The following is a 217947-nucleotide window of genomic DNA, read 5'->3' as shown; positions in this document are numbered from 1 at the left end:
GATAAGGTAGTCGCTTAGCAAGAGATTGAGCCTAGTAGATACTAGGCTCATTTGGGAGTTTAGCTCAGCTGGGAGAGCATCTGCCTTACAAGCAGAGGGTCAGCGGTTCGATCCCGTTAACTCCCATTTAAGCGGGTGTAGTTTAGTGGTAAAACTACAGCCTTCCAAGCTGTTGTCGCGAGTTCGATTCTCGTCACCCGCTTTGAACTTTTGTTCATTTTTACCAAGTTTTTAACTTGGGCGCGTAGCTCAGGTGGTTAGAGCGCACGCCTGATAAGCGTGAGGTCGGTGGTTCGAGTCCACTCGTGCCCATTAATAGTATGGTCCGTTGGTCAAGGGGTTAAGACACCGCCTTTTCACGGCGGTAACACGGGTTCGAATCCCGTACGGACTATATATTTGGAGGATTACCCAAGTCCGGCTGAAGGGAACGGTCTTGAAAACCGTCAGGCGTGTAAAAGCGTGCGTGGGTTCGAATCCCACATCCTCCTTAATATTAACGCGGGATGGAGCAGCTCGGTAGCTCGTCGGGCTCATAACCCGAAGGTCGTAGGTTCAAATCCTGCTCCCGCAATTTGGCTCGGTAGCTCAGTTGGTAGAGCAATGGATTGAAGCTCCATGTGTCGGCGGTTCGATTCCGTCTCGCGCCATCAATTCAATAATCAGGAAGGGTAGCGAAGAGGCTAAACGCGGCGGACTGTAAATCCGCTCCTTCGGGTTCGGGGGTTCGAATCCCTCCCCTTCCATCCTTTACGGGCATAGTTTAAAGGTAGAACTAAGGTCTCCAAAACCTTCAGTGTGGGTTCAATTCCTACTGCCCGTGTTAATAATTATGGCGGGTGTGGTGAAGTGGTTAACACACCAGATTGTGGCTCTGGCATGCGTGGGTTCGATCCCCATCACTCGCCTATTTATTAATATTATTATTGGGGTATAGCCAAGCGGTAAGGCAAGGGACTTTGACTCCCTCATGCGTTGGTTCGAATCCAGCTACCCCAGTTAAATTTATGCCGGCGTGGCGGAATTGGCAGACGCGCTGGACTCAAAATCCAGTGTCCGCAAGGACGTGCCGGTTCGACCCCGGCCGCCGGTATAGATTATAAAAGGAGTTTTTACTCCTTTTTTTGTTTATTTTTTTTCTTTTTTGTGATATAATTAACCGGTAAAGTTTCTGCTAATGAATTAGAAGGAGTATATTTTGTCTGAAGTTGCAAATAAAATTGATCGATTTTTAAATTCTATTTTATTATTATCTGAGAATCAACATGAAATTTTAGTTGGTTCTTGTACAAGTGGTGTTTCATTAACCAACACTCAGGAACATATTTTGATGCTGGTTGCTGATGAAGCTCTAACCAATTCTGTCTTAGCAAAGAAATTGAATGTTAGTCAGGCAGCGATCACGAAGGCTGTGAAGCCCTTATTAAGTCAGGGGATGCTGGAGACTTATCGCGATGAAAATGATGCACGGGTTCTCTATTACCGCTTAACTGAGACTGGTAAGCCGATTGCCTTAGAGCATCAGCACCACCATCAGCATACCCTTCACACTTATGAGGATGTCTTGTCGAAGTTTACTAAGAATGAGCAAGGGGTCATTTCTCGGTTTTTAGATTTATTGGAAGAGGAGTTATAGTTTGAGGTATATTACGGTTTCAAATTTATCGTTCTATTATGATCGAGAACCGGTTCTGGAAGGGATCAATTACTACTTAGATAGTGGAGAGTTTGTTACGCTGACTGGCGAGAATGGCGCTGCTAAGTCAACCTTGATTAAGGCTAGCCTTGGCATCTTACAGCCCAAGGTTGGGACTGTTGATATTTCAAAGACGAATGTTAAGGGAAAGAAGTTAAGGATTGCTTATTTGCCGCAACAAATTGCTAGTTTTAATGCAGGGTTTCCAAGTACGGTCTATGAATTTGTGAAGTCAGGTCGGTATCCTCGTAAAGGATGGTTTCGAAAGTTGAATGAGCACGATGAAAAACATATTCTGAAGAGTTTAGAATCTGTTGGGATGCTGGAGTTCAAGGATCGGGCGATTGGTTCTTTGTCTGGTGGTCAGAAACAGCGGGCTGTCATTGCTCGGATGTTTGCTTCAGATCCGGATATCTTTGTTTTAGATGAACCTACGACAGGAATGGATGCGACGACAAAGAGTGATTTTTATGAGTTGATGCATCACAGTGCGCATCACCATCAAAAATCTGTTTTGATGATTACGCATGATCCTGAAGAGGTTAACCAATTTGCGGATCGGAATATTCATTTGGTTCGTGACCAAAGCTCTCCTTGGAGATGTTTTAATGTCCATGATACTGAAGGGGAGGGTGACCATGCTTGATTTATTCCAGTATGATTTTATGCAACGGGCCTTGTTGGCTATGGTTGCCATGAGTCTTTTTTCTCCTGTATTAGGGATTTTCTTGATTTTAAGACGGCAGAGCCTTATGAGTGATACGCTAAGTCACGTCTCTCTTGCTGGTGTCGCTTTTGGGCTTTTCCTTGGGATCTCTCCAACGCTCTCGACTATGATCATTGTCATTATTGCTGCGGTTTTTCTTGAGTATTTGCGGACCTTATTTAAGGACTTTATGGAGATCGGGACGGCAATTTTAATGTCCACAGGTCTTGCCCTAGCTTTGGTACTGATGCGTGGTGGTGGGAAGAGCTCGATGAGTTTGGATCAATACTTGTTCGGTTCTACCCTAACCATTACGGATGAACAGGTGATTGCCTTGTTTGTGATTGCTTTCGTTGTATTAGTGCTGACGGCCTTATTTTTGCGTCCTATGTATATTTTGACCTTTGATGAAGATACGGCATTTGTGGATGGGCTTCCGGTCCGAACTATGTCCATTTTATTTAATGTGGTAACGGGGGTTGCTATCGCCTTAATGATTCCTGCAGCAGGATCGTTATTGGTTTCAACCATCATGGTCTTACCGGCTAGTATTGCCCTGAAATTAGGGAAGAACTTCCGTGGGGTCATGTTGCTTGCGGTCATCATTGGTTTTATCGGGATGTTTAGTGGGTTGATTTTGTCTTATATTGCAGATACACCAGCGAGTGCCAGTATTACGCTTTTATTTGTGGCACTGTTCTTGCTTGTGAATCTTGGATCACGTTTGAGGAAGTAGATATGAACTTTAAAAAATTTGGTTGGTTATTGTTAGTGGCTTTAACACTTGTTTTGACAGCTTGTGGCAAAAGTCAGAGTCAAAATGGGAAATTAAAAGTGATGACCACTTTCTATCCTGTTTATGATTTTACAAAAAATATTGTCGGAGATGAAGGAACGGTAGACCTGCTCATTGGAGCAGGATCAGAGCCTCATGAATATGAATTGTCTGCTAAGGGGCGGGCTATGATTCAAGATTCGGATGTTTTCGTTTATGAGAATGAAAACATGGAAACGTGGGTTCCAAATCTTTTGAAATCAATGAAGGATAAGAAAACTAAAGTGATCGATGCCACCAAGGGCATGGTCTTGCTTCCTGGATTGGAAGAGGAACATGAACACGAAGGGGGCGAAGAACACCATCATGAATATGATCCTCACCTTTGGCTCTCTCCACATCGTGCCATGAAGATGGTAGAGTCGATTCGTGATCAGTTGGTGGCAGCTTATCCAGATAAGAAAAAGACGTTTGAGAAAAATGCCCAAGCCTATCTGAAGAAATTACAGGCTTTGGATCAAGCTTATCAGGATGGATTGAAAGATGCGAAGCAAAAGAATTTCGTAACCCAACACGCGGCTTTCCGTTACTTGGCCTTAGATTATGGATTAAACCAGGTGGCCATTTCAGGGATTTCACCTGATAGTGAGCCTTCTGCTGCACGATTGCGTGAATTGACAGAGTATATCAAGAAAAATGAGATCAAGGTCATTTACTTTGAGGAAAATGCTTCTAAGTCCTTGGCGAAAACCTTGTCTTCTGAAGCTGGTGTTGAGTTAGCTGTCTTAAATCCTTTGGAAAGCTTGACGGATCAAGAAATGAAAGATGGCGAAGACTACGTGTCTGTTATGAAGGAGAATCTGAAGGCGCTAGAGAAAACAACGTCACAAGCTGGTAAGGATATTCAACCGGAACATGAGGAAGATGCTAAGACAGTTCAAAAGGGATATTTCGAGGATAGTCAAGTGAAGGATCGTAGCTTAGCAAATTATGCAGGTGATTGGAAATCGGTTTATCCATACTTGCAAGATGGAACTTTGGATCAGGTCTTTGATTATAAGGCAAAATTAAATCCAACTATGACGGCTGCTGAGTATAAGGAATATTATACCAAGGGTTACCAAACAGATATTGATCGGATTAAGATTGATAAGGATTCAATGGAGTTTTATCAAAAAGGATCTTCTAAGAAATATACCTATAAATACGTAGGTAAGCACATTTTGACTTATAAGAAGGGAAATCGTGGTGTTCGTTATCTATTTGAAGCCAAGGAGAGCGATGCGGGAGACTTCAAATATGTTCAATTTAGTGACCATGAAATTACTCCGGTAAAGGCAGCTCACTTCCACATTTTCCATGGAGGAAAGAGTCAAGAAGCGCTTTATGATGAGTTGGAAAATTGGCCAACTTATTATCCTTCGAACTTATCTGGTTTAGAAGTGGCACAGGAAATGCTGGCTCATTAAAAGTTGTATCAAAAGAGAGACTAGGACTGATTATCCCGGTCTCTTTTTGATTAAAAATGGGGAGTGAAGCTTGTCAAATGCTTGAAAATACGTTACAATGAAAGGGCTTTAAATTAAAAAATGTATGGGGAATTTTAAATGAAAAAAGTTGGTGCAATTCTTGTGAGTCTTCTCAGTGTGGTCCTGTTGGTAGCTTGTTCGCAGCAGAGGGTGAGTAAAAAATCACCGGCTTCTTCTAGTCAAACGACGACCTCTTCTGAGGTCAAAAAGACGGCTGCTTCTAGTTCGGAAGTGAAGGAGAAAGAAAAAAAAGAAGAGAAAAAAGAAGTGAAGAAAATGGATCTTGAAGCGATTGCCAATGGAGACTACAGCAGTATTGCTGGTATCTGGCAAGATGATAAGGGAAACAAGCTGGTCTTTAACGACAAAGGGTTGGTCTCACAAGAGTTAGAGGGCTATGGAGCTTCTTTGACGGATTATGGAACAGCATCAGAAGGCATTTATGGTGGTCGTGATGGAGGCTTCTTGTTGGAGTATATTCCTGCAGGAGTGACCATTGGTGATCAGGTCGATGATCAAGGACAAGTCGTCTTTAAAGATACATCAGATGCCTCTAAAAACCGCTTATGGTCTGGTGTTGGTATCGCTAGTTTTGGGGAACAAGGCTCGATCTACTATCATGTAGGAGATGAATAACAGAAAAAAGAGGCTGGGACAAAAGTCCTAGCCTCTCAATTATTTTTAGATTGTCGAGCAAGACGCAGTGGTTGAGTGGGCTCTACTACGCTGATTTCATCAGCTTTTACAGCCCTACTCAACTGTGCGGAGGTGGGACGACGAAATCGAATTCTAACGAATGACCGATTTCTGTCCCACTTTCTTTTTCTTATGCATGTGGGGGGAGCCATGAAAGGTCAAACTGGAGCAATTGGGCTTCAAGGAGATCCTGATGGGAAATCTCTTGCTGGTCTTTGCCATCTAATCGGGCTTTTTGGATGAAATAGGCACCTGTAGTATGGGAGTTAGCACAAATTTTGAGCTCATGGTTTGGAAGATGGAGAAGAACTTCTTTAAAGAGAGGGAGGCCCAGATCATAGATTGGTTTTCCTGGGCAGGTTGGGTAGAGTCCAAGGACCGACCAGATGTACCAAGCAGATAGGCTACCATTGTCTTCATCACCTGGGTAGGCTTGGAAATCTTGATGGAAAGCTTGGAAACGGATCTGGTGGATAAGGAGATTGGTATATTCGGGGTGAAGGCTGTGGCGGAAGAGGTAGGGAATGTGAAAGCTCGGTTGATTGGAGATGGCGATCTGCCCAAATGGAGCTTGGGCCATTTCACTCATTTCGTGGATTTCATAGCCATATCCTCTTACGTCAAATTGAGGTTTTTGATTGGCCAGATCCAGCAGTCGTTGGGTGAAGGCTTTTTTACCGCCCATTAGCTCTATCATGCCGGAGAGGTCGTGTAAGGCTCCAAAAGTAGCCTGGGTTGCAGAACATTCTGCATAATCTCCTCCCCAACTAGTAGGAGAAAAGGGGGCTTTAAACTTCCCATTGGTGGATCGCGCTCTCATGAAGCCCGTTTGGGCATCGTACAATGTTCGGTAGGAGAGGCTGGAAGCAGCATACTGAGTAGCCGTTTCTACCTGACCCAATTGCTTAGCGACGGTGGCAATGCAAAAATCACTGTAAGCATAATCGAGGCTGTGGCTAACACTTTCGTGAAAATCTTCAGGTAAGTAGCCAAGCACTTTGTAGCTTTCATTGCCATGGCGACCAAAATGTTGCATAGGATCTGTTTTTTGGGCTGTCTGGAGCATGGCTGTCAGCATGTTTTCATGTAGGTCTGGTGCGATCCCTTTTGTGACAGCATCTGCGAAGACTCCATCAATGAGAGTGCCTGGCATCATCCCTCGTTCATCTGGGGCCAACCATTTTGGTAGAAAACCAGTATCCTGGTATGTATTTAAAAATCCTTCGAGGAAGTGACGGTAGTAATCGGGGTAGACAAGGCTAAAGAGCGGAAAAGATGTTCGGAAGAGATCCCAAAAACCGACATTCGTATAAGCTTTTCCTGGTTTGATTTCATTATGGGTGACATCCAGGTGCCAGTCATTTCCCTCGGTATCTATTTCATAAAAGGTTTGAGGAAAAAGGAGGAGTCGGTACAGGCAGTGGTCGAAAAAGGCTTGATCACATCCTCCGTTATCTTTCACTTCAATTCGTTTTAGTAGCTGATTCCATTGATCGGCTGCTTTTTTTTTAGCTTCCTCTAAGGGAAGGTTGGGAAGATGGCTGTGAGTCATGTCTTGGGACAGATAAGAGCTTCCTAATTGGACGGTCACCTCATTGCTAGCAAAGGTAAGAAAAAGATCCTGATCGATGTGAGTGACAGTCTCGATCGGCTGGCTAAATTGCCACTGGAGATAGAAAGAGTAGGAAGTATCAGCAGTATGGGCCTGATCCAGAATGTGGAAGTGACAGGTGTGGTCTGTAAGGGTCAAGTCCTCTAGTTCATTTGCTGCATGAAAGCAGAGAGTCAATTTTTCTGGTGCTTGAAAGCGCATGACAGCCCCGTAGCGGCTTGGAACCAGCTCGCTTTGAATCTGATAACGTTCCGAAAAAATACGGAGGTAGTGGGGCTGAAAAAGAGCTTCTTTCAGCGAATAACTGCTCTGGCGACGGAAGAGGTCGGAACTTGTAACTTCTCCTGTGATGGGCGTGATGAGACACCAAGCGTAGTCTCCGATCCAAGGACTAGGCTGGTGGGTGAGGCGAAACCCCTGAAAAATAGGGAGATTGGGGTTGAAAAACCAAGCTCCTTGTTCGTGTGTCGTCTGAGGAAGAAAGTAGTTCATTCCAAAAGGAACTCCGGTATAAGGGAGGGTGTTTCCGTGCGAATAGTGGGGATGATTATCGCTTCCCCAGCGGGTATCGATGGTCTGGCAAGTAGTGTGCATCTGGTCTCCTTTTTCTTCATCAACCTTAAATGGTCTGTGTTTTTCTTGGAACACGCAGTGATATTTTCTTCATTGTATCAAAGTGTTGTCAAATATGATAGCGTTTTTATCAAATGGAAAATTTTGTAGAAAAAGGGCTATAGTTTGCGTATGTATTTCCCATCTGAAATCTTTTATACTGAATAGGAAAGAATCGATACGTGTGAGGAAAATAAATGACCTATTCAAAAGAAATCGTGCGAGAATGGCTGGACCAAGTAGCAGAACGTGCCAAGGAGTACCCTGAATGGGTGGATGTCTTTGAGCGTTGCTACACAGACACTTTAGACAATACAGTTGAAATTTTAGAAGACGGTTCAACCTTTGTGCTAACAGGGGATATCCCAGCTATGTGGTTGCGTGACTCTACTGCTCAATTGAGACCTTATCTTCATGTGGCTAAAAGAGACCCTCTCTTGCGCCAGACCATTGCTGGCTTGGTTAAACGTCAGATGACTTTGATTCTCAAGGATCCCTATGCCAACTCCTTCAACATTGAAGAGAACTGGAAGGGTCACCACGAGACCGACCATACAGATCTCAATGGCTGGATTTGGGAACGCAAGTATGAAGTGGATTCGCTGTGCTATCCCTTGCAATTAGCTTATCTCCTTTGGAAAGAAACTGGTGAGACTAGCCAGTTTGATGAAACTTTTGTTACGGCGACCAAGGAAATCCTTCATCTCTGGACGGTGGAGCAAGACCACAAGAACTCTCCTTATCGCTTTGTTCGGGATACGGATCGTAAGGAAGACACTTTGGTAAATGATGGTTTTGGTCCTGATTTTGCCGTGACAGGGATGACCTGGTCAGCCTTTCGTCCAAGTGATGACTGCTGTCAGTATAGCTATCTGATTCCATCCAATATGTTTGCAGTGGTTGTCTTGGGTTATGTGCAAAAAATCTTTGCAGAGTTGAATCTAGCTGATAGTGAAAGCATCATTGCTGACTCTAAACGTCTGCAAGCTGAGATTCAAGAAGGGATCGAAAATTATGCCTACACCACTAATAGCAAGGGTGAGAAGATTTATGCCTTTGAGGTAGATGGTTTGGGAAATGCTAGCATCATGGATGATCCGAACGTGCCAAGCTTGTTGGCAGCTCCTTATCTGGGATATTGCGCCATTGACGATGAGGTCTACCAAGCTACTCGTCGGACGATTTTGAGCCCTGAAAATCCCTACTTCTATGAAGGGAAGTACGCAAGTGGACTAGGAAGTTCTCATACGTTTTATCGCTATATCTGGCCGATTGCTTTATCCATTCAAGGATTGACAACGACAGATAAAGCTGAGAAAAAACATTTGCTGGACCAGTTGGTTGCCTGCGATGGAGGCACGGGCGTCATGCACGAAAGTTTCCATGTAGATGATCCAACTAAATACTCGCGTGAATGGTTCTCTTGGGCCAACATGATGTTCTGTGAATTAGTCTTGGATTACTTGGATATTCGCTAATGAGCTGTCGCTTAACAGATTCTTGTAAAGAATCACAAATAGATCTTTAAATTTAAGTTAGAATGAGGTTTTACTCATGGAAAATGTTGTTGTACATATCATCTCTCATAGCCACTGGGATCGTGAGTGGTATCTACCTTTTGAAAGCCACCGGATGCAATTGGTGGAACTGTTTGACAATCTGTTTGATCTTTTTGAAAATGATCCTGAGTTCAAAAGTTTCCACTTGGATGGCCAAACCATTGTCCTTGACGACTATTTAGAAATTCGCCCTGAAAACCGTGAAAAGGTGCAGCGTTATATCGACGAGGGCAAGCTCAAGATTGGTCCCTTCTACATCTTGCAGGATGATTACCTGATCTCCAGCGAAGCCAATGTCCGCAATACCTTGATCGGACAGGCTGAATGCGCTAAATGGGGCAAATCTACTCAGATTGGTTATTTCCCGGATACCTTTGGAAATATGGGACAAGCTCCTCAAATCCTTCAAAAATCAGGCATTCACGTAGCAGCTTTTGGGCGTGGTGTGAAGCCAATCGGCTTTGACAACCAAGTCCTCGAAGATGAGCAATTTACCTCTCAATTTTCTGAAATGTACTGGCAAGGGGCGGATGGTAGCCGTGTGCTGGGTATTCTCTTTGCCAACTGGTACAGTAACGGGAACGAAATTCCAGTGGAAAAAGATGAAGCTTTGGCTTTCTGGAAACAAAAATTGGCAGATGTTCGCGACTATGCCTCAACCAACCAATGGTTGATGATGAACGGTTGCGACCACCAACCGGTTCAACGAAACTTGAGTGAAGCTATTCGTGTGGCTAACGAACTGTTCCCTGACGTGACCTTTATTCATAGCTCCTTTGATGAATATGTTCAAGCAGTGGAAAGTGCGCTTCCTGAACAATTATCTACGGTTACGGGAGAATTGACCAGTCAGGAAACCGATGGTTGGTACACGCTGGCAAATACGTCTTCCTCTCGGATTTATCTCAAGCAAGCCTTCCAAGAAAACAGCAACTTGCTGGAGCAAGTGGTGGAACCTTTGACCATCATTACTGGTGGGCACAACCACAAGGATCAATTGACCTATGCCTGGAAGACACTCTTACAAAATGCGCCACACGATAGTATTTGTGGATGTAGCGTGGATGATGTTCACCGTGAGATGGAAGTTCGTTTTGCCAAGGTCAATCAAGTCGGAAACTTTGTCAAGACCAACCTTCTGAACGAATGGAAGGGTAAGCTAGCGACTCAAAAAGCTCAGAGTGAGCATCTCTTTACGGTCATCAACACTGGATTGCACAATAAGGTGGATACCGTCAGCACGATTGTCGATGTAGCGGTTTGTCCATTTAAGGAATTGCATCCGACAGAAGGCTTCAAGAAAATGGCTGCTTTGAGCTTGCCAGACTACCATGTAGAGGATTTAGATGGACATCTTGTAGAAGCAGAGATTGAGGACTTGGGAGCAAGCTTTGGCTATACCCTGCCTAAGGATAAATTCCGCCAACCCTATATTGCACGTCAAGTGCGCGTGACGGTTCCTGTTCATTTGGCAGCCTTGTCTTGGACGACCTTCCAGCTCTTGGAAGGCAAAGCACTTCATCATGATGGTCTGTTCCAAAATGGGGTGATTGATACGCCATTTGTAACCCTTAGTATCGATGATGGCTTGACCCTCTATGATAAAACGACCAATGAGGCTTATGAGGATTTCCTTCGCTTTGAAGATCGTGGGGATATCGGAAATGAATATATCTACTTCCAACCAAAAGGAACAGAGCCGATCTATGCGAACTTAACAGCTTATGAGGTCTTGGAAAACAATGCCCGCTATGCCAAAATCTTGCTCAAGCATGACTTGACGATCCCGGTCAGCGCGGATGAACAATTGGATGCGGAGCAAAGAGGCATTATCGAGTTTATGAACCGCAAGGCAAGTCGCTCAGAAGAGCTGACAACCATCCCTCTTGAAACGGAGATGACCATCTTTGTAGATGATCCGCAAATTCGCTTCAAGACGCGCTTCACCAATACAGCTAAGGATCACCGCATCCGTCTCTTGGTCAAGACTCACAATACACGTCCAAGCAACGATTCTGAAAGTATCTATGAAGTTGTGACACGGCCAAATAAACCGGCTGCTTCTTGGGAAAATCCTGAAAATCCCCAACACCAACAAGCCTTTGTCAGCTTGTATGATGATGTTAAAGGAGTGACTGTATCTAACAAAGGATTGAACGAATACGAAATCCTTGGAGACGACACAATAGCTGTAACACTTCTTCGTGCTTCAGGGGAACTCGGTGACTGGGGCTACTTTCCAACACCAGAAGCACAATGTTTGCGGGACTTTGAGGTGGAATATGCAGTAGAATGCCATCAAGCTCAGGGGCGCTTCTCTGCTTATCGCCGAGCGAAAGCTTTGCAGACACCGATGACCAGCCTTCAAGTTGAAAAACAAGAAGGAAGTGTAGCAGCAACAGGTAGTCTCTTCAACCATCCATCACTGAGCTTGCCACAAGTCTGCCCAACAGCCTTTAAGGTAGCTGAAAATGAAGAAGGTTACGTCCTTCGTTACTACAATATGAGCCAAGAAAATGTTCGTGTGTCTGACAAACAACAAACTATTCTTGACTTATTGGAACGCCCATATCCAGTTCATTCAGGACTATTGGCGCCACAAGAAATTCGTACAGAATTGATCAAAAAAGAAGAAATCTAATTTCAAAAAGATAACATAAAAAGAAAGGAGGAGCGAAAAGAGTAAGAACCGACTGCTGACTCGCTCCTTTTTACAGGTAAAAGCAATGACCATTGCAACGATTGATATCGGAGGGACTGGGATTAAGTTTGCTAGTCTCACTCCGGATGGAAAGATTTTAGATAAGGCCAGCACCCCAACGCCAGAGACTCTGGAAGAGTTGCTAGCTTGGTTGGATCAACGGTTATCAGAACAGGACTACCGTGGAATTGCTATGAGCGTGCCAGGGGCTGTTAACCAAGAAACAGGGGTGATTGAGGGGATCAGTGCCATTCCTTATATCCATGGTTTTTCATGGTATGAGGCACTTTCTCATCATAAGCTACCTGTCCATCTAGAAAATGATGCCAACTGTGTTGGACTGAGTGAACTCCTAGCTCATCCTGAGATTGAAAATGCAGCCTGTGTCGTGATTGGTACAGGAATCGGTGGAGCCATGATTATCAATGGTAAGCTTCACCGTGGACGTCATGGTTTGGGCGGTGAGTTTGGCTATATGACAACCATCGAGCCTGCAGAAAAACTCAACAACTGGTCGCAACTCGCTTCTACAGGAAACATGGTTCGCTATGTGATTGAAAAATCAGGTCAGTCTGACTGGGATGGACGTAAGGTCTACCAAGAGGCTACAGCCGGCAATGCCCTTTGCCAGGAAGCCATTGAGCGCATGAATCGTAATCTTGCTCAAGGACTGCTCAATATCCAGTATCTCATTGACCCAGATGTGATTAGCCTAGGTGGCTCTATCAGTCAAAACCCAGATTTTATCAAAGGGGTGCAAAAAGCAGTAGACATCTTTGTGGAAAGATATGAAGAATATACAATTGCTCCAGTGATTCAAGCTTGCACCTATCAGGCAGATGCCAATCTCTACGGTGCCCTTGTCAACTGGTTACAGGAGGAAAACCAATGGTAAGTTTTACAGGACTTAGTCCCAAACAAGCCCAAGCTGTTGAAGTATTAAACAATCACATTTCTCTACCAGATGTAGAGGTGGCGGTCGCTCAGTCTGACCAAGCTTCTATCTCTATCAAGGGTGAGAATGGGCAGTATCAACTGACCTACCGCAAACCTCATCAACTCTACCGCGCCTTGTCTGTGCTAGCAACAGCTTTAGCAGAAGGAGACAAAGTAGAGATTGAAGAACAGGCGGCTTATGAAGATTTGGCCTATATGGCCGACTGTTCGCGCAACGCCGTGCTCAATGTCGCATCAGCCAAACAGATGATTGAACTCTTGGCTCTGATGGGTTATTCAACCTTTGAGCTCTATATGGAGGACACCTATCAGATTGAGGGGCAACCTTACTTTGGTTATTTCCGTGGAGCCTACTCAGCTGAAGAGTTACAGGAAATCGAAGACTATGCCCAGCAGTTTGACATGACCTTTGTCCCATGCATCCAGACCTTGGCTCATTTATCAGCCTTTGTTAAATGGGGGGTTAAGGAAGTCCAGCAACTCCGCGATGTAGAGGATATTCTCCTCATCGGTGAAGAAAAAGTCTACGACCTGATTGACGGTATGTTTGCGATGTTATCTAAATTACAAACTCGCAAGGTCAACATCGGGATGGACGAAGCTCACTTGGTCGGTTTGGGTCGTTATCTTATCTTGAACGGTATTGTGGATCGGAGTCTCCTTATGTGCCAACATTTGGAGCGCGTGCTGGATATTGCAGACAAGTATGGTTTCCACTGCCAGATGTGGAGTGATATGTTCTTCAAGCTTATGTCAGCAGATGGCCAGTACGACCGTGAGGTAGAAATTCCAGAAGAAACACGAGTTTATTTAGACCGTCTTAAAGACCGTGTGACCTTGGTTTACTGGGATTATTATCAGGATAGCGAGGAAAAATACAACCGAAACTTCCGTAATCACCATAAGATTAGTCAGGATATTGCCTTTGCTGGTGGTGCCTGGAAGTGGATTGGTTTTACGCCCCACAACCATTTCAGTCGCCTCGTCGCTCTTGAAGCCAATAAAGCCTGCCGTGCTAATCAGATCAAGGAAGTCATTGTGACGGGCTGGGGGGACAATGGTGGTGAAACAGCCCAGTTCTCGATTCTCCCAAGTTTACAAATTTGGGCAGAACTCAGCTATTGCAATGATTTAGAGCGTCTGTCAGCTCACTTTAAGACCAATACAGGCCTATCCGTTGAGGACTTTATGCAGCTGGATCTGGCCAATCTCTTGCCAGGACTACCAGACAATCTCAGTGGCATCAACCCTAACCGCTATACCTTTTATCAGGATGTTCTCTGCCCTATTCTTGACAAGCACATGACACCTGAACAGGACAAGCCTCACTTTGCCCAGGCAGCTGAGACTCTTTCTGCTATTAAAGAAAAAGCTGGCGCCTACGCTTATCTTTTCGAAACTCAGGCTCAGTTGAATGCTATTTTAAGTAGTAAAGTCGATGTGGGACGACGCATTCGTCAAGCCTATCAAACAGGTGATAAAGAGAGCTTGCAACAAATTGCTAGAGAAGAACTGCCAAAATTAAGAAGCCAGATTGAAAACTTCCACAAGCTCTTTAGCCAACAATGGTTGAAAGAAAACAAGGTCTTTGGTTTGGATACAGTAGATATCCGCATGGGTGGACTTTTGCAACGGATCAAGCGAGCAGAAAGTCGGATGGAAGACTATCTAGCTGGTTCCATCTCACGTATCGATGAACTAGAAGTAGAGATTTTGCCATTCAATGATTTCTACGCAGACAAGGACTTCGCAGCAACAACAGCCAACCAGTGGCATACCATTGCGACTGCCTCAACTATTTATACAACGTAAAAAATGCTAAGTTGGATGACAGATGTCTTATCCACGGTGGATAGGAGTAGAAGAGGAGCTGTGTTTACAATCGCCCTTTTCTACTCCTTTTTTAAAGCCATGTCATAAATTTGTAGAATTTTTTCTATAATTAGGAGTTTGAAAATAGAAAATGGCTATCTTATAATAAGTATTGTAAACGCTACCAAAGCAAAAGCACGCTCAAGGCTCAAAGGGGGGAGTTAAATGAAAAAGTTTGTAAGGACTCTGAGAGAAAATTTCATTTTTCTTTTAATGGTCTTACCTGGTGCAGCGTGGTTAATCTTATTCTTCTATATTCCGGTTTTTGGGAATATCGTAGCATTTAAGGACTATCATATTACAGGAGAAGGCTTCATCGACAGTGTCATGAAGAGTAAATGGGTTGGTTTTGACAACTTCAAGTTCCTCTTTAGTTCAAAAGATGCCTACATTATTACAAGAAATACGGTCTTGTACAACTTAGGATTTATCTTCTTAGGATTGATTGTTTCCGTTGGGATCGCCATCATCTTTAGTGAGTTGAGATCAAAAAGAGTGGTCAAGGTGCTTCAAACCTCCATGCTCTTCCCATACTTCCTATCATGGGTTATCATCAGCTTCTTCACCGATGCCTTCCTGAACGTGGACAAAGGATTGGTCAACCACATCTTAACTTCACTTGGCATGAAGGCCATCAATTTCTATTCAGAATTGTGGATCTGGCCAGCGCTTCTCCTCTTCTTAGGAATTTGGAAAGGCTTTGGTTATAGTAGTGTCATGTACTATGCAACCATCATGGGAATTGACCCAACTTACTATGAAGCAGCGACCGTGGATGGTGCGTCTAAGTGGCAACGCATTCGCAATATCACCATTCCTCAGTTGTCTTCCTTGATTACGGTCTTGACTATTCTTGCAGTCGGAAATATCTTCCGCGCAGACTTCGGTCTCTTCTACCAAATCCCGCATAATGCTGGAGCGCTCTATAGTGTGACAAACGTTATTGATGTTTATGTCTACAACGGTTTGACCAAGTCAGGGGATATCGGGATGACAGCAGCAGCCGGTCTTTACCAATCGGTAGTCGGTTTGGTTCTTGTTTTAATCTCAAATATCATTGCCCGTCGCATTGATAAGAATGCCGCTCTCTTCTAGAAAGGAGGATCGTATGAAAAAATCAACCATTCAAAAAGAAAAAATTGATAATGTCGGGATCCATTCTTTCAGTAAGAAGAGCAACTTCTTCTTTACCTTGTTGTTGACCTTAGTCGGATTGACCTGTGTACTTCCCTTCATCTTCGTTGTCATGATCTCTTTGACAGACGAACAAAGTTTGGCAGTCCATGGATTCCAATTCTGGCCAGCAAAATTTGGATTTGATGGTTACCTTTTCTTGGTACAGTTCAAAGAAAAAATCTTGCAAGCCCTCTTCATTACCTTGTTTGTGACCATTGTGGGAACAGCATGTAATGTCTTTATCACCACAACCTATGCTTATGCTATCTCACGGAGTACCTTTAAATACCGCAAGTTCTTTACCGTATTTTCACTCCTTAGTATGCTCTTTAGTGCAGGGTTGGTACCAAGCTATATTGTCACCACTCAACTCTTGCAATTGGGTGATACCATCGGGGCTTTGATCATCCCAATGTTGCTTAGCCCCTTCAACATCATCTTGATGCGGACTTTCTTTAAACGGACCATTCCAGAAGCCATTCTTGAATCCGCTCGGATCGATGGAGCAAGTGAAACACGGATTTTCTTCCAAATTTGCTTGCCACTCTCTCTACCAGGGATTGCGACTATTAGTCTCTTCACCGCTTTAGGATTCTGGAACGACTGGTTCAACGCCCTTCTCTATATTAAGAGTGACAACCTTTACCCATTGCAATACCTCTTGATGCAAATCCAAAACAATATGGATTACATCGCTAAAAATGTCGGGGTATCCGGCCAATTGGCAGGAGCTGTACAATCCATCCCACGGGAAACAGGACGTATGGCTATGGTGGTTGTGGCAACAGTGCCAATCGCCATTCTCTATCCATTCTTCCAACGCTACTTTGTAAAAGGCTTGACCATCGGTGGTGTGAAAGAATAGGAAAACAAGTGAAAATCGACAAGATTTTCAACTCATAACTTAGTCTAAAAAGAAAATAACATAAAGGAGATTTTTCTTATGAAAAATTGGAAAAAATACGCGTTAGCATCTGCTAGTGTCATTGCTCTTGGAGCTACTCTTGCTGCTTGTGGAAGCCTTACAGGTAACAACAAGAAATCAGCAACAACTGAAGACGGTAAACCAATCATCAAGATGTACCAAATCGGTGACAAACCAGATAACTTGGATACCTTGTTAGAAAATGCCAACAAGATCATTGAAAAGAAAGTTGGCGCAAAATTGGATATCCAATATCTTGGTTGGGGTGACTACGCACAAAAAATGAACGTTATCATCTCATCTGGTGAAAACTATGATATTGCCTTTGCCAACAACTACGTGATCAATGCTCAAAAAGGTGCCTATGCTGACTTGACAGAATTGTACAAGAAAGAAGGGAAAGAACTTTACAAAGCACTTGACCCAGCATACATCAAAGGGAACACTGTAAATGGCAAGATCTATGCTGTTCCAGTAGCAGCCAACGTTGCATCTTCTCAAAACTTTGCCTTCAACGGACCACTTGTTGAAAAATATGGTATCGACATCTCAAACGTCAAAGACTATGCTTCTCTTGAACCAGTCTTGAAAGCCATTAAAGAAAAAGATCCAAACGTTGTTCCATTTGCCATGAACAAGAGCTACGGTGGACCTTCAGATGACTTCGACTATGTGGCTGTTGATGGACTTCCATTCGTTGTTGACTTGAAAGGTGACACTACGAAGATCGTTGACCGTTACACAATCCCTCGTTATGTAGAAAACTTGAAGACTCTTCACAAATACTACGAAGCAGGATACATTCCAAAAGACGTAGCAACAAGCGATACTGGTTATGACCTTTCTCAAGATACTTGGTTGGTTCGTGAAGAAACAGTAGGACCAGCTGACTACGGTAACAGCTTGCTTACTCGTGTAGCAAACCGTAAGATCGACATCAAACCATTTACTGAACTCTATAAGAAGAACAACACCACTCAAGTAGCTAACTTTGTTATCTCAAACAACTCTAAGAACAAAGAAAAAGCAATGGAAGTATTGAACCTCTTGAATACAAACCCAGAACTCTTGAACGGTCTTGTTTACGGACCAGAAGGCAAGAACTGGGAAAAAGTTGAAGGTAAAGAAAACCGTGTCAAAGTCTTGGATGGCTACAACGGAAACACTCACATGTCTGGATGGAACACTGGTAACAACTGGATTCTTTACATCAACGAAAACGTAACAGATGAACAAATTGCACAATCTAAGAAAGACTTGGAAACTGCAAAAGAATCTCCAGCACTTGGTTTCATCTTTAACACAGATAAAGTGAAATCAGAAATCACTGCTCTTACAAATACTTTGAACCAATTCGCAGGTGCGATCAATACTGGTACTGTGGATCCTGAAGTAGAAGTTCCTAAGATGCTTGAAAAATTGAAATCAGAAGGTGCTTACCAAAAAGTGCTTGACGAAATGCAAAAACAATACGACGAATTCCTTGCTTCTAAAAAATAAGAACAGGTAGTGCGAAAAGGCTTTGGAGGGATCTCCAAGGCCTTTCATATTGAAGAGAAAGTCCTCTTAGAAACTTTCCTTATGTGAGTACGGACGTCAGCGAACTTCTACGAAGTTCCATGACTTAGTTTTGAACCTAAAGTTTCAAAACTCCCGAGTGCTAGAAACATTAGTGTTTCTAGCACTTTTCTCACGGCGGAAAGTTTCGGTAGATGATTGAATAACTTTAACTCATAAAAGGTTTTTATTTTTATATAATTTTATAGATCTGTATAAAAGAACAGTTTTTTATGAAAATAGAACTGTAAATGAAAATCAATATTTCAATTTACCAATGCAAATAGGGGGAAAGCGTTTTATTTTTATGGTATAATAGAATCACTAATTGGAAAAGAGGCTGAATGATGGGAAAAATCATCGAGTTCATTTTTACGAGAGTCTATGTTGCTATGCTGGTAACAGGGATTTTTTGGGTCTTGACGATCTGTGGGGGTGTTCTGCTAGGAGTAGGACCGGCTAGTGCCACTATCATGAGCCTCTATGCGGAAAATGGCATGACCTACAAGGACTATCATTGGTCACGCGCTTGGGAACTCTTCAAAGAAAATCTACGCCCGGCTAATCAAGTCTTTTATACCTTCTTTGCCATTGAAGGGGTTCTCCTATATGGCATGTACCTCATGGTCCAGATTCCTCACTTGAATTTCTTCCAAATTTTGGTTCTCTTGTTTAATCTGGTTTTCCTCTTGGTTGCGCCTCTAGCTTACGCCGTTTATTTGAAATTGCAAGTTCATTTTGATCTCTCTTATGCCAACAGTATCAAGCTCAGTTTGATCGGAATGTTGCTGGACATTCGTCCGGTTCTGAAGCTCATCCTTGGAACCGCGCTACTTGGGGTCATTAGCTACTATATGCCAGCCCTTCTCTTTTTCGTCTTGATCGGTGTATGGCATTTCTTTGTCAATGATATCTTTGACCCTGTCTATCAAAACATCCACGAAAAATTGGTATCCTAACGATGAAAAAAATCTGGTTAAGTACGCTTTTAAAATTCTACGCCTATGTCATGGTAGTCATTTTGACCATTATGGGCCTGGTCGTCGCGGGGATCTCTTGGAAAAACCAGCAAGCTGAAGCCGACCGGATCGCCCAACGGGTCTTGACCGAAGTGGTGACGGATCTTGAAACCTCTTATCAACGGGTCACACAAGAAGGCCGTAGCCTCGTTGAAAACCCTGCAAAATTAGAAGGAGTTTATCGCTATTTTACCTTGTCACCATCGGAGTATGAGACTTGGCGATTGAATGCCCAATTCCCTTCTTATATCCAATTGTCCCTACATAAGAATATTGACAGTCTCTATTTGAGCAATAAAAACATCGAGGGTATCGATGTCACCTTGTCTGATTACAAGACGGTATTTGTCTCTACCCGGCAATCACAGGGAGGCAAGCAAGTCTCAGCGGACCATTACAAGGCTCCTGCGACAGCCATTCCGGTTCCTTTGACAGATCCGACTACGGGTGCTGGAGTTGGGATTGCTTATATGACGCTGAACCAAGAAATTTTGACGGCAGCGATTGATAATGCCAGAGGCGATCTTCCGGTCGCTGTACGGATCTTCACTCCCTTTGGGAAAGAGATGTACCATGAAGGAGATAAAGGACAATCAAAGGATATTAAATGGCAAACTCGTAGCACGATCTATGGCTACAAGGTGGATGTAGCTGTTTCAGAAAGTTATTTGGTCAAGAAAGGTCTAGCCAACCTGACCACTTTTCTCTCCATTGCTTTCTTGATTTTCTTGATCCTTTACTTATTAATGCGACAAATTTTCAAAAATTACCGTCGCCAAGTCCTTGATCTGGTCGATACCATGAATCTAATCAGTCAAGGCGATAGTGAACGACGGATTGATACCTCGACCAAGGACCAAGAACTGCTGGTTATTGGTAATATGATCAATACCATGTTGGACAATATGGATAAGAATATTCGGGATATCTATCAGCTACAGCTCAGCCAAAAGGATGCCAATATGCGGGCACTACAAGCCCAGATCAATCCCCATTTCATGTACAATACACTGGAATTTATCCGGATGTATGCCGTCATGCAAGAGCAGGATGAATTGGGTGATATTATCTATGAGTTTAGTAGTCTCTTGCGCAATAATATCTCAGATGAGCGAGTGACGACGGTTGAAAATGAGCTCGAATTTTGTCGCAAATACAGCTACCTCTGCATGGTACGTTATCCCAAATCGATCGCCTATGGCTTTAAGATCGATCCAGGTTTGGAAAAAATGAAGATTCCAAAATTCACCATCCAGCCTTTGGTCGAGAACTATTTTGCACATGGAGTGGATCACAAACGCAAGGACAATGTGATTAGTGTCAAAGTCTTGCAAGGAGAAGGGCAAGTCATGATTCTAGTTACTGATAATGGGCGCGGGATGGAAGAAGAACAGCTAGAAAGCATTCAAGAGATACTAGCCAATCGCAATCCACGCTCAGAAATCGAAGAAAAGAGTGGGCGGCAGTCCATCGGAATTATCAATGTTCATGAACGCATGCTACTCTATTTTGGAGATCGCTACCATATCCAAGTCTTCTCCCAACCTCACCATGGAGTGACCTATACGATAACCATTCAAGATGAATAAAGGAGACAGAATGTACAAAGTCTTATTAGTAGACGATGAGTATATGATTACAGAAGGGTTAAAAAAATTAATCCCCTTTGACCACTGGAATATGGAAGTGGTCGCAACTGCTGAAGATGCAGACCAGGCCCTTGATTATGTGCGAGAACATCCGGTGGATGTGGTGATCACGGATGTCAATATGCCTGGAAAGACCGGACTTCAGATGATTGCTGAGATGAAGGATTTGATGCCAGATGCTGCTTTTATCATTATGTCAGGCTATCAGGATTTTGAATATGTCAAAACAGCCCTCAATTTGCGCGTGGCAGACTACCTGCTCAAACCGGTCAATAAGGTGGAGATGGGCAATATCCTAGAAAAAATCCAGCACCAAATCCAGCAACCAAGCCAAGAGTTGGCCAACCGCTTGATTCACGATGACATCTCTGAGGAAGAGTTTTGTCGGTATATCGCAGGCCGGAATTCACTGTGGATTGGGATTGCTAAGGAGAAAAAAGGTTTTATCAGCTCGTCTTACCAAGTTCTCGGGCAAAATCTTCAACTCTTTATCTCAGATCAAGAAGAAGAAGCCATGATTGAGAAGGCCTTTGAGCCACCTTATAAGGAGCACTTTCATCAATTTAAGGACCTAGTGGAGCGGAGTCTCTTTTATGGAGCGACCCCTCTCAATCAAGATGAAGAGGTCTTCCATTACTACGAGCCGGCCTACCGGGTGATCATGCAAGGAAATATCCAACAGATCTTAGAAGAACTGGACTGGTTGGAAAAAATGATCCTTGAGAAGACACCCAAGGTTTCGCTGACCAAGCAACTCTTTATCCAATTTTTGATGGATGTCTTTCATTTGTTTGAATACCTACAAGGAGATGATTTGGCCGATGTGGTCAAGAAAGTCCAAGAAGCTGCTACCTTTAGAGAGATGATTAGCTTTATCCAGGAAGAATTGTCCCGTTTCTTATCCCACTATCGGATGAACGAAAATGTAGCGAGTGTCCTCCAAGTGATTAGCCGTGATTACCAAAAAGAGCTGTCGCTCAAGGACATCAGTCAGGCTCTCTTTATCAATCCAGTCTATTTAGGCCAATTGATTAAACGAGAAACCAATGCAACGTTCGCAGAACTCCTCAACAAACAGCGGATTAAGGCTGCCCAGCAGCTCCTCTTATCAACCAATGACAGCATTGAAGATATCTGCTATAAAGTTGGTTACAGTAATGTAGGCTATTTCTACAAGGTTTTCCGTAAACTCTGTGGGAAATCGCCTAAAACCTATCGCTTACAAGTCATGACAGAGCATACAGAAGATGAGTAAAAGGCTGAGACGATTTGTCTCAGCTTTTTAATTGAAGATAAAGTCTTCTTAGAAACTTTCCTTAGGTGAGTAGATAACAGAAGGTCAGAGACTCTGAAGCTAAGTTTTGAGTATTTTTTAATTTGACAAATATAAGTAGACAGTGTATACTTTATAAAAAGTAGACGGCGTATACTTTGATAGGGAAAGGTGGTCAAATGAAACGGAATACGGAAGAACTGAAAGAAAAGTTAATTTCGGTCGGCATTGAAGAAATTAGAACTAACGGGATTGACCGGATGTCTATGCGTACAATAGCTCAAAAATGTGGGGTGACTCATGGAGCTCCCTATAAGCATTTTGGAAGTAAAGATAGATATATTCAAGTGGTTATGGAACACTTATCAATGTTCTTTTTGACAAATATGATACAAGGGATTGATACTTCCATAGATGCAAGAACTCAACTAATTCTGATGGGCTGTAACTTTGTAAGGTTTGCCCAAGAGGAAACCTATCTATTTGAAGCATTATTTATCAAATTTCCATATAACTATTTGGAGCTATCCCAGGAAACTATTTCAGTCAACTCCTCTTTACCAGGATTTGAACATTTTAAGTCGGTAGCGTTAAGACTTAAAGATGAGGAAAATCTTTCTAGTAGTGACGCAGAAATTTTGATCCATTTTTGGAGTTTTATTGCTGGTTTGGCTCTATTGGTAAGGAGTCCCGTTGGAGAAAGCTTTAAAGAAAATGATGTTCAAAAGACCGTCAGAACGATGCTTGATATTTATATAAAAGGAGATAGCTGATGAATGTTTTAATAATCTATTCACATCCGAATGAAACAAGTTATAATGCATCAATCCTTCAAACTGTGCAAAAGCATTTAGCACCAGAGCATAGGGTTAAAATAGTAGACTTATATAAAGAAAACTTTGATCCGGTTTTACGTTTTGATGAAAGGCATAAAAGGAGAGATTTACAGCATAATGAAGACATGAAACCGTATAGAGATTTATTGAGTTGGGCGGATCAGTTGATTTTTATTTTCCCTACTTGGTGGAGTGGAATGCCAGCTATTTTAAAAGGTTTTATTGATCGTGTTTTTGTTGCAGGTTTTGCTTATCAGAATGGACCTCGAGGTCCGGTGGGGCAACTAGATGGAAAAGCATGGATCATTACGACGCATAATACGCCAAAAATTTTTCTTCCTTTTTCTCAAGACTACGCAAAGGTTCTAAAATCCCAAATCTTGAAACCCTGTGGTATTAAACCGGTTAAAGTGACACAAGTTACACGAGTGGAATATATGAGTGATCGTCAACGGAAAGAAGAACTCGAAAAAATCGCACAAATAGCAAAAAGGATTTAAAAAGTGCTTTACAAGTCATGACAGAGCATGCAGAAGATGAGTAAAAAGGCTGAGACAAATCGTCTCAGCCTTTTTACTTTAAGTCCTTTGTATCTTGATTTTCCCAACTAGAAGCTCAGCTTCAATGGTGATTTCTGTGAGTTGGGTCCAGTCGATTTTTTCTTGGTCAACGTGAAATAGAAGAGGGGTCATAGCGAGGAGCGCTTGGCGTTCTTCAGGAGTTAAACTCTTGGTGAGGCTGACTGTTTCGGATGAGAGAATTTGGCAGTGGTCTTCAAAGTGCTCCAAAATTTCCTGGTTGGAGTAGGATTGCTTGGTCAATTGATCTTGGGCCAACTGACGAATTTCTTTCAGATGAGAAGAGGTTGGGACGACTTTAATGATCACCCCTTCAGCCTTTAAGACACGCTCAAATTCAGCGTAATTAGCCGGGGAGAAGATGTCCAAAATGACCTCTATACTCTTGGATTGAATGGGTAAATGAGCCAAGTCTCCTACAAACCAATTGACCTTCCAGCTAGTGTCACTCTTGGCAGCTAGTTGCACAGATTCCTTTGAAAGATCAAAGGCATAGAAAGTAGCTTCGGGATAAGCTTCTTGTAGCTTTCGGGAGTAATAGCCTTCTCCACAACCGGTATCTAGAATCTTGGCATCACTGGTCGGAATTTTTTGTCCGATCGCTGTTAGAATCGGCTCATAAAAACCTGCTTCTAGGATTAGCTGGCGATTCTGGAAATTTTCTTTGTCATAGTCCTTTGATTGTTTGATCTGGGGAGCCAGGTTGACATAGCCAAATTTCGCCAAATCAAAAGAATGGCCCTTGGGACATTTAAAACTGGTCTCCACAAGTTCTAGGTCCAGTTGACAGATGGGACAGGCAAAAGCAGTGGCTGTTTGAAATCGTTGTAATTTTGGTTTAATCGGTGTATTCATATTAGTAGTGTAACAAAAGAGCCTCTAGATAGCAACCGATGCTCTAATAGAGTACCAAACAGAATATGAGCTGATAGAAAAAGGAAATTCACTGATGCCAATTTTAAAGGACTTGAATCAATGGGGAAAAGAATGGCTGCAATAAATTTTTTCCTCATTTTAATCTCTTCTATCTCGCCACTCATCTCTTCATTTTGACCACTTATCCCCAAAAGCCATTTTTTAAGCGGCTTTTTTGTTAGACTGGTTTTATCAAAAGGAGAGAGAACATGATATTACAAGCTAAAAACATCAGTAAACGATATGGAAATCATTTAGCCGTAAACAATATTCATTTACAGTTTGAAAAGGGAACCTTTAATGCGATTCTAGGACCAAATGGGGCGGGGAAATCAACGACGATTTCCATGTTGATTGGTTTGAAACAACCAACGCAAGGTGAAATCATCTATGAACCAGGTACTAAAATTGGTGTGGTCTTCCAAACCAGTGTTTTAGATGAGATGCTAACGGTTAGAGAAAATTTGACCATTCGTGCGAGACAGTACAAAGACCTAAAACCAAATCGTGTGTCTGATCTTATTGATCGGCTAGGTCTATCAGCTTTCCAAAAGCAGAAATACGGGACGCTTTCAGGTGGCCAAAAGCGTCGGGTTGACATTGCGCGTGCCCTGCTCTCACAACCAGATATTCTGTTCTTAGACGAACCAACGACAGGTTTGGATATCCAAACCCGAAAGTCTATTTGGGATTTGCTCTATCAATTGCAGAAAGAAGAGGGGATGACTGTTGTTTTGACCACGCATTATCTTGACGAAGCAGATGAAGCTGATCAGATTTATATTGTAGACCATGGGGAAGTGATTGCTCAAGGATCGGCACTAGATATTAAGAGTCAGTATGCTACTAATATCTTGAAGATTCGTTTCAAGGAGATGCAGCAGATAGAAAGTCTCAAATCTTCGGGAATGTCAGTAGAGCAACAAAGTCAATTGGAGTATATTTTTCAACCCAAGAGTGAAAGGGAAGCCATTGATTACCTGGCGCAAGTTAGAGATAATCTAGCCCATTTTGAGTTTCGTCCAGGGACCATGGATGATGCCTTTATTGCACTTACAGGAAGGGAGGTTCGCTAATGCTAGCCTTACTAAAGCGAAATTTTTTATTGTACTTCAGAAATCGTTCAGGAGTTTTCTTCTCTCTGTTGGGAGCCTTGATTTCCTTTATTCTTTATATTATTTTTCTTCAAAAAAATCTAACAGATGCTTGGGCTCAGCTCCCCAATAGTGGTCCTGTGTTAAATAATTGGTTAATGAGTGGGACGCTGGCTGTGACAGGGATTACGACAAGTCTGGCTGCCCTGACTCAGCTAGTAAAGGATCGTGAACATCAAGTAGATCAGGATCTTTATTTATCGGATCAAGGAAAGTGGCGGTTACCATTTTCGTATCTAACGAGCGCAATCATCATCTCTTTTTTCATGCAGGCCCTTATGTATGTGCTGATGTGTGGCTATTTTAGAGAAGTTCCAGCACTGTCTTTATTACCTGAAGTACTCCTTATTATGCTGCTTAGTAGCCTGCTTTCTAGTTTAGTGAATGCCATTTTTGTTTATTTTTTCCATTCCGTAGACAGTCTTGGGAAGTTTTCGACCATAGTGGGTACAGCTTCTGGTTTTTTGGTAGGGACTTATGTACCTTTAGGTGTTCTACCTGATTTTGCACAACTACTAATGAAATGTACTCCAGCAACTTATATTGCTGCACTTTATCGACAAGTACTCATGAAAGAAGCAGTGAGCGAAACCTTTAAGGGGCGAGATGATCTTCTTCGAGAATTTCAAGAAAAAATGGGTGTTCAGCTCAAATGGCAAGCCTTATTGACAAAGGAACAAACATACCTTATAGTGTTAGGTGGTATTCTTCTAGCTTTGGGGATTTGGGTTCCCTTAGCAAAAAGATCGAATAAAAGAAAGTAAGTGAGAATTGGAGTAGGAATGAAGATTCGTTTTGAGGAAAAACAGGATATCCCAGAAAACGACCCCTGTGTGGTCATTCAAGCCAAGCAATTATCCGATCAAGCACGAGAGGTGATGGACTATCTCGAACAATTTTCGACAGTGAATCAAGTAGTGATCCCTATCAAAACAGATGATCATTTGATCATGGTGAAAATTGATGACATTATTCTAGCCGAGATTGATAAGAATCAGCTGACCATTTATACGACAGACAAAACGTTCATCGTCAGAGATACTTTGACAAATTTTCAACATCGGATTAATCGTCGTAATTTTTTACAGATATCCCGCCACGCGGTGATGAATATCGACCATTTGGAATCGCTATCGGATAGTTTTTCAGGCAATATGATGGCTAAACTGACACGCGGAGTAAAATCAAGTGTCAGTCGGAAATATGTCAAATCCTTGATGGATTATTTAGGGGTATAGGAGAAAGTGATGAAACGAGTTATAGCTTATTTTGTATCTGGTATGAGGACAGGATCCTTCTTTTATTTGTGTTTGGTGTTATTATCCCATGTCTATCCCAACATCGTCTATCCCGCTGTAAATGTCCGTAACATCCTGGCGATCTTTTTGATGAGTGGGACAATGGGGGTCTTGACATTCATTCTTGAGGAAGAAGAGTTTTTGACCTATAGTTTGCGTGTGATCTTGCATTTAGTTGTGACAGCTACCATCTTAGCATTGACCTACTTATTTTTTGGCTGGGGGGCAGCCTTACGGAGTCCGATTCCTTGGTTGATCTTTCTAGCAATTTACGGTCTGATCTGGCTTTACCAGATTTGGCAACTCCATAAAAAAACTCAACGAATCAACCAAGCTTTGTTGCATCGCAGAAAAGGGAAATAGTCCCAGAAAAAAGTGTATAAGAAAACCACGAAGTTCATACCAAACTTCGTGGTTTTACTTTCTTAATAAGTCAAAACAAAGTATTTTTTCTTACCGCGACGGATAACGGTCAATTCATTTTCTAATTTATCGCTATCGCTCAAGACATAGTCAAGGTCTTGGATGCGTTCGCCGTTGACGTAGATAGCTCCATTTTGAACATCTTCACGGGCTTGGCGTTTAGAATTTACCACACCAGCTGTGACCAAGAGTTCAACAATGTTGAGGTTGTCTTCTGCTTGGACCTGGTAGTTTGGCACACCACGAAGGCCTTGTTTGAGTTCTTTAACAGAAAGGTTTTTGATGTTTCCTGCAAAGAGTTGTTCGGTGATGTTTAGGGCTTCCTTGTAGGCTTCTTCGCCGTGGACAAGGGTGACCACTTCACGCGCCAAGATCTTTTGAGCCAAGCGTTCATGAGGAGCGGCCTCAAACTGTTTGCGGATCTCTTCAATCTCATCAAGTGACAAGAAAGTGAAGATCTTCAAGAAGCGCACAGCATCTGCATCCATCACATTCATCCAGAATTGGTACATTTCGTATGGAGATGTTTTGTCTGCATTGAGCCAGACCGCATTGCCTTCTGATTTACCGAATTTCTTACCAGTTGCATCTGTGATCAAAGGCACAGTCATAACATGACCAGTTTTATCTGCTTTACGACGCATCAACTCAGTACCAGCTGTCATGTTTCCCCATTGGTCAGATCCACCGATTTGAAGGGTTACATTGTTTTCTTGGTTGAGGACGTAGAAGTCATAGCCTTGCATGATTTGGTAGGCAAACTCTGTGTAAGAAATCCCTGTTTCAATCCGTTTTTTAACAGATTCTTTACTCATCATAGCATTGACTGTAAAGTATTTTCCGACATCACGAAGGAAGTCAATAAAGCTAATGCTTCCGAACCAATCGTAGTTGTTGACCATTTCGGCTTTATTGTCACCATTTTCAAAATCGAGGAAACGAGACAATTGCCCTTGAATGGAGCGAACCCATTCTTGTACAGTTTCTTTTGTTTGGAGACTACGTTCAGCATCTTTGAAGGACGGATCTCCAATGAGACCAGTCGCACCGCCAACGAGCGCATAAGGTTTGTGGCCTGCTAGTTGAAGACGACGGCTCGTCAAGATGGCAACCAAGTGACCAAGGTGAAGGCTGTCAGCAGTTGGATCATAACCAGTATAATAAGAAACCTGACCTTCTTCCAGTGCTTTGCGTAAGGCTTCTTCATCCGTCGTTTGAAATACCAAACCACGCTCTTTTAGCTCATCAAAAATGTGCATGTGTCTTTTCTCCTTTATAAGTTTATTCATTTCTCTATTCTACCATAAACCACGGAAATGGCAATGGTTTCCATCATTTTCTTGACCTTACTCAAGAAGATTGAGTGACGATTTCTACGCTCTTGTGATTGAAAACAAAGGGCCTAATCTGCTATAATATAGGGAACAAGGAGAAAGAATCAGTGAATCAATTAAAAGAGAAGCTGCAAGAATTTTGGACGAAGATTCAAAAATTCTTTGCAAATATGTATACAGAAACTCCGAATAAGGAAAAAAATGAGGAAAGTAGCTGGTCTGTCGGTGATATTTTTGCGACCTTTTTACGAACCCTCAAACTCTTGTGGGATGTCATGATCGCCCTGTTCGTGTGCCTCTTTTTATTTGGCGCAGGGATCGGGATTGGTTATGCGGCGAGCCTCTTTAGTAACGTCAAGGTTCCAAAGACAGAAGAATTGGTCCAGCAGGTCCGCAATGTCAGCAGTGTTTCAAAACTGACTTATTCAGATAAGAGTTTGATTGCAGAAGTGGACAGTGATTTGATCCGCACGCCAGTAGCAGGAGACGCCATTTCAGACAATGTCAAGAAGGCTGTGATCGCTACTGAGGATGAGAATTTTGAAAGCCACAAGGGGGTTGTACCTAAAGCCGTTCTTCGGGCAACACTTGGATCTGTAGCCGGTGTGGGCTCCTCTAGTGGGGGATCAACCCTGACCCAGCAGTTGATCAAACAGCAAGTCGTGGGAGACGCTCCAACCTTTACTCGTAAGGCGACAGAGATTGTCGATGCCTTGGCTTTAGAGCGGGGAATGGATAAAAATGAAATCCTAACCACCTACTTAAATGTTTCGCCTTTTGGACGAAACAATCGGGGACAAAATATTGCGGGTGTGGAAGCTGCGGCTCAAGGGATCTTTGGAGTCTCTGCGAAAGACTTGTCCGTTCCACAAGCGGCCTTTATCGCTGGCTTACCACAAAGTCCGATTGTCTACTCTCCTTATGCTGCAGACGGTAGCCTAAAGAGCAAAGAAAACCTCGAGTTAGGTTTGGCGCGTGCCAAAGACGTTTTGTTCAATATGTACCGGACGGGAGCCTTATCGAAAAAAGACTACGAGACCTATGCTCAGTACGACTTGACCAAAGACTTCATGGCTCCAGATGGTATCGAGAAAACACCGCATGACTACCTCTACTTCCAAGCCATGGAAGAAGCAAAAGAAGCCATGTATGATTACTTGATCAAGCGAGACAATGTCACCAAACAAGACTTGAAAAATAATGAAACCGTCAAGGCTTACCAAGAATTAGCTGAGAGTGAGTTGCGCGAAGGTGGCTACACCATTCAAACCACGATTAACAAACCGGTTCACAATGCGATGCAGGCGGCAGTAGCGAATTTTGGAAGTGTCTTGGATGATGGGACGGGTCTTGTAGAAGTTGGGAATGTCCTTATGGACAACCGAACGGGTGCCGTTTTAGGATTTATCGGTGGACGGAATTTTGACGGCAACCAAAACAACCATGCCTTTGATACAGAGCGTTCCCCAGGGTCTACTATCAAGCCGCTGTTGGCCTATGGGATTGCCATCGACCAAGGCTTGATGGGAAGCAATAGCATCCTTTCTAACTATCCGACTAATTTCTCAAGTGGTGAGCCGATCATGCACGTGGATAGCCGAGGAACAGCGATGATGGATCTCCGTGAGGCCCTCAATACCTCATGGAATATTCCAGCTTACTGGACTTACCGGACCCTTCGTGAAAAGGGTGTGGATGTCCCATCCTACATGAAGAAAATGGGCTATGATATCCCTGAATATGGCATTGAAAGCCTGCCAATGGGGGGAGGAATTGAGGTCACTGTTGCCCAACATACCAATGGTTTCCAAACCATTGCTAACAATGGGAACTACCTCAAACGCTACATGGTAGAGCAAATCATTGATCGAGATGGAGATGTAGTTTACAAGCACGAGGCAGATCCTGTTCGTGTTTACTCTCCAGCAACGGCAACGATTATGCAGGATCTCTTGCGCGGGGTTATTACGTCTGGTGCTACAACGACCTTTAAGTCACGGATTAGCCAAGTCAACCCAACGCTGGCAGGTGCAGACTGGATTGGAAAAACCGGTACCACTAACTCAAATGGAGATATGTGGCTCATGTTGTCCACCCCTAATGTTTCTTTAGGAGGTTGGATTGGCCATGACAACAATGCTTCCATGCAGACCTTGACTGGGTACAACAACAATGCCCAATACATGGCGCAGTTGGCGAATGCGATCTACCAAGCAGATCCAAGTCTCTTCGGAATTCAGGATAAATTCACTCTCGATAAGAGTGTGATCCGTTCTGAAGTGCTCAAATCGACGGGTGAAAGACCGGGTCGCGTCAATGTCAATGGCCGGGATATCGATGTGAGCGGTCAAACGGTGACGAGTCTTTGGGCCAAAAACGGAGCGCCAACTACTCAATACCGCTTTGCCATCGGGGGATCGGATAGCGATTATCAAAGTGCTTGGGCGGCCATTCTCGGTAATAGCAGTGGAAATCAGTCGAATAATAAGAACAATTCGACAACCAATAGTTCATCAAGCAATAGTTCAAATCGAAACAGCTCAAATCGTGGCAATCGACGCTAGTCTGATCCAGTAGAAAACCTAGAGAAAGCCTTGATTTTTGGAGCAAAAAACGGTATAATAGTGATAACTAATTTGTCGTGTGCTTTATTTGAAATATTGTCCAAATAAGAGCTTACAGCAGTTAAATCTTACTTGAATAAGTCGATTTAGCTGCTCTTTTTGTGCCTATTTTTCAGAAAAATCCTAGTTTGTTACACAAATTTAATTTTTCTAAAAATTACAAAAAGCGACGAATGAGGTGAAGAGACAGCTCTTCACGTGATGCAAATCACACAATTGTAGTTAAAACCGGATAGGTGGTGAAAGTCATTTTACCAAGCTATCCTAGTATGGAAAAAGGAGCTAAAAACTTTGGCAGGACATGACGTTCAATACGGGAAACATCGGACCCGTCGTAGTTTTTCAAGAATCAAAGAGGTTCTTGATTTACCAAACTTGATTGAAATCCAGACAGACTCATTCAAAGATTTCTTGGATCATGGCTTGAAGGAAGTATTTGAAGATGTGCTTCCCATCTCAAACTTCACGGATACAATGGAATTGGAATTTGTGGGTTATGAAATCCGCGAACCTAAGTATTCGCTTGAAGAAGCGCGCATCCACGATGCCAGCTACTCAGCACCAATCTTTGTGACCTTCCGTTTGGTCAACAAAGAAACAGGTGAAATCAAGACCCAAGAAGTTTTCTTTGGTGATTTCCCAATCATGACGGAGATGGGAACTTTCATCATCAATGGTGGAGAACGGATTATCGTATCTCAGTTGGTCCGCTCACCAGGTGTCTACTTCAATGATAAGGTGGACAAGAATGGTAAGGTTGGTTATGGATCAACTGTTATCCCTAACCGTGGGGCTTGGTTAGAGCTTGAAACAGACTCAAAAGACATTGCTTACACACGTATCGACCGCACACGTAAAATTCCATTTACAACTCTTGTGCGTGCTCTTGGATTCTCTGGAGATGATGAAATCATCGATATCTTTGGGGACAGCGAATTGGTTCGCAATACCATTGAAAAAGATATCCACAAAAATCCAATGGATTCACGGACAGATGAAGCCCTCAAAGAAATCTACGAGCGTCTTCGTCCAGGTGAACCAAAAACAGCGGAAAGCTCACGTAGCTTGTTGGTAGCTCGTTTCTTTGATCCACGTCGTTATGACTTGGCACCAGTTGGTCGCTACAAGATCAACAAGAAACTCAATATCAAGAACCGCTTGTTGAACCAAACAATCGCAGAACCATTGGTAGATGCTGAAACAGGTGAAATCCTTGTAGAAGCTGGTACTGTCATGACGCGCGATGTGATCGACAGCATCTCAGAACAATTGGATAATGGTTTGAACAAAATCACTTACATTCCAAATGATGCTGCTGTTTTGACAGAGCCAGTAGAATTGCAAAAATTCAAAGTTGTCGCTCCAACAGATCCAGACCGCGTTGTTACCATCATCGGAAATGCCAATCCATCTGACAAAGTACGCATCGTAACTCCAGCTGATATCTTGGCAGAAATGAGCTATTTCTTGAACCTTGCAGAAGGACTTGGCCGCGTGGATGATATCGACCACCTTGGAAACCGTCGGATTCGTGCCGTTGGTGAATTGCTTGCCAACCAAGTGCGTCTTGGACTTTCACGGATGGAACGAAACGTTCGCGAACGGATGTCTGTACAAGATAACGATGTCTTGACACCACAACAAATCATCAACATCCGCCCAGTAACTGCAGCAATTAAAGAATTCTTTGGTTCTTCCCAATTGTCACAGTTCATGGACCAACACAACCCGCTTTCTGAGTTGTCTCACAAACGTCGTTTGTCTGCCTTAGGGCCTGGCGGTTTGACACGTGACCGTGCCGGATATGAAGTGCGTGACGTGCATTATACCCACTATGGTCGTATGTGTCCAATCGAAACACCTGAAGGACCAAACATCGGTTTGATCAACAACTTGTCATCTTATGGACACTTGAACAAATATGGTTTCATCCAAACGCCATACCGTAAAGTGGACCGTGAAAAAGGTGTAGTGACCAACGAAATCGTTTGGTTGACAGCCGATGAAGAAGATGAGTACATCGTCGCTCAGGCCAACTCTAAGTTGAACGAAAAAGGTGGCTTTGCTGAGCCGATCGTTATGGGACGTCATCGTGGTAACAACCAAGAGTTCCCATCTGATCAAGTCGACTACATGGACGTATCTCCAAAACAAGTAGTTGCCGTTGCGACAGCATGTATTCCTTTCTTGGAAAACGATGACTCCAACCGTGCCCTCATGGGTGCCAACATGCAGCGTCAGGCTGTGCCATTGATTGATCCAAAAGCCCCTTACGTGGGTACTGGTATGGAATACCAAGCAGCCCATGACTCAGGAGCTGCAGTCATTGCTCAACATGATGGTAAAGTTACTTATGCAGATGCAGACAAGGTAGAAGTTCGTCGGGAAGATGGAGCTCTTGATGTTTACCATATCCAAAAATTCCGTCGTTCAAACTCAGGTACGGCTTACAACCAACGTACCCTTGTAAAAGTTGGCGATGTCGTTGAAAAAGGTGACTTTATCGCTGACGGTCCATCGATGGAAAAAGGGGAAATGGCCCTTGGTCAAAACCCAATCGTCGCTTACATGACATGGGAAGGGTATAACTTCGAGGATGCCGTTATCATGAGCGAACGCTTGGTGAAAGAAGATGTCTACACATCTGTTCACTTGGAAGAATTCGAATCAGAAACACGCGATACCAAGTTAGGCCCTGAAGAAATTACCCGTGAAATTCCAAACGTTGGGGAAGATGCTCTTCGTGACTTGGATGAAACAGGTATTATCCGTATTGGTGCGGAAGTAAAAGAAGGCGATATCCTTGTCGGTAAGGTAACACCGAAGGGTGAAAAAGACCTTTCTGCTGAAGAACGTCTCCTTCACGCGATCTTTGGAGATAAATCTCGTGAAGTGCGTGATACTTCTCTTCGTGTGCCTCACGGTGGAGATGGAGTCGTTCGCGATGTTAAGATCTTTACACGTGCAAACGGAGATGAATTGCAATCGGGTGTCAACATGTTGGTTCGTGTTTACATCGCACAAAAACGCAAGATCCGCGTCGGAGATAAGATGGCCGGTCGTCACGGAAACAAAGGGGTTGTGTCTCGTATTGTTCCAGTTGAAGACATGCCTTACCTTCCAGACGGTACACCAGTTGATATCATGTTGAACCCTCTTGGGGTGCCATCACGTATGAATATCGGTCAGGTTATGGAACTTCACCTTGGTATGGCCGCTCGTAACTTGGGTATCCACATCGCAACACCAGTCTTTGACGGAGCAAGCTCAGAAGACCTCTGGGATACTGTAAAAGAAGCTGGTATGGATAGCGATGCTAAGACAATCCTTTACGATGGACGTACAGGTGAGCCATTTGACAACCGTGTCTCTGTCGGTGTCATGTACATGATCAAGCTCCACCACATGGTTGATGATAAACTCCATGCCCGTTCAGTCGGACCTTACTCAATGGTTACCCAACAACCACTCGGAGGGAAAGCTCAATTTGGTGGACAACGTTTCGGGGAAATGGAAGTGTGGGCCCTTGAGGCTTATGGTGCATCAAATGTCCTTCAAGAAATCTTGACCTACAAGTCAGATGATGTCAACGGACGTTTGAAAGCTTATGAAGCAATTACCAAAGGTAAACCAATTCCAAAACCAGGTGTACCAGAATCCTTCCGCGTTCTTGTCAAAGAATTGCAATCTCTTGGTCTTGACATGCGTGTCTTGGACGAAGATGATCAAGAAGTGGAACTTCGTGACCTCGATGAAGGGGAAGACGATGATGTGATTCATGTGGATGACCTTGAAAAAGCACGTGAAAAAGCAGCCAAAGAAGCAAAAGCAGCCTTTGATGCTGAAGAATCAGAAAAATAATCAGTAAAAATGATTGTCTTGTGAGAAACCAATGCTTCTGACAGGATGATTCGATAATAAGATACAGACACAAGGAGGTGGCAAGAAAGTTTTCTTTCTTTCCCCACCTAAGCTGTATCCAAATGAAACAAGTATGAAAACAAGGAAAGGTAAGAAATAGTGGTTGATGTAAATCGTTTTAAAAGTATGCAAATCACCCTAGCTTCTCCAAGCAAGGTCCGTTCATGGTCTTATGGAGAGGTCAAGAAACCTGAAACAATCAACTACCGTACATTGAAACCAGAACGTGAAGGTCTCTTTGATGAAGTCATCTTTGGACCTACAAAAGACTGGGAATGTGCGTGTGGGAAATACAAACGGATCCGTTACAAAGGGATCGTTTGTGACCGCTGTGGGGTTGAAGTAACACGTGCCAAGGTTCGTCGTGAACGTATGGGACACATCGAGTTGAAAGCGCCTGTATCACACATCTGGTACTTCAAAGGCATCCCTTCTCGTATGGGATTGACCTTGGATATGAGCCCTCGTGCCCTTGAAGAAGTCATTTACTTCGCAGCTTACGTGGTGATCGATCCAAAAGATACACCACTTGAGCACAAATCCATCATGACAGAACGTGAATACCGTGAACGCTTGCGTGAATACGGACCAGGTTCCTTTGTAGCTAAGATGGGTGCAGAAGCGATCCAAGACCTCTTGAAACAAGTGGATTTGGAAGCTGAAATTGCTCTCTTGAAAGAAGAATTGAAGACTGCAACTGGTCAAAAACGTGTGAAGGCTGTTCGTCGTTTGGATGTCTTGGATGCCTTCTACAAATCTGGTAACAAGCCAGAATGGATGGTTCTCAATATCCTTCCGGTTATTCCACCAGATCTTCGTCCGATGGTCCAATTGGATGGTGGCCGTTTTGCTGCCTCTGACTTGAACGACCTCTATCGTCGTGTGATTAACCGGAACAACCGTTTGGCACGTTTGCTTGAGTTGAATGCCCCTGGTATCATCGTGCAAAACGAAAAACGGATGCTCCAAGAAGCCGTTGATGCTTTGATCGATAACGGTCGTCGTGGTCGTCCGATCACAGGACCAGGTAGCCGTCCATTAAAATCATTGAGCCACATGCTCAAAGGGAAACAAGGACGCTTCCGTCAAAACTTGCTCGGTAAACGGGTCGACTTCTCAGGACGTTCTGTTATCGCCGTTGGTCCAACTCTTAAGATGTACCAATGTGGTGTACCACGTGAAATGGCGATCGAGCTCTTCAAACCATTTGTGATGCGTGAAATCGTTGCGCGTGATATCGTGCAAAACGTCAAAGCTGCAAAACGCTTGGTCGAACGCGGAGATGAACGCATCTGGGATATCCTAGAAGAAGTAATCAAAGAACACCCAGTTCTCTTAAACCGTGCACCGACCCTTCACCGTTTGGGGATCCAAGCCTTTGAACCTGTCTTGATTGACGGGAAAGCCCTTCGCTTGCACCCGCTTGTCTGTGAAGCCTACAATGCCGACTTTGACGGTGACCAAATGGCCATCCACGTACCGCTTTCAGAAGAAGCTCAAGCAGAAGCTCGTATCTTGATGTTGGCTGCTGAGCACATCTTGAATCCAAAAGACGGTAAACCAGTTGTTACTCCATCTCAGGATATGGTATTGGGGAACTATTACCTCACTATGGAAGAAGCTGGTCGTGAAGGCGAAGGCATGGTCTTCAAAGACCGTGATGAAGCGGTCATGGCCCTTCGCAATGGCTATGTTCACTTGCATACACGTGTCGGAATTGCGACAGATAGCTTGAACAAACCATGGACAGAAGCGCAACAACACAAGATTCTCTTGACAACTGTTGGTAAGATCCTCTTTAACGATATCATGCCTGCAGAGCTTCCATACCTTCAAGAGCCAAATAATGCCAACTTGACAGAAGGCGTTCCGGCTAAGTACTTCTTGGAACCTGGTCAAGATGTCAAAGCAGCGATTGAGAAATTGGAATTAAACGTTCCATTCAAGAAGAAAAATCTTGGAAATATCATCGCAGAAATCTTCAAACGCTTCCGTACAACTGAAACGTCTGCTTTCTTGGACCGCTTGAAAGACTTGGGTTACCATCATTCAACCCTTGCTGGTTTGACAGTGGGGATTGCCGATATTCCGGTCGTTGAAGATAAGGCAGAAATCATTGAAGAATCTCACAAACGTGTGGAACAAATCACTAAACAATTCCGTCGTGGTTTGATCACAGATGACGAACGCTACAATGCCGTTACAGCTGAATGGCGTGCAGCCCGTGAGAAATTGGAAAAACGCTTGGTAGATAACCAAGATCCGAAGAACCCAATCGTTATGATGATGGACTCTGGAGCCCGTGGTAACATCTCAAACTTCTCGCAACTTGCCGGTATGCGTGGTTTGATGGCCGCTCCAAACGGACGGATCATGGAATTGCCAATCCTGTCAAACTTCCGCGAAGGTTTGTCAGTACTCGAAATGTTCTTCTCAACTCACGGTGCCCGTAAAGGGATGACCGATACGGCCTTGAAGACAGCCGACTCAGGTTACTTGACTCGTCGTTTGGTTGACGTGGCCCAAGACGTCATTATCCGTGAAGATGACTGTGGAACAGACCGTGGACTTGTGATTCGTGCCATTACTGATGGTAAGGAAATGATCGAGCCACTCGAAGAACGCTTGACTGGTCGTTATACCAAGAAATCTGTTAAACACCCTGAAACAGGTGAAGTCATCGTTGGTCCAGATACCTTGATTTCAGAAGACCTAGCACGTGAAATTGTCAAAGCTGGTGTGGAAGAAGTCACTATCCGCTCTGTCTTTACATGTAACACCCGCCATGGTGTCTGCCGTCACTGTTATGGTATCAACTTGGCGACTGGTGATGCGGTTGAAGTGGGTGAAGCAGTCGGAACTATCGCTGCCCAATCTATCGGGGAACCTGGTACACAGTTGACCATGCGTACCTTCCACACGGGTGGGGTTGCCTCAAATACCGATATCACTCAGGGTCTTCCTCGTGTCCAAGAAATCTTTGAAGCCCGCAATCCAAAAGGGGAAGCGGTCATCACTGAGGTCAAAGGGGAAGTCACAGCGATCGAAGAAGATGCTTCTACACGCACTAAGAAAGTCTTTGTTAGCGGAGCAACTGGTGAGGGCGAATACGTTGTCCCTTACACTGCCCGCATGAAAGTCGAAGTGGGAGATCAAGTTTCTCGTGGTGATGCTCTGACAGAAGGGTCTATCCAACCAAAACGTCTCCTTGCCGTTCGTGATGTCTTGTCTGTTGAAACTTACCTTCTTGCAGAAGTACAAAAAGTATACCGTAGCCAAGGGGTAGAAATCGGCGACAAACACATCGAGGTAATGGTTCGTCAAATGATCCGTAAAGTACGTGTCATGGATCCAGGAGATACAGACCTTCTCATGGGTACTCTGATGGACATTACAGACTTTACAGATGCCAACAAGGACGTCCTTATTTCTGGTGGAGTTCCTGCGACTGCTCGTCCAGTCCTTATGGGAATTACCAAAGCCTCACTTGAAACCAACAGTTTCTTGTCTGCGGCTTCCTTCCAGGAAACAACTCGTGTTCTTACAGACGCAGCGATCCGCGGTAAGAAAGACCATCTCCTTGGTCTTAAGGAAAATGTTATCATTGGTAAGATTATTCCTGCAGGTACAGGTATGGCTCGTTACCGTAACTTGGAACCACAAGCAGTCAATGAAGTTGAAATTATCGAAGAAGTGCCATTAACAGATGGAACAGTCGATGAAGTTCAAACAGCTGAAGTCATAGAAGAATAAGAAAATAAGTCGGAACTACAAGTTCCGGCTTTTTTTGAAAAAATTATAAAAATTTATTATTTGAAAAATAATTGTATAATTATTGAATTATTTTTTTACCAAAAATATTAGCCCGGTAAAAGTCGTGCTGTAAATACTTACAATTAGTGATTATATGGATATGTATTCTAAACGTCAAAATAATAAAATGACTAACTATTAGTAATTTCTTTATAAAACCCAAAATCGGTTTGACATTTAAAGTCATTGGCGGTAGAATGAAAAAAGATGTACACAAATTAAAAAAATGTCGAATTACATGCATGTCGACGGGGGAAGTTTATGGGAAAATTGAAAATAATGGTTGTGTTTGGGACGCGACCGGAGGCCATTAAAATGGCCCCTTTGGTGTTGGAGTTGCAAAAACAAAAGGAGGTTATTGAGACCATTACGGTGGTCACTGCCCAGCACCGTCAAATGCTGGACCAGGTTTTAGAAACCTTTAACATCGTACCTGATTACGATTTGGATATTATGGGGAAAAGCCAGACCTTATTAGACATTACCTCTAAAATTCTGAATCAATTAGATCCAGTTATCAAAAAAGAAAAGCCGGATATGGTGCTCGTCCATGGAGATACGACCACTACCTTTGCGGCTAGTCTGGTTGCCTTTTACAATCAAGTCCGCATTGGTCACGTCGAAGCTGGTTTGAGAACCTTTGATAAATATTCTCCATATCCAGAAGAGATGAACCGTCAAATGACGGATGATTTAGCGGATCTGTATTTTGCGCCGACGGGCGAAAGTAAGGCCAATCTCTTAAAAGAAAATCATCCGGAATCTTCTATTGTGGTGACAGGAAATACTGCTATTGATGCGCTGAAACTCACGGTTCAAGAGAACTATCATCACGAAGTACTGGATCAATTAGATCCAGCTAAAAAAATCATCCTGGTCACTATGCATCGAAGAGAAAATCAAGGCCAACCCATGCGAGCGGTCTTTGGAGCTCTGAGAGAAATGGTGGATCAAGAACCGGATATTGAAGTGGTTTACCCAGTGCACCTTAGTCCAGCGGTCCAAGAGGCGGCAAACGATCTATTAGGAGATCATGATCGGATCCATCTCATTGCACCTTTAGATGTGCTTGACTTCCACAACTTGGCTTCGAGAAGTTACTTTATCATGTCGGATTCAGGTGGGGTACAAGAAGAAGCACCATCATTGGGGAAACCGGTATTGGTATTGCGTGATACAACAGAACGCCCAGAAGGGGTCAAAGCAGGAACTTTGAAATTAGTTGGTACGGATCCTGCCGTCGTCAAATCCACGATGACGGAGCTCTTAACCAACGAACATCTTTATCTAGAAATGGCAAATGCCCGAAATCCTTATGGAGATGGAAGAGCTTCTGAGCGAATCGTGCAAGCTATTAAACATTACTTTGGCCAGGGAGATGCTGCTGAAGAATTTCATGAGGGAGAGAAAGAATAAATGAAAAAAACGGAAAAGTTAAGTAGATGGTTGCTGATTTTGATTGTTTTCGAAGTACTTCTTTTACTTTACTGCTTGTTTTTTGCAAGAGAGATTCTGATTGAAGAAGGATTGTTCTTTGTTTTAGGATTATTTTCTGCTATTGTTTTATCGGATTTATTGTTGACATGGACCATCCTGTTGTCATTTGCCCTTGGGATTGTCTTTTTGGTGGCGGGTGTCGTCTATATCCCGTTTCATCAAGCCTTGCTTCTGCTCTTTAGTTTTCCAATCTTGATTGGAATTTTGACCCGAATTCGCTATCACCTCTTTAAAGAGATTGCAAAAGTGAAGGATCAAGAGCCAGAAGCTTACGCAGATTACCGCAACCGCATCGCTTCTTATGGTGGGGAAACCAATGATACGATTCAGGCCTTACTCATTCACTGGTCGCACGAGGAATTGTTCTTCCAATTGCAACCGAGAGAGTACAATCGGACCTTGAACCAAATCAACTATTTGTTAACGCATCATCTGAAGCCAAATGAAAGCTTGTATTATGTATCAGACGGTAATTTCTTGATCTTATCTTCTGATAGCGAGCGGGATCTGAAGAGCGATTATATGACGGTCTTAAAACCACAGTTGGAAAGTCTGGTGTTCCAAGGAGAAGATGGGGTTCAGGGCATCCAATTTCAGTCAGGATTTCTTGTAGTGGATCAATCCAATCGAACCAAATACCATCGCTATAAAGAAATGATTCGTTACTTAAAACGTCAACTTGAAACAGATATTATTGTGGAATATTAGGAGGAAAACATGTCTCTTACAAATATATTTTTTAATATAGCTGTAGGCATTAGTGTATTTTTTGCCTTGTGCTTTATTGTATTATTTGTAGCTTATACGGTGATTTACCGCCGTGTCAATAAAAACTTTAAGGCGGTGGACCATGATTAGTCAAATTGTGATGATTATTGCCTTGATTTCGATTTGGTTGTCCTTAGCCTGGGGCTTAGTAATCCTCTTTTCAGCCGTTCATTTTTGGTTTAAACACAGTGATTTTCGTGTTAATACGGATCCGCTTCCTTATTATCCAAAAGTGACGATCGTTGTACCCGCCCATAATGAGGATGTGGTCATTGCACAAACAGCCAAAGCGATCCTTGATATGAACTACCCACATGATCGTGTTGAATTACTGCTCTTTGCGGATAATTGTTCCGATCGCACCTATGAAGAGTGTTTGGCGGTTAAAGCATTGCCAGAGTATGCCGGACGTGATTTGACCATTATCAATCGAAGCGGGACAGGTGGGAAAGCCGGTGTGCTAAATGACGCTTTGGCGATGGCAACCGGAGACTATATCTGCGTCTATGATGCAGATGCCATGCCTGAAAAAAATGCCCTTTATTTCCTTGTCAAAGAAGTCCTTAAAGATCCAGAACGCCATGTGGCTTCTTTCGGTCGCAATAAAACGCGGAATGCCAATCAAAACTTCTTGACCCGCTGTATCAACCAAGAGATTGTTGTCACCCAACGGGTCCACCATGTGGGTATGTGGCACCTCTTTAAGATTGGACGGATTCCAGGAACCAACTTCATTATTCAAACTGAATTTGTTAAGAGTATTGGAGGATGGAAAAACGGTGCCTTGACAGAGGATACGGATATTTCTTTCAAGATTATGCAAAGTGGGAAGTTGATTGCGCTAGCCTATAATTCAGAAGCCTTCCAACAAGAGCCAGAGACTCTGAAGAGTTATTATATGCAACGGAAACGTTGGGCCAAAGGGAATTATGAAGTGGTTCTTTCCAACTTCAAGCATTTATTTGGTAAGGGAAATTGGCGCGTGAAGTTAGAAGTGACCAACTATTCCTGTGTCTTCTTCTGGTTTAATGCGGCCATCGTCTTATCGGACTTGATCTTTTTTGCCAATATTCTGGCCATGTGTATCCATACAGTGGTGCCAGGTGTGCAAATTCCATTTGCCTTTGATTCAGAAAATATCTACATTGCGCAATTGATGCTCTTCAATTGGATCTTGATGATTGGGCTTTACCTGCTTCAGATTAATGTAGCTCTTGCTTCACAATTTGGTCAAGCTACTACCAAGCAAATTTGGTTGGCCTTGGCCGCCTATTTCACCTATTCTCAACTGTTTATCATTGTGTCGATTGATGCCATCTCTTCGATTGTGATGGATAAACTATTGCACCGGAAAGAAACCAAATGGGTTAAAACAAAACGATTCGCAGGATAGGAGAGATTATGAATACGAAAAAGATGAGATATGTATGGTTTCTAGTCATCCTTTGCATTTTCTGTTTGACCTTGTTTTTAGCGAGAACGAGAAGTAAAGTGGAGATGCGAAATCGAATTTATCGGCAGTGGAATGAGCATTTTGTTGTTTCAAAAGGGAAAGAATCCTATGTTCGAACCACCAATGATAGCAATCAAACAGTAGTGTTATCCGAGGCGCAAAGTTATGGAATGCTCATTACTGTTGCAGCTGCTGAAAAAGGACAAGCCCAACAAGCAGACTTTGACCGACTCTATCACTATTATCTAAATCATCGCTTAGAAGGTACCCAATTGATGTCTTGGAAACAAACCATCAGCAATGGAAAAGCAAAAGATGAGGATCATAACGCCACAGATGGGGATCTCTACATCGCCTATGCTCTTCTAAAAGCTGCTCAGCAATGGCCAAAGCAAGCCAAAGACTACCAGGTTCAAGCCAAAGCGATTTTAGAAGATATTCTCGCACACAACTACAATGAAGAAACTGGTGTGTTAACGGTGGGGAATTGGGCCAATCAGGACTCGGAGTTTTATCATTTGATGCGGACGTCTGATACACTGCCAGCGCAATTCCAGATCTTTTATGAAGTGACAAAAGATTCGAAGTGGTTGGATATCAAAGAAAAGATGTTGCAGCAACTCCAAACGATCAGCTCCCAAACCAAAACAGGTTTACTACCTGATTTCATCTGGGTAGATGAGCAAGGAACGCGTGTAGCGGATCCCAAGACGATTGAATCCAAGTATGATGGTGCCTACTCGTATAACGCTTGTCGCCTTCCATACAACCTTGTTCAAAGTAAGGACAAAACCAGTCAACAATTGGTGAAAAAGATGCTTAACTTTTTCAAGAGTCAACGAAACCTGTATGCAGGTTATGACTTGAAAGGGAAGGCCTTGAACAATCATCAGGCAGCAAGCTTTTTGGCACCGATTGTCTATGCCTCTGAACATGAAAAAGGCTATTTGAAGTTGGTTCAACAGAACAAGTATATCTTTACACAAGATCTACCTCTGAATAACTATTACGATGCAACCATGACAACTATGATTGCACTAGAATTGTTCTAAATACTTGAGAAAAGAGAGTTCCCCAGGATGGTCTGTCCATTTTGTTGGGACTCTCTTCTTTTGATTCTCGAAAAAAGGAACCAATAGCAATTAGGCAGTCTATTTTTGAAAAATAATTGTGAAAATCACCTGAAAACTACCTGAAAAATCATGCTCTGAGCAGAAAACTTTTATTCTCAAAGGATTTTCTATATAATAGAGGATACAAAGGATGGAAGAGTTTATGTATCGAGTGATTGAAATGTACGGGGACTGTGAACCCTGGTGGTTTTTAGAAGGTTGGGAAGAAGATATCGTGAGTAGTCGGAAGTTTGAAGACTATTACCAGGCTTTGAAATACTACAAGCAGAAGTGGTTGGAGTTAAATGAGCACTTTCCAAGTTATAAGAGTCGGAGTGACCTCATGACGATCTTTTGGGATACCAAGGAGCAAGAGTGGTGTGAGGACTGCAGTGAAGATGTGCAGTTTTTCCATTCGATTGTCCTCCTAGAAGACGAGCATAAGATCCCTAAAAGCAAGCTCCGCCCAGGCTACGAAAAGGAAAGAGGCAGTCGCAAACACCGTTCTTGTCAATATACACTCGATTCAAAAAAGGGGACGACCCTGTCATAAGAGAAATGCGGAAGATTTTTTAGAGCGATCTAGAAAGTCTTCTTTTTTTGTCTTCTTTTTCGAATAGTATAAGTGAGAGGAGGAACTATGGTTCAAGAAATTGCAAAAAAATTGATCCGCATGGGAAAAAAGGAAGAAGCTCAGGATCTTTACTTCATTCCTCGGAAGGAGGAGTACCAGGTTTTTATGAGGGTGGGAGATGAGAGGCGCTTTGTGCAATCCTTCCCTTTTGAGGACATGACGGCTATTATCAGCCACTTTAAGTTCGTGGCAGGGATGAATGTGGGAGAAAAAAGGCGCAGCCAGCTAGGGTCGTGTGATTACCCATTAGAGGATGGAATGGTTTCGATTCGCTTGTCGACGGTGGGGGATTATCGTGGTTATGAAAGCTTGGTCATTCGGCTCTTGCATGATGAGGAACGTGAATTGCGGTTTTGGTTTGATCAGTTGCCAGACTTGCAGAAGAAATTGGCCGGTCGTGGTCTCTATCTCTTTGCAGGTCCTGTTGGTTCGGGAAAGACCACTCTCATGCATGCTTTGGCGCAAGAGCGCTTTGCGGACCAGCAAGTCATGTCTATTGAAGATCCTGTCGAGATCAAGCAGGATAATATGCTTCAGCTTCAGCTGAATGACCAGATCGGCATGACATATGACAACCTGATCAAACTCTCCTTACGCCATCGGCCGGACCTTCTCATCATTGGAGAGATCCGAGATAAGGAAACAGCTCGTGCAGTCGTACGAGCTAGTTTGACAGGAGTCACCGTCTTCTCTACTATTCATGCCAAGAGCGTTCGAGGTGTTTATGAGAGGCTCTTAGAACTTGGAGTGAGTGAGGAAGAGCTCAAGATTGTTTTACAAGGTATTTGCTACCAACGATTAATTGCAGGAGGAGGTGTGGTCGATTTTGCGACGGAAAACTACCAAGAGCACTCAGCCAGCCGCTGGAACCAACAAATGGATCTCTTGGCTCAATCGGGATATATCCAGCTGGCTCAGGCGCAAGCCGAAAAAATTATCTACCGCTAAACAAAAGCAAATCATCGAATTGTTTTTGAATCTTTATTCGAGTGGTTTTCATCTGTCTGAGATTGTCGATTTTCTGGATCGCTCTCACCTAGTGGAGAGTCGTTTGGTTTCCCAGATGCGAGAGGACCTCTCGAGGGGGCGGAGTTTTTCAGAGATGATGGCGGGGATCGGTTTTTCAGATGCGGTCACGACACAGCTGTCTCTCGCTGAACTCCATGGCAATCTTGCATTGAGCTTGGAGAAAATCAGTGCTTACCTAGAAAACATGCGCAAGGTCAAGAAAAAGCTGATTGAGGTGAGCACCTATCCTCTCATCTTGCTTGGATTTTTAGTTCTGATTATGCTAGGCTTGCGCAATTACTTGCTTCCTCAAATGGATGCTCAAAATATTGGGACGCAATTGATCAGTTCCTTCCCCCAACTCTTTTTGGCCTTAGGAGCGGGACTGGTGATCTTCTTCTTACTCAGCTTTCTCTATTATCGAAAGTCAGGCAAGATCAAGGTTTTTAGAACCTTGTCTCATCTGCCTTTCGGGAAAGGCATGATTCAAGCTTATTTGACAGCCTATTATGCCAGAGAATGGGGTAATCTGATTGGACAAGGATTGGAATTGTCTCAGATTTTTTCCATGATGCAGGGGCAAAAATCCCAGCTTTTTCAGGAAATTGGAAGGGACTTAGCTCTTTCTTTAGATCGTGGCCAGTCCTTTTCAGAGACGGTCAGGGGGTATTCTTTTTTCAAAAAAGAATTGTCCCTTATGATTGAATACGGTGAAGTCAAATCAAAGCTCGGAAGTGAGCTAGAGATCTACGCTGAAAAAACATGGGAAGATTTCTTTCGTCGGGTTCACAAGGCCATGAATGTGATACAACCCTTGGTGTTTGTCTTTGTGGCTCTTGTGATTGTCTTACTCTATGCAGCCATGTTGCTGCCGATTTATCAAAATATGGAGGTCCATTTATGAAAACATTAAAAACCTATAAGGTTAAAGCCTTTACACTTATTGAAATGTTGGTGGTCTTATTGATCATCAGTGTGCTCTTATTGCTCTTTGTGCCGAATTTGACCAAGCAAAAAGACTCCGTGAAAGAGACAGGAAATGCAGCGGTTGTGAAGGTGGTCGAAAGCCAGGCTGAATTGTACGAGCTCAATCATACCAATGACCAAGCTACTCTAGCAAAGCTGATTGCTGATGGAAATATTACCAACAAACAAGCAGAGTCCTACCGTGCCTATTATGCGAAAAATAGTGGAGAAACTCGTGCGGTTGCAGATTAAGGCCTTCACCTTGGTGGAGACTCTTCTGACCTTGATGATCGTCAGTTTTATCTATCTGGGCTTATCGGGATCGATCAAGACGAGCTTTCAGCAGGTGGAAGAAAAAGTATTTTTTGCAGAGTTTGAACACCTCTATCAAGAAAGCCAGAAAATAGCGCTGGCAAGGCAAACGGAATTGGATGTTGAAGTGACTGCAAGGAAGATTCAAACGCCTTACCAGACGGTGGAGATTCCTGATTCTGTCATTTTGCAAGATCCTAAAACTATTCGTTTAGACCGTGCAGGTGGCAATTCATCCCTGGCCAATGTTCACTTTCAGACACAGAGAGGAGTGGTGACCTATCAGCTTTCGCTTGGAAATGGGAAAATTAAAAAAAGCATCCGTTCCCGCTAGTATTCTCATAGAATCTTTGGTAGCCTTGGGTTTATTTGCCATGATTACGACCTTATTGTTAGGGGAGATCCGGCGTTCGCGCAAGGAGCGACTAGCGGATTTCAAAGAGGTAGAGGTCTTATCTGTCGCTCAAATGGCGCTTCAGACAGGGCAAAATCATCTAGAGGCCAATGGCATTCAGGTTCAAGTCGAAAAAGATGCCGATCAACTCACGGTCTATCATCAAGGGAAGGTGGTACTGCATGTGGAATAACGGAAAGGTCAAGGCCTTTACCCTGCTCGAAGCCTTGGTCGCTCTCTTGGTGCTCAGTGGGGGAGTGTTGGTCTTTCAAGGCTTGACCAAGCTCCTGCATGCTGAATTGGACTACCAGGCACATCAAAAGCAGGAAGAATGGATACTTTTTCAGCAACAATTGCAGGTGGAATTGGATCGGAGTCATTTTGAAAAAGTAGCGGACAATCATATCTACTTGGTTCAGGATCAAAAACCAATTGCCATTGGTCAATCGAAAGGGGATGATATCCGAAAAACAGATGATAAGGGCAGGGGCTATCAGCCTATGATTTCAGGGGTTCACTCTAGTCAGATTTGGCAGGAGGGAGAGTCGCTTCATCTGCGGTTGAATTTTGAAGATGGTCTAGAAAGGGAGTATGTCTACCATGTGGTACCAGCGATACAAAATGAAAAAAGTTAAGGCTGGTGTCTTGCTTTACGCTCTCTTGATGGCAGCGATTTTTAGTCTCTTGCTTCAGTTTTACCTGCACCGTCAGGTTGCGGAAAGACGAATCTTAAAGACGAGTCAAGATCGCCTTCGGGCCTATGCTTTGGTGCAAATGGCTCTTGAAAAGAGAAAGAGTGATGAGAAGACATCAGAGATTCATTTAAAATCTGGAACCGTTCAGCTAAAGAAGGATACTGGTTTTCTTCATGCCCAGGCTGAGATGGATGGCGAAAGCTATGAGTTTGTCCTTCCAGTAAGGGAAGAAAAAGAAAGTAAGAAGAGCCAAAAAGAAAAGAAGAAGACACAGAAAGATAAGGAGAAGGCAGGGAGCGAAACGCCTTCTGAAGAGACGCCAAACGAGATCAAGGAACCATCAGAAAATAGCGAAAAAGACTAATTTTTGGTATGATAGGGTGCGGAGGAAATCATGAATTTCGAAAAAATTGAACAAGCTTATACCTATCTATTAGAAAACACTCAAAGTATTCAAAATGAATTGTCGACCAACTTTTATGACGCCTTGATTGAACAGAATGCCATGTATTTGGATGGCAAGACGGATCTAGACATTGTTAAAAACAATAGCAAAAAATTAAAAGAACTAGGTTTAAGTAAGGAAGAATGGCGCAGAGCCTACCAATTCCTTTTTATGAAAGCTACTCAGACAGAACCTTTACAAGCGAATCACCAGTTCACACCAGATGCGATTGGTTTTATCATTACATTTTTGATCGATCAGTTGGCTAAAAGCGACCAACTGGATGTCTTAGAAGTGGGAAGTGGAACCGGAAATCTCGCTGAGACTATTGTCAACAATAGCCGTCTCACGATTGATTACTTAGGATTGGAAGTAGATGATCTCTTGATTGACCTATCTGCTAGTATCGCAGACGTAATGGAGTCTAGTGTTGTCTTTGCACAAGGCGACGCGGTGCGTCCGCAAGTGTTGAAAGAAAGTGACTTGATCGTTAGTGACCTTCCAATTGGTTATTATCCAGATGAAGCGATTGCACAGCGCTATCAGGTAGCGAGCTCCGAAGGCCATACCTATGCCCATCACCTCATGATGGAACAGGCGCTGAAATACCTGAAACCTCAAGGAGTAGCCATCTTTTTAGCTCCCAACAACCTCTTGACGAGCCCTCAGAGTGATCTTTTAAAGGCTTGGTTGAAAGACAAGGCCCAACTCCTTGCCATGCTGACCTTGCCAGAATCTCTTTTTTCAAATCCAGCCTATGCTAAGACGATTTTCGTCCTACGAAAACAAGAAGAAGAGTCTGTTCAGCCCTTTGTCTATCCTTTTACCGATCTCCAGGATCAAGACCAGGTGGTTCACTTTATGGAAAGTTTCCAAAACTGGTTAAAGGATAGTGAAATTTGATCAAAGATCTGATATAATAGAGGAAGTGAAAACGCTTAATGAGGTGAATATATGTCGAAAACAATTTCTATTAATGCAGGAAGCTCTAGTTTGAAATGGCAATTGTACCAAATGCCAGAGGAAACTGTTCTTGCAAAAGGGTTGATTGAACGGATCGGTTTGAAGGATTCTATTTCAACTGTTAAATTTGATGGACGCTCTGAAAAACAAGTATTAGATATCCAGGACCATACACAAGCTGTAAAAATTTTGTTGGATGATTTGATTCGCTTTGATATTATCAAATCCTACGATGAGATTACAGGTGTGGGCCACCGCGTCGTTGCTGGTGGAGAATACTTCAAGGATTCTGCCTTGGTAGATGACGAAGTCCTTCGAAAAGTAGAAGAATTGTCTTTGTTAGCACCTCTTCATAATCCTGCAAATGCAGCTGGAATTCGTGCCTTTAGAGAGATTTGTCCAAATATTACCAGTGTTGTGGTATTTGATACTTCTTTCCATACAACCATGCCGGAAAAAGCTTATCGTTACCCTCTTCCAACTAAATATTACACAGAAAATAAGGTCCGTAAGTACGGCGCTCATGGAACCAGTCATCAGTATGTAGCTGGTGAAGCTGCTAAACTTCTTGGAAAACCATTAGAAGAATTGAAATTGATCACCTGCCACGTTGGAAATGGTGTATCTGTTACAGCGGTTGACAAGGGAATCTCTGTGGATACCTCAATGGGCTTCACACCTCTAGGTGGTGTCATGATGGGAACCCGTACAGGGGATCTCGATCCAGCGATTATTCCATACTTGATGGAACATACAGAGGATTTCAATAAGCCTGAAGATATTAGCCGCATCCTCAATCGTGAATCCGGTCTTCTGGGTGTTTCTGGATCTTCTAGTGACATGCGGGATATTCATACAGCGATGCATAATGGAGACGAAAAAGCTAAATTGGCTTACGATATCTTTATCGATCGTTTGCAAAAATACATCGGTCAATACTTAGCAGTCTTGAATGGTGCAGATGCCATCATCTTTACAGCAGGAATTGGTGAAAATGCAGTAAATGTTCGCTCTTCTATTATCAATGGAATCAGCTGGTTTGGCTGCAAGGTCGACCCTGAAAAGAACGTCTTTGGAGTTGTCGGAGATATTTCCACAGATGATTCCCGTGTGAAGGTATTGGTGATTCCAACTGATGAAGAGTTGGTGATTGCGCGTGACGTTGAACGTTTCAAAAATCAGTAAACTGAAATAAAGTGAGAAGGCTGGAGGCGAAAGCCCCAGTCTTCTTATTTTATACAAGAAAGAGGTTGTCCATTGAAAAATATACAGTCTTTTATTCGAGAGCACCCATTATGTAAGAATGCCCTCTGGCTCCTGCTTTTTGTGCCCTTATTCTTTCTCTCGCAATTCCCCCTCATCACCATGGTTTATTCCCTTCAAGAAGGAGTAGATGCAAGGTGGGTCACTATCCTCACTCTCTTGGTAACAGTGGCGGTGCTCTTTGTTTTTTATAAGGTCATCAAGATGAGCCCTCTGGAGAACTTAGATGTTCGGGTCATTACCTGGCCGGCTCTGGGGAGAAATTTCCTTTTTCTTCTCTTGTTGATGGCTAATAACCTGCTCGCTTATCCCTTGTTGAAACAAGAGGCAGGTGGTACGACGGCAAACCAAGCGGCTCTAAATGAACTACAATCTCATGCTCCTTTTCTTGCTATGGGAATGGTCGTGATCCTTGTCGCTCCGATTCTAGAAGAGCTGCTTTGTCGGGCCATTATCCCTCGTTTGATCTTTCGAGGGGCAGAACCAATCGGTTATCTAGCCGGTGCTCTCTTTTTTACTTACTTGCATGGACCGAGTACCCTAGGGGAATGGGTAGCTTACGGAGGCATGTCCTTGATCTTAACTTGGGTGGCTTATCGCTACAAGCGGATCGAGTATAGCATTTGCCTTCACATGACCTTGAATGCGCTGGCTTATTATTATCCGGTGGTCATACTCCTTTGTTTATTGCCAGTATGGAGAGTTTTCTTCCATGATAAATTATGATAAAATGGTAGGTACCAATGAGTTTTGATGCAGAACCATCCTACAGAAGGTCAGAAATCCGTATGGAGAGTAGACTCAGAGGTTTAGAACACTTGTTCTAGCCTCTTTTGTTCGCAATCATGCTGTAGGAAGGAAATCAAAGGAGAACGAAAATGATTGATAATAAATGGCTGAGTGGCCAAGGGACCCTTCTTTGTGGGATCTTAAATGTCACTCCGGATTCATTTTCTGATGGCGGTAAGTATACGAGTGTGGATGCAGCCTTGCAACAGGCGAGAAAACTGATCCAAGAAGGAGCTCAGATCCTCGATATCGGAGGAGAATCAACAAGACCAGGTAGTCATTATGTAGAGATCCAAGAAGAGATTGACCGCGTGGTTCCAGTAATTAAAGCCATTCGGAAAGAAAGTGATGTCTTGATCTCAGTGGATACCTGGAAGTCCCAGGTGGCGGCGGCGGCGCTCGAAGCTGGGGCTGATATTGTCAACGATATTACGGGTTTTCTTGGAGATCCTAAGATGGCTGCTGTCGTCGCGGAGCATGAAGCGAGCGCAGTTCTCATGTTTAATCCAGTGATGGCAAGACCGCATCATCCAAGTTCCACTATCTTTCCAAGTTTTGGTTTCGAACCAGTCTTTTCAGAGCAAGAGCTTCAACAGATGGCTCAAGAACCGATTCAAGACTTGATGTGGACCTTCTTTGACCGCTCGCTTGCGGTAGCGAAAGCAGCCGGTGTCCAGACGGATCGTATTATGTTGGATCCTGGGATTGGTTTTGGTTTGACCAAGCGTGAGAACTTACTCTTATTACAAGAACTCGGGACGATTCACCAAAAGGGGTATCCGATCTTTCTAGGGGTCTCCCGCAAACGATTTGTGGTCAATATTATTGAGGAAGCTGGATTTGAGACAGATCCTGCAACGGAGACTGGTTTTTGGAATCGGGACCTGGCTTCGAGCCATTTGACCAGTATTGCAGCCAGTCAAGGAGTCGAAGTGGTGCGGGTGCATGATATTCCCCTTCACAAGATGGCAGCCAGTCTGGGCCAAGCCATTTTCCAAGCCCAAGAGGCAGCAGATACCAATTTAAAACAATACAAGTAAATGAAGACAAAAGAACATCAGTTGGATCTTCGTTGGCTAGAAGCCTATCGTTCCCAAGATCCACATTTCGGTTTGGATCGCATGGAAGCTCTCTTGGCTTTGAGAGGAAATCCTCACCTAGACTGTCGGGTTATTCATGTTGCGGGGACCAATGGCAAAGGATCTACCATTGCTACCTTGTCTCAACTCTTGAGGCAGGCAGGTTTACGGGTTGGAGTCTTTACCTCTCCTTATCTGATCCATTACAATGACCAAATCACCATTAATGGCGAAGCCATTTCAGATCAAGACCTGCAAGCCTACCTGGATAGCTACCAGCAGCTCCTGCAAGCTGAACAATCAAGGGCCATCTTTCAAGGTTTGACGGAATTTGAAGTGATGACGGCCATCGCCTATGATTATTTTGCTCACGAGGAGCTGGATTATGTGATCATGGAAGTCGGTATGGGGGGACGACTTGACAGTACTAATGTCTGTCAGCCTGTTCTGACCGCGATCACTTCGATTGGCTTGGATCATGTTGCCCTTCTTGGGCCAGATCTGGCTTCCATCGCCCGTGAAAAGGCTGGTATCATTAAGCCAGGAATTCCTCTGGTTCTAGGGAAATTAGAAGCAGAAGCCAGCCAAGTCATTGAAGGCATTGCGATTCAGAAGCAGGTACCGATAACAGCCTATGACAGAGATTACCAAGTTGAGCTAGCGGCCTCTTGTCTATCGGGCCAATCCTTTTCTTATCACAGTTCCAAAAGAGAAACAGCCTCCTATCAAGTAGCGCTCTTGGGTCATCACCAGGCCAGAAATGCAGCTCTTGCGATCAGTATTTGTGATGTACTTTTTGAAAGAGAAGGGCGTGAACTCTTGTCAAGAGAGTTAGTGGATGATGCCTTGCATCAGGTCATCTGGCCTGGCCGAATGGAAGTGGTCTCACAAAATCCCATGATCTTGCTAGATGGGGCCCATAACCCCCACGCCGTTGCGCCTTTGATCGCAAGTCTTCGGGAACTGTTCCCAAGTCAAAAAAAGACCATTCTTTTTACCTGCATCCGGACCAAAGCCTTAGAAGAGATGCTCATTCAGTGGCAGGAACTAGAAAATAGTCGCTTGATCCTCACGACCTTTGAAGATCCAAGAGCCTATTCTCAAGAAGAGATAAGAGCTGCTGCGAAAAACCATCAGCTTGAGGAAGTCAACTGGCAAGAGTTTCTACAAAACTGGCAAGCAAAAGGCGATGAGCTCCTCATTGTAACGGGGTCGCTCTACTTCCTTAGCCAGGTACGACCTTATTTATTAAAAACAGAAAAATCCAACTAGGAGATGATATGGATACAAAGAAAATTGAAGAAGCAGTGAAAATGATCATCGAGGCAGTCGGTGAAGATGAGAACCGTGAGGGACTTCAGGAAACGCCGACCCGCATTGCCAAGATGTACCAAGAAATATTTGCAGGACTAGGGCAGACAGCAGAAGAGCACCTGTCTAAATCATTTGAAATCATTGATAACAATATGGTGGTCGAGAAGGATATCTTCTTCCATTCCATGTGTGAGCATCACTTTTTACCATTTTATGGAAAAGTGCACATTGCCTACATTCCAAATGGCCGTGTGGCTGGGCTTTCCAAACTGGCTCGTACGGTCGAAGTTTACGCTAAAAAACCACAGATTCAGGAACGTTTGACGGTAGAAATCGCAGATGCCTTGATGGAATATCTTGGAGCACAAGGAGCACTTGTCTGGGTAGAAGCAGAGCATATGTGTATGAACATGCGTGGTGTCCGTAAACCTGGGACCGCTACAGTGACAACTGCTGCGCGTGGACTGCTTGCGACAGATAAAGACTTAAAAAATGAAGCCTATAAACTCATGGGCCACTAATGGCTGGCTATAAGAGGTGAACAGAGTGGATCAATTACGGATCAAGGACTTAGAGGTATACGCCTATCACGGTGTTTTCCCAGCAGAAAAAGAATTAGGACAACGCTTTGTCCTAGACCTATGGGTAGATTATGAGATGACTCGTGCTGCCCGCACAGGTGATTTGGAAGCTTCGATCCATTACGGGATCTTGGCGGAACAGTTGACCGAGTGGATGCAGGCAGAAAAGATTGATCTGATTGAAACGGTGGCCTTTCAATTGGTTCAAAAGATTTTCGAAAGCTATGCCTTCGTAGAAAAAGTTCGTCTGGAGTTGAAAAAACCTTGGGCTCCTGTTCCCTTGCCACTCGAGACTTGTTCGGTGACAATCGAACGGGAGAAAAAACGGGCCTTTATTGGGCTTGGCACCAATATGGGAGATAAACAACTGCAACTAGAGACGGCGCTAGAAAAACTCAAGGATCGAGGCATTCGCCTTCTTCAGACATCCACAAGGATTGAAACAGAACCCTGGGGAGGAGTGGAGCAGGACACCTTTTTGAATCAGGTGGCAGAGGTTGAAACCTGGATGACCCCAGAGGATTTACTAGAGACCTTACTTGCTATTGAGCAGGAAATGGGGCGTGTCCGTGAGATCAAGTGGGGGCCACGTGTGATCGATCTAGATCTGCTCTATATGGATGACACCATTTGTTACAGTCCGAGCTTGATCTTGCCGCATCCTTATGTGGCAGAACGTGCCTTTGTCCTAGAGTCTTTGAATGAAATTGCTCCTCATTTTGTGGACCCTGTTCAAAGAAAGCCCATTCGCCAATTATGGGAGGCTGTCAAATAGTCCCTCTTCTTTGCATCATAAAAAACAATCCCTCGAACAGGGATTGTTTTTGTTTGTCTTAGTTTATTTACGATACAAGCGATCGTATTGGTAGACAGGGTCCATGGTGACGTTGATACCGAGCTTACGAAGGACGTTCTTATCTTCGTCTGTCAGCATCACGGTTGAGTGGGCTTCACTGCCTTTCAACTTGCCTAATTCTTGCATAGCAAGCTTAGCATCTTCGTTGCTCATGGCTGTAATGGCAAGAGCAATGAGGATCTCGTTTGAGTGAAGACGAGGGTTACGGCTACCCAAATGATTGATCTTCAAGCCTTGGATAGGTTGGACGTATTCTGGCTCGATTAATTTGGTTTCTTTATCAATATGCGCCAATTTCTTGATCGCATTGATCAAGAGGGCTGCCGTTGGACCAAAGAGATCAGAGGTTTTTCCGGTCACCATCTCGCCGTTTGGCAATTCAAGGGCCAAGGCTGGCTCCCCTGTTTCTTCTTCTTTCTGACGAGCAAGCACGGTCACTTTCCGGTCATTTGGAGTAATGCCCAAATCATTCATCAAGAGCTCAATCTTCTTGACAGATCCTTCACCGACACGCTCTGCTTTAACATCCAAGATAGTTTGGTAATAGCGACGGATGATTTCTTGTTGGGAAGCTTCAATCGCAGCGTCATTGTCCACAATGGCAAAGCCAACCATGTTGACGCCCATGTCTGTTGGAGAAGCGTAAGGAGAGGTTCCTAAGATGCGTTCCAACATGCGCTTCAAGACAGGGAAGATTTCGATATCGCGGTTGTAATTGACCGTTGTTTCCCCGTAGGTTTGGAGGTGGAAAGGATCGATCATATTGACATCGTCTAGATCTGCAGTCGCTGCTTCATAAGCTAAGTTAACTGGGTGGTGCAAAGGAAGATTCCATACTGGGAAGGTTTCAAACTTAGCATAACCTGATTTGATCCCATTTAATTGGTCATGGTACATATTGGACATACAAGTTGCCAGCTTACCAGAACCAGGTCCAGGAGCCGTTACAACGACCAAATTGCGGCTAGTCTTGATGTAGTCATTTTTCCCCATCCCTTCAGGAGAGATGATGTGGTCGATATCGGTCGGATAGCCCTTGATCGGATAGTGGAGATAAGAGGCGATGCCGCTCTTGTCCAGTTGTTTGCGAAAGGCGTCTGCTGCAGCTTGTCCAGCATATTGGGTGATGACAACAGAGCCTACAAAGATCCCCAATTCATTGAATTTGTCGATCAAACGTAGCACTTCTTGATCATAAGAAATTCCTAGATCCCCACGGGCTTTTGAGTGCTCAATATTGTTGGCATTGATGGCAATGACAATTTCCACTTGGTCGCGCAATTCTTGGAGCAACTTGATCTTATTATCTGGTTCGTATCCAGGGAGGACACGAGCAGCGTGGAAGTCTTCTAACATCTTACCACCAAATTCAAGGTAGAGCTTGCCATCGAATTGGTTGATCCGCTCAATAATGTGGTCACGTTGCAAGTTCAAATACTTTTCAGAACTAAAAGCTTGTTTTTTCATGTAAAACTCCTGTATATAAGGGAAGGGCCTGCCACACAAATCCAAGGATGAGTGTTCCGTCCCTACCATTTCATTCTTTCATATTATATCAGAAAACAGATGGAAGATAAAATATTCTAAGATACTTTCCTAAGGGGAATGTGGATGCCAAAGGGCTCAATGGTGACTCACGGTGGAAAGTTTCCAAGAGAAGTTTGTTTTCCCCCTAAAAAAGCCCCTTACGGGGCTTCAGATCGATGCTGCTTAATAGTGTTTGATCAAATCAACTGTAGAGCGATCCAATTTCTTAACCAATGCTTGTAAGAAGGCTTGCGCTTGCAAGAAATCATCCATGGCATAGAGGGTTTGGTGAGAGTGGATGTAACGTGCACAGACACCAATAGTGGTTGATGGGACTCCACCATTCTTCAAGTGTGCTGCACCTGCATCGGTACCACCTTTGGCACAATAGTATTGGAATTTGATGCCCGCTTCTTCAGCAGTAGTGAGCAAGAAATCTTTCATATTTGGTAGCATGATGTGACCTGGATCGTAGAAGCGAAGCAGTGTTCCTTCCCCAATCGCACCTTGGTCTCCAAAGACATCAGCTGCTGGCGAACAGTCTACAGCAAGGAAGATTTCAGGATCAAATTTAGTGGTTGAAGTGTGAGCTCCACGAAGTCCCACTTCTTCTTGAACGTTGGCCCCTACATAGAGTTCGTTGTTTAAGGCTTGTCCAGAAAGACTCTTAGCCAATTCGCTGACCATCAAGACGCCGTAGCGGTTATCCCATGCTTTTGAGATGACGTTTTTACCATTAGCAGTGAGAATCGCAGAGCTATCTGGGACCAAAGTATCTCCAGGACGGATCCCATAACTTTCAGCTTCAGCCTTAGAGCTAAAGCCTGCATCAAAGACGATGTCGCTAATAGCAGGTACGGTTGGTCCACCTGTTCCACGTGTCAAATGAGGAGGAACAGATCCTGAAATAGCAGGGTATTCACGCCCGTCACGTGTAAAGAGTTTGAAGCGTTGGCTGCTGACGACCATCGGATTCCAACCTCCGATTGGGACAACACGGAAAGTTCCGTCAGCTTTGATTTCGCTGATCATAAAACCAACTTCATCCATGTGAGCAGCTACTAAGATACGAGGAGCATCGGCTGCTGTGGAGTGTTTGACCCCAAAGATCCCACCGAGACCATCTGTCACGATTTCGTCCACATGAGGGGTCAATTGTTGGCGCAAATAATCCCGTACAGGAGCTTCATGACCTGAGATAGCAGGGATTTCAGTTACTTCTTTGATTTTAGAAAATAAATCAGTCATAGGTTACCTTCTTTCTGATGCTATTTTATCACTTTTTCTACAAGGATGGTAGCGTTATTATGGAAATCAGTCTCTAAAAGCAGAGGGAGAGATCTAGCCTAGACCGTTGTCCCTCTGCTTATTTTGTGTTACAATAGGCACTATGAAAGCTAAAAAAATTATTTTGTCTAGTCTGGCTGTAGCAAGTGCAGGAGCTCTTGCGGCCGGTGTCTATAAAATTGCCAAAGATCAAAAGCGTCTCCGTACCCAAGAAGAGTTGGTAGCAGAAGTACGGGAGCAAATGGAAGCCATGGGGACGATTGCGACTCTGTATGTGGAACTCTACGAGTCTAGTGAAGAGCGCTTAGTAGGTGGTGTCATTTTTGAAGATGAGCGCCATTACCGCTTTGTCTATGAGGACGGTCTCTTGCATTATGAAGAGGAAAAACTATGATTACACCAAATTCTCTAGAAGAAATTGCTTCTTATATAGAGCAAGAGGACAAGAAAGTGTTTGTCTTTTCAGCAGATTGGTGTGGGGATTGCCGTTACCTCAAACCTTTTTTGCCGGAGATTGAGGCTGAAAATCCCGAATTTACCTTTATCTTGATTGACCGCGATGCCTATATGGATCTGGCGAAAGTCTGGGATGTTTATGGGATCCCAAGTTTGGTGGTTCTGGAAAAGGATAAGGAAATCGGTCGGTTTGTCAATCGGGATCGGAAAACCAAAGCGCAGATTACAGCATTCTTAGCAGGATTAAAATAGGAGAAAATCATGATTGTAACATACAACAAAGAACAAGTCGGCGATGTCTTGATGTTGACCCTGAAAAATAGTGGGGAAGCCAAGCTCGCGGTGGAGAGAAAAGGAAAAGTGGCTCGTGTTTACCGTGAGGACAACCAAGAAACGGTTGCCTGGAATATCTTTGATGCCTCATCTTTCTTCGCCATCGAAGGCAAGGGCCAAGTCTTTTTGACAGATGAGCAAGTAGCTCGTTTGAACCAAGAATTGGAAAGAGAAGGCTTCGCAGAACGATTGGTCAATGATCGGGAACCAAAATTTGTGGTGGGAGAAATCCTTGAAATGGTAGCCCATCCAGATAGTGACCACTTGAATATCTGCCAAGTAGCAGTTGGACCAGATAAGACGGTTCAGATCGTAGCTGGAGCTCCAAATGCGCGGGTGGGTCTAAAGACCATTGTCGCTCTTCCAGGTGCTATGATGCCGGATGGCAGCTTGATTTTCCCAGGGGCCCTTCGTGGTGAAAAAAGTTATGGCATGATGTGCAGTCCGCGTGAATTGCACTTGCCAAATGCTCCTCAAAAACGAGGCATTATTGAATTGGATGATGCAGAAGTAGCAGGGATACCTTTTGATCCTGCTCGTCACTGGCACGAATAAAGAGAAGAATCTAGGATGTTTTGGATCCTAGATTTTTTTGATTTTGGTTTGTCACCTCCATTTTTTGAAATTTTTTCGAATAAATAGATAGGAGGTAAATGATGTATAATAAAGTTATTTTAATCGGTCGCCTAGTAGCGGCCCCAGAATTGCATAAAACCAGCACAGACAAATCCGTTGCCCGAGTGACCGTTGCGGTCAATCGTCGCTACAAGGACCAAAACGGGGAGCGAGAGACTGATTTTGTCAATGTGGTTGTCTGGGGGAAATTGGCTGAAACCATGGCTAGTTATGCCAGTAAAGGGAGCTTGATCTCTTTGGATGGAGAGATTCGGACGCGCCGCTACGAGAAAAATGGGGTCATGCAGTATGTGACAGAGGTCCTCTGCCAAAGTTTTCAGTTGCTAGAGAGCCGCGCTCAGCGAGCGATGCGTGAAAATGGTGGAACGGGAGATTTAGCCGATATCATCTTAGAAGAGGAAGATCTTCCCTTTTAGGATCAAAAAAGAAAGCTGGTTCGTTTATAGACCAGCTTTTTTGATACTTGCTAGGGATTTCATTCGGGAACAAGTCTTTTAAAAATAAATCAAAAATATGCATCTGTACAATAAAAGCCAGCACTTTTCTTGAAAAAGTAGTAAAATAAAGTAATATATATTCAAAATTTTCAGAAAAGGAACGGAGTTTGAAGGGGAAAGAAGAAAGAAAAGAACTGTTAAAATGGCTGATAAAACGGGTTCTACTGGTGATTCCGGTGGCCTGCATCCTCTTGTGGTTCTATGCCGTTTGTCAAACCAGTAGCATCAAGGATCAGACCAAGATCGGTGTCACCTATATGACCATGAACAATGAGTTCTATAAAAGTATTCATTCGGAAATTAGTCGGATTGCTGATGAGAGAGGGGCTCTTGTATCTGTTCGAGATCCAGAATTGGACGAAAAAAGGCAGAGCCAGCAGATCGATGATTTTTGCGCTCAAAAGGTAAATGTGATTGTGATTAATCCGGTTAAAGGGGATAGTCAGCCCATTTTAAGAGCTCTTAAAAAAGCTAGAAAACAAGGAATTAAGATCATTGCAGTTGATACCCAGCTCAAGCATTTTAAGCCGGATGCCAGCATTGTCTCTGATAACTACCAAGCAGGAGTCTTGATTGCGAAAGAGCTGATGAAACGCTCTTCAAATGCTCGGATCCTTCTCTTGGAGCACAAAGGGACTGTTTCGGCAGATACGCGGATTCAGGGATTTAAGGATACCATCAAAGGACATGGCTCTTATGAGATTATCTCTGAACTAGAAACCAAAGGTCAGACGGAGATCGCCATGCCGGCTGTCCGTAAGTTCTTGCAGTCAGGGGGGAATGTCGATACACTAGTTGCCCTAAATGACCGCTCGGCTATAGGAGCTTTAGCAGCGATCAAGGAGCAAGGAATCACTCATCCCATTGCGATTTATGGGATCGATGGCTCACCAGATATGAAAGCCTTGCTACACTCGACAGATGATGTCGTGGGAACCGTTGCCCAGTCTCCGTTGAAGATGGGAGACCGCGTGATGGAGGTCATCCAAGATATGACGGCTGGGAAAAGCTACCAAAAAGAGATAACCATTCCGGTTCAAATGATGACAAAGGAAAACATCGATCACTTTGATGTGAATGGGTGGCAGTAATGAGAAAATTTAGAGGTGTGAGATACAGTTTAGCCATCCTGATGGTCGTAAATTTTATCGCTGTGATGCTCAACAGTATCATCTATCTTCAAGCAACCAACTATATCATTGCCCAACGGCAAGCTTCTCTATTAGTAGAACGCTTAGAGCGTATTCCTTTTGCGCCCTCTACAACTTTTTGGTTGTCTGCGCTCTTATTTGCTGGAATTGCCTTGATCTCCATGAGTCGTTACCGGTCTCAAACGAGTCGATGGTCCATTTTTGATAAGTGGAACATTCTGGAGATCCTCCTGATGTTGCTCTTGATGTGGGTCCAAAATGTAGCTTATAACGGGCTTATTCTATTGGTTTTTGCGGATATCTTCTATGGTTCCAAAGAGTTGAATACCAAGCGAGACCGCAAGTATTGGTTTGCGTTTATCCTAGTGAGTTTCTTGATGCTTCTTGTGACCAATTCAGACGTCTTTTCGCTTTTCTTTCCGATACCTTCTCTTGATGTCTATATTCATTTTTATCCTGCCTCTATTCGGATTCTGGCCTTTTTCTTGAAGAATTCCCTCTATGCCTTGAATATGGTGCTCTTCATTATTTCACTTTTGTTCTATATTATGAATGTTCTTGCGGAAAACCACGAAGTAGAAGAAGAGTTGGCCATGGTTTCGAAGGTCAATACGGAGTTGAACAACTATATGGCCTTGTCTGAGAAGATTGCAGAAGATCGGGAGCGCAAGCGGATTGCTCGGGAAATTCACGATACCTTGGGACACGCGCTAACAGGGATCTCGGCCGGCTTAGATGCTGTTGGGGTCTTGATTGATATCGATCCCAATCGGGCAAAAGAGCAGGTAAAAAGTGTATCAGAAGTTGTCCGGGAAGGGATCCAGGATGTGAGGGGCTCTCTCAACCGCCTCCGTCCAGGTGCCCTTGAGGGACGAACCCTCAAAGATGCTTTGGAAAAGATGATCCGCGAGTACCAGACGCTTTCCAACTTGCAGGTTGATTTACACTATGAATGGGTCGATGTCGATATGGACGTCATGATTGAAGATACGATCTTTCGTGTGATCCAAGAGTCTATGACCAATGCGGTTCGCCACGGTCATGCCAGTCAGATGAGCCTTCATTTTTTTGAGGATAAAGAAAATTACCTGATTGAGTTGCAGGACAATGGGGTTGGATTTGAAACCTTGACCTATGGCTATGGGCTCAAGCAGATGATGGAGCGTATTTCCATCCTAGGAGGACAGCTTCAATTTGAAAGTCGCGATGGATTTTTCACGCGCGTCAGTTTACCGAAATATAAAGAAGGGAGATAGAGATGGTGATAAAAGTAATGGTGGCAGATGACCAGGCCTTGATTCGAGAATCTCTGAAAATTATTTTGTCAGCCCACCCCGATATCGAAGTGGTGGCCACAGTGGAAGATGGGAATCACGTCTTATCTAGCATTCCACAGACACATCCTGACCTGATCTTAATGGATATTCGGATGCCAGGCATGGATGGGGTTTTGGCGACAAAAGAAGTCAAAGAGCACTATCCGGATATCAAAATTATTATTTTAACGACCTTTGACGATGATGAATTTATCTATAGTGCACTCAAGTATGGTGCTTCAGGTTATCTTTTAAAGGGAGCCTCGACAGAGGAACTCTATGAAGCGATTAAGGTGGTATATCAGGGCGGAGCCATGATCAACCCGAATATCGCTAGTAAAGTCTTTCAAATTTTCTCACAAATGGCCAAAACCAACTTCTCTATTGCTGTAGATGAGGACAATGTCAAGGATTTGAGCACGACGGAATGGCGCATTATCCAAGAGGTCGGCTATGGGGAGTCCAATAAAGAAATTGCAGCCAAACTCTTCTTATCAGAAGGAACCGTGCGCAATTACTTATCAACGATTTTGGCGAAATTAAACCTACGAGATCGAACGCAATTAGCGATCTGGTCAGTCCAAACAGGAGTGACGAGACGTGATTTTTCTAAAGGAAATACAGAATGAAATTGAAGCGAAAGCATCTTTGTTGGGGGATTGGTCTCCTTGTTGTGCTCTGTGCGAGCGCGGGTTTTTATTGGTGGAAACAGCAACCGACCGTACTCCATATCGGCGTTTATGCAGGTTCTAGCTGGGATGTGCCGACCAGTCAACGTTCCCATGCCTTGGATCGTGCGATTCAAAAATTTGAAAAATCCCATCCCCACGTTCGTGTAGAGTATGAAAACGGGATTCCGCAGTCAGATTATTCAGACTGGCTCTCTGAAAAGATTGTCTCAGGAAAGACGCCAGATGTGTTTATGGTCTCTGAGCAAGATCTTTCCTTATTAGCAGCGCGAGGCGTATTAGAAAAGTTAAACGGCTATATGGATCGAAAAGATCAAGCTGCCTTTTATCCCGTTGCCTTTGAATCCGGTGTCTATCAGGGGCAAACCTATGCCTTACCTTATGAAAGCAATCCGATTTTGATGTGTGTCAATAAAGATCTCTTGGATAAAGAAGGTATCGCGGTTCCCAAAGAAGGCTGGACCCTTGAAGAGTTCTATACGATTTGCAAGAAACTAACCAAAGATACCAATGGGGATGGGCAATTGGACCAATTTGGGAGTACAGAATACACCTGGAAAGAAGCCTTGGCGGCAAATGGAGGTCATCTCTTCCAAGGAGGCATGCTCAAGCTGACAGCTCCAGAAGTCAAAGAATCTTTGACTTTTCTGCAAAAATTGGAAGATCTAAATAAAAATTACAAGGTGAGCTCTAAAGATTTTGACCAGGGGAAAGTCGCCTTCTATCCCATGACCTTGGCCCAATATCGGACCTATAAACCTTATCCCTACCACGTTTCAAAATATTCAAACTTCACCTGGACCTGTATCCCGATGCCTGCTAAGTCAAAAACGACCAAGGCAACCTTGGTCACGACGACTTCTTTTGCTATGTCAGCTCGGAGTTCTCATTCCAAGTTGGCTTGGGAATTGATGCAACTCTTGACAGAGGATCCAGAAATCCAACAAACTCTCTTTGCCCAATCCCAAGGGATCTCTGTCATGCCACAGGTAGTCAAGAGCCGCTCTAGTAAAGACCTCTTGCAGGTAGATGATTTTGGAACGGATTCCTTGACCAATCAGACCTTGAACCGCATCATGGAACAAGCTGTTGAAAGTAGTCCGAAAAATGTCTCAAAAGAGGTGTTAGAAAAGCTAGACTACTTGATCGGTAATGCCTTGCGCGATCAGGATGTCGAGAACCGCTTGCCTCAAATTCAGAGGGAGATTGAAAGTAGTCTACAGGTAGGAGTTTAGAGTAAAATAAGATGGCATTTTGTCAAGTGACAGATGTCATTTTTTTATTGCTAAATGTCATATTAGGAATGTGACATTTGACAATGTAAAAACGCTTTCAAATAATCTACAATAGAGTCAAATAAAGGAGGCGTAGAAAAATGAAATACCTCGTTTTGGTCAGTCATGGCGGACTGGCAGAAGGTCTAAAAACATCACTAGCCATGTTTGCTGGTGATAAGATGGATCAAGTCATCGCGGTTGGACTCAAAGAAGGAAAATCGGTCGATGACTTCGCAGTTGATTTCAGAGAGAGCATTTCAGGATTGACAGCTGATGATTCTGTTTTGGTCTTGGCAGATATCGTAGGTGGTAGTCCATTAACCACTGCAGCCACGGTTCTAGAAGAAGCTGGAAAGCTCGATGGAGCCTTAATCCTTGGTGGGATGAACCTCACCATGGCCTTGACGGCAGTTGTGATGAAGGATGTGTTGGATGGAGACGATTTGTCAGCCACCATCTTATCAGAAGCACGATCTGCACTACAGCCTTTTGAAGTTTCAGCCACTGGTGCTGAAGAAGATGATGACGATATTTAATAGGGAGGTACCTTATGGTAGTAACATTTGTACGGATTGATGACCGCATGATTCACGGTCAGACAGTCACACGCTGGGCAAAGGAAAAACCATGTGATGGTTTGATTGCCGTAAACGATGCAGCAGCATCAAACAAGGTTTTGATTCAAGCTTACAAAGGCGCATCAGACAAGAAAACCTTTGTATGGACAAAGGAAGCCTTTAAAGAAAAATCAGCAAAAGTAACAGAATCAGATAGTCGTTACTTCTTGATCACCAAAAATCCAATCGATATGAAGGAAATTTTGGTCGACCAAGGGTTTGTCCCAGGTGATGTCAAAGAAATCATTGTTGGCCCTGCAAATGATCGTCCAGGTGCTGTGAAATTGGGAAATAACCAATCCATCACTCAGGAAGAAGCAGAAGCCTTCCAAGCCATTCAAGCAGCAGGCTACAAGGTGAAATTCCAATTGTTGCCAGATGTTTCCATCGGGTATTGGGATGATTTCAAATCAAAATTTGGTTTTTAAAACTAACAGTCCTATCTGTTAGGTAAATAAATTTACAAACAAAAGGAGCGTTTGTTATGACAATTTCATGGATTCAAGCAATCTTGCTTGGTATTTTCGCCAGCTTGTCTTCAATGCCTGGTATGGGAGGTTCCAGTATCGGGAACTATACACTCGGTCGTCCTTTGATCGGTGGGTTGATTTCAGGTTTAATTCTTGGAGATGTGACAACTGGTATTATGGTCGGGGTTGCCCTTCAAGTCGTTTATATCGCCTTAGTAACACCTGGTGGTACCGTATCTGCCGATGTGCGTGCCATCTCTTACATCGGTGTTCCTCTTGCTATCTTGTTTGTGCATGCCAACAACATCACAGATGAAGCAGGAATCGCCGCAGCTGCAGCTCCAATCGGTGCAGCCGTTGGGACAATCGGTACAGTTCTTTTCTACGGTACCGCTACTATGAACTTGGTATGGCAACACATCGGTTGGAAAGCCGTTGAAGAAGGAAACTTCAAAAAACTCTACGCAGTTGACTGGGTTTACCCTTGGATCTCTCACTTCCTCTTCTCTTTCCTTCCAACAATGATTATCACCAAATACGGTGAAAACATGGTTGATTTGATGAAACAATACCTTCCTATGGATGGTTACTGGATGAAAGCCCTCTTTACAGTCGGTGCTCTTCTCCCATGTGTCGGTATTGCCATCTTGTTGAAACAAATTGTTACAGAAGCAACTGACTTCATTCCATTCTTTGTTGGATTTACCTTGGCGAAATCTCTCGGATTGAACTTGGTATCCAGTGCCGTTGTTTCATTAATCTTTGCAGTAATCTACTATGAACTTGAAGTGATCAAATCGATGAAAGCTGCTCCAGCCGGAGTGGTGGACCAAGACGATGATGAGGAGGATATTTAAAATGGCTGATAGAAAGAAAATTTCAAAGAAAACATTAGCAAAAGCATTCCATCATTGGTATTATGGTCATTTGACTTGTTTCTCTCAAGAACATATGCAAACCTTCGGGTACTTGACTTCTATGCTTCCAATCGTAGAAGAAATATATGACACAAAAGAAGAACAAAAGGATGCTATGCAAACCTATACGGCCTTCTTCAACACTGAACCACAACTTGGATCTCTTGTTGTAGGGATCACAGCTGGTTTGGAAGAAGCGCGTGCAAACGGAGATGCAGTAGATGGCGAAACCATCAACGGTATGCGTGCCGGTTTGATGGGACCAATCGCTGGTATTGGTGACTCATTGGTCGTTGGTACCTTGATTCCAGTTCTCTTAGGGATTGCCCTTGGCCTTTCTAAAGGTGGTAACGTCGCTGGTGCTCTCTTCTACATCGTCGTATGGAACCTCTTAGTCTACTTTGGTATGCGCTTTGCCTTCTTCAAAGGTTACCAATTAGGGGATAAAGCCGTTGAATTCCTTGTAGGACCAAAAGGACAAGCTCTTCGTAAAGCGATCAGCGTTGTCGGTGGTATGGTTATCGGTGCCGTAGCAGCTACTTGGGTATCTGTTACAACAGCCCTTCAATTCAAGAACGCTGAAGGAAAAGTCTTCTTGAACATCCAAGAAAAGATCGATGGTGTTTATCCAGGTCTCTTGACAGCAGCCTTCATCACTCTTTGCTGGTGGTTGATGTCTAAGAAAAAAATTTCACCAAACAAAGTCATGTTACTTCTCGTTGTAGTGGCTTTGATCGGTGTTGCCCTTGGTATCTTCGACCCACATCTTAAATACTAAGGAAAAGAAAAAACGAATTTGCTAGTAGGAGTTTTTGAGAATGAAGTGAATTGACCTCCTTTATTTGCACTTCATTCTCAATTTTTATCAGGAGGAATCCCATGGTTACAAAACAAGAACTTGTCAATGGATATGAAACAGAAATCAAGTACCAACGTCACATGCTTGAAAACCTTGGTCGTTGGTTCAGTTTACTCTTTATCATTGCCAGTATTGGTGTGGTATTGATCTATCTCTTTCACAAAAGTTTCCTCCCACTCTTGATCCTCGGGATTTTACTAGCCTTGGTTGGAATTTTAGGCATGATTGTTTTTGGATATGGCATCTACCGCGGGCGGATCAATCTTCAAAAAGTGATCGATGATTTCAATCAAAAATTGACAATTTTAAATTGATATTTTAGAAACATCTCATTTATTTTTGAGGTGTTTTTTTCTTGACTATTTCTGACCAAGTGATACAATAGAAACATAAGTTAGCACTTACGTATAGAGAGTGCTAAAAACACGTATGGAGGAATGAACATGTTAAAACCATTAGGAGACCGTGTGGTCTTAAAAGTAGAAGAAAAAGAACAGACTGTTGGAGGTTTTGTCCTCGCAGGTGCGAGCAAGGCTGATACAAAAACAGCTGAAGTAGTGGCCGTTGGTGAAGGTGTGCGTACCCTAAGTGGCGAACTCATTGCTCCAGCTGTAAAAGCAGGAGACCACGTTTTGGTTGAAAGCCATGCAGGAATTGAAGTGAAAGATGGGGAAGAAACCTACACCATCGTTGGAACATCAAACATTCTTGCAATTGTAGAGTAAGAGAAGAAAGAGGTAAGAGAAATGGCAAAAGATATTAAATTTTCATCTGATGCACGTTCTGCAATGGTCCGTGGTGTCGATGTCTTAGCAGATACAGTGAAAGTTACGTTGGGCCCTAAAGGACGCAATGTTGTTCTTGAAAAATCATTTGGTTCACCCTTGATCACAAATGATGGGGTGACCATCGCCAAAGAAATCGAATTGGAAGACCACTTCGAAAATATGGGTGCCAAATTGGTATCAGAAGTTGCTTCTAAGACCAATGATATCGCAGGTGACGGTACAACAACTGCAACAGTCTTGACCCAAGCTATCGTCCGTGAAGGGATCAAGAACGTTACAGCAGGGGCGAATCCAATTGGCATCCGCCGTGGGATCGAGACCGCTGTTGCAACAGCAGTAGAAGCTTTGAAAAATACTGCGATTCCAGTATCGAGCAAGGAAGCCATTGCTCAAGTAGCTGCCGTGTCTTCGCGTTCTGAAAAAGTCGGTGAGTACATCTCTGAAGCCATGGAAAAAGTTGGCAAAGATGGGGTGATCACCATTGAAGAGTCTCGTGGAATGGAAACCGAGCTTGAAGTGGTTGAAGGAATGCAGTTTGACCGTGGTTACCTCTCACAATACATGGTTACTGACAATGAAAAAATGGTAGCCGATCTTGAAAATCCATACATTTTGATTACGGACAAGAAGATCTCAAATATCCAAGAAATCTTGCCATTGTTGGAAAGCATTCTTCAAAGCAACCGTCCGCTCTTGATCATCGCAGATGACGTAGATGGGGAAGCACTTCCAACACTTGTCTTGAACAAGATCCGCGGTACCTTTAATGTTGTAGCTGTTAAAGCTCCTGGATTTGGAGATCGTCGTAAAGCTATGCTAGAAGATATCGCCATCTTGACAGGTGGTACAGTCATTACAGATGATCTTGGTTTGGAATTGAAAGATGCAACCATTGAAGCCCTTGGTCAAGCAGCGAAGGTAACAGTAGACAAGGACACTACCGTCATTGTAGAAGGGGCAGGTAACCCAGAAACTATTGCCAACCGTATTGCTATCATCAAGTCACAAATTGAGACATCTACGTCTGAGTTTGACCGTGAAAAAATGCAAGAACGCTTGGCCAAATTATCAGGCGGGGTAGCAGTTATCAAGGTCGGTGCTGCAACAGAAACAGAATTGAAAGAAATGAAACTCCGTATCGAAGATGCCCTCAATGCGACTCGTGCAGCTGTTGAAGAAGGGATCGTTGCCGGAGGTGGTACAGCTCTTGTCAATGTTATCTCTGCAGTCGCAGGCCTTGAATTGGAAGGAGATGAAGCGACAGGACGCAATATCGTTCTTCGTGCCTTGGAAGAGCCAGTACGCCAAATTGCTCACAATGCTGGTTATGAAGGATCTATTGTGATTGATCGCTTGAAACATGCAGAAGTCGGAACAGGTTTCAATGCAGCGACAGGTGAATGGGTAAATATGATTGATGCAGGAATCATCGACCCTGTTAAAGTCAGTCGTTCAGCCCTTCAAAATGCAGCTTCTGTTGCCAGCCTCATTTTGACAACCGAAGCAGTCGTAGCCAACAAACCAGAACCAGCAGTCCCAGCAGGACCAGGAATGGATCCAGGCATGATGGGGGGAATGATGTAAGACGCTACAAATGATTGAGGCTTCGCCTCTAATCATTTGACGCCAACCGCTATCAGGCGGCTTGGCTAAACGTCTTACTAGCTCAAAGGGAGGAAAGTATCGTTCCTCCCTTTTCACGTCGTAACCTATGTAAAATAAAGAAGGCATTATCGGCCTTCTTTATTTTCTGTCGTAACTGTTACACGATTGAGGCTATGCCTCTCATCATTTGATACCAGCCGCTATTGTGCGGCCTGGCTAATCGTCTTACTAGTTCAAAGAGAGTGGGACAGAAATCGGTAATTCGTTAGAATTCGATTTCGTTGTCCCACCTCCGCACAGTTGAGTAGGGCTGTAAAAGCTGATGCAATCAGCGTAGTATAGCCCACTCAACCACTGCGTCTTGCTCGACAATCCAAAAATAATTGAGAGGCTAGGACTTTTGTCCCAGCCTTTTTTTATCGTGTTTTGGGATTTTCATTTTTTATGGAATAATATTTTTATTTTAAATTTTGTAACAGAAATGATAAATACTAATTAAAGAGGACTTGCGTAGATGCTTGGGAATCAAGCATTTGCGGTGTTTTTAGGCAGAGGGATATTTGCCAACAAATTGCAATACAAATTAACTGATTTTGTAATAATTCTAGTGTATACTAGTAAGAGTAGATCACAGGTCTACATTGTTGCAAGGGGAGAACTTCCCACATACATGTCTATTGACAATAAAACTTGATCGTAATATCGCTGTTAGTAAAATGAGAGTTTGAACATAGCATAGATTTTATCGACCTTTTTCATATTAAAAAATATTTTTCAAATTCCCCTTGCGCAAGCTCTTCCGGATTCCTCCGGGAGAGTTTTTTGTTTAGGAGAAAAGGTAGAAGGCCTATCAAGTCTCTTTTGAAAGAGTGGCTCAGCAGGCATCATTTATGGTAAAATAGAACATATTCGTAGAGGGGAAGGAGTGAGGACTTTGTTGAAGATTTTTGTGTTAGAAGATGAATGGATCCAACAATCGCGTATCGAAGCGGTCTTGCAGGATCTCATCCGTCAAAAATCCTTGCAATGCAAAGCGCCAGAAGTGTTTGGGAAGTCAAGCCAGTTGCTGGATGCTATCACAGAGAGAGGCGCCCATCACCTATTCTTTTTAGATATCGAGATTAAAGGTGAGGAGAAAAAAGGTCTGGAGATCGCAAAAGAGATTCGTAAGAAAGATCCCCATGCGACCATTGTCTTTGTCACTACTCACTCTGAATTTATGCCCATTACCTTTCAGTACAAAGTGGCTGCCTTGGATTTTATTGATAAAACGCTGGGTGAGGAAGAGTTCAAAGAGAGAATCAGCTTAGCCATCGACTATACCTTGGAGCAAGCTGGGACCACGATTGCGCAAGATGCCTTTACATTTGAGAGTGCGATGGCGCGTGTACAAGTTCCTTTTAATAAGATTTTGTTTGTTGAAACGTCTCCAACCATTCACAAGGTCATTTTACACACCCAGGAAGAGCGCTTGGAATTTTACGCTAGTATTGCCGATATCGAAAAAGCAGATCCCCGCTTGTATCGGTGCCACCGCTCCTTTGTGGTGAATCCACAAAATATTACGAAGATTGATAAAGAAGACAAGAAAGCTTTTTTTGAAAATGGGGACAATTGCTTGATCTCACGGACCAAGTACAGAGGCTTACTGGAAGCTTTGAAAAAATAGAAGGGAGAAAGAATTGCTGTTAACTATTCTAATGTCTTACCTAAAGTTCTTCGTCAGCATGCTGATCTATCGTCATATCAGTAGACAAGAGTTCACCTTGCGCTGGCTCTTTTTGTGCCCCTTCCTCTTCGCAATTATCTTTACCCTTGTACCACCGGTAGGCTTTTTTGGCTATTTCTTAGTATTTATTGTCTATAGTTTCTACCGAAATCGTAACATACGACACCTTTTGAATATTTTTTATGGGCTCTATCCGGTTGTCATGGAGAGTCTCATTGGGCGTCTCTTAGCCTTTTATGTCTTTCCAATGTTAGGGATCGTACTTGTTCATGAGGCATCTGTCAGCTGGTATGATGCTCTACTTGAATTGCTGGTCTTTCCTGTTTATATAGGAATCACTAAATTGTTAAAACTAGATTTTACAGATTTAAAAGTAGGGTTTCAACGGCAGTATTTTAATCGTTTTCTACTCCCAATGGATCTTTCCATGTTTGTGTATTTGCTCAGTGTTGTAGGTCTGGTGGTTTTTGAGGATGCTATTCCTCATGCAGATGCTTTACGGGAACAGTTAAATAGTATTTATCTGATTTTGTTTTTTGTGATGCTCTTGTATTTCAATGCAGTGTCCAAAGAACGATTGAAACAAGAGATTCTGGAACAAAAAGATAGGCAACTGCAGGAGTTAGCCACCTATAGCCAACACGTCGAAATGCTCTACGGGGAGATTCGTGCCTTTCGTCATGATTACCTGAATATTTTAACCAGTCTCAAATTAAGTATTGAGCACGAAGACCTCAATGCGATCAGGGAAGTCTATGAGAATGTTCTTCGAGAGAGTGGCCAGCAATTTTACAATAGTAAGTTTGATATTGCCAAACTCAGTCACATCGAAAATCCAGCTGTAAAAAGTGTTCTGTCCGCAAAATTATTGGAAGCTCAAAACAAAGGGATTGGGATCTCTGTCGAGATCGATGAACCAGTTCGTGATTTATTCATCGAGGTTTTAGATTTCATCACCTTCTTATCCATCCTTTGTGACAATGCTATCGAAGCGAGTCTTGAATCAGAGGACCCCCAGCTGACTCTTGCCATGCTTCAGGAGACGAACTCCCTCATCTTAATAGTTGAAAATAGTACAAAAGCTGAAAAAATAGATCTGGCGAGAATTTTTGAAAAAGACTACTCGAGTAAAGGAGAGGGCCGTGGTCTTGGTTTGTACAAGATCCAACAATTACTGGAAAAGTATCCCAAAACGACCGTGTCTACCAAGAGTTCAAACTACCGATTTACTCAGAGCCTGACCTTTTGGAAGGAATAATAGAAGAGAGAGTGGGACAGAAATCGGTCATTCGTTAGAATTCGATTTCGTCGTCCCACCTCCGCACAGTTGAGTAGGGCTGTAAAAGCTGATGAAATCAGCGTAGTAGAGCCCACTCAACCACTGCGTCTTGCTCGACAATCAAAAATAATTGAGAGGCTAGGACTTTTGTCCCAGCCTCTTTTTTGACCATTCGCGACGATTTTTTGACCGATTCTGACAGAGAGCTCCAAAGACGGTCCCTTTGAAGTATACTGTACACAAGATCAATAAGAAAAGAGGGATCGTATGTTTCAGGTAGCATCTATTACAAAATCATTTAAGGAGAAAGCTGTATTAAAGGGAGTGTCTTTTTCGATAGAAGAAGGAGACAAAATTGCCTTGCTGGGAAATAATGGGGCAGGTAAAAGCACCCTGTTTAACATTATCGCAGGGCAGCTCCAGGCTGATTCGGGAACGATAAAGACTTCGCTTGATTTTCAAAGAGAAATTGGGATGATGCCTCAGGGAGATCTGCTCATCGAGGATCTAACCGTTGCTGAATTCGTCGAATTAAAAAGCCGGATGAATCAGCAGAAGCAGGCTGATATCAATGGACTCTTAGAAATGGTCGAATTGAGAGAATCAAGAGAGCAGATGGTGGGAAGTCTTTCTGGTGGCCAAAAGAGACGCTTGTCCTTGTTGTTAACCATTTTGAATCATCCAAAGTTGATTTTTTTAGATGAGCCGACGACAGGCATGGACTTGGAAGCAGTGGATAATTTTTGGAAATTGCTGGAGCAGCAAGAGTTTACATCTGTTGTGGTGACCCATGATTTTAACCAAATTGATGCCTTTTTTACAAAAGTCCTGATTTTAAAAGACGGTCGAATTGCTGCAACAAAGGCTGTTGAGGACATTCACCAGGCTGGTCAAACCATTGAGCAGTATTTCCGAGAAGAGATGAATAAAGGAGGGGAATAAGCATGAAAAAGATTCAATTAAAACAAGTTTTACGAAATAAGCGCTTCGTATTATTCACCATTATTTTACCCATAGGCTGGTATATCTTCTTTTATCAGCTTCAAAAAGGGGTTTCACCAAGTATTTTATTAGGCATTGCCGTATTTATCGGGGTCATTGGCAATAGCCTTGCAACTTTTAGTAAGCGTATCGCCTCAGACATCGGCTTTTATTCTTTTGAATCCCACTTTACAAGCTATAGTGTCAAGAACTATTTATGGGATCAATCGATTGTACAACTGATTCTGAACAGCTTGATCTTTTTAGCCGTGCTAATAGTTGCTGTCCTAGGTTTTCACTTTCCAGTGACGACTAGCCTGTTGGTACAATTTTTCCTCTTATCCTTGATGGGGATCTACTTTAGTGTGATTGGCTTTGTACTTGGGGTGAGGGTAGATGCCAAGACGATTGATACCATTGGCTTTCCAGTTATTATTTTAGCAGCCATGACCATTATTCCCTTTGATACGCTTGGCGCAAGTGGAGGATTTATGGACTTGGTTGGCAAGCTACAACGGGTATTCCCAGGCTATTATTATACAAAGTTGATCCAAGATTTGACTGAGAAACAAACGATTGATGCCACCCAATTAGCGCTCTTTGTTGCCGTATTTGGATTGAATTTGCTATTTTTCTATCTGCTCGTACCCAAAGGAAAAATGGGAAACTAAGAACAGTTAAAAAAGCCTTGAGTTGTTCTCAAGGCTTTTTGTGCATAAAAAAATGCCCCCTACATGAATTTGTAAGAACTTTTCATATTGAAAATAAACAAAAATGTTGAAATATAGCTGATTTTAGGGAAATACTTTTAGGTATTTTCAATGTCAGGATTTAAAAATGGGGCAAAAGTGGGGCAAAAACGAATGACTCACATTTGGTTTGAAAATCTATAATACCTAATGATTATGCCATACTAGATATATAGTGTTGTTATAAATAAATGTCAGTGCGAGTTCAAATCGGAGGATAAAATGGAAAAACAAATTAATGAAAAAATTCGTGAGATTGCACAGAGTGTTAATGAGACAATACCAGTAGCATGGGAAAATCTTTTTATTAACATAAGTTTAGCTTTTGATGGAGGAGAGGTATATTATTTCTTTAATGAAGAGGGGAAAAATGAGTATATCTACAATCTATATATTCCAAAGCGGTATGGTATTCCTAATTTAGAATTTCGGAATCAAGAAAGACGCACCTTTAGATTAGCTTGGGAGTTGAGAGAAATTTTTGAGAAAGAAGGCCAACCTTTGTGGACTTCTTGTACTATAAAAGTAATTGGCACGAAATTATCTGCTGAATTTGACTATGCACCTTGGAATGAAAGTGATTATAGTTCAGGTCAACAAATGGACTTTTTTGAATATAAATATCTCGGAAAGCAACCAGCTAATGAAAAAGAACTAGAACAGTTCAAGGCTATGAAAGCCTTCCAAAGAGAGCATAATGGCAAATAGTTATATCTAAAGAATAAACCACCTACGCGGTGGTTTTCTTGTTGTTTAACAAATGTTGGTACATATGGTTTATGGTATACTATGGTTGTAGAGAAATGATGCTAAAAATCAAATCGGAGGAAAACATGCTAGAAAACTTTATCAAAGTGGCAGATATGCCCCAAGAAGTTATTGAAAAATACAAGGACCAAGTCCCTGCTGAGTTGTTACAGATTTGGCAGGAAGATGGCTTGGGAACCTTTTTAGATGGTTATCTCAAAGTCATTAATCCAGATGACTATCTTGAACTTCTCCAAGATAGTTATTTCAGAGGAGATATCGCTTTTCCTATGTTCGTAACAGCATTTGGAGATATTATTACTTGGGAAGAGAATGAATTTGTTGGTATTGTAAAATATAACCTTCAAGACTGCGACATTATTATAAAGAGCTTGAAATATTTCCTTCAGTATTTAGATAACTCATATGTGACTGATAACTTTGAACTTGATTTATATAGACAAGCTGTATCAAAACATGGTGCTCTGTCTTATAACCAATGTTTCGGTTTTGTCCCGCTCTTGGCATTAGGAGGCTTTAAAGATGTGGATCACATGGATAAAGTAAAAGTCCTGGAACACATTTATCTCATGTACCAACTCACAGGCGGAGTATTTGACGATTGATAAAAAAGAACCACCCTTGCGGTGGTTTTTTCGACGAAAACGAGTGTGAGATAAATAACGAGTCTTTGGATGAGACTCTCTAATTTGGTGAATATAAATTATTTGGTACAAAATTTGGTACAAAAAACAAAATGACAAGCAAAAAAGCCTTATAAATCAAGGCTTTTTCCTGTTGATTTAGATACCCCCTACATGGATTTGTAAGAACTTTTCATATTGAAAATAAACAAAAATGTTGAAATATAGCTGATTTTAGGGAAATACTTTTAGGTATTTTCAATGTCAGGATTTAAAAATGGGGCAAAAGCGGGGCAAAAACGAATGACTCGTATTTTGTTTGAAAACCTATAATACCTAATGATTATGCTATTCTAGATATATAGTTTTGTTATAAATAAATGTCAGTGCGAGATCAAATTGGAGAATAAAATGGAAAAACAAATTTCTACGTAGAATGGAATGCGAAAAAGTGATAATTAAAGAGACGAAAAAGCTGAGAATATGATTTCCCAGCTTTTTTGAATGCGATAGAAATAGCAACTAGACTATTTACGAAAGGCCTCAATAATGTAGGTGAAGCCAGTAACTAAAAATGAAAAGGCAATGACATAAACGACAAAGACACCTGTAGCCACTGGATTGAACAGAATCACTAGACCTAGTAAAAATTCAAGCAAGGCTACCCACATGATATTGCTACCAATAATAGGGAAAATCAATCCTAGACGATTGCCTTTAAAGAAAGCAATAATGGCTTCTACAATTAACCAAATTCCTACAATGGTCGGAATGACGACCGGCAGGGTCACAAAGCCATAAGCAACGAGGTAAAGAGCTAAGAGAAGACTAACAAATCCTTGGAAAAGATAAACAGGTGAGCGAAGCTCTTTTGGTGCAGAGAAATAGCCTAAAATAGCTGCTATAGAAGAAACCAGTAAACTAAATGAAATCCACCAGCTGTAAGCAACAAGATTAGCTACTGGGTTTGTAAATAGGAAAAGTCCTAAAAGGACAAAAACAACTCCTGCAAGGAATAGCAGTAAACGATTAGAAAATTTCATTTCAATACCCCCTATATAGTATAGTTTTCTAATAAAACTATTGTACTTATTTTTATAGAAAATGTCAATAAAATAAATAAACAATTTGGAAGTTTCAGTCTGACTTACAAAAAGAAAAGGAGTTTTCACTCCTTTTCACAGATTGAAGACAAAGTCCTTATAAAAGTGTCTTCTAAAGATTTTAACTTCAATCTGAAGCGAGGTTATCCTCGCTTTTTCTATTTATCAAACAATTCCTTATTTTCAATTAAGAGTTCTAGTGGAGATTTATCCCTTGCTTCAATAAAACCAGGTTCATATTGGTTATGAAGTGTTCTTTTCTGAGAAGTTGGATCAATATACAACTCATCTCCATCTTCTGTGTATAGTTGGTTGCCTCTTGTTAAGTAAAGTAAATCCTCTAAGTACTGTCCATCAGTTTCTAGAAAATCTTCGATGTATTTGACAGCTTTTAAAATCTCACTTACTTTATCAGAGTATTCATTAGATTCAAGAACACTCTTTTCTAACTCAATCTCTTTACTAGTTCCAAATAGTTGGGTTGGAGTTGCATTAAAATATTCTGCTATCTTATCCAAATTTGCAAAGGTAGGATAGCTTTTTTGTTTTTCGTAATCAGAGATGTCTGGAAAGATTGCTCATAAAAAAATGTGGGGCAAATGATGGGGCAAATCAGTTATAGACAAGCAAAAAAGCCTTATAAATCAAGGCTTTTTCCTGTTGATTTAGATGCCCCCTACAGGGCTCGAACCTGTGACCCATAGATTAAGAGTCTACTGCTCTACCAACTGAGCTAAGGAGGCAAATATAAAAAGCTGTATTGGTGCCGAAACTTCACGATTTGTATTGAACCCGCGCAATTAAGCAGGTGGGCAACTCGCTCTGACTTAGCTGCTTCCGCGTGAAACGGCCTGCATACTGCCAGAAGTCTTTTGTTTCCCTAATAATACAAAAAATAGTCGGTCAACACTTAAGTGTGAGTTCGTACACCACAGCGTTTCTATATGTATATGATACCACATTTTGGAAATATTTCAAGAAAAAATCTCATTTTTTTGAAACCGATGTCACTTTTTCTTGAATTGATCAATCTTATCCTTGGTAGCTCCGAGAGCACGCTCGTACTTGCCGTTTTCATTGGGAATAAAGTAGGACGCGTGTTTGAGCTTGTCTGGCAGGTAGTCCTGCTTGACCCAGTTGCCGGGGTAGTTGTGGGGATATTTATAGTTTTGTGCATTTCCCAGTTCCTTGCTTCCAGCATAATGACCATCGCGGAGGTGGCGAGGAATGGGAAGGTTGCCAGATGTCCTCAGATCAGACAGGGCCTTGTCTATGGCAACATAGGCTGAGTTGGACTTAGGCGAAAGGGCTAGATCGATGACGATGTTGGCGATGAGAATGCGAGCCTCAGGGAAGCCGATGCGCTCAGCGGCTTGAAGGGCTGTTACGGTATGAATCTGCGCATCTGGATTGGCCAGACCGATATCCTCATAAGCGATGACAGTCAAGCGACGAGCGAGGCTGGGTAGATCTCCGGCTTCGATCAAACGAGCGGCGTAGTGGAGACTAGCATCGACATCCGAACCACGGATAGACTTTTGTAGGGCAGAGAGCACATCGTAGTGGCCGTCTCCATCTTTGTCCATGGTGATGTAGCTACGCTGGAGGCTGTTTTCCATGATCTCTAGCGTAATATGGCGAATCCCTTCTGCATTTTCAGAAGTTGACAACACCGCCAGATCGAGAGAATTAAAGGCAGAGCGAAGATCTCCATTGGTCGAGGTAGCGATGAAATCCAAAGCGTCCTCATCAAGCACGACAGGAAAGTCAAAGCCACGCTCGTGATCATCTAGAGCCGTTTTCAGAGCTTGCTTGACCTCCTCCGTCGTCAACGGTTCCAGCTCAAAGATTTGTACGCGGCTACGAATAGCGGGTGTGACAGAGAAAAAGGGATTTTCAGTCGTTGCACCGATCATGATGACCAGACCACTTTCGAGCAAAGGCAGGAGAAAATCTTGCTTAGTTTTATCGAGGCGATGGATCTCGTCCAAGAGAAGGACTAAGCCCCCAGAAAATTTGGCTTCCTCTGCGATTTCTTGGAGGCGTTTTTTACTGTCAACCGTTGCATTAAAGGTCCGAAAGGCATACTTAGTCGTTCCTGCGATCGCAGAAGCAATACTGGTCTTTCCGATCCCCGGAGGTCCATAGAGAATCATAGAGGACAGACGATTGGCTTCGACCATGCGGCGAATGATTTTGCCTTCTCCGACCAGGTGCTGTTGACCGATGACTTGATCGATCGTCCGTGGTCGCATACGGAGTGCGAGATTGTCGGGCATTTCCTTCTCCTTTCTAGCTTTGTCTCCTTTCAAAGAGGCGTTTTTTATGGTAAGATTGTAGTAACTATTGTATCATATTCCGCTCTAAGAGTGGGAAATTAGAAAGAGGACGCTATGTCTAAATACGGATTTTTGGATGTTTTAGAAGAGGAGATGGACAAGGTTTTTCCCTTTGATTTTGAGATCAATTGGGATAAGAAAAACCATGCGGTAGAAGTGGCTTTTCTCTTGGAAGCACAGAATACGGGAGGGGTTGCCCTGGTTGATGAAGCTGGAGAAGAGTCTGACGAGGATATCTTCTTTGAAGAAGCCGTCATTTTCTACAATCCAGCCAAGTCGCATGTGGAAGAAGATGCCTATTTAACAGCGATTTCTTATGAGCCTAAAAAAGGCTTGTCTCGTGAGTTTCTAGCCTATTTTGCGACCTTCCTCCGAGATACAGCCGAGCTGGCCTTGGATGAGCTCATGGATTTCTTAGCAGACGAAGAAGCAGAGAGCTTTGAGATCGTCTGGAACCAAGAAGTTTTTGAAGAAGGCAAAGTTGGCCTGGAAGAAAGCACCTTTTATCCCTATCCGAGATATTAGAAAAGATTCTAAGTGTTTTTTTGAATACTGGATTCAAGGAGAAGGGGAAAACTATGCTAGAAAAAGTCAAACAGTTTTTCAGGAGAAGGTCAGCTAAAACTGAGCAATCAGTTTGCATTCTGCCCCGCAATCGCTTTGCGAATTTAGATTTCGAGAGAATGTTAAAGTCTGGAACTCGTCGCCTTGTCGATGAGGAAGGGCGCTATGCAGAAGATGGCACAGTCACAGAACTTGAATTTCCTGAAGACTTTGCGGAATTTGAATTTCTAGTTGGTTTTAATACGGAAGAGGAAGACCAGTTTCAGCAACTATTAGCTCGTTTAAATAGTATTGATAATGCCATTCAGTCCCATTTGGAAAGCGAGTTGCAACAACCCATCCCTCAGTATGCTAAGGATCTAGGCTATACTCAGAAGAGGTGGGAGAAAACCTTTTACTTCCATCCTTGGATATTAAGTTTTGAGGAAAACCCGCCTAATCTTCGCTATGTTGCCGATTATGTAAATGATGAGTTTACGGTTTATTTTGCTAAAAAACATGGCAGATGGCAAGCATACTGGGATGCAGAGTGCCAAAAAGTAATCGAAGAAAGCTAGCTCGTATTTTCCTAGAGAGTAATTGTTATCATAGAAAAGAGTAAATATCATGGAATTATTGGATAGCAGAATGGATTTCCAAGGTTGCAAGATTGCCTTGATTTGTGGGGATAAGGTCTTGACTATCTTACGTGATGACAAGGACGATATCCCTTGTCCCAACATGTGGGAGTTGCCAGGTGGTGGTCGTGAAGGAAACGAAAGCCCTTTCGAGTGCGCAGCGCGTGAAGTTTATGAGGAATTGGGAATTCATTTAGATGAAGACTGTCTGCTTTGGAGCAAGATTTATCCTAGCGTAATCTTTAAAGACAAGCAATCGGTCTTTATGGTTGGTCAGCTAAGACAAGAACAATTTGACAATATTACCTTTGGGAATGAAGGACAGGCCTATAAACTGATGCCTATTGAGGAATTTTTGAAGTCTAAACAGGCAGTGCCTCAGCTACAGGGGAGATTGAGGGATTATTTGGAGGAAGGTTTATGATAACACTTGTTCGAGCGGGAGCAGAGGATTTAGAAACTATTATTGCCATTCAAAGAGCTAGCTTTAAGGCTGTTTATGACAAATACCAAGATGAATATGACCCTTATCTCGAGGACCGTGAACGAATCAAATGGAAACTAGTCGAACGTCCCAATAGCTATTACTACTTTGTAAAAGAAGATGAAGAAAACATCGGATTTTTACGAGTTCAGACTAATGCCGAGTTAACGAAAGCTTGGTTGGGAACGGCAGCGATTTTGCCCCAGTATCAAGGAAAAGGGTATGGTTCTGAGGGACTGAGATTGCTAGAAGAGGAATTGTCAACCATCACACAATGGGATTTGTGTACGGTGTTACAGGATGCAGGCATGGTCGCGTTCTACGAGAAGAATGGCTACCATCAAACCCATATCGAGCCTGAAAAAGAAGGCATGGATATGGTCTACATGAAAAAATTGATAGAGAAATAGAAAGGACGGTTCGGTTAAATTTCTAAACTGAACCCGCCCTAAACACTATGCCAAAAAGATAAACTTCTCTTAGACAAAAACGTCTTCAGAGAGTTTCCTATTTTGGCTTTGTGTTTTACGGGCTTGGTATCTTAATGATGGAAACATGGCAAGAGTTAAAAGTTACAGTGAAGCGTGAGGGGGAGGAGCTGGTCTCTAATCTCTTGATTGAGTTAGGTGCCCAAGGGGTAGCAATCGAAGACAGCATGGACTATGTGGGGAATGTGGACCGCTTCGGTGAGATTTTCCCAGAAGTCGAGCAACAGGAAGAAATCGTGGTGACGGCCTACTACCCGGAAACGGTTGATGTAGCAGTGGTGGAAGCGAATTTGCAGGCTCGTCTCTCAGAATTGACCGACTTTATGGACTTAGGAGAGATTAATATTGGCACGACTGCCTTGGCTGAGGAAGACTGGGCCGACAACTGGAAGAAATACTATGAGCCAGCTCGTATCACTCATGACTTGACCATCGTGCCGTCATGGACAGATTATGAGGCGACGGCGGGAGAAAAGATTATCAAGCTGGATCCTGGTATGGCCTTTGGGACAGGAACCCACCCAACAACCAAGATGAGCCTCTTTGCCTTGGAGCAGGTTCTTCGTGGTGGAGAAACGGTATTAGATGTAGGGACAGGTTCAGGTGTCCTTTCCATTGCTAGCTCGCTTCTTGGCGCTAAGGAAATCTTCGCCTATGACCTGGATGATGTAGCGGTTCGCGTCGCTCAGGAAAATATTGAACTCAACCCTGGCATGGAAAACATTCATGTAGCCCCAGGCGATTTGCTAAAGGGGGTGGAGATTGAAGCAGATGTTATTGTGGCCAATATCTTGGCGGATATCCTCATTCATCTGACAGATGATGCCTATCGTTTGGTCAAGGACGAAGGCTACCTGATCATGAGTGGCATTATCAAGGACAAGTGGGACATGGTGCGTGAGTCGGCGGAAGCAGCTGGATTTTTCCTTGAAACCCACATGATCCAAGGGGAATGGAATGCCTGCGTCTTCAAGAAGACCAAGGATGTCTCCGGTGTGATTGGAGGCTAGCATGCAACAGTATTTTGTAAAAGGCTTGGCTGTCTCACCTGTCACTATTGAGGACAAGGAGACCAGCAAGCACATGTTTCAGGTCATGCGCCTGAAAGAAGAGGATGAAGTGACCTTGGTCTTTGATGATGGCATCAAGCGTTTGGCGCGCGTGGTAAATGTAGAAGCCCGTCAGTTGGAGCTGATTGAGGAATTAGCTGACAATGTGGAACTGCCAGTCCAAGTGACCATCGCATCAGGTTTTCCCAAGGGGGACAAGCTGGAGTTCATCACTCAAAAAGTGACAGAGCTCGGAGCTAGTCAGATTTGGGCCTTTCCTGCAGACTGGTCAGTCGCCAAGTGGGACGGCAAGAAACTGGGCAAAAAGGTCGAGAAGCTAGAAAAAATTGCCCTTGGAGCAGCAGAGCAAAGCAAGCGGAATCTTGTCCCAGGTATTACCCTTTTTGAGAAAAAGGCAGACTTTCTAGCCCAACTGGACCAGTTTGACTCTATCGTAGTGGCTTATGAAGAGTCAGCCAAAGAAGGAGAGGCAGCAGCTTTACTTCAGTCGCTGACCGGACTAGAAGCTGGAAGCAAACTGCTCTTTATCTTTGGACCAGAGGGTGGTCTATCCCCTGCAGAAATAGAGTCTTTTGAAGCTAAAGGAGCTGTCTTGGCGGGACTTGGACCTCGCATCCTACGAGCAGAAACCGCTCCACTCTATGCTCTCAGCGCTGTGAGTGTTGTTACAGAATTAATGAACTAACGAAGTGAAGGAATCGCTTCGTTAGTTTTTTTACAAAAATCTTCTATTTTCAAAAATTTTTACGAATTATTAAAGTAAGAGTAATAAATTTGAAAACTAAATAGTGTAAAGTGATACTACAGGAATTTATGGAGGATGAAAATGAAACCAAAAAGAAAAATCGGTCGTTATATATTTGGAGTGTTGCTATTAGGAGTGTTGCTATGGGGAGGTCTACTTGTAAAGAACCATCTTGATTTTCAACATGAAATGGTTCAGATCGTGCATAGTAAGGAAGTGGAAAAGTTGATAGAAGAAGAACTAAAGGCAACAGATCCAGATGCCTTGACGCCAAAAGGTAAGATCCAATCGTATGAAATTAATGATGAAACGATCGAACACAATCCAATGGGGGGGATAATGTTTGAAGTGACTATAAATGGAAATAAAGAGATAACTGGAAGTATGGGATTGAGGAAGAGTAGTGAAGATGGCCCGATTAGATCTGTAGGGATGTCTGAGTCTACAGAACTACAGAATCTAATAGGAGATTAAAAATGGTATTTAATGATGAACAAAAGAATGATATTGCATGGCAGGAATATACGAAATACAAAGTTGGAAATAAAGTAAAAATTGATACAGATAATAAGAAAAAAACAATAGGCTATGTTTCTGAAGTTTTTGGCCAGGCATCAGAAGAGGATATGGTTTCCTCTCTCGAAGACTTGAAAGCACGGTTTCAAGGAGCTCTATCTGGTTTAAATGGATATATTGTGACAGATAAAAAAATCACTCATGAAACCAGACCAGAAGATGTGCATGAAGTAACAATTTTGTTTGAGGGATCGGAAGCTAAATTTGATAAAAATTTCATGGGGGCTGTAGATGATTGGGTGCTCACCGATGCTCCAACTGCATTACAAATATCAATGGCCAAGAGACTTGGGATAAAAACCGGGAAAATTTCCCAGCTTGATGCGGCTTCGAAAGAAGTAAAAGCAGCAATGGATAGATATCCGAATGCGCGTTTCAAATTTTATGCCCATTCTTTAGGGGGCTTAAATCTCCAAGCTTCACTTGGATCTTTGGAAGATAAGTATTTAAACAGAGTGGATGAGGCTTATATATATGAAGCGCCTAACCTTTATCCACAGTTAAGTGATGCAGAAAAGAAACAGGTCGATAAGATTAAATATAAAATTTTTAATTTTATAGACAAGCGTGACTTGGTCACATGGGAACATTCTGAAGAGGGGAATGAAGGAGTTGTTGGAACACTTGTTCGAATTGACAGTAAGGATGCAGGCAATTTAGGAAAACAACATATGTGGGGTGGTTACGACTACAAGTCTGGCTACTTGAACGTCAAAGAAGAGGGTTTAGATGACTATCGGTTAGCTCGAATAAAGCAGACAAAAGAACAACTGCAGTTAAAGAAACAAGCATTGGAGACTTGGAAAAAGAGCGGACTTTCTGGAAGTGACCTTATTTTCATGGATACGACTCAGGCAATGGGAATAGTGGAGTCGCTGAAGGAGTTTACTCTCATTGCCTCTGATTATATTTTAGCTGTCTGTGATTTCCGTATTGCGGATATAAAAGGAACCTGGGAGACGTTATTAATTTCTTGCCGTTCAACTGTATTAGGGACCCGTTGCACAGAAAGTGATATTATAAGCGCACTTGCTCAAATTGGTGCAACAAAAGAAACGATTGAGACGAATCGCATCACAGAATTAGAAAAAATTAAAAAAGATACTCTAAAAATAAAAGAAAGTATTTTTAGTCTATCAACAGACATGGCGAAAGGAATTGCAACTGTAATAGGCACGGATGTTTCTCTAGCAAGCCAATTTCAATTGCAATGGTAAAGAATGGGTAACAAAGAGATTGAATACATTAATGCGATTAGAGAAGTAGAAGAAAAATGGAATGGTACTGAAGAAGAATTAAAAATGGAGATGAAAGAACTAGAGAAAAGAATGAATCATATCCATGATCAGTATTGTTTTACAAAACAAAGCATTGAAATGATGGAAGAGGAAGTAGGATATTTCTCTAAGACGATGGGTAATACGGAAATTTTATCGGATTATTATCGGGAATTATCAGATGTTTATGAAGAATTGAATGCAGAGCACTATCACGAACTAGCTCATATTGAGGAAGCGCATCAGTTAAAACAAAAAGAATTACAGGTAGCCTCTGAAAAATATGCGAATGAGATTGCAAAATTACGAAAGGAGATGTATGTCGAAAATTGATCTTACAAATGATTTAACATACGAAGATAAGCGTTTCATGGCAGCTCTTCTTAGTGTTAAATTTATGGGGGAAATAGCCTTAACAAAGGCAACTGTTGACCAAAAAAGCATTAAAAAAAGAATTTCATCTAGTATAACAGAACTTGAAAGTTCTCTAGATCAGGTTATTGGAACTATTGATTCGGATTTGGCTGGAAAATTTTCAAACTCTGTTAAAGAAGGGGTTGGAAGAAAAAAATTGGAGTTAAACGCTTTGCAAGAGTTTTGTAAGACAAAGTAGTATCCGTATATTAAAGTAGCTTCATTGGTTCCCATCTGCTTCTAAAAGTGTTAAAATAGTATCCAAGAAACTGGAGAAACTACATGCCGAAAGAAGAGAATTTAACAGGGGACCAAGTCGTTGCCCTTACAAAAAAATATTTGTCACCTGAGGATGTTGCCTTTGTGCAAAAGGCTTTGGTCTATGCAGTTGATTGCCATAGTGGTCAATTCCGTCAGTCTGGTGAGCCTTATATCATTCACCCGATTCAAGTGGCAGGAATCCTTGCTAAGCTGAAACTGGATGCTGTGACGGTTGCCTGTGGTTTTTTGCATGATGTCGTGGAAGATACGGACGCGACCTTGGATGATCTTGAGCGTGAATTTGGTCATGATGTGCGCGTGATTGTCGATGGGGTGACCAAGCTCGGGAAGGTCAAGTACAAGTCCCACGAAGAGCAATTGGCGGAAAATCATCGCAAGATGCTCATGGCCATGTCTCAAGATATCCGCGTGATTTTGGTTAAATTGGCTGACCGCTTGCATAATATGCGCACCCTCAAGCATTTGCGCAAGGACAAGCAAGAACGCATTTCTCGTGAAACTATGGAGATCTATGCGCCGCTCGCCCACCGTCTCGGTATTTCTAGCGTCAAGTGGGAGCTTGAGGATTTGTCTTTCCGTTATTTGAATGAGACAGAATTCTACAAGATTTCTCATATGATGAAGGAAAAGCGTCGTGAGCGAGAAGAATTGGTCGAAGAGGTTGTCAACAAGATTGAGACCTATGCTGGGGAACGCCATTTGCATGGAAAAATTTATGGCCGACCAAAGCATATCTACTCGATCTATCGCAAGATGCAGGATAAAAAGAAACGCTTCGATGAAATTTACGACTTGATTGCCATCCGCTGTATCCTGGATACTCCAAGTGATGTCTATGCCATGCTAGGCTACATCCATGAGCTCTGGAAGCCGATGCCGGGGCGTTTTAAGGACTATATTGCCAACCGGAAGGCCAATGGCTATCAGTCTATCCATACGACTGTATATGGCCCTAAAGGACCGATTGAATTCCAGATCCGAACCAAGGAAATGCATGAAGTCGCTGAGTACGGGGTTGCGGCTCACTGGGCCTATAAAAAAGGCATCAAAGGTCAAGTCAACAGTAAGGAATCTGCTATTGGGATGAACTGGATCAAGGAGATGATGGAACTCCAAGACCAGTCAGGCGATGCCAAGGAATTCGTAGAAAATGTAAAAGAAGACATTCTGGCAGAAGAGATTTACGTCTTCACTCCAGATGGAACTGTGCGCTCGCTTCCCAAAGATTCCGGACCGATCGATTTTGCCTATGAAATCCACACCAAAGTTGGGGAAAAAGCCATAGGTGCCAAGGTCAACGGCCGGATGGTGCCCCTCAATACCAAACTTCGGACGGGAGATCAGGTGGAGATTATCACCAATGCCAATTCCTTTGGTCCAAGTCGTGACTGGTTGACCCTTGTTAAAACTAGCAAGGCGCGCAACAAGATCCGTCAATTCTTTAAAAATCAAGACAAGGAATTGTCTATTAACCGTGGCCGTGACCTCTTGATGGCCCAATTCCACGAGCATGACTTGGTAGCCAATAAGTTCATGGACAAAAAGCACATGGACAAAGTGCTACAAAAATCAAGCTATAAGACAGAAGAAGCCTTGTTTGCGGCGATTGGTTTTGGAGAGATTGGGGCTATTACCATCTTTAACCGCTTGACGGAGGATGAACGCCGAGAAGAAGAGCGGGCTAAGGCACGCGCAGAAGCAGAAGAGTTGGTCAAAGGTGGCGAGGTCAAGGTTGAAAATAAAAAAGATACCTTGAAGGTCCGTCATGAAGGTGGCGTGGTTATCCAAGGCGCTTCTGGCCTCTTGATTCGGATTGCTAAGTGCTGTAACCCAGTTCCAGGCGATGAAATTGTTGGCTATATCACCAAAGGGCGTGGTGTCGCGATTCACCGCAGAGACTGCATGAATCTTCGCGCTCAAGACAACTACGAGCAACGCTTGATTGATGTAGAATGGGAAGATAACAACACGACCAAAGACTATATCGCCCACATCGATATATACGGACTCAACCGTGCCGGACTTCTTAACGATGTACTCCAAGTCCTCTCTAACACAGCTAAGATGATCTCAACTGTCAATGCCCAACCAACCAAAGACATGAAATTTGCTAATATCCACATTTCCTTTGGGATTCCGAACCTATCGATGTTGACAACGGTTGTGGATAAGATTAAGAGTGTGCCGGAGGTATACTCTGTCAAGCGTACCAACGGCTAGTCTTCTGCGAAAATCGACTTCATACTGCGTTAGTTTCGACTGGTCTAACTGTAGTTATGCCTGCGTCTCACTGCCTTGTCTGGAGCTGATTTTCTTTGAAGCAAGTGGAACGTGGTCAGAACTCTTTTATTAGTTGGTTAGCTCGCCTCGCTGCCTTGCTCTAAAAGCAACTGAACAGCCGTTGCTTTTCAGCTAGTCTGCCTGCGTCGCACTGCCTTGTCTGAAGTTGATGTTCTTTGAAGGTTAGTAGTGAATGCCCAATAGATTTATAAAATAGGATAGTAAAATGAAATTAGTGATTCAACGGGTTAAGAGCGCCTCAGTTTCCATTGATGGTCAAGTCTACAATGCGATTCAGCAAGGCTTGTTGCTCCTAGTGGGAGTGGGGCCTGAGGATGACCAGAAGGATTTGGATTATGCGGTTCGCAAGGTATCGCAGATGCGTATTTTCTCAGATGAGGAAGATAAGATGAATCTTTCGGTCAAAGATATCCAAGGGGAAATCTTATCGATCTCTCAATTTACCCTCTTTGCGGATACCAAAAAAGGCAACCGTCCTGCTTTTACAGGTGCTGCCAAGCCAGATATGGCCAGTCAGTTATATGATGCCTTTAATGATCAATTAGAAAAAGAAGTCCCTGTCAAACGAGGGATCTTTGGGGCCGATATGGCGATTGAATTGATCAATGATGGTCCAGTGACGATTTTGTTAGATACAAAAAATCCATAAGTAAGAAAACATGCAGTCGGATTAGACTGCATGTTTTTCGATATAGAGTTGTTGGGCGATCACTTGGTTGATAGAAATTTCTTGTCCATGGATGATTAAGTGATAGAGGCCTGTGTAGTCATCATACCGTTGAAACGCGATAGTATTCCCAATCTGGAGATGGATCTGGTCTAAGAATTTTAACAATTCATAGGTGTCATGGACCCTTTGCAGAATATACAGACCAGGTTGGGTCGCTTCGCTGAGACGGTCTTGGTAGGCTTCGACAAGCCTTTCGCCTTTCTTTGGAATTGTCCCACCGTGAGGGCAGGTCTTAGGAGTTCCAAGCATGTGATCCAGCTGGTCAATGAAATGTTCAGAAACGGTATGCTCGAGAACTTCTGCCTCTTCATGGACTTCTTCAGTTGTATAGTCAAGTTTTTCCAGAAGAAATACTTCGATCAAGCGGTGCTTGCGGTAGAGATCAGAGACCAACTGCGATCCTAGATCCGTTAGCAAATACCCACGAGACTTGTCCTTCACCAAGAGACCCTCTGAGATCATGCGCTTAATCATCTCGGTCACAGCGGGTGGAGAGACCTGCATGCGACTCGCGATTTCCTTGTTGCTAATTTTTTCTACTTCTGTGCCAATTTCATAAATGCACTTGAGGTAATCTTCTTTGTTTGGTGTCATGCTTTCCTCTTTTCTTCGCTCACTTCTAGTATATCAAAAATCTCCTCAAAAACGCTAGTGGAGTAATGAGAATTGTCTCAAGCTCCAAAAGATGGTAGTATAGAAGCATAGAAAGGACGGCACTATGAACAGACGGGAATTAGTGAGATTAGGCTGGAGAGAGAGTAGTTTAGCCTATCTAGAGAAGCACTTGCAGGGATTGAAAGATCCACAAGCCTACCAAGAACAATACCAGTCTGTCTTTTTCTTTGCCAGTCCTCTGTTTCAAAATATGTGGTTTCAAGAGATCAAAGATCTAACGGAAACGGCTGCCCAAGACTTGCTGAGGGGAGTCATGAAAATTCTTCTTATGCCAAGTGACCTGTCTGGAACTTGCGAGGAAACAGCCTTTCTTCTGAGTAGGATGGCTCCAGATTGTCCGCCAGGTTCCGACTTTTGGAAGGCTTTTTCACGCGTCGTGCAGGTTGCCTTTGAAAAGGATCCCTTAGCAGATCAGTCGGGAGATCAGCTCTTGAAACGCCAGGTTCACCAGTTGCGCTACCTACTTTCAAGTTACCAAGCCCAATGGATTCGGACGCATGAGGCCAGAGCTGGACAGACTGACGAGGAGGCCTTACAAGCTTACCTACAGGAGGTTAGAGCGGTCACGGTGGATGCTTATGCGGCTGCCCGTCTTCACAACAAGGTCTCCCTAGGGCCAGATGGTCACCTTCATTATCCATCAGGGGCCTCCCAACAAGTCAATTTCAAGGTCTTATTAAATTTTCATACGGAGTATATTCTCGATCAAGCCGGGCGTTTTCTCAATGAAGTCGATCCAGTAGAAGTTTCTGAAAATGGCATTGTCAATGGGGCTAGTTTTAACTACGGGCTGGCTAGGGGACGGACCCATAAGGACTTAGATATTGACCCCGTCAAAGCTTGGGATCCAGCCTTTCGCAAGCAGGTCCTCTATCAGCAAGGTGTTCGCTATCTAGCTCCGAAGAATGACCGCGGAGAGCAAGGTTATTGGAGTCGAAAAGGAGTTTTTGCACAAGGAGGCAAGAGCTATAAGCAACAAGTAGCAAAGCGCGTGCGAAGTTTCCTCAGAGGCATCCCTCGCTTACGCTGGCGGGTCCTCCTCCAGAATGGGCTCCATCGGATTTTATAGCAACGATAGAACTGTTATTTTACATAAAATAGCCTAAGAGATTCTTAAAAGAAGTTAAAACAGTTAAGTTCTTAGAGCTGATCTATCAGGTGATGGGCCTTTCCGCTGTGAGAAAAGTGCTTGAAACATTGTTGTTTCAAGTACTCGGGAGTTTTGAAACGTTAGGTTCAAAACTAAGTCATGGAACTTCCTAGAAGTTCTCTGACGTCCGTACTCACTAAAGGAAAGGTTCTGAACAGATTTTGTAGATATAGAAAAGAGGTCGCAGACCTCTTTTTATGTTTATCCAAGTGCTTTGACAGCTTCGATTGCAGCGTCATAATTGGGTTCGCTGTTGATGTTGTCTAGGTACTCAACGTAAGTCACTTTGTTGTCTGCATCTAAGACCAAGACAGCGCGCGCAAGCAAGTGCCATTCATTGATCAAGAGGCCATAAGCCTTCCCGAAGGAATGGTCGTAGTAGTCTGAGAGCATGATGGCATTGTCGAGCCCTTCAGCAGCGCACCATTTACCTTGAGCAAAAGGAAGGTCGACAGAGACCGTCAAGACGACAGTGTCTTCCATATCCGATAAGGTTTGATTGAAGTGACGTGTTTGCATCGAACAGATGCCTGTGTCGATGGATGGGATAATGCTGAGGACTTTTTTCTTGCCAGCAAAATTAGCTAAAGATTTCTTCTCAAGAGCTGGAGTGATCAATGAAAAATCATGGGCCATTTCCCCTACTTGAAGTTGAGATCCGGTAAAGGTCACAGGGTTTCCTAAAAATGTTGCCATAAAAAGACTCCTTTTTTGTTTTTATTGTACCGCAATACCGGTGGAGGGGCCACTGATTTGTTTAGAAATCTGAATGGTCTACTGACTCAATCCTTCTGCGATCTTGTCTAAGTTCCACTTCATCATGCTGTAGTAGCTATCACCCTTTTCGCCTTCTTTGGCGATCGAGTCAGTAAAGATTTTTGAAAAGATCGGGATATTGGTATCTTTAGAGACAGTTTTCATAGGACGTTCATCGACACTGGATTCAACAAAGAGAGACGGCACCTTGGTTTGACGCAATTTCTCTACCAGCGTTTTGATTTGTTCGGGTGTCCCTTCTACTTCGGTGTTGATTTCCCAGATATAGGCAGATGGGACGCCGTAGGCTTTGGAGAAGTACTTGAAGCAACCTTCGCTGGTTACGATCATCTTCTTATCTGCTGGGATGTTATTGAATGCTTGCTTGGCTTCTTGATCCAGCTTGCTAAGTTTTTCAGTATAGGCTGCTAGATTTTTTTCGTAGAAGTCCTTATTTTTTGGATCTTTGGCGATCAATTGTTTAGCAATGTTTTTAGCATAGATGATCCCGTTTTCGAGATTGAGCCAAGCGTGAGGGTCTTCTTTTCCAGCTTGGTTTTGACCTTCTAGGTAGATGACGTCGACTCCCTCGCTCACTGCGAAATAATCCTTGTTTTCTACTTTATTGGCATTTTTGACCAACTTGGTAAACCAAGCATTGCCACCCGTTTCGAGGTTGATCCCATTGTAGAAGATCAGGTCTGCTTGTGAAGTTTTTTTGACATCTTCTGGGAGTGGTTCGTACTCGTGGGGATCTTGACCGACAGGGACAATACTGTGGAGCTCGATTTTGTCCCCAGCGATATTTTTAGTGATATCTGCGAGGATGGAGTTGGTGGTGACGACTTTCAATTTATCAGATGAGGACTTGGAAGAAGAGTCTTTGCTACAGGCCATAAGACCAAATAAGAGCGCCACAAAGAGAGCAAGGACAGAAGCGATTTTTTTCATGTGTTTCTCCTTTAATGAGGCGAAAGAGCGTGCTTGTTCTTTCTCTGCTTAGGAGCGATAAAGAAGCTGATGAGAAAGAAGACAGCAGAAGTGAGGACAATACAAGACCCGACGGCGATGTTGAAACTGTAGCCAATAAAGAGTCCCAGGATAGAAGCTAGAGCACCTAATCCGGATGAAAGGAGCATCATGGACCAGAGGCTATTGGCATAGAGATAGGCTGTCGCAGCGGGTGTGATGAGCATGGCGACGATGAGAATGGTCCCGACACTCTGCATGGCAGTGACAGAAACCAAGGTCAAGAGCACCATGAGGAGGTAGTGATAGATCTTGACCCGGACGCCCATGGATTGAGCTAGAACGGGATCAAAAGAAGTGAGTAGCAAGGGGCGAAAGAGCAGGACAATTACCAGCAAGACCGCCACCCCAACACCGATGGTCACCCACATATCCTGGTCTTGCACGGCCAAGATATTTCCAAAGAGGATGTGGAAAAGGTCGGTAGAACTTTTAGCGACTCCGATCAGAATGACTCCTAAGGCGAGGAAAGAAGAAAAGGTAATCCCAATCGCAGTGTCGCTCTTGATGATGGAGTTGCTCTTGATATAGGTGATGAGGATGGAGGCTAAAAGCCCAAAGGCAATGGCGCCAATAAAGAAATTGATGCCCAGGATAAAGGACAGAGCTACCCCCGGAAGGACCGCGTGCGAGATGGCATCTCCCATGAGAGACATGCCTCGCAAAATGATGAAGCATCCGACAGCTCCAGCGACAATGCCGATGGCAATAGCTGTGATCAGGGCATTTTGTAAGAAGTGGAATTGCTGTAACCCATCGATAAATTCTGTAATCATCCGACGCCACCTCCTATAAAGAGTTCATGCCCATAGGCTACATGCAGATTCTCCTTGGTAAAGGTTTCCTCTGTTTTCCCAAAAGCGATCAGCTTGCGGTGAAGGAGGAGGACCTGGTCAAAATAAGCTGGGACCTTGCTCAGATCGTGATGGACGATCAGAATGGTCTTGCCTTCTTTTTTCAAGGTCTGGAGGGTCTGCATGATGATGTCTTCGCTGACAGAGTCAATCCCTGCGAAGGGCTCATCCAAAAAGATGACATCTGCTTCTTGGACCAAGCAGCGGGCAATCAGCACTCGTTGGAATTGCCCTCCCGATAGTTGGCCGATCTGGCGATCCGCTAGATCAAGAAGATTGACAAGTTTCAAGGCATTTTCCACTTTTTTCAGATCCTCTTTGCTTTTTCGCTTGAAGATAGAAAGATGGGGGTAGAGGCCCAGCGAGACACACTCCCGCACCGTGATGGGGAAGTGGAAATCAATAGCGGATTTCTGTTCGACGTAGGCCACTCGTTGAAGAACTTGGCCGAGGTCTTTTTGATCGAGCTGGACCATTCCCGCATGAGGGAGAAGTCCTAGCATGGCCTTGATCAGGGTTGATTTTCCAGCTCCGTTGGGTCCAAGAATGCCTAGGATGGTTGGACCCTGGATGGTGAGGGAAAGATCCTCCAAGGCCAGTGTTTGCTGGTAAGCAACACTTAGATGTTCAATTTGAATCATGATTTTACTCCTTTACCATTAATATACATGAATGAAAAAATTAAGTCAAGTTAATTTTTAAAATAATTTAGATTAAATCTTTTGTAATCATTGAAAAATAGACCTATTTTTGATAAGGTTAATAGAAAAGAATGAAAGTGAGAAGATCATGGTACGTTTACAAGATGATTTTTATGATTACGTCAATGGGGAATGGGCTGAGACAGCTGTGATTCCTGATGACAAACCGTCAACTGGTGGTTTTATGGACTTGATCCAAGATATCGAAAACTTGATGTTGGATATCACTGGAAAATGGCAACGGGGAGAAGAGCTGCCTGAAGACAGCATTCTGCAAAACTTTGTCAAATACCATAAAATGGTGGCAGATTTTGATGCGCGAGAAGCAGCTGGTGTAGCACCAGTCATGCCCTTGATCAATGAAATTAAGGCTCTGTCTTCTTTTGAAGACTATACCAGCAAGTTGGGCACCTATGAACTAGCTGGCAAACCAAATCTCTTGCCATTTAGCGTGTCACCAGACTTTAAGAATGCCCAAATGAATGTCTTGTGGGGAGAGTCCCTTGCTCTCATCTTGCCAGATACGACCTACTATGAAGAAGGCAACGAAAAAGGACAAGAATTGCTGGCTATCTGGCGCCAAATGATGGAAAAACTCTTGCCAAAATTTGATTTCTCAGAGGAAGAAATCAAAGATATCCTGGATAAAGTGATTGCGGCGGATGCAGAATTAGCCAAATATGTCTTATCAAACGAAGAAAGATCCGAGTACAACAAACTCTACCATCCTTATGAGTGGGCAGATTTCAAGGCCTTGGTCCCAGAATTGCCACTCGATACCTTCTTTACTGAAGTGATCGGACAAACACCAGATAAAATCATCGTGCCAGAAGAGCGTTTCTGGAAGGAATTCGCACCAAAATACTACTCGGCAGCCAACTGGGAAACCATTCATGCCAAATTGAAACTTGGTGCAGCCGTAGATTGGACTTTATTCTTGACCGAAGAAATCCGTGTCTTGGCTGGTGAATATAGTCGTACGATTGCAGGTGTTCCAGAACCTCGTCCAAAAGAAAAGGCGGCCTTGTCATTAGCAGAAGTACCATATAGCCAAGCGCTTGGACTCTGGTATGCGGGAGAAAAATTCTCACCAGAAGCAAAAGCAGACGTAGAGCATAAAGTAGCGACCATGATTGAGGTTTACAAGGAGCGCTTAGAAAAAGCAGACTGGCTCGCTCCTGAAACTCGTGAAAAAGCTATTGTCAAACTCAATGTCATCACACCACATATCGGCTACCCTGAAAAATTACCAGAAACATACGCCAAAAAGATCATCGACGAAAGCAAGACCTTGGTTGAAAATGCTCAAGCCCTTTACGAAATTTCCATTGCCCATACTTGGAGCAAGTGGAACCAACCGGTTGATCGAAGCGAATGGCACATGCCAGCCCACCTGGTCAATGCCTACTATGATCCGCAACAAAACCAAATCGTCTTCCCAGCAGCGATTTTACAAGCACCTTTCTATGACCTTCACCAATCATCATCAGCCAACTACGGCGGAATCGGTGCAGTCATTGCCCATGAAATCTCCCACGCCTTTGACACCAATGGTGCTTCCTTTGATGAAAACGGTAGCTTGAAAGACTGGTGGAAGCCAGAAGATTACGAGGCCTTTACCGCTCGCACGCAAAAGGTCATCGATCAGTTTGAAGGGCAAGACTCTTACGGTGCTAAGATTAACGGGAAATTGACCGTTTCGGAAAACGTGGCAGACCTCGGTGGTATCGCTGTAGCCCTTGAAGCCGCTAAGAAAGAGGAAGATTTCTCAGCAGAAGAATTCTTCACCAACTTTGCTCGCATCTGGCGCATGAAAGCTCGGACAGAGTACATGCAACTCCTCGCAAGTGTCGATGTCCACGCACCAGGAAAACTCCGTACCAATGTCCAATTACCAAACTTTGACGAATTCTTTGAAACCTTTGATGTCAAAGAAGGCGACGGCATGTGGCGTGCACCAGAAGACCGTGTGATTATTTGGTAAACTAAGATAGGAGAGACGATTCGGTTTACCGAAACTTCCTGCAGAAAAATAGGAAATCAATGCCGCATTCCCTGAATGCCAATTGATTTATCTTTTTTCCAAAGGAAGTAGTCTCGACTTCAGTTAAGCAATTGATTGATTTTCTTGACCATGTGGGCCATGCCCACCAGGCAATCTCTCTTTTTCTCGACGGTCGTAAAAAAATAAAAATCCCCAAAGCCAAGTTTCAATCTACTGAAACTAGTTTTGGGGATTTTTGAGTGGATTAGAAATAACAGTGAATGTCATGATCTAAAAAAACTTGCTGGTAGTCATATAAATCTTCTGGATGCAGGGCTTTTATTCCTTCCATTTCATAGCGACGTCCTAAAAGCTTGTATTTGTTTTCTCCAAACTGGTGAAATGGGAGAAGTTGTACTTCATCGATGTTGAGAGAATTAAAAAGGGAAGCAAATTCTTCAGCATCAGTTAAAGAGTCATTGAAATTAGGAATGACTGGAATACGTAAAACGATTGTTTTGTTTTGAGCAAAGGCATAATGAATATTTTTAATAATCAGATGATTGTTGACTCCGACAACCTTCTTATGTTTAAGTGTATTGTAATGTTTAAGGTCTGTATAAATAAAATCAACATACTGAATGAGATCGACAAATTTCTCATGTTCAACAAAAGCTGTCGTTTCGATTGCAGTATGAAGTCCAACTTCTTTCGCAGCTTTTAAGATAGCTTTGGCAAATTCAAATTGAGCGAAGATTTCTCCACCAGACAGGGTAAGGCCACCACCAGATTCTTCGTAGAAGTCAACGTCTTTTAAGACATCATCTATGATCTCGGTAACTGTTTTTTCTTCTCCTGTGATGGTTTCCTTTTTAGTAACAGCATCCAACATTTTTTCAGGATTTGCACGCTGGGATTCAGGATTGGAGCACCATGGACAACGTAGGGGACATCCTTTTAAAAATACAGTAGTTCGGATTCCAGGGCCATCATGGATACTAAAGTGTTGGATATTAAAGATTATGCCGCGATTTTGTTCCATATTTTTGCTCTCCTATCAATCTAGTAAGTCCATTATACATTATTTAAGAAACTAATTCAATTACGAACGAAAGTTTATTTTGTTTTGAATTCACTCGAAAATTTGCTAAAATAGAGAAGAGGTAAAAACAATGCAACGTTTAGATGAAATATTGAAATTAGTATCGGAATTTGAAAAGATTGATGTTAATAGTTTGTCTGAGAAATTACAAGTCTCTAAAGTGACCATTCGAAAGGATTTGGACAAGCTAGAATCCAAAGGATTATTGCATAGAGAACACGGCTATGCTGTTTTAAATAGTGGAGATGATATCAATGTTCGACTGTCCTTTCAATATGATACCAAGAAAAGAATAGCCAGGGAAGCTGCTAAATTAATTAAGGATAACGACACGGTTTTGATTGAATCGGGCTCTACATGTGCCTTGCTAGCGGAAGAAATTTGCCAAACAAAAAAGAATGTCAAGATTGTGACAAATTCTTACTTTATTGCAGATTATATTCAGGAATATGATTCTTGTAAAATCATCCTACTTGGTGGTGAATTTCAAAAAGAATCGAGAGTGACTGTAGGTCCGCTTTTGAAAGAATTAATCCGCTCTTTTAGAGTTCCCTTTGCTTTTGTAGGGGTAGACGGATATGATGACGAACTTGGCTTTACTGGGAAAGATATGATGAGAAGTGAAGTTGTTCAAGCTATGTCCGATGTTTCTAAAGAAGTGATTGTCTTAACAGATTCAAGTAAATTTGGGAAATGTGGAACTGTCAGACGATTTGCACTTTCACAAGTTTCGAGAGTCATAACAGATAAGAATATATCTCAAGAAGCGAAAGAAAAACTTGAGGATTCACAAACAATTTTAACTTTAGTATAAGAAGGAGAAGCCAATTGAAAGATGAACGGAAAAAGTTACTTGCTAAATTAGCCTATCTATACTATGTTGAAGACAAAAGTCAATCGCAAATCGCAGCAGAAACTGGAATCTACCGTACAACTGTCAGCAGAATGCTAGCAGAGGCCAAGAAAGAGGGCGTAGTAAAAATTGAAATCGAAAACTTTGATACTCGCCTCTTCCATTTAGAAAATTATATCAAACAAAAATATGGCTTAAAAGCTATCGAGATTATACCGAATCTAGTTGATGAACCTCGAGAAAGCCTTGAAAAGCGACTGGCGCAAGCAAGTGCGGTCATGCTTCGTAATTTGATTGAAGATGGAATGACAGTCGGATTTTCATGGGGCGAGTCTCTCAGATTAATGGTAGAACAAGTTGGAACGAAGCGCTTGGATGGTGTACAGTTTTATCCCCTAGCTGGAGGTCCCAGTCATATTCATGCTCGCTACCATGTCAATACGCTGATCTACAGTATGGCGAGTAAATTTCATGGGGAATGTCATTTTATAAACGCGAGTGTCATTCAAGAAAATTCTGAGGTGACGGAAGGCATCTTATCTTCTAAGTATTTTGAGGATTTGAAAGCTAGTTGGCGTTGTTTGGATGTTGCGGCTGTAGGGATTGGTGGCTATGCAGATAGCAAGAATCCTCAGTGGTTTGATATGCTGACATCAAATGATTTTAAGAAATTGGAGTCAGAACATGCTGTAGGAGAAATATGCTGTCGTTTCTTTGATCAAGAAGGTATCCCCGTTTATCCTGAATTACAGGAAAGAACAATATCTATCACATTGGAGGAATTGAGAGAGGTACCAAACACCATCTCTTTGGCCTACGGTGATCAGAAAGCAAAAGCACTTTTATCGGTTTTGAAAGCCAACTATATCAATCATTTAGTCACAGATGAAGCAACGATCTTAAAAGTCTTAGAATTAGATGGTGATCAGCAATTTACTAAAAAATAGGACAGCAGGAATGCAGTCCTTATTTTTTTGAGTTAAATAGCACAAATGTGCAAAAAACAAAAACAATAATCAAATGTTGCGATTTTTATTGACCGGCAAAAATATAAATGGTATATTGACAATAGAAAAAGCGCTTTCAGTAGATTGATAAAGGAGTGTAGTGCACATGGAAATAATTGTTGCAGACCAAATTATTATGGGATTGATTTTAAATGCGGGTGATGCTAAACAGCATATTTACCAAGCTTTATCATATGCTAAGGAGGGCGATTTTACATCTTCTGAAGACGAAATTGCGAAAGCAGATGCAGCATTGCTAGAAGCGCATAACTTGCAAACACAATTTTTAGCCCAGGAAGCAGGTGGGACAAAGACAGAGATTACAGCTTTGTTTGTGCACTCACAAGATCACTTAATGACTTCAATCACAGAGATTAACTTGATCAAAGAAATGATTGACTTACGTAAAGAACTTTCAGCGAAACAATAAGGAGGAAAAGAAGATGAAAATTGGATTGTTTTGTGCAGCAGGATTTTCAACAGGAATGTTGGTAAATAATATGAAGGTGGCGGCTAAGGAATTAGGGATTGATGCTGAAATCGATGCCTATTCTCAAGCGAAATTAGCAGATTTTGCTCCTGAAATCGATGTCGCTTTGTTGGGCCCTCAAGTAGCTTATACTTTGGATAAATCAAAAGCGATTTGTGAGGCAAACCATATTCCTATTGCTGTCATCCCTATGGCAGATTATGGGATGTTGGATGGTAAGAAAGTACTAAATCTAGCTCTAGAATTGCTAGGAGAAAAATAAGGAGGCTTCCCATGTCTAATTTTAATTCTCAGAAAATTATCGCTCCAATCATGCGGTTTGTAAACTTGAAAGGAATTATTGCTCTTAAAGATGGGATGTTAGCGATCCTTCCATTAACGGTAGTTGGTAGTTTGTTCCTGATTATTGGGCAATTACCATTTGAAGGCCTTAATCAGGCTATTGCTAGTGTATTTGGCGATACGTGGACAGAGCCATTTATGCAGGTTTATTCAGGAACATTCGCCATCATGGGCTTAATTTCGTGCTTCTCCATTGGTTATTCATATGCTAAAAACAGTGGAGTAGAACCCTTGCCAGCAGGAGTTTTGTCCCTATCTTCATACTTTATCTTGTTAAAATCTTCTTATGTACCAGCTAAGGGAGAACCAATTGGTGATGCCATTGCAAAAGTATGGTTTGGTGGTCAAGGGATTATCGGGGCTATTATTATAGGTCTGGTAGTTGGTGCGATTTATACTGTGTTTATCCAAAGACACATTGTTATTAAAATGCCAGAACAAGTACCTCAAGCCATTGCCAAACAATTTGAAGCGATGATTCCTGCTTTCGTGATTTTCTTACTATCAATGATTGTCTATATCGTATCAAAAGTAGTGACAAGTGGCGGTACTTTCATTGAAATGATCTATGATGTCATTCAGGTTCCTCTACAAGGTCTAACAGGATCACTTTACGGAGCGATTGGAATTGCCTTCTTTATTTCGTTCTTGTGGTGGTTTGGTGTGCACGGACAATCAGTTGTCAATGGTGTAGTAACAGCCTTACTACTTTCTAACCTGGATGCCAATAAATCAATGTTGGCAGCTGGGAAGCTATCCGTTGAAAATGGTGCTCACATTGTAACTCAACAATTCCTAGATAGTTTCCTTATTTTGTCTGGATCAGGTATAACCTTTGGTTTGGTTGTTGCTATGTTATTTGCTGCTAAGTCAAAACAATATAAGGCACTTGGGAAAGTTGCAGCTTTTCCTGCAATCTTCAATGTTAATGAACCCGTCGTATTTGGCTTCCCAATTGTAATGAACCCAGTGATGTTCCTTCCATTTATTATCGTTCCAATTTTAGCAGCGATAATTGTTTATACTTCAATTGCTATTGGGTTCATGCATCCATTCTCAGGTGTGACCCTTCCTTGGAGTACACCAGCCATTATTTCTGGATTTATGGTTGGAGGTTGGCAAGGTGCTTTCGTTCAAGTGCTGGTTCTCGCAACCTCGACTGTCGTATATTTCCCATTCTTCAAATTCCAAGATAATCTTGCCTATAACAACGAATTACAAGCTGAAAAATAGTGCGTTTATTAGGAGTGCACAGATGTGCGACTAGAATAGAATTTATAGGTATTATCCATAATTCATTGAAATTCGTAAAATTTAATGCTACTATAGTTACGAAAGAAAACAAAATAATTTCAAAAGAAAGGTTTTGAAAAAATGAAACAAGTAGAAGTAGCAAGTACAAGCATTAAAACAGAATATTTTGGAAGCCTCACTGAACGCATGAATAAGTATCGTGAAGATGTCTTAAACAAGAAGCCTTATATCGACGCTGAACGTGCCGTTCTTGCAACTAAGGCATATGATCGTTATAAGGAACAACCAAATGTTCTTAAACGTGCCTATATGTTGAAAGAGATTCTTGAAAATATGACAATCTATATTGAGGATGAATCCATGATTGCTGGAAACCAAGCATCCTCTAATAAAGATGCTCCGATCTTCCCAGAATATACTTTAGAGTTCGTTCTGAAGGAATTGGATCTTTTTGAAAAGCGGGATGGTGACGTCTTCTATATTACGGAAGAAACGAAAGAGCAGCTCCGTAGTATCGCACCGTTCTGGGAAAATAATAACTTACGTGCAAGAGCTGGAGCTCTTCTACCTGAAGAAGTATCTGTCTATATGGAAACAGGATTCTTCGGTATGGAAGGGAAGATGAATTCAGGAGATGCCCACTTAGCAGTCAATTATCAAAAATTATTGCAATATGGCTTGAAAGGTTTTGAAGAAAGAGCCCGCCAAGCTAAAGCAGCCCTAGATCTAACGGATCCAGCTAGCATTGATAAGTACCATTTTTACGATTCTATCTTTATCGTAGTTGATGCTGTTAAGACCTATGCTCAACGATTTGTTGAACTTGCTAAACAACTTGCTGAGACAGCAACTCCTGAACGTAAGAAGGAATTGCTTGAAATTGCAGAGATTTGCTCAAAAGTTCCATACGAGCCTGCAAGTACATTTGCAGAGGCTGTTCAGTCTGTTTGGTTTATCCAATGTATTCTTCAGATTGAATCAAATGGACACTCACTTTCATATGGCCGTTTTGACCAATATATGTATCCATACGTTAAAGCTGATTTGGAAAGTGGACGGGAAACTGAAGAGAGTATTGTTGAACGCTTGACCAACCTTTGGATTAAGACTATTACAATTAACAAAGTACGTAGTCAAGCACATACCTTCTCATCTGCAGGTAGTCCGCTTTATCAAAATGTTACGATTGGTGGTCAAACGCGTGATAAGAAAGACGCTGTTAACCCATTGTCTTATTTAGTGTTGAAGTCTGTTGCTCAAACTCACCTTCCTCAACCAAACTTAACTGTTCGTTACCATGCTGGTTTGGATGCCCGCTTCATGAACGAATGTATTGAAGTTATGAAGCTCGGATTCGGTATGCCTGCTTTCAATAATGATGAGATCATTATTCCATCCTTTATTTCAAAAGGCGTGCTTGAAGAAGATGCTTATGATTACAGTGCAATTGGTTGTGTAGAAACAGCTGTTCCAGGTAAGTGGGGATATCGCTGTACAGGTATGAGTTATATGAACTTCCCTAAAGTTTTGCTCATTACGATGAATGACGGAATCGATCCTGCTTCTGGCAAGCGCTTTGCACCAAGCTTTGGTCATTTTAAAGACATGAAGAGCTTCGATGAATTGCAAACAGCATGGGACAAGACCTTACGCCACTTAACCCGCATGAGTGTGATCGTAGAAAACTCTATCGACCTATCTCTTGAAAGAGAAGTGCCAGATATCCTCTGTTCAGCTTTGACAGATGACTGTATTGGACGTGGAAAACACCTAAAAGAAGGTGGGGCTGTCTACGATTATATTTCTGGTTTACAAGTGGGTATTGCAAACTTATCCGATTCGCTTGCAGCGATCAAGAAACTGGTATTTGAAGAAGGGCGCTTAACACCACAAGAACTATGGCATGCTCTGGAAACCGATTACGAGGGCGAACGTGGAAAAGAAATCCAAGAGATGCTTATCCATGATGCACCGAAGTATGGAAACGATGATGACTATGCAGACAGCTTAGTTCGAGAAGCATACGATATTTATGTGGATGAAATTGCTAAATATCCAAATACTCGCTATGGACGTGGGCCAATCGGTGGTATCCGTTACTCAGGTACATCTTCTATTTCAGCCAATGTAGGACAAGGTCGTGGAACATTAGCTACTCCGGACGGTCGTAATGCTGGAACTCCACTAGCAGAAGGATGCTCTCCATCCCACAATATGGACCAACATGGCCCAACATCTGTTCTAAAATCAGTTTCTAAATTGCCAACAGATGAAATAGTTGGTGGTGTTTTACTGAACCAAAAAGTAAACCCACAAACTTTAGCCAAAGAAGAAGATAAATTAAAACTTATTGCTTTACTCCGTACGTTCTTTAATCGTCTACATGGATACCATATTCAATATAATGTGGTTTCTAGAGAAACGTTATTAGATGCTCAAAAACATCCGGAAAAACACCGTGACTTAATTGTACGTGTTGCAGGCTACTCAGCTTTCTTCAATGTACTATCAAGAGCTACACAAGATGATATTATTGGACGGACAGAGCATACTCTATAGTAAAGAGGTATGTATATGGAATTTATGCTTGATACTTTAAATATAAATGAAATAAAAAAATGGGCTCGAGTGTTACCTCTTGCTGGGGTAACCTCTAACCCAACAATTGCCAAAAAAGAAGGAGAAATCGATTTCTTTAAACGGATTCATGAGGTTCGGGAGATCATTGGTGAAGCTCCTTCTATCCATGTGCAAGTTGTTGCGAAAGATTATGACGGTATTTTAAAAGATGCTGCGAAAATTCGACAAGAATGTGGCGGAAATGTTTTTATTAAAGTTCCGGTTACTCCTGAGGGGTTGGCAGCTATCAAAACATTAAAATCAGAAGGTTATAAAATTACTGCAACCGCAATTTATACTGTATTTCAAGGTCTTTTGGCTATTGAAGCAGGCGCAGATTACCTTGCTCCCTATTATAATCGAATGGAGAACTTGAATATTGATTCAGCACAGGTAATAGCACAATTGGCAGATTCAATCGAAAAAAATCAATCATCAAGCAAAATTCTAGCAGCATCCTTTAAGAATGTCGGTCAAGTCAATCGAGCATTCAAAGAAGGGGCACAAGCCATCACTGCTGGGGCTGATGTCTTTGAAGCGGCTTTTGGAATGCCGTCAATTGAAAAAGCGGTGAATGATTTTGCGAATGATTGGTCAGCTATTCATCATCAGAATATAATTTGATAAAGGAGGAGTATATGAGAAATTTTGCAAGTCCGTCACGTTACATTCAAGGGGAAAATGCCTTATTTGAAAATGCAAAACCTATTTTAGAACTGGGGAGTCATCCTGTATTACTATGCGACTCAGTAGTCTATGAAATCGTAGGAGAACGATTTGAAAAATATCTCCTTCGGTATGGATTTACAGTCTTGCCAGTCTTCTTTAATGGAGAAGCTTCTGATAACGAAATCAATCGTGTGGTTAGTTTGGCAGAAGAAAATGGCTGTGATTTGGTCATTGGACTTGGTGGAGGAAAGACCATCGATAGTGCGAAAGCTATTGCCGATCTTTTAAAATCACCAGTTGTGATTGCCCCTACCATTGCCTCTACAGATGCTCCCGTTTCCGCTTTGTCAGTTATCTACACGGATGAAGGTGCCTTTGCTCGCTATATTTTCTATTCTAAAAACCCAGAATTGGTCTTGGTGGATAGCAAAGTCATCTCTCAAGCACCAAAACGTTTGCTCGCTTCTGGAATCGCAGATGGATTAGCGACTTGGGTCGAAGCGCGTGCGGTAATGCAAGCCAATGGAAAAACCATGTTGGGTCAACGACAAACCTTAGCGGGTGTCGCCATTGCACAACGTTGTGAAGAAACCTTATTTGCTGATGGACTCCAAGCCATGGCTGCTTGTGAAGCCAAAGTCGTAACCCCTGCTCTTGAAAACATCATTGAAGCCAATACCCTTCTTAGTGGGATTGGATTTGAAAGTGGAGGGTTAGCAGCGGCTCACGCCATCCATAATGGCTTTACGGCCCTCACCGGAGACATTCACCATTTGACTCACGGTGAAAAAGTAGCCTATGGAACCTTGGTTCAATTGTTCTTGGAAAACCGACCAAAAGAAGAATTGAACAAATACATTCGTTTCTATCAACAAATTGGCATGCCAACGACTCTGAAAGAAATGCATCTTGAAAATGCAAGCTACGAAGATCTTCTCAAGGTTGGCCAACAAGCTACCATCGAAGGAGAAACCATTCACCAAATGCCATTCAAGGTACAAGCATCTGATATTGCTCAAGCGATTGTAGCAGTCGATGCTTATGTCAAGTCCTTAGGCTAACTATAGAACGGAACTCCTTTCTAAAACAAGAACTCCCATACCTTATGGTAATGGGAGTTCTTGTTTTATTTTCTTCTTTTTGGATCGGTTTGTTTAAAGATCAGGTATAAGATTCCGGCTGGCAAGAAGCAGAAGAGCCACATGGCATCTAGCCCCTTGCTTTTACTGCTAGAGTTTGTTGCTTTAGAATCGCTCACGGCCATTCCCGCCTTAATACTTGGAGATACCTGTTGCAAGCCGTTTTGGACGACCAGGCGGTTGTTTTCCAGTTTAAGGGCTGGCTTCGTACCTTTTTTAACGGTTGCATAAAAGTCTTGCTTCAGTTGAATGGTCTTCCCGTCGATGGTGTGTTCCCCTGCAGAAAGGACTTTTTTATACTGGTAGTCTGCGAACATTTTCTCAGCTAAGGTATTTCCGATCTGATTGCGGTAGCTTTCGGCGATCTCGACATCGTAGTTTCCAACGCCTAGGATGACTTCGATAATCCGCTGTTTACCTCGCTTGGTTGTCGCGGTGTAGTTGTAGTCAGCAGTCGGGCTGGATCCGGTCTTGAGTCCATCTGTTCCTTTGAGGGCGAACTTTCCACCTTCGAGGGAAGTGTTGTAATTATCGTAGCTTTGCTCGTAAGGGGTTCCTTCCATGATGGTGGTGTGAGCTTGCTTGGTGTATTCCAACATTTCTGGCAGGTCGTTTACGATGTGATAAGCCAGAATAGACATGTCTCGCGCTGTAATTTCGTTATTGGCATTGACATCGTAGCGTTGCGGATTGTAGTAGCCCTGAAGCACCGAGATCATCGCCCCATTTGGATTGTGCCATTTGGTATGGCTCATCCCCATTTCTTGTGCGTACTGATTCATTAAGTCCAAAAACTTATCGGGATCATTGTCCGTAACAGCGTTTGCGAGCATAATCACAGCTGCGCTGGAAGAGGGAACAAAGAGCATCTTGATCAATTCAGATACCTTATAGTCCACACCAGCTACAATAGGTGAGTTACTTAACAAATTGTTTTCCGAAATAGCTTGATCAGCCTCTGTTGCTGTGACCACGGTATCGTACTTGATCTTACCTTCTTTGAGAGCCCGAAAGACCACATAGGCACTCATGAGCTTGGCCATGCTGCCTGAGTCCCGGACCGTGTCGATATTGTCTCCGTATAGGATGGCTCCAGTATTAGCATCGATGACGATGTCGGCCTTAGGCTTGTAAAAATCATCCAATACCAGTCCAGCATCGGCTGCGATTTTCATGACATCTTCTTGCTGATAGATATCGTCCGCAAAAGCAGTAGAGATAGGGCCTAATGTCAAGACTCCTACAAGGAGGGACAAGAGGCTGTATTTTAGTCGTTTGTGTAAATGTCTCCCGTTATTCATAAATTCCATTATATCATACAGGTTAGGGATTAAAACGGAAAAAATTCTAGAAAAAGAAAAAAGAGAATAATTTCGCAGTAAAAGCGTTTACATTTCCCTGGAAAGTGCTATAATTTAAATTGAATATAACATTTTTACAATGAGGTGAATTATATGAACAAAGGAAAGGTACTCTTAGCTACCAGCGCTCTGCTTTTATCAGCTGGTGTCCTCGTAGCTTGCTCAGGTGGAAAATCTGGAAGTTCCGGTGGACAGACGTTTAGCTATGTTTATACCCAGGATCCAGATACGCTCGACTATTCGATTTCCAATAAAAAATCGACTTCCGAGTTTACAGGAAATGCAGTAGATGGCTTATTGGAAGTAGACAAGTATGGGAACTTAATCCCATCACTTGCTAAAGACTGGACTGTTTCCAAAGACGGCTTGACCTATACTTATAAACTCCGCAAAGGGGTCAAATGGATGACTTCTGAAGGGGAAGAATATGGAGGAGAGGTTAAGGCCCAAGACTTTGTGACAGGTCTCAAGCACGCAGCAGATAAGAAATCACAAGCGATTTACTTGGTCCAAAAATCTGTCAAAGGCTTGGATGACTATGTTTCAGGGAAAACATCTGATTTCTCAACCGTTGGTGTGAAAGCGATTGATGATTATACCGTTCAATATACCTTGAGCCAGCCAGAAAGCTTCTGGAATTCCAAGACTACGATGGGGATCCTGATGCCAGTCAATGAAGAATTCCTGAAATCTAAAGGGGATGACTATGGTCAAGGAACTTCTCCGTCTAGTATCCTTTACTGCGGTCCTTATTTGATCAAATCCATCACTTCGAAATCTTCTGCGATATTAGAAAAAAATCCAACCTACTGGGATGCGGAAAATGTCAAGATCAGTAAAGTCAAACTGACCTATTATGATGGTCAAGACTCCGAGTCTCTGATCCGTGGATTTGATAACGGTGACTATACAGTTGCCCGTGTTTTCCCAAATGGTTCCAACTATAAGAGTGTAGAGAAGAAGCATAAGGACGACATCGTCTATACTGACCAAGGTTCCTCAACCTATAACCTTTCCTTCAACATTGACCGTCAGGCCTATGAAATCACAAAGAAGACCACGGATGCTCAAAAGGCCTCTACCAAGAAAGCAATCTTGAACAAGGACTTCCGTCAAGCTATTATGTTTGCCTTCAACCGCAAGGCTTATGTAGCGCAAACTAACGGGGAAGCGGGTGCCAATAAGGTGATCCGTAATACCTTTACGCCACCAAACTTTGTCCAAATCGATGGCAAACAATTTGGTGATGCAGTAGAAAAAGACTTAGAAGCTTATGGGGATGAATGGAAAGGGGTCTCTGTCGCAGATGGAAAAGACACCCTCTACAATCCAAGCAAGGCCAAAGAAGAGTTTGCCAAAGCCAAGGCAGACTTGCAGGCTCAAGGAGTTGAATTCCCAATTCATTTAGACCTTCCAACTTCTTCGACTTATACGGAAGGAATCAAACAAGCCCAATCCTTCAAACAGTCGATTGAATCTACATTGGGAGCAGAAAATATTGTCATCGATCTGAATATGGTTTCTGAGGATGATCTTCAACGAGTGACTTACTTTGCTGAAAATGCTTCCCAACAAGACTGGGATCTAAACAATAACTTGGGCTGGGGACCAGACTATACGGACCCATCTTCTTACATCGACATCACCAGTGGTAAATCTGGTGAAAATGCCAATTCTTACTTTGGATTCGATGCTGGTACGGATAATGCGGTGGCAAAAGCAGCTGGCTTTGATGAGTACAATCAATTAATTGAGGACGCTCAAAAAGAAAACACAGATGTCAACAAGCGTTATGAAAAATATGCTGCGGCTCAGGCTTGGTTGACCGATAGCGCCCTCTTGATTCCGATTCATTCGGATGGGGCTTCTCCAGTCGTTCGTAAGACTGTACCATACTCTGCAGCCTTTGCTTGGACAGGCCACAAGGGTCAAACCTTTAACTATAAGTATTTAGAAGTTCAAGACAAGGTCGTAGCGGCGAAAGACTATGACAAAGCGCGTGAACAATGGAAGAAAGAAAAAGAAGAATCCAATAAAAAAGCGCAAAAAGAACTTGAAAAGCATGTGAAATAGACTTTTCTTAGCGAAAACAGGATGGACAGGTCCCGTATGGGACCTGTCTTTTTCTTTGTCTGAACCTTTAAAAATCGCCTAAAAATGGTATAATAGGAGCATCACGAAAATTGGAGAGACGCTATGAGTTTTTACAATCATAAAGAAATCGAGCCTAAGTGGCAAAAATACTGGGCTGACCATCACACCTTTAAGACAGGAACAGATGCTTCAAAACCTAAGTTTTATGCATTGGACATGTTCCCTTACCCATCTGGAGCGGGTCTTCACGTAGGACACCCAGAAGGCTACACAGCGACTGATATCCTTAGCCGTTTCAAACGTGCGCAAGGCTACAATGTCCTTCACCCAATGGGATGGGATGCTTTTGGTTTGCCTGCAGAGCAATATGCTATGGATACAGGGAATGACCCAGCGGAATTCACAGCAGAAAACATTGCCAACTTCAAACGCCAAATCAATGCGCTTGGCTTCTCTTACGACTGGGATCGTGAAGTCAATACGACAGATCCGAACTACTACAAGTGGACGCAATGGATTTTCACCAAGCTTTACGAAAAAGGCTTAGCTTATGAAGCGGAAGTGCCAGTAAACTGGGTTGAGGAACTAGGAACAGCTATCGCCAACGAAGAAGTTCTTCCAGACGGAACCTCTGAGCGTGGGGGCTATCCAGTTGTCCGCAAACCAATGCGCCAATGGATGCTTAAAATCACGGCCTATGCGGAACGTTTGCTCAACGACTTGGATGACCTTGACTGGCCAGAGTCTATCAAGGACATGCAACGCAACTGGATTGGGAAATCAACTGGTGCCAATGTCACTTTTAAAGTAAAAGGGACTGACAAGGAATTCACAGTCTTTACGACTCGTCCGGATACCCTCTTTGGTGCGACCTTCACTGTTTTGGCTCCTGAACATGAACTAGTAGATGCCATCACAACACCTGAACAAGCTGAGGCTGTAGCGGACTACAAACACCAAGCTAGCCTTAAATCAGACTTGGCTCGTACAGACCTTGCCAAGGAAAAAACAGGGGTTTGGACTGGTGCTTATGCGATTAACCCTGTCAATGGTAAAGAAATTCCAATCTGGATTGCCGACTATGTTCTTGCTAGCTACGGTACAGGTGCTGTTATGGCCGTACCTGCTCACGATGAGCGTGACTGGGAATTTGCTAAACAGTTTGACCTTCCAATCGTAGAAGTCTTGGAAGGTGGAAACGTAGCAGAAGCTGCTTACACAGAAGATGGTCTTCACGTCAACTCTGACTTCTTGAACGGTCTCAACAAAGAAGAAGCGATTGCTAAAATCGTGTCTTGGCTAGAAGAAAAAGGCTTTGGTCAAGAAAAGGTGACCTACCGTCTCCGCGACTGGCTCTTTAGCCGTCAACGTTACTGGGGTGAACCAATCCCAATCATTCATTGGGAAGATGGAACTTCGACAGCTGTTCCAGAAAGTGAACTTCCACTTGTCTTGCCAGTGACCAAGGACATCCGCCCTTCAGGTACTGGGGAAAGCCCATTGGCCAACTTGACAGACTGGCTGGAAGTGACCCGCGAAGATGGCGTCAAAGGTCGTCGTGAAACTAATACGATGCCACAATGGGCCGGTTCAAGCTGGTACTACCTCCGCTATATCGATCCACACAACACTGAGAAATTGGCTGACGAGGACCTTCTCAAACAATGGTTGCCAGTCGATATCTACGTGGGTGGTGCAGAACACGCCGTACTCCATTTGCTTTACGCTCGTTTCTGGCACAAATTCCTCTATGATCTTGGTGTTGTACCTACTAAAGAGCCCTTCCAAAAACTCTTTAACCAAGGAATGATCTTGGGAACTAGCTACCGTGACCACCGTGGAGCTCTTGTGGCGACTGACAAGGTTGAAAAACGTGACGGTTGCTTCTGCCATGTGGAAACAGGAGAAGAGTTGGAGCAGGCGCCAGCCAAGATGTCTAAATCCCTCAAGAACGTGGTGAATCCAGACGATGTGGTGGAACAATACGGTGCCGATACCCTTCGTGTCTATGAAATGTTCATGGGACCACTCGATGCTTCTATCGCTTGGTCTGAAGAAGGTCTGGAAGGAAGCCGTAAATTCCTTGACCGTGTTTACCGTTTGATTACAAGTAAAGAAATTGTTGCGGATAACAATGGTGCTCTTGACAAGGTCTATAACGAAACTGTTAAGGCTGTCACTGAGCAAATCGAGTCGATGAAATTCAACACAGCCATTGCCCAACTCATGGTCTTTGTCAATGCAGCGAATAAGGAAGACAAACTCTATGTGGATTATGCCAAAGGCTTTATCCAATTGATCGCCCCATTTGCGCCTCACTTGGCAGAAGAACTCTGGCAAACAGTCGCAGCAACCGGTGAGTCTATCTCTTATGTGGCTTGGCCAACATGGGACGAAAGCAAATTGATTGAAGATGAAATTGAAATTGTCGTTCAAATCAAAGGAAAAGTCCGTGCTAAACTCATGGTCGCAAAAGACCTGTCACGCGAAGAATTGCAAGAAGTCGCTCTGGCTGGCGAAAAAGTCAAAGCAGAGATTGATGGCAAAGAAATCGTGAAGGTGATTAGTGTCCCTAATAAGCTTGTTAATATTGTTGTGAAATAAAAAATGAATCCTTCAGAGTTCAGCTCTGGAGGATTTTTGTGAAAAGGCAAAGAGTCGGTTTGAAAATAGTTGTTGGTTGGATGCGTGATATCAAAAAAGCTTCGGTAGGAAGAAACCTACCGAAGCTTTTTAACAAATTTCATTCTGCATTACAGTGAACATATGTAAAACTCAGTGTTGTTTTACAAGGAGTTTAAATGTTTCTCTTCTTCCAAGGAAAATGTTATTTCTATATCGAAATAGTTGACAGATGTAACAGGCAGTGGTACAATGACTTTGATATTTCGATATAGAAATAAAAAGGAGACAAAATGGACAAGATGCAAGGGGGCTACCAAGCTTTACAGATACGCTTGTTAAATGGGCGTATCTTTCAAAAACTGCTGAGTAAGGAACCAGATGTCCAATACCGAAGTGAACAGGGGAAAATTTTAACAATTCTGTGGAAGCAAGAATTAGGGTGCGCTACCGCAACTGATATCGCTCTTACGACGGGTCTAGCCAATAATACATTGACCAGCATGGTTAAGAAATTGGAAGAACAAGGTTTGGTCACGATTCAACCTTGCACGCAGGATAAAAGGAAAAAATATATCTCTTTGACAGACCTCGGTTGGGCGCAAAAAGAAATTGGGGATCGTGTTAGTAAGGAACTGGGGGAGATTTTCTATCAAGGATTTTCGGATCAAGAAATCCGAGAATTTGAGGCCTATCAAGAGCGCATTATCTCAAATCTAAAAGCTAAAGAGAATGACATCTAAGGAAAGGAAGTAACAGTTATGATTGGTATTACAGGGGTAACAGGGAAATTAGGTTCTTATGTGGCTAATCTTGTCGATCAGAAAGGAATCGCTTCAGTCCATCTAGCACGAAGCCCAGAGCGTGCAAAGATCTATGAGTCAGCAGAAATTCGTAAAATAGTGTATGCCAATACACCAGAGGTGGTTGAGGCCTTGAAGGGTATTGATATCTTGTTGATGGTTTCTGCTCGGGAAAATCCAGAGCGTGTCAAGGAACACAAGGACTTTTTAGATGCTGCAAAGCTAGCGGGGGTAGAGCATATCGTTTATACCTCCTTTTATGGGGCAGATGAGAAGGCAACTTTTACCTTGTCTCGAGATCATGCCCAAACGGAAGCCTATATCAAGGAGTTAGGGTTCACCTACACTTTTTTGAGAGATAATTTTTACTTGGACTTCCTGATTGATATGGCACTTGAAAATGGAGAAATTCGTGGTCCGGCAGGCAGTGGTCTTGTGTCAGCTGTTGCCCGTAAGGACACATCTAGGGTTGCAGCAGAAATTCTTTTAAATCCTAAGGAGTGGGAAAATCAAACCTTGAATCTGACAGGGCCAGAGGATCTTTCCATGGAAGAAATCGTAGCGCTTCTCTCAAAAGAGACCGGTGACGCCATCGCGTATGTGGATGAAACAGTAGAAGAAGCTTATGAGTCACGGAAAAAATGGCCAGCACAAACTTGGGAGTACGACGCCTGGGTCAGCACCTATATAGCAATTAAAGCTGGGGAACAAGCTGGGGTTTCAACAGATATCGAAAAAGTTCTAGGGCATCCGGCAAGTAGCCTATTGGATACTCTTAGAGACAGAAAACTTATCGAGGAAGAACATGATTGAATATAGAAATGTAGCCTTGCGCTACACGGATAAGGACATTTTAAAAGATGTCAATCTCCGCATTGAAAATGGAGAATTCATGGTGCTAGTGGGTCCTTCAGGATCTGGAAAGACTACCATGATCAAGATGATTAACCGTCTCTTGGAGCCGACTGATGGCAATATCTATATGGACGGAAAACGCATCAAGGACTATGATGAACGAGAGTTACGTCTTTCTACTGGTTATGTGCTTCAAGCCATTGCCCTATTTCCTAATTTGACAGTTGCGGAAAATATCGCTCTCATTCCTGAGATGAAGGGCTGGGGCAAGGAGCGAGTGGCTTCCAAAACAGTCGAACTTTTAGAAAAAGTAGGCCTTCCAGCTTCTGATTACGCCGATCGCAAACCCCATGAGCTGTCTGGTGGGGAGCAACAACGAATTGGCATTGTGCGGGCCATCATTGCAGAGCCAAAAATCTTACTGATGGACGAGCCCTTTTCAGCCTTGGATGCTATTTCTCGCAAGCAGTTGCAGGCTCTTACCAAAGACTTGCACAAGGAGTTCGGCATGACCACTATCTTTGTTACACACGACACAGACGAAGCCTTGAAATTAGGCGATCGGATTGCGGTGCTACAAGAAGGAGAGATTGTGCAGGTGGCGGATTCTGAGACCATTCTAGCCCAACCGGCCAACGACTTTGTGGCAGATTTGTTTGGAGGTGCTCACCATGTCTAAACTAGTTACATCCTTTCAAGAGCGTTTTGGAGTCTGGCTCACAGCCCTTGGCCAACACTTGCAACTGTCATTACTGACCCTGATCCTTGCTATTTTTCTAGCTGTTCCATTAGCTATTTATTTAAGTACACGCAAGAGAGCCAGCAACTGGGTTTTACAGCTAGCTGGGATCTTCCAGACCATTCCTTCCATGGCCCTTTTGGGGCTCTTCATTCCCATCATGGGAATTGGAACACTTCCGGCCTTGACAGCTCTCGTCATCTATGCCATTTTCCCCATCCTTCAAAATACCATCACCGGTTTGCAGGGGATTGACCCAAGTCTTGAAGAAGCGGGAATCGCCTTTGGGATGACCAAGTGGGAGCGACTCAAGAAGTTTGAGATTCCCTTGGCCATGCCCGTTATCATGTCTGGGATTCGGACAGCAGCTGTGATGATTATCGGGACAGCTACCCTAGCTGCCTTGATTGGAGCTGGGGGACTCGGTTCCTTTATCCTTCTGGGGATTGATCGCAATAATTCCAGTCTGATTTTGATCGGTGCCCTGTCTTCTGCCTTCTTAGCCATCGCCTTTAACCTTCTTCTCAAATGGATGGAAAAGGCCAAATTGCGGACCATCTTTGCGGCTTTTGCGGTAATGGTTATCGGATTGGGAGCTAGCTATACACCAAGTCTTCTTCCCAAACCGGAAAAAGAAAACCTGGTCATCGCTGGGAAGCTAGGTCCTGAACCGGAAATTCTAGCCAATATGTATAAGATCTTGATCGAGGAAAATACGGACATGACAGTGACCGTCAAACCAAATTTTGGCAAGACCACCTTCCTCTATGAAGCTCTGAAAAAAGGGGATATCGCTATCTATCCAGAGTTTACAGGGACCGTGACCGAAAGTCTCCTCAAGCCAGCACCGCAAGTCGACCATGATCCAGAAGCAGTCTATCAAGCGGCTCGAGATGGGATCAAGATACAAGACAACCTAGCCTTGCTCAAACCTATGGCTTATCAGAATACCTATGCTGTTGCAGTCCCTAAGAAAATTGCCCAAGAGTATGGCCTCAAGACCATTTCAGATTTGAAAAAGGTGGAAGGACAACTCAAGGCAGGATTTACCTTGGAGTTTAATGACCGAGAGGATGGGAACAAGGGCTTGCAGAAGGTTTACGGACTCCACCTACAAGTATCCACCATGGAGCCAGCCCTTCGCTACCAGGCGATCCAGTCCGGTGATATCCAGATCACAGATGCTTACTCAACGGATGCCGAGCTGGCTCGCTATGACCTGGTGGTCCTCGAAGATGACAAACAACTCTTCCCACCTTATCAAGGGGCGCCCCTCATGAAAGAAGCTCTTCTTAAGAAACATCCCGAATTAGAAGCTGTTCTCAATAAGTTGGCAGGTAAAATCACAGCAGACCAAATGAGTCAGATGAACTACCAAGTCGGAGTAGAAGGCAAGCCTGCTGCTAAAGTAGCGCGTGACTTTTTGGTAAAAGAAGGGTTGATAAAAAATTAACAAACCATTCTCAAGTCTTTGCACTTGAGAATTTTTTAATAGAAAGCAATTTCATATCCTTTCAGCAAGCTTTTGGGTTAGAGGGAGAGACCTTCTCTTCAAAAAAATCTCCATTGAGTCTGGCTTGAAATTGTGTTACAATAAGCCTTGAAAATGAATGAAAGAATATGGAAATAAGCATGAAAATAAGACCAGTGATTGGAATTACAGGAAATGAAAGACCCTTCCCAGATGATCCAGACGCGAACATGAGCTATGCGGCGACTGGTTTTGTCGAAGCGGTCAAAGAGGCAGGAGGGATTCCCTTGATCTTGCCGATTGGAGATGCGGCCTTGGCCAAAGACTACATATCGATGATTGATAAGCTCATCATCACCGGTGGACAAAATGTCTTGCCCAAGTTTTACGGAGAAGAAATCACCATCGACAGTGATGACTACCTCTTGAAACGCGATCTCTTTGAGTTGGCTTTGATTGAAGAAGCGCGTGCGGCTAAAAAAGCTATCTTTACCGTCTGCCGTGGGACCCAGCTCTATAATGTCGCTCTAGGGGGAACTCTGTATCAAGATATTGAACACCACTGGCAGGACAATCCAGGTCAGTACACCAGTCAAGAGTTGGTGACCAAGGATCAGACGGTCCTGCAAGAGATCTATGGTAAGACCAGTCGCATCAATTCTTTCCATCATCAAAGTATTAAAGACTTGGCAGATGGCTTAGAAGTAATCGCGCGGGATCCTAAAGATGACATCATAGAAGCCGTTCAATCCACAGATGAGAGCCGTTTCCTCGGAGTTCAGTGGCATCCAGAACTACGTTTTGACAAGAGCCCAGCAGATCGCAAGCTCTTTGAATATGTCGTGACTCAATTATAAAGAGGACCAGCTCCCTTAGGAATTTTTCCTAAGGGGCTTTTTCTTTAATCTGCGTAAGAAAGACTGTAAATTGTGCCTAGGTTTTGAAGGAGGATGCGCTACAATAGAGCTAGTAGAATGAGGAGGATTAGGACATGTATCAATTTCCAAAGGATTTTTTATGGGGGAGTTCGACCTCGGGGCCTCAAACAGAAGGACGTCTAGCCCAGGATGGAAAGGGAGACAATCTCTGGGATTACTGGTATAGGGTCGAGTCCAACCGCTTTTATCAAGGGCAAGGACCAGAGAAAACATCGACTTTTTATGAACACTGGGAAGAAGATCTGGACCTCTTGTTAGAAACCGGCCACACGGCCTTTCGAACCTCTATCCAGTGGTCACGTATTTTCCCAGAAGGACGAGGGGAGATCAATCAAGCAGGTGTTGATTTCTACCGCCGTGTCTTTGAAAAGATCAAAGAAAAAGGGATTCACCTCTTGGTCAACCTCTATCATTTTGATTTACCGATGGCTCTTCAAGAGCAAGGGGATGGTTGGGAAAATAAAGAAACGGCCTATGCTTACCAAGAATATGCGCGTTTTTGTTTCAAGACCTATGGGGATCTGGTTGATCAGTGGATCACCTTTAATGAACCCATTGTCCCTGTGGAGTTTGGTTATTTTTATGATGCCCATTTTCCTCATAAGGTAGACGCAGCAGCAGCTGTTAAGGTAGCCTACCACACCCAGTTAGCTAGCAGTCTAGCGGTAAAGGCCTGTCACGAGGTGGATCCTAACTATCGTATCGGGATTGTGCTCAATTTGACACCAGCCTATCCTCGGAGCCAGCATCCAGAAGATGTCAAAGCTGCGCGCATTGCCGAGCTCTTTCAAGCCAAATCCTTCCTAGATCCATCTGTTCTTGGTCATTATCCTGAAGAATTAGTCGAGATCCTACGGGAGCGTGATCTCTTGCCGGATTATGATCCCTTTGAATTGCGTTTGATTGAGGAAAAAACGGTGGATTACCTAGGGGTTAACTATTACCAACCACTCCGTGTGGCAGCTCCTCGTTACGCTCCAAATCCAGCTTCTCCCTTACTCTTTGAACAATTTTATGAACCCTATGTTATGCCAGGCCGCAAGATCAATCCCCACCGAGGTTGGGAAATCTATGAGCAAGGCTTGTATGACATTGCCCAAAATATCAAGGAAAACTATGGCAATATCGAGTGGATTCTGACAGAAAACGGGATGGGGGTTGAAGGAGAGGAAAAATTCCGCAAGGACGGAGTGATCCAGGACGACTACCGGATTGACTTTGTCAAAGACCATCTTCGTGAGCTCCACTGGGCTATTCAAGATGGTGCCAACTGTAAAGGCTATTTGATCTGGACCTTTATTGACTGCTGGTCATGGCTCAATGGCTACAAGAACCGCTATGGCTTGGTTGAGTTGGATCTCGAAAGCCAAAAACGAACCCTCAAAAAATCCGGCCATTGGTTTAAAGAATTAAGCCAAGCCAATGGATTTAAAGACTAAATCGAGATCCGTAGCCCATCTTCAACTCGTATTGAGCCCCCTCGCATTGTCGTTTTAAAGCTTGGAGTCAAATAGTTCCCCAAACGGTTTGACTCTTAATTATTCCGAATGTCTGAAACGATTATGTTTCAGGTATTTTTCTTACAGTGGAAATTTTCTAGATGACTTTGTCTCTAATCTTAACCCTAACTTAACTAGACCAATTTTCTTGAATTTCCTAGTTGACAAACTCGAAGAAGTATTGTATACTGACTCCGCTGGTTGCTTTTTGGTCAAATTAGACTAGACCAATTTTAAAGTAACTGAGAAATCGACCATAGGTCATTTGACTAAGTAAAGGGGAAAGTATAGCAAGGCTATATCGTAAAAACTATGTGCGGAATCGTTGGTGTTGTAGGAAATACAAATGCTACTGATATTTTGATTCAAGGACTTGAAAAACTCGAATACCGAGGCTATGATTCTGCGGGAATTTTTGTCCTAGGTGGTGCTGAAAACCATTTGGTGAAGGCTGTTGGTCGTATTGCAGAATTGTCTGCTAAAACTGCTGACGTTGAGGGGACAGCTGGGATTGGACATACCCGTTGGGCCACTCATGGAAAACCAACTGAGGACAATGCCCACCCACACCGCTCTGAAACAGGTCGCTTTGTTTTGGTCCACAATGGGGTGATTGAAAACTACCTTGAAATCAAGGAAGAATACCTAGCCGGTCACCATTTCAAGGGGCAAACAGATACAGAAATCGCAGCCCACTTGATCGGAAAATTTGTTGAAGAAGACGGCATGTCAGTACTTGAAGCCTTTAAAAAAGCTCTTCACATCATCCGTGGTTCTTATGCCTTCGCTTTGATCGACTCTGAAAATTCAGATGTCATCTATGTGGCTAAGAACAAATCACCACTTTTGATTGGTCTTGGTGAAGGCTACAATATGGTCTGCTCAGATGCTATGGCCATGATTCGCGAGACAAGTCAGTTTATGGAAATTCATGACCAAGAGCTGGTTATTGTCCGTAAAGACAGTGTGGAAGTGCAGGATTATGACGGGCATACTCTGGAGCGTGAAAGCTATACTGCTGAGCTAGATCTGTCCGATATCGGTAAGGGGACTTATCCATACTATATGCTCAAAGAAATCGATGAACAGCCAACTGTGATGCGTAAGCTAATCAACACATACTCTGATGAGAATCAACAGATGGTTGTGGATCCTGAGATTGTTAAAGCAGTTCAGGAGGCAGATCGAATTTATATCATTGCAGCTGGAACTTCTTATAATGCGGGTTATGCTTCTAAAACGATGCTAGAAGAATTAACTGATACGCCTGTGGAATTGGGTATTGCATCTGAATGGGGTTATGCTATGCCACTACTGAGCAAAAAACCAATGTTTATTTTGCTTAGTCAGTCAGGTGAAACTGCTGATAGTCGTCAAGTTTTAGTAAAAGCTAATGAAATGGGAATTCCAAGTTTAACTGTAACTAATGTTTCAGGCTCTACACTATCTCGTGAAGCAACTTATACTATGTTATTGCATGCTGGTCCAGAAATTGCTGTAGCTTCAACTAAGGCTTATACAGGACAAGTGGCGACATTAGCATTTCTTGCTAAGGCAGTTGGTGAAGCTAATGGTAATGAAAAAGCTAAAAAGTTTGATTTAGTGCGTGAACTTTCAATTGTAGCTCAGTCTATTGAGTCTACACTTTCAGAGAAAGAATTGATTGAAGAAAAGGTTAGAGGACTCTTAGAAACAACTCGTAATGCTTTCTACATTGGACGTGGTCAGGACTACTATGTAGTTATGGAGGCTAGCCTAAAACTTAAGGAAATTTCTTATATTCAGTGTGAAGGTTTTGCAGCTGGGGAACTTAAACATGGAACTATATCTTTAATTGAGGATGGTACACCTGTAATTGCCTTAATTTCTGACAATCCAACCGTCGCTTCTCATACTCGTGGTAATATTTCTGAAGTAGTAGCTCGTGGAGCTAATGCTCTAACTATTGTGGAAGAAGGAATAGAAAAAGAAGGTGATGACATTATTATTAATAAAGTTCATCCATATCTATCTAGTATTTCTATGGTTATTCCTACTCAATTGATTGCTTACTATGCTTCACTTCACCGTGGACTGGATGTAGATAAACCACGTAATTTGGCTAAGGCTGTTACAGTTGAATAATAAATAGATGAACAATAGGCGTAAGACTGGGAGGGTTATCTCTTAGATTTTACAGCCTATTTTTTATAACTCATAATTTGAATTTTTGATGCGGTTTTCGGTACATTTTGTTTTGTAATATGGTATAAAAAAAGAATTTTGTGACAAAAGTTGATTTTTTGGCACAAAATCTGTGACAAAGCTTTAGTTTTAAACGTTTTCATTTTTGTATATACTAGATTTAAAGAAATTGGTGGTTCTCAATTTCTCTATCAAGAAGTCAAGAAACATTTAAGTCCGGAAGGTTTGACATTTGCTGAGAACTACATAGGTTTTCCAAATGCTGCAGTAGACAGGATTGTTCCAGCACAAAGTCACGAAGATCCTCTTTTTGTTGTGGTTGAGCCCTTTAATGAATGGGTTGTTGAAACCAAGCGTCTTAAAAATCCAGATTTACGTCTAGAAGATGTGCATTATGAAGAAGATTTAGAACCTTTTATTGAGCGAAAACTTTTTTCAGTCAATTCTGGACATGCAACTTCAGCTTACATTGGTGCACATTATGGTGCCAAGACAATTTTGGAAGCTCTTCAGAATCCTGATATCAAGTCTCAGATTGAATCCGTTTTAGCTGAAATTCGGAGTCTCTTGATTACCAAATGGAACTTTGATAAAAAAGAATTGGAGAATTACCACAAAGTCATTATAGAACGCTTTGAAAATCCTTTTATAGTGGATGAGGTTAGTCGAGTAGCTCGTACTCCAATCCGAAAATTAGGTTATAATGAACGGTTCATAAGGCCAATACGTGAATTGAAAGAACTCGGTTTGTCATATGAAAACCTACTTAAAACAGTTGGCTATGCCTTTGACTATCGCGATGTAAATGATGAAGAAAGTGTTCGATTAGGTGAATTGCTGGCTAAACAATCAGTCAAAGATGTCGTTATACAAGTTACAGGTTTAGACGACCAAGAATTGATTGATCAAATTGTAGAGTATATTTAATCTTTTTCGAAAATCTCTTCAAACCACGTCAGCTTCACCTTGCTGTAAGTATGGTTACTGACTTCGTCAGTTCTATCCACAACCTCAAAACACTGTTCTGAGCAACCAAGGCCTATACAGCCCAAATCGCAGCCCTTGCCTTCCTTGCAAAAGCGGTTGGTGAAGCAAATGGCAACGAAAAAGCTCAAGCCTTTGACTTGGTTCATGAGTTGTCTATCGTGGCTCAGTCTATCGAATCAACTCTTTCAGAGAAAGAATTGATTGACGCTAAGGTTCGTGACCTTCTTGAAACAACACGCAACGCCTTTTACATCGGACGTGGTCAAGATTACTATGTAGCCATGGAAGCCAGTCTCAAGCTCAAAGAGATTTCTTACATCCAATGTGAAGGTTTTGCGGCTGGAGAGCTCAAGCACGGGACCCTTGCCTTGATTGAAGATGGAACACCTGTTTTGGCCCTCTTATCAGACCCAGTTCTTGCCAACCACACTCGCGGAAATATCCAAGAAGTGGCAGCGCGTGGCGCTAAGGTCCTCACCATCGCAGAAGAAAATGTTGCTAAAGATACAGACGACATCGTACTTACAACGGTCCACCCTTACCTCTCACCAATCTCAATGGTGGTACCAACCCAATTGATTGCTTACTTTGCAACCCTTCACCGTGGCCTCGACGTGGATAAACCACGGAACCTTGCTAAATCCGTAACAGTAGAATAACAATGAAAAGAGAGTGGGACGACGAAATCGAATTCTAACGAATTACCGATTTCTGTCCCACTCTCATTTGTTTGATGGTGGTAAGACATACTCTTGGATAGCTTGCGCTACACCGTGTTCTTGGTTGCTGGTAGTGACAACTTGAGCTTCCTTCCGGACAGCTTCAGGAGCATTTCCCATGGCAACTCCAAGTCCAGCCAGACGAATCATGGGGAGGTCGTTGAAGTGGTCTCCGATGGTCATGACCTGTTCTAAGGGGACTTGGTAGTAAGTAGCCAGTTCAAGGACAGCATCTCTTTTTGAGACGGCTTTGGCAGTGACTTCTAGGTAGTTTTCCTTTGAAAGGTAAAAAGCAGTCTGTGGAAATTCTTGCGGATCCAGCTTCTGATAGAGTTCTTGAATATTCTGAGTCTCTCCAATCAAGAGCAATTTATGTAGATGGAGAGTATCATCAGAGAGGGTCTGAGAAAGTGGTTGTATCTGGGGAGTTTCACCCGTAATAGCAGCCTCAACTTGGGTCCACTGGTCCTCTCTGGAGTTGAACCAGACTGCCCCGCTATAACAATTAATTGAAATGCTGGGATCTAGTTCGTCCACACGATGGAGGAAGGTGCAGATCTCATCTTTGTCCAGACTGTGTTCAAATAAAATCTCTTCTCCCTTGACGATGAGAGCCCCATTGTAGCAAGCGATAGGTTCCTGATGGACGCCCAAACTTCTTGCGATAGGAGCAATCCCGATAGGAGAGCGAGCCGATGCCAAGATAAAAGGAATCTTTTTTTCTTGGAGCTGGGGAATGAGTTTGATAAGGGCGGGATCGACCTGATGATGCTGGTCCAGAATGGTTCCGTCAATATCACTGACAATTAAACGAATGGAAGACATAGGCACCTCCTTTTTCTTTAGTATACCATATTTTAGGAGAATGAAAAGGAGAGGTATAGTTGATTCTTATAACGGGGTCAAGTAATTTTCAAAGTAGGTCCCTTTCTTCAAAAATAAAATAATAGATAAGAATGCGCGCAAGGCTTTATTTTCAAGGACTTGCGCTTTTTTTGATACCTGCCTCAATAAAGAAATTTTAAGGCCTTGATAGGGAAAATATATTAGTCAGCTACTTTTTGAGGTGATATCATGGTTACAAATTTCAGAAAGGAAGCGGTCAGTCAGTCTTCCTTTTGGAGAAGATATTGAGGAGGTTTCACTGTATGAGTAAAAAAGAGTTGGTGCTTCGTGCCATTCGAGGTGAAAAAGTTGAGCGAATCCCTGTAGGATTTTGGCTCCATTATGTGACCCAAGAAGAAAAAGAATTGGGTCTAGACAATTCGGCTGTAGTAGCAAAAAGTATTAAAGGACACCAACACTATGTTGAAGAAATTTCACCTGATTTTGTCAAGATCATGAGTGATGGCTTCTTCCGCTATCCGAGTGCTCTTTATTCTAGAGAGATCCAATCGATCCGAGAATTGAAGGATATTCAACCGATTGGAGAGCATCATCCTTGGATTGAAAAACAAATTGAAGTGGTCAAGGAGATTCGTTCTCGTTTCCATGAGGAGATTGCTTCTTTCTACAATATCTTCTCGCCTATTTCTTATTTGAAACGCTGGTTCCGTACGGATCAATCCCGTGGAGACCAAGTGATTGCAGACTTTATCAAGGAAGATCCAGAAACATTAGCTCATGTCCTTGACGTGATTGCAGGAGACATCGCTACTTTAAGTCGCCGCTTGATCCAAGAAGCAGGTATTGAAGGGATTTACTTCTCAACCCAACAGATCCAAGATGAGCGTGTGACAGATGAAGAATACCGCAAGTTCATTGAACCGAGCAACATCGCTGTCCTAGAAGCAGCCAATGAAGCTGGGGGCATCAATATCCTTCATATCTGTGGTTTTGAAGGGGCCAGCAATGAAGTGGAACTCTTCAAGGATTATCCAGCTCAAGTCATTAACTGGGCGACCCATCATGAAGGCCTTAGCTTAGCCGCAGGTCGCAAGCTTTTCGGTGATCGTGCCGTTTTGGGTGGCTTTGTCAATGGCAAGAAAGGTTTGCTCTACCAAGGGGAACGAGAAGCTATTGAGCAAGAAACGCGTCGCTTGGTGGCAGAAGCCGGAAGTCGTGGTTTGATCCTTGGAGCAGACTGTACCGTGCCAGATGATTTCCAATTAGAACGCTTAGATTGGGTGCGTCAAGCAGCTGTATTGTAAGAAGAAAGGAGAGGGAGATGAAAAAGATCAATGTATGGTGTATCGTGGTAACCGTTTTGTTTTTGCTTCTCGGGCTTAGTAAAGCTACTCTAGCAAGCAGTCAGGGGAAAGCAAAAAAAGATCCAGATATGGCAAGACTGGAGAAGATTCCAGCTCATAGTTTCTCCCTCATCCGGCCATCTGACCTAGCAGGAATTCTTCTTCTCGAAGATCAGTGATAAAAAAAGATGAAGAGCTTGATAAAAAATATATATTAGTCAAACAATTATCGAAGTGATAAGATAACAAACAAGAAAAGAATAGAACGAGGTAAGAACATGTCATCAAAAAGAGAATTAGTCTTAAAAGCTTTCAAAGGAGAAGCAGTTGACCGTGTGCCAGTTGGATTTTGGCATCATTTTACAACAGAAGAAGAATGGTTGAAAGGATTTTCTAATCCGGAAATTATTGAAAAAAACCTGAATGGCCATAAAAACTTCCTTCACAAGGTCAAACCAGACTTTGTCAAACTCATGAGTGATGGTTACTTTGCTTATCCAAATCCAGCCATTCACAAAGGCCTTGAAAATATCTCTGACTTAGCAGGGATTGAACCACTCGGAGCAGATCATCCATGGATCACAGAGCAAGTAGAGCTCGTTAAAAAAATCCGTGCCGGTTTTGAAGAAGACATTGTGGCTATCTACAATATCTTTGCTCCGGTGACCTACTTCAAATGGTTGGTCGGAGAAGTTTCAGGAGGAGATGACTTGATCGCCAACTTTATCGATCAAGATGCAGCAACTCTTAAAAAAGTATTGGATACCATTGGCCAAGATATTGCAAGTTTGAGCCAACGAATCATCAAAGAAGCAGGAGCAGACGGGATCTACCTCAGTGTTCAAAGTATCCAAGATGCGCGGGTTACACAAGAAGTTTATAAAAACATTATTGCACCGAGTGAACTCCATGTCTTAGAGGCAGCCAATGAAGCCGGTGGCGTAAATATACTTCATATCTGTGGCTACGAAGGAGCTCGCAATGATATCCATCTCTTCACAGACTATCCAGCCCAAGTCATTAACTGGGCAGTCGGACCAGAAGGCATCAGCCTAGCAGAAGGACGCGAAATCTTCGGTGGACGCACGGTTCTTGGTGGTTTTGAAAATGGCAAAAATGGTCTTCTCTACACAGGAGACAAGGTTGCGATCCAAGCAGAAACCAAACGCATCATCGCAGAAACAGGAACCACAGGCTTGGTCATTGGTGCCGATTGTACGATTCCAAGTGACATTGATGAAGAACGAATCGAATGGGTTCGTGAAGCTGCAGCAGAATAAGGAAAATAGAAAAAGGGAGAACAAAGTATGAGTAAAAAAACATGGATTATCGGTGGGGTGGCAGTTCTTGCCATTGCAGGTGCAACCATTCTTGGACGGAGCTTGAACCATGCAAACGACAGCAAAGGCTCAACAGGATCTAACAAGGTAACAACCTTGAAAGTAGCCCACACTCAAAACTATGTACCGTATGATTTCGTTGATGAAAAAGGAGAATCAGATGGCTATGAAGTAGCCGTTCTCAAAGCCATTGACGAAAAACTACCAGACTACAAGTTTGAGTACACTGGAACAAGTGATGACGATCTCTTGATCGGTCTAGAATCTGGTAAATACGATATCGGAACCAAAGGAGCTTGGTATACCGAAGAACGTGCCAAGAAATTTATCATTCCAAAAGAACCAATCGGTGCAAGTATCATCGGATTTACCGTCCGGAAAGAAGATGCGAATAAATACAAGAACATCGATGACTTCGCTAAAGAAAAAGGAAAATTGGTTCCAATTTCACCACAAAATGCACAATGGAATGTTATTAAAGAATACAATGAAAAGCATAAGGACCAACAAATCGAATTAACAGCTGCGGAATCTTTCAAAGTCGCAGATGCTTATGCTTGGGTTCTTGAAGGACGTTACGATGCCTTCTTTGACATCAAACTTTCCTTTGAAAAAGCTGTCACAGATAAAGATGGTTCTTACCACCAATATGCGGACAAACTTAGCTGGTTTGCCTACAAAGGAATTCCAACTTACCCATTGATCCATAAGGATAAGAAAAACGAAAAATTTGCGGAAGCATACAGCAAGGCTATCAAAGAATTGGAAAAAGATGGGACACTTGCTAAATTGTCGAAAAAATATTTCGGTGAAGATGTCTTCAGTTATGTAGATAAAGAGAAATAAGATGGAACTGGGTGCGCATAGCCCCAGCTTCCTTATTTCTATACGGATACAGAAAGGAAAAGAAACATGGTCTCATACGACATTTCCAAGGTTTGGTCATTTCTTCCAACCTTGGTCCAAGCTCTACCAGCGACCCTAGCTTTGATGGTTTTAACGACGGTTCTCGGTTCTGCATTTGGCTTGGTTTTGACCTGGGCACAAGTATCAGAAGATAAGGTAGGAGCAGGTCTGGCAAAAGGTTATGTCTTTACCTTGCGTTGTACCCCTCCGATTGTCTTGCTCTTTTTGGTCTTTTATGGACTGCCCCAATTTTTGAACTGGTGGTTGGGCATTGACATTGACCACTGGTCCAAGTTTGTCTTTGTCCTTGTTGCCATGTTTCTTCTCTTTGCTGCGATGATCTCTGAGGTCTTCAAGGCAGCCTATTTGGCCATTCCAAAAGGTCAGATGGAAGCGGGCTTGAGTATTGGCTTGACGCCGGCTCAAACCATTTGGCGGATTGTCCTTCCTCAAGCCTTTCGCGTGGCTCTTCCAAATATGACAACTGCCATCTTGAACCTCATGCGCGATGCCGCTTTGGCTTATACCATTGGCTTTATCGATATCATGGGAGCAGGCAACAACTTGATCAGCCGCAATCTTGGGAATTATTCCCTCGAAACATATACAGCTGTCGCAGTGATCTACTGGGGAATTGCCCTTGTGATCTCCTTCTCCGCTCAACTCCTTGAGAAACGACTCAGTGTAACAGAAAGGTAGCTTATGGATTTCAATTTTATTAGTAAAGCATTTCTAGCCACCTTGGGTGGTGTTCCAGTGACCCTTCTGATCATGGTCGTATCAATTCTTTTGAGTTTCTTTCCAGCCCTCTTTTTGGCACTCGGTCAGATTTATAAGGTCAAAGGTGTTCGCAGTTTCTCAGTGATTTACTTAGCTTTTATCCGCGCGACACCTCCGATTCTCTTGATTCTCTTCTTTTATAGTCTCTTTCCCAGTCTCTTAAATAGCTTTTTTAAGAGTATTGGTAGTCACTTTAATGTCTTTGAGATCAATCCCATTTACTATGCCTTTATCATCTTTAGCTTGATGACAACGGGGAGTCTTGCTGAAATTCTACGGTCAGCCATTCTGACTGTGGATAAGGGCCAGCTAGAAGCAGCGCAAGCCATTGGTTTGACTAATCGCCAAGCCTATATCCGCATTGTTTTTCCACAAGCCTTGCGTTCAGCCCTTCCCAATTTGTGTAACTTGGTTATCAACTTGGTCAAAGGAACCTCCCTTGTCTTTGTCATGACGATCAAGGATATCACCGCCATTGCCAAGGTAGAAGCCTCTTATGGCTATCAATATTTTGAATCCTATCTAGTGATTTTTATTCTTTATATTGTCATTTGTGGGGTGATTCAGTGGGGATTCAATCGCTTAGAAAAACGCCTGACACTCGCATAGAAGAAGGAGAAATAAGAAGATGTTAGAAGTAGAACACGTATCGAAAAAATTTAAGGACCACCAGGTCCTGGTAGATGTTAATCTCAAGGTCAACCAAGGGGATGTCGTCGTTATTTTGGGGCCATCTGGATCAGGAAAAACAACCTTCCTTCGCTGCCTCAACCACTTGGAAAAGGCAGATACAGGCCACCTAACCTTAGGTGGAAAAGAGTATGACCTCTCAAAACTCAGCAAAAAAGAGATTCTAGAAATCCGCCAAAAGACAGCCTTTGTCTTCCAGCATTACAATCTCTTTGCCAACAAAACAGCGCTTGAAAATATCTTAGAAGGACTGGTTGTAGCTCGTAAGATTCCAAAAGAAGAAGCCATCCAACGGGCAGAATCAGCCCTTGAAAAAGTTGGTCTTCTTGCTTATAAGGATTACTATCCTTCTCAATTGTCAGGTGGCCAGCAGCAACGGATCGGAATCGCGCGTGCCATCGCAGTGAAACCAGACGTGATCTTGCTGGACGAGCCGACTTCAGCGTTAGACCCAGAGTTGGTCGGTGACGTCTTAGATGTCATGAAGCAATTGGCACAAGAAGGAGTGACCATGGTTGTCGTAACCCATGAGATGGGCTTCGCGCGTGATGTAGCCAACCACGTTATCTTTATGGATGGCGGGCACATCATCGAAGAAAACGAACCCCATGAATTCTTCAACAGTCCAAAGGAAGAGCGAACCAAACAATTCCTTTCACGGATTTTATCTGATGCTACTTATAGCGTCGAATATATGATATAACAGGAGACACACCTAGTAAGGGTGTGTTTTTTAGGTTCTGGAAAAAATTTTTAAAAATTGGCTCATTTTTTAAAAATCATTACGAATAATATAAGTGAGAGGGAACATATGACTGATAAAAAACAACGATTTGTACTACTATTCTTATTAACTTTGTTTCTAGGAGGTTGCAGTCTTTTTACGGATAAAGCTGCTGAGAGAAGGGAAATGATTCAGATTGCAGAAAGCACGAAAATGGAGCGAGCGATAAAACACTTGTTAATCAGTATCGATCCTAAAGCTTTCACTTCAGAAGGAGTCATTCACTCCTATACCCTGATAAAAGGTGAATTGGAATACAATCCAATGGGAGGCATGAATGTCTCTCTCGTTATCAATGGCGATAAAAAGTTAACGATCGATACGACTGTTCAAATGGAAGATTCAGGACAGTTCGAAGCAGGTAGTTACGGTATTTCAGCAAAATTAAGTGATCTGTTAAGTGAAGCAGAAAAGACTGGGAAATAAACTCATTCAGGTAAATACCCCTAATATAGGAAAATAGAAACATTTCTGAATCAAAGTTGGTATGTTACATCAATAGCTAGTGCTTGTAATGATTTAGCAACATTTTTTAACAAAAGTAACATTTCAGACGTTGATGGAATTTTGTATAATAAATTTTAAGAAAACTAGAGAAAGAAATGGGAAGAAATGAAAAAAAGTAAATTAATTGTGTTGATAATGGTAGTATTTAGCTTGAGCTTAGGAGGCTGTAGCTTTTTTAATGGACAATCTGCCAAAAAACAAGAAATGATTCAAATTGCAGAGAGTAAGAAGATGAAAGTGGCGATTGAAAATATGTTGAAAAAATTAGATCCTAAAGCTCTTACTCCAGAAGGAAAAATAAAATCATATAAAATCTCTAAAGATGATTTAGATTATAATCCGATGGGAGGGCTATTAGTAAAAATAGTTATAAATAATGATGAAAAATTAGTTTTAAGCACAACTATACAAGAGGACGCTACAACAGGGAAATATGAAGAGACCTATTTTGGGGAAACAGAGGAGTTAAGTGATTTATTAGATAAGGAGTGATAATGGCTAATAATTTAAATTTCAATGATCAACAAAATGTTAAAGCTGCTCTACTTGAATACGAAAAAGATGTCAAAATAAATGGAAAGTTTAAAATTGGGACGAAGAAAGACGAATACATTGGTAATGTTGCCCATATTTATGATAACGTAAATGACAATGAGGAGCAGGTCTTCGTTCTTACTAATAATGGCCAAGGCGCGCAACAAAATGCAGTCCCCTATACTGCTTCTGATGAAGCGCGTGCCCAAATCCATGACGTGACTGTCTTGATGAAGGGATCTGAAACTGAAATAAGTACACAAAAATTACTCCATGATACATATACGGATTGGGTAAAGACAGATTTGCCAGCAGCTTCCAATATTTTGAACCCTGGTGGTGCAAGCGAGTATGCAACAGAATATGCGAAGAATTATGCGCGAGATAAGGCTAAAGATGGTTTTAACAATGCTGTAGAAGCTTTTGAAGATGCAATTATTCCTACATCTGTTAATCTTCCACCGGAGGCCACTCCCTTAGGTAGGTTCATACAAAAAGCGATGGACAATCCTGTCAGCAATTTCATACAGGAAAAAGCATCAGATGCGGTCGGCTTTTTTGCAGAAAGAACAGCCGAAGAACAGGTTAAATTTCCTGCTTTAATGGGAGCTGCTTTTTTAAAAAAATACAATGATGAAAACGGTAATTTCCCGCCTCCGCAGTTTAAAGATGCTGCAGCTCATTTGAAAGAGGTGATCCGAAAATACCCTAATGCCAAGATCGATCTATACGGTCACTCTCTGGGGTCTATGAATATTCAGTATGCGCTTGCCTGTTTGACGGAAGAGGAAGCTTCTCATATTGGGACCGTCCATCTATACAATGGCCCTAATGCCTATTCCATCTTAACACCCGAGCAAAAAGCGCGCATAGATTCGCTGAAGTACAAAATCTATAACCACATTGACCATAAAGATTTGGTTAGCTTGGGCTATCAGGATTCTGGAAGCAAGGAATCCAGTGGGATTGTCAAGCACCTCAAAACTAAGAATTTGAAAAATACTGGCCTGCAGCACATGATGCATGGTTATATCTATGATAAGGATGGGAATTTGGTTCTTGAAAAGGGAACGGAAGCCATCACTCGCAAGGAAATCATTGAAGAGCGGATGAAGGTTTACTATCGCTTAAAGGATAAATTGCAAAAAACAGGTGGTGGACTGAGCTCAAGTGAACGGATCTATTTGGATGCTTTGCAGGCGCGCTTGGCTTCTGATGAGCTGATTCGAGTAGTGGATGAAGGGCTGGAGCAAGCTCAGAAATCTAAGGCACAACTGGATACAGATTTAGAAGCTTTGGAGAAAGTATTACAGACCGTTCCGAAAGGCTTCATTCTCAATCTTTCCGAAGTAGAAGAGGCCTATGCACAGGCTGGTGCAACAAGGCAAACAGTTGTCACTGAAGTAAGAGAAAGATTCGACAACCGTTTGGCTGCATATCAGTCCTTATCGAATGAATTTCATGCTTTAAACGAGCAAGTGAATGCAGGAATTGAGCTCTTAAAAGCAAAAGATCAAGAAATAGCCGGAGAAATGAACCAGTGGGAACAACTAGCTTATTAATTTCATCTACTCTTTCAAAAAAGGAAAAGAAACTAGATCACTTGGAAAGAGAGTTCCAAAAAGCGCGCTTGGAGCTAGATGAAAAGCGTTGCCTAGTGGAAAGAAAACAGCAGCTCTTCACCCAGATGCTGGAAGAAGAATATGCGATGGCAGCTTCCTTTTTACAAAAGCAGGAGGTTGATGTCAGTTGTGGATGGGAGTCCCTCCATCGCTGTATCGAAGAGTATGATCTCGAAGCTAGAGAAGCTGCACAAGTAGCCTTAAAACAGATCGAAATCGAGGAAGAGAATTTATGGCAATCCTACCGGAAAGATAGACGCCAACTGGAAGAGGAGTTTGCACAAGATAAAGTTTCATAGTATAGAAGAGGAGGAAGTATGGGTGATAGTCCAGTCAAAGATTTCTTTGATTTAGATATGAAAGATAAGATGAGGATCATCGAAAGCCGAAAGAAACTTGAAAAAGATTTAATCCGGGTTGTCTATGCGCCCGTTTTATTGACCTGCAAGGCAGGAGTTGAGAAACGTTACAATGATGGCTTGACTGCGATTACAACAGTAGCCGAAGAAGACGTCCAGGTCGTTGGAAAGCAACTGGATCAATCCATGGTGGGTCAATTTGCTAAAAATGTACAGACGGTTATTCAAGAAAAAGCTGGTAAATTTAAATCTATCTAGCCAAGAACTTCTATTTAAATATGGAATCTGGAGTGACTCCAGATTTTTTTAATAAATTTAAAAAATTATGTAAAAAAGTGTTGACAAAGAATTCAGTCTGCGCTATAATAATTTATGTAAACAAAAAGAGGTTGAAAAAGCCTACTGGTTTACAAGATCAATAGTGGAAAGGAGATGGTGATATGCTATTTCCAGAATTAAGACAACTAATTGATAAAAGGAAAAATAGAAACTGTTAGCCTGTAGGGCTATTATTAAATAAATGAATTAAAATTATGTAAACAATCAAACAGCAGCCAATTGGTCTGCTAATTTTCAAGAATGAATTAAAATTATGTAAATTAGAGGTATACAATATGAACAACAACTTTAACAATATGGATGATCTTTTCAATCAACTAATGGGAAACATGGGTGGTTTTCGTTCTGAAAGCCGTCGCTACATGATCAACGGTCGTGAAGTGACACCAGAAGAATTCGCTATTTACCGCCAAACTGGTCAACTTCCAAATGAAGGAAGTGAGCAAGTGCAACACCATCAAGGTAAAGGAATGAAACAAGATGGGATCCTTGCAAAACTTGGTCGTAACTTGACCGAAGAAGCTCGTGAAGGAAAATTGGATCCGGTCATCGGACGTAATAAAGAAATTCAAGAAACTGCTGAAATCTTGTCTCGTCGTACCAAGAACAACCCTGTCCTTGTAGGGGATGCCGGTGTTGGTAAAACAGCAGTTGTAGAAGGTTTGGCACAAGCTATTGTGAACGGGGATGTTCCAGCGGCTATCAAAAACAAAGAAATCATCTCGATTGATATTTCTGGTCTAGAAGCTGGTACGCAATACCGTGGTAGCTTTGAAGAAAATATTCAAAATCTGATCCAAGAAGTCAAAGCTATGGGAAATGTTATTCTCTTCTTTGATGAAATCCATCAAATCCTTGGTGCAGGTAGCACAGGTGATGGTCAAGGCTCTAAAGGTCTTGCGGATATCATCAAACCTGCTCTTTCACGTGGGGAATTGACAGTCATTGGGGCAACTACTCAAGATGAATACCGTAACACCATCTTGAAGAATGCAGCTCTTGCTCGTCGTTTCAACGAAGTGAAAGTCAATGCTCCATCAGCTGAAGATACTTTCAAGATTCTCCAAGGGATCCGTGATCTTTATGAAAAACACCACAATGTCATCTTGCCAGATGAAGTTTTGAAAGCAGCGGTTGATTATTCGATCCAATACATTCCACAACGTAGCTTGCCTGATAAGGCCATTGACTTGGTCGATGTGACAGCTGCTCACTTGGCAGCCCAACATCCAGTAACAGATGTCCATGCTGTGGAACATGAAATTGAAGAAGAAAAAGCTAAACAAGAAGCTGCAGCTGCTAAAGAAGATTACGAAGCAGCTCTTAATGCAAAAGTTCGTATCGAAGAACTTGAAAAGAAAATTGAAAACCATACGGAAGACCATAAAGTAACAGCAACAATCAACGATGTGGCCGAATCTGTAGAACGGATGACGGGTATTCCAGTGTCACAAATGGGTGCAACTGATATCGAACGTTTGAAAGATATGGGTCACCGTTTGCAAACCAAGGTTATCGGTCAAGATAAAGCCGTTGAAGCAGTGGCACGTGCTATCCGTCGGAACCGTGCAGGATTTGACGAAGGTAACCGCCCAATCGGTAGCTTCCTCTTTGTAGGTCCTACTGGTGTTGGTAAGACTGAGTTGGCTAAACAATTGGCTCTTGATATGTTCGGAACCAAAGATGCGATCATCCGTTTGGACATGTCAGAATATAGCGACCGCACAGCCGTTTCTAAATTGATTGGTACAACTGCTGGTTATGTTGGTTACGATGACAATAGCAATACTTTGACAGAACGTGTTCGCCGTAACCCTTACTCAATCGTCCTTCTCGATGAAATTGAAAAGGCTGACCCTCAAGTGATCACACTTCTTCTCCAAGTTTTGGATGATGGTCGTTTGACTGATGGTCAAGGGAACACTGTAAACTTCAAGAACACTGTGATTATCGCCACTTCAAACGCTGGCTTTGGTTACGAAGCCAACTTGACAGAAGATGCGGATAAACCAGAACTCATGGATCGTTTGAAACCTTACTTCCGTCCAGAATTCTTGAACCGTTTCAACGCTGTCATTGAATTCTCACACTTGAGCAAGGAAGACCTTTCTAAGATTGTTGATTTGATGTTGGTAGATGTCAATAAGACCCTTTCTAAGAAAGAAATCGACTTGGCAGTGAGCGATGCAGCCAAAGAATATATGACTGAAGAAGGTTATGATGAAGTGATGGGAGTTCGTCCACTCCGTCGGGTAGTTGAACAACAAATCCGTGACAAAGTCACAGACTTCCACTTGGATAACTTGGATGCTAAACATCTTGAAGCAGACATGGAAGATGGTGTCCTTGTGATTAGAGAAAAAGACACAAAGAAGGAAGAAAACACTGATAAACAAGCAGACTAAGGCGAATTAGTTTGTGAAAAATAGAGGCTGCTATCATATAGCAGTCTTTATTTTTTCTTCCCACCTGGGGGAAATTATTCGCCGTATAAGGCCAAAATCCTCCTATTTGGGGTGGAAAAACATCAATAATTAGTGAAATTAATCCAATTTGAGCAAAATTATTAATAAATAAAGAAAATAAGTATATAATCTATACAAGAATAAAATTTGAGGAATGGAAGTAAGATGAGCAATACAATTGATATCTACTCAACTCCCGAATACAGAAAAGTGGAAGCCGTTGTTCAACTGATGGTTGACGGTCGCTTGACGAGCTATCGTGTCGCAACTGAAACAAACATCAGCAAAATGAGCTTGGCGACTTTGACGAAGGGAACGAGTAAAATCAAAAATATTACCTATCAAACGGCTTTGGCCTTGATTGATTGGTATGATGAGAATCATGAAAAGTATGGCATTACGATTGACTAGTCAGTAGCCCACTTTTCGTGGTTTTTTTCTTTTTCAGCAAAACTTGCCTCCTCTCTGAGACTGGAGTCTGATTTTACTTGAAGAGGATGGGAAAACTTGAAAAGACGGGCGAAATTTGATATAGTATAGCATATATGAAAATTAAAGGAGAAACATATGCAAGGCGGAAGTTTGCTAATTATGCTCGTTCTTATGGTCGGTTTGATGTACTTCATGAGCCGTAGCCAAAAGAAACAGTACCAAAAACGGATGGAAAGTTTGAATAAACTTCAAAAAGGAAATGAAGTCATCACGATTGGTGGCTTGTACGGAACCATCGATGAAGTCGATACAGACCGCAAGACCGTTGTCTTGGATGTTGATGGTGTCTACCTGACCTTTGAATTGGGAGCGATCAAAACAGTTCTTCCTGTATCAGAAGGAATCTCAGCTACTGCGACAGAAGGTGCTAGCTCAGATGCTGATTCAGCCATCGAAGAATAATCATCAAAGAAGAGGCAAGGGCCTCTTTTTTGGTGGGCAAATAGGACGATGTGATGAAGGAAAGTCCTGCTGGTTCAAAAAAGAGGCCAGAGTCCCTATTTTATGGGGATTTATGGTATAATGAAGCGATAAATATTGAAATAGGTAGAAAAACATGTTTCGTTTTAAGAAAAAAGAAAAAATCGAGATACCTTTAGAAGTCCCGAAACACATTGGGATCATTATGGATGGCAATGGTCGCTGGGCGAAAAAGCGGATGCAACCGCGCGTCTTCGGTCATAAGGCAGGGATGGAAGCTCTCCAAGAAGTGACGATTGCAGCAAAAAATATGGGGGTTCAGGTCTTGACGGTCTATGCCTTTTCTACGGAAAACTGGACACGCCCTGAAGATGAAGTCAAGTTCATCATGCACTTGCCGGTCGAGTTTTATGATCGTTTCGTCCCCGAATTGCATCGCAACAATGTCAAGATTCAAATGATCGGTGATACCAAGAAATTACCAAAAGAAACGCTAGAGGCTTTGGAAAGAGCAGAAGCGATGACCCATCTCAATACAGGCTTGATCCTGAATTTCGCACTCAATTATGGTGGACGTGCTGAGATCACTCAGGCCGTGAAGCAGATCGCCCAAGAAGTCTTGGATGCGAAGTTCAGTCCAGAAGATATCACAGAAGAGATGATCGCAGATTCTCTCTATACCGAGAGTTTGCCACGCGTCCTAAGGGACCCGGATTTGATTATCCGTACCAGCGGAGAGATCCGTTTGAGTAATTTCCTCCCTTGGCAGGCTGCATACAGTGAGTTGTATTTCACAGATGTGATGTGGCCAGATTTTGGAGAGGAAGCACTACGAAGTGCCATAGTAGAATATAGCCATCGCCATCGGAGATTTGGTGGTGTTTAGGAGAAGATGATGACGAAAGATTTACAAAAACGTGTGATTTTTGGAGGAATTGCCCTGCTCTTTTTCATTCCAACAGTAATGGTTGGAGGGGTGTTCTTCCAGATTGTGATTGGCTTGATCGCCATGCTAGGGGTTCATGAATTGCTCAAGATGAAGGGGCTTGAGACAGCGACCTTTGAAGGAGCGCTAGCCATGTTAGCGGCCTTTGTCCTGACGTTGCCGATCGAGGACTACCTCCCTTACCTTCCAGCAGATGGCAATATGATTGCTTATGGTTTGGTTGTCTTGATTCTCATGGGAACAACTGTTCTTGCTCAGAATTACAATTATGAAGATGTGGTCTATCCCATTGCGTCTAGCTTTTATGTTGGACTTGGTTTCCATTCCTTAGTAGATGCGCGAATTGCTGGTATTGATAAGGTTCTTTTAGCCCTCTTTATTGTTTGGGCGACAGATTCCGGTGCCTATTTAGTAGGAAGTCGGTTTGGGAAACGCAAGCTCATGCCTGCGGTTTCTCCTAATAAAACGATTGAAGGCAGTCTTGGGGGAATCTTGTCTGCAGTTGCGGTAACTGTGATCTATATGATCGTGGATCGTTCTGTGGCGGGTGGACATGGTTTTCTTGCTATGATCTTCTTTACCATCCTCTTTAGTATCGCAGGTCAGTTTGGAGATCTGGTAGAGAGTGCGATTAAACGCCACTTCGGTGTGAAAGATTCTGGGAAATTTATTCCAGGACATGGCGGTGTTCTAGACCGTTTTGATAGTTTGATTTTTGTCTTTCCCTTGATGCATTTCTTGGGCTTGTTCTAAGACAGAAGAGATAGAAAGGAAACCACGTATAGAACGATGCAGTTTATTGCCTTTATTGTTATTTTTGGAGTGATCGTTCTCGTTCACGAGTTTGGTCATTTCTATTTTGCAAAAAAATCGGGCATCCTGGTGCGAGAATTCTCGATCGGGATGGGTCCAAAGATCTTTGCCCATATTGGTCAAGATGGAACAGCCTATACGATTCGCATTCTACCTTTAGGTGGCTATGTTCGGATGGCTGGCTGGGGTGAGGATACAACTGAGATTAAAACCGGAACGCCTGTCAGCTTGACGCTAAATGAGGCTGGTAAGGTCGTCCGGATCAATCTTTCAGGAAAGAATCTGGATCAGACAGCCCTTCCCATGAATGTTACCCAGTTTGACTTTGAAGACAAACTGGAAATTACGGGCTTGGTTCTCGATGAGACTAAGACTTATGATGTCGATCATGATGCGACCATTGTTGAGGAAGATGGGACAGAAGTGCGGATTGCGCCGAGAGATGTTCAGTATCAGAATGCCAGCATTTGGGGACGGTTGATCACCAACTTTGCGGGTCCTATGAACAACTTTATCCTCAGTATTGTCGTCTACTCACTTCTAGCCTTTATGCGCGGTGGTGCGATTGACTACTACAGCAACAATGTTCAGGTGGCACCCGATGGGGCGCTGGCTAAGGTCGGTGTCAAAAGCAACGTTCAGATCCTTCAAGTTAACAACGATACCGTTAGCAACTGGGATGAGCTGACTGATGCTGTCGAGAAAGCAACCAAGGACAGCAAGACGGCTCCTGAATTGACCCTGAAAGTCAAAACAGACGGCCAAGAAAAAGAAGTTAAAGTAAAGCCAACCAAGTCAGGGAATCGTTACTATCTGGGTGTGACAAATGGCCTCAAGACAGGATTTGTGGATAAACTCTTGTCTGGTTTTACAGATACCTGGAATACAGCGACACGGATTTTGGGAGCTTTGAAAGATATCATTTTCCACTTTAGTCTCAATAAACTGGGTGGTCCGGTTGCCATCTACAATGCCAGCTCACAAGCTGCTCAATTAGGAATTCCAGCAGTCTTGTCTCTTATGGCCATGCTCTCTATTAATATTGGGATCTTCAATCTAATCCCGATTCCCGCTTTGGATGGAGGAAAAATCTTGATCAATTTGATCGAGGTCGTCCGGAGAAAGCCACTGAAACAAGAAGTAGAAACCTATATGACGCTTGCAGGTGTAGCTGTAATGGTTATTTTGATGATTGCTGTCACCTGGAATGATATTATGAAATTATTTTTGAAATAGAAAAGGATATTGTCCATGAAACAAAGTAAAATGTTGATTCCAACGCTTCGCGAAATGCCAAGCGATGCTCAAGTCATTAGCCATGCTTTGATGTTGCGTGCAGGTTATGTTCGCCAAGTATCAGCTGGTGTCTATTCGTATTTGCCACTAGCTAATCGAGTGATTGAAAAAGCAAAAGGCATCATGCGCCAAGAATTTGAAAAAATTGGAGCAGTAGAAATGCTTGCTCCAGCCCTTTTGAGTGCGGATCTCTGGCGTGAATCTGGTCGTTACGAAACTTACGGAGAAGACCTCTATAAGTTGAAAAACCGTGAAGGCTCTGATTTTATCTTAGGTCCAACTCACGAAGAAACCTTTACCGCTATTGTGCGCGACTCCGTAAAATCTTACAAACAATTGCCGTTGAATCTCTACCAAATTCAACCAAAATACCGCGATGAAAAACGCCCACGGAACGGTCTTCTTCGGACCCGTGAGTTCATCATGAAAGATGGTTATAGCTTTCATGCTAACTACGATAGCTTGGATGTCACTTATGATGAATACAAGGCAGCTTATGAGCGGATCTTCACACGCAGTGGCATCGACTACAAAGCCATCATCGGTGATGGTGGTGCCATGGGCGGAAAAGATAGCCAAGAGTTTATGGCTGTTACACCTGCTCGTACAGACTTGGACCGTTGGGTTGTTTTAGACAAATCGGTGGCTTCCTTTGATGAGATCCCAGCAGAAGTTCAAGAAGAAATCAAAGCAGAATTGCTCAAATGGATGGTCTCTGGTGAAGATACCATTGCCTATTCAAGTGAATCAACCTATGCTGCGAACTTGGAAATGGCTACTAACGAATACAAGCCAAGTAACCGTGTCGTAGCGGAAGAAGAAGTGAAGCGCGTGGAAACACCAGGTGTCAAATCGATTCATGAAGTAGCTGCATTCTTACATGTTCCAGAAGAAGCTACTATCAAGACTTTGGTTTACATCGCAGATGGTGAGCCTGTTGTTGCCCTTCTTGTAGGTAATGATCAGCTCAATGAAGTGAAGTTGAAAAACCACCTCGGAGCAGACTTCTTTGAACCTGCAACCGAAGTGGAAGTGAAAGAATTATTAGGAGCTGATTTTGGCTCTCTCGGTCCAGTAGATCTTCCTGAAAATGTTAAGATTATCGCAGACCGAAAGGTCCAAGATAGCCGCAATGCAGTAGTCGGTGCCAATGAAACAGGCTACCACTTGACTGGTGTCAACCCAGGACGTGACTTTACTGCAGAATACGTCGATATCCGTGAAGTTCGTGAAGGCGAAATCTCACCAGATGGGAAAGGGGTCTTGAACTTTGCGCGTGGAATCGAAATCGGTCACATTTTCAAACTCGGCACACGCTACTCCGCTAGCATGGGAGCAGATGTTTTGGACGAAAACGGTCGTGCAGTTCCAATCATCATGGGCTGCTACGGAATCGGTGTCAGCCGTCTTCTTTCAGCCGTTATGGAGCAACATGCTCGCCTCTTTGTCAATAAGACTCCAAAAGGGGAATACCGTTACGCTTGGGGGATTAACTTCCCTAAAGAATTGGCGCCATTTGATGTGCATTTGATTCCAGTCAATGTCAAGGATGAAGCGAGTCTTGCTTTGACAGATCGGATCGAAGAAGCCTTGGTGAATAAAGGCTATGAAGTCTTGGTGGATGACCGAAATGAACGCGCTGGTGTCAAATTCAGCGATAGTGATTTGATCGGACTTCCAATCCGCGTAACAGTTGGTAAAAAAGCAGCTGAAGGCATCGTAGAAGTGAAAATCAAAGCGACAGGAGATACCATCGAAGTTCATGCGGACAATCTCCTTGAAACCCTTTCAATCTTGAACAAATAAGAAAAAGCTTTCTGAGCTCTCACCAGTGTGGTGATGAAACTCAGGAAGCTCTATTTATTTTTCTTCTTTGAGGCCTTGATCTTTGAAATAGGTAAAGAGATCTTGAGGTTTGCCATTGAGGTATTTCTTGAACTCAGCTGTTTCTTCCTCCCCTTGATCCCCGTAGATGGAAGCAAACTCATCTTTCTTGATTTTTGAGAAGTCAGCTTGTAAGACCTTGGCATAGGATTGTTTATCTTTCGAAATTTGAATGCGGAAGCTAAGACCAGGCTTGCCATTTAAGCTTTTATAGATATCGCTATGTTCTAATTCTTCTTGGTAGATTTCCTTTAACTCGGAAAGATCCATGTCTTGCAAATCTGAGGAAATGGGTTCAAAACTAAGAAAAGTAAAAGAGACAATTTCATCTTTTTTGTAGCCGATTTGAATTTTGTTTTGGTGGTGATCGCCGAGGTCACTAACAAAGGTCTTGTTTTGGACTTGCTCCTTTTTGGTTTGAGTGGCCTCTTGCTTGGAAGAAGCGTTAGTAGTCCCTTTGCCTTGTTGGCCTTGGCTACAAGCGGTAAGAGCTAGTAGACAGACAGAGACAAGTAGAAATTTTTTCATATATACTCCTTATAGGTTAATGGTGTTCGATCTTGTATGAAACAAGTTTTGAACAGGTTTCATTATACCATAAAAGTTTTAAAAATGAAAAAATATACAAAAATCATCAAAGATTGTATCTAAAATCACCTAAAATCAACATTTTTTATCTATGTGTCGAGTTAATATAACAGGACAGAGTGTCTTCTTTTCTTATCAGAAATAATACTAGTTGGAGACTACTGGGGCAAGGAATTTCAGATATATGTTACGTTTGTATAACAAATTATTTCAAAAATGTAACAAAGTTACAATATTTTATCAGTTGGGGCTCAAAACTTGACTTTCTCGCAATATTTCATTAAGATATCTTTAAGTAAATAATACAAATAGGGAGTGAAAAGGTAAATATACAGTTTTTTGGATTTTTACTAATTCGTACTAAATGTATTGTTTATGAAAAAAATATTAGGGTATCAGCCCAAAAGGAGAAACATATGGCTCAAATTAAATTAACTCCGGAAGAACTACGTCAATCAGCACAACGCTATTCACAAGGTTCTCAAGAAATCGATCAAATCCTTAACACTTTGACTCATGAACAACAAGTCATCGACGCAAACTGGGATGGATCTGCATTTGATAGCTTTGAAGCACAATTCAACGAATTGTCTCCAAAAATCAAACAATTCGCTCAATTGTTGGAAGACATCAACGCTCAATTGATCAAAGTTGCTGATATCGTTGAACAAACTGACCAAGATATCGCTGCACAAATCCACTAAGATAGTCTTGGAGGTGATCTTACTTCTTGTAGGTAGATCACCCTTTTGTCTTTTGATATATAGAAAATAGGGGTTAGATTCTTAATTCCTAACCCCTATTTTGTATCTATGAATTAGAAAAAGGAAAAGGTATAGAAGTGAAAAAGAAAAAATGGTTAAAATACATCGGTCAGAGTGCAGTTGTGCTCCTTTTGATGGGATCTGTAGTGGGTCTTTATACGACGGTTCAAAAGGACCAAAAGCAAAACGAAGCCAAGACCGTACAAACGACAGAAAACACCAAGCTTAATATTGCGGTTGTCAATGAAGACAAAGCGGTCAAACTGAATGATAAAGAATACAACCTTGGGGCTAGCTATGTAAAGAATATCGAACGGGATAATTCGCAAAACTGGTCTGTACTCCCTCGTGGAGCCGCTGAGTCAGGGCTTGCAGATGGCAAGTACCAGTTGATGATTGTCATTCCAAGTGACTTCTCAGAGAAGGTCTTGGAAGTGAATGCGGTTAATGCAGAGAAGACCACGGTGACGTATAAGGTCAATGCGGCTGGAAATTCTCAGGTTGAAAACGAGGCCAATAAAGTCGCTAAAGATATCGTTTCAGACTTGAATAGCCAGTTGGTTGATATGTATATGGTTAGCATTTTGAGCAACCTTTATACAGCTCAGAAGAACGTGGAAACAAGTAACAAAATTCAATCTACCAACATTGGTTCATACCGAAGCAACTTGCTGGATTCGGCTTTAGATTCGAAGAATATCTTTCCAAGTCTCTATAGCTTGTCTACGTCTTCTGTCGAGTCGAACAATGCTTTGAAGACAGTCCTTGAGTCTTATACACAGGCTTTTGATCAATTGACCCAATCTCAGGATCAGTACGGTCAAAACTTCGACACATTGATCAAACAACGCTCTGAGGACAAGATCAGCCATGAAGAGTTCATGAACCAGCTGATGTCTATGAACCAGTCTGTTGTCAGTGAAAAGACCCAAGAGTTGTATAAGAATCTACAACAAAACCAAGAAGCAATTACCAAACAATTGAGTCAACCAACTGAAACAGAAGGAGATGCTTCAGGTACCAAGACTTATGCAGGCTTGACAAAAGATGTGAATGATCGTGTGGCAGACCTCGAAAAAGGGATCAAGGCAGAACGCGACAAATTAGATGAGCACGAAAAGAACATCGAGTCTTCTGTAAAAGCGAAGATCCTTGACTACTATGGTCTAAATGAAGGAGACAAAGTCACTCTTCGTACCTTGCTTGGAAAGCCAAAAATCGAAACTATCAGCAAGGCTCGAGATAAAGCGGATGATGAAATTCGTCAAGCAATTGAAAAACTTCCGTCTTTAGATCCTGCTAGTCTTAATCTGAATAAGTATGGGAATCTCAACGCAGCGATTGATTTTGATAGTGCTTTTGCTGGAACGAAGGGGCAAGCAAAAGGGAACGCAGATGACTTGAAACGATTGGCTGCTGAAGTGGATGCTAAATTAACGGCAGTTGCGAATGTTCTCAATGCTAAATCTGGAAAACAAAAAGTTAGCATTCAAGTACCTGCAGGAGTTAAGGTTGATACTTGGACCTATGATGGACAGACTTATGCAGGCAGTGGTGAGCAGGAAGTCGAACTGAAAGATGGCAAACAAATTCAAATTCACCTTGTTGAAGATGGAGGAGCTATGCCAAGCGCGATTGATGTTGAAGTCCTTGTGAATGGAGTTTCTTCAACCAGTGTGACTGTATCTGCAGAAGACTTGAAAACAGCTGTCGCTAACTATGCATCGAAAGCTAGTGAAATCGCCCTGGATTATCAACGCGCGGGAGCATTGATCGATGCTTACTATCCAAAAGATGACAAGGGAGATCGTCATTCGCTCTATGATCCGATCGAAGATATGGATTTGACAAATGCTTTGGTCGATGTCGTGAAGGCTGCCGTTTCAAGTAACATGAAGGACTACCGTAAGAGTATTGAAACGGATGAATCTGGGGATGCAACGAAGAGTGTGAAAGCCCAGTTAGATGGTACACTTAAACAGTTGCAAGACTTGGGACCACAATTGCAGGCAAATCTTCAAGCAATCGAAAACACCAACAAGGATCTAACCCAAAATATCAACGATCAATTGAAGCAGTATGCAGACCTTCAAAGACGCCTAGAAGAGATCTCAAAAGCGCAGGAAACAGTGACACAGGCTCAAACCAAGACCGATGCAGATTTGTCAGCTCTTGGTTCTGAATACACGTCATTATTGAGCTCGACAGAAGGCGTTAAGAGCTCATCTCGTAGCAATGTAGAAGCTGCTAACTCTACCAATGAAATCTTTAGCCAATTGAACAAAGAATTGGAAAAAGCCCAAGGCAATACAGAGAAATTGTCTAGCAATGCAGAGAGCTTGATGGGTGAATTCGACAAGGAATTGTCTGAAAATGGGAACTTCGTCGAAGCCTTCCGTAAGGTCTTCAACAATGCCTATGAAAACGGAGTGCCGAATGAAGTCTTGCTCGACTTCTTGTCAAATCCAGTTGCAGAGAAATCTTCTTCTGTGAAAGCGACTATCAACGTCTACCGTCCATTTATCTGGATCTTTATGTTGGAAGTCTTGAGTCTCTTTACAGCTTATCTCTTTGCGACTCAACCAATCATTCGCAAGGTTAAGGATCGTTTCAAATTGGATCGTTTGCAAGAATCAGATCTCTTGTCTGTCGGTGTCCTTGTGGGACTTTCTCTCATCCTTGGACTGGTGATCGGAATGATTTCAAGTATTCAACTCTCTGTTGGTCGTGAATATGTACCTTCATGGGTGTTCTTAGCGGTTCTAGCAAGCTTTGTCTTGGTACAACTACAATACCTTCTCTTGAAACACTTCCGTGTGATTGGAATGGGACTGGCCTTCTTCATGTTGATCAGCTATGTCTACCTATCAAGCGCGATCGGAACGACCGCGACCTTGTCAGGCCTTCCAGCACTGGTGAAAAATGTCAACCTCCTTTCTATTTTAGAAGGACAGTTTGCGGGTTACTTTGATGGACAAACAGCCGGTATCGGCGTCTTCTTCGGATTGTTGGTCTTCTTCGGACTTTTGGCGGTTGCCAATATCTTCATTCCTAAGAAGTTTACTCAAACAAAGGAAATTGAATCAAGCTTATGAAAAAAATGATGTATCTTCTCTTTGTCTTAAGTCTCTTGCCAGCGGTTGTTGTTTCTGCAGATGATTTTATTGATAATCGTCTGCAGGTCAACAACTCACGTCTTGAGACAGAGCAGGAAAAGACACTTGGGGGCCAATTGGATGCGACTGAGTCTCTTTTCAATGAGAAGGATCAGAAAAAATTAGCAGATGAAAAACGCAAGCAAGAGAAACAATTGACCGATTCAGACGGCCAGTTGTTTTCTGCTATAAAGGGAAAGAAAAAAACGGGGCCTGAAGCGGACCTGTTCCAGCCTGAAAATCAAAAATTATCTAAATTCGAGTCCAATGTGGAGGACAATTCGGCCAGCTTGTCGGATTTTATTCCAGCCTTGCAAATGCTGGCTTGGAGTGCTCTTCTCTTTGGGATTGCTGGCTATATTTCCTATCGAATCTATAGAAAAGAGGCCTAAATGGACCAACATATCAATGTCACCTTCCGTATGAATGGTGCAAGCCATGACCTCCGAATCCCAACGCGGATGGAGGTGCGACGATTGATTCGGGAATTGGATCAGATCTTTGGGTCTGCCATGGAGCCTAGAAGCAAGTATCAGTTGCGCGTGGTAAATAAGGGCATCTTGCTGGATGAAGGCAAGGTGGTACAAGAGTATCCGATCACGAGTGGTGATCTGATCGAGATTGAGGAGTGGTAAGGTGAAAGAAGAACAATTTACACTGGAAGAACAAGTCTTCCGTTTTGAAAAAGAAGAAACGAGCTGGCGGCTGGACCTCAAGCGTTCAGAAGTGGATAGCCAGGATTTACGCAATTTATGGATTTTGGATCTCCATCATCCCCTGTTTTTAGAGCAAAGCATGACAGCGGATCAAGACCAGATTCATCTGACCTATCAGACAGATGCTCTGGGCTTGAGTGCAGAAGAAATCCAGGCATTACCGGTTTCAGACCGTCTGCGTCTAGCCATTAATGTCTTAGATTTGGCGCCAGCATTGGAGCTTCCGGTGACCTTTATGCTGCATCCCATCAATTTGTTTGTGACCAAGGATGCGCAAGTCAAGATCGCTTACCGCGGGGTTCCGGGAATGATGGTGCCACGCAAGTGGGATCAGGTTGAATTCTTGCGACAGGCCAAGTGCTATGCTGTTACTCTTTTTGGGGACTGGGATTTCATGGAGCTCTATCAAGGGACACTCGAATTAGAAGATCTACCTGATTTCTTGGTGGAAATCCGTGATGCCGCTAGCTTAGAAGAGATGAAAGTTCTCTTAGAGAAAGCCTACCAAGAACGCAAGGAAGAGGAAGAAAAGACCTTGACCTTGGTTTCGAGTCGTCAACACCGAATCTTTAAGTTGGCAACAGTGTGGCTTTCAGCTGTAGTGGCCCTCTTACTCTTGCCTTTGATTTATTTGGTCTTTTTCCAAGCACCCTTTAAAGAAAAGTTGCTTCAAGCGGATACAGCCTATCTCAAGGTAGACTATACCGGTGTGATCGATGAATTGGAGGGAGTAGCTCCAAGCAGTCTTCCAACGACACAGAAATATGAGTTGGCAACGTCTTATTTGCAAGGCTTGAATTTCTCAGAGGACCAAAAGAAGGTCATACTTAACAATGTTACGCTCAAGTCAGATAGCCTCTATCTCCACTACTGGATCTATATCGGCCGTCATGATTTTACCCAAGCGCTGGATACAGCCAAGCGGATCGACGATTCAGACTTGATCATCTATGCCCTTCGTAAAGAAATCAAGGCGACACGTGATAGCGAAAAACTCTCTGGTGAACAGCGCGAGAAGAAACTCTCTGAGCTTGAGGGCGAATACAAGAAATACTGGGATGCCCGCTCTAAACTCTTGGAAGCAGAGACAGATGAAACCAAATCTTCCACTAGCAGCTCAACAACAGCTTCATCTACAGAAGGCTCCTCAACAGAAAGCTCGTCTTCTACAACTGCAAGCTCGACTGAGTCTAGCGACCACAAGGAGTAGTCTATGAAAAAACGTATCATACTCTATAAAAAAGGTTTTCGCTATGAGCTAGCGCTAGAAGAGGGAAAAACAGCGACTGTATCGAATCAAGAAACAGCTCAGTTGACCCTGGCTTCGCAAGAAAATCCCCTTCATTTCCAATGGAGTCAAGGAGAAATCTTCTACCAGTATGGTGAAGATAAGGGCGTGCTTGAAAATAGCAAAATCCTTGGGGATGTGGTCTGCTACTTAGCGACAGGGGAAGTCCATACTTATGAACTGCTAGACAAGGAAGAAATTCTCGTAGCAGATGAAAAGGGTGCGGATGTGCGCTTGCACTATCCAGTGCGGTTTCTCCTTGTAAAAAAAGAGCAGACTTGGACTTGTCAGCTCTTATCTGGAAAACTCTACCATAACCACAAACTCGTCAGTGAAGCGACTTTTCCACTGGCCTTTGGGGATGAACTGGCTATTGGAGATGTGACCTTTAAGCTCTATCCGGAAGAATTTGGCGTGGAAGGGGCTGTCGAAGTGAGTCCTTATCTGGTGCCGCGCTTGCATTCACGCTATGACTTCTACAAGGACTATCCAGAGTACCACCGGTCTCCGCGGATCATCTACCGAAGTTCGGAAGACAAGATCTTGATCAATCCTCCAGGTGCAGAGCCTCAAAAGCCATCAGATGAACTCTTGAAGTTGATCATGCCACCCCTCATCATGGTTGGGGTGACCCTCTTGATCACCATTTTCCAACCGCGGGGACTCTATATCATCGCGACAGTATCTATGTCTGTAGTCAGTGTGATCTTTTCGGTCCAAGGATTCTTCAAGAATCGTAAGAAATACAAAGAAGACAAGAAAGAGCGCGTGGAGCTCTACCATCTCTATCTCAAAGACAAGGCCAAGGACTTGGAACAGCTATCTCGGAAGCAGCGAGAAGGCATGTTTTACCATTTCCCAGCGATCGAAGACTTGACCAAGATGGTCAAACGCTATGACTCGCGGATCTACGAAAAAACACCGCTTCATTTTGACTTTTTGGCCTATCGTTTGGGCTTGGGCAAGGTTCCAACCAGCTATGAGCTCAAATATGGTCAGGAAGAGCGCAGTGGGAAGAAAGATGCCTTGGAAGAAGAAGGCTATGCTCTTTTCCAAGCTCATCAAAAAATCGACAATCTTCCGATTGTAGCTAGCCTTAATCGGGGACCTGTAGGGTACGTCGGTCCTCGTCCCATCGTGCTAGAACAGTTGCAACTCCTGGTTGCCCAATTGGCTGTCTTTCACTCTTACCATGATCTGACCATTATTCCGATCATTCCAGAAGAAGAAAAAGAAAGCTGGGATTGGATGCGCTGGTTGCCTCATGCAACTCTGCAAGACATGAATGTCCGTAGTTTTGTCTACAATCAGCGGACACGCGATCAGGTCTTAAACAGTCTCAACCAAATCCTCAAGCTCCGTAAGGCGCAAAAAGAGGAAGAAAAAGCCAATGACACCAAGATCTTCCACCCTCACTATGTGGTGCTCATCACCGATGAAACCTTGATTTTGGATCATGTCATCATGGAGTTCTTCCGTGAGGATCCGACAGAGCTCGGCTGCTCCATCATCTACGTGGCAGATGTGCTCTCATCTCTTTCTGAAAATATCCAAACGGTTATCTCCATCAAGGACCGCAACCAAGGACAATTGCTCTTGCAAGAAGGGGTTCTTCGGGAGCTCGACTTCCAATTGGACCACTTCCCTGAAGGCTATGACAAGGAAGCCATCTCGCGTGGCCTTGCCCCACTGAAACATATCCAACAGCTCAAGAGCTCAATTCCAGACTCGGTGACTTTCCTTGAAATGTACCAGGCGGAAACTTTCAATGACCTCAAGGTCTTGAGTCGTTGGGAGAGCCATGCTCCTTACCAAAGTTTGGCCGTGCCGATTGGTCTGCGTGGGAAGGACGATTTGGTCTACCTCAATCTCCATGAAAAAGCTCATGGACCACACGGTTTGATCGCAGGGACAACCGGTTCTGGTAAGTCTGAAACCATTCAGTCTTATATCCTGAGCCTTGCCGTCAACTTCCACCCACACGATGTGGCTTTCCTCCTCATCGACTACAAGGGTGGGGGAATGGCCAACCTCTTCAAGGATCTGCCTCACTTGCTTGGGACCATCACCAACTTGGACGGTGCCCAGTCTATGCGGGCCTTGGCCTCTATCAATGCGGAGATCCATCGTCGGGAACGTCTCTTTGGTCAATATGGGGTCAACCATATCAACCAATACCAAAAGAAATTTAAACTCGGTGAAGCGACAGAACCGCTTCCTCACCTCTTCTTGATCAGTGATGAGTTCGCTGAGCTCAAGGTTAACCAACCAGACTTCATTAAGGAGTTGGTCTCTATCGCGCGTGTCGGGCGTTCCCTCGGGGTACACTTGATCCTTGCGACGCAGAAGCCTTCTGGGGTCGTGGATGACCAGATCTGGTCCAACTCCCGCTTCAAGCTAGCCCTCAAGGTGGCAGACCGTGGAGACTCCATGGAGATGCTGCGGACGGCAGATGCGGCTGAGATCACTCAGACTGGTCGCGCTTACCTTCAAGTCGGGAATAACGAAGTCTATGAACTCTTCCAAACAGCTTGGTCAGGAGCAGACTACCAACCTGAGAAGGACCAGCTAGGAATCGAAGACCATACCATCTACTTGATCAATGAACTGGGCCAATACGAAGTCCTCAACCAAGACCTCTCTGGTCTGGATATGGCAGAAGAAATCAAGGAAGTGCCAACAGAGCTGGACGTCATCGTGCAAGAAATCAACCATTTGCACCAACAAGAAGGCATCGCAGCTGTGGCCCAACCATGGTTGCCACCCCTCAAAGAGCGGATCACGCTGGATGAGTTGGACAAGGTCGTACCGATCGAGACTTGGCAAAAACGGACAGCTCCAAGCGTCCTGATTGGGGTCGCCGATATCCCGCAAGCGCAAAAGCAAGAAGCAGTCGCCATCGATCTATCAAAAGATGGGAATATCCTCCTTTACGGAAGTCCAGGTACAGGAAAGACCACTTTCCTTCAGACAGCCGCAATGGATCTGGCTCGCAAGCAGAGCCCAGAAAATCTGACTATGTATCTGCTGGATTTCGGAACCAATGGTCTAGCACCCTTGACTCAACTGCCACATGTGGCTGATAGTCTCTTGCTGGATCAGACGGAGAAAATCCAGAAATTCATCCGGATCATCAACCGCGAGTTGGATCGTCGTAAGAAGCTGCTTTCTGAGCATGGTGTCGGTACCATCGCCCTCTACCGTGAAGTGACCGGTAAGCAAGAGTCAACTATGGTCATCCTCATGGATAGCTATGAGTCTATGAAGGACGAACCTTATGAGACAGACCTCTTCAAGCTCTTCATGCGGATCTCTCGTGAAGGTCTCAGCATAGGTGTGCACTTGATCATCACAGCTAGCCGTCAGAACAACCTACGGGCTCAGCTCTATTCAAACTTCAAGCACCAGCTGACCTTGCCACAAAATGATCTCTCTGAAGTCCGCGGTATCGTGGGAGCAACCCCACTGGCATCTACCATGGAAGACATCAAGGGACGCGCGCTCATGAAGCGTGACGAAGTAGATGTCGTCCAGTTCGCCCTACCAGTCGCAGGGGACAATGATATCCAAATCATCAACAATCTCCGCGACCAAGTCCAAAGCCTCAAAGAAATGTGGACAGGCCGCACCCCAGCAGGCATCCCAATGGTGCCAGATGAGTTGACAGAAGATATCTTTATAAATCTCCCTACAACTCAAAAGGTTATACAAAATATGGATTTACCAATAGGCTTGGAATTTGAAGAAGTAGAGGCATTCGGAATACCTCTTAAACGTCTAAAACATTTATTGGTATTATCTGATAAGGAAAGCACTATGATTTCTGTTACAAAACATTTAATCAAGATGTTGTTTCATGTTTCTGAAACTGATGCTATCACAATTTTTGACCCGACTGGAGAATATAGTGGATACTCGAACAATGTAGGTAATTATATTGGCTATGATATGGACTATCGTTCGACTGTTGAATCTTTGAAAGAGAAAGTACTTTTAGCTAGGAAGCAACGAACAATATCTGAATGTTTTGTAGTTATAACTGATGTTGCTCAGTTTGTGTCACAAAGCGCTATTGAACCAAATGAATTAGCCCTTTTGATGGAAGAAGGACAGAGAGTGGGACTTCATTTCATCTTTGTTACTCATAAAACATACTTGACCAGTTATACAGACATACCGAAATATTTGAAAGCTCATTTAGATACTGCTGTTATTGCCATGAAAATGGGAGAACAGACGATATTTACTAGATCATCTATGGGACGAGAAGAGCCACTTTTAGACGATCAAATTTATCTTCATTATCAAAATGTGCAAACAAAATTAAAAATTACAAAACAATAGAAATTAGGGGGATAGAGACAACTATTATGTACCAATAGAAATAACTACAGTTAGAAAATCCTATTTTAGGTAACAATACCTATGATTACCTAGTTTTAGGTATTAGCTACGAGAGGATTAACTAGATAGGTAGTTACAAGATTTGATAAAAGAAAATCCTAAAGAACAGAGGGTAGAAAAAAGGAGGTAGAAAAATGAGTGATGCTACTTTGAAGGCGCAGATTGATAGTGATAAGGCTAAAAGAGAGAAATATAAGAGAGTTAAAAACTCCATTAGATCTCACGGTTTACATGTAGATATTAAGCTTAGTCACCATGAGAAATATGTTGATCTTTGTGATAAAACTATTACTAAGATAGACACACATGAAGGTTACCACTATCTATCTAATTTAAAAGAAAAATTGGAATCTGATAAAAAGACATTAACAGAATATCTTGATTTTGTTAAAGATGCTAATTCGTCATTTAAAGACTTGTACGTAACACTTGAGCAAAAGATATCTGAGTTAGATTCTGCAATTAGTAGTAATAAGGCTGCCTATAATAAAGGAAAATATTTTTGGGAGAAAATTTGGTAGTAAGAGGAGTTCGGTATGGATACAGATATTAATGCTATTGATAGTAGTTATACAACTGATGAGATAATATATACAGATATTGACCTTGATGTAATTATTAATGAATTAAACGAGATAAATAATCTCCTTTCTGATATAGATACTGAAATATCTGGAATTGAAACAAACGAGACAGAATGGAAGGGGGAGAGCAAGAATCAATATTTAGACTTAAAACGGTTTCTTAAATTGTATCGTTCAGATTATGGGAATAGCCTAAACGAACTTCAAGCAGCAGTATCAGGTTTAAAATCGCTTCTAGGTTCTATTTCAAGTTCTCATGTAATAAAGGAGATTGATAACGCATGATTTTTACATTAGAAGCTTTATATGCCCTCCATATGTTTAACGATTTTTCAGAAGATTTAGTGTTTCTACCCCTTCCCACTACAGATGAAGCAGTTGGTAGTCGCAAAGAGGAACTTTTAAGAGTCCTAGAAAAAGGATTTGAGGACTTAAAGGAGATGGGGTTAATTGTAGATAATGTACCTTCAGAAGAATGTGTTCGGTATGGTGCTTTTCTAAAGGAATATCACGAATCCTCCTATCATTGTCAAATTGATCAACTTTTATCATATGCTCCAGGTGTTGATGAGTTTAAGAGAATGGCTATCATTATTATGAAAGTTGGAGAAAATCAATTTCAAATTGACCGAGCAGGTTGTGGGGTTTTCCTTGCATTTTTGATGGAAATGCATCCTGTTTTGCAGAATGTTGACAATACAATTAAAGACTATATTCATTCGCAATGGGAAGACGAAGCTTTTATGCGCATGATAGTTCATCATGGTAATGATGAAGCGATTCGTATTCGAATAAATGAGCTATCAAAAGATACTCAAGATATTATTTATTTAACAAATAATAATCACTTGTATGAATACGACTTAAAACGGCAAAGTCGTCGTTCAATCGATAGCGAGGAGTTAAAGAAGCAGATCATAAAAAAATTGAAAGTGAGAATATGATATGGCAATAGATATTAAACTAGTACTATCAGATCAGGAACAATTAATTTTTCATAGTATGAATCTTGCGACCTTAACTGCTCAGGTTACTGCTAAAGTTCAAGATGTTGTGTCAAAACTTCCAAATCTATCTTCGCAAGGTGCTTTTCATGATTTAATTGTGGCCAGCGATAGTAATGGAGGCTTGGGTTTATTTTACTTAAAGGCTCAGGAGTTTCAAACTATAAGTGAAGTTTTATACAGGCATGCACAGAACACCTATGATAAAATGGTAGACACGGATAAAATATTAGCTACTGCTATTGCTAATTTAATTTTAGATGATTCAAATACATCTGAAGATATTAAGGAAGCAATTAAGAAAGATCCAAAGGGTTCTGTTGATATATTAAAACAAAACCTTCAAGAAGAAGCAAAAAAATCTAAAGAGGAGGGGGGACAATGACAGAATATTATACAAATAAACCAGACTTTACCACAGAACCAGTTGTCCAATCAAATATTAACGGTAGTGGCTATTCTAAATCTATGAGTACTATCATGGGAGATATTGAAGCTGTTGGAAATACAGTGAAAAATGAGGGTGTTGAAGACTTATACATTCAACAAGGTGAGGCAGCCCTGGGGCTGACGAAAGATAGTTCTGTTTTTGATAAATCTCTAAAGCGTATCTACACAATGCTGACCAGCGCTAGAAAAGTTCATTCTGATATTATTCAAAATATTGACAGTAAGTTTACGAAAGGCATGGATAATGCTTTTGCTTCTTTAAATAATGTAAACGGTGCAGGGAAACCTTATAAGAGTGAATATACTAAGAAAGCAGTAACCAAAGAGGTATCTAGAGGTTATTCGAGTAGTTATGGTCCATTACATGAATCTGTTACCGAATATGAATCATATAGTTTAGCTGAATTATTAGATGGGAAGGCTAGCCCTATTCAGGCGGCTAAAGATGTTTATGATGAACGTTTAAGAGCAGCCACGGAAATGTTGGCTCAGAAAGACCAATTATCTGATGAGCAGATTAAAGCTCTAGAGGGGAAAAGTGCAGAGGATATTGTGGCTGCTCGTTATCCAAGTCAACTCCCTGATTATCAAAAACTCAAGGCAAGCCGTTACTATGAAGAAAACAAGGAAAAGCTACAGTATGTGGATACGGGTCTGAAAGTTTTGGCTGGTTTAGCAATGGTAGGAGGAGTGGCTCTAGCTCCATTTACTGGAGGAACGTCACTTTATGCAACTTATGCTGGAGGAGCATATCTAGCTACTGATAGTGCTTACTCAGCAGCTACAGGTCATACTATGATAACAGGAACTCAACTCTCAACTGAAGAGAGAGTTTGGGCAGGTATTGATGCAGCTGTGACTGTTGCATCAATGGGTTCAGCAGCGTATTTAACTCAACTTGCAAAGGCTGGTGTGAGCGGATCAACTTTACTAAAGGGATTGGCAAGTGCTGGGAAATATGCGGATGATGTGAACGATGTAAGCAAGGTTATCTATGCGGTAGCTAGTGGGGGAAATCCTAATTCAGCGATCCAAAATATGGTCCTAGGACAAGTAATGGGACACGGTTTAGGTAAGGCTGGAAAATATACGGATGTGAAGTTCGGACGTGGTGGAGCACCAGAAGTAGATGTTGATTTACCGGGTGTTAGAAGACCTGCAACTGATGTGGATGTGCCAAAAGTAGAGACTATTACTCCTGATTCAGATGAAACTGTAAAATATTATCGTGTTCAAGGAGGAGGTTCTGGAGAAGCAAGAAGTAGGGAAAGAATTATTGTAAATGATGATGGAAAATTGAATATACCAGACAAGGATACCACACTGTATGTGAGTGCATATGATTTGGAGCATGCTCAATACTTTAGGGATACTAGAAGGCCGGGAGGAGAAATTGTAGAGTTTGAGGTTCCTAAATACCTTGATGATTTGATTAGAGAAAATGCAATTCCACAGGCAAATGCAAAATTGAACCCTGGATATCAGGATGGAATGGCACCTCAAATTGTTGATCCGACTACAAAAGGAACTAGTTATGGTTTACCAGATCCATTTGTAAGGTGGATAGAAGAATATGGAACAAATGGGAGAATAGTAGATTAATGAATAATCGTCAATTAATAAATAAGCCAGAAATGAATATTGTTGCTATTATTGCAAATAATCAATTTAACTGGTATATTTGTTCAAGTGATATGTGGACAATGGATATTAATAAATATATTCAGGAATATAAGGAAGCGGGTTTGAATTTTGATTTTTCCTATTTACCTGAGATTCAGTATAATCTTCGTGTGATTACAAAAAATAATCTAAATAGGTACTTAGAAATTTATGAAGATGACTGTTTGAAAGTGACGGTTGAAGAGTTGATTTTAATTATTAAAAGATCAATGGAAAGTGATGAAACAAATTCAGAGATCATCTTGGAAGGAGAAGGATTACTCCCAGATCTTTTGATAGATTTTGATAAACAGGAGTTTTATTCAAATCATCTGGGGCTGAAAAATTACGAAAGATATGTGCCAAAAGAATGGAAAGTCTTTTTAGGACGATTTGATCGTTTAATACCTAAAGAAAAACAATATTGGATTGAAAAGGATGGAAAAATTAATGTCAGATAATAAATTAGTTATTTTAAATGAAACCTTTGGAAAAGAAGGATCAGATGAAAAAGTCGAGGGTCTAACTCTAATAATTGATGGACAGATAAAAGTTGCTTTTGAAGCGATAAAGGCAGGCCGAAATTATGAAAGCTATAACGAAGTATTGAGAGATATTGTATTTTCTGGTCTGGAATCTATATTAAAATCAAAATAATTACAGATTTTTAATAATGTGAAACTAGACTTCTACATGTTTTAAGGAAACAGGTGTTTTCAATCGAACATTATGTGAATCTATACATACTAATCCTTCTATTGCTTAAGTTTATAAAAGTAATTACATAAGGCGATAAGAGAAATATAGTTAAAGTTCAATCGAAAAATAGAGGTAATCTATTGATGTGTAAACAACAAGAGAAGTTGGACCTACTCTACAAGGATCAGATGAGGTTGGATCTTCAGTTAGAGGATAATCAAGATGAGCAAAAAGCGCTCTATCAGTTGCGGGAAGATCTTGAGTATTCTCAAGGAGATGCTCTTTATCAGCTCAATGATTTACTTTTGATGGGGGTAACACCTTCTCATCGCTCCTTTTATATTCAACTACTAGAACAGATGGATGCGACAACTCGAAAAATCTATTTGGATTTAGATGAGCAGGAATTGCAACTAAAAAAGCAGTATCGTGAGACAGAGCGTCAGCTTGAAATGGTTCAGAAGAAACGCACTCAACTCTTAAATGAGCTAGCTGAAAAAGAAGCAAATCAAAAAAGATATTAGAGAGAACGACGGTTCTCTCTTTTTAGTCCCCTGAACTCTCTCTAACTAGTAATTAATTTGATTTTCAAAGCAATTTTAGGTATGATAGTAAAGTGGTATTTTTGAGTTGAAATTTTAATTCTCACAAGCAATGAGGAATGTAAATGAAAACTGAGCTAGTTTAGCGACCTTTTGAGAGTATGATCACTTTTTGTTAGGGCTTTTTTCAAAGTAAGAGGTGAAGTTGACTCCAAGTAAAACAGAAAGGATTACTAAGATCCTTCATTTGATAGAATATTTTCAATTATTCAACATACTCTATCAATAAATTAGGAGAACTCTATTAGGTAAGCCATTCTTCGTTTTTGATTTAGGTGAGAATGATAAAAGTGATGAATAATCAATACAAAGGTCAATAAAGACTTGATTTATATGATTTACCATTTAATGAATTCTCTACCAAACACTTCTCTTCAATGAAAGGACATTTTATATGGCAATTCAATCAAATGAGACAGTTCATTCCTATGCGGATAGCATTGTGTCTGCGTCAAACTCAGTGAGTTCAGCTATTGGGACAAAAGATGATGGCAATGTTTATCAAGGTCAGGCAGGAATGACAAGCAATATCGATAAAGATAAAAATATAGGTGAGCAGGCAAAGGAGAGGGCTATCGACTTTATTCAGGTGCTTCATGGAATTCATGCAGAGTTCCAGACGACAGATGCTTCGATTGCAGGATATATCAATAGTCATACAGGGACAGGAAGCGAAGCACTGTATAGTTCGGCAAAACATTGAGAAAGGAAGAGATAGATGGTTAAAGTAAACTACGGTGCCCTTCAGACGATGTCCTCTACAACTTCAAGCGCTTCCCAAGCGCGTGTAGCAGGCTACCAGCAACTGATTAATGCCTTTAGTACATTTAGTGGCTCATATGAACTACAAGGAGATGGCTATGATGCTGCGCGTACTTATGCGTCAGGAATTATGGTTTCCTATTATCAAGCTTGTATCATATATTCTGAAGCTGTTGCAGACGCTGCAGACTACCTTGCTGACACCTATACAGCGCTATGTGGTTCAGAGAGTTTGGATGAGGAGGAGCTCCAAACTGAAATTAATAACGCAACTAGAGGGAGTATGCAAGTTAGTTCTTCTATTGCAAGTTTTGAACGGAGAGATAAACTCACTGATACACAGAAAGCTTCATTAGAATCATTACGTATACAAGCATCTGAACTGGATGAACAAATTAGAGTAGCTACTGAGAAATTAGAGCACTTAAAAGCCTTTGATGCTGCTTCTGCTTCAGCCTGCACCGCAGCAAATGATGCTGCAGCAACAATCGCTTCTGCAGAACATACCCTAGGTGTCTCTTTTGCTGCTAGAACTTTTGAATGTACAACAAGTACGGATTGGGCTACCACTGTTGCAACAAAATGGGAAGCTCGTGCAGTTAACCTACAAGAATCCTATGATAAGGCTCTTCAGAAATTATATAACGGAGAGGAGCTAACAGAATCGGATCTTACAGCAATTGAACGGTATAATAGTGAGTATCCAGGAGTAGTAGATCAGGAAATTCTACAATATACCAAAGAAGTACGTCAAGTTAAAGCGGATGAGATGAAATATCGTTCTCTCGTTGATAAGTTAGATTCAGGAAAAGAATTAACAAATGAAGAAATTAGAACAATAGAAGATAAGAAAGAAAGTTATCCGAATGTACAAGTTAATACAACTACTCTGAACAAAATTGTTGCTAAAAGAGCTTATGAAAAAGTACAAGATAAGATAAAAAATAATCAAACTCTGACGGATAAAGATAAAGAAATTATGTCACGGTACTGGCGTATATATCCTGGTGAGGAAAGAAAAGAGTTTAATAGATTGAAGAAAAAAGTACATTCAGAAGAATTCTTTAAAATTGGACAAGAAGGATATACTTCTGAGGAATTGCTTTTTATTGCTAACTATATATCAAATCATCCAAATGAAATCGAGAAATTAGATGATGATATTAATTATGGAATTGTGATGACTCAAGCATATTCTCGATATCATAGTCACGGAGACAACCCAGATTATTTTCCATTCAATGCTGGGACAGGAATATACCATGATATTATAAACAAAACAGGTAGATATCCAAATGGTGAGGAAGCCGACGGCTTTAATAAATGGTTTGCTAAAAATGATGGGATGAAATATTTAACCATTACTCAAGAGACACTAAATTTATACAATACTATATATGGTGCTCATGATATGTCAAAGGAAGCTTATAAAAATGGAGTAAGTCCGAATTATACACAAAATAATGGACTATTAAATTATGTTGATTATTTAGAAATTAACCAATCGGCTAAAGAAAATCCAAATGAGCCTGAAGTTAATGAATTGCTTGATAGTTTAGAATACTTAGAGGATTAAATATAGATTTTATTAATTTGTGGATATTTTTTGCAAAAGAATACTGCGTCACTACTCAGAATTTTGGTTTTTCTAGCAAGATTATAACTGAATTATCAAACCACCCAAAGGTGGTTTGATAATTCAGTTTACAACTATCTCCACATAGTGATGAACTTATTCTTCAAACTAATTTTCGGTATGATGGTAGGAAATGTTTTTTAAATCCAACTCAAGCCTAAAAGAAGGGAAATGTTCCATGAAAAAGATGCTAGTATTACTAGCGAGTACGCTTGTTTTAACAGCCTGTGCTCAGCCTAACAAAGAGGCCAAGGAGTCGACCACAAGCAAAACAGAGCAAACCTCAAAAGCCTCCTCATCTGCTAAAGAGGAAAAGGGCTTGAAATTTGTAGTGGCACCTCAATTTGAAGGAAAGACATCAGATTTGATGGAACTGGGGAAGAAGTTAGTTAAGGAGCATCCGGAAGTTGGTGAGCAAGGGGATATCACTGTATATTATACAGGGAGCACCTATACTGTAGAACAACAGGAATATGCTGTATTTATGTTGGTCAACAAAACTACAACGAATCTTGATCATGATGCGACCTTTAAGATTAGCTGGAGTTATGATGGCCAATCTGTTTACCAAGATCAAGTAGTCCAGTATAGTTTATCGAATAACCCTAAGTTACCGACCCAATCAGCGACTCTTTTGTTGCTTCCTTTGACGAGTGAACAAAGCTCGATCGTAGAGAAGATATCAGATGAAACGAAAATGAGTCTGAGTATCACAGACATTATGATGAAGTAGGTAATGGGGATGCCTGATATCAGAATACTTCTAGTCATTGCTGTGGCTGTTATTGGATTTCCCTTGTTTACCGTACTCTTTTTTGGACATTTTTGAAGAGAAGTTAGGATTAAGACCCTCTCGTCAAAGAGCGTTGAGGGAGTGGTAGTTGGCTATAAGCGGGCACAAATTGTGGTGGCTCCAATTGTAGAATATAGAGTGGATGGTCAGACCTATCGTAATAGTCTAAAATATTATCGGGTGGTGCGGGCAACACTTCCTTGGAAAACGAATCAAGCGGCTAGCGATATCGATTTGATGGCACAAAGGATAACCATCTACACCAATTCTACAGTCTCAAAGGGCAATCTTTTTCAAGATGCTTTTCCACTGGGATCGACCATGACGGTCTAGTATAATCCAGGCTGTCCAAAAGAATCATACGTTGAACGCTATAGTGGACTAGACAAATCTTATAAGCGGGAAATGTGGATTGGAATCTGGATGTTAATTTTATTGCCTATTTTGGCAGTTGTGGCAATCATCATGGGGATGAAGTATAAGCCCTAACTGAATAAATGACGAAGAGAAATCACCGTCCTAGCGGTGATTTTTTTGTCTTCACTTCTCCCTCGAATTAATCCTTAAATTGTGATAAAATAAAGGTTACGAATGTTTTTGAATAGTCTGTTTTTGCTTAGAAAACGGGCCGCTCAAAAGCGAGCAAAAGAATCAAGATCAAGGGAGAAACAATGTCCAACACCTTTGAAATTTTAATGGATCAGCTGGATATGCCGCTGGATATGCGATCTTCCAGTGCCTTTTTGCATGCGGAGATTCAAGAAGTCGTGGTGCACAAGGTCAGTCGGGTTTGGGAGTTCCGCTTTGCTTTTGCGGAAGTCTTGCCGATTGATTTGTTTAAGGAATTGCGCCAGCGCTTGAAGGATGAATTTTCAAAGACGGGAAACCAGGCGACCTTTACCATCCAAGTGGCCAATCCGGACTTTACTGCGGATTTATTGCAGGCCTACTACCGTGAGGTCTTTGAGGAAGGACCTTGTGCTAGTCAAGGCTTTAAGGGACTCTACCAAGACTTGCAGGTGCGCGCGGAAGGACAGGAATTGATCATCTCAGGGCCTTCTTCGGTTGATACGGAGCATTTTCGTAAGAACCATTTGCCTAACCTTGCCAAGCAGTTGGAATCCTTTGGTTTTCCGCATTTCACCTGCCGGGTGGAGTCTGATGAGGAGTTGACAGAGCAAGAAGTGGCACGCTTTGAAGAGGAAAATGAAAAGATTTTCCAAGCAGCCAATGAAGAGACCTTGCGAGCTATGGAATCCTTGGCCCAGATGGCTCCGCCACCAGCAGTTGAAGAAAAGCCTGCCTTTGATTTCAAGGCTAAGAAGGCGGCGGCTAAACCTAAGCTAGACAAGGCTGAGATCACTCCGATGATCGAGATCACAACAGAAGAGAACCGGATTGTCTTTGAGGGAGTGGTCTTTGACGTGGAGCACAAGGTGACACGGACCGGTCGGGTCTTGATCAGCTTTAAGATGACCGACTATACCTCGAGTTTTTCCCTTCAGAAGTGGGTCAAAAATGAGGAAGAAGCCCAGAAGTTTGACATGATCAAGAAGAACAGCTGGCTACGGGTGCGGGGAAATATCGAAATGAACAATTTCACGCGCGACTTGACTATGAATGTCCAAGACATCCAGGAAGTCGTGCATTATGCCCGCAAGGACCTGATGCCAGAGGGTGAGCGCCGGGTGGAATTCCACGCGCATACCAATATGTCGACGATGGATGCCCTGCCGGAAGTCGAAGAGCTGATCGCCAAGGCAGCTGAGTGGGGGCACAAGGCGGTGGCGATCACCGACCATGGCAATGTGCAGAGCTTCCCACATGGCTTTAAAGCAGCCAAGAAAGCTGGAATCCAGCTGATCTATGGGATGGAAGCCAATATCGTAGAGGACAAGGTCCCCATCACCTATAACGAGGTGGATCTGGACCTCAATGAAGCGACTTATGTGGTCTTTGACGTGGAAACGACGGGACTTTCAGCCATTTACAATGACTTGATCCAGGTCGCTGCCTCTAAGATGTACAAGGGCAATGTCATTGAGGAGTTTGATGAGTTTATCGATCCAGGCCATCCTCTGTCTGCCTTTACGACCCAATTGACAGGGATCACCAATGAGCATGTCCGGGGGGCTAAGCCCTTGGTGCAGGTCTTGAAGGAGTTTCAGGCCTTCTGTGAGGGAACCGTTCTTGTCGCCCACAATGCCACCTTTGACGTGGGCTTCATGAATGCCAACTATGAGCGTCATGGTCTTCCCAAGATCACCCAGCCGGTCATCGATACCCTGGAATTTGCCCGCAACCTCTATCCAGATTTTAAACGGCATGGTTTGGGGCCATTGACCAAGCGCTTTGGAGTAGGCTTGGAGCACCACCACATGGCCAACTACGATGCGGAAGCGACGGGGCGCTTGCTTTTCATCTTTATCAAGGATGTAGCAGAAAAGCATGGGGTGACCAATCTCAAGGATTTGAATATCGATCTGATCAATGAAAATTCCTATAAGAAGGCCCGGGTCAAGCATGCCACGATCTATGTCAAGAATCAGACCGGCCTTAAGAATATGTTTAAACTGGTCTCTCTTTCTGGGACCAAGTATTTCGAAGGGGTCCCACGGATTCCCAAGACCGTGCTGGATGCCCACCGAGAGGGCTTGATCCTTGGATCAGCTTGTTCTGAAGGAGAAGTCTTCGATGCGGTCGTCTCTCAAGGAGTTGACGCGGCAGTCGAAGTGGCTAAGTACTACGACTTTATCGAGGTCATGCCACCGGCTATCTATGCGCCTCTCATTGCCAAGGAGCAGGTCAAGGACATGGACGAGCTCCAGACCATTATAAAGAGCTTGATTGAGGTGGGAGATCGCCTAGGTAAGCCCGTTCTTGCCACAGGGAATGTCCACTATCTGGAACCGGAAGATGAGATCTATCGGGAGATCATTGTCCGCAGTCTCGGGCAAGGGGCCATGATTAACCGGACTATCGGCCATGGAGAAAACGCCCAACCAGCACCCCTACCAAAAGCCCATTTCCGTACAACCAATGAAATGCTGGATGAATTTGCCTTTTTAGGGGAAGACTTGGCGCGCAAGATTGTCATTGAAAATACCAATGCCCTGGCAGAAATCTTCGAACCTGTCGAAGTGGTCAAGGGTGACCTCTATACGCCATTTATCGACAAGGCCGAAGAAACAGTTGCCGAGTTAACCTATCAGAAGGCCTTTGAAATCTATGGAAATCCACTACCTGATATTGTGGATCTGCGGATTGAAAAGGAATTGACCTCTATCTTGGGGAATGGCTTTGCCGTGATTTATCTGGCCTCGCAAATGCTGGTGCATCGTTCCAATGAGCGGGGCTACCTGGTTGGATCGCGTGGATCCGTTGGATCCAGCTTTGTCGCGACCATGATTGGGATTACGGAGGTTAATCCGCTCTCGCCTCACTATGTCTGCAGCCAGTGCCAGTACAGTGAGTTCATCACTGATGGCTCTTATGGATCTGGTTTTGATATGCCGGATAAGGATTGTCCAAACTGTGGCCACAAGCTCAGCAAAAACGGCCAAGACATTCCGTTTGAGACCTTCCTTGGTTTTGATGGGGACAAGGTACCCGATATCGATTTGAACTTCTCAGGGGAAGACCAGCCGAGTGCCCACTTGGATGTTCGCGATATCTTTGGGGAAGAATATGCCTTCCGGGCAGGAACAGTAGGTACCGTCGCGGCCAAGACTGCCTATGGGTTTGTGAAAGGCTATGAGCGAGACTACGGCAAGTACTACCGAGATGCTGAGGTCGAACGTCTGGCCCAAGGTGCCGCTGGGGTCAAGCGGACGACCGGTCAGCACCCGGGGGGAATCGTTGTTATTCCAAACTATATGGATGTCTATGACTTTACTCCGGTCCAGTATCCAGCAGATGATGTGACAGCTGAATGGCAGACCACGCACTTTAACTTCCACGATATCGATGAGAACGTCCTCAAGCTCGATGTCCTGGGACACGATGATCCGACTATGATTCGCAAACTCCAAGACTTGTCAGGAATTGATCCGAATGATATTCCTATGGATGACCCAGGTGTCATGGCCCTCTTCTCAGGGACCGATATCCTAGGAGTGACACCGGAGCAAATCGGGACTTCAACTGGTATGCTGGGAATCCCAGAGTTTGGGACCAACTTCGTTCGGGGCATGGTCGATGAAACCCATCCGACGACCTTTGCCGAGTTGCTTCAGCTCTCTGGTCTGTCTCACGGTACCGACGTGTGGTTGGGAAATGCTCAAGACTTGATCAAGGCGGGCATTGCCGATCTATCGACCGTTATCGGGTGTCGGGATGACATCATGGTCTACCTCATGCACGCGGGGCTCAAGCCTAAGATGGCCTTTACCATCATGGAGCGTGTGCGGAAAGGCATGTGGCTCAAGATCTCAGAAGAAGAGCGCAATGGCTATATCCAAGCCATGAAGGAAAACAATGTTCCTGAGTGGTACATCGAGTCCTGTGGAAAGATCAAGTACATGTTCCCCAAAGCCCATGCGGCGGCCTACGTTATGATGGCCCTTCGGGTGGCCTACTTTAAGGTGCATCATCCTCTCTATTATTACTGTGCCTACTTCTCGATTCGGGCCAAGGCCTTTGATATCAAAACCATGGGAGCTGGCCTGGAGGCCGTGAAAGCTCGAATGAAAGAAATAGCTGAGAAACGCAAGAATAATGAAGCTTCCAACGTAGAGATCGACCTCTACACCACCCTTGAGATTGTCAATGAGATGTGGGAGCGTGGCTTCAAGTTTGGCAAGCTCGACCTCTATCGCAGTCAGGCAACAGAATTCTTGATCGATGGGGACACCCTCATTCCACCATTTGTCGCGATGGATGGTCTAGGAGAGAACGTTGCCAAGCAAATCGTGCGGGCGCGTGAAGAAGGAGAATTCCTTTCTAAGACGGAGCTCCGTAAGCGTGGCGGTGTCTCCTCAACCCTGGTTGAAAAGATGGATGAAATGGGCATTCTGGGCAATATGCCAGAGGATAATCAGTTGAGTTTGTTTGATGATTTGTTTTGATGGATAAATGATTTTTATTCAAAAGAATTAGCTACCCTTAACTACAGATTCATATGAATTTGTAGTTTTTTAAAAAATACGATAAAGGCAGATAAAATGAGTATTCAATTTACTTCAAAAAAGGTTGGAGAGCTATTGAAAGAAGGGAATTTGCGGATTCCTTCTTATCAAAGACCTTATAAGTGGAACAGAAAGCATATTCGTAATCTTTTTTATGATTTACGAGATGCTATGGAAAAAAAGGAATATCAAGTTGGCTCTGTTATCTTTCATGATAATGGTGGATACTTAGATATTGTAGATGGGCAACAACGACTAATTTCTATTTCCTTGTTTCTTCATTCATTAGAAAAGTTAAAGGATTATGAAGGCGCTAATCAACTTTTAGGTGCTGAATTTGGAGAGATATCCTGCTATCATGCAAGCGAAAATTATAACGAGTGGGAAAATTTAACTCAATTGGTTGGTACAAGCCAGGCAAAAGATATTTGCGAATTTTTATTGGAAAATTGTTCTATTTCTTGTATCATCATGCCAGAGGAACGTTTGGCAGAAGCCTTTCAATTATTTGATTCTCAGAATAATCGTGGAAAATCTTTAGAACCTCATGATTTACTCAAAGCCTATCATCTGCGTCAACAAGACTCAGAAGATGAAAAAATTGTTGAGAAATGGGAGCAGTTTGTGGAAGATGACGATTTAAGTCTGAAAGATTTATTTGATAAGCATCTTTTCCGTATGAGACGTTGGTCTAGGGGAGAAACAGGACTAACTAACAAGCGTTATGGTTCTTATCTGCGTTTTACAGAAGATTTTATTGACGATTTTAAAGGTGTTGATTTAAATCAGAATTTTCCATACCTAGAATTATATCGTCATATTGAAAACTTCCCTATGTCAATTACTATGCCAATCATAGATGGAAGCAAATTTTTTGAATATATTGAATCTGTTCATCAAATGATTAAAGATCATATAGATGTTTTAAATAAACAGTTAGGAATTTTTAATGATCCTAAGAGTGAAGAAAATGGTTCAGATTACCCTGAAGGTATGTTAAAAATTTACAATAGTTCAAAGGGGCGCTATCGCAAGTGCCACAATCTGTTTCTAAACATTTGTTCTCTCTTTGCGGAGAGATTTGGAAAAGATAAGCTATCAAAGGAAATAGTAGAAACCTTGTTTATTTGGGCTTACTACCCCCGTGTGAAGTCTCGAGCCATATATGACGCTACTGTAGGAAACTACGCTGCAGGCGGGAAGTTCAGACAAAGAGAAGTTCAAAAACTATTTCAAGTTTTAGCCCATGCTGTGACTCCGAATGATTTCATGGTTAAGATAGATAGAGAATTATTTGAAAATTATACGATGGAACAAATTATAGAAGAGGAAAAAGATAAATGGTAGAAACACATATAAGCTTATCCGTTAACCGTTTGTTAAATGAAGATACCTATGCTATTCCTCTTTATCAGAGAAATTTTGCTTGGACTTATGATGAAATTGAACAATTATTGAACGATGTGGCAGATGCTTTTCAAGAAAAGAGAGACAATTATTATATTGGAACATTAGTTGTTAATGAAGAGAATGATCTTTTCAAAATAATAGATGGGCAACAACGGACAACAGCACTTAATTTGATTGCCTTAGCTTTGAAGCATGAGTTTGGTTTTGATAGATTGAAAGCTGTCAATCTTACCTTCCCAGCTCGGAAGAAATCAAACGATAATATTCAAAAACTATTTATCAATGAAAAAATTTCTGAGGACGATGAAAATGAATTAACTAGAGGTTACAGACATGCTAAAGATGCCTTGAAAAAAGTGCTAGGAGAGCGCCAACTTGAACCTCAGCCCTTCGTTGATTATCTTTTTAATAAAGTCATCATTTTTCGTAGTATTCTTCCTAAAGATTTAGATTTGAATCTTTATTTCGAACGTTTCAATTCTCGAGGAGAACAACTAGAGGCTCATGAGATTCTTAAGGCGCAAATGATGGCTAAGTTCGGTATAGATCAAGAAATGGCTCAAAAGTTTGCAAGAATCTGGGATGCTTGCGCAGAGTTTGATAAGCCAGTAGCAAGTCAATTTAAGATGAGGCGGAAGAGGGCAGATAATTTTCAGGAGCGTGAACGTATTTTCGGATGGCACTTTTCAAATTACTCCTTTCATAATATTTATGATGACATTGATTTTTATCAAAATGAAAGAAGAAAGTTATCAGATATATTAGGAATAAAGGTCAATGAAAAAATTACAGAATCAGAAAAAGATTTTGGTGACTATACCCAAGTTATTGATTTTCCGACGTTTTTACTCCATGTATTGGCAATTTGGGAAGGTAAGGATACCAGTGAGGTTCAGTTAGATGATAAGAAACTCTTAACTCTATTTGATATAAAAAATAAAAATGAGACTTGGGTTATTGAGTTCAGTGAATTCCTTCTTAGAATGAAACATATTTTTGATAATTTCATTGTTAGAAATTCAAATATGGATTCTTCAAGCAGAAATAAGGATGAATGGTTTTTGCAGAAGGGTACTTACTATGAATACCAGCCAAATGGAAAAGCAAAAGAGCATTACATAGTTGAAGAACGCTTTACTAAGAATACATTTTCAGATTCAGAAATGAACAAAAACATCATTCTTCTTCAATCTATGTTTGCTGTGACTTTCACTGCCAATCGTGATAGTCGTTGGTTATATGAAAGTTTGCGATTCCTCTTCAACCATATTGAAGAGTTAGATCAACCGGAATTTGGTTCTTATTTTAAGGATTTTCTTGAAATAATGGCTGTAAGATATGCTGAGGGAAGATTGTTCACCGAGGAAGATATGCTCAAAAAATATGGTGATATTCCTGTTTATGCATTCAATTTTGTTGATTACATCTTATGGAAAAACCGTGAAGAATTAGGAAGGAAGTATAAAGGTGTTAAATTTGATCATTTCAAATTTGCTTATCGTCGTTCCATAGAGCATTGGTTCCCACAACATCCAAATAGTGATGAAAAAATTGAGAAAATGGATGATCAATTCTTACACTCTTTTGGGAACCTTTGTATCATTACAGATAGTCAAAATTCAAAATTTGGAAATTTAGTCCCGAGTGCAAAATATAAACAGTGGGAAGGAATTTTTGATCGTCAGAGTCTAAAGTTACAAATAATGGCTAATATAACAGAAAAAACTAAATGGGAATCGTATCAAATAAAAGGACTTGAAAAAGAAATTTTACCTATGGTCAAAAGATTCATAGAAAGTAAGTCATAAGAATTGCCTTGATCATTAATTTCAAAAGGCTATTGTATATCTAATAGATTTACAATAGCCTTCTTTTTTGTTACAATAATCAATAGAAAGAAGGTGAGAATATGTCAAAGACGAGCATGAGTATCCGTTTGGATAGTGAGGTTAAGGAGCAGGCCCAACTAGTGTTTAATCATTTAGGGATGGATATGACCACAGCTATCAACATTTTCCTCCGTCAGGCTATTCAATATCAGGGCTTACCTTTTGATGTTCGATTAGACGATCATGGGAAGTTGCTCCAAGTCGTAACGGATGTAGAGCAAAATCGGAATATGAGTCAACCCTTTGAATCAGTCTCAGACTTGATGGAGGACCTGCGTGCTTAAGATTCGTTATCATAAACAGTTTAAAAAAGATTTTAAGTTGGCAATGAAGTGTGGTTTGAAGGCAGACTTGTTAGAAGAAGTTTTGAATTTTCTGGTTCAAGAAAAAGAACTTCCTGTCAGATATCGTGACCATCAATTGACTGATTCCAAGCATTTCCAAGGTGTTCGGGAGTGTCATATCCAGCCGGATTGGCTTTTGGTTTACAAAGTAGATAAGGACGAATTGATTTTAAACTTGCTGAGGACAGGAAGTCACAGTGATTTATTTTGATGGATTCAACGATCCTCGCTCAGTTTGAGGTTGGCTAATGATAGAAAAGAAAAAAAGAGCAATACCCTGGAAGTCGGGGAAAGTCATTTCCATTCGCCTACGGAATGGCGTCTATGTCTTAGCACAAATGGTGAGAGAGCCCTATCTGGTATTTTTTAACCATTTCAAGGAGGAAAATAGCTGGAAGGGAGTGACCTTGAAAGAGGAGAATATTCTCTTTTGTAAAGCAGTCACTCGTCAGTTTCTACGCTCTAGTCCTGTAAGGATTGTCAAAGATCTTGACCCTCTCATAGATTATCGGTTACCCAAAGAATGGATTTATAGCCATATGGGAGGGCATCCGATTACGGTTTCGGTGAAGGGACGGGAGCGCCAAGTAACTGGTTTTGGCCAACGGCTTTCCTTGGTTCAGGCGGACAAGGAAAGTGGCCAAGCAGAGGATAATCCTCTAATGGGACTCTTCCAAGCCTATATCCTACCAGATATCCAAGAGCAAGATTGGGAGCGGGTCGGTCAGGCTGAGCTCATGTCTCTCGAAGTTTTTCCAACGCTCAATGAACGTCTTTATCTCTGCTCTCTCTATGGGAAAAATGTGAATCCAGAGCTAGATATCTCTTTGGGAAAGCCCTTGCCCGATGCTTATGAAACCTATCTCGATATTCTTAGCAACAGCCCAGAAGCACGACGTCTCTATCTGGGTGAGGAGGATGACTAAGAAAGGAATAGAACATGAAGGTTGACATTTTTGCGGAAGACAAACCAGCTGAAAAAGTCTTTGTCTACAAGCTAGAAGTGGCAGACCATGTGTTGCTCCTTTCCACCGCCATGCTCTCGGGAGCAATTGCTCTAGCCAGCTTATGTTCAGCCTTGAAAGATTAGATGATAGCCTCTATTTTCTTTTTGAAAATAGAGGTTTTTAAGTCCGTTTAGACCGGATAAGTGTTTTCTTTGGATCTGGATTGTGTTACAATTTTTAGTGACAAGTGTTTGTAAACAGGAAACAGAAAAACAATGGATGTTCTTCCAAAAAAATGAAACAGAGGAGAAGCGCGTGGCAAGATATTTAGTAGGTCCTTACAACAATAGTTGGAACTTTATGGATGCACTTGAAAAAGCGCAGGATGGGGATACCATCGAGTTTGAAAATGGGTATGTCTTTCAATGGCCGACAAATAAAGTGATCGAGATCGACAAAAACCTTCATTTCGTGGGGCATGTGGTTCCAAATCCAAATGGTAATGGGCGCATGTTTAACAACATCATTGAGGCTTCCTTCCGATTTGTAGAGGGAGCTCAGGTGACGTTTGAAGACTTGTGGTTTAAAGTTGGTGGGAATTATACTACATTGATCTTATGGAATAGCTCAGACATCACCTGTAAACAGGTCTATTTTGAAATCACCACTCCGACAAATAGTGAATTTTTTATCTATATGGATACGCATTCGAAGTTGACACTGGAAGGAGTCGGAATGAAGGTTCCAGAAAAACACCAAAGTGCCATCGGTATGTCCGCTTCGGAATTGTCCATTCGCAATTCAACGATTTTTTCTAAGATAGATCTGTCAGAAGGCTCCAAGTTGACCTTAGAAAATGTCCATATTGAAAAATTTGGGAATAATACGATCCATGCCAAGGACTCAGAAGTGATCGCAAAAAATTCAACGATTACAGGTGGAGATCTGGAAAATGATTTTCCACCAGTTTGGTTGAGGAATGTCATCTGGGAATCTGAAAACTGTAAAATAGAGTTGCCTACAGGCACTGGAATCTGTCTTGACAACAATGTTCAATTCAATTCGGATTCGGATCGTATGACCTCCATCAATTCATACAATAGTATGATCCGAGCTCACCAGGCGACATTTACAGAATTTTTATGCGTCTATGAAGAGTCCTTTGCTTCTTTGACTGGGGAAACGACCTTCTTGAATGAGAATGCCCAAACCATTTCATTTGGCGTTTTCAATGATGGTGTGCTGATGGCTGAGCATATGATTTGTCATAAGATTGCGGATCCTAATATACGGCTTCAAGGTGGAGCCTTTGCGAAGGTAGGCATCATGACCTATAGCCAGGGGGATGCGCGTGATCTGACTAAGGAAATCGAGGATGGCTGTGACTATCTCATTGGTAGAGAAGTGGCCATGGGCAATGCGCGAGTCGTTGCTACGGGACAGGCGACGGATGCAACGGTGGCATCAACTACAGCAAGGGACTCTGGGCCAGAGAAGAAACAAGATGCTCTTCAGGAACTCAATAGCCTGATCGGTCTTGAAAAAGTCAAACATGAGATCAAGAAAATGATCAACATGGTGGAATTTAACAAGAAACGAATCGCTAGTGGCAAGGCTCCTGAAAAGCAAACACTCCATGCAGCCTTTATGGGAAACCCTGGTACAGGAAAGACCACTGTGGCCCGTCTGTTGGGACAAGTGCTCTTTGATGCAGGTGTCCTCTCAGGAGAGGAATTCCGTTTCGTGGAAGCAACGGAGTCCGATCTGATCTCTTCGAATATTGGAGGAACAGCTGAACAGACCCAGGCCCTGCTCGAAAAAGCGCGTGGGGGCATCCTCTTTATTGATGAAGCCTATAGCTTGGATAAAAAGGACAGCGGTGCGGACTTTGGGATCGAGGCGATCAATACCATCCTCAAATTTATGGAGGACAATCGCGATGACATCATGATTATCTTTGCCGGTTATACCAAGGAAATGGAGGAGTTCTTAAAGACCAATCCAGGACTCCGTTCTCGGGTGCCAAATAATTTCATCTTTGAAGATTTTACAGGAGATGAGATTGTCCAGCTGGGCGAAATGATCCTAAGCAAAGGGGACTACAAGCTCGAAGACCGGGATTACTATGCACGACATGTTAAGCGGGCTTATGATGGCTCTCTAGATAAGAGCAATGGTCGCTGGATCCGTAACCTGGATGAGCAATTGACCAAGACCATGGCAGATCGGGTGGTGGCCCAAGGTTCCGATGATATTGAGACCATCCTCAATAGCGATATCGATGCTGTCCTTAACCAAGGCAAGTACCAGGCAGGAGCCGACAAGGAAGAAGATGGGATGGCCGCCCTCAATCGTTTGGTTGGCATTGCCAAGGTGAAAGAGCAAGTGGAACAGTTCGTAGCCATGGCTGAGTTCAACCAAAAACGGGCTGAACAAGGTGGCATCGTCGAAGACACGACCTTGCACTCTCTCTTTCTTGGAAATCCCGGTACAGGGAAGACCACCGTTGCCCGCATTTTAGGCAATATCCTCTTCCAAAAAGGGGTGATCAATCAGAAGAAATTCATCGAAGTTTCGCGGAGCAATCTGGTTGGAGGCTACCAAGGTCAAACAGCTTTGAAGACGCGTGAAGTTTTGGAGAGTGCACTGGGTGGGGTCCTCTTTATCGATGAGGCCTATACCCTCTTTACCGGTTCAAATGATGATTTTGGGAAGGAAGCTTTGGATGAAGTCCTCAAATTTATGGAGGACCACCGTCGCGATATCGTTATAATCTTTGCCGGTTACACGAAAGAGATGCATGACTTCTTGCAGGTCAATTCTGGTTTGCAAAGTCGGATCCCGACTACATTTGATTTTGAAGACTATAGTCCAGATGAGATCGTCGAGATCGGTCTGTTGGGATTGCGCAAGCAAGGCTACCAAGTCAATGAAGCTCTTTATGGAGAGATCGTCAGAGAGAATTATATGCGTGCCAATGATCATAGTAATGGTCGCTGGGTCCGCAATCTTAATGAAAAACTCTTGCGCCAAGTATCGACTCGGGTAACCCGTGAAGGTAGTACGGATTACAATTCGATTTTGGATCAAGATTTGGAAGCCTTGAGGGAGAATGGCAATTCTGAACATCCCCATACGGTAGATGATCAAGGCTATGTTCTTCCTTAAGCTAGAAGGAACAAGAAAAAGAGGCTGGGACAAAAGTCCTAGCCTCTCAATTATTTTTGGATTGTCGAGCAAGACGCAGTGGTTGAGTGGGCTCTACTACGCTGATTTCATCAGCTTTTACAGCCCTACTCAACTGTGCGGAGGTGGGACGACGAAATCGAATTCTAACGAATTACCTATTTCTGTCCCACTCTCTTTTTGCATGGACTTATGGTATACTAGGAGAAGATCATTCACTTATGAAGGAGAAAACAATGGTTTTACCAAATTTTAAAGAAAACCTCGAAAAATATGCTAAATTATTGGTTGCGAACGGCATCAACGTTCAACCTGGTCATACCTTGGTCTTGAACATTGATGTGGAACAAAGAGAATTGGCTCACTTGATTGTGAAGGAAGCCTATGCCTTGGGGGCCCACGAAGTCATTGTCCAATGGGCAGATGATTTTACGACCCGGGAGAAATTCCTCCATGCACCGATGGATCGCTTGGACAATGTGCCAGATTACAAGATTGCGGAAATGAACTACCTCTTGGAACACAAGGCCAGTCGTTTGGGTGTCCGTTCTTCTGATCCAGGTGCCTTGAACGGCGTTGATGCAGAGAAGCTTTCTGCTTCTGCCAAGGCTTTGGGCATGGCTATGAAACCAATGCGCATCGCCACTCAATCCAACAAGGTCAGCTGGACCGTTGCTGCAGCAGCTGGTTTAGAATGGGCGAAAAAAGTCTTCCCAAATGCGGCGAGCGACGAAGAAGCAGTGGATCTCCTTTGGGATCAAATCTTCAAGACCTGCCGGGTGTACGAAGAAGATCCAGTCAAGGCTTGGGAAGAGCATGCAGCTATTCTCAAGAGCAAGGCGGAGATGCTTAATAAAGAACAATTCTCAGCCCTTCATTACACAGCACCAGGCACCGATTTGACTCTTGGTTTGCCGAAAAACCATGTTTGGGAATCTGCTGGAGCTATCAATGCCCAAGGCGAAGGCTTCTTGCCAAATATGCCGACAGAAGAGGTCTTCACAGCTCCTGACTTCCGTCGTGCAGAAGGTTATGTCACTTCCACAAAACCGCTTAGCTACAATGGGAACATCATCGAAGGCATCAAAGTGACCTTTGAAAATGGAGAAATTGTGGATATCACAGCAGAAAAAGGCGATCAAGTCATGAAAGATTTGGTCTTCAAAAACAAGGGAGCGCGTGCCTTGGGTGAATGTGCCCTCGTCCCAGATCCAAGTCCAATTTCCCAATCAGGCATTACCTTCTTTAATACCCTCTTCGATGAAAATGCCTCTAACCACTTGGCCATCGGGGCAGCCTATGCAACCAGCGTAGAAGGGGGCGCAGAGTTCACAGAAGAAGAACTCGAAGCAGCCGGGCTCAACCGCTCAGACGTCCACGTTGACTTCATGATCGGCTCAAGCCAAATGGATATCGACGGTATCCGTGAGGATGGAACACGCGTACCACTCTTCCGTAATGGAGATTGGGCAATTTAAGGAGAAACTATGATTGGAAGTATGTTTGTCGGTCTTTTGATCGGACTTCTAGCTGGAGCTATCACCAATCGTGGCGAACGCATGGGATGTTTTGGGAAAATGTTCCTGGGCTGGATTGGTGCCTTTTTAGGACAATTACTCTTTGGTGCTTGGGGACCAAGCCTAAACGGTACAGCGATTATCCCATCGATTCTTGGTGCCATGATTTTATTAGCCATCTTCTGGGAAAGAGGAAGCTAGGTTTAACTTGCTAAAACAGATAGAGTGGTTGGAAATCTTCCAACCTCTTTTTTGGTCAAAACTTGATCATCAAAGTAAAATCAGGTATGATGGATGGTATGTTCTTTCGTGAATAAGTAAGATAATTTTGACTGTATAAGAATAAAATAGTATAGAAAGTAAGATCAATCTATGTTTAAACCCGCAAAAATCGAGTATTTACCGAAAATGAATTTTCGCTATCGTTTGTTAAAAGTAGAGAATAAGTGGTATTTAATGGAAGTCGATCGGCCAATTATAACAAGTTATTTTCTCTCATGGTTTACCTATTTTGTCCCTCATAAAGCTTATCAGCTGACAGAGGATGAAGTAGAAGCAATTGCTCCGAAAGTGCTTGAAAGAGATAAGAACATATTTTCTACTCAGACTAAAGCAGGGATTTCAGCTCTTGGTGCTGGTTCCTTAGCAGTTTTACTAGGCAGAGCTTTTCCGATAGAGGATTATTTATATTTTAGTTCCCATCTACTCAATCTAGTGTTAATGATCCTTGTTCTATGTATTGTTATTGGGCTTCGTATTTGGCTGAGTACTAGGAAAATAGAGACGGTGATGATAGCTTCTAAGAAAGCTAAAAGAATCTATTGTCGCCCAGTAAAATTTAGGATAGTACTAAGAAATCTTTTATTTTTGATAGTTCCTTTGTTTTTGTCAAGTGCAATGATTTACTCAGTTTTGAGTAAAATTAAACCAAATCTAATTGTTCATATGGGCCTATTTGTTACTTCATTTATGTATTTAGCATCAGCTATTTTAGGCTTATATGCTCCAGGCGATGATTTCAAAGCCAAAATCAAGTAGATCCAGTGGAGTGAAACCCAGAAGCAAGAGTAGCCTCCATCTACTTTTGGACCTTAAAACAATTTTCTAGAAAGGAGCATGATATGAAAAATGAAAAGAAAGTCGATATTGAGCAGGCGAACAAAGTCTACTTTAAAAGTTTAGCCAATACACGTGCTTCAGCGGCTATGATGATCAATTCGTGGACAGGCGTATTTTTGTTCGCGATTGAAATCATTTGCTTTTATTCGTATGATGTATCAAAAGGTATAAAACCATTTAATCATTGGTTTTTCGATATCCTAGTCATCTATTGTCTTTACCATATCATTACATTTTTCTTGCCGTTAATGGGGGCATTTATATATAGAAGACAAGTATTGTCAACGACCCTACTCTTATTCACCTATGCAGGGATGTTTTTATCGCTCCAAGTCATGGGCTTGCTCATCATTGTTTCTGCTCTGGCAAATAAAGAATTTGAGGTAGGTTTCCCGAAATATGGCTTCATCGTCATTCCTTTTCTTGTGATTTGTACCTTATTGGGCTTTATTTATCATTATTTTTGGCTTAAGAAGCAGTTAAAGATTGGCTTTTCACCAACTAGAACCCTGGGAAATTATTTCGCAAAATCAAGTAGTTACAGTAGCAATGTCCTAACGATCATCTTCGTCTGCTCCATGATAGGAGCGGCACTTACTGGCTATTATGGAGTGGTGCTAGGAGTATCCGTAAGCATACTATTCAGTTACGCCTTTACTCAGTTGCTGACAGAAGTGGGCTATCTCTTGTATTTGAAAACGAAAAGTAAGGAATATTGGGAAGATGAACCTGAGGATAATCCGACGCTGTGGGATTTGCTGTGGAATTGGTTGAAAGGCTTCAGTCTGAAAAAAGCCAAACATCGTATTTTATTAGAAATTTTAGTTTTTATATCCTTTACAGTAATTGCCTATAATTCAGGATATTCTAAACCAGGTATAAAATATCCATTTTGGCTAGTCTGGGGAGTAAGGATTTTAGTTTATACAATCGTGCTTGATCTATTTATCAGTACAGTGCGCTCTATCATGCGCAAGTTTTCGAATAAAAGGCAAGGCAAAAAATAACAAAAAAATACCTAACCGAGAGCTTTCTCAGTTAGGTATTTTTGTCATTTACGCCCTTTGTAGCTTATTCTAATATCAAAAGGCCTTCTTTGATTTCAAATGGGTTGTTTGGGTTGATGCGGTCATAGAACATGATGCCGTTGGTGTGGTCGATCTCATGTTGAACGACGATGGAGTTGTAGCCCTTGAGTTTGATGCGTTTCTTTTCCCCATCTTTTGTGAAATACTCAACAGTCACACGGGCATGGCGAACCACATAGCCTGGGACGTTACGGTCTACAGAGAGACAGCCTTCACCGTCGCCAAGAGCTGCATCTTGAACAGAATGGGCGACAACCTTTGGATTGTACATGACTTCTTGAAGGCTATAGGCTTCTTTTGGTGGGTTGCCATCGGCATCTTCTGGATTGGGCACCAAAACAGCGATAATGCGTTTCGAGATGTCTAGCTGAGGAGCAGCGAGTCCAACTCCTCCACGGAGGCCAAGTTTTTCAGCCATAACAGGGTCTTGAGAATGGTGCAAGAATTGCATCATTTTTTCACCCAGGATAATTTCCTGATCAGACAAAGGGAAGGTCACGTCTTCTGCAACAGCTCGAAGTGTGGGATTTCCTTCACGGATGATGTCATCCATATCAATCAAATGGGATGCTCTTGTAACTTTTTCAATTGCTTTCATCGTTTTACTCTCACTTTCTTTCTACCCTCCATGATAACACAAAAGAGCCTAAAATTAAAGTTATCTGTCGACGGTTTCCGCATGTTTGATGGACAAATCCCTCATCCTTTTTGCATCTAAAATCGTATAGATCCGCCCTTCTCTTTGGATCAACCCCTCGTCAATCATCTGCTTGATCACGCGGCTAAGGTGGCGGTAGCTGATCCCAAAACGCAGGGCCAGCTGATTCATCTTGGGCTTGAGGGTCCCATTTTCATCACCATGTTCCAAAAAATGTGTAGCGAGGCGCTCCTTGACAGAATAATGAAAGTTGGCAGGAGCCAAATAGTTGATCTGGTGCAATTTCTCAGCCAAGGTCTTGGCCGTAGAGCGCAAAAAGGTCGGGTCCAGCAGGAGGTGGTCTTTGAAATGCCGAGCAGAGAGCTGGACGACTAGTGAGTCTTGGTCTGCAATGACCGATGTGATACAGACCCGATCGAGCAGGAGCTCAATCTCTCCTAACAGTCCAGGTTTTTCTTGGATTTCAAGGATGGTGTCGCTACCATTTTCAAGACTGTGGACGATCTTGAGCCGACCTTTGAGAAAATAAGGAATGACATCTTGGTCAGAACCCTGGCGGCAGATATACTCTCCAGCCTGATAGAGAACGAGGTCCAGCTGACTAAGACAGTCAACTGGAAAGATCTGATCCAATTGGTAATCAGTGATGATCTTCATGAGTTTCGTAGATGGGGTAATTTTTTTCATCTCAATCTCCTAAAATAGGACAAATGTCCTATTTTTCTCTTTCTAAATTGATTATACTAGGATTCTATTGAAAATACTAGTTTGAATCTTTTCTAAAAAAATAGTAAAGTCAAATGTTACCAGTAAAGTGTAGGAAATAAAAAAATGAAAAAAACAATGGAAAGAATCAGTCTCTTGAGCTTGTCGCTCATGCTGATCTCATCCTTTTCAATTACAGCCGGTTTGCCGGCTATGAAGGCCTATTTTAGCCACTTCGGTTATTCAGCAGGCCAGGTGGAACTCTTGGTTTCCCTGCCAGCCTTTGCGGTCGTGGCCATGCTCTTTTTAAATAGCCTGATCGAGCGGTGGATGAGTGAGCGCCAGATGATTGTCGTAGGGCTTTTGCTCTTTTCAACTAGTGGGCTCTTGCCTTTGATTGTGCAGGACTATCCTCTCATCTTTCTGAGTCGTCTGATCTTTGGTTTGGGGACAGGAATGATCAATGCCAAGGCTATTTCAATTATCAGTGAGCGCTACTCAGGCAATGATAAGACCCGGATGCTGGGTTATCGGGGGTCTGCTGAAGTGGTGGGCTCTGCCATTTTGACCTTTATTGTGGGACAACTCTTACCCCTAGGCTGGCCAGCGATCTTTGCCGTATATGGTGGTGGTTACTTGATTTTACTCCTCTATATCCTTTTTGTCCCTTATCCTAAGGAGAAAAAACAGGCTAGCTTGAAGGTGAAAAAGTCAGGATCCGTCCGCCTTCGCTCCCCTCAATGGCGTTTTAGTCTAATGCTAGCTGTGATTGCTGGTATCATCATTTGCTTCAATTCTATTATTAGCTTGCGCGTGCCGGATATCATTGTTGACGCTCGTATGGGAACAGCGACAACAGCTGGAACAGTCCTAAGTCTGATGCAATTGACAGGGATTGTAGCGGGAGTGGGCTTTGCTAGTTTGACACATGTTTTCAAAAAGAACTTGCTCATGATCATGTGCTTTGGTTTCGGTCTAGCGTTAGCCTTGATTGGCTTGTCTGGACAGCTGTGGAGCCTGGTTCTAGGAACCCTCTTGGCAGGATTTACCTACAGTACAGGAGTAACCAGTATCTTCTATCACCTATCTGAAAAAATTCCGACTAATCTTCTGAATCTTGCGACCTCGCTGGTCTTGATTGGCTGCAATCTCGGATCAGCCCTCTCTTCTTTCTTCATCCAGTTGGTGACGCCACTAGCTCCTACCAATCATCTGCTCTTTGTCTGGATTGGTGCTTTGATGGTCCTAACGGGAGTCTTCGCCTCACAATTACTAGCACGAACGAAATGATGGAGAAATCATTTCGTTTTTTTTAATTCAATCTATTGCGTCCTGTCACTAGCTCGTGTTATTATAGGAGGAGTGTGAAAAAAAGATTAGTTTAAAGGAAAAAATAATGAAAAAAATCATGGAGAAAGTGAGTATTCTCGCGCTTTCATTTATTTTGACGACCTCGTTTTCGATTTCGAGTGCGCAGTCGGCCATGTTTGCCTATTACAAGGGAATTCCTCACAGCATGATTGAGCTCTTGGTCTCGCTTCCTTCTGCCGGGATCATGGTTTCACTCATCTTCAATAAATGGATTGGACGCCTATTTTCAGAGCGTCAGATGATTGTGACGGGCTTAGTTGCTTACGCTCTATGTGGCTTTATTCCCTTAATCAGTCCAGCCTATCCGGTTGTCTTTTTGTCTCGGATTATTTTCGGGATGGCAGTTGGTTTGCTCAATGTTTCTGCCATTGCCATTATCAGTGAGCGCTATAAAGGAAAAGAACGCGTCCAAACCCTTGGCATTCGTGGTTCTGCAGAGGTTGTTGGGACGGCTGTATTAACCTTTGGAGTCAGCCTCTTGATTCGCTTTGGCTGGCAGGCTGCCTTTCTCGTTTACGGCATCAGTATTCCTATCTTACTTTTGTATCTCTTATTTGTGCCCTATGGATCTACGACGGAAGCAGTGGAGGAAAAACACCGGGATGTCAAGATGACGGGGGAACAATGGCGGACTGCACTCGGCTTAGCGGTCGTTGCGGCAGCTATCGTCTTGTCCAATGTCATGATCACCGTTCGGATTCCAAGTGTGGTAGAACAAGTTGGACATGGCACTGCCCAAACTGCAGGGGTTATATTAGCAGCCATGCAATTTGTGGGGATCTTGGCAGGTTTGGCCTTCTCGCCCTTGACCTATCTATTCCGTGATCGTTTATTATTGGTTTCGGGAGTAGCTTATGGTGTGGCCCAAATGTTGATCGGGGTCTCTCCAAATCTCTTGATTCTTGCCCTTGTAACCATTGCTTCTGGCTTCGCCTACAGTGTGGCTTTGACAACAGTTTACAATGTCTTATCTGATAAGATGCCAGCAGGGGTCTTGAGCCAGGCAACGTCCATTGCGGTTTTGGGATGTAGTACGGGTTCGATCGCAACGACCTTTGTCCTTAGTCTATTAGGGACGATCTCATCTGCTCCAGTCTTCATTTTTGGATTTTCTGGTATCCTCATGTTCCTGGTTTCCTTTTTTGGTCTTTGGATTGTACGAAAGAGCGGGAAGTAATCATGCGACTAGATAAATTTTTAGTGGATTGTGGCGTGGGGAGCAGGACCGAGGTCAAGCAACTCCTCAAGCAAAAGAAAATCGCAGTGAATGGAAAAAAAGAGACAACAGGCAAACTGCAGATTGATCCAGACAAGGATCAGGTGACCTTTATGGGAGAAGACCTGGTCCATGAAACCTTTGTGTATTATCTGCTCAATAAACCAGCGGGGGTCATCTCAGCGACAGAAGATGATCACCACCAAACTGTGCTAGATTTATTGGATGAGACAGCCCGTCACAAGGAAGTCTTTCCTGTGGGGCGTCTAGATATCGATACCCATGGCTTACTCCTTTTGACCAATAATGGCAAGCTCGCCCATGCCATGCTTTCGCCGAAGAAGCATGTGTCGAAGATCTACCGTGCCCATGTGGCTGGGATCATGGATGAGGCAGATGTAGCCCGTTTTGAAGCAGGCATTGCCCTCAAAGACTTCACCACCTTGCCTGCGAGATTGCAGATCTTAGAGGTGGATGAAGCAAGTGTCAGCTCCTATGTCGAAATTGAAATCGCTGAAGGAAAATTCCATCAGGTCAAGCGCATGGTCGCTGCCTGTGGCAAGGAAGTGGTGGATTTAGAGCGGATTTCTATGGGTCCTCTAACGCTAGACCCAAGCCTGAAATTGGGAGAATGGCGGAGACTCCAGCCTTCTGAACTCAAGTCCCTAGAGGTCTTCGGAGTTCCCTTATAAGCAAAAAACCAAGCAGTCTGATTCTTACAGACTGCTTGTTTTTATTTGTATCAAGAAAATGTACTGAAAAGACAAAAAATGAATTTAATTGCTTGTTATATCAAAGCAAATTGTTTATAATGAAAAAAGATAGGTTGTGTATAAATTCACAATATGTAGTGATAATTTTTCGACTCACATACCTTATCTAGTAAACGTAGAAAAAGGAGAAAAATCGTTTATGAAAAAGTGGCTCTATTCTGTTGTGACAACAGTTGCCCTATTTTTACTAGCGGCTTTAGGATTTGCCAAACCCAATAGTCCAGCTAAAGTCCATGCAGATACGATCAATGATGTTGTGACATCTGTAAACATCTCGAAATCAACTGGTGGAGCGATTACAGATCCACTCGGTGTTTGGGAGAGTTTTCAAGTTGAAGCAAACTTTGTGTTGCCGAATGGACGTGTAAAAAAGGGAGATCAGACCGTTATCCAACTTGGAGATGACTTTAAGGTCTTTGAAACGGACACCATCGACCTGCTGGATCCAAGTGGTCAAAAAGTTGCGATAGCAACGGTAGATGATCAAAGAAAAGTCATCACTGTAACCTATACGGATTATCCTGAAAGAATGGCCAATGTGACAGGGAAACTGCGTTTCTTTGCGCGTGTAGACCACCAAGTCGTCAAAGGTCAAAAGACACTTGATTTTACTCTCACGATCGATAAGAAAGTGATTTCAGGTGGGAATATCGATTACAAAGGGGTGAATCCGGGTGAAAATCCTCCTACTCCAGAAGTCTTTAGCAAATGGGGTTGGACCAACTCAGATAATAAATTAAAATTGACCTATACCTTGAACATCAATCAAGGTCACACAGCTCTTCATAATATTGATATTAAGGACCAATTGGCCTTTACAGATGGAAAAATCAAAGCAGATTCTATCAACATCCATACTGGAACTTGGCAGATCGATAACGAAGATGGTGCCTATCACTTAAGAGACACCACAAACGTCACCAAGAATTATTCCCCTGTTGTCAGCGCTGATGGTCGTTCTCTAACGGTTCATATTGGAGATCTAGCTCCTGAACAAGGGATGACTGTTCGCTATGATGTCTATTTGGACAAGGTCCCAGCCATCAATACATCCTTTAAAAACAATGCTAGCATGACAGCTACAGAAATCAAGGAACAAAATAAGGTTGCAGACATTCTGTATCAGTTCCTTGATGGAGACTTCAATGGTGAGAAATATTCCTTCACCATTCACAAAAAAGGTGAAAATGGTCAAGCGCTTGCAGGTGCTGTCTTTGCTGTGACAGCAGATGATACTGGTGAGCAAGTGGGAACCATCACGACAGATGAGAATGGTGTTGGCACCATTACGGGCTTGATCAAACAAGCTTATACGGTTCAAGAAATTCAAGCTCCAACAGGCTATGTTCTCTCTGAAGAACCTATCAAGATCAGCAAGGATGATTTTGGAAATGACCTCGCGATTTCTCGTGATGTCGTAAACCAAAAAGAAAAAACAAGCGTTGCTGGTCAAAAGACATGGAATGATAATGATAACCAAGATGGCAAGCGTCCATCAAAAATCACAGTCAATCTCCTAGCAAATGGGGTCAAAGTCGCTTCCAAAGAAGTGAAACCAGATGCTGCAGGAACTTGGGCTTATCAGTTTGATAATCTCGATGTGGTCGATGATGCTGGCAATGTCATTGCCTACACTGTTTCAGAAGAACCTGTTGAAGGCTATGAAACAACTATTGAGGGAACCAATATTACCAACAGTCGGACACCAGAAGTTGTTGAGATTCCAGTAACGAAAGTTTGGAAAGACAATGATAACCAAGATGGCGTTCGTCCTGACAAGGTCACTGTTCGTCTCCTTGCAGATGGTACAGAAGTAGCTAGCCAAGAGCTAAGTGCAGCGACTGATTGGAAGACAGTCTTTACCAATCTTCCAAAATACAATCACGGCAAACAAATTGTCTACACAGTCACAGAAGACACAGTAGCCAATTACTCTGCTGCGATTGATGGGACAACCATTACCAATAGCTACAAGCCAGGTAAAACCAGCGTCACTGTTACAAAACGTTGGGAAGACAACAATGACCAAGATAGCAAACGTCCAAGCGCCATTAAGGTACAGCTCTATGCAGATGGCAAAGCTCAAGGAAAAGAAGTGGAACTTTCTGCTAAAAATAACTGGACCCATACCTTTAGCAATTTGCCTCTAAAAGCGAAAGGCAAAGAGATTCAGTACCAAGTGAAAGAAGTTGGAACAGTCAAAGGCTATACTAGTACGGTCGATGACAGTAACAAGGGAAATGTAGTGATCACTAATAGCCGCACGCCAGAAGTAACGGAAGTAGCGGTTAAGAAGATCTGGGATGACGCAGACAACAAAGATGGTCTTCGTCCTGAAAAAATCACAGTTCGTCTCCATGCAGATGGTCAAGAAGTGGCTGTAAAAGAAATCACTGCTACTGACAATTGGCGGGCAAGCTTTACGGATCTACCAGTATACAAGGAAGGCAAGAAGATTGCCTACACCATTACAGAGGATCCAGTGGCAGGCTACACAGCAACTATTGATGGTTTCACGGTAACCAACCATCATACACCACCGGCAACCCCGCCAGGTACGCCCCCACCACCACCGTCTACAACTACACCACCACCGTCTACGACTACACCGCCGCCGTCAACAACTACACCGTCTACGACTCCATCGACAACCACACCAAGCACATCGGAGAAACCAGAAACTCCAACCACACCAACAGAGGGCAAGAAAAAAATTCTTCCATCAACTGGTGAAGTTGTTGCATACGGGTTGACCATACTTGGTGCACTTTTAGCAGTTTTTGCTTTGGCTTTGCTCTTGCGTGGTAAACGGAAAGAGAAATAAGCTTCATACAGATAAAAGACAAATATCCTAGAGATATTTGTCTTTTTGAATAACTGTCTAGAAGAATGATCCATCAAACCGTTCAAATTCCCAAGGTTCTTTTTAGAAATGAGAAAAGCTCCTCTCAAAGGAAACATAAGTGTTTGACAGAAAGATGAAATCTTGGTAGAATAAGAAGGTCGAATAGACAACTAACTCTTTCTTGGTAGCAGGATATGCCAAACCTGCCACTCGGATAGAGCATAAAGAAAAGGAGCTTATCATGGCAATCTCAAAAGAGAAAAAAAATGAAATCATTGCACAATACGCACGTCACGAAGGTGACACTGGTTCAGTAGAAGTACAAGTTGCTGTCCTTACTTGGGAAATCAACCACTTGAACGAACACATCAAACAACACAAAAAAGACCACGCTACTTACCGTGGTTTGATGAAGAAAATCGGTCGCCGTCGTAACTTGTTGGCTTACCTTCGTACAAACGACGTTAACCGTTACCGTGAGTTGATCAACTCTCTTGGACTTCGTCGTTAATCTTGCGTCTAAAACGTTTCTATACTTCGTTGACTTCGCCTCGATGTACCATTAGTACAATCTTCGGTTCGTCGCCTTGTCTAGAAACGTTTTATCCAGCAAGAATGGAGCCCTCTGAATTCAGAGGGCTTTTTTGTTAATTTTGATAGAATATACTCGAGTATAATCTTCGGCTACGGTTCCTAGCATCGTAAGGTAAAATAGACCAGAACTATCTCCCTTCGGGGAGATTTTTATTTTTACTAGGATTTTAGCCCGAGCTCAAATGAGTTCTCTGGCTTCAGAGGGCTTTTTTCTTGTCTTTTCCTTATCGAACGAGATCCATCATTTTGAGGAAGTCGTTTTGTTTGACAGATGTAATATATGGAGTTACAATTGATGCATCATAAGAAATAGAGGTTATCGATATGATTGAAATTACATATCTAGACGGTGCAAAACAAGAAAGAGTCATGCATTTTGATTCCTACGAAGAGTTTGAACGCTCCCAACAAGCCTGCTTGATTGGGGTAGCAGATTTTTATCCTGTTGTGAAACTGACCTATTATGGGCATGAGTTGGATTACCAAGGGACTTACGGGGATGTCTTCTTCTATTTGATGAAGCAAGATTTGACGCAGTACCAAAACTAAAGGAGAAAGAAAATGGCAAAAGCAATTACAGACGCAACATTTGAAGCAGAAACAAAAGAAGGCTTGGTCTTGGTAGACTTTTGGGCAACCTGGTGTGGTCCATGTCGCATGCAAGCTCCTATTTTAGAAAAATTATCGGAAGAACTTTCGGAAGATGAGTTAAAAATCCTGAAAATGGATGTGGATGAAAATCCAGAAACAGCGCGTGCTTTCGGTATTATGTCCATCCCAACCTTGCTCTTTAAAAAAGATGGGCAAGTGGTTAAACAAGTTGCTGGTGTACACACTGCAGCGCAAATTAAGGCCATTGTGGCGGAGTTGAGTTAAAAAGCAAAAAAGCTAAAGAGGAATGAACCTTCTTTAGCTTTTTTTATACGCGATGACATTCGTCTCTATTAGAGAGATTACCATGCTAATCCAATACTGGCTATTTCTTTTTTTGAAGCGAATTGCCCATTTGGTCTGTGCCATCTTCCACTTGCATCTCTATAATATCCACCGCCCGAAACAGTTTGATTTTGTGCTTGTTGTTGCTGCGCTTGTTGGGCAGCTGCAGCTTGTCTTGCCTGTTCAGCGGCTGCAGCTTGTCTTGCCTGTTCAGCGGCTGCGGCTTGTCGAGCTTGTTCAGCTTGTTGTTCTCTGACAGTAATGGCATTTTGTACTAATCCAACACGATGAGTTAAGCGATCTTTTGTTCCTTGATCCGCTACATTTGCGATGGCAGCTTGGGCTGGGGCAATATTTTCTGTTACTTGATTGTTTTCTAACGCTTGTACGGCAGACTCAGCTTGAGCAGCAAGTTGTTTTGCTTCAGCCTCTTTCTTTTCACGCTCTTCTTTTTCTTTTCGTTCCTGTTCTTCTTTCGCCTTTTTCTCGCGTTCTTCTTTTTCTTTTCGTTCTTGTTCTTCTTTTGCCTTTTTCTCTTTTTCAGCTTTCTCTGCTTTCTCTTTCTCAGCTTTTTCTTTTGCTTCTTTTTCACGTTTTGCCTCAGCCTCTTTTTTCGCACTTTCATCATTTTTAGAAGGAGTGGATGCAAAATGAGTGGCTTGAGCCTGCTCTTCTGGCTTAGTGGAAGCAATATTAGGGTTGACTAAGTATGCACCTCCGACTGCAAGAACTGAAGCAATAGCAGCGATATTTCTTTTAGCAGCGTTGGGTTTCTTTTTAGCAAAATACCAGGCAAATCCTATACCACCAAAAAATAGGATAGGAAGAATGATCTTGGGATTAAAAATCATAAAGAGGATTCCGAGACCGTAAAGAACGACTTTCCAAACTGGTTGGGCCATGATATAATCGACAAACTTTTTCATTTTTTTCTCCATATTTAGTAATATTTTCACAATAATCATACCATAATATAAAAGCGCTTTCAATTACTAACTGGTAATATTTAAATAAAAAATCAGACTTAGAATAAACTAAGTCTGAAAATTGTACTTATTCTCCCAATTCTGCACTGTAGGCAATGATTTGATCGACAGTGTCTGAAAGGAATTGGATGGTATCGCGGAGTGGTTTGTCAGTTGAGATATCTGCTCCGATAATCATGGCTGACTCAAGTGGTGTCTTGCTACCGCCTGATTTGAGGAGGTCCAGCCAATCTTTAGCTCCGTTTTCAGAGTTTTTCAAATGCAGGTAACCCGCTGTTGAGATTACTAATCCAGCTGAGTAGGTGTAGCTGTAAAGTCCCATGTAGTAGTGGCTTTGGCGCATCCAGGTCAAAGCCGCATCGTCATCTGTTTCAACAGCGTCTCCCCAGAATTCGGTCAAGACTTCCTTCATGATGCTATTGAGCTTGCTAGCGCCGAAGGTTCCACCTTCTTCAATCAGGGTGTAGACCTTGCGTTGGAAGGCTGCTTCCAGCAAGTGGGTGATGAAGTTGTGGAAGTAGGTGTCTGTCAAACGGTGAGCTAGGGCAAAGCGTTTTTGACGAGGATCGTCAAACTGGTGTTCCAAGTAGTCGCTGAGGAGGAGCTCGTTAAAAGTAGAAGGAGCTTCCACATAGTAGGTCGACATGTGGGCGTTGAAGTAGCTTTGGTTGTTGTCTGAGAAGATGAATTGACCAGAATGTCCGATCTCATGGATCAGGGTATAAACATCGCTCATCCGTCCTGTCCAACTCATCAGGACATAAGGATGGACGCGGTATGGATCGGCTGCATAACCACCGGAATCCTTGCCTTCATTGGCAGCAAAGTCGACCCAACGTTCGGTTTGGTAGCGGGCAATTTCGCGGGAATATTCTTCGCCAAGAGGTTCCACAGATTTCATGACCAAATCATAAGCATCATCAATGGTAACATCTGGGTTGAGCGCACTGTCCAAGTCCAACTTCCAATCAGCAAAGGTCATTTTCTCAAGGCCGTTGACCTTGGCCACGTGTTTGAGGAATTTTTGAGCTACTGGAGCGAAGTCCTTCATGATCAGGTCAATCTGACGATCAAACATGGCACGATCCACTTCCTGCTCAGCTAAGAGATAGTCAAATACGGAATCGTAGCCTCGCATATCTGCGATTAGTTTTTCAGATTTGACTTGGGCTAGATAGGTAGCAGCAGCCGTGTTTTGGTGCTTGCGGAGACCTTCTGAGAAGGAACGAAAGGCTTTTTCACGGACTTCCGCATTCTCATGGTTTTGGTAGAAGTTTTCATAGGTGACAAAGCTATTCTTGTAAACTTCTCCATCTACTTCAAAATCAGCCATTTCAAAGTCACCTGCCCGCATCTTGGTATAGATGTCTTGCGGTCCGTAGAAGACTTCACCAAGGTTGGTCAGAGTTTTTTCCACATCAGCTCCCAAGTAGTGAGCTTTTTTGATTTTAGCCTGACGAATGGCAAAAGTGAGGTGAGGGAGTTGTCCGAGACGTTCAAGGACTTCTTCATCCGCTTCTACCAAAGCATCATCAAAGAAGGAAAGTTCAACGCTGGCCCAAGTTTCGAAATCCATCCCTGCTTGGGCAATTTCCGCAAAAGCTTCATCGCTAAAGTCCGTCGTTTGGGGCATAAAGCTGTAGTTGCCAATGTGGCTGAGTTGGATCTGAATTTGTTCAAAGACTGCAAAGGCAGCTTCAAAGTCTTCAAAAGTGTGGAGCTTGCCCTTGTAGTTACGGACAAATTCATTGATTTCCTCGCGAGTCTTTTCAATGGCGCGCAAGAAGTCTTCCTGGTCTTGGTAGAGGGCTGTGAGGTCCCAGAGTTCGTTTTCAGGAAATTCAGAACGTTTTTTTAATTCCATAGTGTTCTCCTTTTGATCAAATAACTATACTAAGTATAGCAGAAAAAAAGACAGAAACATAGGGGGAGAGGGGAAAATGCTTGTGTAAAAATCTTGAAAAGAGCTGGGAAAACATTTTAGATTAAAATTTCAATTCTAACTACTATATTTAGGTAAGACATGGATTGAAATTTTGCTGATATACTAAGTACATCAGAGTATTGCATTTCATGCAATACTCAACACTAATAGCTATAAAGAATATAAGGATTGTTTGATAATTTTTTGTGGCAATTCTTATATTCAAAATTTTAGTAAAATGTTGCTAATTAGTGATAGGGGAGGTTATATATGGAAACAAGAGAAGAAATTGTCTCTAAATTAGAACTCATTCGTGAGAATATATTGGGATTTATTCAAGCCCGTTCACGTCAGGTTACACTTGTTAATCAAATGAGAACAGCCAAATTGATTCAACAAGATGAATATAACGACAACACATTGTCTCATAAATCCCTCAAGCTTGCTTTTTCAATTATGGTATTTTCAAGTATTTCGATACTATTAGGGGATTTATTGTATGTCATCTTACTTGGTGCTGTGAATCGATTAATCGGAGATATTATCTTTGAAGTATTATTCTTATCAGGATTTTTATTTCTATTGTATCGTCGTATGAAAGGTTCAAAGGATAGCTGGATTTATCCAGCGACACTGATTATGGGAGGGATCTTACTGGTATTCCCTCTACGTTTGCTTTTGACTCCTAATCCTATAACATTAATTCTACTTGGAGTATCAATTGTAGCCACCTATTTCATCATTCAAAATAAGCTGGAACTCATGATTGCGTTTGTGAATAAAGGTATTCGTAATAAAAATGAGCAGCATTTAAGAGATTACCAAGCAGTAGTTGCAGAAAATCAACGATTAGAATTGGCCTATCAGCAAGAGGGACGTTTGATGGAAAATTTCCGGAATCAAGCTGTAGCAATTGGTCAAGGATGGTACCCTAAAGATTATTATGCACTAGATGCAGTGAACTATCTTATTCACGCGTTTAATAATTTCAAAGCAGATAATATAAAGGAAGCAATTAATCTATACGATACATATTTAGACCGTGCAGCCCGTCGAGCCTTTGAGGCAGAGATGATCGAACTTGAAAAAGAGCAGATTATTAATCAAGAACGAATGATCAAGCTTCAAGAACATGCAAATATTTTAAGTGCTAGACAAATTGCAGAAACACAAGAAGCAGCTGCTGCATCACGTGCTGTAGCAAGTGAACTTGAGAATATTCGTTATGGAAGATAAGAAATCCGGGATAAATAGGTAGGGAAGTAAATAGAAGGAATATAATTATGAATAAAACAACAAAGAAAAGTATTGCTATCGGTGCTACTATTATTGCCGCTACTGCTGTAACTTCAGTTGTACAAGCTGAAGAAGCGCCAGTTGCTCAACCTCAGACAGGGACATCAGCAACTGTTTCAAATATTGACCATACTGCTGAGGTTACAAAAGAGGCAGTTGATACAGCAAAAGAGCAAGCTGATGCTGCGGCTAAAACGGTAACAGAACAAGAAAAGGTTGTCAGTGCAGCGGATCAAAAGGCTAAGGAAGCGGAAGCTGCTGAAAAAACGGCAGCAGCAACCTATGAAAAAACAAAAGAAGCTGCGAGGGAAGCAACTCCTGAAAATATTGCAAAAGCTGAAGAAGCCATTAAAACAAAAGAGGCTGGTGTGAAATCAGCTGAAGAAAGTGTAAAAACGGCTGAAGAAGGTGTGAAATCAGCTGAGACAGCAGAAGCCGAATCAGGAAAAAAATATGAAGAGGCTACTAAAAAAATAGAAGATGAAAAAGCAAAAGTCGCATTAGCCAAGGAAGAAGTGAAGAAGGCAGAACAAGCTCTTAATGAGACAACACTGACCAGAGCACAGGAGACAGTGACGATTGCGGGAAATAAACTGAAAGATGCAGAGTCTGTGAATAAAGCCGCTCAAGATGAATTGACTCGTGCAAAAGAATTCGACGCATCCCGTCAAGCTAAAATTGATGAAACAAAATCAGCTCTCGAAAAAGAACGTACTGAAAAGAACGTTCCTGCTCTTGAACAAGGTCTCGCTGATGCAAAAGCTAACGTAGAAGCAAAAGAAAAAGCTCTTGCTGAAACAAAAGCTAAAGCAGGTGTCGCTCAAGCTGAAGTTGATGAAGCTCAAAAAGCACTTGATGCAGCAAACGCCGCTTATCAAGAAAAAGTTGCTAAGTTGAAACAAGACGAAGCTCTCCGTAAAATCTTCGTTCCTGCTGACTATGCAAAACACGATATTAAGGACTACGAATGGTTCATCTCTCATAAAGATGAGTTCATGAAATTGCAACCAGAAATCGACTGGGATGCTTATAGCCAAACAGGCATTGGCTCTAATAAAGAAGTCGTCGATCTTGCAAATCTTACATCAGCTCAACGTAAAGAACTTGCTGAATTTACGGCTCAAATGTTGAATGACCTTAACCAACAATATTGGTCTAAACGCGAACCAGGTAAAACAATAGAACCTCTTCAATTGACAGTAGGTGGTCAAGAAATGGCTGACACTATCGCTCATGGATATTCTAAGTTCTATGCGGATAATGGAGGGACACCAGATAAGTTTAATTTTCTTAAAAATTGGGAACACCTATCTTCAATTCTTGGACAATACGGTGCGGGAGAATCTCTTGGGGGACTTTTACCAGAATGGCATAAAGAAAACTTTGACGGATACACTATGTTAAATATCAAACAAGACATTGCGAGCGCAATCCGTAAAATGATGTTTGCCGATGGTGACCAATCTAACGGTCACACAAAACATTTAATCACACTTCAAGGAACTGGTATTGGTATCGGTATAAGTTCTGGTGCGGTTCACATTTTGTCAACAAGCCGTGCTATGAACGAAGATAAGGCAGACTATATTAGTACTGATGCTGAATACAAATCCTCCCTTACTTCTTCGATTGCAGAGAAAGAACAAGCACTTCAGGCAGCAAAAGATAAGAAAATAGCAGCGGATAAAGCCGTTAAATCTGCTGAAAATGATCTTGCTTCTGCAAAATCAGCTCAAGTTGACGCTCAAACAAAATTGAACGCTGCTCAAAATGCTATTGCTAAAGCTCAAAAAGCATACGATGACGCGCTTGCGGTCAAAGAACAAACTCCAGCAGCTCAAGCTAAAGTAGTTGAAACTGCAAAAGCTCTTGAAACAGCTAAAGATGAACTTGCAACAGCTAAATCAAATCTTGCAAACTTGCAACAAGTTCGTGCACAACGCGAATCTGAATTAAAAGACGCTAAAGCTAAATTGGTTGCTCAAGAAGAAGATCTTAAACTTGCTCTTAAAACAGCAATCGACGCTGAAAACGATTTGAAAGCAAAAGGTCTTGCAACAACTGAAGCTAAAGCTAAAGTTGAACGTGCTAAACAAGCTGTCAAATCAGCAGAACAAGCCGTACAAGACGCAAAAGATTATCTTGAATTGCTCAAGAATGCTCCTACAAAACTTGCTGAAGCTGAAAAAGCACTAACTGAAGCAAAAGCTAAAACAGCTGAAGCTAAAGCAACTCTTGAAACAGAAGTTGCAAAACTTGAAGCTTTGAAAGTAAAAGCGAAAGTGGCTCAAGAAGATTACACTCGCGTCTTCGAAGCTTATCAAAAACTCGTTAAAGCGAAACAATTGGAAGAAGCAATTCGTCTCGAACAAGAACGTATCAAACACGAAGAAGAAACTCGTCGCAACGAACCAGTTCGTCATGAATCCACTCAAAACAAAGTGATGAAGACAATCGTCCCAATCGTAACAGGAACTCCTGGTGCAAACACACCAGTTGCAGCTCAAGAAGAACAAGCAAATATGAAGAAATTGCCATCAACTGGTGGAACTACAAGTACACTTGGACTTATGGGGCTAGCAATGGCAGCTCTAGGTTTTGTTGGATTGAAACGCAAACGCGAATCAAAATAAAAATTCTATTTAGGCTGGGGAAACCCAGCCTAAAATGATATAATTTTAAGAAAAAGATAGTTAAATGGGGAATTTTTTATGAAAAAGGTTATGATTACACTATTAGCAGGTGCATCCGTGCTATCTCTAGTAGCTTGCACGCCCAAACGTTATGAACGCCAAAGCAAACCGAAAACGGCAAGCTCTTCGTCGGTCAAAAAAGAGAAGAAGGATACAGGTCAAAAGCACTATCAAGAGGTATTAGATCGCTATAAGTCTTATGCGGTTGCCATTCATACTAAGGACAAAACAGCTTTACAAAATGAACTGAAGAAGATCGAAGCAACTTCAGAAGAATATGCGTATGTCTTTAACCTTCAAACACTTGGGAGTACCAATGAGTGGCAATATGCTTTTGATGATCTTAATCGTGATGGTAATGACGAACTGCTGATAGGGGATGGCAAAACGATTGCTGCTGTGTATTATTTGAAAGATAACCAGCCAACCTTGCTCCATGTAGCCTATGTAGCTTCTGCAGGTGGCTATCGCTCCAGCTTAGATGTTTTTGACAATGGACAAATCGTCTACGCCACTTGGCAATCCCTTAATCCAGAAATGGAATTGACCCTTTATTCTCTAGGAAAAGGGGAAGCCAAGGAAGAAAAGAAAGCAACCATTCAAATCGGTGGGAAGGAAACAGCAGAGCAGGCTCTCGGTATTTCAGCCAAGAAGTTAGACCTCAGTAAACTTGACTGGAAAACATTTGATGGTACAGGATACTCCAAATCAACAGCTAAAGCAGAAGAGAAAAAATCGGAAAGCTTTCAAGTACAAGTTAGCGTGGCCGATCTTCGTATTCGAAAAGAACCGTCTACTTCAGCACCCTCTGCAGGGATGATCTCAAAAGGAACTCACACCATTACGGAAACCGTAGATGCCGATGGTCATACCTGGGGCAAGCTTGAATCTGGACAAGGCTGGATCGCCCTTGACTTCACAACGCGTGTGGATGGTTCTAAATCAGCAAGCACAAGTAAGAAAAGCAGTGGAATGAATATTCAAGAAATTCAGAACGGTGATTTTTCAAGTATTGCAGGGACCTGGAGAAATGGGAAAGGAATGAGTGTAACATTTGATGATAACGGTATATCAAAGATAAATGGTGCACCAACAGATCAGGTTGTAGACCGCTTTAATCATGAATTTGGATACTTAAGTAGTAGTGTTCATTCAACTGCCCCAGCTGGTGCTTCAGCAATGAGTTTTTTCCCAGCAGGTCAAGAGTTTCCTGCATCATTAAAATATGGAAATTTTTCTGTTGATAATAGTAAGGATATTATTTATTGGGGTCAGAATGTTATTTCAGATCAAAGCGACTTGTTCTATAAGGAAGACTAAAAAAGGTTAGAAAAACAAAAAATTATATTTGCTAGTGGTCTCTTCATTGATACTGAGTAAATAGATTTCCTTTGATAGACTAGGATAAAAAAATAGGAGATATTGTGAAAAAATTTATTATTTTATTCTTAACAGTTGGTTCGGTAATTTCCCTAGCAGCCTGCGCCCCAAAACGCTATGAGCGTAAGCACAGTCCAGTAGGAGCTTCATCGGTCAAAAAATCATCTGACAAGGCGCAAGAAAAAGAACAGTCAGAAGAAGCTAAGTCAGATGAGCATGATAAAGAAGCCATTGGGACCTTGTCAAAAGCGGACCAAGCGGATATCTACTCGATCATTGAAAACAGTGCGTCTTTGACCTATTCACTTCAGGTGCAACCGACTCGCTTGCTAGAGTTGAACAATGATCACGGTGCGGTTGATGGTTACCCGCAAGACATGTTCATTGATTACTACAATACCTACACGCCGGGAACCTATAATCTGCAAGATGTCATTGATAAATTGAATGCAGAAGAGACATCGGACTCTATCCGCAGTCTGTCACAAGACAAGCTGATCCAACTGACAAACGAAAAGAAGGACGGCTGGCTCTATTCGACAAAAGACAAGGCCTTCTACGAAATTGTACCTGGTGGTCGTGGAGGAGCGATGCCACCGATGGAAATCCCTTCGCCTGATGAATGGGTGGTCAATGAAGATTCAGTTGAAGTGACAACGACTATCCAAGGTACTTCCGATCCATACAGACGTTTTGTCTTGAAACGTAACAATAAGAACTACAAGGGTGGAAGCCATAAAACATGCTTTTATGTCGACAGTACAGAATTCGCGAAATCTTAAAAATAAATAGAAGCTATACCTGGATCTAAAATTTTTATATAGGTCTCTTAGAAGATTCGCAGAAAAAGGCCCTTAAAGCCTTTTTCTTTTGGGCTTGAATATGTTAAAATAAAAGGTATACGTGCTTGGATACAAAGATGAGGATATAACAAATAGATGGGCTCTTGAAATTCCTATCTCGTTGAGTTGGGTAGCCTTAGTATCTTGAGTAATTGAATTTTGGCCTCATTTCTTAGGAAAAAAGATAAGCTTCCTAGCACTCATCGAGTGCGGCGTCACCTTCCTATTTTTCTACAGAAATGTTCGGCAAGCCGAACCGTCCAAAATATCTTGATAGTTGAACACGGGCTAAATCCCTAGTGAAAAAGATAGATTTCCTAGTGTGCGTGGCACACTGCGTCAATCTCCTATTTTCATACGGGATTCTTCACGCCCTTTGTATCCTGATTTTTGTAGGCAAGTCGTATAATTTTATCAATCCAAAGGGGATTACAATGACAAAACAAGTGTTTCAAACGACTTTTGCGGGTCGTGAGTTGATCGTAGAGACTGGTCAGGTTGCTAAGCAAGCAAATGGCTCTGTTGTCGTGCGTTATGGTGAGTCAACTGTCTTGACGGCAGCTGTCATGTCTAAGAAAATGGCAACTGGGGATTTCTTCCCACTTCAAGTCAACTACGAAGAAAAAATGTATGCGGCTGGGAAGTTTCCTGGTGGCTTTATGAAACGGGAAGGTCGTCCTTCTACTGATGCGACCTTGACAGCGCGTTTGATTGACCGTCCAATCCGTCCTATGTTTGCGGAAGGTTTCCGTAACGAAGTGCAAGTCATCAACACAGTCCTTTCTTACGATGAAAATGCATCTGCACCAATGGCAGCCATGTTTGGTTCATCATTGGCACTTTCTATCTCAGATATTCCGTTTGACGGACCAATTGCTGGGGTACAAGTAGGCTATGTGGACGGGGAAATCATCATCAACCCAACGCAAGAACAAGCAGAGCGCTCACTTCTTGAATTGACAGTAGCTGGTACCAAGCATGCTATCAACATGGTAGAGTCTGGTGCCAAAGAATTGTCAGAAGAAATCATGTTGGAAGCTCTTCTTAAAGGACATGAAGCCGTTAAAGAATTGATTGCCTTCCAAGAAGAAATCGTTGCGGCAGTTGGGAAAGAAAAAGCAGGAGTGGAATTGCTTCATGTGGATGCTGACTTGCAGGCTGAAATCATCGCAGCCTACAACAGCGACCTTCAAAAAGCAGTTCAAGTTGAAGAAAAATTGGCGCGTGAAGCTGCGACTCAAGCAATCAAAGACCAAGTCACAGCAGTTTACGAAGAAAAATATGCAGACCATGAAGAATTTGACCGCATCATGCGCGACGTGGCTGAAATCTTGGAACAAATGGAACACGCAGAAGTGCGCCGTTTGATCACAGAAGACAAGGTTCGTCCGGATGGTCGTAAGGTCGATGAAATCCGTCCTTTGGATGCACAAGTCGACTACCTTCCTCGTGTGCACGGTTCAGGACTCTTTACGCGTGGACAAACGCAAGCCCTTTCTGTCTTGACATTGGCACCAATGGGTGAAACGCAAATCATCGATGGTTTGGATCCAGAGTACAAGAAACGCTTTATGCACCACTATAACTTCCCACAATACTCTGTAGGGGAAACAGGGCGTTACGGTGCACCTGGTCGTCGTGAAATTGGTCACGGTGCTCTCGGTGAACGTGCCCTTGCCCAAGTATTGCCAAGCTTGGAAGAATTCCCATACGCCATCCGTTTGGTAGCAGAAGTATTGGAATCAAATGGTTCTTCATCTCAAGCATCTATCTGTGCGGGAACACTTGCCCTTATGGCTGGTGGTGTGCCAATCAAGGCGCCAGTAGCAGGTATTGCCATGGGTCTGATCTCAGATGGAAACAACTATACCGTATTGACAGATATCCAAGGTTTGGAAGACCACTTTGGAGATATGGACTTCAAGGTTGCTGGAACTCGTGACGGGATCACAGCCCTTCAAATGGATATCAAGATCCAAGGGATCACTGCAGAAATCTTGACAGAAGCGCTTGCCCAAGCCAAGAAAGCTCGTTTTGAAATCCTTGATGTCATCGAAGCAACCATTCCAGAAGTGCGTCCAGAATTGGCGCCAACTGCTCCGAAAATTGATACCATCAAGATTGATGTGGACAAGATCAAGATTGTCATCGGTAAGGGTGGAGAAACCATCGATAAGATCATCGCTGAAACAGGCGTTAAGATTGATATCGACGAAGAAGGAAACGTATCGATCTACTCGAGCGACCAAGATGCGATTAACCGTGCCAAGGAAATCATTGCTGGTTTGGTGCGTGAAGCCAAAGTGGATGAAGTCTACCATGCCAAAGTAGTTCGTATCGAGAAATTCGGGGCCTTTGTCAACCTCTTTGACAAGACGGATGCTCTCGTTCATATTTCTGAAATGGCTTGGACGCGCACCAACCGTGTCGAAGACTTGGTAGCGATCGGCGATGAAGTCGATGTCAAGATTATCAAGATTGATGAAAAAGGTCGTGTCGATGCTTCTATGAAAGCACTATTGCCACGTCCACCAAAACCTGAGCATACAGAAGAAAAAGGTGAAAAGGGTCCTCGTCATGGCGATCGTCCTCGTCACCACAACAAAGACCACAAACCTAAAAAAGACTTTACCATTACACAAAAAGATTCAGAATAATCATTAGAAAAGGAGGAGCACGGTATGGGATGGTGGCGTGAAACCATCAATATTGTAAAAGAAAATGACCCAGCAGCGCGTACCTCGCTGGAGGTCCTTTTGACCTATCCGGGCGTCAAAGCACTGGCAGCTCACCGTGTTTCCCACTTTTTGTGGAACCATGGTTTTAAGCTTCTAGCTCGGATGCACAGCCAATTCTGGCGTTTTTGGACCCAGATCGAGATCCATCCAGGTGCGACCATTGCTTCGGGTGTCTTTATCGACCATGGAGCGGGCCTCGTTATCGGGGAAACAGCCATTGTTGAAAAAGGCGTTATGCTCTACCACGGGGTGACCCTTGGGGGAACAGGAAAGGATGTCGGCAAACGCCATCCAACGGTACGTGAGGGAGCCTTGGTTTCCGCCCATGCTCAAGTCATCGGCCCGGTGGAAATCGGAGCCAAGGCCAAAGTCGGAGCGGGAGCTGTCGTCGTCTCAGATGTACCAAGTGATGTGACCGTTGTCGGTGTTCCTGCCAAGATTGTACGTGTACACGGTCGAAAAGATGAACCGGTCATTCACCAAGAAGAAGAAAAACGCGAATACTACATGAACAAGCTGGAGCATGCCAAGGAAGCTAGCCATCGGTCTTCGAGCTTGTAAGGAGATCGCTACGTGATTCAATCAACCAATACATTGAATGACCACCAACTACTGGAAGCAAAGTCCCTTATTGCCATCTGTCAGAACGATGACGGAACTTTTCGGGATCCTTATCTCTCCAATATGCTCAATTTTGATCCCGATATGCCGGCCTTTTTCCTTTATTACGAAAAAGGTGAACTTGTTGGCCTATTAACCGTCTATGCGGATGACCCAGATGTGGAAGTAGCGATCCTGGTCCACCCTAATCACCGTCGTCAGGGAATTGCGCGTGCTTTGTATGGAAGTTTTGAGAAAGAAACGGCATCTTATCCAATTGAGTCTGTGACTTTTCAGACAGAGCGTATTTTTCTAGAGAATCATCCTGATTTTGCCAGCAATTGGGGACTGGTTGAGGATGGCGAAACAGAAACCTGGTTAGGACGTGATCGAACCGCTTATGCATTAGATTCCCGTTCGGATGTCGGTGTGCTCTTGGCGGAACCTTCTTATCTTGAAGCCATTGCCCAGCTCCACCACCAAACCTTCTCAGATGAAGTGGAAGCACCGGAAGTGAGCCACAGATACATTTCAGAGGCCTTGAAGGATCCTGATAGTCTGCTTTACATATTACTCAAAGAAGGTCAAGTGATTGGCGTTTGTACGGTCGATGTATCTGGAAAATGCAATTACCTTTATGGACTTGCGATTGCTGAAGTCTATCGTGGGCAAGGTTACGGAAGCTATCTAGCAAAATCAGTCGTCAACCAAGTCATTGAGCAAAATGATAAGGAATTTCAGATTGCAGTGGAAGATAGCAATGTAGGTGCCAAACGCTTGTATGAAAAGATTGGCTTTATCAAACAGACTCAGGTGGTTTACTTGAAGCCAAAAGAGTAGAAACAGAAAGGAAATGAAGCGTGTTAAAAATTTATGATACTATGTCTCGTGATTTGCGAGAATTTATCCCCATCGAGGAAGGAAAGGTCCGCATGTATGTTTGTGGGCCAACGGTTTACAACTATATCCACGTAGGGAATGCCCGCTCAACAGTGGCCTTTGACACGATTCGTCGCTACTTTGAGTATCGTGGCTACGAAGTTGCCTACATTTCCAACTTTACAGATGTGGATGATAAGATCATTAACCGTGCCAAAGAAGAAGGCATTACGCCACAGGAAGTGGCAGACAAGTATATTGCGGCCTTCCGTGAGGATGTAACGGCTCTTGGCGTGAAACCTGCAACCCGCCACCCTCGTGTGGTCGAGTTTATGGATGGCATCATTCGTTTTGTCGCTGACTTGATCGAAAAAGGCTATGCTTATGAGAGTCAAGGCGATGTCTATTTCCGTGTGGAAAAATCCCACAACTATGCTAAGTTAGCCAATAAAACCCTAGAAGACTTGGAGCTAGGCGCTTCAGGTCGGACAGATGAGGAAACAGCTCGCAAGGAAAATCCAGTCGACTTTGCCCTTTGGAAAGCTGCCAAACCAGGTGAGATTTCTTGGGACAGTCCTTGGGGACCTGGTCGTCCGGGTTGGCATATCGAGTGTTCAGTCATGTCAACGGGGATTTTAGGGGATACTATTGATATCCACGGTGGTGGAGCCGACCTTGAGTTTCCACACCATACTAATGAAATTGCCCAGTCTGAAGCTAAAACAGGCAAGACTTTTGCCAATTACTGGATGCACAATGGCTTTGTCAATATTGATAATGTCAAGATGTCCAAATCCTTAGGCAACTTTATCACCGTGCATGATGCATTGAAGACTATCGACGGCCAAGTGCTTCGCTTCTTCTTTGCGACCCAGCATTACCGCAAGCCCATTAACTTCACAGAAAAAGCGGTGCGCGATGCGGAGACCAACCTCAAGTATTTGAAAAATACCTATGAGCAACCGTTCACAGGAGAAGTGGATCCAGCAGAATTGCAAAGCTTTGTGGACAAGTTTATCGCGGCTATGGATGAAGATATCAATGCGGCAAACGGCATCACCGTCGTCTTTGAATTGGCTAAATGGATCAATTCAGGTCACTACAACCAAGACGTCAAGGATGCCTTGACCAAGATGTTAGAAGTCTTTGGAGTGGTCTTTGTCGAAGAAGTCTTGGATGCGGATATTGAAGCCTTGATCGCTGAACGTCAGGAAGCGCGGGCTAAGAAAGATTTTGCGCGAGCAGATGCCATTCGCGATGAATTGGCTGCGCAAGGGATCAAGCTCTTGGATACAAAAGAAGGTGTAAGGTGGACACGTGATTGATGTCAATCTAATCAATGGGATTGCCCTTGCCTTTGAGGGAGATGCGGTCTATTCCATGTATATTCGCAGACACCTGATTTTTCAAGGGATGACCAAGCCCAATAAGCTTCATCAGGCTGCCACCCGCTATGTCTCTGCTCGGGCTCAGGCCAGCTTGATTGAAAGCATGCTGGAGCAAGAAATTCTGACGGAAAAAGAGTTGGAGATCTACAAGCGCGGTCGCAATACCAATAGCCATACCAAGGCCAAAAATGCGGATGTCGTGACCTATCGGATGTCGACGGGCTTTGAGGCTGTCATGGGCTATCTCCATATGACGGGGGAGCTCTCTCGTCTAGAAGAGCTGATTGACTGGTGCATCCAGCAAGTAGAAGAAGGAAGAAAGCAGTGAAAAATATCAGAGAGTGGTTTCCTCATGCAGAGGTGACGGATCAAGCCAATCCACCAGCTGGTTATGTAGCCATTCCCCTTCGGGCTCATCAATGGTTACTGCTGAAGGAAGAAGAGCTAACCGAGCGAGAAAAACAATTGATTTCCTGGTTGGGCGGTGAAGAAGAGGTTGCCCCTAATCCTTGGTACCAGTACCTGATCGATGGAAAGGGAGAAGCCCCTCAAGTCATCAAAAAAATGCAGCTCGTCTATTGCCACATCTCGCATTCAACAGCGGAAGGGACGGCTTCTTGGCTAGAGATGATGCAGACACTCTTGCCCAATTTCCGAGCAACCTTGCAACTGAGCGGACAAGATTATGTGCTCATTCTGGACCAAAACCAGTCTTTGCCTGTGGCCGATATCTTAAAAGATACCGTCTCTACCATGGAGTATGACTTCAATATTCGTTTATCTATCCTGGTCGGGCAAGTATGGACCGAGTCTAAAGACGGGAAAGTGTCTCCTGTCATCCGAGCAGAACAGGCGGTCTTTCGAGCTTGGATTCGAGAAGGCCATCAAGGTGTTTATCGCTTTTCTCAACTCTATCTGTGGGGAATAGAGCAGGCAGATCTGGATCTCACCCCGATCAAAGCAAGCTTGCATCAGTTGATTGAAAGTCAAGATCAATTGCAAGATATCATTGTTGCTCTTTGGGACAATGGGGCAGTCGTAACCAAGGCCGCCCAACAACTCTATCTCCACCGCAATTCGCTCCAATACAAGATTGACAAGTGGGAGGAGTTGACGGGTCTTCAGTTGAAAAATCTGACAGATCTAGCCCTGTGCTATCATTTGGTCTTACAAGATCTGATTTAAACGGAATCAATCCAGAGTTTTGTGCAACTTGCACAAAACTCTTTTTCTTTTTTGTGAGACTTGCCATAGATTTGTAAAACGTTTTCATTTACAATAGAACTATAAAAATCAAAGGAGTACCATCATGGTAGAATTGAATCTTAGTCACATTTATAAAAAATATCCAAATAGCGAACATTACTCAGTTGAAGACTTCAACTTGGACATCAAAGATAAAGAATTTATCGTTTTCGTAGGTCCTTCAGGATGTGGTAAATCAACGACTCTTCGTATGATCGCTGGTCTTGAAGACATCACAGAAGGTGAATGTTCAATCGATGGCACTGTTGTAAACAACGTGGCACCTAAAGACCGTGATATCGCCATGGTATTCCAAAACTACGCTCTTTACCCACACATGACTGTGTACGATAACATGGCATTTGGTTTGAAATTGCGTAAATACAGCAAGGAAGATATCGACAAACGTGTACAAGAAGCAGCTGAAATCCTTGGCTTGAAAGAATTCTTGGATCGTAAACCAGCTGACCTTTCTGGTGGTCAACGTCAACGTGTGGCTATGGGACGTGCCATTGTCCGTGATGCAAAAGTATTCTTGATGGATGAACCTTTGTCAAACTTGGATGCGAAACTTCGTGTATCCATGCGTGCTGAAATTGCGAAAATCCACCGTCGTATCGGAGCTACAACCATCTATGTAACCCACGACCAAACAGAAGCGATGACATTGGCTGACCGTATCGTTATCATGTCTGCTACTAAAAACCCAGCTGGTACTGGTACAATCGGACGTGTAGAACAAATCGGAACTCCTCAAGAAGTATACAAAAATCCAGTGAACAAATTTGTAGCTGGATTCATCGGAAGCCCTGCGATGAACTTCATCAATGTAAAATTGGAAGGTGGACACATCGTTGCCAATGGATTGAATTTGAAAGTTCCAGAAGGTGCTTTGAAAGTCTTGAAAGAAAAAGGCTATGATGGTAAAGAATTGATCTTTGGTATCCGTCCAGAAGACGTGAACACAGAAGCTGCTTTCCTTGAAACATTCCCAGAATCAGTCGTGAAAGCAACCATCTCTGTATCTGAGTTGCTTGGTTCAGAATCTCACTTGTACTGCCAAGTTGGTGACAACGAATTCATCGCTAAAGTAGATGCACGTGACTACCTTGGAACTGGTGAAACCATCGAACTTGGATTTGACTTGAACAAAGCTCACTTCTTCGACAAAGAAACTGAAAAAACAGTATACTAATACCTACTGAAACTGTAGAGACTGAGACGATATGTCTCAGTTTCTTTCATTTTAAGGAGACAAAACATGGAAAAAGACTGGTGGAAGGGGAAGGTCGCTTATCAGATCTACCCAAAAAGCTTTAAGGATAGCAATGGCGATGGTGTTGGGGATTTAAACGGAATCACGGAGAAACTCGATTACCTTCAAGACTTAGGGATTGATATTCTCTGGCTTTCCCCTATTTACAAGAGTCCGTTTATTGACCAGGGCTATGATATTTCAGACTATTATGCCATTGATCCCCTCTTTGGGACTATGGAAGATATGGAAGAGTTGATTGCGGAAGGTAAGAAGCGGGGCATTTCCATCATTATGGACTTGGTGGTTAACCACTGTTCCAGTCATCACGAGTGGTTCCAAAAGGCTTTAGCAGATCCAGATGGTCCTTATGCGGATTACTTTTATTTTATCGAAAGTGACAAAGAACCCAACAACTGGGAAAGTTACTTTGGGGGCAGTGTTTGGGAGCCGGTTCCTGGCACCAATAAGTACTATCTCCATTCTTTCCACAAGGACCAGCCAGACCTCAATTGGCAAAATCCTGTCTTGCGCGAAGAAATTTACAAGATGATCAACTGGTGGTTGGACAAGGGAATTGCGGGCTTTAGGATCGATGCTATTATCAATATCAAAAAAGATCTAGAATGGCGTTCGCTTCCGTCTGATCGCGAAAATGGCTTGGTCCCAGTACCGGAGTCTCTAGTGAATGCTCAATCGATTGAACCGTTCTTGCAAGAGTTAAATGAGCGAACTTTCGCCAAGTACAATGCCTTCACAGTAGGGGAAGTGTTCAATGAAACCGACGAAGAGTTGCATTTCTTTATCGGAAAAGATGGCGTTTTCTCATCGATCTTCGATTTCAAACAAACCATGCTGGGTCAAGAAGGAAAAGGCTGGTTTGACCATAGTCTTCCAACAGCAGATGAACTTAAGGAAAGTATTTTCCAAGCGCATGAGCGCGCAGATAGTATTGGGATTCTCTCGACCATCATTGAAAACCACGATGAGCCTCGTGGGGTGTCCCATTATATTGCTGAAGGTCCAGTAAACGACACCAGTAAAAAAGCCCTAGGAACTATTCAGGTTTTGCGCAAGGGAATTCCGTTTATCTATCAAGGCCAAGAAATTGGAATGGAAAACCAAGTCTTTGAATCAGTAGAGGACTTTGATGATATCGCGACCATCAATGGCTATCATGTGGCTAAAGAAGCTGGTTTGAGCGAGGAAGAAGCCTTAGCAGTGATTGCCAACTACAGCCGAGACAATGCGCGGACACCGATGCAGTGGACAAGAGAGCCAGGTCTGGGCTTTAGCGATGGACCAGCCTGGCTGATCAGTCCCAAACCAGATTATTCCATTAATGTGGAAGACCAGGAAAAGGATCCAGATTCTATTTTGAATTATTACCGCCAGCTGACGGCCTTGTATCGCCATCCCCTCTATGGAAATACCATCCGGTTTGGAGATATGATCCCAGCGTATCGGGACCGTGAGAATATCATTGCCTTTGAACGCCGTGGGGACAAGCTTCTCTTGGTTGTCAGCAATTTCCAAAATCGCCAGGCCACTTTGGAGTTACCAGCTCCGATTAAAACGCTCGTTTTAAATAATACTGCTGGGTTGTTCCAAGAAGGAGACCAGGTATTAGAATTGGCCCCTTACCAAAGCATTGTGCTGGAATTGGTGGAATAGAAAGAACCTTCGCATCTGCGAAGGTTCTTTTCATGTCATCCAGGTCTAAATCTGGAACTTACTCAACTTCTTTCTTTTTCAAGAGGAGGAAGCCTCCGCTAACGGCTAGCAAGAAGCCTGAAAGAATGAAGTGCGCCGTTGTGTCTTCTCCAGTTTGTGGCAATTGTGCCTTGGCTGGACTTTCTTGGAAGCTTTGTCCTACTTGGTAAGTCAAGGCTTGCACGCTTTCTTCTTTAGTTGTCATTTCTTTTTGTGGAAGGAGCACTTTAGGAGTGTCCTTCTTGGCCAAGATTGGCTGTGGATTGGTTGTTTGGTTATGAATTGGTACCACCACTTGATCTGGTTCTTTAGCTGGAACGTAATCCATCAAGCTTGCTAACTTGCTGCCAAAGATCGCATTGGTTACCCAGCGGAAGAAGTGGACAGGGTGTTGACGGTTGGTTGGATTTCCTGCATAGACAAAGAGTGGTTGTCCCATCAGTTCTCCAGAGATGGCCATGACTTTGTTAGCCAGAACATCATTATGTGGCCACCAACCTGCAATATAATAATCGCTCGGAGCGATGCTCATCAAGGTCTTGAAATGTTCTGGAACCTTTTCAATCCAGTTTCCTGAGTTGGAGTAGAAGAGGGTATTCTTCTTGTATCCGCTGGTCAATGGATCCTGGTCATCAATGATCGCTTTCATCAAGCCTTCGTAGTCACTACCGCCTTTTAATTTTTCAGCGTCAAATCCTGTAAGAACTCCCAATTTTTCCAATTTTTGCATGGCTTCCCCACCAATGACAAGGGTTGGTTTCTTGCCAAAAATGGAAGCATCAAAGCGGTTGCTTTCCAAAATAACAACATCCGCTTCTTCTGGCGTATTGACGATTTGGAAGCCTAATTTTTCAAGGACCAGACTAGTATGAGCAGGCGCATCTACTCCAGCCCAATTATAGTGGTAGTTCGGAGAGTAGACCTTCATCGGTTTCAAGGTTGGTCCGCTTGGCACCTTGTAGAGGGCATCCCCATAAATGGCATAGTTTGGCAGGAGCGAAGCAAAGGTATCGCGGTCAACGATGTAGCCATCGTCTGTTAGGTAGACGGATTTTCCTTGTGCAATAGCCTGGTTAACAGCTTTAACGGCGCTAGCTGAGGTATTTGCGATCACATAGTAAGGAGCTTTTGGATCGATCTCAGAGGTACGAGTCGCGCGGGTGGTGGTAACTTCTCCTAATTTTCCATTGAAAAGACCGTCCGCAAAGACAGGTTCGGACTTGAACCCTCTCATATCTGGGAAGTTGACTAGCAACTCTGCGTACATAGCAGCCCAGGCAGATTCGTTGGAGCCCTTGTAGAGAATGTGGTTGGCATAGCCACGTTTGGCTTGGGCCATGTCAATGACTAAGTCCCCCTTTTTATAGTTGCCAATATCTTCTTTGAGTTCCTTGACGAGGACACCATTGCGTTTGAAGTAGTCGATCATATTGAAGGCTTCTTGGGCATCGTTGTCTTTGTCGAGGCTCATTGGGATGACGTAGTAGTCTGGGAAGAATTTTGGACGACCATTTTTCACACGTCCAACGATTTCCCCATTTGGGCCAACCAGTTCATTTTCAGCTTTTGGATCTTCGGTTTTATTGAGACCGCGCAGGTAGAAGTTGAGACGCATCTCAAGGAGACGGTCCGGATCTTGGTTGAGGAAGTCAATTCCGCCTAGGACAGCATTGCGACCTGCTTTGTAGGACTCTTCATTTCCTTCCGGAATTTCGATAGTATGGCCTAAGATACCATGGTAGACAGCATAAACTCCTGTATAGCCAGAGAAGGAGTCATCCCAGCCATCGCCCCAATCCAGTTTTGGAATGATGTAACTATTGTATTTAGAATTGGCAACTCCTGCCCGTCCCATATGATGGGCATTTTCTAGCATCAGGTCTGACAGAAGATCGTATTCGAAGTTCGGATCATGTGGTGGCGTTGCAGGTTCGATTAAGAATTCTTTGACAAAACCGTGTAAGTCGTAGAGAGCGATCGGATTCCATTTGTTGATCATTTGGATAACCGTGCGAACTTCAGGGTTGGTTTGGTAGCTGGCATCCCGGTTTGGATCGAGCCCGTTTGCTAGGGCCCGCAGGTTGAGAGCATCCCCATCTGGGTTTTCCGTGAAGTCAAATAAGAAAATGAATTTGTTTAAGAGAGTTGGGATGTCCAGGGTCACATTCTTGACGTTACCAGCTTCGTCTGTCGTTTTAAAAGTGACTTGATTTTCTGTAGCAAAGGTATGAAAGAGGCCTGTGATGATATCAATGCCTGGCTGCTCATCTGCGTGGGTGTTGTGGACTAAGACAGGTAATTTGTAATCCAAGGTCTTGTCCTTTAGTGCGGCCAGCATTTCACTTGGTTTAGTCAAAGCTGTAGGGTTGGTACTAGAAAGGTAGTGATCGATGCTGGCTTGGTCCTTGCTCACGATCCCCATCTTCATATCCCGGCCTTGGGCACTCTTACCAAGAGTTTCCAGCTGCACTAAACGATCGGGTTTCGCTTCTTCCTTGGATTTTTCGATGGCAGCCAGCATCTCTTCGTGCGTATGGTAGTCCTGATAAGGTCGAAAAACAAGGGTCTTATTGATGGTGATTCCTAAGTCTGTATTGGTTCCGACCAGTTCATGGTTGCCGATATAATTGCGGTAAGTCCGGCGAATATTATTTGGGCTACGAAGACTGAGATCTTCACCAAAGAGATTCTGCACGTCAATGTGGAGATCCAGATCATTGCCGTTTGCGGTCTCTGTGATGGTGAGGAATGGATCCTTGCTCAGTGTTCCTGTCTCCATATCCCAGGTTTTCCACTCAGAGAGAGGCTTATTGTCTAAGGTCCAGTTGATCTTGCCAGCAGCTTGAGCTTTTTCTTGGACTTTGTCATCAATCGTACTCTTTTCAGAGAGATAAATGGTGCTATCCGCCAATCGAGTCGCTTGGTCAGCGGTTGTTGTAGCACGGTTAGTGCTTGGACTAGCGGTTGGAGCAACTTCTGTAGTAGAAGCCACATCAGAAGTCGCTGCTGTTTCTGCAGGACTAGCAGGAGTTACTTCTGTGGCTGTAGCGGGACTAGTCGTCTCGGCTGTCACAGGTTGCTCAGTAGCAGGTGTCGCTTCAAGGACCGTGCTTGGTTCCGCTTGAGGCGCTTCTAAGCTATCGGCTGAAGCTTGGCCATGACCGATAACGGAAAGCAAGACAGCCGCTGAGAGACTGAGTGTCGTAGTGTACAAATGTTTCTTATATGAAGACTTCATATAGAAGACCCTCCTTAAAAAGTTATTTTCCATTTCTAGTATACCATTTTAGGAAAGCGTTTACAACAAAAACCTGAATAAAAAAGCCTTTGCATCTTGCAAGGGCTTTTTTGTCTATTCTGTTTCCTCATGGAATTGTTGGTAAAAATCAACCTTGACCTGGATAAAAGTTTCTAAGTCTCTTAACAATTGGAGCAAGGTGGCGCGTGTTTCGAATTCTTCACGGGTCTTAGGAAGAGGACGTTCACGGAAGATCGCCAAATACTGACTAATATCATCTAGAAGATCTTGGGCAGGATTTTTCTGGCTTAACTGTTGGGCCGTTTTCTTAAAAAGTTGAGCTAGGATTATGCTTTCACTCGCCGCTAACTGACAACGGTTGACGTTTTCTGCCATATCTCGCAGAATATCGTTTTGCCGCTTGCGCATTTCGAAGTAGTGAATATGGTAGTTAGTTTGGTGAAAGAGGTGGTTGGAATGGTCCAGATAGACTAGATTTAAAGCGTCCTCTAGGATACCATCCAACTCCTTAATCAAGCGAGCATCATTGCGACCATCCCCTTTACTAAGTAATTCCGCAAAACGACCAAGGATCTTTTTCAGTTGGTCTTCAACAACATCATGGTAGTGATCGATCGCTCCCTGATTAGAAGGCATATAGAGATTGGCCAGCAAGGCAAAGCTGGTCCCAATTAAAAAGAGGGCAAGTTCATTGAGCAAGAGTCCCCAGGAAGTAGACTGCTCAATCAAGAGATGGGTGACCAGCACCGTACTAGGCGTGATGCCGATCTGCCAACCCAATAGAAAGGCGCAAGGAACATAGAGAGCGATAAAGACTCCCAGTGCCCAGAGGTTGAACCCTAAAAAAGAAAAGGCGAGACTTCCGATAGTAAGGGCCAGCAAGGTCGACATAAAGCGCTGGTAGGCCTGCTTGATGGTACTGCGACGTGTATCAGAGATACTCAAGATGGCAATGACGCCAGCTGAGATGGCATAGGTCAAGCCTAGAGCATAAGCAAGGGCCGCTGCTAAACAAGTGGCTAAGGTGAGCTTGATGGTTCGTTGAAAAAGAGGCATGGCTTCCTTTCTAGTTCGGTTTGTTCATTGAGATTGATTTGATTTCATTATATCATGAATTGGCCTCTTCCTCCTTTCTTGTGGTATACTAGTTCTATGGAAAATAACGATATCGTATACGGTGTCCACGCAGTCACCGAGGCTTTACAAGCCAATACAGGCAATAAATTATATATTCAAGAAGACCTCCGAGGAAAAAATGTCGACAAGATCAAGGCCTTAGCAACTGAGAAAAAAGTGTCGATTTCTTGGACGCCAAAGAAAACCCTGCAGGAAATGACAGAAGGAGCTGTTCACCAAGGCTTCGTTCTTCGTGTGGCAGCCTTTGCTTACACAGACTTGGCAGCGATTCTGAAACGGACAGCCCAAGAAGAGAACCCGCTTTTGTTGATTCTCGATGGCTTGACCGATCCGCACAATCTTGGATCCATCTTGCGGACAGCTGATGCGACCAATGTTTCAGGGGTCATCATTCCTAAGCACCGGGCAGTCGGGGTAACCCCAGTGGTGTCGAAAACGTCTACCGGAGCAGTGGAACACATTCCCATTGCCCGTGTGACCAATCTCAGCCAAACCCTAGACAAGTTAAAGGAAGAGGGTTTCTGGATCTTTGGAACCGACATGAACGGCACGCCATCTCACCAGTGGAATACGGCTGGCAAGTTAGCCTTGATCATTGGCAATGAAGGAAAAGGGATCTCGGCCAACATCAAAAAACAAGTCGATGAGATGATCACCATTCCTATGAATGGTCATGTGCAAAGCCTCAATGCCAGCGTGGCAGCAGCTATCCTTATGTATGAGGTCTTTCGCAATCGACTATAATTCTAGAAAGGCAATGATATGAAACGAAAAATCTTATTGGTTGACGGCTATAATATGATTGCCTTTTGGCAGGAGACCCGCCAGCTCTTTCAAAAAAGTGAGCTCGATGCAGCCCGCAATATCCTCCTGCAAAAACTGAGTCACTATGCTAGCTTTGAAGGGATCGAAGTCATCTGTGTCTTTGATGCCCAGTATATGCCAGGAGTGCGGCAGACCTATGAGGAGTTCAATGTTCAGGTGGTCTTTACTGGTGAGGATGAAACAGCAGATGACTATATCGAGCGCTTGGCGGCAGAGCTTAACATGCCCCTCCACCAAGTATCGGTAGCGACCAGTGACTTAAATGAGCAGTGGACCATCTTTGCTCAAGGAGCTCTTCGGGTATCTGCCAGAGAGTTAGAAAAACGAGTCGCAGTCGTCAAAGGAAACCTCAATCAGGCGCAGCGAGTGGTCAATGATCAAAAACCGCCCATGCGACCGCTTGATCACGAAGTATTGCGACAATTACAAGAAATGATGGGAGACAAGTAATGACATTTGCTATTTTAACCGATTCGACCGCAGATTTAGACCAGAACTGGGCCAAGGAACATCAGGTGACCATTCTTGGGTTGACCATTGAGCTAGATGGGACGGTTTACCAGACAGTCGGCCAAGGTCAATTGACCAGCCCGGAGCTTTTAGAAGCCATGAAAAATGGAGCCAAACCGACAACCAGTCAGGTCAATGTGGGGCAATTCCAGGAGACCTTTAAGCACTTTGCAAAAGAGGGAACACCCCTGCTTTATGTGGCCTTTTCATCAGTCTTATCAGGGACCTATCAAAGTGCAGTCATGGCACGAGACCTGGTTTTAGAAGACTATCCGGAAGCAGTGATTGAGATTGTCGATACGAAGGCTGCTGGGATTGGAGAGGGCTACCTGGTCATGCGGGCAGTAGCTGCGCGTGATGCGGGCCGTTCATTAGCAGAAGCCAAAGAAGAGATCATGGACCTAGCGCCAAAACTGCGGACTTATTTCCTAGTTGATGACCTCTACCACCTCATGCGTGGAGGCCGTCTTTCCAAGAGTGCCGCGATCATGGGAAGTTTGGCCAGCATCAAACCCATTCTCTGGATAGATGCTGAAGGGAAATTAGTGCCCATTAGCAAAGTTCGGGGACGCAAAAAAGCTGTCCGAGAATTACTAGAGCTGATTAAAGCCGATATCGGTGAAAGCACAGCCTTGGTGTCTTATACCAACGATCTAGAAGGAGCCGAAGCATTGAAGCAAGAAATGCTTGCGCTTGAAGGCATCGATGAAGTCCTTGTGATGCCCCTTGGACCAGTTATTTCAGCTCACGTCGGCCCGAATTCCTTGATCGGATTTGTCATTGGAAAAGAAAATCGTAAATAATTTTCCAAATCGGTTGACTTTTATCTTAGAATTTTGATACAATAGTAGGCGGTATTGTTTACCCCATTTGTAAGGCCCCGGAACCTTTCAAATAACTCGCGGACCGGAACATCCGCCCTGTAAACAAAAACGACATTCATATAGGAGAAATCATGAACAAAACTACATTCATGGCTAAACCAGGCCAAGTAGAACGCAAATGGTACGTTGTTGACGCAACTGATGTACCTCTTGGACGCCTTTCAGCAGTTGTTGCTAGCGTGCTTCGCGGAAAAAACAAACCAACATTCACACCTCACACTGATACAGGTGACTTCGTAATCGTTATCAATGCTGAAAAAGTTAAATTGACTGGTAAAAAAGCAACTGATAAGATCTACTACACTCACTCAAACCACCCAGGTGGATTGAAATCAATCTCTGCTGGTGAACTTCGTTCTAAAAATGCAGTTCGTTTGATCGAGAAATCAGTTAAAGGTATGCTTCCACACAATACTCTTGGCCGCGCTCAAGGTATGAAATTGAAAGTATTCGTTGGAGCTGAGCACACTCACGCTGCACAACAACCAGAAGTTCTTGATATTTCAGGACTTATCTAAGGAAAGGAACAATAAAGTATGTCACAAGCACAATATGCAGGTACTGGACGTCGTAAAAACGCTGTTGCACGCGTTCGCCTTGTTCCAGGAACTGGTAAAATCACTGTTAACAAAAAAGATGTTGAAGAGTACATCCCACACGCTGACCTTCGTCTTGTAATCAACCAACCATTCGCAGTTACTTCAACTGTAGGTTCATACGACGTTTTCGTTAACGTTGTAGGTGGTGGATACGCTGGTCAAGCAGGAGCTATCCGTCACGGTATCGCTCGTGCCCTTCTTCAAGTAGACCCAGACTTCCGCGATTCATTGAAACGCGCAGGACTTCTTACACGTGACTCACGTAAAGTTGAACGTAAGAAACCAGGCTTGAAAAAAGCTCGTAAAGCATCACAATTTAGTAAACGTTAAAACTTATTTAAACTTATTGAAAGCATTTCGTATCAAAAATACGGGATGCTTTTTCTGTTCACCCCAAATTTTTGTAACTAGGTGATACTTGAAATTAATACAAATTTGGTTGTTTTTGATAAATCTAAGCAACACTAAATGATGAAGTGAAAGGGGATGAATCTTTGATAGTATTCATTTATTGTGAAATATGATATATTTATTAATTAGATGGATGAATACTTCTAGAGTTAAATATAGCATAATAGGGACAGACTTTTTGGTTTATTTTTGTTTGTAGTCGGATTATGAAAGAATATCCAATATTATGCGATAAGATAGAATGTTACAAAAAAGAAAGGGGATGCAATCCGATGAAGAAAGACAGATTAATTGTATTGACAGATGCTGTTCTAGCAATTATTATGACCATCTTGATTTTAGAGTTAGAAAAACCAACAACACCAAGTCTTGAAGCTTTTTGGGATTTACGGCAAAATTTCTTTGCTTGTTTTCTTTCCTTTTTCTGGTTGGGATCGTTATGGATGGCACTAAACACATTATGGGAAAAGGTTGAGAAAATTTCCTCAGAAATTATTTGGTGGAATTTGTTTCTACTCTTGGAGCGGCAGGAGTTCTCTTTGGAGAATTTCATGCCATCCAAGATACCAGTCTGAATGATGTGGTGGACCGGATCTATATAAATGTCAAGGATTTACCGTTTCAGTCCTTGGGAGCTTTAGCTAATATCCTGTCTGATGTTAAGAAGGGACTGATTCAAGACAGTCATATCTGGTCTTTCTTCCAGTCATTTTTCAAACAATATCAGTTGATAATCAGCTTAAATCAGATCTATCAGTTTGTCTATCTTTCTCTGATGGAGATCATGTCCTATCTTCACTTTGATTATTGGAAAAAACGGCTCGGTCAGGAGCTAGTATGAATAAGGAGAACAAATGAGACGTTTAAAAATGTTATGGCATATTATACAGGTTACGGGTTTTACTCGGTTTGCTCTGAGTTTTGTGACCTTTGTTTTTGGGTCAGGAGGCGTGCTTTTCCTAGTTGAACCTGCTATCACAAATTACGGAGACGGTCTTTGGTATGCTTTTGTGACTTCGACGACTGTCGGCTACGGGGATCTCCTAGCTGTGACCTTGATTGGAAGGATTACCAGTGTCTTCTTGACGATTTATGGGCTCATATTTTTTGGCTGTTTATCAGCTGTTATTATTAATTATTATACCGATTTAAATAAGGAAAGAGGAGAGGACAAATGACTGCCAATTATTCAACACGGGAATACCGTGAGAAATTATACGATGACCTTCATGTTCGATTGAGAGATACAGCGATTTTGATGTGTGCAATTTTTATTGCCTCTATCGGTCTAAATATGAATTCAACAGCTGTTATTATTGGAGCCATGTTAATTTCACCTCTCATGACACCGATTGTTGGACTGGGATTCGGTTTAGCTATTTTTGATACGCGTTTAATCAAGCAATCTCTAGAGGTTTTATTGACTCAAGTGTTGGTCAGTTTGCTTGTCTCGACTCTGTATTTCTGGATTTCTCCCTTGTCTTATGCAAGTAGCGAGTTGATCGCACGAACCTCTCCAACCATTTGGGATGTTCTCATTGCTATTGCTGGTGGGATTGCTGGTGTGATCGGTTCAAGGAAAAAAGAAGCAAACAATATCGTGCCAGGAGTAGCCATTGCTACAGCTTTGATGCGCCTATCTGTACTGCTGGCTATGGTTTAGCTAATGGGAATGTACGATTTTTATTGGGGGCTCTCTATCTTTTCTTGATCAACTGTGTCTTTATCATGCTAGCCAACATTGTTGGAACAAGAATTTTGATGAGAAAATCTCCTTTAACTTCATTTAAAGAGCTGAGCATTAAAATGAGAATTGGCTTGATTTCTTTGATTGTATTGTTGATTCTTCCAGCTAGCTATTCGGCAGTTACTCTGACAATAGAACAAGCGCGCAAAGAAGGGATCAAACAGTTTGTAGGAAAAGAGTTCGCCAATTATACGGTTATTAATCAAGTCTACAAGTCAAGTAACAATGAATTGGTCTTGACGGTTGTTGGAGATCCGATTTCAGAAGAAGAATTAGAAACACTCCACCAAAAACAAGCCTCTTACGGTATTCAATCTGTTCAATTGAAAGTGAATCAAGTTCAGAACTCGCCAACATTAGATAGTGAAGCGACCAAGGAATTTTATGAAAACATTGACAAGTATATTGATCAAAAACTCTCTGAAAAAGATTCACAAAACGATCTCGTAAAAGAAAATGAAGCAGACAAGGATTGAGGACAATGAACTGAATCGGTTTTTACGCCGTGTTTTTCTTGTATCTTCCTCTTTCTTACTTATAGCAGGTTGTTTTTGCTTGAATAAGAAATAAATTAGAAGTTCTATCATCTAAGAAAAATGATGAAAAAAATCATTTAACTAATGGTGTGAACGTTTAGTGTTTATCAGCTCCATTCTCTGTAATTTTGGGGGTAAAATCCACACCATTTAGATAAAATTAGTTGAATTTGATTGGAAAAACGCTTTTATAAAAGCGGAGAAAAGTCTTGATATTACGCTGTTTTTAGTCCAACTGAAATTCATACTTTCCAAACCAGGCTTGAAAAAGGCCCGTAAAGCATCACAATTTAGTAAACGTTAATTCGTTACTGGACAGCAGAATACAAACGAAAACACTTTGCATCTTGCAAGGTGTTTTTTTCTATGAGAACTGGCGGTGCGCAATTAGGATAGCTCTAGCGACTTTAGTCGCATAGAGATATGCTATGCACAGTTGCCTCAAGAAAACAATGCTTCTTGGTCCACCCTGTTAGACAAGCTTCAAAACCAAGGAATCCAACAGATTTCTCTTGTAGTTACAGATGGCTTTAAGGGGCTTGAGCAGATTATCAGTCAGGCTCACCCATTAGCTAAACAACAATGTTGCTTAATTCATATTAGTCGAAATCTAGCTAGTAAAGTGAAACGAGCAGATAGAGCGGTTATTCTGGGGCAATTTATAATGATTTATCGTGCTGAAAATTTAGAAATGGCAGGACAAGCTTTAGAGGACTTTCTCGCCGAATGGAAACCAAAGTATAGGAAAGTCATGGAAAGTCTGGAGAAGACGGATAATCTTTTAACTTTTTATCAGTTTCCCTACCAGATTTGGCACAGCATGTATTCGACAAACCTCATTGAGTCTCTTAACAAAGAAATCAAACATCAAACGAAAAAGAAGGTTCTTTTTCCTAATGAGGAGGCTCTGGAACGTTACTTAGTTACGTTGTTTGAAGATTATAATTTCAAGCAAAGTCAACGAATCCATAAAGGGTTTGGTCAATGTTCTGATACACTTGAAAGCTTATTTAATTAACACTCCGTAACTCTACTTAAGTGTTTACACATAATTATTTACAGTATCAAAAAATAAAGTATATTGTTTTCATCATAATATAATTAAATATCAGTATAGAGAATTTTATCTATATATCAGATATCAGCAATTGCTTTTGCTGTCATTTTTCGCTACAATAGTTACAAGGAGGAAATAAACATGTTAAAAGAAGTATTAAACGTCGCAAAAGTTGCGAAAAAATCATCTCTCTTCTTAGGAGGGGTAGCATTTGGGACGCTTGGCTTGAAAGTCTTAGCAAGTAAAGAAGCTAAGAAAGGCTATTCTAAGGCCTTGGCTAAAGCTTACAAATTGAAAGATGGACTGGATGCATCTGTTTCTGTTGTAAAACAACACGGTGATGATGTTTTACAAGACGCTAAATATTTATACGAACAGGAAAAGAAAGAAGAACAATTAGATAGCCTGACAGGTGAATAATATGTCTTTTAAAGTGCTACACAGAGGATATCAACATATCCGATTATCGTCCTCGTTTTCACTGACCTTGGATATTCAAGATTATCTTCGTTCCTTGGCTAAAGATGAAAAAGGGATCGACTCTATTCAGTTTTATATGGATCAGCAGCACTTTACTCTACGTATGAAAGAAGGCTTCTCTGTATTAGAAAATGCAGAGGCCTTTTTAAAAAAAATTGACAAGGGGAAAGTTTCGGACTTGATGACTCTTCCCATTCGTAGAGAAGAGAGTGCTTATTCAATTGTATCGGGTGCAGCGATTAAGCGTTTGCTGTTTCGAAGTTTTGTACCCTACCCTATTCGTTATATTTGGACTTGTTATCAGGCTTTGGGTTATGTCAAAGAAGCCTATCAAACTTTAGCGCGCAAGGAACTAACCATGGAGGTCTTGGACTGTTCGGCCATTTTGTTGTCCTTGTTTATGAACCAATCCAAGACAGCTAGCAACATCATGTTTATGCTTGATTTGGGTAATCATCTGGATCAGTGGTCTTTAAAAAAAACAGCAACAGATTTGGAACAAAGCCTTCTTGCTAAAGAAAGTGATGTTTTCTTAGTGCGGGGAGACATGGTCATCAGCATCAAGAGTTCTGATGTTCAAGTAGGTGATGTATTAGTTGTCTCCCAAGGTAATGAAATCTTGTTTGACGGCCAAGTGGTTTCAGGATTAGGCATGGTCAATGAGAGTTCCTTGACTGGAGAGAGCTTCCCTGTTGAAAAGAAAGAGGGAGATTCTGTATGTGCGAATACTGTTTTGGAAACAGGAGAGTTAAGAATTCGTGTGACTGATAATCAGATAAACAGTCGTATTTTGCAACTCATCAATCTGATGAAAAAATCTGAAGAGAGTAAGAAGACAAAACAACGTCATTTTATTAGGATGGCAGACAAGGTTGTAAAATATAATTTCTTAGGTGCTGGTTTGACTTATCTGTTAACAGGTTCGTTTTCAAAAGCCATTTCCTTTTTATTGGTGGATTTTTCATGTGCTCTAAAAATATCCACACCTGTAGCCTACCTTACGGCCATAAAGGAAGGTCTAAATCGAGAAATGGTTATTAAAGATGGTGATGTATTAGAAAAATATCTGGAAGTGGATACTTTCTTGTTTGATAAAACGGGTACCATCACGACGAGTTATCCTTTGGTTGAAAAGGTTCTTCCTTTCGGAGATTATACTGAGAAAGATATTTTAAGAATAAGTGCATGTTTGGAGGAACATATCTATCATCCTATTGCCAATGCAATTGTTAAACAAGCTGAAATTGAAGGCATTGAACACGAAGAAATGCATGGCAAGCTTCAGTATGTTGCAAGCAAAGGGATTAAATCGCAAATTGATGGTCAATCGGTTGTCATTGGAAATTATGTACTAATGCAAGACGAACAGGTAAGAATTAGTTCTGAGCAGCTGGCCTTGATTGAGCAATATAAGACTCATTACAATTTATTGTTTTTGGCTTATAAGAAAGAATTAATTGGGATGTTTTGTATCCACACTCCCTTGAGAAGCGAGGCGAAAGTTGCATTGAAAAAGCTAAAGCGCCAAGGGAAAAAACTGATTCTGGCAACTGGTGATACGTTGGCTAGAACAGAAGAGTTGGTTAAAGATCTGCCATTTGACAACGTTTATACTGATTTAAAACCAGATGGTAAGTTTCAGTTGGTTCAGGAATTACAGAAAGCTGGCCGAACTATTTTGATGGTTGGAGACGGGTTAAACGACTCTGCTGCCTTGACGCTTGCAGATATTGGGGTTGTGATGAATGAAAGTGCTGATATTTCTAAGCAGATGAGTGATATTTTATTATTAGATAATCGTTTAGATTTCTTCGAGGAATTGAATTCTTTATCTGAATCGTTGCAGAAATTAATTCAAAGAAATATTCAAGAAACAGTTGTAATAAATGGAAGTTTAATTGGATTTGGGTTGTTAAATTGGTTAAGCCCATCTAATCTTTCGATATTGCACAATCTGACTACTTTAAGAATCGTCCTTCGTAGTCTTTCTATTAAAAGTAGGTAAGAGACCGAGAAGCTGAGGTTATAAAAACTAAAAGGAGTTGTCTCATTTGAGAATAACGGTTCTTTGTCAACTGTAGTGGGTTGGTGGAAAATTATACCCTGGAGAGGACCAAATTGGTTCTCTCCTTTTAAATATTGAAAAAACCATTGGCAGTGGACATACTTTAAGACTATATATTTCTGAAACTAGTTTCACAATACAAATATTGACATGCAATTATTAATTGGTGGATTTTAAGTTGACATCTACAAAGGTTAATGTTAGAATACATTCAAAAATATATTTGAATGAGGTGTTTTATGATTCAAAATATTGTTACTTCAATAATCCTGTATTCTGGGACAGCCGTAGACTTACTTATTATCCTAATGTTATTTTTTGCCAAAAGAAAAAGCAGAAAGGACATCATTAACATCTATTTAGGACAATTTCTAGGCTCTGTTAGTCTAATATTCCTAAGTTTGCTTTTTGCATTTGTCTTAAATTATATTCCTAGTAAAGAGATTTTAGGTTTACTCGGTTTGATTCCAATTTTCCTAGGCCTCAAAGTTTTGCTTTTAGGAGATTCTGATGGAGAAGCTA

At 42.6% G+C, this 217947-nt stretch carries 199 protein-coding genes, 13 tRNA genes, 1 other RNA gene and 5 pseudogenes; 192 read left to right on the top strand and 26 right to left on the bottom strand.

Features of this window, described 5'->3' with window-relative positions:
- Window positions 1-53 precede the first annotated feature (53 nt).
- From QM351_RS08535 to QM351_RS08455, 17 genes are all read left to right on the top strand, one after another.
- Window positions 54-126: transfer RNA gene (locus QM351_RS08535), tRNA-Val, on the top strand.
- A gap of 5 nt (window positions 127-131) precedes the next feature.
- A tRNA-Gly gene (locus tag QM351_RS08530) sits at window positions 132-202 on the top strand.
- 36 nt (window positions 203-238) lie between these two features.
- Window positions 239-312, top strand: a tRNA-Ile gene (locus QM351_RS08525).
- A 10-nt stretch (window positions 313-322) separates the two neighbouring features.
- Window positions 323-394: transfer RNA gene (locus QM351_RS08520), tRNA-Glu, on the top strand.
- Between the two features lie 7 nt (window positions 395-401).
- Window positions 402-491: transfer RNA gene (locus QM351_RS08515), tRNA-Ser, on the top strand.
- A gap of 9 nt (window positions 492-500) precedes the next feature.
- Window positions 501-574, top strand: a tRNA-Met gene (locus QM351_RS08510).
- Window positions 575-577: 3 nt separating this feature from the next.
- Window positions 578-650, top strand: a tRNA-Phe gene (locus QM351_RS08505).
- 15 nt (window positions 651-665) lie between these two features.
- A tRNA-Tyr gene (locus tag QM351_RS08500) sits at window positions 666-746 on the top strand.
- A gap of 6 nt (window positions 747-752) precedes the next feature.
- Window positions 753-823, top strand: a tRNA-Trp gene (locus QM351_RS08495).
- Window positions 824-835: 12 nt separating this feature from the next.
- A tRNA-His gene (locus tag QM351_RS08490) sits at window positions 836-908 on the top strand.
- 19 nt (window positions 909-927) lie between these two features.
- Window positions 928-999 (top strand) — tRNA-Gln (locus QM351_RS08485).
- Between the two features lie 10 nt (window positions 1000-1009).
- Window positions 1010-1093 (top strand) — tRNA-Leu (locus tag QM351_RS08480).
- A 105-nt stretch (window positions 1094-1198) separates the two neighbouring features.
- Window positions 1199-1636, top strand: a complete 438-nt coding sequence (locus QM351_RS08475; protein WP_414327193.1) for a zinc-dependent MarR family transcriptional regulator — start codon at window positions 1199-1201, stop codon at window positions 1634-1636.
- A 1-nt stretch (window position 1637) separates the two neighbouring features.
- Entirely contained in the window at window positions 1638-2342 is a 705-nt protein-coding gene (locus QM351_RS08470; RefSeq protein WP_414327192.1) for a metal ABC transporter ATP-binding protein, read from the top strand.
- Window positions 2335-3138, top strand: a complete 804-nt coding sequence (locus QM351_RS08465) for a metal ABC transporter permease (protein WP_049506201.1) — start codon at window positions 2335-2337, stop codon at window positions 3136-3138. Before QM351_RS08470 ends, QM351_RS08465 begins: the two co-directional genes overlap by 8 nt.
- 2 nt (window positions 3139-3140) lie before the next feature.
- On the top strand, window positions 3141-4646 hold the full coding sequence (locus QM351_RS08460) for a zinc ABC transporter substrate-binding protein AdcA (RefSeq protein WP_049483548.1): 1506 nt from the start codon (window positions 3141-3143) through the stop codon (window positions 4644-4646).
- Window positions 4647-4784: 138 nt separating this feature from the next.
- The gene (locus tag QM351_RS08455; protein ID WP_049472597.1) at window positions 4785-5342 is read left to right on the top strand and encodes a DUF6287 domain-containing protein; all 558 of its coding nucleotides are present in this window, start codon (window positions 4785-4787) and stop codon (window positions 5340-5342) included.
- 190 nt (window positions 5343-5532) lie between these two features.
- On the opposite strand, the gene QM351_RS08450 is transcribed toward QM351_RS08455, so the two are convergent.
- Window positions 5533-7608, bottom strand: coding sequence for a GH92 family glycosyl hydrolase (locus QM351_RS08450; protein WP_373105560.1), 2076 nt, complete (start codon window positions 7606-7608; stop codon window positions 5533-5535).
- Window positions 7609-7823: 215 nt separating this feature from the next.
- Here QM351_RS08450 and QM351_RS08445 point away from each other — a divergent pair, with 215 nt between their 5' ends.
- From QM351_RS08445 to QM351_RS08390, 12 genes are all read left to right on the top strand, one after another.
- Window positions 7824-9104 (top strand): glycoside hydrolase family 125 protein, encoded by a 1281-nt coding sequence (locus QM351_RS08445; protein ID WP_414327191.1) that lies wholly within the window; start codon window positions 7824-7826, stop codon window positions 9102-9104.
- Window positions 9105-9180: 76 nt separating this feature from the next.
- Window positions 9181-11826: an alpha-mannosidase gene (locus QM351_RS08440; protein WP_414327190.1), complete on the top strand. Its 2646-nt coding sequence runs from the start codon at window positions 9181-9183 to the stop codon at window positions 11824-11826.
- Between the two features lie 85 nt (window positions 11827-11911).
- Window positions 11912-12781, top strand: a complete 870-nt coding sequence (locus QM351_RS08435; RefSeq protein ID WP_414327189.1) for an ROK family protein — start codon at window positions 11912-11914, stop codon at window positions 12779-12781.
- Complete coding sequence (locus QM351_RS08430; RefSeq protein ID WP_414327188.1) at window positions 12775-14655, top strand: beta-N-acetylhexosaminidase; 1881 nt, start codon at window positions 12775-12777, stop codon at window positions 14653-14655. The genes QM351_RS08435 and QM351_RS08430 overlap by 7 nt, the downstream gene beginning before the upstream one ends.
- A 225-nt stretch (window positions 14656-14880) precedes the next feature.
- Window positions 14881-15810, top strand: coding sequence for an ABC transporter permease (locus QM351_RS08425; RefSeq protein WP_049492090.1), 930 nt, complete (start codon window positions 14881-14883; stop codon window positions 15808-15810).
- 13 nt (window positions 15811-15823) lie between these two features.
- Window positions 15824-16756 carry a carbohydrate ABC transporter permease gene (locus QM351_RS08420; protein ID WP_195529651.1) on the top strand — a complete coding sequence of 311 codons (933 nt, stop codon included), beginning with the start codon at window positions 15824-15826 and terminating at the stop codon, window positions 16754-16756.
- Between the two features lie 78 nt (window positions 16757-16834).
- Window positions 16835-18316 (top strand): ABC transporter substrate-binding protein, encoded by a 1482-nt coding sequence (locus QM351_RS08415; RefSeq protein ID WP_414327187.1) that lies wholly within the window; start codon window positions 16835-16837, stop codon window positions 18314-18316.
- 404 nt (window positions 18317-18720) lie between these two features.
- Window positions 18721-19332, top strand: coding sequence for a YesL family protein (locus tag QM351_RS08410; RefSeq protein ID WP_045758983.1), 612 nt, complete (start codon window positions 18721-18723; stop codon window positions 19330-19332).
- Between the two features lie 2 nt (window positions 19333-19334).
- Window positions 19335-20981 carry a sensor histidine kinase gene (locus QM351_RS08405; protein ID WP_270299859.1) on the top strand — a complete coding sequence of 549 codons (1647 nt, stop codon included), beginning with the start codon at window positions 19335-19337 and terminating at the stop codon, window positions 20979-20981.
- Window positions 20982-20991: 10 nt separating this feature from the next.
- A complete protein-coding gene (locus QM351_RS08400; protein WP_129824434.1) occupies window positions 20992-22296 on the top strand; it encodes a response regulator transcription factor in 1305 nt (434 codons plus the stop codon).
- Window positions 22297-22493: 197 nt separating this feature from the next.
- The gene (locus QM351_RS08395; protein ID WP_003004492.1) at window positions 22494-23087 is read left to right on the top strand and encodes a TetR/AcrR family transcriptional regulator; all 594 of its coding nucleotides are present in this window, start codon (window positions 22494-22496) and stop codon (window positions 23085-23087) included.
- The gene (locus QM351_RS08390; protein ID WP_014712763.1) at window positions 23087-23650 is read left to right on the top strand and encodes an NAD(P)H-dependent oxidoreductase; all 564 of its coding nucleotides are present in this window, start codon (window positions 23087-23089) and stop codon (window positions 23648-23650) included. The genes QM351_RS08395 and QM351_RS08390 overlap by 1 nt, the downstream gene beginning before the upstream one ends.
- Window positions 23651-23728: 78 nt before the next feature.
- On the opposite strand, the gene QM351_RS08385 is transcribed toward QM351_RS08390, so the two are convergent.
- A complete protein-coding gene (locus QM351_RS08385; RefSeq protein WP_049472888.1) occupies window positions 23729-24583 on the bottom strand; it encodes a putative RNA methyltransferase in 855 nt (284 codons plus the stop codon).
- A 58-nt stretch (window positions 24584-24641) separates the two neighbouring features.
- Here QM351_RS08385 and QM351_RS08380 point away from each other — a divergent pair.
- The 5 genes and pseudogenes from QM351_RS08380 to QM351_RS08360 form a co-directional block, all read left to right on the top strand.
- Window positions 24642-24728, top strand: a pseudogene (locus QM351_RS08380) (winged helix-turn-helix transcriptional regulator); the annotation flags it as partial.
- A gap of 124 nt (window positions 24729-24852) precedes the next feature.
- Window positions 24853-25719: an ATP-binding cassette domain-containing protein gene (locus tag QM351_RS08375; protein ID WP_070674615.1), complete on the top strand. Its 867-nt coding sequence runs from the start codon at window positions 24853-24855 to the stop codon at window positions 25717-25719.
- Window positions 25719-26561, top strand: coding sequence for an ABC transporter permease (locus tag QM351_RS08370; RefSeq protein ID WP_049472885.1), 843 nt, complete (start codon window positions 25719-25721; stop codon window positions 26559-26561). Before QM351_RS08375 ends, QM351_RS08370 begins: the two co-directional genes overlap by 1 nt.
- 18 nt (window positions 26562-26579) lie before the next feature.
- Window positions 26580-27035, top strand: coding sequence for a LytTR family DNA-binding domain-containing protein (locus tag QM351_RS08365; RefSeq protein WP_003013710.1), 456 nt, complete (start codon window positions 26580-26582; stop codon window positions 27033-27035).
- A 9-nt stretch (window positions 27036-27044) separates the two neighbouring features.
- Entirely contained in the window at window positions 27045-27458 is a 414-nt protein-coding gene (locus QM351_RS08360; protein WP_031572583.1) for a DUF3021 domain-containing protein, read from the top strand.
- A gap of 62 nt (window positions 27459-27520) precedes the next feature.
- On the opposite strand, the gene tyrS is transcribed toward QM351_RS08360, so the two are convergent.
- Entirely contained in the window at window positions 27521-28777 is a 1257-nt protein-coding gene (gene tyrS / locus QM351_RS08355; protein ID WP_414327186.1) for a tyrosine--tRNA ligase, read from the bottom strand.
- Window positions 28778-28959: 182 nt separating this feature from the next.
- On the opposite strand from tyrS, the gene pbp1b reads away from it, so the two are divergent.
- From pbp1b to folK, 23 genes are all read left to right on the top strand, one after another.
- On the top strand, window positions 28960-31416 hold the full coding sequence (gene pbp1b, locus QM351_RS08350; RefSeq protein WP_414327185.1) for a penicillin-binding protein PBP1B: 2457 nt from the start codon (window positions 28960-28962) through the stop codon (window positions 31414-31416).
- Window positions 31417-31767: 351 nt separating this feature from the next.
- Window positions 31768-35337, top strand: coding sequence for a DNA-directed RNA polymerase subunit beta (gene rpoB, locus QM351_RS08345; RefSeq protein ID WP_414327184.1), 3570 nt, complete (start codon window positions 31768-31770; stop codon window positions 35335-35337).
- Between the two features lie 159 nt (window positions 35338-35496).
- Window positions 35497-39150, top strand: coding sequence for a DNA-directed RNA polymerase subunit beta' (rpoC, locus tag QM351_RS08340; protein ID WP_414327183.1), 3654 nt, complete (start codon window positions 35497-35499; stop codon window positions 39148-39150).
- Between the two features lie 321 nt (window positions 39151-39471).
- Window positions 39472-40626, top strand: coding sequence for a non-hydrolyzing UDP-N-acetylglucosamine 2-epimerase (wecB, locus tag QM351_RS08335; protein WP_414327182.1), 1155 nt, complete (start codon window positions 39472-39474; stop codon window positions 40624-40626).
- Window positions 40627-41415 (top strand): hypothetical protein, encoded by a 789-nt coding sequence (locus QM351_RS08330; protein WP_368397540.1) that lies wholly within the window; start codon window positions 40627-40629, stop codon window positions 41413-41415.
- Between the two features lie 9 nt (window positions 41416-41424).
- A complete protein-coding gene (locus QM351_RS08325; RefSeq protein ID WP_003004308.1) occupies window positions 41425-41565 on the top strand; it encodes a hypothetical protein in 141 nt (46 codons plus the stop codon).
- Window positions 41558-42868 (top strand): glycosyltransferase family 2 protein, encoded by a 1311-nt coding sequence (locus QM351_RS08320; protein WP_045758996.1) that lies wholly within the window; start codon window positions 41558-41560, stop codon window positions 42866-42868. The genes QM351_RS08325 and QM351_RS08320 overlap by 8 nt, the downstream gene beginning before the upstream one ends.
- A gap of 8 nt (window positions 42869-42876) precedes the next feature.
- Window positions 42877-43980 carry a glycosyl hydrolase family 8 gene (locus QM351_RS08315; RefSeq protein ID WP_045758997.1) on the top strand — a complete coding sequence of 368 codons (1104 nt, stop codon included), beginning with the start codon at window positions 42877-42879 and terminating at the stop codon, window positions 43978-43980.
- Window positions 43981-44203: 223 nt separating this feature from the next.
- Window positions 44204-44593, top strand: coding sequence for a DUF1033 family protein (locus QM351_RS08310; protein ID WP_031572596.1), 390 nt, complete (start codon window positions 44204-44206; stop codon window positions 44591-44593).
- 87 nt (window positions 44594-44680) lie between these two features.
- A complete protein-coding gene (gene comGA, locus QM351_RS08305; protein ID WP_347112680.1) occupies window positions 44681-45622 on the top strand; it encodes a competence type IV pilus ATPase ComGA in 942 nt (313 codons plus the stop codon).
- The gene (gene comGB / locus QM351_RS08300) at window positions 45555-46586 is read left to right on the top strand and encodes a competence type IV pilus assembly protein ComGB (RefSeq protein ID WP_176745544.1); all 1032 of its coding nucleotides are present in this window, start codon (window positions 45555-45557) and stop codon (window positions 46584-46586) included. The genes comGA and comGB overlap by 68 nt, the downstream gene beginning before the upstream one ends.
- Window positions 46583-46900: a competence type IV pilus major pilin ComGC gene (gene comGC / locus QM351_RS08295; protein ID WP_003004178.1), complete on the top strand. Its 318-nt coding sequence runs from the start codon at window positions 46583-46585 to the stop codon at window positions 46898-46900. The genes comGB and comGC overlap by 4 nt, the downstream gene beginning before the upstream one ends.
- Window positions 46890-47294: a competence type IV pilus minor pilin ComGD gene (gene comGD / locus QM351_RS08290; protein WP_003004513.1), complete on the top strand. Its 405-nt coding sequence runs from the start codon at window positions 46890-46892 to the stop codon at window positions 47292-47294. The genes comGC and comGD overlap by 11 nt, the downstream gene beginning before the upstream one ends.
- Window positions 47260-47547 carry a competence type IV pilus minor pilin ComGE gene (gene comGE, locus QM351_RS08285; protein WP_003004353.1) on the top strand — a complete coding sequence of 96 codons (288 nt, stop codon included), beginning with the start codon at window positions 47260-47262 and terminating at the stop codon, window positions 47545-47547. Before comGD ends, comGE begins: the two co-directional genes overlap by 35 nt.
- Window positions 47537-47989 (top strand): competence type IV pilus minor pilin ComGF, encoded by a 453-nt coding sequence (gene comGF, locus QM351_RS08280; RefSeq protein ID WP_003004681.1) that lies wholly within the window; start codon window positions 47537-47539, stop codon window positions 47987-47989. Before comGE ends, comGF begins: the two co-directional genes overlap by 11 nt.
- Window positions 47955-48413, top strand: a complete 459-nt coding sequence (gene comGG / locus QM351_RS08275; RefSeq protein WP_003004595.1) for a competence type IV pilus minor pilin ComGG — start codon at window positions 47955-47957, stop codon at window positions 48411-48413. The genes comGF and comGG overlap by 35 nt, the downstream gene beginning before the upstream one ends.
- Before the next feature lie 30 nt (window positions 48414-48443).
- Window positions 48444-49397, top strand: a complete 954-nt coding sequence (locus tag QM351_RS08270; protein ID WP_414327181.1) for a class I SAM-dependent methyltransferase — start codon at window positions 48444-48446, stop codon at window positions 49395-49397.
- Between the two features lie 51 nt (window positions 49398-49448).
- A complete protein-coding gene (locus QM351_RS08265; protein ID WP_023919646.1) occupies window positions 49449-50642 on the top strand; it encodes an acetate kinase in 1194 nt (397 codons plus the stop codon).
- 72 nt (window positions 50643-50714) lie between these two features.
- Window positions 50715-51446 carry a CPBP family intramembrane glutamic endopeptidase gene (locus QM351_RS08260; RefSeq protein ID WP_049505968.1) on the top strand — a complete coding sequence of 244 codons (732 nt, stop codon included), beginning with the start codon at window positions 50715-50717 and terminating at the stop codon, window positions 51444-51446.
- A 152-nt stretch (window positions 51447-51598) separates the two neighbouring features.
- A complete protein-coding gene (gene folP / locus QM351_RS08255; RefSeq protein ID WP_049505966.1) occupies window positions 51599-52549 on the top strand; it encodes a dihydropteroate synthase in 951 nt (316 codons plus the stop codon).
- Window positions 52550-53860, top strand: a complete 1311-nt coding sequence (locus QM351_RS08250) for a bifunctional folylpolyglutamate synthase/dihydrofolate synthase (protein WP_414327180.1) — start codon at window positions 52550-52552, stop codon at window positions 53858-53860. It abuts the gene before it with no gap.
- A gap of 8 nt (window positions 53861-53868) precedes the next feature.
- On the top strand, window positions 53869-54423 hold the full coding sequence (folE, locus tag QM351_RS08245; RefSeq protein WP_003019101.1) for a GTP cyclohydrolase I FolE: 555 nt from the start codon (window positions 53869-53871) through the stop codon (window positions 54421-54423).
- A gap of 25 nt (window positions 54424-54448) precedes the next feature.
- On the top strand, window positions 54449-55258 hold the full coding sequence (folK, locus tag QM351_RS08240; RefSeq protein WP_049475011.1) for a 2-amino-4-hydroxy-6-hydroxymethyldihydropteridine diphosphokinase: 810 nt from the start codon (window positions 54449-54451) through the stop codon (window positions 55256-55258).
- A 63-nt stretch (window positions 55259-55321) separates the two neighbouring features.
- Here the strand turns inward: folK and QM351_RS08235 are convergent, their stop codons facing one another.
- Window positions 55322-56806 (bottom strand): DUF1846 domain-containing protein, encoded by a 1485-nt coding sequence (locus QM351_RS08235; protein ID WP_414327179.1) that lies wholly within the window; start codon window positions 56804-56806, stop codon window positions 55322-55324.
- A gap of 243 nt (window positions 56807-57049) precedes the next feature.
- On the bottom strand, window positions 57050-58114 hold the full coding sequence (gene pepA, locus QM351_RS08230) for a glutamyl aminopeptidase (protein ID WP_021154295.1): 1065 nt from the start codon (window positions 58112-58114) through the stop codon (window positions 57050-57052).
- Window positions 58115-58256: 142 nt separating this feature from the next.
- On the opposite strand from pepA, the gene QM351_RS08225 reads away from it, so the two are divergent.
- The 21 genes from QM351_RS08225 to QM351_RS08125 all read left to right on the top strand — a co-directional run bounded on the left by QM351_RS08225 (window position 58257) and on the right by QM351_RS08125 (window position 75875).
- On the top strand, window positions 58257-58547 hold the full coding sequence (locus QM351_RS08225; RefSeq protein WP_003004245.1) for a DUF4651 domain-containing protein: 291 nt from the start codon (window positions 58257-58259) through the stop codon (window positions 58545-58547).
- Entirely contained in the window at window positions 58544-58861 is a 318-nt protein-coding gene (locus tag QM351_RS08220; RefSeq protein WP_045759006.1) for a thioredoxin family protein, read from the top strand. Before QM351_RS08225 ends, QM351_RS08220 begins: the two co-directional genes overlap by 4 nt.
- A gap of 9 nt (window positions 58862-58870) precedes the next feature.
- On the top strand, window positions 58871-59497 hold the full coding sequence (gene ytpR, locus QM351_RS08215) for a YtpR family tRNA-binding protein (protein ID WP_414327178.1): 627 nt from the start codon (window positions 58871-58873) through the stop codon (window positions 59495-59497).
- Between the two features lie 101 nt (window positions 59498-59598).
- Window positions 59599-59994 (top strand): single-stranded DNA-binding protein, encoded by a 396-nt coding sequence (locus QM351_RS08210; RefSeq protein ID WP_003004675.1) that lies wholly within the window; start codon window positions 59599-59601, stop codon window positions 59992-59994.
- A gap of 188 nt (window positions 59995-60182) precedes the next feature.
- On the top strand, window positions 60183-61166 hold the full coding sequence (locus tag QM351_RS08205; protein ID WP_414327177.1) for a substrate-binding domain-containing protein: 984 nt from the start codon (window positions 60183-60185) through the stop codon (window positions 61164-61166).
- Window positions 61166-62482 carry a sensor histidine kinase gene (locus QM351_RS08200; protein ID WP_045759008.1) on the top strand — a complete coding sequence of 439 codons (1317 nt, stop codon included), beginning with the start codon at window positions 61166-61168 and terminating at the stop codon, window positions 62480-62482. The genes QM351_RS08205 and QM351_RS08200 overlap by 1 nt, the downstream gene beginning before the upstream one ends.
- A gap of 5 nt (window positions 62483-62487) precedes the next feature.
- Window positions 62488-63171 (top strand): response regulator transcription factor, encoded by a 684-nt coding sequence (locus QM351_RS08195; RefSeq protein WP_037585171.1) that lies wholly within the window; start codon window positions 62488-62490, stop codon window positions 63169-63171.
- Window positions 63168-64466, top strand: coding sequence for an ABC transporter substrate-binding protein (locus QM351_RS08190; RefSeq protein ID WP_003009814.1), 1299 nt, complete (start codon window positions 63168-63170; stop codon window positions 64464-64466). Before QM351_RS08195 ends, QM351_RS08190 begins: the two co-directional genes overlap by 4 nt.
- Before the next feature lie 140 nt (window positions 64467-64606).
- Window positions 64607-65044: a PTS sugar transporter subunit IIA gene (locus QM351_RS08185; protein ID WP_031572670.1), complete on the top strand. Its 438-nt coding sequence runs from the start codon at window positions 64607-64609 to the stop codon at window positions 65042-65044.
- 14 nt (window positions 65045-65058) lie between these two features.
- Window positions 65059-65553 carry a PTS system mannose/fructose/N-acetylgalactosamine-transporter subunit IIB gene (locus tag QM351_RS08180; RefSeq protein ID WP_000261775.1) on the top strand — a complete coding sequence of 165 codons (495 nt, stop codon included), beginning with the start codon at window positions 65059-65061 and terminating at the stop codon, window positions 65551-65553.
- Between the two features lie 56 nt (window positions 65554-65609).
- Window positions 65610-66452, top strand: a complete 843-nt coding sequence (locus QM351_RS08175) for a PTS mannose/fructose/sorbose/N-acetylgalactosamine transporter subunit IIC (RefSeq protein WP_003004789.1) — start codon at window positions 65610-65612, stop codon at window positions 66450-66452.
- Complete coding sequence (locus tag QM351_RS08170; RefSeq protein WP_049472902.1) at window positions 66436-67290, top strand: PTS system mannose/fructose/sorbose family transporter subunit IID; 855 nt, start codon at window positions 66436-66438, stop codon at window positions 67288-67290. Before QM351_RS08175 ends, QM351_RS08170 begins: the two co-directional genes overlap by 17 nt.
- Before the next feature lie 101 nt (window positions 67291-67391).
- Window positions 67392-67685 (top strand): hypothetical protein, encoded by a 294-nt coding sequence (locus QM351_RS08165; RefSeq protein ID WP_003004348.1) that lies wholly within the window; start codon window positions 67392-67394, stop codon window positions 67683-67685.
- Window positions 67686-67814: 129 nt separating this feature from the next.
- Window positions 67815-68096, top strand: a complete 282-nt coding sequence (gene groES, locus QM351_RS08160) for a co-chaperone GroES (RefSeq protein WP_003013619.1) — start codon at window positions 67815-67817, stop codon at window positions 68094-68096.
- A gap of 21 nt (window positions 68097-68117) precedes the next feature.
- A complete protein-coding gene (gene groL, locus QM351_RS08155; protein WP_414327176.1) occupies window positions 68118-69743 on the top strand; it encodes a chaperonin GroEL in 1626 nt (541 codons plus the stop codon).
- Between the two features lie 955 nt (window positions 69744-70698).
- Window positions 70699-71433 carry a response regulator transcription factor gene (locus QM351_RS08150; protein ID WP_414327175.1) on the top strand — a complete coding sequence of 245 codons (735 nt, stop codon included), beginning with the start codon at window positions 70699-70701 and terminating at the stop codon, window positions 71431-71433.
- 13 nt (window positions 71434-71446) lie between these two features.
- Window positions 71447-72751 (top strand): sensor histidine kinase, encoded by a 1305-nt coding sequence (locus QM351_RS08145; protein ID WP_414327174.1) that lies wholly within the window; start codon window positions 71447-71449, stop codon window positions 72749-72751.
- 288 nt (window positions 72752-73039) lie between these two features.
- Window positions 73040-73714: an ABC transporter ATP-binding protein gene (locus QM351_RS08140; RefSeq protein ID WP_414327173.1), complete on the top strand. Its 675-nt coding sequence runs from the start codon at window positions 73040-73042 to the stop codon at window positions 73712-73714.
- 2 nt (window positions 73715-73716) lie between these two features.
- Window positions 73717-74424, top strand: a complete 708-nt coding sequence (locus QM351_RS08135) for an ABC transporter (RefSeq protein WP_414327172.1) — start codon at window positions 73717-73719, stop codon at window positions 74422-74424.
- Between the two features lie 300 nt (window positions 74425-74724).
- Window positions 74725-75210 carry an immunity protein YezG family protein gene (locus tag QM351_RS08130; RefSeq protein ID WP_414327171.1) on the top strand — a complete coding sequence of 162 codons (486 nt, stop codon included), beginning with the start codon at window positions 74725-74727 and terminating at the stop codon, window positions 75208-75210.
- Window positions 75211-75335: 125 nt separating this feature from the next.
- Complete coding sequence (locus QM351_RS08125; protein ID WP_049473943.1) at window positions 75336-75875, top strand: T6SS immunity protein Tdi1 domain-containing protein; 540 nt, start codon at window positions 75336-75338, stop codon at window positions 75873-75875.
- Between the two features lie 545 nt (window positions 75876-76420).
- Here QM351_RS08125 and QM351_RS08120 read toward each other — a convergent pair.
- From QM351_RS08120 to QM351_RS08100, 5 genes are all read right to left on the bottom strand, one after another.
- Window positions 76421-76936: a DUF308 domain-containing protein gene (locus tag QM351_RS08120; RefSeq protein WP_414327170.1), complete on the bottom strand. Its 516-nt coding sequence runs from the start codon at window positions 76934-76936 to the stop codon at window positions 76421-76423.
- A 218-nt stretch (window positions 76937-77154) separates the two neighbouring features.
- A complete protein-coding gene (locus QM351_RS08115; protein WP_225305933.1) occupies window positions 77155-77571 on the bottom strand; it encodes a helix-turn-helix domain-containing protein in 417 nt (138 codons plus the stop codon).
- A 95-nt stretch (window positions 77572-77666) separates the two neighbouring features.
- Window positions 77667-77739 (bottom strand) — tRNA-Lys (locus QM351_RS08110).
- Between the two features lie 5 nt (window positions 77740-77744).
- A non-coding RNA gene (gene ssrS / locus QM351_RS08105) (6S RNA) lies at window positions 77745-77937 on the bottom strand.
- Window positions 77938-78003: 66 nt separating this feature from the next.
- Window positions 78004-79275, bottom strand: coding sequence for a replication-associated recombination protein A (locus tag QM351_RS08100; protein WP_414327169.1), 1272 nt, complete (start codon window positions 79273-79275; stop codon window positions 78004-78006).
- Window positions 79276-79389: 114 nt separating this feature from the next.
- Between QM351_RS08100 and QM351_RS08095 the strand changes: the two genes are divergently transcribed.
- The 12 genes from QM351_RS08095 (at window position 79390) to dtd (ending at window position 88802) form a co-directional block, all read left to right on the top strand.
- On the top strand, window positions 79390-79860 hold the full coding sequence (locus QM351_RS08095) for a DUF3013 family protein (protein ID WP_349977230.1): 471 nt from the start codon (window positions 79390-79392) through the stop codon (window positions 79858-79860).
- Window positions 79861-79913: 53 nt separating this feature from the next.
- Window positions 79914-80456 carry a hypothetical protein gene (locus tag QM351_RS08090; protein WP_414327168.1) on the top strand — a complete coding sequence of 181 codons (543 nt, stop codon included), beginning with the start codon at window positions 79914-79916 and terminating at the stop codon, window positions 80454-80456.
- 49 nt (window positions 80457-80505) lie between these two features.
- Window positions 80506-80940: an NUDIX hydrolase gene (locus QM351_RS08085; protein ID WP_031574864.1), complete on the top strand. Its 435-nt coding sequence runs from the start codon at window positions 80506-80508 to the stop codon at window positions 80938-80940.
- Entirely contained in the window at window positions 80937-81410 is a 474-nt protein-coding gene (locus QM351_RS08080; protein WP_414326304.1) for a GNAT family N-acetyltransferase, read from the top strand. The genes QM351_RS08085 and QM351_RS08080 overlap by 4 nt, the downstream gene beginning before the upstream one ends.
- A 137-nt stretch (window positions 81411-81547) precedes the next feature.
- Window positions 81548-82498: a 50S ribosomal protein L11 methyltransferase gene (gene prmA, locus QM351_RS08075; protein ID WP_414327195.1), complete on the top strand. Its 951-nt coding sequence runs from the start codon at window positions 81548-81550 to the stop codon at window positions 82496-82498.
- A gap of 1 nt (window position 82499) precedes the next feature.
- The gene (locus QM351_RS08070; protein WP_414327167.1) at window positions 82500-83243 is read left to right on the top strand and encodes a 16S rRNA (uracil(1498)-N(3))-methyltransferase; all 744 of its coding nucleotides are present in this window, start codon (window positions 82500-82502) and stop codon (window positions 83241-83243) included.
- Window positions 83244-83384: 141 nt separating this feature from the next.
- On the top strand, window positions 83385-83777 hold the full coding sequence (locus tag QM351_RS08065; protein ID WP_021154325.1) for a DUF1310 family protein: 393 nt from the start codon (window positions 83385-83387) through the stop codon (window positions 83775-83777).
- 2 nt (window positions 83778-83779) lie between these two features.
- On the top strand, window positions 83780-85096 hold the full coding sequence (locus QM351_RS08060; protein ID WP_414327166.1) for a hypothetical protein: 1317 nt from the start codon (window positions 83780-83782) through the stop codon (window positions 85094-85096).
- A 3-nt stretch (window positions 85097-85099) separates the two neighbouring features.
- Window positions 85100-85489 carry a hypothetical protein gene (locus QM351_RS08055; protein ID WP_023919598.1) on the top strand — a complete coding sequence of 130 codons (390 nt, stop codon included), beginning with the start codon at window positions 85100-85102 and terminating at the stop codon, window positions 85487-85489.
- Window positions 85476-85769: a hypothetical protein gene (locus QM351_RS08050; protein ID WP_023919596.1), complete on the top strand. Its 294-nt coding sequence runs from the start codon at window positions 85476-85478 to the stop codon at window positions 85767-85769. The genes QM351_RS08055 and QM351_RS08050 overlap by 14 nt, the downstream gene beginning before the upstream one ends.
- Window positions 85770-85852: 83 nt before the next feature.
- On the top strand, window positions 85853-88072 hold the full coding sequence (locus tag QM351_RS08045) for a RelA/SpoT family protein (RefSeq protein ID WP_155172911.1): 2220 nt from the start codon (window positions 85853-85855) through the stop codon (window positions 88070-88072).
- A 286-nt stretch (window positions 88073-88358) separates the two neighbouring features.
- Window positions 88359-88802, top strand: a complete 444-nt coding sequence (gene dtd, locus QM351_RS08040) for a D-aminoacyl-tRNA deacylase (RefSeq protein WP_049486459.1) — start codon at window positions 88359-88361, stop codon at window positions 88800-88802.
- A 21-nt stretch (window positions 88803-88823) separates the two neighbouring features.
- On the opposite strand, the gene QM351_RS08035 is transcribed toward dtd, so the two are convergent.
- The gene (locus tag QM351_RS08035) at window positions 88824-89477 is read right to left on the bottom strand and encodes a metal-dependent transcriptional regulator (RefSeq protein WP_023919592.1); all 654 of its coding nucleotides are present in this window, start codon (window positions 89475-89477) and stop codon (window positions 88824-88826) included.
- Window positions 89478-89601: 124 nt separating this feature from the next.
- On the opposite strand from QM351_RS08035, the gene QM351_RS08030 reads away from it, so the two are divergent.
- The gene (locus tag QM351_RS08030) at window positions 89602-90627 is read left to right on the top strand and encodes a DUF3114 domain-containing protein (protein ID WP_414327165.1); all 1026 of its coding nucleotides are present in this window, start codon (window positions 89602-89604) and stop codon (window positions 90625-90627) included.
- A gap of 282 nt (window positions 90628-90909) precedes the next feature.
- Here QM351_RS08030 and tpx read toward each other — a convergent pair whose 3' ends face one another.
- The 4 genes from tpx to QM351_RS08010 form a co-directional block, all read right to left on the bottom strand.
- Window positions 90910-91404 (bottom strand): thiol peroxidase, encoded by a 495-nt coding sequence (gene tpx / locus QM351_RS08025; RefSeq protein WP_049518613.1) that lies wholly within the window; start codon window positions 91402-91404, stop codon window positions 90910-90912.
- Between the two features lie 78 nt (window positions 91405-91482).
- The gene (gene fimA / locus QM351_RS08020) at window positions 91483-92415 is read right to left on the bottom strand and encodes a metal ABC transporter substrate-binding lipoprotein/fibrin-binding adhesin FimA (RefSeq protein ID WP_414327164.1); all 933 of its coding nucleotides are present in this window, start codon (window positions 92413-92415) and stop codon (window positions 91483-91485) included.
- Between the two features lie 11 nt (window positions 92416-92426).
- Window positions 92427-93269: a metal ABC transporter permease subunit gene (locus QM351_RS08015; protein ID WP_414327163.1), complete on the bottom strand. Its 843-nt coding sequence runs from the start codon at window positions 93267-93269 to the stop codon at window positions 92427-92429.
- The gene (locus QM351_RS08010) at window positions 93266-93988 is read right to left on the bottom strand and encodes a metal ABC transporter ATP-binding protein (protein ID WP_414327162.1); all 723 of its coding nucleotides are present in this window, start codon (window positions 93986-93988) and stop codon (window positions 93266-93268) included. Before QM351_RS08010 ends, QM351_RS08015 begins: the two co-directional genes overlap by 4 nt.
- Before the next feature lie 148 nt (window positions 93989-94136).
- Between QM351_RS08010 and QM351_RS08005 the strand changes: the two genes are divergently transcribed.
- A complete protein-coding gene (locus QM351_RS08005; RefSeq protein ID WP_414327161.1) occupies window positions 94137-96032 on the top strand; it encodes a M13 family metallopeptidase in 1896 nt (631 codons plus the stop codon).
- Between the two features lie 265 nt (window positions 96033-96297).
- On the opposite strand, the gene QM351_RS08000 is transcribed toward QM351_RS08005, so the two are convergent.
- Entirely contained in the window at window positions 96298-97074 is a 777-nt protein-coding gene (locus QM351_RS08000) for a glycyl-radical enzyme activating protein (RefSeq protein WP_048691616.1), read from the bottom strand.
- Between the two features lie 130 nt (window positions 97075-97204).
- On the opposite strand from QM351_RS08000, the gene QM351_RS07995 reads away from it, so the two are divergent.
- The 8 genes from QM351_RS07995 to QM351_RS07960 all read left to right on the top strand — a co-directional run bounded on the left by QM351_RS07995 (window position 97205) and on the right by QM351_RS07960 (window position 105429).
- Window positions 97205-97948, top strand: a complete 744-nt coding sequence (locus QM351_RS07995; RefSeq protein ID WP_048717589.1) for a DeoR/GlpR family DNA-binding transcription regulator — start codon at window positions 97205-97207, stop codon at window positions 97946-97948.
- Window positions 97949-97962: 14 nt separating this feature from the next.
- Window positions 97963-98934, top strand: a complete 972-nt coding sequence (locus tag QM351_RS07990; protein ID WP_350012155.1) for a sugar-binding transcriptional regulator — start codon at window positions 97963-97965, stop codon at window positions 98932-98934.
- A gap of 166 nt (window positions 98935-99100) precedes the next feature.
- Window positions 99101-99424, top strand: coding sequence for a PTS lactose/cellobiose transporter subunit IIA (locus tag QM351_RS07985; RefSeq protein WP_049486455.1), 324 nt, complete (start codon window positions 99101-99103; stop codon window positions 99422-99424).
- A gap of 13 nt (window positions 99425-99437) precedes the next feature.
- Window positions 99438-99746 carry a PTS sugar transporter subunit IIB gene (locus tag QM351_RS07980; protein WP_013904534.1) on the top strand — a complete coding sequence of 103 codons (309 nt, stop codon included), beginning with the start codon at window positions 99438-99440 and terminating at the stop codon, window positions 99744-99746.
- Between the two features lie 11 nt (window positions 99747-99757).
- On the top strand, window positions 99758-101059 hold the full coding sequence (locus QM351_RS07975; protein WP_049486454.1) for a PTS sugar transporter subunit IIC: 1302 nt from the start codon (window positions 99758-99760) through the stop codon (window positions 101057-101059).
- A 141-nt stretch (window positions 101060-101200) separates the two neighbouring features.
- The gene (locus QM351_RS07970) at window positions 101201-103639 is read left to right on the top strand and encodes a glycyl radical protein (protein ID WP_023027619.1); all 2439 of its coding nucleotides are present in this window, start codon (window positions 101201-101203) and stop codon (window positions 103637-103639) included.
- 15 nt (window positions 103640-103654) lie between these two features.
- Window positions 103655-104323 carry a fructose-6-phosphate aldolase gene (locus QM351_RS07965; RefSeq protein WP_049486453.1) on the top strand — a complete coding sequence of 223 codons (669 nt, stop codon included), beginning with the start codon at window positions 103655-103657 and terminating at the stop codon, window positions 104321-104323.
- Window positions 104324-104337: 14 nt separating this feature from the next.
- Window positions 104338-105429 (top strand): glycerol dehydrogenase, encoded by a 1092-nt coding sequence (locus QM351_RS07960; RefSeq protein WP_049486452.1) that lies wholly within the window; start codon window positions 104338-104340, stop codon window positions 105427-105429.
- A 65-nt stretch (window positions 105430-105494) separates the two neighbouring features.
- Here QM351_RS07960 and QM351_RS07955 read toward each other — a convergent pair whose 3' ends face one another.
- On the bottom strand, window positions 105495-106817 hold the full coding sequence (locus QM351_RS07955; protein ID WP_049489275.1) for a DUF1958 domain-containing protein: 1323 nt from the start codon (window positions 106815-106817) through the stop codon (window positions 105495-105497).
- 144 nt (window positions 106818-106961) lie between these two features.
- On the opposite strand from QM351_RS07955, the gene QM351_RS07950 reads away from it, so the two are divergent.
- The 10 genes and pseudogenes from QM351_RS07950 to QM351_RS07905 form a co-directional block, all read left to right on the top strand.
- Window positions 106962-108941 carry a peptide ABC transporter substrate-binding protein gene (locus QM351_RS07950; RefSeq protein WP_414327160.1) on the top strand — a complete coding sequence of 660 codons (1980 nt, stop codon included), beginning with the start codon at window positions 106962-106964 and terminating at the stop codon, window positions 108939-108941.
- A 123-nt stretch (window positions 108942-109064) separates the two neighbouring features.
- Window positions 109065-111566: a leucine--tRNA ligase gene (gene leuS / locus QM351_RS07945; RefSeq protein WP_414327159.1), complete on the top strand. Its 2502-nt coding sequence runs from the start codon at window positions 109065-109067 to the stop codon at window positions 111564-111566.
- Window positions 111567-111877: 311 nt separating this feature from the next.
- Complete coding sequence (locus QM351_RS07940; RefSeq protein WP_414327158.1) at window positions 111878-112327, top strand: MarR family winged helix-turn-helix transcriptional regulator; 450 nt, start codon at window positions 111878-111880, stop codon at window positions 112325-112327.
- An 18-nt stretch (window positions 112328-112345) separates the two neighbouring features.
- Entirely contained in the window at window positions 112346-113200 is an 855-nt protein-coding gene (locus QM351_RS07935; protein WP_414327157.1) for an SDR family oxidoreductase, read from the top strand.
- Window positions 113193-113921, top strand: a complete 729-nt coding sequence (locus QM351_RS07930) for an ABC transporter ATP-binding protein (protein ID WP_414327156.1) — start codon at window positions 113193-113195, stop codon at window positions 113919-113921. The genes QM351_RS07935 and QM351_RS07930 overlap by 8 nt, the downstream gene beginning before the upstream one ends.
- Window positions 113914-115434 carry an ABC transporter permease/substrate-binding protein gene (locus QM351_RS07925; protein WP_414327155.1) on the top strand — a complete coding sequence of 507 codons (1521 nt, stop codon included), beginning with the start codon at window positions 113914-113916 and terminating at the stop codon, window positions 115432-115434. Before QM351_RS07930 ends, QM351_RS07925 begins: the two co-directional genes overlap by 8 nt.
- Before the next feature lie 179 nt (window positions 115435-115613).
- Entirely contained in the window at window positions 115614-116309 is a 696-nt protein-coding gene (locus QM351_RS07920; protein WP_021154354.1) for a gamma-glutamyl-gamma-aminobutyrate hydrolase family protein, read from the top strand.
- Window positions 116310-116443: 134 nt separating this feature from the next.
- The gene (locus tag QM351_RS07915) at window positions 116444-117829 is read left to right on the top strand and encodes a glycoside hydrolase family 1 protein (protein ID WP_414327154.1); all 1386 of its coding nucleotides are present in this window, start codon (window positions 116444-116446) and stop codon (window positions 117827-117829) included.
- A 372-nt stretch (window positions 117830-118201) separates the two neighbouring features.
- Window positions 118202-120013 carry a glutamine--fructose-6-phosphate transaminase (isomerizing) gene (glmS, locus tag QM351_RS07910; RefSeq protein WP_350012147.1) on the top strand — a complete coding sequence of 604 codons (1812 nt, stop codon included), beginning with the start codon at window positions 118202-118204 and terminating at the stop codon, window positions 120011-120013.
- A gap of 228 nt (window positions 120014-120241) precedes the next feature.
- Window positions 120242-121000, top strand: a pseudogene (locus tag QM351_RS07905) (mannitol-1-phosphate 5-dehydrogenase); the annotation flags it as partial.
- Here QM351_RS07905 and QM351_RS07900 read toward each other — a convergent pair.
- The gene (locus QM351_RS07900; RefSeq protein WP_350012146.1) at window positions 120997-121206 is read right to left on the bottom strand and encodes a hypothetical protein; all 210 of its coding nucleotides are present in this window, start codon (window positions 121204-121206) and stop codon (window positions 120997-120999) included. The pseudogene QM351_RS07905 and the gene QM351_RS07900 sit on opposite strands and share 4 nt — an antisense overlap.
- Between QM351_RS07900 and QM351_RS07895 the strand changes: the two are divergent.
- Window positions 121102-121719 (top strand): annotated as a pseudogene (locus tag QM351_RS07895) (SIS domain-containing protein); the annotation flags it as partial. The gene QM351_RS07900 and the pseudogene QM351_RS07895 sit on opposite strands and share 105 nt — an antisense overlap.
- Window positions 121720-121782: 63 nt before the next feature.
- Here QM351_RS07895 and QM351_RS07890 read toward each other — a convergent pair.
- On the bottom strand, window positions 121783-122604 hold the full coding sequence (locus QM351_RS07890) for a Cof-type HAD-IIB family hydrolase (protein ID WP_350012145.1): 822 nt from the start codon (window positions 122602-122604) through the stop codon (window positions 121783-121785).
- A 323-nt stretch (window positions 122605-122927) separates the two neighbouring features.
- On the opposite strand from QM351_RS07890, the gene QM351_RS07885 reads away from it, so the two are divergent.
- From QM351_RS07885 to QM351_RS07795, 19 genes are all read left to right on the top strand, one after another.
- Window positions 122928-123929 carry a uroporphyrinogen decarboxylase family protein gene (locus QM351_RS07885; protein ID WP_414327153.1) on the top strand — a complete coding sequence of 334 codons (1002 nt, stop codon included), beginning with the start codon at window positions 122928-122930 and terminating at the stop codon, window positions 123927-123929.
- 17 nt (window positions 123930-123946) lie between these two features.
- The gene (locus QM351_RS07880) at window positions 123947-124147 is read left to right on the top strand and encodes a hypothetical protein (protein ID WP_223141387.1); all 201 of its coding nucleotides are present in this window, start codon (window positions 123947-123949) and stop codon (window positions 124145-124147) included.
- Window positions 124148-124246: 99 nt separating this feature from the next.
- The gene (locus QM351_RS07875; protein ID WP_247919804.1) at window positions 124247-125248 is read left to right on the top strand and encodes a uroporphyrinogen decarboxylase family protein; all 1002 of its coding nucleotides are present in this window, start codon (window positions 124247-124249) and stop codon (window positions 125246-125248) included.
- 27 nt (window positions 125249-125275) lie between these two features.
- The gene (locus tag QM351_RS07870) at window positions 125276-126154 is read left to right on the top strand and encodes a transporter substrate-binding domain-containing protein (protein WP_003004175.1); all 879 of its coding nucleotides are present in this window, start codon (window positions 125276-125278) and stop codon (window positions 126152-126154) included.
- A 66-nt stretch (window positions 126155-126220) separates the two neighbouring features.
- Window positions 126221-126913, top strand: coding sequence for an amino acid ABC transporter permease (locus QM351_RS07865; protein ID WP_003004525.1), 693 nt, complete (start codon window positions 126221-126223; stop codon window positions 126911-126913).
- A gap of 3 nt (window positions 126914-126916) precedes the next feature.
- Window positions 126917-127603: an amino acid ABC transporter permease gene (locus QM351_RS07860; RefSeq protein ID WP_013904552.1), complete on the top strand. Its 687-nt coding sequence runs from the start codon at window positions 126917-126919 to the stop codon at window positions 127601-127603.
- Window positions 127604-127622: 19 nt separating this feature from the next.
- Window positions 127623-128387: an amino acid ABC transporter ATP-binding protein gene (locus QM351_RS07855; RefSeq protein ID WP_003016067.1), complete on the top strand. Its 765-nt coding sequence runs from the start codon at window positions 127623-127625 to the stop codon at window positions 128385-128387.
- Between the two features lie 108 nt (window positions 128388-128495).
- Window positions 128496-128894 (top strand): DUF1310 family protein, encoded by a 399-nt coding sequence (locus QM351_RS07850; protein ID WP_150905232.1) that lies wholly within the window; start codon window positions 128496-128498, stop codon window positions 128892-128894.
- A 186-nt stretch (window positions 128895-129080) separates the two neighbouring features.
- Window positions 129081-129467, top strand: coding sequence for a DUF1310 family protein (locus tag QM351_RS07845; protein ID WP_023919537.1), 387 nt, complete (start codon window positions 129081-129083; stop codon window positions 129465-129467).
- A gap of 2 nt (window positions 129468-129469) precedes the next feature.
- Window positions 129470-131071 carry a hypothetical protein gene (locus QM351_RS07840; protein ID WP_195529170.1) on the top strand — a complete coding sequence of 534 codons (1602 nt, stop codon included), beginning with the start codon at window positions 129470-129472 and terminating at the stop codon, window positions 131069-131071.
- Window positions 131050-131430, top strand: a complete 381-nt coding sequence (locus QM351_RS07835; protein ID WP_049474433.1) for a hypothetical protein — start codon at window positions 131050-131052, stop codon at window positions 131428-131430. Before QM351_RS07840 ends, QM351_RS07835 begins: the two co-directional genes overlap by 22 nt.
- Before the next feature lie 18 nt (window positions 131431-131448).
- Window positions 131449-131748 carry a hypothetical protein gene (locus QM351_RS07830; RefSeq protein WP_049523162.1) on the top strand — a complete coding sequence of 100 codons (300 nt, stop codon included), beginning with the start codon at window positions 131449-131451 and terminating at the stop codon, window positions 131746-131748.
- A gap of 356 nt (window positions 131749-132104) precedes the next feature.
- The gene (locus QM351_RS07825; RefSeq protein ID WP_070845809.1) at window positions 132105-134234 is read left to right on the top strand and encodes an AAA family ATPase; all 2130 of its coding nucleotides are present in this window, start codon (window positions 132105-132107) and stop codon (window positions 134232-134234) included.
- A gap of 225 nt (window positions 134235-134459) precedes the next feature.
- Window positions 134460-134705, top strand: a complete 246-nt coding sequence (locus QM351_RS07820) for a hypothetical protein (RefSeq protein WP_003009969.1) — start codon at window positions 134460-134462, stop codon at window positions 134703-134705.
- A 156-nt stretch (window positions 134706-134861) separates the two neighbouring features.
- Window positions 134862-135188: a preprotein translocase subunit YajC gene (gene yajC / locus QM351_RS07815; RefSeq protein WP_003004444.1), complete on the top strand. Its 327-nt coding sequence runs from the start codon at window positions 134862-134864 to the stop codon at window positions 135186-135188.
- A 154-nt stretch (window positions 135189-135342) separates the two neighbouring features.
- A complete protein-coding gene (locus QM351_RS07810) occupies window positions 135343-136092 on the top strand; it encodes an isoprenyl transferase (protein ID WP_003009971.1) in 750 nt (249 codons plus the stop codon).
- Between the two features lie 9 nt (window positions 136093-136101).
- The gene (locus tag QM351_RS07805; protein ID WP_023919527.1) at window positions 136102-136905 is read left to right on the top strand and encodes a phosphatidate cytidylyltransferase; all 804 of its coding nucleotides are present in this window, start codon (window positions 136102-136104) and stop codon (window positions 136903-136905) included.
- Between the two features lie 36 nt (window positions 136906-136941).
- Complete coding sequence (gene rseP / locus QM351_RS07800; protein WP_021154371.1) at window positions 136942-138201, top strand: RIP metalloprotease RseP; 1260 nt, start codon at window positions 136942-136944, stop codon at window positions 138199-138201.
- 15 nt (window positions 138202-138216) lie between these two features.
- Window positions 138217-140067 carry a proline--tRNA ligase gene (locus tag QM351_RS07795; RefSeq protein WP_414327152.1) on the top strand — a complete coding sequence of 617 codons (1851 nt, stop codon included), beginning with the start codon at window positions 138217-138219 and terminating at the stop codon, window positions 140065-140067.
- 54 nt (window positions 140068-140121) lie between these two features.
- Here the strand turns inward: QM351_RS07795 and QM351_RS07790 are convergent, their stop codons facing one another.
- Complete coding sequence (locus tag QM351_RS07790) at window positions 140122-140673, bottom strand: hypothetical protein (RefSeq protein ID WP_118095931.1); 552 nt, start codon at window positions 140671-140673, stop codon at window positions 140122-140124.
- A gap of 476 nt (window positions 140674-141149) precedes the next feature.
- On the opposite strand from QM351_RS07790, the gene QM351_RS07785 reads away from it, so the two are divergent.
- The 30 genes from QM351_RS07785 to QM351_RS07640 all read left to right on the top strand — a co-directional run bounded on the left by QM351_RS07785 (window position 141150) and on the right by QM351_RS07640 (window position 175797).
- Window positions 141150-141437, top strand: coding sequence for a WXG100 family type VII secretion target (locus QM351_RS07785; protein ID WP_003009979.1), 288 nt, complete (start codon window positions 141150-141152; stop codon window positions 141435-141437).
- Window positions 141438-141568: 131 nt separating this feature from the next.
- Window positions 141569-144592: a type VII secretion protein EsaA gene (esaA, locus tag QM351_RS07780; protein ID WP_414327194.1), complete on the top strand. Its 3024-nt coding sequence runs from the start codon at window positions 141569-141571 to the stop codon at window positions 144590-144592.
- A complete protein-coding gene (gene essA / locus QM351_RS07775) occupies window positions 144589-145044 on the top strand; it encodes a type VII secretion protein EssA (protein WP_024054630.1) in 456 nt (151 codons plus the stop codon). The genes esaA and essA overlap by 4 nt, the downstream gene beginning before the upstream one ends.
- Window positions 145045-145287 (top strand): EsaB/YukD family protein, encoded by a 243-nt coding sequence (locus QM351_RS07770; RefSeq protein WP_003013697.1) that lies wholly within the window; start codon window positions 145045-145047, stop codon window positions 145285-145287.
- Between the two features lies 1 nt (window position 145288).
- The gene (gene essB, locus QM351_RS07765) at window positions 145289-146578 is read left to right on the top strand and encodes a type VII secretion protein EssB (protein ID WP_414327151.1); all 1290 of its coding nucleotides are present in this window, start codon (window positions 145289-145291) and stop codon (window positions 146576-146578) included.
- Window positions 146579-146581: 3 nt separating this feature from the next.
- On the top strand, window positions 146582-151000 hold the full coding sequence (gene essC, locus QM351_RS07760) for a type VII secretion protein EssC (protein WP_414327150.1): 4419 nt from the start codon (window positions 146582-146584) through the stop codon (window positions 150998-151000).
- Between the two features lie 194 nt (window positions 151001-151194).
- On the top strand, window positions 151195-151581 hold the full coding sequence (locus tag QM351_RS07755) for a hypothetical protein (RefSeq protein WP_414327149.1): 387 nt from the start codon (window positions 151195-151197) through the stop codon (window positions 151579-151581).
- 15 nt (window positions 151582-151596) lie between these two features.
- Window positions 151597-151929 (top strand): hypothetical protein, encoded by a 333-nt coding sequence (locus QM351_RS07750; RefSeq protein WP_414327148.1) that lies wholly within the window; start codon window positions 151597-151599, stop codon window positions 151927-151929.
- Entirely contained in the window at window positions 151926-152588 is a 663-nt protein-coding gene (locus tag QM351_RS07745) for a hypothetical protein (RefSeq protein WP_414327147.1), read from the top strand. The genes QM351_RS07750 and QM351_RS07745 overlap by 4 nt, the downstream gene beginning before the upstream one ends.
- A 1-nt stretch (window position 152589) precedes the next feature.
- Window positions 152590-153033, top strand: a complete 444-nt coding sequence (locus QM351_RS07740; RefSeq protein ID WP_414327146.1) for a hypothetical protein — start codon at window positions 152590-152592, stop codon at window positions 153031-153033.
- Window positions 153030-154700, top strand: a complete 1671-nt coding sequence (locus QM351_RS07735) for a hypothetical protein (protein ID WP_414327145.1) — start codon at window positions 153030-153032, stop codon at window positions 154698-154700. Before QM351_RS07740 ends, QM351_RS07735 begins: the two co-directional genes overlap by 4 nt.
- Entirely contained in the window at window positions 154700-155221 is a 522-nt protein-coding gene (locus QM351_RS07730) for a hypothetical protein (RefSeq protein WP_414327144.1), read from the top strand. Before QM351_RS07735 ends, QM351_RS07730 begins: the two co-directional genes overlap by 1 nt.
- A complete protein-coding gene (locus tag QM351_RS07725; RefSeq protein ID WP_414327143.1) occupies window positions 155211-155417 on the top strand; it encodes a hypothetical protein in 207 nt (68 codons plus the stop codon). The genes QM351_RS07730 and QM351_RS07725 overlap by 11 nt, the downstream gene beginning before the upstream one ends.
- A 185-nt stretch (window positions 155418-155602) precedes the next feature.
- Window positions 155603-155983, top strand: a complete 381-nt coding sequence (locus tag QM351_RS07720) for a hypothetical protein (protein ID WP_414327142.1) — start codon at window positions 155603-155605, stop codon at window positions 155981-155983.
- A gap of 472 nt (window positions 155984-156455) precedes the next feature.
- Window positions 156456-156764 carry a TIGR04197 family type VII secretion effector gene (locus tag QM351_RS07715; protein ID WP_414327141.1) on the top strand — a complete coding sequence of 103 codons (309 nt, stop codon included), beginning with the start codon at window positions 156456-156458 and terminating at the stop codon, window positions 156762-156764.
- A gap of 15 nt (window positions 156765-156779) precedes the next feature.
- Complete coding sequence (locus QM351_RS07710; protein ID WP_414327140.1) at window positions 156780-158399, top strand: hypothetical protein; 1620 nt, start codon at window positions 156780-156782, stop codon at window positions 158397-158399.
- A 238-nt stretch (window positions 158400-158637) separates the two neighbouring features.
- Window positions 158638-159192, top strand: a complete 555-nt coding sequence (locus QM351_RS07705; RefSeq protein ID WP_414327139.1) for a hypothetical protein — start codon at window positions 158638-158640, stop codon at window positions 159190-159192.
- 141 nt (window positions 159193-159333) lie between these two features.
- Entirely contained in the window at window positions 159334-159585 is a 252-nt protein-coding gene (locus tag QM351_RS07700) for a hypothetical protein (RefSeq protein WP_414327138.1), read from the top strand.
- 338 nt (window positions 159586-159923) lie between these two features.
- Window positions 159924-164318 carry a PolC-type DNA polymerase III gene (locus tag QM351_RS07695; RefSeq protein ID WP_414327137.1) on the top strand — a complete coding sequence of 1465 codons (4395 nt, stop codon included), beginning with the start codon at window positions 159924-159926 and terminating at the stop codon, window positions 164316-164318.
- Window positions 164319-164414: 96 nt separating this feature from the next.
- On the top strand, window positions 164415-165725 hold the full coding sequence (locus tag QM351_RS07690) for a DUF262 domain-containing protein (protein WP_070590437.1): 1311 nt from the start codon (window positions 164415-164417) through the stop codon (window positions 165723-165725).
- Window positions 165719-167596 carry a DUF262 domain-containing protein gene (locus QM351_RS07685; protein ID WP_254728344.1) on the top strand — a complete coding sequence of 626 codons (1878 nt, stop codon included), beginning with the start codon at window positions 165719-165721 and terminating at the stop codon, window positions 167594-167596. The genes QM351_RS07690 and QM351_RS07685 overlap by 7 nt, the downstream gene beginning before the upstream one ends.
- A 101-nt stretch (window positions 167597-167697) precedes the next feature.
- On the top strand, window positions 167698-167961 hold the full coding sequence (locus QM351_RS07680) for a type II toxin-antitoxin system RelB/DinJ family antitoxin (RefSeq protein ID WP_009732165.1): 264 nt from the start codon (window positions 167698-167700) through the stop codon (window positions 167959-167961).
- The gene (locus tag QM351_RS07675) at window positions 167954-168232 is read left to right on the top strand and encodes a type II toxin-antitoxin system YafQ family toxin (RefSeq protein ID WP_254728345.1); all 279 of its coding nucleotides are present in this window, start codon (window positions 167954-167956) and stop codon (window positions 168230-168232) included. Before QM351_RS07680 ends, QM351_RS07675 begins: the two co-directional genes overlap by 8 nt.
- 37 nt (window positions 168233-168269) lie before the next feature.
- On the top strand, window positions 168270-168947 hold the full coding sequence (locus QM351_RS07670) for a hypothetical protein (RefSeq protein ID WP_254728346.1): 678 nt from the start codon (window positions 168270-168272) through the stop codon (window positions 168945-168947).
- A gap of 14 nt (window positions 168948-168961) precedes the next feature.
- Window positions 168962-169111, top strand: coding sequence for a hypothetical protein (locus tag QM351_RS07665; RefSeq protein WP_173019412.1), 150 nt, complete (start codon window positions 168962-168964; stop codon window positions 169109-169111).
- 172 nt (window positions 169112-169283) lie between these two features.
- The gene (locus QM351_RS07660; RefSeq protein ID WP_414327136.1) at window positions 169284-172136 is read left to right on the top strand and encodes an AAA family ATPase; all 2853 of its coding nucleotides are present in this window, start codon (window positions 169284-169286) and stop codon (window positions 172134-172136) included.
- Between the two features lie 254 nt (window positions 172137-172390).
- A complete protein-coding gene (locus tag QM351_RS07655) occupies window positions 172391-173632 on the top strand; it encodes an aminopeptidase (RefSeq protein ID WP_254728352.1) in 1242 nt (413 codons plus the stop codon).
- Window positions 173633-173641: 9 nt separating this feature from the next.
- Window positions 173642-173872, top strand: coding sequence for a GlsB/YeaQ/YmgE family stress response membrane protein (locus QM351_RS07650; protein ID WP_003010011.1), 231 nt, complete (start codon window positions 173642-173644; stop codon window positions 173870-173872).
- 171 nt (window positions 173873-174043) lie between these two features.
- The gene (locus QM351_RS07645; protein ID WP_414327135.1) at window positions 174044-174709 is read left to right on the top strand and encodes a DUF443 family protein; all 666 of its coding nucleotides are present in this window, start codon (window positions 174044-174046) and stop codon (window positions 174707-174709) included.
- Between the two features lie 83 nt (window positions 174710-174792).
- Window positions 174793-175797: a hypothetical protein gene (locus QM351_RS07640; protein WP_414327134.1), complete on the top strand. Its 1005-nt coding sequence runs from the start codon at window positions 174793-174795 to the stop codon at window positions 175795-175797.
- A gap of 64 nt (window positions 175798-175861) precedes the next feature.
- Here QM351_RS07640 and def read toward each other — a convergent pair whose 3' ends face one another.
- A complete protein-coding gene (def, locus tag QM351_RS07635; protein ID WP_003004253.1) occupies window positions 175862-176476 on the bottom strand; it encodes a peptide deformylase in 615 nt (204 codons plus the stop codon).
- Between the two features lie 60 nt (window positions 176477-176536).
- Window positions 176537-177223 (bottom strand): cyclic nucleotide-binding domain-containing protein, encoded by a 687-nt coding sequence (locus QM351_RS07630; protein ID WP_414327133.1) that lies wholly within the window; start codon window positions 177221-177223, stop codon window positions 176537-176539.
- Between the two features lie 144 nt (window positions 177224-177367).
- Between QM351_RS07630 and QM351_RS07625 the strand changes: the two genes are divergently transcribed.
- The 7 genes from QM351_RS07625 (at window position 177368) to trxA (ending at window position 184916) form a co-directional block, all read left to right on the top strand.
- Window positions 177368-178531 (top strand): MFS transporter, encoded by a 1164-nt coding sequence (locus tag QM351_RS07625; RefSeq protein ID WP_414327132.1) that lies wholly within the window; start codon window positions 177368-177370, stop codon window positions 178529-178531.
- Between the two features lie 106 nt (window positions 178532-178637).
- Complete coding sequence (locus QM351_RS07620) at window positions 178638-179789, top strand: MFS transporter (RefSeq protein WP_151191321.1); 1152 nt, start codon at window positions 178638-178640, stop codon at window positions 179787-179789.
- Window positions 179790-179791: 2 nt separating this feature from the next.
- The gene (locus QM351_RS07615; RefSeq protein ID WP_414327131.1) at window positions 179792-180520 is read left to right on the top strand and encodes a pseudouridine synthase; all 729 of its coding nucleotides are present in this window, start codon (window positions 179792-179794) and stop codon (window positions 180518-180520) included.
- Between the two features lie 220 nt (window positions 180521-180740).
- Entirely contained in the window at window positions 180741-183425 is a 2685-nt protein-coding gene (locus QM351_RS07610) for a Cna B-type domain-containing protein (protein WP_414327130.1), read from the top strand.
- Window positions 183426-183687: 262 nt separating this feature from the next.
- Complete coding sequence (gene rpsO / locus QM351_RS07605; RefSeq protein WP_003004251.1) at window positions 183688-183957, top strand: 30S ribosomal protein S15; 270 nt, start codon at window positions 183688-183690, stop codon at window positions 183955-183957.
- A 407-nt stretch (window positions 183958-184364) separates the two neighbouring features.
- Window positions 184365-184589, top strand: a complete 225-nt coding sequence (locus tag QM351_RS07600; RefSeq protein WP_414327129.1) for a DUF4649 family protein — start codon at window positions 184365-184367, stop codon at window positions 184587-184589.
- 12 nt (window positions 184590-184601) lie between these two features.
- Window positions 184602-184916 (top strand): thioredoxin, encoded by a 315-nt coding sequence (trxA, locus tag QM351_RS07595; RefSeq protein WP_003013593.1) that lies wholly within the window; start codon window positions 184602-184604, stop codon window positions 184914-184916.
- A 77-nt stretch (window positions 184917-184993) separates the two neighbouring features.
- Here the strand turns inward: trxA and QM351_RS07590 are convergent, their stop codons facing one another.
- Both QM351_RS07590 and pepF read right to left on the bottom strand, forming a co-directional pair.
- The gene (locus QM351_RS07590) at window positions 184994-185902 is read right to left on the bottom strand and encodes a calcium-binding protein (RefSeq protein ID WP_414327128.1); all 909 of its coding nucleotides are present in this window, start codon (window positions 185900-185902) and stop codon (window positions 184994-184996) included.
- Between the two features lie 127 nt (window positions 185903-186029).
- Window positions 186030-187826: an oligoendopeptidase F gene (gene pepF, locus QM351_RS07585; protein ID WP_414327127.1), complete on the bottom strand. Its 1797-nt coding sequence runs from the start codon at window positions 187824-187826 to the stop codon at window positions 186030-186032.
- Between the two features lie 330 nt (window positions 187827-188156).
- Between pepF and QM351_RS07580 the strand changes: the two genes are divergently transcribed.
- The 12 genes from QM351_RS07580 (at window position 188157) to QM351_RS07525 (ending at window position 203876) form a co-directional block, all read left to right on the top strand.
- Window positions 188157-189122, top strand: coding sequence for a hypothetical protein (locus QM351_RS07580; RefSeq protein WP_195327161.1), 966 nt, complete (start codon window positions 188157-188159; stop codon window positions 189120-189122).
- Between the two features lie 47 nt (window positions 189123-189169).
- Window positions 189170-191815, top strand: a complete 2646-nt coding sequence (locus tag QM351_RS07575; protein ID WP_195327160.1) for an SEC10/PgrA surface exclusion domain-containing protein — start codon at window positions 189170-189172, stop codon at window positions 191813-191815.
- Window positions 191816-191893: 78 nt separating this feature from the next.
- Window positions 191894-193195: a DUF6287 domain-containing protein gene (locus QM351_RS07570; RefSeq protein WP_021154406.1), complete on the top strand. Its 1302-nt coding sequence runs from the start codon at window positions 191894-191896 to the stop codon at window positions 193193-193195.
- 104 nt (window positions 193196-193299) lie between these two features.
- A complete protein-coding gene (locus QM351_RS07565) occupies window positions 193300-194037 on the top strand; it encodes a hypothetical protein (protein ID WP_414327126.1) in 738 nt (245 codons plus the stop codon).
- A 494-nt stretch (window positions 194038-194531) separates the two neighbouring features.
- Entirely contained in the window at window positions 194532-196754 is a 2223-nt protein-coding gene (gene pnp / locus QM351_RS07560; protein ID WP_223325187.1) for a polyribonucleotide nucleotidyltransferase, read from the top strand.
- 24 nt (window positions 196755-196778) lie between these two features.
- The gene (gene cysE, locus QM351_RS07555; RefSeq protein ID WP_003018264.1) at window positions 196779-197396 is read left to right on the top strand and encodes a serine O-acetyltransferase; all 618 of its coding nucleotides are present in this window, start codon (window positions 196779-196781) and stop codon (window positions 197394-197396) included.
- Window positions 197397-197408: 12 nt separating this feature from the next.
- The gene (locus QM351_RS07550; protein ID WP_414327125.1) at window positions 197409-198275 is read left to right on the top strand and encodes a GNAT family N-acetyltransferase; all 867 of its coding nucleotides are present in this window, start codon (window positions 197409-197411) and stop codon (window positions 198273-198275) included.
- Between the two features lie 20 nt (window positions 198276-198295).
- Window positions 198296-199639, top strand: a complete 1344-nt coding sequence (gene cysS, locus QM351_RS07545; RefSeq protein WP_414327124.1) for a cysteine--tRNA ligase — start codon at window positions 198296-198298, stop codon at window positions 199637-199639.
- Window positions 199632-200030, top strand: coding sequence for a Mini-ribonuclease 3 (locus tag QM351_RS07540; RefSeq protein WP_003004765.1), 399 nt, complete (start codon window positions 199632-199634; stop codon window positions 200028-200030). Before cysS ends, QM351_RS07540 begins: the two co-directional genes overlap by 8 nt.
- The gene (locus QM351_RS07535; protein ID WP_414327123.1) at window positions 200027-200887 is read left to right on the top strand and encodes a helix-turn-helix domain-containing protein; all 861 of its coding nucleotides are present in this window, start codon (window positions 200027-200029) and stop codon (window positions 200885-200887) included. Before QM351_RS07540 ends, QM351_RS07535 begins: the two co-directional genes overlap by 4 nt.
- A gap of 124 nt (window positions 200888-201011) precedes the next feature.
- Window positions 201012-202142: an ABC transporter ATP-binding protein gene (locus QM351_RS07530; RefSeq protein ID WP_003010064.1), complete on the top strand. Its 1131-nt coding sequence runs from the start codon at window positions 201012-201014 to the stop codon at window positions 202140-202142.
- A gap of 66 nt (window positions 202143-202208) precedes the next feature.
- Entirely contained in the window at window positions 202209-203876 is a 1668-nt protein-coding gene (locus QM351_RS07525) for an alpha-glucosidase (protein WP_414327122.1), read from the top strand.
- Window positions 203877-203934: 58 nt separating this feature from the next.
- Here the strand turns inward: QM351_RS07525 and QM351_RS07520 are convergent, their stop codons facing one another.
- Together QM351_RS07520 and QM351_RS07515 are read right to left on the bottom strand one after the other, a co-directional pair.
- Window positions 203935-207153: an LPXTG-anchored zinc carboxypeptidase gene (locus tag QM351_RS07520; RefSeq protein WP_414327121.1), complete on the bottom strand. Its 3219-nt coding sequence runs from the start codon at window positions 207151-207153 to the stop codon at window positions 203935-203937.
- 114 nt (window positions 207154-207267) lie between these two features.
- Entirely contained in the window at window positions 207268-208230 is a 963-nt protein-coding gene (locus tag QM351_RS07515) for an aromatic acid exporter family protein (RefSeq protein ID WP_414327120.1), read from the bottom strand.
- 96 nt (window positions 208231-208326) lie between these two features.
- On the opposite strand from QM351_RS07515, the gene rlmB reads away from it, so the two are divergent.
- The 13 genes and pseudogenes from rlmB to QM351_RS07450 form a co-directional block, all read left to right on the top strand.
- Window positions 208327-209055: a 23S rRNA (guanosine(2251)-2'-O)-methyltransferase RlmB gene (gene rlmB / locus QM351_RS07510; protein ID WP_414327119.1), complete on the top strand. Its 729-nt coding sequence runs from the start codon at window positions 208327-208329 to the stop codon at window positions 209053-209055.
- Between the two features lie 18 nt (window positions 209056-209073).
- Window positions 209074-209586 (top strand): NYN domain-containing protein, encoded by a 513-nt coding sequence (locus QM351_RS07505; RefSeq protein ID WP_414327118.1) that lies wholly within the window; start codon window positions 209074-209076, stop codon window positions 209584-209586.
- Complete coding sequence (locus QM351_RS07500) at window positions 209586-210449, top strand: DegV family protein (RefSeq protein WP_414327117.1); 864 nt, start codon at window positions 209586-209588, stop codon at window positions 210447-210449. Before QM351_RS07505 ends, QM351_RS07500 begins: the two co-directional genes overlap by 1 nt.
- A gap of 152 nt (window positions 210450-210601) precedes the next feature.
- The gene (rplM, locus tag QM351_RS07495) at window positions 210602-211048 is read left to right on the top strand and encodes a 50S ribosomal protein L13 (RefSeq protein ID WP_002876943.1); all 447 of its coding nucleotides are present in this window, start codon (window positions 210602-210604) and stop codon (window positions 211046-211048) included.
- A gap of 18 nt (window positions 211049-211066) precedes the next feature.
- Complete coding sequence (rpsI, locus tag QM351_RS07490) at window positions 211067-211459, top strand: 30S ribosomal protein S9 (protein WP_000075969.1); 393 nt, start codon at window positions 211067-211069, stop codon at window positions 211457-211459.
- A gap of 353 nt (window positions 211460-211812) precedes the next feature.
- Entirely contained in the window at window positions 211813-212115 is a 303-nt protein-coding gene (locus tag QM351_RS07485) for a TMEM175 family protein (RefSeq protein WP_004240734.1), read from the top strand.
- Complete coding sequence (locus tag QM351_RS07480) at window positions 212040-212381, top strand: hypothetical protein (RefSeq protein ID WP_000397556.1); 342 nt, start codon at window positions 212040-212042, stop codon at window positions 212379-212381. The genes QM351_RS07485 and QM351_RS07480 overlap by 76 nt, the downstream gene beginning before the upstream one ends.
- Window positions 212382-212394: 13 nt before the next feature.
- A complete protein-coding gene (locus QM351_RS07475) occupies window positions 212395-212718 on the top strand; it encodes a potassium channel family protein (protein ID WP_001253404.1) in 324 nt (107 codons plus the stop codon).
- Window positions 212715-213763 (top strand): annotated as a pseudogene (locus tag QM351_RS07470) (DUF389 domain-containing protein). The gene QM351_RS07475 and the pseudogene QM351_RS07470 overlap by 4 nt, the downstream one beginning before the upstream one ends.
- Window positions 213764-214250: 487 nt before the next feature.
- Window positions 214251-214841, top strand: a pseudogene (locus QM351_RS07465) (transposase); the annotation flags it as partial.
- Between the two features lie 180 nt (window positions 214842-215021).
- Window positions 215022-215300 (top strand): DUF6110 family protein, encoded by a 279-nt coding sequence (locus QM351_RS07460; RefSeq protein ID WP_002893755.1) that lies wholly within the window; start codon window positions 215022-215024, stop codon window positions 215298-215300.
- A 1-nt stretch (window position 215301) separates the two neighbouring features.
- Window positions 215302-217365, top strand: coding sequence for a heavy metal translocating P-type ATPase (locus QM351_RS07455; RefSeq protein ID WP_002893754.1), 2064 nt, complete (start codon window positions 215302-215304; stop codon window positions 217363-217365).
- Window positions 217366-217664: 299 nt separating this feature from the next.
- Window positions 217665-217947 (top strand): cadmium resistance transporter (locus QM351_RS07450; protein ID WP_414296382.1); only part of this gene is annotated, 283 nt, incomplete at its 3' end.

Origin of the sequence: Streptococcus parasanguinis (assembly GCF_047465465.1) — a bacterium.
Lineage (GTDB): Bacteria > Bacillota > Bacilli > Lactobacillales > Streptococcaceae > Streptococcus > Streptococcus parasanguinis_AI.
The sequence above is the reverse complement of the archived record's forward strand: the minus strand, read 5'-3'. Positions and strand labels throughout refer to the sequence as shown.

Coding starts and splice junctions, on each gene's coding strand:
- QM351_RS08465 (WP_049506201.1), top strand. CDS start 2,335: ATGCTTGATTTATTCCAGTATGATTTTATGCAACGGGCCTTGTTGGCT.
- QM351_RS08460 (WP_049483548.1), top strand. CDS start 3,141: ATGAACTTTAAAAAATTTGGTTGGTTATTGTTAGTGGCTTTAACACTT.
- QM351_RS08455 (WP_049472597.1), top strand. CDS start 4,785: ATGAAAAAAGTTGGTGCAATTCTTGTGAGTCTTCTCAGTGTGGTCCTG.
- QM351_RS08450 (WP_373105560.1), bottom strand. CDS start 7,608: ATGCACACTACTTGCCAGACCATCGATACCCGCTGGGGAAGCGATAAT.
- QM351_RS08445 (WP_414327191.1), top strand. CDS start 7,824: ATGACCTATTCAAAAGAAATCGTGCGAGAATGGCTGGACCAAGTAGCA.
- QM351_RS08440 (WP_414327190.1), top strand. CDS start 9,181: ATGGAAAATGTTGTTGTACATATCATCTCTCATAGCCACTGGGATCGT.
- QM351_RS08435 (WP_414327189.1), top strand. CDS start 11,912: ATGACCATTGCAACGATTGATATCGGAGGGACTGGGATTAAGTTTGCT.
- QM351_RS08430 (WP_414327188.1), top strand. CDS start 12,775: ATGGTAAGTTTTACAGGACTTAGTCCCAAACAAGCCCAAGCTGTTGAA.
- QM351_RS08425 (WP_049492090.1), top strand. CDS start 14,881: ATGAAAAAGTTTGTAAGGACTCTGAGAGAAAATTTCATTTTTCTTTTA.
- QM351_RS08420 (WP_195529651.1), top strand. CDS start 15,824: ATGAAAAAATCAACCATTCAAAAAGAAAAAATTGATAATGTCGGGATC.
- QM351_RS08415 (WP_414327187.1), top strand. CDS start 16,835: ATGAAAAATTGGAAAAAATACGCGTTAGCATCTGCTAGTGTCATTGCT.
- QM351_RS08410 (WP_045758983.1), top strand. CDS start 18,721: ATGGGAAAAATCATCGAGTTCATTTTTACGAGAGTCTATGTTGCTATG.
- QM351_RS08405 (WP_270299859.1), top strand. CDS start 19,335: ATGAAAAAAATCTGGTTAAGTACGCTTTTAAAATTCTACGCCTATGTC.
- QM351_RS08400 (WP_129824434.1), top strand. CDS start 20,992: ATGTACAAAGTCTTATTAGTAGACGATGAGTATATGATTACAGAAGGG.
- QM351_RS08395 (WP_003004492.1), top strand. CDS start 22,494: ATGAAACGGAATACGGAAGAACTGAAAGAAAAGTTAATTTCGGTCGGC.
- QM351_RS08390 (WP_014712763.1), top strand. CDS start 23,087: ATGAATGTTTTAATAATCTATTCACATCCGAATGAAACAAGTTATAAT.
- QM351_RS08385 (WP_049472888.1), bottom strand. CDS start 24,583: ATGAATACACCGATTAAACCAAAATTACAACGATTTCAAACAGCCACT.
- QM351_RS08375 (WP_070674615.1), top strand. CDS start 24,853: ATGATATTACAAGCTAAAAACATCAGTAAACGATATGGAAATCATTTA.
- QM351_RS08370 (WP_049472885.1), top strand. CDS start 25,719: ATGCTAGCCTTACTAAAGCGAAATTTTTTATTGTACTTCAGAAATCGT.
- QM351_RS08365 (WP_003013710.1), top strand. CDS start 26,580: ATGAAGATTCGTTTTGAGGAAAAACAGGATATCCCAGAAAACGACCCC.
- QM351_RS08360 (WP_031572583.1), top strand. CDS start 27,045: ATGAAACGAGTTATAGCTTATTTTGTATCTGGTATGAGGACAGGATCC.
- tyrS (WP_414327186.1), bottom strand. CDS start 28,777: ATGCACATTTTTGATGAGCTAAAAGAGCGTGGTTTGGTATTTCAAACG.
- wecB (WP_414327182.1), top strand. CDS start 39,472: ATGGGAAAATTGAAAATAATGGTTGTGTTTGGGACGCGACCGGAGGCC.
- QM351_RS08330 (WP_368397540.1), top strand. CDS start 40,627: ATGAAAAAAACGGAAAAGTTAAGTAGATGGTTGCTGATTTTGATTGTT.
- QM351_RS08325 (WP_003004308.1), top strand. CDS start 41,425: ATGTCTCTTACAAATATATTTTTTAATATAGCTGTAGGCATTAGTGTA.
- QM351_RS08320 (WP_045758996.1), top strand. CDS start 41,558: ATGATTAGTCAAATTGTGATGATTATTGCCTTGATTTCGATTTGGTTG.
- QM351_RS08315 (WP_045758997.1), top strand. CDS start 42,877: ATGAATACGAAAAAGATGAGATATGTATGGTTTCTAGTCATCCTTTGC.
- QM351_RS08310 (WP_031572596.1), top strand. CDS start 44,204: ATGTATCGAGTGATTGAAATGTACGGGGACTGTGAACCCTGGTGGTTT.
- comGA (WP_347112680.1), top strand. CDS start 44,681: ATGGTTCAAGAAATTGCAAAAAAATTGATCCGCATGGGAAAAAAGGAA.
- comGC (WP_003004178.1), top strand. CDS start 46,583: ATGAAAACATTAAAAACCTATAAGGTTAAAGCCTTTACACTTATTGAA.
- comGE (WP_003004353.1), top strand. CDS start 47,260: ATGGGAAAATTAAAAAAAGCATCCGTTCCCGCTAGTATTCTCATAGAA.
- comGF (WP_003004681.1), top strand. CDS start 47,537: ATGTGGAATAACGGAAAGGTCAAGGCCTTTACCCTGCTCGAAGCCTTG.
- comGG (WP_003004595.1), top strand. CDS start 47,955: ATGTGGTACCAGCGATACAAAATGAAAAAAGTTAAGGCTGGTGTCTTG.
- QM351_RS08270 (WP_414327181.1), top strand. CDS start 48,444: ATGAATTTCGAAAAAATTGAACAAGCTTATACCTATCTATTAGAAAAC.
- QM351_RS08265 (WP_023919646.1), top strand. CDS start 49,449: ATGTCGAAAACAATTTCTATTAATGCAGGAAGCTCTAGTTTGAAATGG.
- folP (WP_049505966.1), top strand. CDS start 51,599: ATGATTGATAATAAATGGCTGAGTGGCCAAGGGACCCTTCTTTGTGGG.
- QM351_RS08250 (WP_414327180.1), top strand. CDS start 52,550: ATGAAGACAAAAGAACATCAGTTGGATCTTCGTTGGCTAGAAGCCTAT.
- folE (WP_003019101.1), top strand. CDS start 53,869: ATGGATACAAAGAAAATTGAAGAAGCAGTGAAAATGATCATCGAGGCA.
- QM351_RS08235 (WP_414327179.1), bottom strand. CDS start 56,806: ATGAAAAAACAAGCTTTTAGTTCTGAAAAGTATTTGAACTTGCAACGT.
- pepA (WP_021154295.1), bottom strand. CDS start 58,114: ATGACTGATTTATTTTCTAAAATCAAAGAAGTAACTGAAATCCCTGCT.
- QM351_RS08225 (WP_003004245.1), top strand. CDS start 58,257: ATGAAAGCTAAAAAAATTATTTTGTCTAGTCTGGCTGTAGCAAGTGCA.
- QM351_RS08220 (WP_045759006.1), top strand. CDS start 58,544: ATGATTACACCAAATTCTCTAGAAGAAATTGCTTCTTATATAGAGCAA.
- ytpR (WP_414327178.1), top strand. CDS start 58,871: ATGATTGTAACATACAACAAAGAACAAGTCGGCGATGTCTTGATGTTG.
- QM351_RS08210 (WP_003004675.1), top strand. CDS start 59,599: ATGTATAATAAAGTTATTTTAATCGGTCGCCTAGTAGCGGCCCCAGAA.
- QM351_RS08200 (WP_045759008.1), top strand. CDS start 61,166: ATGAGAAAATTTAGAGGTGTGAGATACAGTTTAGCCATCCTGATGGTC.
- QM351_RS08190 (WP_003009814.1), top strand. CDS start 63,168: ATGAAATTGAAGCGAAAGCATCTTTGTTGGGGGATTGGTCTCCTTGTT.
- QM351_RS08185 (WP_031572670.1), top strand. CDS start 64,607: ATGAAATACCTCGTTTTGGTCAGTCATGGCGGACTGGCAGAAGGTCTA.
- QM351_RS08180 (WP_000261775.1), top strand. CDS start 65,059: ATGGTAGTAACATTTGTACGGATTGATGACCGCATGATTCACGGTCAG.
- QM351_RS08175 (WP_003004789.1), top strand. CDS start 65,610: ATGACAATTTCATGGATTCAAGCAATCTTGCTTGGTATTTTCGCCAGC.
- QM351_RS08170 (WP_049472902.1), top strand. CDS start 66,436: ATGAGGAGGATATTTAAAATGGCTGATAGAAAGAAAATTTCAAAGAAA.
- QM351_RS08165 (WP_003004348.1), top strand. CDS start 67,392: ATGGTTACAAAACAAGAACTTGTCAATGGATATGAAACAGAAATCAAG.
- groES (WP_003013619.1), top strand. CDS start 67,815: ATGTTAAAACCATTAGGAGACCGTGTGGTCTTAAAAGTAGAAGAAAAA.
- groL (WP_414327176.1), top strand. CDS start 68,118: ATGGCAAAAGATATTAAATTTTCATCTGATGCACGTTCTGCAATGGTC.
- QM351_RS08140 (WP_414327173.1), top strand. CDS start 73,040: ATGTTTCAGGTAGCATCTATTACAAAATCATTTAAGGAGAAAGCTGTA.
- QM351_RS08135 (WP_414327172.1), top strand. CDS start 73,717: ATGAAAAAGATTCAATTAAAACAAGTTTTACGAAATAAGCGCTTCGTA.
- QM351_RS08130 (WP_414327171.1), top strand. CDS start 74,725: ATGGAAAAACAAATTAATGAAAAAATTCGTGAGATTGCACAGAGTGTT.
- QM351_RS08125 (WP_049473943.1), top strand. CDS start 75,336: ATGCTAGAAAACTTTATCAAAGTGGCAGATATGCCCCAAGAAGTTATT.
- QM351_RS08120 (WP_414327170.1), bottom strand. CDS start 76,936: ATGAAATTTTCTAATCGTTTACTGCTATTCCTTGCAGGAGTTGTTTTT.
- QM351_RS08100 (WP_414327169.1), bottom strand. CDS start 79,275: ATGCCCGACAATCTCGCACTCCGTATGCGACCACGGACGATCGATCAA.
- QM351_RS08095 (WP_349977230.1), top strand. CDS start 79,390: ATGTCTAAATACGGATTTTTGGATGTTTTAGAAGAGGAGATGGACAAG.
- QM351_RS08090 (WP_414327168.1), top strand. CDS start 79,914: ATGCTAGAAAAAGTCAAACAGTTTTTCAGGAGAAGGTCAGCTAAAACT.
- QM351_RS08085 (WP_031574864.1), top strand. CDS start 80,506: ATGGAATTATTGGATAGCAGAATGGATTTCCAAGGTTGCAAGATTGCC.
- QM351_RS08080 (WP_414326304.1), top strand. CDS start 80,937: ATGATAACACTTGTTCGAGCGGGAGCAGAGGATTTAGAAACTATTATT.
- prmA (WP_414327195.1), top strand. CDS start 81,548: ATGGAAACATGGCAAGAGTTAAAAGTTACAGTGAAGCGTGAGGGGGAG.
- QM351_RS08070 (WP_414327167.1), top strand. CDS start 82,500: ATGCAACAGTATTTTGTAAAAGGCTTGGCTGTCTCACCTGTCACTATT.
- QM351_RS08065 (WP_021154325.1), top strand. CDS start 83,385: ATGAAACCAAAAAGAAAAATCGGTCGTTATATATTTGGAGTGTTGCTA.
- QM351_RS08060 (WP_414327166.1), top strand. CDS start 83,780: ATGGTATTTAATGATGAACAAAAGAATGATATTGCATGGCAGGAATAT.
- QM351_RS08055 (WP_023919598.1), top strand. CDS start 85,100: ATGGGTAACAAAGAGATTGAATACATTAATGCGATTAGAGAAGTAGAA.
- QM351_RS08050 (WP_023919596.1), top strand. CDS start 85,476: ATGTCGAAAATTGATCTTACAAATGATTTAACATACGAAGATAAGCGT.
- QM351_RS08045 (WP_155172911.1), top strand. CDS start 85,853: ATGCCGAAAGAAGAGAATTTAACAGGGGACCAAGTCGTTGCCCTTACA.
- dtd (WP_049486459.1), top strand. CDS start 88,359: ATGAAATTAGTGATTCAACGGGTTAAGAGCGCCTCAGTTTCCATTGAT.
- QM351_RS08035 (WP_023919592.1), bottom strand. CDS start 89,477: ATGACACCAAACAAAGAAGATTACCTCAAGTGCATTTATGAAATTGGC.
- QM351_RS08030 (WP_414327165.1), top strand. CDS start 89,602: ATGAACAGACGGGAATTAGTGAGATTAGGCTGGAGAGAGAGTAGTTTA.
- tpx (WP_049518613.1), bottom strand. CDS start 91,404: ATGGCAACATTTTTAGGAAACCCTGTGACCTTTACCGGATCTCAACTT.
- fimA (WP_414327164.1), bottom strand. CDS start 92,415: ATGAAAAAAATCGCTTCTGTCCTTGCTCTCTTTGTGGCGCTCTTATTT.
- QM351_RS08015 (WP_414327163.1), bottom strand. CDS start 93,269: ATGATTACAGAATTTATCGATGGGTTACAGCAATTCCACTTCTTACAA.
- QM351_RS08010 (WP_414327162.1), bottom strand. CDS start 93,988: ATGATTCAAATTGAACATCTAAGTGTTGCTTACCAGCAAACACTGGCC.
- QM351_RS08005 (WP_414327161.1), top strand. CDS start 94,137: ATGGTACGTTTACAAGATGATTTTTATGATTACGTCAATGGGGAATGG.
- QM351_RS08000 (WP_048691616.1), bottom strand. CDS start 97,074: ATGGAACAAAATCGCGGCATAATCTTTAATATCCAACACTTTAGTATC.
- QM351_RS07995 (WP_048717589.1), top strand. CDS start 97,205: ATGCAACGTTTAGATGAAATATTGAAATTAGTATCGGAATTTGAAAAG.
- QM351_RS07985 (WP_049486455.1), top strand. CDS start 99,101: ATGGAAATAATTGTTGCAGACCAAATTATTATGGGATTGATTTTAAAT.
- QM351_RS07980 (WP_013904534.1), top strand. CDS start 99,438: ATGAAAATTGGATTGTTTTGTGCAGCAGGATTTTCAACAGGAATGTTG.
- QM351_RS07975 (WP_049486454.1), top strand. CDS start 99,758: ATGTCTAATTTTAATTCTCAGAAAATTATCGCTCCAATCATGCGGTTT.
- QM351_RS07970 (WP_023027619.1), top strand. CDS start 101,201: ATGAAACAAGTAGAAGTAGCAAGTACAAGCATTAAAACAGAATATTTT.
- QM351_RS07965 (WP_049486453.1), top strand. CDS start 103,655: ATGGAATTTATGCTTGATACTTTAAATATAAATGAAATAAAAAAATGG.
- QM351_RS07960 (WP_049486452.1), top strand. CDS start 104,338: ATGAGAAATTTTGCAAGTCCGTCACGTTACATTCAAGGGGAAAATGCC.
- QM351_RS07955 (WP_049489275.1), bottom strand. CDS start 106,817: ATGGAATTTATGAATAACGGGAGACATTTACACAAACGACTAAAATAC.
- QM351_RS07950 (WP_414327160.1), top strand. CDS start 106,962: ATGAACAAAGGAAAGGTACTCTTAGCTACCAGCGCTCTGCTTTTATCA.
- leuS (WP_414327159.1), top strand. CDS start 109,065: ATGAGTTTTTACAATCATAAAGAAATCGAGCCTAAGTGGCAAAAATAC.
- QM351_RS07940 (WP_414327158.1), top strand. CDS start 111,878: ATGGACAAGATGCAAGGGGGCTACCAAGCTTTACAGATACGCTTGTTA.
- QM351_RS07935 (WP_414327157.1), top strand. CDS start 112,346: ATGATTGGTATTACAGGGGTAACAGGGAAATTAGGTTCTTATGTGGCT.
- QM351_RS07930 (WP_414327156.1), top strand. CDS start 113,193: ATGATTGAATATAGAAATGTAGCCTTGCGCTACACGGATAAGGACATT.
- QM351_RS07925 (WP_414327155.1), top strand. CDS start 113,914: ATGTCTAAACTAGTTACATCCTTTCAAGAGCGTTTTGGAGTCTGGCTC.
- QM351_RS07920 (WP_021154354.1), top strand. CDS start 115,614: ATGAAAATAAGACCAGTGATTGGAATTACAGGAAATGAAAGACCCTTC.
- QM351_RS07915 (WP_414327154.1), top strand. CDS start 116,444: ATGTATCAATTTCCAAAGGATTTTTTATGGGGGAGTTCGACCTCGGGG.
- glmS (WP_350012147.1), top strand. CDS start 118,202: ATGTGCGGAATCGTTGGTGTTGTAGGAAATACAAATGCTACTGATATT.
- QM351_RS07900 (WP_350012146.1), bottom strand. CDS start 121,206: ATGAACCAAGTCAAAGGCTTGAGCTTTTTCGTTGCCATTTGCTTCACC.
- QM351_RS07890 (WP_350012145.1), bottom strand. CDS start 122,604: ATGTCTTCCATTCGTTTAATTGTCAGTGATATTGACGGAACCATTCTG.
- QM351_RS07885 (WP_414327153.1), top strand. CDS start 122,928: ATGAGTAAAAAAGAGTTGGTGCTTCGTGCCATTCGAGGTGAAAAAGTT.
- QM351_RS07880 (WP_223141387.1), top strand. CDS start 123,947: ATGAAAAAGATCAATGTATGGTGTATCGTGGTAACCGTTTTGTTTTTG.
- QM351_RS07875 (WP_247919804.1), top strand. CDS start 124,247: ATGTCATCAAAAAGAGAATTAGTCTTAAAAGCTTTCAAAGGAGAAGCA.
- QM351_RS07870 (WP_003004175.1), top strand. CDS start 125,276: ATGAGTAAAAAAACATGGATTATCGGTGGGGTGGCAGTTCTTGCCATT.
- QM351_RS07865 (WP_003004525.1), top strand. CDS start 126,221: ATGGTCTCATACGACATTTCCAAGGTTTGGTCATTTCTTCCAACCTTG.
- QM351_RS07860 (WP_013904552.1), top strand. CDS start 126,917: ATGGATTTCAATTTTATTAGTAAAGCATTTCTAGCCACCTTGGGTGGT.
- QM351_RS07855 (WP_003016067.1), top strand. CDS start 127,623: ATGTTAGAAGTAGAACACGTATCGAAAAAATTTAAGGACCACCAGGTC.
- QM351_RS07850 (WP_150905232.1), top strand. CDS start 128,496: ATGACTGATAAAAAACAACGATTTGTACTACTATTCTTATTAACTTTG.
- QM351_RS07845 (WP_023919537.1), top strand. CDS start 129,081: ATGAAAAAAAGTAAATTAATTGTGTTGATAATGGTAGTATTTAGCTTG.
- QM351_RS07840 (WP_195529170.1), top strand. CDS start 129,470: ATGGCTAATAATTTAAATTTCAATGATCAACAAAATGTTAAAGCTGCT.
- QM351_RS07830 (WP_049523162.1), top strand. CDS start 131,449: ATGGGTGATAGTCCAGTCAAAGATTTCTTTGATTTAGATATGAAAGAT.
- QM351_RS07825 (WP_070845809.1), top strand. CDS start 132,105: ATGAACAACAACTTTAACAATATGGATGATCTTTTCAATCAACTAATG.
- QM351_RS07820 (WP_003009969.1), top strand. CDS start 134,460: ATGAGCAATACAATTGATATCTACTCAACTCCCGAATACAGAAAAGTG.
- yajC (WP_003004444.1), top strand. CDS start 134,862: ATGCAAGGCGGAAGTTTGCTAATTATGCTCGTTCTTATGGTCGGTTTG.
- QM351_RS07810 (WP_003009971.1), top strand. CDS start 135,343: ATGTTTCGTTTTAAGAAAAAAGAAAAAATCGAGATACCTTTAGAAGTC.
- QM351_RS07805 (WP_023919527.1), top strand. CDS start 136,102: ATGACGAAAGATTTACAAAAACGTGTGATTTTTGGAGGAATTGCCCTG.
- rseP (WP_021154371.1), top strand. CDS start 136,942: ATGCAGTTTATTGCCTTTATTGTTATTTTTGGAGTGATCGTTCTCGTT.
- QM351_RS07795 (WP_414327152.1), top strand. CDS start 138,217: ATGAAACAAAGTAAAATGTTGATTCCAACGCTTCGCGAAATGCCAAGC.
- QM351_RS07790 (WP_118095931.1), bottom strand. CDS start 140,673: ATGAAAAAATTTCTACTTGTCTCTGTCTGTCTACTAGCTCTTACCGCT.
- QM351_RS07785 (WP_003009979.1), top strand. CDS start 141,150: ATGGCTCAAATTAAATTAACTCCGGAAGAACTACGTCAATCAGCACAA.
- essA (WP_024054630.1), top strand. CDS start 144,589: ATGAAAAAAATGATGTATCTTCTCTTTGTCTTAAGTCTCTTGCCAGCG.
- QM351_RS07770 (WP_003013697.1), top strand. CDS start 145,045: ATGGACCAACATATCAATGTCACCTTCCGTATGAATGGTGCAAGCCAT.
- essC (WP_414327150.1), top strand. CDS start 146,582: ATGAAAAAACGTATCATACTCTATAAAAAAGGTTTTCGCTATGAGCTA.
- QM351_RS07755 (WP_414327149.1), top strand. CDS start 151,195: ATGAGTGATGCTACTTTGAAGGCGCAGATTGATAGTGATAAGGCTAAA.
- QM351_RS07750 (WP_414327148.1), top strand. CDS start 151,597: ATGGATACAGATATTAATGCTATTGATAGTAGTTATACAACTGATGAG.
- QM351_RS07745 (WP_414327147.1), top strand. CDS start 151,926: ATGATTTTTACATTAGAAGCTTTATATGCCCTCCATATGTTTAACGAT.
- QM351_RS07740 (WP_414327146.1), top strand. CDS start 152,590: ATGGCAATAGATATTAAACTAGTACTATCAGATCAGGAACAATTAATT.
- QM351_RS07735 (WP_414327145.1), top strand. CDS start 153,030: ATGACAGAATATTATACAAATAAACCAGACTTTACCACAGAACCAGTT.
- QM351_RS07730 (WP_414327144.1), top strand. CDS start 154,700: ATGAATAATCGTCAATTAATAAATAAGCCAGAAATGAATATTGTTGCT.
- QM351_RS07725 (WP_414327143.1), top strand. CDS start 155,211: ATGTCAGATAATAAATTAGTTATTTTAAATGAAACCTTTGGAAAAGAA.
- QM351_RS07720 (WP_414327142.1), top strand. CDS start 155,603: ATGTGTAAACAACAAGAGAAGTTGGACCTACTCTACAAGGATCAGATG.
- QM351_RS07715 (WP_414327141.1), top strand. CDS start 156,456: ATGGCAATTCAATCAAATGAGACAGTTCATTCCTATGCGGATAGCATT.
- QM351_RS07710 (WP_414327140.1), top strand. CDS start 156,780: ATGGTTAAAGTAAACTACGGTGCCCTTCAGACGATGTCCTCTACAACT.
- QM351_RS07705 (WP_414327139.1), top strand. CDS start 158,638: ATGAAAAAGATGCTAGTATTACTAGCGAGTACGCTTGTTTTAACAGCC.
- QM351_RS07695 (WP_414327137.1), top strand. CDS start 159,924: ATGTCCAACACCTTTGAAATTTTAATGGATCAGCTGGATATGCCGCTG.
- QM351_RS07690 (WP_070590437.1), top strand. CDS start 164,415: ATGAGTATTCAATTTACTTCAAAAAAGGTTGGAGAGCTATTGAAAGAA.
- QM351_RS07685 (WP_254728344.1), top strand. CDS start 165,719: ATGGTAGAAACACATATAAGCTTATCCGTTAACCGTTTGTTAAATGAA.
- QM351_RS07680 (WP_009732165.1), top strand. CDS start 167,698: ATGTCAAAGACGAGCATGAGTATCCGTTTGGATAGTGAGGTTAAGGAG.
- QM351_RS07670 (WP_254728346.1), top strand. CDS start 168,270: ATGATAGAAAAGAAAAAAAGAGCAATACCCTGGAAGTCGGGGAAAGTC.
- QM351_RS07665 (WP_173019412.1), top strand. CDS start 168,962: ATGAAGGTTGACATTTTTGCGGAAGACAAACCAGCTGAAAAAGTCTTT.
- QM351_RS07655 (WP_254728352.1), top strand. CDS start 172,391: ATGGTTTTACCAAATTTTAAAGAAAACCTCGAAAAATATGCTAAATTA.
- QM351_RS07650 (WP_003010011.1), top strand. CDS start 173,642: ATGATTGGAAGTATGTTTGTCGGTCTTTTGATCGGACTTCTAGCTGGA.
- QM351_RS07645 (WP_414327135.1), top strand. CDS start 174,044: ATGTTTAAACCCGCAAAAATCGAGTATTTACCGAAAATGAATTTTCGC.
- QM351_RS07640 (WP_414327134.1), top strand. CDS start 174,793: ATGAAAAATGAAAAGAAAGTCGATATTGAGCAGGCGAACAAAGTCTAC.
- def (WP_003004253.1), bottom strand. CDS start 176,476: ATGAAAGCAATTGAAAAAGTTACAAGAGCATCCCATTTGATTGATATG.
- QM351_RS07630 (WP_414327133.1), bottom strand. CDS start 177,223: ATGAAAAAAATTACCCCATCTACGAAACTCATGAAGATCATCACTGAT.
- QM351_RS07625 (WP_414327132.1), top strand. CDS start 177,368: ATGAAAAAAACAATGGAAAGAATCAGTCTCTTGAGCTTGTCGCTCATG.
- QM351_RS07620 (WP_151191321.1), top strand. CDS start 178,638: ATGAAAAAAATCATGGAGAAAGTGAGTATTCTCGCGCTTTCATTTATT.
- QM351_RS07615 (WP_414327131.1), top strand. CDS start 179,792: ATGCGACTAGATAAATTTTTAGTGGATTGTGGCGTGGGGAGCAGGACC.
- QM351_RS07610 (WP_414327130.1), top strand. CDS start 180,741: ATGAAAAAGTGGCTCTATTCTGTTGTGACAACAGTTGCCCTATTTTTA.
- rpsO (WP_003004251.1), top strand. CDS start 183,688: ATGGCAATCTCAAAAGAGAAAAAAAATGAAATCATTGCACAATACGCA.
- QM351_RS07600 (WP_414327129.1), top strand. CDS start 184,365: ATGATTGAAATTACATATCTAGACGGTGCAAAACAAGAAAGAGTCATG.
- trxA (WP_003013593.1), top strand. CDS start 184,602: ATGGCAAAAGCAATTACAGACGCAACATTTGAAGCAGAAACAAAAGAA.
- QM351_RS07590 (WP_414327128.1), bottom strand. CDS start 185,902: ATGAAAAAGTTTGTCGATTATATCATGGCCCAACCAGTTTGGAAAGTC.
- pepF (WP_414327127.1), bottom strand. CDS start 187,826: ATGGAATTAAAAAAACGTTCTGAATTTCCTGAAAACGAACTCTGGGAC.
- QM351_RS07580 (WP_195327161.1), top strand. CDS start 188,157: ATGGAAACAAGAGAAGAAATTGTCTCTAAATTAGAACTCATTCGTGAG.
- QM351_RS07575 (WP_195327160.1), top strand. CDS start 189,170: ATGAATAAAACAACAAAGAAAAGTATTGCTATCGGTGCTACTATTATT.
- QM351_RS07570 (WP_021154406.1), top strand. CDS start 191,894: ATGAAAAAGGTTATGATTACACTATTAGCAGGTGCATCCGTGCTATCT.
- pnp (WP_223325187.1), top strand. CDS start 194,532: ATGACAAAACAAGTGTTTCAAACGACTTTTGCGGGTCGTGAGTTGATC.
- cysE (WP_003018264.1), top strand. CDS start 196,779: ATGGGATGGTGGCGTGAAACCATCAATATTGTAAAAGAAAATGACCCA.
- QM351_RS07530 (WP_003010064.1), top strand. CDS start 201,012: ATGGTAGAATTGAATCTTAGTCACATTTATAAAAAATATCCAAATAGC.
- QM351_RS07525 (WP_414327122.1), top strand. CDS start 202,209: ATGGAAAAAGACTGGTGGAAGGGGAAGGTCGCTTATCAGATCTACCCA.
- QM351_RS07520 (WP_414327121.1), bottom strand. CDS start 207,153: ATGAAGTCTTCATATAAGAAACATTTGTACACTACGACACTCAGTCTC.
- QM351_RS07515 (WP_414327120.1), bottom strand. CDS start 208,230: ATGCCTCTTTTTCAACGAACCATCAAGCTCACCTTAGCCACTTGTTTA.
- rlmB (WP_414327119.1), top strand. CDS start 208,327: ATGGAAAATAACGATATCGTATACGGTGTCCACGCAGTCACCGAGGCT.
- QM351_RS07505 (WP_414327118.1), top strand. CDS start 209,074: ATGAAACGAAAAATCTTATTGGTTGACGGCTATAATATGATTGCCTTT.
- QM351_RS07500 (WP_414327117.1), top strand. CDS start 209,586: ATGACATTTGCTATTTTAACCGATTCGACCGCAGATTTAGACCAGAAC.
- rplM (WP_002876943.1), top strand. CDS start 210,602: ATGAACAAAACTACATTCATGGCTAAACCAGGCCAAGTAGAACGCAAA.
- rpsI (WP_000075969.1), top strand. CDS start 211,067: ATGTCACAAGCACAATATGCAGGTACTGGACGTCGTAAAAACGCTGTT.
- QM351_RS07485 (WP_004240734.1), top strand. CDS start 211,813: ATGAAGAAAGACAGATTAATTGTATTGACAGATGCTGTTCTAGCAATT.
- QM351_RS07475 (WP_001253404.1), top strand. CDS start 212,395: ATGAGACGTTTAAAAATGTTATGGCATATTATACAGGTTACGGGTTTT.
- QM351_RS07460 (WP_002893755.1), top strand. CDS start 215,022: ATGTTAAAAGAAGTATTAAACGTCGCAAAAGTTGCGAAAAAATCATCT.
- QM351_RS07455 (WP_002893754.1), top strand. CDS start 215,302: ATGTCTTTTAAAGTGCTACACAGAGGATATCAACATATCCGATTATCG.